Source organism: Rubellimicrobium thermophilum DSM 16684, from assembly GCF_000442315.1.
GTDB lineage: Bacteria > Pseudomonadota > Alphaproteobacteria > Rhodobacterales > Rhodobacteraceae > Rubellimicrobium > Rubellimicrobium thermophilum.
Window position 1 is genome coordinate 95,001 of record NZ_KE557324.1, and the last position, 172,462, is coordinate 267,462.

Annotated in this window: 145 protein-coding genes, 1 tRNA gene, 2 rRNA genes, 24 pseudogenes and 1 riboswitch; of the genes and pseudogenes, 100 read left to right on the forward strand and 72 right to left on the reverse strand. The window is 68.6% G+C overall.

All coding sequences use genetic code 11. The annotated features are described in order from the left end of the window. Positions 1-200 precede the first annotated feature (200 nt). From RUTHE_RS12800 to RUTHE_RS16835, 4 genes are all read left to right on the forward strand, one after another. Positions 201-3,082: ribosomal RNA gene (locus tag RUTHE_RS12800) — 23S ribosomal RNA — on the forward strand. A 134-nt stretch (positions 3,083-3,216) separates the two neighbouring features. After that, positions 3,217-3,331: ribosomal RNA gene (gene rrf / locus RUTHE_RS12805) — 5S ribosomal RNA — on the forward strand. Between the two features lie 35 nt (positions 3,332-3,366). Next, positions 3,367-3,443 (forward strand) — tRNA-Met (locus RUTHE_RS12810). Positions 3,444-3,490: 47 nt separating this feature from the next. After that, a complete protein-coding gene (locus tag RUTHE_RS16835; protein WP_021098869.1) occupies positions 3,491-3,652 on the forward strand; it encodes a hypothetical protein in 162 nt (53 codons plus the stop codon). A gap of 143 nt (positions 3,653-3,795) precedes the next feature. Here the strand turns inward: RUTHE_RS16835 and RUTHE_RS17725 are convergent, their stop codons facing one another. From RUTHE_RS17725 to RUTHE_RS12825, 3 genes and pseudogenes are all read right to left on the reverse strand, one after another. Beyond that, positions 3,796-3,891, reverse strand: a complete 96-nt coding sequence (locus RUTHE_RS17725; protein ID WP_245542240.1) for a hypothetical protein — start codon at positions 3,889-3,891, stop codon at positions 3,796-3,798. Between the two features lie 73 nt (positions 3,892-3,964). Beyond that, positions 3,965-5,185, reverse strand: a pseudogene (locus RUTHE_RS17730) (IS3 family transposase). Positions 5,186-5,436: 251 nt separating this feature from the next. Then, positions 5,437-6,351 (reverse strand): LysR substrate-binding domain-containing protein, encoded by a 915-nt coding sequence (locus RUTHE_RS12825; RefSeq protein ID WP_021098872.1) that lies wholly within the window; start codon positions 6,349-6,351, stop codon positions 5,437-5,439. A gap of 83 nt (positions 6,352-6,434) precedes the next feature. Between RUTHE_RS12825 and pcaD the strand changes: the two genes are divergently transcribed. The 6 genes from pcaD to RUTHE_RS12855 all read left to right on the forward strand — a co-directional run bounded on the left by pcaD (position 6,435) and on the right by RUTHE_RS12855 (position 11,114). Continuing rightward, positions 6,435-7,220, forward strand: coding sequence for a 3-oxoadipate enol-lactonase (gene pcaD, locus RUTHE_RS12830; RefSeq protein ID WP_021098873.1), 786 nt, complete (start codon positions 6,435-6,437; stop codon positions 7,218-7,220). After that, positions 7,213-7,599: a 4-carboxymuconolactone decarboxylase gene (gene pcaC, locus RUTHE_RS12835; RefSeq protein WP_021098874.1), complete on the forward strand. Its 387-nt coding sequence runs from the start codon at positions 7,213-7,215 to the stop codon at positions 7,597-7,599. Before pcaD ends, pcaC begins: the two co-directional genes overlap by 8 nt. Next, on the forward strand, positions 7,596-8,318 hold the full coding sequence (gene pcaH, locus RUTHE_RS12840) for a protocatechuate 3,4-dioxygenase subunit beta (protein WP_021098875.1): 723 nt from the start codon (positions 7,596-7,598) through the stop codon (positions 8,316-8,318). Before pcaC ends, pcaH begins: the two co-directional genes overlap by 4 nt. 2 nt (positions 8,319-8,320) lie before the next feature. Continuing rightward, positions 8,321-8,932 (forward strand): protocatechuate 3,4-dioxygenase subunit alpha, encoded by a 612-nt coding sequence (gene pcaG / locus RUTHE_RS12845; protein WP_021098876.1) that lies wholly within the window; start codon positions 8,321-8,323, stop codon positions 8,930-8,932. A gap of 2 nt (positions 8,933-8,934) precedes the next feature. After that, entirely contained in the window at positions 8,935-9,774 is an 840-nt protein-coding gene (locus RUTHE_RS12850) for a 3-oxoadipate:acetyl-CoA acetyltransferase (protein ID WP_021098877.1), read from the forward strand. Between the two features lie 104 nt (positions 9,775-9,878). Further along, positions 9,879-11,114 (forward strand): lyase family protein, encoded by a 1,236-nt coding sequence (locus tag RUTHE_RS12855; protein ID WP_342662249.1) that lies wholly within the window; start codon positions 9,879-9,881, stop codon positions 11,112-11,114. An 11-nt stretch (positions 11,115-11,125) separates the two neighbouring features. Here the strand turns inward: RUTHE_RS12855 and RUTHE_RS12860 are convergent. The 17 genes and pseudogenes from RUTHE_RS12860 to RUTHE_RS12930 all read right to left on the reverse strand — a co-directional run bounded on the left by RUTHE_RS12860 (position 11,126) and on the right by RUTHE_RS12930 (position 26,197). After that, a pseudogene (locus RUTHE_RS12860) lies at positions 11,126-13,004 on the reverse strand (bifunctional sugar phosphate isomerase/epimerase/4-hydroxyphenylpyruvate dioxygenase family protein). Continuing rightward, positions 13,001-13,846, reverse strand: a complete 846-nt coding sequence (locus RUTHE_RS12865) for a shikimate dehydrogenase family protein (RefSeq protein ID WP_021098881.1) — start codon at positions 13,844-13,846, stop codon at positions 13,001-13,003. Before RUTHE_RS12865 ends, RUTHE_RS12860 begins: the two are co-directional and overlap by 4 nt. Next, entirely contained in the window at positions 13,843-15,342 is a 1,500-nt protein-coding gene (locus RUTHE_RS12870) for a tripartite tricarboxylate transporter permease (RefSeq protein ID WP_021098882.1), read from the reverse strand. Before RUTHE_RS12870 ends, RUTHE_RS12865 begins: the two co-directional genes overlap by 4 nt. Position 15,343: 1 nt before the next feature. Next, on the reverse strand, positions 15,344-15,859 hold the full coding sequence (locus tag RUTHE_RS12875) for a tripartite tricarboxylate transporter TctB family protein (RefSeq protein ID WP_021098883.1): 516 nt from the start codon (positions 15,857-15,859) through the stop codon (positions 15,344-15,346). 109 nt (positions 15,860-15,968) lie between these two features. Next, positions 15,969-16,964, reverse strand: coding sequence for a Bug family tripartite tricarboxylate transporter substrate binding protein (locus RUTHE_RS12880; protein ID WP_021098884.1), 996 nt, complete (start codon positions 16,962-16,964; stop codon positions 15,969-15,971). A 115-nt stretch (positions 16,965-17,079) separates the two neighbouring features. Then, on the reverse strand, positions 17,080-18,009 hold the full coding sequence (locus RUTHE_RS12885) for a LysR family transcriptional regulator (protein WP_040645874.1): 930 nt from the start codon (positions 18,007-18,009) through the stop codon (positions 17,080-17,082). Positions 18,010-18,155: 146 nt separating this feature from the next. After that, entirely contained in the window at positions 18,156-18,980 is an 825-nt protein-coding gene (locus tag RUTHE_RS12890; protein WP_021098886.1) for a 3-methyl-2-oxobutanoate hydroxymethyltransferase, read from the reverse strand. A 4-nt stretch (positions 18,981-18,984) separates the two neighbouring features. Further along, positions 18,985-19,758: a TIM barrel protein gene (locus RUTHE_RS12895; RefSeq protein WP_021098887.1), complete on the reverse strand. Its 774-nt coding sequence runs from the start codon at positions 19,756-19,758 to the stop codon at positions 18,985-18,987. A gap of 1 nt (position 19,759) precedes the next feature. Next, positions 19,760-20,071: a MocE family 2Fe-2S type ferredoxin gene (locus RUTHE_RS12900; protein ID WP_021098888.1), complete on the reverse strand. Its 312-nt coding sequence runs from the start codon at positions 20,069-20,071 to the stop codon at positions 19,760-19,762. A gap of 10 nt (positions 20,072-20,081) precedes the next feature. Continuing rightward, positions 20,082-21,041 (reverse strand): sugar phosphate isomerase/epimerase family protein, encoded by a 960-nt coding sequence (locus tag RUTHE_RS12905; protein ID WP_021098889.1) that lies wholly within the window; start codon positions 21,039-21,041, stop codon positions 20,082-20,084. Next, complete coding sequence (locus RUTHE_RS17735; RefSeq protein WP_245542241.1) at positions 21,038-21,346, reverse strand: hypothetical protein; 309 nt, start codon at positions 21,344-21,346, stop codon at positions 21,038-21,040. The genes RUTHE_RS12905 and RUTHE_RS17735 overlap by 4 nt, the downstream gene beginning before the upstream one ends. Beyond that, positions 21,324-21,845: a Gfo/Idh/MocA family protein gene (locus RUTHE_RS17740; RefSeq protein ID WP_245542242.1), complete on the reverse strand. Its 522-nt coding sequence runs from the start codon at positions 21,843-21,845 to the stop codon at positions 21,324-21,326. Before RUTHE_RS17740 ends, RUTHE_RS17735 begins: the two co-directional genes overlap by 23 nt. Positions 21,846-21,849: 4 nt before the next feature. Beyond that, a pseudogene (locus RUTHE_RS17745) lies at positions 21,850-22,044 on the reverse strand (Gfo/Idh/MocA family oxidoreductase); the annotation flags it as partial. 95 nt (positions 22,045-22,139) lie between these two features. Further along, positions 22,140-22,937, reverse strand: coding sequence for an ATP-binding cassette domain-containing protein (locus RUTHE_RS12915; RefSeq protein ID WP_021098891.1), 798 nt, complete (start codon positions 22,935-22,937; stop codon positions 22,140-22,142). Positions 22,938-22,945: 8 nt separating this feature from the next. Further along, positions 22,946-24,001, reverse strand: a complete 1,056-nt coding sequence (locus RUTHE_RS12920) for an ABC transporter permease (protein WP_021098892.1) — start codon at positions 23,999-24,001, stop codon at positions 22,946-22,948. Positions 24,002-24,094: 93 nt separating this feature from the next. After that, positions 24,095-25,054, reverse strand: coding sequence for a substrate-binding domain-containing protein (locus RUTHE_RS12925; protein ID WP_021098893.1), 960 nt, complete (start codon positions 25,052-25,054; stop codon positions 24,095-24,097). 114 nt (positions 25,055-25,168) lie between these two features. Continuing rightward, on the reverse strand, positions 25,169-26,197 hold the full coding sequence (locus RUTHE_RS12930) for a sterol desaturase family protein (RefSeq protein WP_021098894.1): 1,029 nt from the start codon (positions 26,195-26,197) through the stop codon (positions 25,169-25,171). 174 nt (positions 26,198-26,371) lie between these two features. Between RUTHE_RS12930 and RUTHE_RS12935 the strand changes: the two genes are divergently transcribed. The 3 genes and pseudogenes from RUTHE_RS12935 (at position 26,372) to RUTHE_RS12945 (ending at position 30,037) form a co-directional block, all read left to right on the forward strand. After that, complete coding sequence (locus RUTHE_RS12935; protein WP_021098895.1) at positions 26,372-27,400, forward strand: LacI family DNA-binding transcriptional regulator; 1,029 nt, start codon at positions 26,372-26,374, stop codon at positions 27,398-27,400. Between the two features lie 237 nt (positions 27,401-27,637). After that, positions 27,638-28,683 (forward strand): annotated as a pseudogene (gene zapE / locus RUTHE_RS12940) (cell division protein ZapE); the annotation flags it as partial. A gap of 79 nt (positions 28,684-28,762) precedes the next feature. After that, the gene (locus tag RUTHE_RS12945; protein WP_021098897.1) at positions 28,763-30,037 is read left to right on the forward strand and encodes a 4-aminobutyrate--2-oxoglutarate transaminase; all 1,275 of its coding nucleotides are present in this window, start codon (positions 28,763-28,765) and stop codon (positions 30,035-30,037) included. A gap of 83 nt (positions 30,038-30,120) precedes the next feature. Here the strand turns inward: RUTHE_RS12945 and RUTHE_RS12950 are convergent, their stop codons facing one another. The 6 genes from RUTHE_RS12950 to RUTHE_RS12965 form a co-directional block, all read right to left on the reverse strand. Then, a complete protein-coding gene (locus tag RUTHE_RS12950) occupies positions 30,121-30,864 on the reverse strand; it encodes a trypsin-like serine peptidase (RefSeq protein WP_342662254.1) in 744 nt (247 codons plus the stop codon). Positions 30,865-30,943: 79 nt separating this feature from the next. Continuing rightward, positions 30,944-31,693: a hypothetical protein gene (locus tag RUTHE_RS17750; protein ID WP_245542243.1), complete on the reverse strand. Its 750-nt coding sequence runs from the start codon at positions 31,691-31,693 to the stop codon at positions 30,944-30,946. Between the two features lie 89 nt (positions 31,694-31,782). Further along, positions 31,783-32,217 carry an ABC transporter permease gene (locus RUTHE_RS18050; protein WP_281167475.1) on the reverse strand — a complete coding sequence of 145 codons (435 nt, stop codon included), beginning with the start codon at positions 32,215-32,217 and terminating at the stop codon, positions 31,783-31,785. Next, a complete protein-coding gene (locus tag RUTHE_RS18055; protein WP_021098901.1) occupies positions 32,217-32,738 on the reverse strand; it encodes an ABC transporter permease in 522 nt (173 codons plus the stop codon). The genes RUTHE_RS18050 and RUTHE_RS18055 overlap by 1 nt, the downstream gene beginning before the upstream one ends. A 36-nt stretch (positions 32,739-32,774) precedes the next feature. Beyond that, positions 32,775-34,277 carry a sugar ABC transporter ATP-binding protein gene (locus RUTHE_RS12960; protein WP_245542244.1) on the reverse strand — a complete coding sequence of 501 codons (1,503 nt, stop codon included), beginning with the start codon at positions 34,275-34,277 and terminating at the stop codon, positions 32,775-32,777. A 139-nt stretch (positions 34,278-34,416) separates the two neighbouring features. Then, positions 34,417-35,538 (reverse strand): sugar ABC transporter substrate-binding protein, encoded by a 1,122-nt coding sequence (locus RUTHE_RS12965; RefSeq protein ID WP_021098903.1) that lies wholly within the window; start codon positions 35,536-35,538, stop codon positions 34,417-34,419. 233 nt (positions 35,539-35,771) lie between these two features. Here RUTHE_RS12965 and RUTHE_RS18670 point away from each other — a divergent pair. After that, positions 35,772-36,260, forward strand: a pseudogene (locus RUTHE_RS18670) (LacI family DNA-binding transcriptional regulator); the annotation flags it as partial. Positions 36,261-36,297: 37 nt separating this feature from the next. Further along, the gene (locus RUTHE_RS18060; protein WP_021098904.1) at positions 36,298-36,798 is read left to right on the forward strand and encodes a substrate-binding domain-containing protein; all 501 of its coding nucleotides are present in this window, start codon (positions 36,298-36,300) and stop codon (positions 36,796-36,798) included. A gap of 67 nt (positions 36,799-36,865) precedes the next feature. On the opposite strand, the gene RUTHE_RS12975 is transcribed toward RUTHE_RS18060, so the two are convergent. From RUTHE_RS12975 to leuC, 6 genes and pseudogenes are all read right to left on the reverse strand, one after another. After that, positions 36,866-37,555 carry a 3-hydroxyacyl-CoA dehydrogenase NAD-binding domain-containing protein gene (locus RUTHE_RS12975; RefSeq protein ID WP_021098905.1) on the reverse strand — a complete coding sequence of 230 codons (690 nt, stop codon included), beginning with the start codon at positions 37,553-37,555 and terminating at the stop codon, positions 36,866-36,868. A 31-nt stretch (positions 37,556-37,586) separates the two neighbouring features. After that, a pseudogene (locus RUTHE_RS17760) lies at positions 37,587-37,802 on the reverse strand (3-hydroxyacyl-CoA dehydrogenase NAD-binding domain-containing protein); the annotation flags it as partial. A 15-nt stretch (positions 37,803-37,817) separates the two neighbouring features. Then, positions 37,818-38,690, reverse strand: a complete 873-nt coding sequence (locus RUTHE_RS12980) for an isocitrate lyase/PEP mutase family protein (RefSeq protein WP_021098907.1) — start codon at positions 38,688-38,690, stop codon at positions 37,818-37,820. Between the two features lie 4 nt (positions 38,691-38,694). Further along, complete coding sequence (locus tag RUTHE_RS12985; protein ID WP_021098908.1) at positions 38,695-39,321, reverse strand: isochorismatase family protein; 627 nt, start codon at positions 39,319-39,321, stop codon at positions 38,695-38,697. Continuing rightward, the gene (gene leuD / locus RUTHE_RS12990; RefSeq protein WP_021098909.1) at positions 39,314-39,973 is read right to left on the reverse strand and encodes a 3-isopropylmalate dehydratase small subunit; all 660 of its coding nucleotides are present in this window, start codon (positions 39,971-39,973) and stop codon (positions 39,314-39,316) included. Before leuD ends, RUTHE_RS12985 begins: the two co-directional genes overlap by 8 nt. A 3-nt stretch (positions 39,974-39,976) precedes the next feature. Then, positions 39,977-41,404: a 3-isopropylmalate dehydratase large subunit gene (gene leuC, locus RUTHE_RS12995; protein ID WP_021098910.1), complete on the reverse strand. Its 1,428-nt coding sequence runs from the start codon at positions 41,402-41,404 to the stop codon at positions 39,977-39,979. 164 nt (positions 41,405-41,568) lie between these two features. Here leuC and RUTHE_RS18065 point away from each other — a divergent pair, with 164 nt between their 5' ends. From RUTHE_RS18065 to RUTHE_RS13005, 3 genes are read left to right on the forward strand one after another with little or no spacing between them, the layout of a single operon-like run. After that, entirely contained in the window at positions 41,569-42,462 is an 894-nt protein-coding gene (locus tag RUTHE_RS18065) for a hydantoinase/oxoprolinase N-terminal domain-containing protein (RefSeq protein WP_021098911.1), read from the forward strand. Next, a complete protein-coding gene (locus RUTHE_RS18070; RefSeq protein WP_021098912.1) occupies positions 42,459-43,625 on the forward strand; it encodes a hydantoinase/oxoprolinase family protein in 1,167 nt (388 codons plus the stop codon). The genes RUTHE_RS18065 and RUTHE_RS18070 overlap by 4 nt, the downstream gene beginning before the upstream one ends. Before the next feature lie 2 nt (positions 43,626-43,627). Next, positions 43,628-45,406, forward strand: coding sequence for a hydantoinase B/oxoprolinase family protein (locus RUTHE_RS13005; protein WP_021098913.1), 1,779 nt, complete (start codon positions 43,628-43,630; stop codon positions 45,404-45,406). A gap of 72 nt (positions 45,407-45,478) precedes the next feature. Here the strand turns inward: RUTHE_RS13005 and RUTHE_RS13010 are convergent, their stop codons facing one another. The 3 genes from RUTHE_RS13010 to RUTHE_RS13020 form a co-directional block, all read right to left on the reverse strand. Then, on the reverse strand, positions 45,479-46,639 hold the full coding sequence (locus RUTHE_RS13010; protein WP_021098914.1) for an iron-containing alcohol dehydrogenase: 1,161 nt from the start codon (positions 46,637-46,639) through the stop codon (positions 45,479-45,481). Between the two features lie 184 nt (positions 46,640-46,823). After that, entirely contained in the window at positions 46,824-48,215 is a 1,392-nt protein-coding gene (locus RUTHE_RS13015; RefSeq protein ID WP_021098915.1) for an aminotransferase family protein, read from the reverse strand. Further along, positions 48,187-49,260, reverse strand: a complete 1,074-nt coding sequence (locus RUTHE_RS13020; RefSeq protein ID WP_158453433.1) for a LysR family transcriptional regulator — start codon at positions 49,258-49,260, stop codon at positions 48,187-48,189. Before RUTHE_RS13020 ends, RUTHE_RS13015 begins: the two co-directional genes overlap by 29 nt. A gap of 153 nt (positions 49,261-49,413) precedes the next feature. On the opposite strand from RUTHE_RS13020, the gene chvE reads away from it, so the two are divergent. The 19 genes and pseudogenes from chvE (at position 49,414) to RUTHE_RS13115 (ending at position 68,803) form a co-directional block, all read left to right on the forward strand. Further along, positions 49,414-50,481, forward strand: coding sequence for a multiple monosaccharide ABC transporter substrate-binding protein (chvE, locus tag RUTHE_RS13025; RefSeq protein ID WP_021098917.1), 1,068 nt, complete (start codon positions 49,414-49,416; stop codon positions 50,479-50,481). A gap of 53 nt (positions 50,482-50,534) precedes the next feature. Next, positions 50,535-52,076, forward strand: a pseudogene (gene mmsA, locus RUTHE_RS13030) (multiple monosaccharide ABC transporter ATP-binding protein). A 1-nt stretch (position 52,077) separates the two neighbouring features. Then, positions 52,078-53,352 carry a multiple monosaccharide ABC transporter permease gene (gene mmsB, locus RUTHE_RS13035; protein WP_211217768.1) on the forward strand — a complete coding sequence of 425 codons (1,275 nt, stop codon included), beginning with the start codon at positions 52,078-52,080 and terminating at the stop codon, positions 53,350-53,352. Then, positions 53,352-54,335, forward strand: a complete 984-nt coding sequence (araD1, locus tag RUTHE_RS13040; protein ID WP_021098921.1) for an AraD1 family protein — start codon at positions 53,352-53,354, stop codon at positions 54,333-54,335. The genes mmsB and araD1 overlap by 1 nt, the downstream gene beginning before the upstream one ends. A 10-nt stretch (positions 54,336-54,345) precedes the next feature. Next, complete coding sequence (araD, locus tag RUTHE_RS13045; protein ID WP_021098922.1) at positions 54,346-56,088, forward strand: L-arabinonate dehydratase; 1,743 nt, start codon at positions 54,346-54,348, stop codon at positions 56,086-56,088. Further along, a complete protein-coding gene (locus tag RUTHE_RS13050; protein ID WP_021098923.1) occupies positions 56,085-56,996 on the forward strand; it encodes a Gfo/Idh/MocA family protein in 912 nt (303 codons plus the stop codon). The genes araD and RUTHE_RS13050 overlap by 4 nt, the downstream gene beginning before the upstream one ends. A 245-nt stretch (positions 56,997-57,241) precedes the next feature. Continuing rightward, positions 57,242-57,637 (forward strand): succinate dehydrogenase, cytochrome b556 subunit, encoded by a 396-nt coding sequence (gene sdhC, locus RUTHE_RS13055; RefSeq protein WP_021098924.1) that lies wholly within the window; start codon positions 57,242-57,244, stop codon positions 57,635-57,637. A gap of 19 nt (positions 57,638-57,656) precedes the next feature. Then, positions 57,657-58,028, forward strand: coding sequence for a succinate dehydrogenase, hydrophobic membrane anchor protein (sdhD, locus tag RUTHE_RS13060; protein ID WP_040645912.1), 372 nt, complete (start codon positions 57,657-57,659; stop codon positions 58,026-58,028). Between the two features lie 22 nt (positions 58,029-58,050). Next, a complete protein-coding gene (gene sdhA / locus RUTHE_RS13065) occupies positions 58,051-59,856 on the forward strand; it encodes a succinate dehydrogenase flavoprotein subunit (protein ID WP_021098926.1) in 1,806 nt (601 codons plus the stop codon). Next, the gene (locus RUTHE_RS13070; protein ID WP_021098927.1) at positions 59,856-60,155 is read left to right on the forward strand and encodes a hypothetical protein; all 300 of its coding nucleotides are present in this window, start codon (positions 59,856-59,858) and stop codon (positions 60,153-60,155) included. The genes sdhA and RUTHE_RS13070 overlap by 1 nt, the downstream gene beginning before the upstream one ends. Positions 60,156-60,168: 13 nt before the next feature. Next, a complete protein-coding gene (locus RUTHE_RS13075) occupies positions 60,169-60,459 on the forward strand; it encodes a hypothetical protein (protein ID WP_021098928.1) in 291 nt (96 codons plus the stop codon). Between the two features lie 5 nt (positions 60,460-60,464). Beyond that, a complete protein-coding gene (locus tag RUTHE_RS13080; RefSeq protein WP_021098929.1) occupies positions 60,465-61,214 on the forward strand; it encodes a class I SAM-dependent methyltransferase in 750 nt (249 codons plus the stop codon). After that, positions 61,214-61,993, forward strand: a complete 780-nt coding sequence (locus RUTHE_RS13085) for a succinate dehydrogenase iron-sulfur subunit (RefSeq protein ID WP_021098930.1) — start codon at positions 61,214-61,216, stop codon at positions 61,991-61,993. Before RUTHE_RS13080 ends, RUTHE_RS13085 begins: the two co-directional genes overlap by 1 nt. 186 nt (positions 61,994-62,179) lie before the next feature. Further along, positions 62,180-63,166, forward strand: a complete 987-nt coding sequence (locus tag RUTHE_RS13090) for a PstS family phosphate ABC transporter substrate-binding protein (RefSeq protein ID WP_021098931.1) — start codon at positions 62,180-62,182, stop codon at positions 63,164-63,166. A gap of 65 nt (positions 63,167-63,231) precedes the next feature. Then, positions 63,232-64,161, forward strand: a complete 930-nt coding sequence (gene pstC, locus RUTHE_RS13095; protein WP_021098932.1) for a phosphate ABC transporter permease subunit PstC — start codon at positions 63,232-63,234, stop codon at positions 64,159-64,161. A gap of 1 nt (position 64,162) precedes the next feature. Then, positions 64,163-65,113 (forward strand): phosphate ABC transporter permease PstA, encoded by a 951-nt coding sequence (gene pstA / locus RUTHE_RS13100; RefSeq protein ID WP_021098933.1) that lies wholly within the window; start codon positions 64,163-64,165, stop codon positions 65,111-65,113. Between the two features lie 89 nt (positions 65,114-65,202). After that, positions 65,203-65,961: a phosphate ABC transporter ATP-binding protein PstB gene (pstB, locus tag RUTHE_RS13105; RefSeq protein ID WP_040645917.1), complete on the forward strand. Its 759-nt coding sequence runs from the start codon at positions 65,203-65,205 to the stop codon at positions 65,959-65,961. A gap of 207 nt (positions 65,962-66,168) precedes the next feature. Further along, positions 66,169-66,366: riboswitch (cobalamin riboswitch) on the forward strand. Positions 66,367-66,490: 124 nt separating this feature from the next. Next, positions 66,491-67,728: pseudogene (locus tag RUTHE_RS13110) on the forward strand (aromatic ring-hydroxylating oxygenase subunit alpha). A 4-nt stretch (positions 67,729-67,732) separates the two neighbouring features. Continuing rightward, positions 67,733-68,803 carry an FAD-binding oxidoreductase gene (locus tag RUTHE_RS13115; protein ID WP_021098937.1) on the forward strand — a complete coding sequence of 357 codons (1,071 nt, stop codon included), beginning with the start codon at positions 67,733-67,735 and terminating at the stop codon, positions 68,801-68,803. Positions 68,804-68,973: 170 nt separating this feature from the next. Here the strand turns inward: RUTHE_RS13115 and RUTHE_RS18675 are convergent, their stop codons facing one another. Continuing rightward, a complete protein-coding gene (locus RUTHE_RS18675; RefSeq protein WP_084465111.1) occupies positions 68,974-69,114 on the reverse strand; it encodes an H-NS histone family protein in 141 nt (46 codons plus the stop codon). On the opposite strand from RUTHE_RS18675, the gene RUTHE_RS18680 reads away from it, so the two are divergent. Genes RUTHE_RS18680 through preA form a run of 4 tightly spaced genes read left to right on the forward strand, consistent with a single transcriptional unit; the run spans position 69,096 to position 73,690 of the window. Next, positions 69,096-69,515, forward strand: a complete 420-nt coding sequence (locus RUTHE_RS18680) for a hypothetical protein (protein ID WP_245542245.1) — start codon at positions 69,096-69,098, stop codon at positions 69,513-69,515. The genes RUTHE_RS18675 and RUTHE_RS18680 overlap by 19 nt on opposite strands. Positions 69,516-69,565: 50 nt before the next feature. Then, on the forward strand, positions 69,566-71,005 hold the full coding sequence (locus tag RUTHE_RS13120) for a 1-acyl-sn-glycerol-3-phosphate acyltransferase (RefSeq protein WP_021098938.1): 1,440 nt from the start codon (positions 69,566-69,568) through the stop codon (positions 71,003-71,005). A gap of 51 nt (positions 71,006-71,056) precedes the next feature. Continuing rightward, positions 71,057-72,376 (forward strand): NAD(P)-dependent oxidoreductase, encoded by a 1,320-nt coding sequence (locus RUTHE_RS13125; RefSeq protein WP_021098939.1) that lies wholly within the window; start codon positions 71,057-71,059, stop codon positions 72,374-72,376. A 12-nt stretch (positions 72,377-72,388) separates the two neighbouring features. Continuing rightward, the gene (preA, locus tag RUTHE_RS13130) at positions 72,389-73,690 is read left to right on the forward strand and encodes an NAD-dependent dihydropyrimidine dehydrogenase subunit PreA (RefSeq protein WP_021098940.1); all 1,302 of its coding nucleotides are present in this window, start codon (positions 72,389-72,391) and stop codon (positions 73,688-73,690) included. Positions 73,691-73,800: 110 nt separating this feature from the next. On the opposite strand, the gene RUTHE_RS17090 is transcribed toward preA, so the two are convergent. Beyond that, on the reverse strand, positions 73,801-74,121 hold the full coding sequence (locus RUTHE_RS17090) for a hypothetical protein (protein WP_211217756.1): 321 nt from the start codon (positions 74,119-74,121) through the stop codon (positions 73,801-73,803). A gap of 125 nt (positions 74,122-74,246) precedes the next feature. On the opposite strand from RUTHE_RS17090, the gene RUTHE_RS17095 reads away from it, so the two are divergent. Further along, positions 74,247-74,423 carry a hypothetical protein gene (locus RUTHE_RS17095; protein WP_211217757.1) on the forward strand — a complete coding sequence of 59 codons (177 nt, stop codon included), beginning with the start codon at positions 74,247-74,249 and terminating at the stop codon, positions 74,421-74,423. Here the strand turns inward: RUTHE_RS17095 and RUTHE_RS17775 are convergent. After that, the gene (locus RUTHE_RS17775) at positions 74,420-74,836 is read right to left on the reverse strand and encodes a HalD/BesD family halogenase (protein WP_021098942.1); all 417 of its coding nucleotides are present in this window, start codon (positions 74,834-74,836) and stop codon (positions 74,420-74,422) included. The two genes, RUTHE_RS17095 and RUTHE_RS17775, sit on opposite strands and share 4 nt — an antisense overlap. Before the next feature lie 489 nt (positions 74,837-75,325). Between RUTHE_RS17775 and RUTHE_RS13145 the strand changes: the two genes are divergently transcribed. Together RUTHE_RS13145 and RUTHE_RS13150 are read left to right on the forward strand one after the other, a co-directional pair. Then, on the forward strand, positions 75,326-76,306 hold the full coding sequence (locus tag RUTHE_RS13145; protein WP_021098944.1) for a LysR family transcriptional regulator: 981 nt from the start codon (positions 75,326-75,328) through the stop codon (positions 76,304-76,306). Next, positions 76,303-77,301, forward strand: a complete 999-nt coding sequence (locus RUTHE_RS13150; protein WP_021098945.1) for an LLM class flavin-dependent oxidoreductase — start codon at positions 76,303-76,305, stop codon at positions 77,299-77,301. The genes RUTHE_RS13145 and RUTHE_RS13150 overlap by 4 nt, the downstream gene beginning before the upstream one ends. Positions 77,302-77,359: 58 nt before the next feature. On the opposite strand, the gene RUTHE_RS15615 is transcribed toward RUTHE_RS13150, so the two are convergent. Further along, positions 77,360-78,010, reverse strand: a complete 651-nt coding sequence (locus RUTHE_RS15615) for a helix-turn-helix domain-containing protein (RefSeq protein WP_021098946.1) — start codon at positions 78,008-78,010, stop codon at positions 77,360-77,362. 493 nt (positions 78,011-78,503) lie between these two features. Between RUTHE_RS15615 and RUTHE_RS13160 the strand changes: the two genes are divergently transcribed. The 7 genes and pseudogenes from RUTHE_RS13160 to RUTHE_RS18080 all read left to right on the forward strand — a co-directional run. Then, a complete protein-coding gene (locus RUTHE_RS13160; RefSeq protein ID WP_021098947.1) occupies positions 78,504-80,588 on the forward strand; it encodes an ABC transporter substrate-binding protein in 2,085 nt (694 codons plus the stop codon). Between the two features lie 96 nt (positions 80,589-80,684). Next, the gene (locus tag RUTHE_RS13165; RefSeq protein ID WP_021098948.1) at positions 80,685-81,707 is read left to right on the forward strand and encodes an ABC transporter permease; all 1,023 of its coding nucleotides are present in this window, start codon (positions 80,685-80,687) and stop codon (positions 81,705-81,707) included. Position 81,708: 1 nt separating this feature from the next. Then, complete coding sequence (locus tag RUTHE_RS13170) at positions 81,709-82,881, forward strand: ABC transporter permease (protein ID WP_021098949.1); 1,173 nt, start codon at positions 81,709-81,711, stop codon at positions 82,879-82,881. Positions 82,882-82,889: 8 nt separating this feature from the next. Then, a complete protein-coding gene (locus tag RUTHE_RS13175; protein ID WP_021098950.1) occupies positions 82,890-84,512 on the forward strand; it encodes an ABC transporter ATP-binding protein in 1,623 nt (540 codons plus the stop codon). A 55-nt stretch (positions 84,513-84,567) separates the two neighbouring features. Then, positions 84,568-85,935 carry an alpha-glucosidase/alpha-galactosidase gene (gene melA, locus RUTHE_RS13180; RefSeq protein WP_021098951.1) on the forward strand — a complete coding sequence of 456 codons (1,368 nt, stop codon included), beginning with the start codon at positions 84,568-84,570 and terminating at the stop codon, positions 85,933-85,935. Continuing rightward, on the forward strand, positions 85,932-86,555 hold the full coding sequence (locus RUTHE_RS18075; RefSeq protein ID WP_021098952.1) for a tryptophan 7-halogenase: 624 nt from the start codon (positions 85,932-85,934) through the stop codon (positions 86,553-86,555). The genes melA and RUTHE_RS18075 overlap by 4 nt, the downstream gene beginning before the upstream one ends. Positions 86,556-86,565: 10 nt before the next feature. Beyond that, positions 86,566-87,501: pseudogene (locus RUTHE_RS18080) on the forward strand (tryptophan 7-halogenase); the annotation flags it as partial. A 32-nt stretch (positions 87,502-87,533) separates the two neighbouring features. On the opposite strand, the pseudogene RUTHE_RS13195 reads toward RUTHE_RS18080, so the two are convergent. The 7 genes and pseudogenes from RUTHE_RS13195 to glyA form a co-directional block, all read right to left on the reverse strand. Beyond that, a pseudogene (locus RUTHE_RS13195) lies at positions 87,534-88,451 on the reverse strand (PHP domain-containing protein); the annotation flags it as partial. After that, a pseudogene (locus RUTHE_RS13200) lies at positions 88,448-89,519 on the reverse strand (ABC transporter ATP-binding protein). The pseudogenes RUTHE_RS13195 and RUTHE_RS13200, both read right to left, overlap by 4 nt. Beyond that, positions 89,519-90,301 (reverse strand): ABC transporter permease, encoded by a 783-nt coding sequence (locus RUTHE_RS13205; RefSeq protein WP_021098956.1) that lies wholly within the window; start codon positions 90,299-90,301, stop codon positions 89,519-89,521. Before RUTHE_RS13205 ends, RUTHE_RS13200 begins: the two are co-directional and overlap by 1 nt. Further along, positions 90,298-91,134, reverse strand: coding sequence for an ABC transporter permease (locus RUTHE_RS13210; RefSeq protein WP_051150476.1), 837 nt, complete (start codon positions 91,132-91,134; stop codon positions 90,298-90,300). Before RUTHE_RS13210 ends, RUTHE_RS13205 begins: the two co-directional genes overlap by 4 nt. A gap of 129 nt (positions 91,135-91,263) precedes the next feature. Beyond that, on the reverse strand, positions 91,264-92,370 hold the full coding sequence (locus RUTHE_RS13215; protein ID WP_021098958.1) for an ABC transporter substrate-binding protein: 1,107 nt from the start codon (positions 92,368-92,370) through the stop codon (positions 91,264-91,266). Between the two features lie 167 nt (positions 92,371-92,537). After that, positions 92,538-93,353, reverse strand: a complete 816-nt coding sequence (locus RUTHE_RS13220) for an alpha/beta fold hydrolase (protein WP_021098959.1) — start codon at positions 93,351-93,353, stop codon at positions 92,538-92,540. 2 nt (positions 93,354-93,355) lie between these two features. Beyond that, entirely contained in the window at positions 93,356-94,639 is a 1,284-nt protein-coding gene (gene glyA / locus RUTHE_RS13225) for a serine hydroxymethyltransferase (protein WP_021098960.1), read from the reverse strand. Between the two features lie 206 nt (positions 94,640-94,845). Here glyA and RUTHE_RS13230 point away from each other — a divergent pair, with 206 nt between their 5' ends. The 4 genes from RUTHE_RS13230 to RUTHE_RS13245 all read left to right on the forward strand — a co-directional run bounded on the left by RUTHE_RS13230 (position 94,846) and on the right by RUTHE_RS13245 (position 97,145). After that, on the forward strand, positions 94,846-95,610 hold the full coding sequence (locus RUTHE_RS13230) for an NAD kinase (protein ID WP_021098961.1): 765 nt from the start codon (positions 94,846-94,848) through the stop codon (positions 95,608-95,610). 180 nt (positions 95,611-95,790) lie between these two features. Next, positions 95,791-96,234, forward strand: coding sequence for a hypothetical protein (locus RUTHE_RS13235; protein ID WP_021098962.1), 444 nt, complete (start codon positions 95,791-95,793; stop codon positions 96,232-96,234). An 81-nt stretch (positions 96,235-96,315) separates the two neighbouring features. Continuing rightward, complete coding sequence (gene csgH, locus RUTHE_RS13240; protein ID WP_021098963.1) at positions 96,316-96,741, forward strand: curli-like amyloid fiber formation chaperone CsgH; 426 nt, start codon at positions 96,316-96,318, stop codon at positions 96,739-96,741. 29 nt (positions 96,742-96,770) lie between these two features. Further along, complete coding sequence (locus RUTHE_RS13245) at positions 96,771-97,145, forward strand: hypothetical protein (RefSeq protein WP_040645875.1); 375 nt, start codon at positions 96,771-96,773, stop codon at positions 97,143-97,145. 3 nt (positions 97,146-97,148) lie between these two features. Here RUTHE_RS13245 and RUTHE_RS13250 read toward each other — a convergent pair whose 3' ends face one another. The 4 genes and pseudogenes from RUTHE_RS13250 to RUTHE_RS17795 form a co-directional block, all read right to left on the reverse strand. After that, on the reverse strand, positions 97,149-99,428 hold the full coding sequence (locus RUTHE_RS13250; RefSeq protein WP_021098964.1) for an NADP-dependent malic enzyme: 2,280 nt from the start codon (positions 99,426-99,428) through the stop codon (positions 97,149-97,151). Positions 99,429-99,649: 221 nt separating this feature from the next. Further along, positions 99,650-100,453 (reverse strand): annotated as a pseudogene (locus tag RUTHE_RS17785) (methenyltetrahydromethanopterin cyclohydrolase); the annotation flags it as partial. A 57-nt stretch (positions 100,454-100,510) separates the two neighbouring features. Then, the gene (locus tag RUTHE_RS17790; protein WP_245542246.1) at positions 100,511-101,533 is read right to left on the reverse strand and encodes a thiamine pyrophosphate-dependent enzyme; all 1,023 of its coding nucleotides are present in this window, start codon (positions 101,531-101,533) and stop codon (positions 100,511-100,513) included. Continuing rightward, the gene (locus tag RUTHE_RS17795; protein WP_245542247.1) at positions 101,446-102,105 is read right to left on the reverse strand and encodes a thiamine pyrophosphate-binding protein; all 660 of its coding nucleotides are present in this window, start codon (positions 102,103-102,105) and stop codon (positions 101,446-101,448) included. The genes RUTHE_RS17790 and RUTHE_RS17795 overlap by 88 nt, the downstream gene beginning before the upstream one ends. Before the next feature lie 132 nt (positions 102,106-102,237). Between RUTHE_RS17795 and RUTHE_RS13260 the strand changes: the two genes are divergently transcribed. Continuing rightward, positions 102,238-104,679, forward strand: a complete 2,442-nt coding sequence (locus RUTHE_RS13260) for a GcvT family protein (protein ID WP_021098968.1) — start codon at positions 102,238-102,240, stop codon at positions 104,677-104,679. Positions 104,680-104,691: 12 nt separating this feature from the next. Further along, positions 104,692-106,246, forward strand: a pseudogene (locus RUTHE_RS13265) (trimethylamine methyltransferase family protein). A 28-nt stretch (positions 106,247-106,274) separates the two neighbouring features. On the opposite strand, the gene RUTHE_RS13270 reads toward RUTHE_RS13265, so the two are convergent. The 7 genes and pseudogenes from RUTHE_RS13270 to RUTHE_RS13290 form a co-directional block, all read right to left on the reverse strand. After that, entirely contained in the window at positions 106,275-107,072 is a 798-nt protein-coding gene (locus RUTHE_RS13270) for a carnitinyl-CoA dehydratase (RefSeq protein ID WP_021098971.1), read from the reverse strand. After that, the gene (locus tag RUTHE_RS18435) at positions 107,069-107,509 is read right to left on the reverse strand and encodes an acetate--CoA ligase family protein (RefSeq protein ID WP_342662255.1); all 441 of its coding nucleotides are present in this window, start codon (positions 107,507-107,509) and stop codon (positions 107,069-107,071) included. The genes RUTHE_RS13270 and RUTHE_RS18435 overlap by 4 nt, the downstream gene beginning before the upstream one ends. A gap of 19 nt (positions 107,510-107,528) precedes the next feature. Beyond that, positions 107,529-107,696 (reverse strand): annotated as a pseudogene (locus RUTHE_RS18440) (acetate--CoA ligase family protein); the annotation flags it as partial. Beyond that, positions 107,624-109,105, reverse strand: a complete 1,482-nt coding sequence (locus tag RUTHE_RS13275) for a CoA-binding protein (protein WP_021098973.1) — start codon at positions 109,103-109,105, stop codon at positions 107,624-107,626. The gene RUTHE_RS13275 and the pseudogene RUTHE_RS18440, both read right to left, overlap by 73 nt. 2 nt (positions 109,106-109,107) lie before the next feature. After that, the gene (locus RUTHE_RS13280) at positions 109,108-110,274 is read right to left on the reverse strand and encodes an acyl-CoA dehydrogenase family protein (RefSeq protein WP_021098974.1); all 1,167 of its coding nucleotides are present in this window, start codon (positions 110,272-110,274) and stop codon (positions 109,108-109,110) included. Positions 110,275-110,277: 3 nt separating this feature from the next. Then, entirely contained in the window at positions 110,278-111,738 is a 1,461-nt protein-coding gene (locus RUTHE_RS13285) for a carnitine 3-dehydrogenase (RefSeq protein WP_021098975.1), read from the reverse strand. A gap of 2 nt (positions 111,739-111,740) precedes the next feature. Continuing rightward, a pseudogene (locus RUTHE_RS13290) lies at positions 111,741-112,647 on the reverse strand (beta-keto acid cleavage family enzyme). A gap of 102 nt (positions 112,648-112,749) precedes the next feature. Here RUTHE_RS13290 and RUTHE_RS17100 point away from each other — a divergent pair. From RUTHE_RS17100 to RUTHE_RS13315, 6 genes and pseudogenes are all read left to right on the forward strand, one after another. Next, positions 112,750-113,346, forward strand: coding sequence for an AraC family transcriptional regulator (locus RUTHE_RS17100; protein ID WP_021098978.1), 597 nt, complete (start codon positions 112,750-112,752; stop codon positions 113,344-113,346). Continuing rightward, entirely contained in the window at positions 113,276-113,764 is a 489-nt protein-coding gene (locus RUTHE_RS17105; RefSeq protein WP_211217758.1) for a helix-turn-helix domain-containing protein, read from the forward strand. Before RUTHE_RS17100 ends, RUTHE_RS17105 begins: the two co-directional genes overlap by 71 nt. Before the next feature lie 224 nt (positions 113,765-113,988). Then, positions 113,989-115,563, forward strand: coding sequence for an ABC transporter substrate-binding protein (locus RUTHE_RS13300; protein WP_021098980.1), 1,575 nt, complete (start codon positions 113,989-113,991; stop codon positions 115,561-115,563). A gap of 55 nt (positions 115,564-115,618) precedes the next feature. Next, a pseudogene (locus RUTHE_RS13305) lies at positions 115,619-116,571 on the forward strand (ABC transporter permease). Positions 116,572-116,577: 6 nt separating this feature from the next. Continuing rightward, positions 116,578-117,504, forward strand: coding sequence for an ABC transporter permease (locus RUTHE_RS13310; RefSeq protein ID WP_021098983.1), 927 nt, complete (start codon positions 116,578-116,580; stop codon positions 117,502-117,504). Continuing rightward, a complete protein-coding gene (locus RUTHE_RS13315; protein ID WP_021098984.1) occupies positions 117,504-119,132 on the forward strand; it encodes an ABC transporter ATP-binding protein in 1,629 nt (542 codons plus the stop codon). The genes RUTHE_RS13310 and RUTHE_RS13315 overlap by 1 nt, the downstream gene beginning before the upstream one ends. A 3-nt stretch (positions 119,133-119,135) precedes the next feature. Here RUTHE_RS13315 and RUTHE_RS13320 read toward each other — a convergent pair whose 3' ends face one another. From RUTHE_RS13320 to RUTHE_RS17800, 3 genes are all read right to left on the reverse strand, one after another. Continuing rightward, positions 119,136-120,284 carry a polysaccharide biosynthesis/export family protein gene (locus tag RUTHE_RS13320; RefSeq protein WP_021098985.1) on the reverse strand — a complete coding sequence of 383 codons (1,149 nt, stop codon included), beginning with the start codon at positions 120,282-120,284 and terminating at the stop codon, positions 119,136-119,138. A gap of 150 nt (positions 120,285-120,434) precedes the next feature. Further along, positions 120,435-121,367 (reverse strand): DUF4214 domain-containing protein, encoded by a 933-nt coding sequence (locus RUTHE_RS15625; RefSeq protein WP_051150477.1) that lies wholly within the window; start codon positions 121,365-121,367, stop codon positions 120,435-120,437. Beyond that, the gene (locus RUTHE_RS17800) at positions 121,261-122,142 is read right to left on the reverse strand and encodes a M66 family metalloprotease (RefSeq protein WP_021098987.1); all 882 of its coding nucleotides are present in this window, start codon (positions 122,140-122,142) and stop codon (positions 121,261-121,263) included. Before RUTHE_RS17800 ends, RUTHE_RS15625 begins: the two co-directional genes overlap by 107 nt. A gap of 272 nt (positions 122,143-122,414) precedes the next feature. Here RUTHE_RS17800 and RUTHE_RS13330 point away from each other — a divergent pair, with 272 nt between their 5' ends. The 5 genes from RUTHE_RS13330 to RUTHE_RS13345 all read left to right on the forward strand — a co-directional run bounded on the left by RUTHE_RS13330 (position 122,415) and on the right by RUTHE_RS13345 (position 129,385). Then, on the forward strand, positions 122,415-124,043 hold the full coding sequence (locus tag RUTHE_RS13330) for an acyl-CoA dehydrogenase family protein (protein WP_021098988.1): 1,629 nt from the start codon (positions 122,415-122,417) through the stop codon (positions 124,041-124,043). Between the two features lie 29 nt (positions 124,044-124,072). Beyond that, positions 124,073-124,510 (forward strand): GyrI-like domain-containing protein, encoded by a 438-nt coding sequence (locus RUTHE_RS13335; protein WP_021098989.1) that lies wholly within the window; start codon positions 124,073-124,075, stop codon positions 124,508-124,510. 247 nt (positions 124,511-124,757) lie between these two features. Continuing rightward, a complete protein-coding gene (locus tag RUTHE_RS18445; protein ID WP_021098990.1) occupies positions 124,758-126,491 on the forward strand; it encodes an indolepyruvate ferredoxin oxidoreductase family protein in 1,734 nt (577 codons plus the stop codon). A gap of 544 nt (positions 126,492-127,035) precedes the next feature. Continuing rightward, positions 127,036-128,214: a DUF6537 domain-containing protein gene (locus RUTHE_RS18450; RefSeq protein ID WP_021098991.1), complete on the forward strand. Its 1,179-nt coding sequence runs from the start codon at positions 127,036-127,038 to the stop codon at positions 128,212-128,214. Positions 128,215-128,239: 25 nt separating this feature from the next. Further along, on the forward strand, positions 128,240-129,385 hold the full coding sequence (locus RUTHE_RS13345) for an acyl-CoA dehydrogenase family protein (protein ID WP_021098992.1): 1,146 nt from the start codon (positions 128,240-128,242) through the stop codon (positions 129,383-129,385). A gap of 85 nt (positions 129,386-129,470) precedes the next feature. Here RUTHE_RS13345 and RUTHE_RS13350 read toward each other — a convergent pair whose 3' ends face one another. Next, positions 129,471-130,334, reverse strand: a complete 864-nt coding sequence (locus RUTHE_RS13350) for a glucosamine kinase nucleotide-binding domain-containing protein (protein ID WP_245542248.1) — start codon at positions 130,332-130,334, stop codon at positions 129,471-129,473. A gap of 251 nt (positions 130,335-130,585) precedes the next feature. Here RUTHE_RS13350 and RUTHE_RS13355 point away from each other — a divergent pair, with 251 nt between their 5' ends. The 14 genes and pseudogenes from RUTHE_RS13355 to dapD all read left to right on the forward strand — a co-directional run bounded on the left by RUTHE_RS13355 (position 130,586) and on the right by dapD (position 145,511). Continuing rightward, on the forward strand, positions 130,586-131,629 hold the full coding sequence (locus RUTHE_RS13355; protein ID WP_021098994.1) for a Gfo/Idh/MocA family protein: 1,044 nt from the start codon (positions 130,586-130,588) through the stop codon (positions 131,627-131,629). Then, positions 131,629-132,618 (forward strand): NADPH:quinone reductase, encoded by a 990-nt coding sequence (locus RUTHE_RS13360; RefSeq protein ID WP_021098995.1) that lies wholly within the window; start codon positions 131,629-131,631, stop codon positions 132,616-132,618. Before RUTHE_RS13355 ends, RUTHE_RS13360 begins: the two co-directional genes overlap by 1 nt. Before the next feature lie 99 nt (positions 132,619-132,717). Beyond that, the gene (locus tag RUTHE_RS13365; RefSeq protein WP_021098996.1) at positions 132,718-133,902 is read left to right on the forward strand and encodes an acetyl-CoA C-acyltransferase; all 1,185 of its coding nucleotides are present in this window, start codon (positions 132,718-132,720) and stop codon (positions 133,900-133,902) included. 119 nt (positions 133,903-134,021) lie between these two features. Further along, positions 134,022-134,549, forward strand: a pseudogene (locus RUTHE_RS18685) (MBL fold metallo-hydrolase); the annotation flags it as partial. Between the two features lie 236 nt (positions 134,550-134,785). After that, positions 134,786-134,974, forward strand: coding sequence for a hypothetical protein (locus RUTHE_RS18690; RefSeq protein ID WP_425413947.1), 189 nt, complete (start codon positions 134,786-134,788; stop codon positions 134,972-134,974). A gap of 4 nt (positions 134,975-134,978) precedes the next feature. Then, a pseudogene (locus RUTHE_RS13375) lies at positions 134,979-136,582 on the forward strand (carboxyl transferase domain-containing protein). A gap of 18 nt (positions 136,583-136,600) precedes the next feature. Then, positions 136,601-137,868, forward strand: a pseudogene (locus RUTHE_RS13380) (acetyl-CoA carboxylase biotin carboxylase subunit); the annotation flags it as partial. Positions 137,869-138,330: 462 nt separating this feature from the next. Then, entirely contained in the window at positions 138,331-138,540 is a 210-nt protein-coding gene (locus tag RUTHE_RS17805) for an acyl-CoA carboxylase biotin carboxyl carrier protein subunit (RefSeq protein ID WP_245542260.1), read from the forward strand. After that, positions 138,533-139,381: pseudogene (locus RUTHE_RS13385) on the forward strand (hydroxymethylglutaryl-CoA lyase). Before RUTHE_RS17805 ends, RUTHE_RS13385 begins: the two are co-directional and overlap by 8 nt. Beyond that, positions 139,378-140,151: pseudogene (locus RUTHE_RS17810) on the forward strand (enoyl-CoA hydratase-related protein); the annotation flags it as partial. The pseudogenes RUTHE_RS13385 and RUTHE_RS17810, both read left to right, overlap by 4 nt. A gap of 302 nt (positions 140,152-140,453) precedes the next feature. Further along, entirely contained in the window at positions 140,454-142,154 is a 1,701-nt protein-coding gene (locus RUTHE_RS15630; RefSeq protein ID WP_211217759.1) for a PAS domain-containing protein, read from the forward strand. Then, positions 142,120-143,685: a PAS domain-containing hybrid sensor histidine kinase/response regulator gene (locus RUTHE_RS17815; protein ID WP_245542261.1), complete on the forward strand. Its 1,566-nt coding sequence runs from the start codon at positions 142,120-142,122 to the stop codon at positions 143,683-143,685. The genes RUTHE_RS15630 and RUTHE_RS17815 overlap by 35 nt, the downstream gene beginning before the upstream one ends. A 79-nt stretch (positions 143,686-143,764) precedes the next feature. Beyond that, positions 143,765-144,571 carry a GNAT family N-acetyltransferase gene (locus RUTHE_RS15635; RefSeq protein ID WP_021099004.1) on the forward strand — a complete coding sequence of 269 codons (807 nt, stop codon included), beginning with the start codon at positions 143,765-143,767 and terminating at the stop codon, positions 144,569-144,571. Positions 144,572-144,683: 112 nt separating this feature from the next. Further along, positions 144,684-145,511 (forward strand): annotated as a pseudogene (gene dapD, locus RUTHE_RS13405) (2,3,4,5-tetrahydropyridine-2,6-dicarboxylate N-succinyltransferase). Positions 145,512-145,539: 28 nt separating this feature from the next. Here dapD and RUTHE_RS13410 read toward each other — a convergent pair. The 4 genes from RUTHE_RS13410 to RUTHE_RS13425 all read right to left on the reverse strand — a co-directional run bounded on the left by RUTHE_RS13410 (position 145,540) and on the right by RUTHE_RS13425 (position 148,456). Further along, a complete protein-coding gene (locus RUTHE_RS13410) occupies positions 145,540-145,911 on the reverse strand; it encodes a response regulator (RefSeq protein ID WP_021099007.1) in 372 nt (123 codons plus the stop codon). Positions 145,912-146,013: 102 nt separating this feature from the next. Further along, complete coding sequence (gene plsY / locus RUTHE_RS13415) at positions 146,014-146,613, reverse strand: glycerol-3-phosphate 1-O-acyltransferase PlsY (protein ID WP_021099009.1); 600 nt, start codon at positions 146,611-146,613, stop codon at positions 146,014-146,016. A 1-nt stretch (position 146,614) separates the two neighbouring features. Next, complete coding sequence (gene pyrC / locus RUTHE_RS13420; protein WP_021099010.1) at positions 146,615-147,892, reverse strand: dihydroorotase; 1,278 nt, start codon at positions 147,890-147,892, stop codon at positions 146,615-146,617. Between the two features lie 75 nt (positions 147,893-147,967). Further along, positions 147,968-148,456: a hypothetical protein gene (locus RUTHE_RS13425; RefSeq protein WP_021099011.1), complete on the reverse strand. Its 489-nt coding sequence runs from the start codon at positions 148,454-148,456 to the stop codon at positions 147,968-147,970. A gap of 147 nt (positions 148,457-148,603) precedes the next feature. On the opposite strand from RUTHE_RS13425, the gene RUTHE_RS13430 reads away from it, so the two are divergent. Together RUTHE_RS13430 and RUTHE_RS13435 are read left to right on the forward strand one after the other, a co-directional pair. Then, positions 148,604-149,959 (forward strand): glutamate--cysteine ligase, encoded by a 1,356-nt coding sequence (locus tag RUTHE_RS13430; RefSeq protein ID WP_021099012.1) that lies wholly within the window; start codon positions 148,604-148,606, stop codon positions 149,957-149,959. After that, positions 149,956-150,279, forward strand: coding sequence for a hypothetical protein (locus RUTHE_RS13435; protein ID WP_021099013.1), 324 nt, complete (start codon positions 149,956-149,958; stop codon positions 150,277-150,279). The genes RUTHE_RS13430 and RUTHE_RS13435 overlap by 4 nt, the downstream gene beginning before the upstream one ends. 311 nt (positions 150,280-150,590) lie before the next feature. Here the strand turns inward: RUTHE_RS13435 and RUTHE_RS18695 are convergent. Continuing rightward, positions 150,591-151,601 (reverse strand): annotated as a pseudogene (locus RUTHE_RS18695) (Hint domain-containing protein); the annotation flags it as partial. Between RUTHE_RS18695 and dapE the strand changes: the two are divergent. From dapE to RUTHE_RS13465, 5 genes are all read left to right on the forward strand, one after another. After that, positions 151,600-152,742 carry a succinyl-diaminopimelate desuccinylase gene (gene dapE / locus RUTHE_RS13445; protein ID WP_021099015.1) on the forward strand — a complete coding sequence of 381 codons (1,143 nt, stop codon included), beginning with the start codon at positions 151,600-151,602 and terminating at the stop codon, positions 152,740-152,742. The pseudogene RUTHE_RS18695 and the gene dapE overlap by 2 nt on opposite strands. Further along, the gene (locus RUTHE_RS13450) at positions 152,739-153,158 is read left to right on the forward strand and encodes a GNAT family N-acetyltransferase (RefSeq protein ID WP_021099016.1); all 420 of its coding nucleotides are present in this window, start codon (positions 152,739-152,741) and stop codon (positions 153,156-153,158) included. Before dapE ends, RUTHE_RS13450 begins: the two co-directional genes overlap by 4 nt. A gap of 44 nt (positions 153,159-153,202) precedes the next feature. Then, the gene (rnr, locus tag RUTHE_RS13455) at positions 153,203-155,431 is read left to right on the forward strand and encodes a ribonuclease R (protein ID WP_021099017.1); all 2,229 of its coding nucleotides are present in this window, start codon (positions 153,203-153,205) and stop codon (positions 155,429-155,431) included. A gap of 147 nt (positions 155,432-155,578) precedes the next feature. Beyond that, entirely contained in the window at positions 155,579-156,748 is a 1,170-nt protein-coding gene (locus RUTHE_RS13460; protein ID WP_021099018.1) for a lytic murein transglycosylase, read from the forward strand. 338 nt (positions 156,749-157,086) lie between these two features. Beyond that, entirely contained in the window at positions 157,087-157,875 is a 789-nt protein-coding gene (locus RUTHE_RS13465) for a DUF2059 domain-containing protein (protein WP_021099019.1), read from the forward strand. Between the two features lie 66 nt (positions 157,876-157,941). Here the strand turns inward: RUTHE_RS13465 and RUTHE_RS13470 are convergent, their stop codons facing one another. Continuing rightward, the gene (locus RUTHE_RS13470) at positions 157,942-158,268 is read right to left on the reverse strand and encodes a hypothetical protein (RefSeq protein WP_040645943.1); all 327 of its coding nucleotides are present in this window, start codon (positions 158,266-158,268) and stop codon (positions 157,942-157,944) included. A 231-nt stretch (positions 158,269-158,499) separates the two neighbouring features. Here RUTHE_RS13470 and rplU point away from each other — a divergent pair. The 3 genes and pseudogenes from rplU to RUTHE_RS13485 form a co-directional block, all read left to right on the forward strand. After that, positions 158,500-158,946: pseudogene (gene rplU, locus RUTHE_RS13475) on the forward strand (50S ribosomal protein L21); the annotation flags it as partial. A gap of 15 nt (positions 158,947-158,961) precedes the next feature. After that, positions 158,962-159,231: a 50S ribosomal protein L27 gene (gene rpmA, locus RUTHE_RS13480; protein WP_021099022.1), complete on the forward strand. Its 270-nt coding sequence runs from the start codon at positions 158,962-158,964 to the stop codon at positions 159,229-159,231. A gap of 250 nt (positions 159,232-159,481) precedes the next feature. Continuing rightward, positions 159,482-159,994 (forward strand): GNAT family N-acetyltransferase, encoded by a 513-nt coding sequence (locus tag RUTHE_RS13485; RefSeq protein WP_021099023.1) that lies wholly within the window; start codon positions 159,482-159,484, stop codon positions 159,992-159,994. Positions 159,995-160,012: 18 nt separating this feature from the next. Here the strand turns inward: RUTHE_RS13485 and RUTHE_RS13490 are convergent, their stop codons facing one another. Next, positions 160,013-160,687: an orotate phosphoribosyltransferase gene (locus tag RUTHE_RS13490; protein ID WP_021099024.1), complete on the reverse strand. Its 675-nt coding sequence runs from the start codon at positions 160,685-160,687 to the stop codon at positions 160,013-160,015. Further along, on the reverse strand, positions 160,684-161,742 hold the full coding sequence (gene pyrC / locus RUTHE_RS13495) for a dihydroorotase (protein ID WP_021099025.1): 1,059 nt from the start codon (positions 161,740-161,742) through the stop codon (positions 160,684-160,686). Before pyrC (RUTHE_RS13495) ends, RUTHE_RS13490 begins: the two co-directional genes overlap by 4 nt. A 91-nt stretch (positions 161,743-161,833) precedes the next feature. Here pyrC (RUTHE_RS13495) and RUTHE_RS13500 point away from each other — a divergent pair, with 91 nt between their 5' ends. Beyond that, positions 161,834-162,445: a hypothetical protein gene (locus RUTHE_RS13500; protein WP_021099026.1), complete on the forward strand. Its 612-nt coding sequence runs from the start codon at positions 161,834-161,836 to the stop codon at positions 162,443-162,445. Positions 162,446-162,460: 15 nt separating this feature from the next. On the opposite strand, the gene RUTHE_RS17820 is transcribed toward RUTHE_RS13500, so the two are convergent. From RUTHE_RS17820 to RUTHE_RS13510, 3 genes are all read right to left on the reverse strand, one after another. Beyond that, positions 162,461-162,955: a hypothetical protein gene (locus RUTHE_RS17820; RefSeq protein ID WP_021099027.1), complete on the reverse strand. Its 495-nt coding sequence runs from the start codon at positions 162,953-162,955 to the stop codon at positions 162,461-162,463. Positions 162,956-163,091: 136 nt separating this feature from the next. Further along, the gene (locus tag RUTHE_RS17825; protein ID WP_021099028.1) at positions 163,092-163,421 is read right to left on the reverse strand and encodes a hypothetical protein; all 330 of its coding nucleotides are present in this window, start codon (positions 163,419-163,421) and stop codon (positions 163,092-163,094) included. Positions 163,422-163,536: 115 nt separating this feature from the next. Beyond that, positions 163,537-164,781: an acyl-CoA dehydrogenase gene (locus RUTHE_RS13510; RefSeq protein ID WP_021099029.1), complete on the reverse strand. Its 1,245-nt coding sequence runs from the start codon at positions 164,779-164,781 to the stop codon at positions 163,537-163,539. A gap of 167 nt (positions 164,782-164,948) precedes the next feature. Here RUTHE_RS13510 and RUTHE_RS13515 point away from each other — a divergent pair, with 167 nt between their 5' ends. The 7 genes from RUTHE_RS13515 to RUTHE_RS13545 all read left to right on the forward strand — a co-directional run bounded on the left by RUTHE_RS13515 (position 164,949) and on the right by RUTHE_RS13545 (position 172,183). After that, the gene (locus RUTHE_RS13515; protein WP_021099030.1) at positions 164,949-165,419 is read left to right on the forward strand and encodes a hypothetical protein; all 471 of its coding nucleotides are present in this window, start codon (positions 164,949-164,951) and stop codon (positions 165,417-165,419) included. 173 nt (positions 165,420-165,592) lie between these two features. Further along, complete coding sequence (locus tag RUTHE_RS13520; protein WP_021099031.1) at positions 165,593-167,572, forward strand: OmpA family protein; 1,980 nt, start codon at positions 165,593-165,595, stop codon at positions 167,570-167,572. Between the two features lie 98 nt (positions 167,573-167,670). After that, positions 167,671-168,033 carry a HesB/IscA family protein gene (locus tag RUTHE_RS13525; RefSeq protein WP_021099032.1) on the forward strand — a complete coding sequence of 121 codons (363 nt, stop codon included), beginning with the start codon at positions 167,671-167,673 and terminating at the stop codon, positions 168,031-168,033. Between the two features lie 67 nt (positions 168,034-168,100). Beyond that, positions 168,101-168,868, forward strand: coding sequence for a triose-phosphate isomerase (tpiA, locus tag RUTHE_RS13530; protein WP_021099033.1), 768 nt, complete (start codon positions 168,101-168,103; stop codon positions 168,866-168,868). After that, the gene (locus RUTHE_RS13535; protein WP_021099034.1) at positions 168,868-170,031 is read left to right on the forward strand and encodes a cytochrome P450; all 1,164 of its coding nucleotides are present in this window, start codon (positions 168,868-168,870) and stop codon (positions 170,029-170,031) included. The genes tpiA and RUTHE_RS13535 overlap by 1 nt, the downstream gene beginning before the upstream one ends. Before the next feature lie 215 nt (positions 170,032-170,246). Continuing rightward, the gene (locus RUTHE_RS13540) at positions 170,247-170,600 is read left to right on the forward strand and encodes a hypothetical protein (protein WP_211217760.1); all 354 of its coding nucleotides are present in this window, start codon (positions 170,247-170,249) and stop codon (positions 170,598-170,600) included. Positions 170,601-170,677: 77 nt separating this feature from the next. Then, complete coding sequence (locus RUTHE_RS13545) at positions 170,678-172,183, forward strand: multicopper oxidase family protein (RefSeq protein WP_021099036.1); 1,506 nt, start codon at positions 170,678-170,680, stop codon at positions 172,181-172,183. The last annotated feature ends 279 nt before the right edge of the window (positions 172,184-172,462 follow it).

Genomic DNA, 172,462 nt, shown 5'->3' on the forward strand with positions numbered 1-172,462 from the left:
GGCCCGAAGCGGATCTGTATCCAAGTCTAGTACACTAACCGCGCATTTGCGGGCTGTCCCTGTTGGGATGGCTGCGGATGCGAGTGATGTATGACTTTCCGCCCAGGGCCGTGCGAGCTGGAGAGCCGCGCGGGGGGCAGGGACGGATGGGCTGGTCTTTTTGGGCTGGCGGCATCCTGTGTCTGTCTGTCTCTGGGTCGGATCAAGCGCGAGAAGGGCGTTTGGTGGATGCCTTGGCAGCAAGAGGCGATGAAGGACGTGATACCCTGCGATAAGCCATGGGGAGCCGGGAATGGGCTTTGATCCATGGATTTCCGAATGGGGAAACCCACCTGACAGTTGATTATGGTTGCTCTTCGGGGCGATCCATAATCGGCTGAGACAGGGACTTGGAACCTGAACACATAGGGTTTCAAGGGCGAACCCGGGGAACTGAAACATCTCAGTACCCGGAGGAAAGGACATCAACAGAGACTCCGTCAGTAGTGGCGAGCGAACGCGGACCAGCCGAGCCGTGAGAACGACCAGAATGGCCTGGAAAGGCCAGCCGGAGCGGGTGACAGCCCCGTATGGGAAGTTCGATCGGACGCATCAAGTAGGGCGGGACACGTGGAATCCTGTCCGAAGATCGGGGGACCACCCTCGAAGGCTAAGTACTCCTTGCTGACCGATAGCGAACCAGTACCGTGAGGGAAAGGTGAAAAGCACCCCGACGAGGGGAGTGAAACAGTACCTGAAACCGGACGCCTACAATCAGTCGGAGCCTCCATGAGAGGTGACGGCGTACCTTTTGTATAATGGGTCACCGACTTGGTCTCACGAGCGAGCTTAAGCCGATAGGCGGAGGCGGAGCGAAAGCGAGTCTGAACAGGGCGTTCAGTTCGTGGGATCAGACCCGAAACCGAGTGATCTAGCCATGGCCAGGCTGAAGGCTGGGTAGCACCAGCTGGAGGGCCGAACCCACACCTGTTGAAAAAGGTCGGGATGAGCTGTGGCTAGGGGTGAAAGGCCAATCAAACTCGGAAATAGCTGGTTCTCCGCGAAATCTATTTAGGTAGAGCGTCGGGTGAATGCCTTCGGGGGTAGAGCACTGGATGGGTGATGGGGGCCCACAGCCTTACTGAGCCTAACCAAACTCCGAATACCGAAGAGCACTGCCCGGCAGACAGACGGCGGGTGCTAACGTCCGTCGTCGAGAGGGAAACAACCCTGACCTCCAGCTAAGGCCCCCAATTCACGGCTAAGTGGGAAAGCAGGTGGGACGACCAAAACAACCAGGAGGTTGGCTTAGAAGCAGCCATCCTTTAAAGATAGCGTAACAGCTCACTGGTCTAGACAAGTTGTCCTGCGGCGAAGATGTAACGGGGCTCAAGCCGTGAGCCGAAGCTGAGGATGCACCATTGGGTGCATGGTAGCGGAGCGTGGCGTGACATGGGTCCGCGTCTGTGATGCCGTCGAGGCGGATATGCGGGATGGGGCAGCCCATCGCGCCGACATCGCCACAGGCGGCAGCGCAGACGGAGGACTCTTCGATGAAGCCGGGGCGTGAGCCATCCGGTGGAGAGATCGCCAGCGAGAATGGTGACATGAGTAGCGACAAAGGGGGTGAGAGACCCCCTCGCCGAAAGTCCAAGGGTTCCTGCTTAAAGCTAATCTGAGCAGGGTGAGCCGGCCCCTAAGGCGAGGCCGAGAGGCGTAGTCGATGGGAACCAGGTGAATAGTCCTGGGCCAGTGGGATGTGACGGATCGCAGATGTTGTCCGGTCTTATCGGATTGACCGGGCAGCTGAGCGGTCCCTGGAAATAGCCCCACATCAGACCGTACCCGAAACCGACACAGGTGGACTGGTAGAGCATACCAAGGCGCTTGAGAGAACGACGTCGAAGGAACTCGGCAAAATGCCTCCGTAAGTTCGCGAGAAGGAGGCCCCGTTCCCGGGCAACCGGGGGCGGGGGGCACAAAAGAGGGGGTGGCGACTGTTTACTAAAAACACAGGGCTGTGCGAAGCCGCAAGGCGCCGTATACAGTCTGACGCCTGCCCGGTGCCGGAAGGTTAAAGGGAGGGGTGCAAGCCCCGAACTGAAGCCCCGGTAAACGGCGGCCGTAACTATAACGGTCCTAAGGTAGCGAAATTCCTTGTCGGGTAAGTTCCGACCTGCACGAATGGCGTAACGACTTCCCCGCTGTCTCCGACGTCGACTCAGCGAAATTGAACTGCCCGTGAAGATGCGGGCTCCCCGCGGTTAGACGGAAAGACCCCATGAACCTTTACTCTAGCTTCGCACTGGCACCAGGATTGCGATGTGCAGGATAGGTGGTAGGCCTTGAAGCGGAGGCGCCAGCCTCCGTGGAGCCGCCCTTGAGATACCACCCTTCGTGCTCTTGGTGTCTAACCGCGGCCCGTCATCCGGGTCCGGGACCCTGCGTGGTGGGGAGTTTGACTGGGGCGGTCGCCTCCCAAACAGTAACGGAGGCGCGCGATGGTGGGCTCAGGGCGGTCGGAAATCGCCCGTTGAGTGCAATGGCAGAAGCCCGCCTGACTGCGAGACCGACAGGTCGAGCAGAGTCGAAAGACGGCCATAGTGATCCGGTGGTCCCGCGTGGAAGGGCCATCGCTCAACGAATAAAAGGTACTCTGGGGATAACAGGCTGATACTGCCCAAGAGTCCATATCGACGGCAGTGTTTGGCACCTCGATGTCGGCTCATCTCATCCTGGGGCTGGAGCAGGTCCCAAGGGTATGGCTGTTCGCCATTTAAAGAGGTACGTGAGCTGGGTTTAGAACGTCGTGAGACAGTTCGGTCCCTATCTTCCGTGGGTGCAGGAGACTTGAGAGGACTTGCCCCTAGTACGAGAGGACCGGGGTGAACGTTCCACTGGTGGACCGGTTGTCGCGCCAGCGGCAGTGCCGGGTAGCCATGAACGGACAGGATAACCGCTGAAAGCATCTAAGCGGGAAGCCCCCCTCAAAACCAGGTCTCCCCATAAGGACCGTGGTAGACCACCACGTCGATAGGCCGGACGTGCAAGCGCGGTAACGCGCTCAGCGAACCGGTACTAATCGTCCAACAGGCTTGACCCGACCCAGTGACAGGCAAACACAGCCCTCACTGCAAAACAGGAAAACCATCCATCACTCAAACCCAACCAGGATACAGAAAAAAAACTCCGATGCACCACGCCCCAACCCACGGGGCACACAGGGTCCTGATCCGGTCTGGTGGCCATAGCCTGAGCGAAACACCCGATCCCATCCCGAACTCGGCCGTTAAGCGCCCAGACGCCAATGGTACTGCGCCTCAAGACGCGGGAGAGTAGGTCACCGCCAGACCTGATCAGAACCCCCTCTCTCAACACACTCCACACCGCGGGGTGGAGCAGCCCGGTAGCTCGTCAGGCTCATAACCTGAAGGCCGCAGGTTCAAATCCTGCCCCCGCAACCAAAAATTACGCGCCTCCAAACTCTTGCGCACCGCCCGCTGGCGGTGCGGTGACGCTGCCGGTCGCGCTGCTGTGGGTCCTGTTCGCAGGATGGGCGGCCTGGATGGATTTCCGCATCGGCCCGATTGCCCATGCCGGGCTCGGGCTGACCTCGCTCTATCTGCTGTGCGCGGGGGCCGCCCAGCAGCTGATCTACGGGCGGGAGGGCTGAACCCGCCGCCGGCTGATGGGTATTCAGTTCCGGCATCTGGTGGATTGGATTGACGATGAATCTGTCTGGCTCTGCAGACCAGGCCTTGCAGATGTATTCGCATGGCGTGCGGCCGCCGAGAGCCCCGAGCCTGTGGCGAAGTTTCAGGCAGCAATGAAACCCGCGAGGTGGGTGCGAACCCGATCGTGGGTATCGTCGTGGAAGCGTTTAACGGTGGCCTTCCTGATCGTCCGGTTCATCCGCTCGATCCGGCCGTTGGTCCACGGATGTTTGGGTTTGGTCAGCCGGTTCTCGACCCGTTGCCTTCGCAGATCATGTCGAAGCGCATCGGCCGGGAGATGATCGTGTTCCGGTTCTCGGCTGTTCTGCGAACTGAATGCCGGTGTCGGTCAGGATCGTGTGGATTCGGGAGGGAACGGCCTCGAGCGCGCGCTCCGGAAACTGCCAGGCGGTGCGCCTGTCCGCTTTGTCGACGCGTTGGGTCAAGGCGAATCGGCTCGTTCGGTCGATGCCGAGGAACAGGGTCTCGTTCAGCAGCTCGTCACGCATCCGGCCGTTGAAGGCTTCGCAGTTCCCATTCTGCATGGGCTTGCCGGGCGCGATGTAATGCCATTTCACCTTCATCTTCTCCGCCCATTCCAGGATCGCGTTCGAGGTGAACTCGGTGCCGTTGTCGGAGACGATCACTCCAGGCTTTGCCCGCCGTTCGATCAAGGCTGTGAGTTCCCGGGCAACCCGTCGGCCTGAAATCGAGGTGTCGACCACGGCTGCCAAGCTCTTCTTGGTGACATCGTCGATCCCGTTCAGGGTGAGGGCGGAGCCGCCACCGGTTCAAGGCCCGCCCGAACGAAGCGGCGACCATCGGCAAACCGATCCTGGACGAACCGAAGGTCCGCGCAGCGAAATCGACCGACCAGCGGGCGTTCGCCATGGCTTCCGTCCTCAGCGGCGCCCGCGTGCCCGTGGACCGTTTGCAGCCGCGCCGGCGATGGACGGACAGCCCTTCCTCGCGATAGAGGCGCTGGGTCTTCTTCCGGTTCAGGCCATGGCCTTCGCCGCGCAGCAGCACGTGCAGGCGTCGATAGCCGAAACGGCGTTGCTCGGCTGCCCGTTGGCGCAACCGCTCACGCAAGCCCTCATCGCGTGGCCGTCGTGATCGGTAGCGGACCATCTTGCGGTCCGCTCGAATGACCTGGCACGCCCGCCGCTCGCTCATCTCGTCGGTCGCAGTGAGATGGGCGACTGCTTCACGCCTTCCGGCGGGCGTCACCACTTTTTTGAGAGCAGGTCCTTCAAGGCTGTGTTGTCGAGCATCGCCTCGGCGAGCAGGCGCTTCAGCTTGGCGTTCTCGTCCTCAAGCGCCTTCAGACGCTTCGCCTCCGACACATCCATGCCGCCGAACTTCGCCTTCCAGGCGTAGAACATGGAACTGCTGATCTCGTGCTTCCGGCAGACATCAGCCGTTGAAACGCCCGCCTCCTGCTCACGCAGCACGGCGATGATCTGCTCTTCGCCGAACCTCGATCGCTTCATGGTCCGGTCCTTCCTTCGGTCCGGACTCTAGCCTCATCTGGACGACGTCGCAGGGGTCACAGCACCAGGCAGAGATCAGCTTGCGCCGGCCTTCTCGGGGACAGGTCGCAGCGGCCGCCGGCTGCGCATCATCCCCTGTGACGTGTCAGGTGCCGTCCCGGCCTTGTCGAGGGGCCAGCGGGTTTCCGACGTCCGGGCCGGCGGGACCCTTTGGCGCATCCGGGATGCGGGCGGCCTGCGGAAACATCCCCCTACAAGGCCGGACCCTCGCGCCTGCGGGCCACCTCGCGGCAGATCTGCACCAGGAGCTCGAGCCGTGACGCTTCGGGGCCGGCCTGCCGGCGCGTGATCCCCACTGCACCCGACAGAAAGCGCATGCCTGTCGGCAGTTCGACCAGCACGCTCCGCTCCAGTTCCTCGGCCACTACCCCGCGGGAGATGAACCAGACCGCATCCGATCCGGCGAGGATTCCGCGGCCGACCGCCAGGGCCACGGTTTCGAAGGCCGGGCGCAGGGTGGCCAGACCCAGGCTGGCCAGATAGTCGTCCACAGCCCGACGGATCAGCGCCCCTTCGGGCGGCAGGATCACGGGAACTGCGGCCAGCACTGTCGGAATGGGCACATCGATCAGGGGGTGCTCGCTGCGCGCGACCAGAACGATGTCTTCCTCATACAGATGTTCGAAGGTCAGGCCGGCCATCTCGGCCGGCACCGGCATGCGGCCGATCATCAGATCGATGCGGCCTTCATGCAGAAGGCCCAGCAGATGGGAATGCGGTCCGGTTTCGATCTTCAGAACCGTTTCGGGGGCGACCTCGCGAAAGCGCAGCGCCACGCGGGGAAACAGCCGCGTCGCCGCGGTCGGCAGGATGCCCACCCGGATGGCCCCGCCCCCGGCCCCCGGTCGCAGGGCTGCCGCCCCTGCCTCCAAGGCCTGGAGGCCCAGGCTTGCCTGACGCCGGAAGGTAACACCGGCTTCGGTCAGGATCAGGCGACGCTTCTCGCGCCGGAAGAGGGGCGCGCCCAGGAGATCCTCCAGTTCGGCCAGAGTGCGCGAGAGGGCGGGCTGGGTGATGCCCTGCCGACGCGCCACGCCCGACAGGCTGCCTTCGGCGGCGATGTCCAGGAAGGCCCGGATATGGCGCAGCTTGATCGCCGGATGCATGATCAGACAGTCATGGATTATGATCGCTTTTGCATTACCACAACAGTTTCTTTGTCAATATGTTATGGAAAGGAGGACAAGGAATGCAAGCTTTGCCCCGCCCCTTCGGCGCGCTGCATGTCCGGGTCGATGGGCCCGAAGATGCCCCTGCCGTGGTCCTTGCCAATTCGCTGGGCACCGATCTGCGGCTCTGGGATCGCGTGTTGCCCCTGCTGCCCCGGAATCTGCGCCTCATCCGCTATGACAAGCGCGGCCACGGTCTGTCCGCCTGCAGCGGCGGCACGACGATCACGGATCATGCCGAGGACGCGATCGCTGTCATCGAGCAGATGGCGCGCGGGCCGGTCGTCTTCGTCGGCCTGTCGATCGGCGGGCTGATCGCACAGACCGTGGCCGCGCAGCGCCCCGATCTGCTGCGCGCGCTGGTGCTGTCGAACACCGCTGCGCGGCTGGGCACGGCCGAGACCTGGCAGGCACGGATCGACGCCATCAGGGCCGGGGGGCTGGACGCCATCGCCGATGCCGTGATGGAGCGCTGGTTCACCCCTGCCTTCCGCGCCTCGGCCGAATGCGCGCTCTGGCGCGCGATGCTGACGCGCACGCCGGTGCAGGGTTACGTCGCCGCCTGCATGGCCCTGGCGCATGCCGATCAGCGTGCGGCAAGCGCGCGGCTGACCCTGCCCACGCTGGTCCTTGCGGGATCCGAGGACGGCTCCACACCCCCGGCCGTGGTGCAGGAGACGGCCGCCCTCATCACCGGTGCGGTCTATCACGAAATCCCCAGCACCGGACATCTGCCGCCGGTGGAAGCGCCGGCTGCATGGGCTGCCCTGGTGTCCCCCTTCCTCGAGGCTCATGCGTATGACTGACATCACGGCCAGAGGCGTTGCCACCCGCCGCAGGGTTCTGGGCGATGCCCATGTGGACCGCGCCGAGGCCGCCACGACGGATTTCGATGCGCCCTTCCAGGCGCTCATCACCGATGCGGCCTGGGGGCATGTCTGGGCGCGCAACACGATCCCGCTGCGCGAACGCTCGATGCTGACGATCGCGCTTCTGGCGGGGCTCGGCAACGATCACGAGCTGGCCATGCATATCCGCGCCACCCGCAACACCGGCGCCAGCGAAGCGGATGTGATGGAGGCGCTGCTGCACGTCGCCATCTACGCCGGCATCCCGCGCGCCAATCACGCCATCAGGATCGCCAGGGAGACCTTCGCCGCCATGGCAACCGAGGAGGAGAGATGAAGCCCGCCGAGTTCTACCCGCGCGACCGCCTCTGGCACCCCCCCGCCCTGACCCCCGATTACAAGACCTCCGTCGCGCGCAGTCCGCGCTGGGCGATGCTCTCGCTGCAAGGGTCGCTGTCCGAGATCACCGGGCCGGTCTTCGGCCATGGCGACATCGGCCCGCTCGACAACGATCTCATCCGCAACTTTGCCACGACCGGCGATCCGGTGGGCGAACGGATCATCGTCCATGGCCGCGTGCTGGACGAAAACGGCCGCCCCGTGCCGAACACTCTGGTCGAGATCTGGCAGGCCAATGCCGGCGGGCGCTACCGGCACAAGAAGGACACCTACCTCGCGCCCATCGACCCGAACTTCGGCGGCTGCGGCCGGACGCTGACCGACGAATCCGGCTACTACTTCTTCCGCACGATCAAGCCCGGCGCCTATCCCTGGCGCAACTGGGTGAACAACTGGCGGCCGGCGCATATCCATGTCTCGGTCTTCGGCACGGCCTTCAGCCAGCGCCTGATCACTCAGATGTATTTCGAGGGCGATCCGCTGATCCACCAATGCCCGATCGTGAACACGATCCCCGACCCGCGCGCCATCGACCAGCTCATCGCGCCCTTGGACATGAACGCGGCGATCCCGCTCGACTGTCTGGCCTACAAGTTCGACATCGTGCTGCGCGGGCGTCGGTCCACCCTTTTCGAGAACCGGCTGGAGGGAAACTGACGATGCCGCAGCCGCTGAACTATCTCAAGGAATCGCCGTCGCAGACCGCCGGACCTTACGTCCATATCGGGCTGGCGCCGGGGGCGGCGGGCTTTGCCATCTTCCGCCAGGAACTGGGGCGGGAAATCGCCGCCCCCGATGTCCCCGGAGAGCGCATCCGCGTCGAAGGCATCGTGTTCGACGGCACCGGCTCCCCGGTGACGGATGTGCTGATCGAGGTCTGGCAGGCCGATGCGGCCGGCATCTATCCCCATCCCGAGGATCCGCGCCATGCGGACTGCGCGAAGGGCTTCCGCGGCTGGGGACGCATCGTCCCGGATTTCGAGACCGGGCTCTGGGCCTTCGAGACGATCAAGCCGGGTGCCGTGCCAGGGCGGAGCGGCCGGATGATGGCGCCGCACATCTCCTTCTGGCTGGTGGCGCGGGGCATCAATATCGGGCTTTCCACCCGGATGTATTTCGAGGACGAGGACAATGCCGCCGATCCGGTGCTGAACCTGATCGAACAGCCCCCCCGGCGCGAGACGCTCATCGCGCGCCGCACGGGCCCGGGCCGCTACCGCTTCGACATCCGCCTTCAGGGCGAGGACGAAACCGTGTTCCTGGATGTCTGACCATGGCCGAGCCCTGCATCATCTGCGTCGCGATCACCGGATCCCTGCCGACCAAGGAGAACAACCCGGCCGTCCCGATCACCATCTCCGAACAGGTGGAAAGCACGCATGAGGCCTTCGAGGCGGGTGCCGCCATCGTCCATTGCCACGTGCGCGATGACGAAGGCCGCCCGACCAGCGACCCCGAACGCTTCGCCCGGCTGATGGAGGGGCTGCGCCGCCATTGCCCCGGCATGATCATCCAGCTCTCGACCGGGGGCCGGTCTGGTGCCGGGCGGGAACGCGGCGGGATGCTGCCTCTCGCCCCCGACATGGCCTCGCTGGCCGTGGGCTCGAACAATTTCCCCACCCGCGTCTACGAGAACCCGCCCGATCTGGTGGACTGGCTGGCGGCCGAAATGCTGCGCTACGGCGTCAAGCCCGAGATCGAGGCCTTCGATCTCAGCCATATCTTCAAGGCAAAGGAGATGTGGGACCGGGGTCAGATCGCCGGCCGGCCCTATGTGCAGTTCGTGATGGGCGTGAAGAACGCCATGCCCGCCGACCGCGATGTCTTCGACTATTACATCCACACGGTGAAACGCCTTTTCGGCGAGGACACCCCGTGGTGCGCGGCCGGGATCGGGCCGAACCAGATCGTGCTCAACGAATGGGCGGTGGCGGCGGGGGGGCATGCGCGGACCGGGCTTGAGGACAATGTGCGGCTCGACCGCGAGCGGCTCGCGCCGTCGAACGCGGCGCTGGTGCGGCGGGTGGTGGAGATCTGCGACCGTTACGAGCGGCCGGTGGCAACCTGGCAGCAGGCGCGCGCCATCCTCGGCCTGAAGCAACCCGCCTGCTGAGCTGCCGATGCCCGCCCATCCCGCCGACAGCGCCATCTACCGCGAGCTTCTGGGCGATGCGGAGGTGGCGCGGCTCTTTTTCCGACGGCGCCGAGATCGCCGCCATGCTGCGGGTCGAAGAGGCCCTGGCAAGGGTGCAGGGGGCGCTCGGTCTGATCCCGGCCGAGGCCGCCGCCGCGATCGAACGGGCGGCGCGGGAGGTGGCGATCGACCCCGCGGCGCTTGCGGCCGAAACGGCCCGTCATGGTGTGCCGGTGCCGGGGCTGCTGGCCGCCTTCCGCGCTGCCGCGCACGCGCCCGAGGCGATGCAGTATCTGCACTGGGGCGCCACCAGCCAGGATATCATGGACACCGCGCTCGCGTTGCGCCTGCGTGAGGTCCTGGATCTCTGGCAGGCCCGCCTCGACGGGCTGGTGGAACGGCTCGGGGCGCTGGCTGCGGCCCATGCCGATCTGCCGATGGCGGCGCGCACCTATGGGCAGGCGGCGACGCCGACGAGCTTCGGCGCGGTGGTGGCCGGCTGGGGCTGGCCGCTTCTCGACTGGCGAGACGGGCTCGCGCCCCTACGGGGAGAGGTGCTCCGGGTCTCGCTTTCCGGGGCGGCAGGGACGCTTTCTGCCATGGACACACGCGGGCCAGCGGTGCGCACGGCGCTGGCACGCGAGCTCGGCCTGGCCGATCCCGGTCGCGACTGGCACGCGGACCGCTCCGGGATGGCACGCCTGGCCGCCTTTGCCGCGGGGCTTGCGGGAAGCCTCGGCAAGATGGGCGAGGATCTGATCCTGCTTGCGCAGTCCGGTCTGGCGGAAGTGTCCTTGGGAGGGGGCGGCGGGTCCTCGACCATGCCGCAGAAGCAGAACCCGGTCGCGCCCTCGGCGTTGGTTGCCCTGGCGCGCCACGTGATCGGGCTTGCCGGCACGCTTCACGGCGCGGGCCTGCACCGGCAGCAGCGCGACGGCGCGGCCTGGTTCACCGAATGGCTGACCTTGCCGCAGATGTGCATCGCGACGGGCCGGATGCTGTTGCTGTCGCAGGAGATCCTCTCCGGCCTTGCCCCCGATCCGGCGGCGATGGCGCGCAGTCTGGAGGCGGATGGCGGTCTGGTCCATGCCGAGGCCCTGACCTTTGTGCTTGCCGAACGGATGCCGCGGCCCGAGGCGCAGGCCGCGGTCGCGGCGCTCTGCCGCGAGGTGCGCAAGACCGGCCTCCCTCTTCTGCGGCTCCTGGAGCAGCATTTCCCCGGAACCGACTGGGACGCGCATGCCCGGGCCAGGGGACTTGGCCAGGCGCCAGCCGAAGCCCGCGCCTTTGCCGCGCGCGCAGGCCGGAGCCGGCCCTGAACCGGGTCCCCCTAAAGGCGCGGCATGCCGGCGGGCCGGGTGCTGCGCTTCTGGGCGGCGATGCGGAAGGGCGCGTTTGCGGCTCCGTAACCCTGATAGTTGCCCTGACGCTGGACGATCTCGATGAAGAAGCCGCCCGGGCGGGATTCGGAATAGAGCTGGAAGAACTGGCCGCCGGCGTCTTCGTCATAGAGCACATTGGCCGCCTGCATCCGGGCCACCAGCGCCGGGGCCAGACCAAAGCGCGCAGCCACGTCGTCATAATAGTTCGCGCCGATCCGAAGCGCCGGGAAACCACGTTCTGCCAAGGCCTTCGCCGTGGCAAAGATATCGGCCGTGGCAAAGGCGAGATGCTGGACCGCCGCGCCGAATGTATCCTCGACAAAACGCCCGGCCAAGGTGCGCCGGGCTTCCGATCCGTTCAGCGTCACCCGCAGCCCGCCCGATTGCACCGCCTGACTGCGCACGAGCCCGTCGGGATCGGCCACATCGACCATCGGCGCCTTCCGCCCCCCGAAGATCGAGGTATAGAACAGGGCCCAGCTGAGCATTTCGTCATAGGGCATGGTCTGGCCCAGGTGATCCACGGCGATCAGACCGACCCCCGCCTGCGCCGGCTCGGCGCGGAAATCGACATCCCAGATGCGGGCCGGATCGGTATTGCAATCCAGCAGGCGGATCAGGCTGCCGCCGACGCCGCGGATCGCCGGGATCGACAGTTCGCCCTTGCGGATCGGCTGGTCATGATTCTGTGCCAGCAGCGCCAGCGCCCGCGCATGGGCGGCCCGGGCATCGGGCACGGGCCAGCGCCACCTCTGCGACGGTGGTGCCATGGGCGGCATAGGAACGGCGTGCAAACCCCTCCTGATCGGTGTTGACCAGGATATTCACGCCGCCCTGACGCCACAGCGCGACGGGCTTGGACACATGCGCCCCCGCGCGGGCAAAGCCGGCCGCCTGCAGAAAGGCCTCGAGAGCGGAGGCCTCCTGCGGCGAGGTGGCGAATTCCACGAATTCGACATGGCTGACCGGCGCCGGCGGCGGAAAGGGGGGCAGATTCACGGCCAGCGTGGGTTCCTGCCGGCGGGCGCGATCCAGGGCCGCGATCAGGCTGCGCCGGCCGTCCAGCGCCACCAGGCGCGGCAGGCCCGCCCGGAACTGGTCGTTGAAGATCTCGAGGCTCAGCGGCCCGGCATAACCCGTGGCCAGAACCGCACGCAGGAACGCCGTCACGTCGAGGTCGCCCTCGCCCGGCATGTTGCGGAAATGCCGCGACCAGTAGAGCGGATCCATCTCGATCGCCGGCGCATCGGCGAGCTGGACGAAGAAGATGCGGTCGCCGGGAATGCGGCGGATCGTGTCCGGGTCGATCCGGCGGGCCAGGGTGTGAAAGCTGTCGAGGATCAGTCCGACATTCGGGTGGTCGGCGCGGCGCACCACCTCCCATGCGTCGCGATGGTCGTTCACGTGGCGCCCCCAGGCCAGCGCCTCGAACCCCACCCGGACCCCGTGGCTGCGGGCCAGTTCGCCAAGCTCGGCGAAATCCGCGGCCATCCGGTCGATTCCGCCCATCGCCGCCGGGTGGACCGAGGAGCAGACCAGCATCAGATCGGTGCCGAGCTGGTTCATCAGATCGAACTTGCGCGCCGCCCGGGCAAAGGCGCGAGAGCGGTGCGGCTCGGGCAGGCCCTCGAAATCGCGGAAGGGCTGGAACAGGGTGATCTCCAGCCCCGCATCACGGACCATCCGGCCGACTTCCTCGGGGCGGAAGTCCGAAGCGATGAAATCCTGCTCGAAGATCTCGATCCCGTCGAAGCCGGCGGCCGCGATGGCTTCCAGCTTCTCGGCGAAGGTGCCGGAGATCGACACCGTCGCGATCGACGTCTTCATGGTGCGTCCCTCCCTTCCGCGAGGTCGCGGCGCAGCCGCGCCTCGTCGAGCGGCAGCCCGGTGAAGATCGCCCAGGCATCGATCCCCTGACCCACGAAGAGCTCATAGCCCGAGATGATCTCGAGCCCCTCGGCCGCGGCATCCTGCAGGAACTGCGTTTCGACGGGAGTATAGACGGCATCGAAGGCCCAGGCCGCGCCGGCGAGGGCCGGACGGGGCAGGGGGGTCCCTTCATGGCCCACCATGCCCACCGGGGTGCAGTTGACGAGGCCCGCCGCGCCGGGGGCCAGGTCTGCGGCATCGGCTCCGGTCCGGGTGACGAGCCCCGGCCGCGCCTGCGCAAGCGCCTGGGCCAGCGCCCCAGCCCTGGCCGGATCACGGTCTGCGATGCGGATCTCCGCAAGGCCGAGCGCCACCAGGCCGAAGGCCACGGCCCGGCCCACACCGCCGGCACCGATCATCAGCACCGGGCCGGGCGGCGCCGCGCCCCGCACCCGGCGATAGGCGGCGATGAAGCCGGAATGGTCGGTGTTGAAGCCGTGCGGCCCTCCGGCATCGAAGAGGACCGTGTTCACCGCGCCGATCGCCCTGACGAGCGGATCCTCCACCACGACCCTCGCTGCTGCGCGCTCCTTGTAGGGGTAGGTGACGTTGACCCCCCGATAGCCGGACGCCGCGGCATGGGCGAAGACTTCGTCGAAGGTCATTCCCATCGTGGGTGGCACCAGGCTGTCATAGACCACGCGCCGCCCGTTCTGCGCCCCGGCCAGGCGGTGCAGCCGCGGCGACTGCGAGGCGGCGATGTTGTCGCCGATGAGGCCGAGGCGGATGATCTCGCTCATGTCTGTTTCCGGCGGAAGATCAGACCCCAGAGGGGAGTCTTGGAGAGGAAGATCAGGAGGATGAAGGCGAAGAGCGCCAGCGAGAGCGGGCTTGTGAGGATGCCCTGCATCAGGCGGACCGGGCTTTCGAGATCGGAAATGATCGCGCGGCGCCAGTTGTCGTCCAGAAGCCGCGACAGGATCACGCCCAGGATCACCGGGCCGAGCGGATAGCCATAGAGCTTCATGAAGTATCCGAAGACGCCGAAGCCCAGCATCCAGTAGACATCGGTCAGGCTGTTGTTCACCGCATAGGCGCCGACGACGGACAGAAGCAGGATGGCCGGCAGCAGCACGGCTCGCGGCAGTTCCACGATCTTCACGAAGAAGCGGATGCCCGTCAGCCCGAAGATCAGGATGAAGATGTTGGCCAGCACCAGCGACGAGACGATGAACCAGAACATGTCGGGCTGGCTGGTCATCAGCAGAGGCCCGGGATTGAGCCCGTGGATGAAGAGCGCACCGATGATGATCGCGGTCACCGCATCGCCGGGAATGCCCAGCGTGAGCATCGGGATGAAGGCCCCGCCGACGGCGGCGTTGTTGGCGGTCTCGGGCGCCACCAGGCCCTCGACCGCGCCCTGTCCGAAGGGCACCTCGGGGTTGCGGGTCACGCGCTTGGCGTGGTCATAGGCAATGAGCGCCGCGATGTCGCCGCCCGTGCCCGGCAGCGCGCCGATCACCGTGCCGATGGTCGATGTCTGGAGCCCGAGCGGCAGGTGCCGGCGCACCTGCGCCCAGGACGGGATGATCCGTCCGATCTTCTGCTTCACGGCGGGCGTGTTCACCGTGTGCAGCTGCATCAGCCCCTCCGAGATGCCGAACATCCCGATCATCACGGCGATGAAGGAGACCCCCCCGCGCAGCCCGTCGATCCCGAAGGTGAAGCGTTCGGTGAAGGTGAGCGGATCCATGCCCACCGCGCCGATCCCGATCCCCAGCGCGCCGGCGAAGATACCCTTGACCAGGCTCTCGCCCGAGAGCGACCCGACGAGCAGGATGCCGAGAACCCCGAGCATGAAGTAGTCGCGCGGCTGGAAGCGCAGGGCGAAGTCCGACAGCGTCGGGGCGAAGGCGGCCAGCGCGAAGATGCCGATGAACCCGCCGATGAAGGATACCACGGTGGCGATGCCGATGGCCTCGCCGGCAAGGCCCTTCTTCGCCATGGGAAAGCCGTCGAGCGCGGTGGCGATGGCGGCCGGCGCGCCGGGGATGTTCAGGAGGATCGCGGTGCGCGATCCGCCATAGACGCCGCCCATGTAGATGCCGATCATCAGCGCGAGTGCGGGATAGACCTCCCAGGAGAAGGTGAAGGAGATCAGGATCGACACGGCCATCGTGACCGAAAGGCCGGGAATGGCGCCGACATAGATTCCGGCGAAGGTGCCGATCGCGATCAGCCCCAGCAGCCTGGGCTCGAGCAGGGGGATGAGGAAGGCCTGGATGGCGTCCATCATCTCAGCCGCCCTCCCCGCGGAACAGGCGCTTCACCCAGGCGATGATCTCGGCCTCGGGGACGAGGCCTTCGGGCATGAGCACGGTGAAGACGATGCGGAAGACGAGGTAGATGATGATCAGGATCAGCAGGGCCAGAAGGGCCGAGCGCGCCAGGCTGTAACGGGCAAGATAGCGGATCATCCCCGTGAGGAACAGGAAGGATGTGGGCAGGAAGCCCAGGGGTTTGAGCGCCAGGGCATAGGCGCCGATGGCCGCGATGGTGACGATCACGGGGACCGGCAGGATGTGCTGCCGCAGCGTCTCGGTGGTCGTGCCGCTCTTGCGCAGGGTCTCCCGAAGGATCAGCACAGCGCAGATCAGCATGGTTGCGGTGGTGACCATCGGCACCGTGCCCGGGGCCGACAGCGCCTCGAACCCCGAGATCCCATAGGCTGACCAGAGAAGGAACAGGCTGGCCAGCACCATGGCCAGGTTGAACAGCAGTTCGCCCGGCCGTCTTGGTCGATTCGTCTGCATCCTGCCCTCCTCCCCGAGGCAATGCGAAATGGGCACCCTTTCCCGCCCTGAGGCAGGGCATCGCACCGCCCCGGCTGTCAGAGGGGGCGGTGCACACCCTGGCGGGGGATCAGGGACGCGGAATGTCGAACTCTTCGGGCGAGGCCTGCGTCAGACCAGCCTCATGCATCAGCCAGGCGGTTGTCGATTGCCAGTCGGCGAGGAAGGCTTCGGCCTCGGCTCCGGAGAGGGACAGCATCTTGAAGCCGCGGTTGTTGATCAGATCCACGAAGTCCGGCTGCTGGGCGGCCTCGGCATAGGCGGCGACAAGTTCCGCGACGATCTCGTCGGGCGTGCCCTTCTTCACGAAGACGCCGAAGAACGGCCCCCAGGGCAGCATCTCGGCGAATTCGGGGTTGGTCGAAACGATCGTGGGCACATCCGGCAGCTGCGGGGACGGTTCGACATCGAACAGGGCGATGGGCTTCATCGTGCCGCCCCGGATCCCCTCGATCGCGGCGCCCAGAACGGCCGGCATGACATCGATCGCACCACCCTGCAGCGCCGTCAGCGCCGGACCGTCGCCGTCATAGGGCACGAAGGTCACGTCGAGGGGCGTCACGGAGTTGATCATGGCGGTGACGACCGAAGGCAGGCCGCCGGGCCCGGTGGAGCCGAACTTCACCATCCGCGGATTGTCCCGCACATAGTCCACCAGTTCGGGGAAGGTGTCGAAGGGCGCATCGGGCCGCGCCACCAAGATCGGCACGCCGCGGGCGATGATGTTGATCGGGACGAAATCGCCATAGTCCTTTTCGCCCAGGCCCATCACCTTGTAGAGCAGGGGATTTTCGGCCCCGAAGAGAAGCGTGTAGCCATCGGCTTCGGCTTCGGCGACGCGGTTCAGGGCGATGGCGCCCACTCCGCCGGTAATGTTCTGCATCACGACGGTCCCGCCAAGAACCGCCTCGGCATGGGGGGTGATTGCCCGTGCCACCGTGTCGGTGGAACCGCCGGCCCCCCACTGGATGATCCCCTGGATTTCCCTTTCGGGGTATTCGGCCAGTGCGGGGATTGCCCCCAGGCACAATGCGAGCGCAGCCCCGAAGACGGACCTCATCAGCATGTCGGTCTCCTCCCTGACATCAGGACGGGCCTGTCCTCCCAGACCCGGTTGGGGCAGTCTGGCAAAAGATCATCTTAACGGCAAATACCGATAATTTCATGATGCTAACATGATGTTAATTTCGCCGCGGCGGATCCCAGTCCTTCCGCATCGTGGCCTCGGCAAGTTCGTGCCGGAACCGCTCGATCGCGAATTCTGCAAAGCTGGACAGGTGGCGGCCGCGCTTGCGCACCACCCAGGCGGTGATGGTGGCCTTTTCGCGCAAGGGGCGGCGGACCAGACCGGGCATGTAGACCTCGGCCACGGAGAATTCGTCGATCAGCGCAACACCCAGGCCATGCCGGACGAGGCTGACGACGGTCTGGGCGAACCGGCCGCGCATGATGTGGCGCGGTTCGATCCCGGCATCGTGGAAGGGCTGGGCCAGGCTTGCGCCATAGGGATCGTCCGGATGCACGCCGACGAACGGAAAGCGGATCATGTCGTGGATGGAGATGCTGGCCTGTGCCGCCAGCTCGTGCCCTTCGGGCACGATGGCGACGATGCGTCCCTGCACGAGCGGTTGCGATTCGACGGCCGGATTCTCGACCGGCGAGGACATGAAGACGACCTCGCCGCGTTCAAGCAGGAGGTAATCCAGAGTCTCCTCGATCTTCAGGATGTTGAGGTCGATCATGAGATCGGGAAAGCGGGCCCTGATGGCCCGGATGGCTCGGGCTGCGATGAATTGAGCGATCGAGGGCGCGGCGGCGAAGGACAGGACGAACTCGCCCCCCTTCTTGACCGAGCTGATGGCCATGTTCAGGTTCTCGACCTGCCGATAGACCTGATTGAGCATCTCGAAGATGGCATGGGCCTCGGGCGCGGGGACAAAGACCCCGGCCCGCCGGTCGAACAGACGGATCCCCAGGCCGTCCTCGGTATGCCGGATCAGGCGGCTGATGCCGGGGGCCGAGACATTCAGCAGTTTCGCCGCCCCCTGGATCGAGCCGGCGATCATGACCGCGCGCACCACTTCGACTTGTCGCAGCGTGAGTTCCTTCATGCCGGCCATGCTAGCAGACCACAGCGGGGCGCATAGCGGCCGATTGCCGGCATGATGACCGGCAGGGCCGCCTTTGCGACGGCCATGCCGGTCCCTTGCGCGACCGAACAGGGGCGGGTTGATGTCCGCCCCGCTGCCGCGTGCCCCTAGCGCTCGAGCGAGGCCAGGAAGGCCTCGAACTCCGCCTCCGGCATGGGCACGTTGTGTCGCGGCTCTGGGTAGCCGCCGCTCTGCACATCGGCGGCGAACTCCCTGAAGGCGTTGATGCGTTCCTGCTGCAGGCGGGCATATTCGGCGGCGAAGTCGCGATAGACCTTGGCATGCCGCGGCCGGTGACCCGAGGTGCAGCCCAGGACGTCCTCGGCAAAGAGGTATTGCGCATCCGCCCCCGGGCCTGCGCCCATGCCCAGCATGATCAGGCTGGTATTCCGGCTGATGAACTCGCCCAGGCGGTCGGGAACGACTTCCAGCTCGGCCCCGAAGCAGCCGATGGCCTCGAGCCGCTTGACATGATCCCAGACGGCGCGGGCTTCGGCTGCGGTCTTGCCGACGGCGCGCCAGCCGGTCCAGGTGATGGTGGAGGGGATCAGCCCGACATGCCCGACCACGGGGATGTGGTTGTCGCAGAGCACCTTCTGGATCTCGAGGCTGGCCGCGCAGTAGAAGCTGTCGCCCCCCATGGCCATGAAATGATAAGCCGCGCGCAGATAGTCTTCGGCCGTGGCCAGATGCGCGCCGTTGAACCGGCCCCAGCCGCCATAGGGAAGGCCCACCTGCACGAAGCAGCGGCCCGCCGCTTCGCGCATCTCCGGGCTGAAGAAGCGGCCCTCGATCGACAGCATGTCGATGCCCGCGGCATCGGCTGCGGCCGCCTCTTCGGGCGTCGTGACATAGAGCATGGTGATCTTCTGCCCGCGTGCCTTCATCGCGCGGATGTCGTGGACGGTGGGGCGGTTCGACTTGTGGACCATGGGATCAGACCGTGAATGTGCAGCGAAAGGTCTCGAGGGCCGTTTCCGGATCGCCCCTGGCGAAGGCCTCGAGCCCGACGGGACCTTCATAGCCCATCTCCGTCAGGGTCAACGCGATGCCACGATAGTTGATCTCGCCTGTGCCCGGCTCGCAGCGGCCGGGATTGTCGGCCACCTGCACCTCGCCGATCCAGGGCAGGCAGGCCCGACACCAGCGGATCAGGTCGCCCTCGCCGATCTGGGTATGGTAGAGGTCGAGGTTGATCCGAAGCTGCGGGCGGTTGACCGCACTGACGAGGCCCAGAACCGCCGCCGTCGAGCCGAAGGGACAGCCGGGGTGATCGATGGGGTTGAGGTTCTCGAGCGTGAAGGTCACGCCTTCGGCCTCGGCCAGATCGCAGAGGCGGTGCAGCGTGTCGCGGGCGCGGATCTCCATGCCGGGGGCGAAGGCGCCGATCTGCGGGATCGGGATGCCCTGCGGCCCAAGCCCCGTGCCGTGCAGGTTCAACCGCTGCACGCCGAGCCGCTTGCCGACCTCAACCGCCTCGCGGGCCGAGGCGAGCAGCATCGCGCAGCCCTCCTCGTCGGTCAGGCGCCCCTGAAGATAGCCGTTCATGATGGTGAAGGTCGCGCCGGTCTTCTCCAGCGCGGGGATGTCCCAGCCAGGCCAGTTCCAGAGACCGACGCCAAGGCCCATCTCCTTCAGGCGGGAAACCCGCCAGGCGAGGGGCCGGTCGCGCCAGAGCATCTCGGCACAGGCGGAAAGCTGGAAGGCCATCTCAGATCTCCACCAGGACGCGGCCGTTCTCGATGCGGGTGCGGTAGGTGCGCAGGTTCTCGCAGGCGGGCGGTGTCTCGACCTCGCCGGTGGTGATGTCGAAGATCGAGGAATGCTTGGGGCATTCGATGGTGTTCTCCACCACCATCCCGTCGGCAAGGTGCACATCCTCATGGGTGCAGAGCCCATCGGTGCAGAAATACTCGTCGCGATGGTTGCGGACGATGATGAATGTGCGTCCGCCGTGATCGAAGCGGATCACGTCCTCGGCGGCGATGTCGTCGGTGGCGCAGGCATCGATCCATGCCGGCATGGGGGTCTCCTCAGATCGGTTGCGGTCTGTAGTCGGGCGGGGCCACGGGCATCACGCCCCTGAGCAGGGCGACAGAGCGCTCGAGTCCTTCCCGGGCGTTCAGCAGCACGTCCTCGTGCTCGATCGACAGCCAGCCATCATAGCCGGCCATCCGCAGGCGGTAGCAGAACTGCCGCCACCATTCCTCGCCATGACCGAAGCCGAGGGTGATGTAGCTCCAGCTTCTCGCGGCGATGTCCGTGAGAGGGCCGGTCTCCAGAAGCGAGGTCGTGGCCTGCACGGGGGCGTTGAGCAGCGTGTCCTTGGCATGGACATGGAACAGCGCCTCGCCCAGCGCAGCGGCGGCAGCGAGCGGATCGGCCCCCATCCAGAAGAGATGCGAGGGGTCGAGGTTCGCGCCCAACTCGGGGCCGACCGCCGCACGCAACCGCAACAGGGTGGGAATGTTGTAGACGCATTGGTTGCCGTGCAGCTCGAGAGCGAGGCGCGACACCCCGTTCTCGCGGGCGAACGCCACGGTCCGCGTCCAGAAGGGGATCAGCACCTCCTCCCACTGATAGCGCAGGATCGTCTGCGTCTCGGGCGGCCAGGAGGCGACGACCCAGTTCGGCATCCGGTCCGTCGCCGACCCCGCCGGCAGGCCCGACATCGTGCAGACGGTGCCGACCCCCAGCTCGCCGGCAAGGCGGATCGTGTCGTTCAGCCCCTCCGCCTGTGCCGGATCGGCGGGATGCAGCGGGTTGCCATTGGCGTTGAGTGCGACGATCTCGAGCCCTCGTGCCTCGAAGGCCGCGCGGAAGGCGCGGCGGCGCTCGGCGCTGGCCAGCAGCGCCTTCAGGTCGAGATGCGGCGCGGTGGACCAGCCGCAGGCGTTCATCTCCACCCCCGAGACCCCGAGCCGCATCGCCTCGTCGAGCATCGCCTCGAACGAGAGGCCCGCGAGGCTGTCGGATACGATGGCAAGCTTCATGTGTAGAGCTCCGGCCGCGCGATCATCTCGACCGGAACGCGCCGGCCCTCGGCCAGCGCGCGCACGCCCACCTCGGCTGCCGCGGCGGCGGCGTAGCCGTCCCAGGCCGAGGCAGCGGCCTCGGGGAAGGCGCCGGTGGCGGCGAAGCGCAGGAAGGCGCGCATCTGGCGGCGGTAGGCCTCGGCATAGCGCGGGCGCCAGTCGGCATCGTAGCGCAGGCACGCGGCGCCGCCCGCGTCGGTCCGCGTATGGGAGAGGTGGTTTGTGGCGATCCCGCCCGCCTCACCCACAAGCTCCGCCCGCACGTCGTAGCCGTAGGCGGCGTTGTTGTTGACCTCGATCGTGACGATCCTGGCCATCGGTCGTCTCGAGCACCATCACCACGGGCGCCACCCGGTCGTCGGAGCGTCGCGGTTGCCAGGCCGAGACGGCCGCATATTCTGTCCCGAGCACGTGGCGCACGATGTCGAATTCGTGCGGGGCCGAATTGGTGATCGCCATCGCGCCGGTGAAATCGGCGGCGGGAGTCTCGACGTTGCGGTGGAGGTTGTGCATCACGAGCGCCCGGCCGATGCGCCCCGCGGCCAGCGCCGCCCGCATCTCGGCATAGGCCTGGTCGAAGCGGCGCATGAAGCCGACCATCACGAACCGCGTCCCGGCGGCCTGTTCGGCCGCCATGACCTCGAGGCACCCGGCCGGTGTCTGCGACAGGGGCTTCTCGCAGAGCACGCGCTTGCCCGCGCGGATGCAGGCCAGCGACAGCGGCGCATGGGTGGCGTCGGGGGCTGGCGACCACCACCGCATCCACATCCGCCCGGGCGATCACCGCCTCGGGGTCGGAGGCCACGTCGGCTGCGCCGAGCGCGTCGGCGACGGCGCGTGCGCGGGCGGCGTCGCGGTCGCAGACGACCCGGAGCTGTGCACCCTGCACCTCCTCGGTCAGGATCCGCGCATGCTCGGCCCCCATGAGGCCAGCCCCGATGAGGGCGATTCCGATGGCCATGTCACTCTCCGGGTCGGGCGGCGGCCCGGTCGCGGTGCCGCTGCATCAGCGAAGCCGTCAGTCTCTGCTGACACCGTTCTGCAACCGATGCCCTGTCATGTGTCGGCATGGGCCCCCTCGATCGCGGCTTCGATATGGGCCATGATCTCGCCGCCGGCCATCAGGTCGGTGATCTCCTCTCGCGTCCTCTCGCCCTTGCGGAAGTCGGCGGCGATGGCGCCGCGGATCAGCACCGCGAAATGATCGCCGACAGCCATGGCATGCGTCACCTGATGCGTGATGAAGATCACCGCGAGCCCGCGCCGCTTGGCCTCGTTGATGATGCGCAGCACATGGGCCGCCTGCTTGACGCCGAGCGCGGCTGTCGGTTCGTCGAGGATCAGGACGCGCGCCCCGAAATGGACGGCGCGGGCGATGGCGAGCGATTGCCTCTCGCCCCCCGAAAGGCCGCCGACCAGGCGGTCGCCGTCGTCGATGCGGGTGATGCCGAAGTCGCGGACGGCCTGGACCGCGATCGTATTGGCGCGTTTGCGGTCGAAGACCCTGAACGGCCCCCAGCCCTTCGTCGGCTCGACGCCCACGAAGAAGCTCCGGCCGATCGACATCAGCGGGAAGGTGCCTCCGAATTGGTGCACGGTCGCGATGCCGCAGGTCTGGGCATCCTTCGGGCTGGCAAAGGCCACCGGCCGTCCGTCGAGCAGGATCTCTCCTGCGGAGGGTCTGTGAACGCCGGAGAGGATCTTGATGAGGGTGGACTTGCCCGCGCCATTATCGCCAAGAAGGCACAGCACCTCGCCCGCATGGACCTTGAGCGAGATGTCCTGCAGGACGTCGATCGGCCCGAAGGACTTGCTGATGTGGCGCAGTTCGATGAGGGGGGCGGCGGCGGTCATGGCGGGCCTCATGTCCTCTTCGGGCTGTAGTTCAGCGCCATCCGGCGGAAGACGTTGTTCATCAGGACTGCGGCAAGCAGCATCACCCCGATGATCAGGGAGGACCAGTTGCGGTCGAAATCGGTGAAGTAGATCCCCTGGTTGACGATCGCGAAGGTCAGCGTGCCGAAGACGATCCCGATCACCGATCCGAAACCGCCGGTCAGCAGCACCCCCCCGACGACGACCGCGATGATGGCGTTGAAGATGTAGCTCATCCCGGCCGAAACCTGGGCGGAGTTGAACAGGATCGCCTGGCAGAGCCCGACAAAGGCCGCGCTGGTCGCAGACAGGATGTAGAGGAGCACCATCATCCGCCGCGTCGGGATGCCGGCGTTGCGCGCGCTCTCGCGGTCGCCGCCCATGGCGAAGATCCAGTTTCCCCATGGGGAGAAGTGGACATAGAAGACATAGAGCGCCGTCAGAAGGATCCACCAGACGATCACCACCTGAAAGGCGCCGCCGATGAACTGGCCGAAGAGGAACTTGGCGACGGGGCCGGACTCCTCGGGCGGCAGCGCGACACTGACCGTCCCGGTGAACAGGACCGACAGGCCCAGCACGACGCCCTGCATGGCAAAGAGGGTTCCCATCGTCACGATCAGTGACGGCACCCCGGTCACATTGACGAGGGTTCCGTTGATCCAGCCGACCACCACGCCGAGGGCGAGTGCGGCCGCGATGGCCAGCCAGATCGACTGATCCCCGTGGCCGGCGATGATGGCGACCGTCATCGATCCGGCCGGGATCATCGCCCCGATCGAGATGTCGAGCTCGCCCGCGATCATCAGCAGCCCCACGGGGATCGCGACGATCCCGAGACTGGCCGCGACATTGAGCCAGCTCGCGACGCCGGCCGGCTGAAGGAAGCCGGTGCCGCCGAAGACCAGGAAGAAGAGGGTGACGGCCAGAAGGCCGAGAAGGGCCCCGGCCTCGGGGCGGCGCAGATGGCTTCCGGGCGAGAAGGCGCGGCCGGCAGAGCGGCGGGCGAGTGCGGGAGAGGCGGCGGCGGTCCGGTCGGTCATGGGGTCTCCTCTCGGGGCGGGCCGGACGGGCGGGCTGCGATGAGGGGGCTGTCCGGCCCCTGGGAGAAGGCCGGACAGCAGCTAGGGCTGCGCTCAGCGCGCGCCCTTGGCGACTCCGGCGAGGGTGGCCTCGATGTTGGAGGAATCAACGATTCCCGGGCCGGTGGCGATGGGGGCCACGGGGAGGTTGTTGCCGAACTCGATATAGGCGTTGAGCAGCGAGGTGGCGAGGAAGCCCTGGAGATAGGGCTGCTGGTCGACCGCGAAGCCCTGCTGCCCGGCCTGGATGCGCTGAAGGCCGGCTTCGTTGAAGTCGAAGGATCCCAGCATCACCTCGCCCGTCTTGCCCGCCTGCTGGATGCCGATGGCGGCGCTGTCGGCATCGCCGGCCGAGATGGTGATCAGCCCCCGGATCTCCTCATTGCCCAGAAGGGTGGACTTGATGGCCTCGGCCACGGCGGTCGGATCGCCGAAGGAGGTGGCCGGCAGCGGCAGCTGTTCGGCGGTGCCGCCCTTTTCGGCCAGACCGTCGGCCACGCCCTGGCATCGCGCCTCGAGATTGGCGGCGCCGGGCACCGTGTTGACGCAGATCACGTTCATCACGCCCTGGTCGCCGAAATAGCGCCCTGCGGCGAGACCGGCCTGATATTCGTCATTGCCGACATAGTTGATTGCGCCCAGTTCGCGCGCCTTATCGATGTTGCCGGCATTCATCAGCATCACGGTGATGCCGGCGTCGATCGCGGCCCGGATGGCATCATCCTCGGCCTCGGGCACCCAGTTGGGAACCACGATCCCGTCCACGCCCTGGCTGATCGCGGTGCGGACAAGCTGGGCCGCGTCGGGGCCAAGATTGTCATAGGTCTGGAGCTGGAGATAGGTCACCGAACCGCCGTCGCGTTCGATGGCCATCGCGGCATCCTCCAGACCCTTCTTGATCTTGGCCCAGAAGGGATCGTCGGTCTTGCCGCCGATCACGGCGATGTCGGCGGCGGTGGCGGCCGTGGCCGCCAGGGCCAGGACCGAAACGGCCAGCAGTCGCGTCACTGTCATGATGGAAGATCCTCCCTTGCTTCCTGTCCGGGTGCTGGGGCCGCAGGGGCCCGGGATCGGCGCCGCCCCTCCTCCCGGGTCGGCGCGTCCTGTCCTGGGGCGGTGCGGGCCGCCTCATTCCGCGGGGGTGTCGGCGGGGCTGCGGGAGCGCTGGCGCGCTTTCTTGCGGCGGAAGCGCTCCTTCATACGTTCGTCGGCTTCCTTCGAACCGTCGTGCCAGGTGCCGAAGAGGATATCGAGGGGCACCAGGCCGTCGCCGCCGTAATTCACCTCGAAATACTTGTGGTGCAGGTAGTGGACATAGGCATGGCTATCGAGCAGCCGCTCGCCGGGCATCTCGAACTTTTCGAAGCCCAGATGGCCGTTGATCGCTCCGAATCCCACCGAATGCAGCGTGAAATAGGCGCAGACGGGATTGGAGGGGATGAGCAGATGGAGCCAGGCCTCGGCCATGTAGAAGAACCCCTCCACCGGATGCATCGACAGGCTCGACCAGGGGCTCGGATTGATCGAGTTGTGATGCACCGAATGCACCCACCTGTAGAGGAAGGGGGTGTGGATCAGCCGGTGCAGGAAGAAGAAGTAGATCTCGTGCACGAAGGGCACGGCCAGGGTCACCGCCGACAGCCAGAGCCAGTGCGTGCCCCAGGGCAGCCAGACCGCCCAGCTATTGGCATAGGCCCACAGCATCACGATTTCGACGACCGTCCAGAGCGGGACCGTGACGAAGATCGTGCGCAGGAAGTTGTCGAGGTTCTGGCTCTTGAACCAGAACACGTCCGAGGGGGCCTCGGAGGGGAATTTCGGATTGTACTTGAAGCGCCGTCCCTGGACCCGCCGGACATAGTAGACCAGCTCGAACCCCCCGAAGAAGAGGAGGATGCCGGCCGCATTCAGACCGTAGAGCCACAGCCAGTTGCGCAGCGACAGGGTTTGCAGGCTGGTCCAGTCGGGGATCAGGACATGCACCCACAGAAGTGCCGTGGCCAGATGGAAGGCATTCCACGGCCAGAGGAATTCCGGAATCCAGGCGATCACCCTGCGCAGGCTGAAGGGGCGCTGCCAGAGGGGGGCAGGCTGAGCGGGCTGCAGGGGATGGAAATGGCCGCGCTTGTCGCGCGTGCCAAAGCGCAGATCGTCCATGACGGGCCTCCTCCGCAGATGCGGTTGCCTTCCGGGCACCGGCATCCTTGGCATGGTGCTTGTCCGATGGCACTTAATGCGTCAATAATTGATCAAGATATCCAGAAGATTTCGTCTCATCCTCTCATGAGGACGTCAGTCTGTGATACGAATTGAAACGTCAATGACACTTTCATGAAACGACCAACCCTTCCCGATCTGGCGCGGGCTGCCGGCGTCTCCCTCTCGACGGTCAACCGCGTGCTGCACGATCCCGCCGCCGTGCGCCCGGTCACGCGCGAACGCGTCCTCGCCGCGGCCGAGGCCATCGGCTTCTATGGCCTCGGCACAATCCGCCACGGTATGCAGGCGGCGCAGCCGCATTACAGGCTCGGCATCCTGCTGTTGCAGAACCGGCGCCGCTTCTATCGCCGGCTGGGCGAGGCCCTGACCGCCGAGGCCGCCCGCTGGCGCGAGGCGCGGATCGATCTCGATCTGGTCTTCCTCGAGGATCTCACCCCCGAACATGTCGCCGAGCGGCTGAGGGAGCTCGCCTGTCGTTGCGAATCCATCGCCCTGGTGTCCGCGCAGCATCCCGTCATTGCCCAGGCCATTGACGACGTCGGCGCCCGGGACGTGCCGGTGACCGGCCTCATCACACCGCTCACGGCGACGGCCGCGGTCAGCTTTGTCGGCCTGGACAACTGGAAGGTGGGGCGTACCGCGGCCTGGGCCTTCCACCACATGCTGCCCCGCCCGGGCAAGATCGGGATCCTGCTGGGCAGCCACCGCTACCGCAACCAGGAGCTCAACGAAGCCGGCTTCCGGTCCTATTTCCGCGAACATGATCCGCGCTTTGTCCTTCTCGATCCGCTCTCCACCTATGAGGAGGCCGCCGTAGCGCGCGAGCATGTCGAAACCCTGCTGCGTACCCATCCCGATCTGTCCGGACTGTTCCTGTCGGGCGGCGGGATCACGGGGGCGCTTGCGGCGCTGGCGGCCATCCCCCGGCGCGAGGGCTTCGTCGTCGTCGGCTACGAGCTGTTCGACGACACCCGCGCCGCCCTGCTGGACGGACGGCTGACCATGGTCCTGTCCCATCCGGTCGAGGCGATGGCCCGCGAAACCCTCGCGACGCTGATCCGGACCCGGCTGGCCGGTCCGGGGGCGGGGGCGCAGTCGGTCACGCTGAACTTCGACATCCATACTGCCGAGAACATCTGAGACCCCGGGCAGCCGGGCATTTCATCCCGGATCCCGTCCTTCCTGTCGCCCGATCGCCATCCGGACCTGGCTTCCGCCCTGAGCCGAGCCCCGACCTTGCGAGATCAGCCGTGGAGACCCGTTTCGGCTCTGGCCCCCGCTGACCGTCCTGTGCCATCTGGGGGGGGCGTGCTCTGCCCGCGCTGGCTGTTCCTCGCAGCGGCGGAGCATCATGATCGCCCTCTATGACGGAGCCGCATGACACCCTCCGACCTCTACCGGCAGCGCCTCGACAGGGGGCGCCTGACCCCCGATCCCGCGCAGCAGGCCGTGCTGCCGATCCTCGACCGCCTGGCGGCGACCCTTCTCGATCCGCCACGCAAGGGGCTGCTGCGCCGGCCGCAAAGGGTGAAGGGCCTCTATCTCTGGGGAAGCGTGGGTACGGGCAAGTCCATGCTCATGGATCTCCTGCTCGAGGCGCTGGGCGTGCGCATCCCCGTCCGGCGCGAGCATTTCCACGCCTTCATGCAATGGGTGCAGGCGGCGCTGGGTCGGGCGCGCAAGGCGGGACGGCGGACGCCATCCTGCCTGTGGCCGACGAGATCGCGGCCTCGGCTCGCCTCCTTGCGCTCGACGAGATGCAGGTCACGGACATCGCCGACGCGATGATCCTGGGCCGACTGTTCGAACGGCTCTGGGCACAGGGGGTCACGCTGGTGACCACCTCCAACCGCCCCCCCGGCGATCTCTACAAGGACGGGCTGAACCGGCATCTGTTCCTGCCCTTCATCGCCATGATCGAGGCGGAATGCGAGACGGTCGAACTGTCATCGGGCACCGATCACCGCCGTGGGCGACTGATGGGGGCGCGGCGCTATTTCTGCCCCGTGGACGCAGCCGCGCGCGCGGCGATGGCAGCGGTCTGGGACGATATCGCCGGCGGAGAGTCCCGCCCGCTTGTGCTGCGCGTCATGGGGCGGGAACTGGACCTGCCCGCCTTCCACAACGGTGCGGCACGCGCCAGCTTCTATGATCTCTGCGGCCGTCCGCTCGGGCCGGCGGACTATCTCGCGCTTGCCGCCGCGGTGCGGGTGCTGCTCATCGACGAGATCCCGCAACTGGGCAGCGAGAACTTCAACCAGGCCCGCCGCTTCGTGACGCTGATCGACGCGCTCTACGAAGCGCGGGTGACCCTCTTCGCTTCGGCCGCAGCGCCGCCCGACCGGCTCTATGTCGAAGGCGAGGGCGCCTTCGAATTCGCGCGCACCGCCTCGCGCCTGATGGAGATGCAGGCCGCGGACTGGCCCGAAGGTCGTCGCCCCCGCTCTGGCGGGGCAGGCCCCGCCCATGCCATAAGGCAGCCCGGAACCGGAGGGGAGCCCCATGCAGAACGCCGAAATCGCCGAGCGCCGCAAGACCGCCATCGCACGGGGCGTCGGCATGCAGACGCAGATCTATGTCGAACGTGCCGAAAATGCCGAGGTCTGGGATGTCGAAGGGCGGCGCTACATCGATTTTGCCGCCGGCATCGCCGTGATCAACACCGGCCACCGCCACCCCAAGGTGATGGCCGCCGTCGCAGCCCAGCTCGAGCGGTTCACCCATACCTGCCATCAGGTGCTGCCCTACGAGAGCTACATCGCCCTGGGCGAACGGCTCAATGCCCTGGTGCCGGGCGATTTCGAGAAACGCACCGTCTTTGTCACCACCGGGGCCGAGGCCGTCGAGAATGCGGTCAAGATCGCCCGCATCGCCACCGGACGCAGCGCCGTCATCGCCTTTGGCGGCGCCTTCCACGGCCGCACCTTCATGGGCATGGCACTGACCGGCAAGGTCCAGCCCTACAAGGCCGGCTTCGGCCCCATGATGCCGGATGTCTACCACGTCCCCTTCCCGATCGGCCTGCACGGGACATCGACCGCCGATGCCCTGACGGGGATCCAGAAGCTCTTCAAGGCCGATCTCGACCCGGCACGCGTGGCCGCGATCATCATCGAGCCGGTGCAGGGCGAGGGGGGCTTCTACCAGGCCCCCGCCGAGCTGATGCGCGGCCTGCGGACGCTGTGCGACGAACACGGGATCGTCCTCATCGCCGATGAAGTGCAGACCGGCTTTGCCCGCACCGGCAAGCTCTTTGCCATGGAGCATTACGACGTGGTGCCCGACCTCACCTGCATGGCCAAGGGCCTGGGCGGCGGGCTCCCCATCGCCGCCGTCACGGGGCGCGCCTCGATCATGGATGCAGCCCATCCCGGCGGCCTCGGCGGCACCTACGGGGGCAACCCCCTCGGCATCGCCGCCGCCCATGCCGTGCTGGACGTGATCGAGGAGGAAGGCCTCTGCGACAGGGCCAACGCCCTGGGCAGCCGGCTGCGCCAGCGGCTCGAGGCGATGCGCGAGCGTGTGCCCGAGATCGCCGAAGTGCGCGGTCCCGGCTTCATGGTCGCCGTGGAGTTCAACCGCCCCGGCGAAGGAGCCCCCCATCCCGACTTTGCCAACCGCGTCAAGGCCGAGGCGCAGGCGCGCGGCCTGATCCTGCTGACCTGCGGCGTCCATGGGAATGTGATCCGCTTCCTCGCGCCGATCACCATCCCCGATGCGGTCTTTGCCGAGGCGCTCGACATCCTCGAGGAGGCGATGCTGGCCGCCCGGAGCTGATCCGCCCGCGCCCGGCAGAGCCCGCCGACAGGGGGAAGGGCGGCAGGGATCAGGGCGGCGGGGATCAGGGCGGCGGGGCGTGGTCATTCGGCCCCCTCCTCAGCCGCCCCCTCTGCCGCAAGGGCATCAGCCACCGCCTGGGCAAAGGCACGGCTATCCACAGCCAGCGTGCCCCCCGCAAAGGCGCCGCCCTTGGTTTCGGGGTCGAAGAACTGACTCTCCACGGCGATAATGGCCCATCCCGCATCTGTCTGGAGCAGGAGCGGAGAGCCCGAATCGCCCCGCGTCGTGTCGCATTCGTGCAGGATCGAGTGGTCCGGGCGCACCATCGTCACGCGGCAGGCACGATGCCCGGACAGGTTTTCGCCCGTGTCCCAGGAATAGCCCGCCTGATCCACCACAAGCCCCGTGCGGCGGACCTGGGCAATCTCCTCGGCGGTGAGGACATGGACGGGCAACGCCCCGAGTACGACACCCAGATCACGGTCGATCGTGACCAGCGCCCAGTCGAATCCTTCCTCCCCTTCGGACTTGAGGTAATCGGGCGGGAAGGTCGCGGCGACGACCCGGGCCTTGCCCTGGCGCCGGCCCTGTTGCAGCCCGGCCTCGAAGATCTGCGGCAGGGCAAGATGGCCCTCTTCGTCCAGCACGCAATGGGCGGCCGTCAGCACCGTGCGACGGCCCACCAGCGTGCCGGTGCAGCCGCCCCCGTCGGCCAGGGTCAGCAGCCCCACCGCCCGGAAGGGCAGCACGGTCGTATCCACGAGATAGCGGTCGTCGCGGCCGAAGAAGTGATCCATCGCCTCGGCCGGGCGCAGGCGGCCCATGCAGTCGGCGGTATCGGTCAGCGCCTCGCAGCGGCCATCGCCCTGGAACTCGGCCGAGGAGGGCTCGTTGCAGACCCCGTCAAAGGCCGTGATGCAGCTGTTGTCGCGATGGCGCAGCCAGGCGACAGGGGCGCAATCCGTCGTGTCGGTGCCGTCGGCGCAGACGCCGGTGCCGATCCCCGGCTCGTCGCAGGCGCGATCCGAGGCCCAGCGACAGGAATCGTCGCCCCCGCGCAAAGCCCCGGCAATCGGTTGCATCCGTCCCGGCCGGGCAGGCCCCGGTGCCGCCGAAGGCCGCATCATCGCATTCCAGATCATTCGCCCATTCGCAGCTGTCCGTCCCCAGACGGGCCCGCACATCGGCAGGCAGAAGGGCGAACAGCGCCTCGAGCGCCTCGGCCCGGGTGGGGACGCCACGGCAATCCGTCGTGTCCGTGCCGTCGCGGCAGGCGGAGGAGACGCCGTCAAGGCGAGGTTCGTCGCATTCCCCGTCCAGTGCCCATTCGCAGGAATCGTCGAAGGCCCCGGAGGCGAGAATCGCGCAATCGAAACTGTCCGTTCCGTCGGCGCAGGCGCCGGTGCCGCCGAAGCGAGCCTCATCGCATTCGTTGTCGCGGGCGTATTCGCAGGAATCGGGGCCATCCTGTGCCGCCACCGGCATGGCGGACAGGGCCATCATGAACACCGACAGCAGGGCAGGGCCGAGACGCAGAAGCGCAGGCAGGACAGGGCAGGCAGACATGAGGACACTCCCGCACGCCGCAACGGCGCGACGCAGCGGCAGGATGCCGGCGCGGGGCGCGTCTGTCACGGGGGTGGGGAGGGTCACGGCATGGTTCCTTCTGCGATTCGAGCGATGGAAGAAGGATACCGCGGAAAGGTTAAGATTCCGTTTACGCGAACGCCGCCCCCCAAGGATCAGCCGATGTCCGACACCTCGCGCCGCCGGGTGATCTGGGAGATCGTCACGGCCAGGATGAGCGCTGCGCCGTTGAAGACATTCGTGACCCAGAGCGGAATGCCCATCATGGTCAGGCCGGTGATGCCGGTGGCCAGGAAATAGACCGCAACCAGCGCCCCCCAGGGATTGAAGCGGCCGGGAATGATCGCGGTTGCCCCCAGGAAGGCGGCGGCAAAGGCCGGCAGCAGGAAGTTGAGGCCCGAATAGGGATCGGCCGAACCCAGCACACCGGCATAGAGGATCCCCGCCGCGGCTGAGAGAAGCCCGGAGACCACCAGCGCCCCGGCCCGCACCCGGTCCACGGCGATGCCGTTGAGGCGCGCCACCTCGCGCCCGCGGCCGACGAAGAGGAGGCGCCGTCCCAGTGGCGTGAAGTCGAAGACATAGGCCATCACCAGCGCCGCCACGAGCGCATAGTAGAAGGCCAGCGGCACCCCCAGCAGGCGCGTGCCCACCACCGCCTGCACCAGCGAGGGGGCACGCCGCTGATGCTCGAGGAATTGGTCATCCACTGGACCAGACCGGAGATGAGCGAGGTCGTCCCCAGCGTGACCACCAGCGAGGGCACGCGGAAGACCAGGATGAAGAGGGCATTCACGAGCCCCACCGCCATCCCCGACAGCAGCGCCATGACCAGAACCACCCCGATCGGCCAGCCATGCCAGACATTCAGCACCCCGATCAGGCAGGAGGAGAGCGTCAGCGACGCCCCCACCGACAGGTCGTAGTCGCCCGCCGTCAGCGGCACGATGATCGCCATCGCCAGCAGCAGCGCCGGCGCGTAGGAGGCCAGCATGATCGAGAAATTGCCCCATCGCAGGAAGGACTGCGGCATCAGGGCTCCGAAGAAGACGATCAGCATCCCCCAGGCGAGAAGGAGGGCTGTGCGCTCGAACATCCGTCGGTAGTTCATGATGGGTCTTGCCTGTCTGTCCGTGATGGGGCGACCTCAGGCGCGAAGGCGGGCAGGGGCGCTGGCAGGCCGGGATGGGGCGGGGCGGTCCGGGTCGAGCCGGGCCGAGGCATAGCACGCCTCGGCAATTCCCGATCGGGTCAGGCGGCTGCCCGTGATCTCGGTGCAGATGCGGCCGCGGGCGAAGACAAGGACGCGGTCGCAGATCTCGGCCAGCTGTTCGGCATCGGAGCTGGCGCAGAGCACGGTCATGCCTTCGGCTGCCGCGCGGCGCAGGGCCTCGAAGATCAGCGCCCGCGTGCCCACATCGACCCCCTGGGTCGGCTCGTCGAGCAGCAGCAGGCGCGGCGTCCGGTTCATCCAGCGGGCGAGCATCACCTTCTGGGCATTGCCCCCCGACAGGGCGGCGAGCGGCAGATCGGGATCGTTGGGGCGCAGTTCGAAGCGGGTTCCCAGATCCCGCGCCTCCTGCCGCATGCGGGCCCGGCGCAGGATGCCCCGGCGCATGAAGCGATCCAGATCGGAAAGGAACATGTTCTCGGCCACGGGAAGGCTGCCGATCCCCCCCGCCCTGTTGCGGTCGCCCGGCAGCAGCGCCAGACCCTGCTCGAGCGCCCGTGCCGGCGTCATGGCCACGAGAGGCTGTTCCGCCCCGCCGTCCAGACGCAGATGCCCCCCCTTCGCCCGCCGCGCCCCGAAGAGCAGATAGGGCACCTCCTCATAGCCCGAGCCGATCAGTCCGGTCAGGCCGAGGATCTCTCCCCGGCCGATGGACAGATCGCAGGGCGGCAGCCGCGGGCCTTCGGCACCCCGGATCTCGGCCAGGGGTGGGAACCGGCGGGGTGTGCCCTGACGGGGGCCTTCGCGCCGGGCCAGCCGCCGCCCCACGATCAGTTCGACGAAATCGTCATGCCCGGCATCGCGCGTCACCAGGTGACCAGCCACCACGCCGTCGCGCAGGACGGTGGCGCGGTCGGTGATCTCGCGCACCTCGTCGATATCGTGAGAGATGAAGACGACGCTCGATCCCGTCCGGACGATACCGCGCACCAGATCGAAGAGGCGGGCCACCCCCTCCTGCGGGAGGAAGGGCGTCGGTTCGTCCAGGATCAGCAGACCGGGCCGCCCGGTCGTGTCGCAGGCTGTGCGGATCTCCTCGAAGGCGCGGACGATGGCCAGAAGGGCGCGATCGACGGCCGACAGGCGATCCACCCGGTCCTGCGGATCGAGGGCGAGGCCGAAGCGCCCGAGCGCCTCCTGTGCGAGGCGGGTTTCCCGGCGCCAGTCGATGAAGGCCCCCCGCGCCGCGATCAGATCCGCAAGGCGGAGATTCTCGAGCACGGTCAGGCTCGGCACGAGGCCCAGGTCCTGATGCACGAAGCTCATCCCCAGCCGCCGGAAATCGCCGGGGCGCAGCGGCATCGCCACCTCTTCGCCGTTGAAGCGCATGCGTCCGCCCGGATCGGGCGCATGGAACCCGGCCAGGATCCTGACCAGCGTGGACTTGCCCGATCCGTTCTTGCCCAGCAGGCCATGCACCTCGCCGGGGGCGACAGAGAGGGCGACGCGGTCGAGGGCGCGCGCCCCCCGAAGCTCTTGCTCAGGCCGGAGAGTTCGAGCACCGGGGGCGCCCCGGCCGGGGCAGGCGTCTCGCCGCGGAGGGGCGCGGAAGCGGCCATCAGCCGTCCAGGCCCCACAGCGCATGGAAGCCGGCGATGTAGGCATCGCCATAGCCGGTATCGAACTGGGCGGGAACGCCCGCCGTTTCGACATTGCTGCTGTCGAAGATGTAGAAGGGCACATTCAGCGCTGTGGGCGTCTCGAGACCGCACAGATCGCGCAGATGGCCGTCCACGGTCGCATAGGCGATCCAGTCGAGGCTTTCGCCGATATCCATCGACACGACCCCTTCGCGGATGAAGTCCAGCACGAAGGGGGTGCCGTTGAAGGTCGGCACCTTGATCGTTCCTGCCGTCCCGGTCAGGCGCAGGGCCGGGACGACGAATTGCGACATCGAATCGTAGATCGGGATGACGACGTTCACATCCGGATTGGCCTGGATCGCCGACTGAACCGCGGGCTGGATCTTGGTCCCCCATTCGGTGACGCCGACATTGATCTCCTCGACGATCTCGCAGGTCGGGCAGTTGGCGGCCAGCGTGTCCTTGATGCCGGCCACGAGCGGATGCGTGGGGGGCACCTCGTTGGAGACGATCAGGACGATCCTCGCCTCTCCCCCGGTGTTCACGATCGACCAGTTGGCGAGGATCTGACCCACCTCGTTGAAATCGATGGTCAGCGAGGAGGAAACCAGTGGATGCTGTTCCATCGAGGGGTCGTAGAAATGCGAGGTCATGACCTTGACCCCGGCCTCGGTCGCGGCGCGCACCTGCGGATCCACCGTCGCCGGATCGATCCCCGAGATCAGGTCGATGATGTCGAAGCCTTCGCGGATCGCATATTCGAAGCCCTGCACCCACTGGCTGGGCTGGCCCTGGTTCTCCCACTCCACGACCTCGAGGCCGACCAGCGCCCCGGCCTCCTTCATGCGGTCGATGATCCCCTTGAGGAAGGGATTGGCCGAATTGTTGGGGATGGACAGCATCCGCCGGCCTTCGGCGCAGGCGCGCGCATCGAAGGGTTCGCCCGGTGCCTCGAAGACGGGGAGCGACTGATAGGGCGCCAGGGCTTCGGCCGCGCGTTGCAGTCCGGCCTGATCCACCTCCTGGGCGGAGGCGGGGATGGCCAGGGCCGTCAGGGCACAGGACAGAAGCAGGGCGGCGCAGGACGGACGTGTCATCGGTGATCCCCTGTTGGTGTTGGCGGATCCGGTTCCGACCCCCGGCCGGATCCTGTTTTTGAATACGCTTTCATTACTGGGGACGGGGCTCTTCTGTCAATCGGTTTTGCCGCATCGGGGCCGTGGCATGGCGACTGGACGGAAGGCGGCTTTCGCGCATTTATGCAGCAGGAACCATCGGCTGTGTCGCCGCGGCATGGCAGGACGATGGCAGTCCAGTGTGGAGAGCGATCATGAACCGGGTCCGGATCACCTCGCGCGATGTGGCGGCGCTTGCAGGGGTCTCGCAGGCGGCGGTCTCGCGCGCCTTCACGCCCGGATCGAGCCTGGCCGAGGACAAGCGGCAGCGCATCCTCGAGGCGGCGCGCAAGCTCAACTATGTGCCCAATTCGATCGCCAGCAGCCTGACCACGCGGCGCACCAACATGGTTGCCGTCATTCTCGGCACGCTCGACAATCCCTTCTATGTCCAGGTCCTGCGCATCCTCATGGAGCGGCTTCAGGCGCAGGGGCGGCACATCCTCACCTTCTCGGTCGAGAACGGGGGCGACAGCGATGCCGCGCTGATGCGCGTGCTGCGCTATCAGGTGGACGGGATCATCCTGACCGCGGCCCAGATCTCGACCCGGATGACCAGCCTCTGCCACGACCGCGGCATCCCCATCGTGCTGTTCAACCGCTATATCCCCGGCAGCGATGCCTCGGGCGTGCGCTGCGACAACGAGAAGGGGGGCCAGATGATGGCCGAAGCCTTTCTCGATGCCGGGCCGCAGCTTTGCCGTCATCAAGGGCGATCCCCGGGGCACCACGAGCCAGGACCGCCTCAGGGGGTTCACGCTGCGCCTGCTCGAAGCGGGGATCCCGCGGAGCCGCATCCTCGAGCTCGAGGGCGGATCGCTCTATGCCGGGGCCCATGCCGCCGTCCTGCGAGCCTTCCGCGAGGAGGGCCATCCCGTCCCCGATGCCATCTTCGGCATCAACGACATCATGGCCATGGGCGCGATGGACGCGCTGCGGGGCGAGATGGGCCTGCGCGTGCCGCGCGATGTCATGGTCGGCGGCTTCGACGACATCGCCGAAAGCGCGCGCTGGCCCTATCGCCTGACCACCGTGCGCCAGCCGATCGAGCAGATGGCGGAAGACGCGCTGGCAATCCTCCATCTGGACGATCCCGACCGGCCCATCGAGCCCGGCATCGATCGCCGCATCCCCCCCGTCTTCGTCTGGCGCGAGACGGTGCCGCGGCAGGTCGGCCCCTGAGGCCCCGGCCTGCCGCGCCCCGGCCGCCCGGGCCGCCCGGGCCGCGCGCGGGCAGGGATGCCCGGCGTCAGGGCTCGTCCCCCATCTCCTGCAGGCGGCGCGCGGCCAGGATGCGGCGATCGCGCCACGCCTGCCAGAGGGGAAGGGCCTCGACCGGCATGCGACGGCAGAGTTCGGCATGGATCGCAGCGGCCTGCTGCTCGGTCCAGGGATAGGTGGTGCGGGCCTCGGCCCCCATCCGCCGCATCATCGGCCCGAGCCGCGCGACGAACCCCGCAAAGCCGTCGGCGGCATTCAGATGCGCCGTCGCGAAGGGCCCCACGGACAACCAGCGCAGAGCCAGACCCTGCGTCATCACGATGTCGATCTCCTCGGCCGTGCAGTATCCTTCGCCGACAAGATGCATCGCCTCGGCCACCAGCGTGTATTGCAGGCGGTTGAGCAGGAAACCGGCGATCTCCCGCCGCAGCACGACCGGCCGCATGCCGAGCGATTCCATGAAGGCCCGTGTCCGTTCGACCGTATCGGCCGCGGTCTGGTCCGTCCCGCAGATTTCCACCAGCGGGATCAGGGCCGGCGGATTGACCGGATGGACGACAAGCGCCCGCTCCGGCCCTTCGATATCGCCCAGGAAGCTGCTGCCGGGCAGCGCGGAGGTGGAGGAGGCCAGGACCGCGTCCGCCGGCGCATGACGGGCGATCCCGGCAAGGACCTGACGCTTGACCGCGACAGTCCTCGCGCACGCTTTCCTGGACATGGGCGGCCCCTTCGACCGCCGCGGCCAGCGAAGGAGCGGTGTGGATGCGCGTCATGACCGCCGCCGCCCCCTCGGCCAGATGGCCCGCGGCCCCCAGATCGTCCAGCATCCGGCGGATGGCCGTCAGGGCCCTTGCGGCCTGGGCGGGCTCGCTGTCGAAGAGCATCACCTCGTGGCCGGCGCGGGCGAAGACGACGGCCCAGGCGCTGCCGACCATGCCGGTGCCGATACAGGCGATGCGTGCCATTTCCGTCCTCTCCCTTCAGGTGCCGTCGGTCCTCGCCCAGCGGCGTTCGAATTCCCACACCGCCGGAAAGCCGATCAGGCGGTTGAATTCGGCAAAGGAGAACAGGGGCAGGCGCGGCGAATCGGAGGTGCCCTCCTCCTTCAGCACGGTCAGGGCATTCTCGATCGCCCGGGCGGCGGCCAGTCCCGTGATCGAAGGATAGATGGCCATGGCATAGCCCATGGCCTGCAGTTCGGTCGCACTGCGGATCGGTGTGCGGCCGCCATCGGCCATGTTGGCCATCATCGGCCGGGGGATGCGGCGGCAGGCTTCGCGCATTTCCTGCTCGCTCTCGAGCGCCTCGAGAAAGACGATGTCGGCCCCCGCTTCGGCATAGGCCAGGCCGCGCCGGACGGCGCCCTCGAAGCCTTCGGCCTGGCGCGCATCGGTGCGGGCGATGATCAGCGTGTCCGGGTTGCGGCGCGCCTCGCAGGCGACCTGCACCTTCTCGACCATGTCGCGCAGGGCGATCAGCCGCTTGAAGGGCGTGTGCCCGCATTTCTTGGGAAAGTCCTGATCCTCGATCTGGATCGCGACGGCGCCGGCGGCCTCGTAGCCCTGCACGGTATGATGGACATTCAGCAGCCCGCCATAGCCGGTATCGGCATCGGCGATCACCCCCGCCTCGACGGTCCGCGCCAGCGTCGCCACGCGGTCCAGCATCTGGGTATAGGTCGCAAGGCCCGCATCGGGCAGACCATGGGCGGAGGCCGTGGTCCAGTAGCCGGAGGCATAGACGAAATCGAAGCCGACGCGATTGGCGATGACGGCCGCGATCATGTCGTGCAGGCCGGGGGCGGCGACGAAGCGGCCGGCCTCGAGGGCGGCGCGAAGGCTCTTTCTGGCCAAGGGATCAGTCCTTCAGGGATTGGAAATAGGCGAGGGTTTCGGCCTCGGAGACGACGTCGCCGTATTTGGCGTCCATGTCGAAGAGATTGGCTTCGTGCGGGGCGGGGTGGCGGTCGCCCACGGCCTCGCGCGGGATGATCGGGATGAAGCCATGGGCATTCGCATCCACGCAGGAGGCGCGGATGCAGCCCGAGGTGCTCACCCCCGTCAGGATCACCGTGTCCACGCCCCAGCAGGTCAGCGTGGCCGCCAGCGAAGTGCCGAAGAAGGCGCTGGCATGCTGCTTGGCGACGACGAGTTCGTCTTCGGCGGGCCGCAGGCCGGGGGCCCAGTCGCCCATCGGATTGCCGCGCAGGAAATGGCGCAGGGGCAGGGCCTTCTGGAAGAAGCGCCCGCCATCCAGCGCATGGGGGTGGTAGACGACATGGGTATGGACCACCGGCACGCCGGCCTGACGCGCCGCCGCGCGCAGGCGCAGGGCAGAGGCCAGGGCCTCTTCGCAGCCGGCATAGAGATCGCAGGCGGGATCAAAATAGGCGCGGACCAGATCGATCAGCAGCAGGGCCGGCCTGCGGCCGAAGCCCAGGCGTCCCCCATAGGCGCGGCGGTAGTTCTCCTGGAGGTCATCCATTGGCCGGGGTCTCCGTCAGATCGTCGAAATGGGAGAGCTGTTCGCGGGTCAGGAACAGCCAGGGGCGCTGCGCGCGCTGGCGCGCCTCGAAGGCGCCGATGGCGTCCGCGTCCTCGCGCAGCAGCAGGGCGATCTCGTCGAGGCCCTCCAGCAGGGCCTGCCGGCGATGGGGCTCGATGGCAAAGCCGATCCGTTCCCCGCCGGCCAGGCGGATCGTCTGGGCGGGCAGGTCCACGACCAGGGGGCGGGCGGCCTCGGCCTCGGCCAGGATGCGGGCATGATCGGCCGGAGGCAGGGTCACGGGCAGCAGCCCGTTTCGGAAGCAGTTGGCGTGGAAGATCTCGCCGAAGCTCGGGGCGATGATGCAGCGGATGCCGAAATCCGCCAGGGCCCAGACGGCCTGTTCGCGGCTTGATCCGATGCCGAAATCCGGCCCCGTGACGAGGATGCGTGCCCGGTCATGGGGCGGACGGTCGAGCACGAAGGGCGGGCTGCCCGGGGGGCGGGCATGGCGGCGTTCATGAAAGAGGTGCCGGCCCAGCCCCGCCCTGTCCAGCAGCAGCAGGAAGCGCGCGGGAAAGATGACATCCGTATCGATTCCGGCCTCGGGCAGGGGGGCGGCGACCGATTCGAGCGTGACGAAGGGTTCCATGGGTCAGGCCCAGTCCCGCACATCGGTCAGCCGCCCGGCGAGGGCGGCGGCCGCGGCCATTTCCGGGCTCATCAGATGGGTGCGTCCGCCCTTGCCCTGGCGTCCCTCGAAATTGCGGTTGGAGGTGGAGGCGCAGCGTTCCCCTTCGGCCAGACGGTCGTCATTCATGGCCACGCACATCGAGCAGCCCGAATCGCGCCATTCGAAGCCGGCCTCGCGGAAGACATGGTCGATCCCCTCGGCCTCGGCGGCGAGGCGGACCGCCGCCGAACCGGGGACGACGATGGCGCGCACATGGGGGGCGGCGCGGCGCCCGCGGACCACCTGTGCGGCCCGGCGCAGGTCCTCGAGCCGGGCATTGGTGCAGGAGCCGATGAAGACCCGGTCGATGCGGATGTCCCGAAGGGGGGTGCCGGGGACAAGGCCCATATAGGCCAGGCTCTGCTCCATCCGCCGGCGGCGGACGGGATCGCTGACGGCAGCCGGATCGGGGACATGGCCGGTGACGGGGGCGCAGTCCTCTGGCGTGGTGCCCCAGCTCACCTGCGGGGCGAGGTCGGAGATGTCCATGTCCACCTCGCGGTCGAAGGCGGCATCGGGATCGCTGCGCAGGCGGCGCCAGTCGGCGACGGCAGCCGCCCACCGGTCGCCCTGCGGGGCGAGGGGGCGGCCGCGCAGCCAGTCGAGCGTGCGTTCGTCCGGCGCGATCAGCGCCACGCGGCTGCCGGCCTCGATGGCCATGTTGCAGAGCGTCATGCGTCCCTCCATCGAGAGCGCCTCGACCGCCGGGCCGGCATATTCGATGGTATGGCCGGCGCCGCCGGCGATGCCGATGCGCGCGATCAGGGCCAGCACGACATCCTTCACCGTCACCCCGCGCGGCAGGCTGCCCGTCAGGCGGATACGCATCCGCTTCTGCCGGCGCTGACGCAGGGTCTGGGTGGCGAATACGCTTTCACATTCGCTGGCCCCGATGCCGAAGGCGAGGGCCCCGAAGGCGCCATGGGTGCAGGTATGGCTGTCGCCGCAGACCAGCGTGGCACCGGGCAGGGTAAAGCCCAGTTCGGGGCCGATGACATGGACGATCCCATGCCGGCGGTCGTGCATGGGGATGTAGGGAATGCCGAAATGCCGGGCATTCTGCTGCAGCCGGGCGACCTGCCGGGCGGCGAGCCCCTCGCGCAGGGGGCGGTCGCGGTGCAATGTGGGCACGGCATGATCGGCCACTGCCAGATGCGCATCGGGCCGGCGCAGCGGCAGGCCGCGAGCCTGAAGGCCGGCGAAGGCCTGCGGGCTGGACACCTCCTGCACGAGATGCCGGTCGATATAGAGCAGATCGGTGCCGTCCGCATAGGACCGGACCACATGGCTGTCCCAGATCTTGTCGTACAGCGTCCCTGCGCCCTGACCCATGGCAAGTTCCGTCTGCATTCGGGTTCCGGCCGGCCGCGCGGCATCCGGGACATCCGTCTGCCCCGCCCCCTGCGACCGGCTGCGGAAAGGTCTTGCGACCTGCCGCAACGGCAGACTAGTGTGTATTGAATACGCATTCAAGTGGCGTCGAGGAACGGACGCCGTCCGGCAGGAGAGGGAGCATGAGGCTGGGAGTCGATGTCGGTGGCACCTTCACCGATCTTCTGATGCATGATTCGAGGACAGGGCGCGTCTACCAGGCCAAGACCCCCTCCACCCCGGAGGACCAGTCGATCGGTGTCGCGAACGGGGTCCGCCTGATCTGCGAGAAGGCCGGCATCCGGCCGGAGGACATCGATCTGGTGCTGCACGGCACCACGGTGGCCACCAATGCCGTGCTCGAGGGCAAGGGGGCACGGGTCGGCCTCCTCGTCACGCAGGGATTCGAATACACCCTGCATCTGGCCAAGTCCTGGACGCCCGGGCCGCTGTTCGGCTGGATCGTCATGGACAAGCCCGAACCCTTGGCCTCGCTGGCCGATACCCGGGGCATCCCCGAACGGATCGATGCCCGGGGGCGCATCCTGCGCCCTCTCGATGAGGAGGAGGCCACCCGCCTCATCGACGATCTCTGCGGATCGGGGATCGAGGCCCTGACCATCTCGCTCATGCATTCCTACGCCAATCCGGTCCATGAGCAGCGCCTGCGCGCCATCGTGCAGCAGCGCCATCCCCATGTGCCGGTCTCGCTCTCCTCGGAGATCCTGCCCGAGTTCCGTGAATATGACCGCGCCATCACCACGGTCATGAACGATTACGGGCGGCCGATCATGACCCGCTATCTGAGCCGCATCGAGGACCGCCTGGCGGCCGAACGGGTGCGGGCGCGGCTGCACATCGTCCGCTCGGATGGCGGGCTGATGAGCGCGCGCGCCGCCGCCGACCGCCCCGTGCATACGGTGCTGTCCGGCCCGGCAGGCGGCGTCACATCGACGGTGATGCTGGCCCGGCGGACGGGCCTTGGGAATCTGCTGGCCTTCGACATGGGGGGGACAGATCCACCGATGTCTCGGTGATCCTGGACGGCCGGCCGACCATCTCGCGTTCGACGGAGGTCGGCTATTTCCCCGCAAAGGTCCCGACGCTCGATGTGCGGTCGGTCGGGGCGGGGGGCGGGTCCATCGCCGAGGTCTCGGACCTGACGAAGTCGCTTCGCGTGGGGCCGCGCAGCGCCGGGGCCCGCCCCGGGCGCTATGCCCGCGGCGGCACGGAACCGACCGTCTCGGACGCCAATGCCGTCCTGGGTTATCTGCCGCCGGTCCTGCTGGGCGGGGACATGACGCTGGATGTGGAGGCCGCCCGAGGGGCGGTGGCGGCCATCGGCGAAAAGCTCGGCCTTTCCGCGGAGGCAGCGGCGCGCGGCATCCTTCAGATCGCCAATGAGGTCATGCTGGGCGCCCTGCGGGTCATCACCGTGCAGCGCGGCCTCGATCCGCGGGATTTCGGCCTTGTGGCCTTCGGCGGCGCGGGGCCGCTGCATGCCAACGCCCTGGCCGAGCTGCTCGGCTGCTATCCGGTGGTGGTCCCGGCCAATCCCGGGGTCCTCTCGGCGCTGGGCTTTCTCGAGGCGGAGTTCAAGAACGAATTCGTGCGCAGTTTCATCCGCACCGCCCGCGGAATCGAACCCGAGGCCGTCTGGGCCGCCCTGCGGGATCTGGCCGGACAGGCCCGTGCCTGGCTGGACGAACAGGATGTCGCCGAAGCCGACCGCCGCCTGACCTTCTCGCTCGACCTGCGCTATGAACAGCAGGGCTTCGAAGTGACGGTCGATCTGCCCGATCCTGGCGCCATCGAACGGGGCGGGCCGCTCGATCCCGTCTTCGAGGCCTTCCATGCCCTGCATGAACGGCTCTACGGGGTGCGCTTCGATGTCCCGGTCGAGCTGGTCGCGCTGCGCGTGGTGGCCCATGGCGCCACCGAACCGGTGGACGAGATCCCCGTCCTGGCCGAGGCCACCGACCCGGCCGATGCCCTCATCGAGACACGACCGGCCTTCTTTGATGGCGGATGGGTGCAGACCCCCCATTACGACCGCACGAAGCTCGGCATCGGGACCCGCATCGAGGGGCCCGCCATCATCCGCCAGTATGACACCACGACCGTCCTGCTGCCCCGTCACGCCGCCGAGGTGGATCGCCACGGCAACCTTCTCATCCGTCCCCTCGCCAAGGGAGCCTGACCATGCCCGCGACCGTCGATCCCATCACGCTCGACATCATCGAGAACGCGCTCAAGAACGCCCGCTTCGAGATGGACAATGTCGTCGTGCGCATCGCCCTCTCGCCCGTGATCCGCGAACAGCACGACGAATTCCCCATGATCTGCAACGAACGCGGGCAGATGGTGGTGGGACAGTTCGGGTCCTACATCCCCGCCATCGTCGAGAAGTTCCGCGGCGACATCCATGACGGCGACGTGTTCGTCTGGAACGATCCCTATGCCTGCAAGGGATCCATCTCGCACAACAACGACTGGTGCGTGATGATGCCGATCTTCCATGACGGCGTGCTTGTGGGGTTCAGCTCCATCTTCGGCCACATGGTGGATGTGGGCGGCAAGGTGCCGGGCTCCATGCCGGTGGATGCCCACACGATCTGGGAGGAGGGGCTGCGCATTCCCCCGGTGCGCATCTACGAACGCGGCGTCCTCAACCGCGGCGTGCTCGACATCATGCTCAACAACACCCGCACGCCGGACATGAACCGCGCCGATCTGATGGCCCTGATCGCCGGCTGCCGGACGGCCGCGACACGGGTGCGCGAACTGTGCGACCGCTTTGGCCGCGAAACCTACATGGCCGCCTGCGACCTGCTGCTGGAGCGCACGCATGCCGCCATGAAGACCCTGATCGAGACCTATATCCCCGAGGAACCCGTCACCTTCGAGGACTGGGTGGATGACGACGGTCTGGGCAATGGCCCCTTCCGCATGCGCCTGTCCATCTACCGCAAGGGCGAAAAGGCCGTCTTCGACTGGACCGGCACCGATGACCAGGCCCCGGGGCCGATCAACTTCCACATCCATGAAGGGCTGTGCAAGCTGTTCTTCGGCGTCTACATGATCATGGCCTTCGACCCCTCGATCATGTTCAACGAAGGCTTCTACGACCTCTTCGAGATCGTCCTGCCGGAGGGATCGCTGCTCAATCCCCGATTCCCGGCGGCGCTGTCGAACCGGCTCAACACGCATACCCGCTTCTTCGACTGTCAGGCCGGGGCGCTGGGGCAGCGGGCCCCGCATCTGTCGATGGCCGCCGGCTATGGGACCAGCCCGCATTTCATCTTCACCGGCCATGACAGGGACGGGCGCTATTTCCAGCTGATGGAGCTGCTCTTCGGCGGCGTGCCGGGGCGGCCGCGGGGCGACGGGCTCGACGGGCACGCCTGGTGGCCGCTCTTCTCGGCCACGCCCATCGAATACATCGAGAACTATTATCCCGTCCTCGTGGAAAGCTACCGCCCGACGCGCGATTCGGGCGGGGCGGGCCTCCACCGGGGCGGATGCGGCATCGAGAAGGTCTACCGGCTTCTGGAAGACGGCCGCGTCTCCATCCAGGACGACCGCGAGATCGTCCCGCCCTGGGGCATCAATGGCGGCCTCTATGGCGGCACCTCGAGCAAGTGGATCATCCGCGCCGGATCGGGCGAACGCGAACGCCTGCCGTCCAAGAAGGACAATCTGGCGGTGAAGGCCGGCGACACGATCATCTTCATCACCGCCGGGGCCGGGGGCTGGGGCGATCCGCTTGATCGCGATCCGGCGCTGGTGGCGCGCGATGTGCGCCATGACCTCGTCTCGCCCGGGAAGGCGCGCAGCGACTATGGCGTGGTGCTGAAGGAAGACGGCAGCGTGGACGATGCCGCGACCGAGGCCCTGCGCGCCGCCATGCGGGCCGAGCGTGGAGAACCCGCGCCCTTCAGTTTCGGCTTTACCCCGCCCGAGCGCATCGCCGCACAGTAGGGACGGCCAGCCGGGATCCCGGATCAGGCGGGATCCCGGCAACGGGTCATGCCGGCCGGCCATGGAGCGGGCTCACCAGGCGGCTTCGTAGATCGCCAGGGCATCCCCTTCGGTCACGGGCCGGGGATTGTTCACAAGGAGACGGGTCTGCTGCATGGCGGCCCGCGCCATCCGGGGCAGGGCCTCGCGAGGGATGTCCAGATCGCGCAGGCGGGCAGGCAGGCCGAGGTCGCGGCACAGGCCCGCGAGGCGGTCGGCAAAGGCCAGGGCGCGGCGCTCCTCGGGCGCGATGGCCGCCAGATCGGGGAAGGCATCGGGGGCGATCCGGGCATAGGCGGCTGCCGCCGCCGGCGCATTGAAGCGCAGGACATGGGGCAGGACCAGGGCATTGGACAGCCCATGCGCCAGATGGAACATCCCTCCCAGGGGATAGGCCAGCGCATGGACCGCCGCGACCGGCGCATTGGCGAAGGCCTGCCCGGCGAGCATCGCCCCCAGCAGCATCGCCCCGCGCGCGGCCCTGTCCGATCCATCGGCCATGACCTGCCGGATATGACCGCCCAGCAGGCGCAGCGCCTCGCGCGCGAGGGCGCGGGAGAGCGGGTTGTTGTTCGGACTGGCCGAGGCATAGGCCTCGATGGCATGGACCATCGCGTCGATGCCGGTGGCGGCGGTGACGGGACCGGGCAGACCCAGCGTCAGCAGCGGATCGAGAAGCGCCAGATCGGGCAGCAGAAGGGGGCTGGAAACGCCGCGCTTCTCCTCTCCGCCGACGGTCAGGATGGCGACAGGCGTCACCTCGGAACCGGTGCCCGCCGTGGTGGGGATCAGGACGAGGGGCAGACGCGGTCCGCGGGCCCGGCCCACACCCCAGGCTTCGTCCAGCGGTTCGCCCGAACCGAGCAGCAGCGCGGCAAGCTTGGCCACGTCGAGGGAGGAGCCCCCTCCGAGGCCCACGACCCCGGTCACGGCGGCCTGCCGGCCGGCCGCCACGGCCCGGTGCAGCGTGGCTTCGGCCGGATCGGGTTCGACGGCGTCGAAGATCGTGACATGGCTGCCGGCCGTCTCGAGCTGGCGGCGGGCGGGATCGATCAGTCCGAGCCGTCGCAGCCCCGGATCCGTCACCAGCAGGATCCGCGGGCCGAGCCGTGCCGCAGCAAGGCGTGCGAGGTCCTCGACGGCGCCTTCGGCGAAACGGATTGCAGGAACGGTATGAAACTGGAAGGCCTGCATGATTCGCTCTCCGCTGCAAGGTTTTGAATACGGTTGCACAGAGAGCGCAGGGAAGAAAGTCCACGCCTTTGTCCCGACGCGGGCAAGGCCGGGCCGGGCTGAGGTCTGCAGTCCGAAGGGGAAGGCGATCCGGCGCCCCCTGGCCGGGGACGCCGGGCGTTGGAGAGCTGACGCGGGACGGGGGTCAGGCCACCCGCTTCAGGGCTGCCTCCACCGCCGCGACGATCTGATCCAGATCATCCTCGGTCGCGATCAGCGCGGGGGCAAAGAGAAGCGTGTTGTTGAAGCCCGGCATGGAGCGGTTGGAGGCGCCGATGATCACGCCCTGCTTCGCACAATCGGCCACCACGGCCTGGACCTTGGCCTCGGCCAGCGGCTCCCGCGTCTGGCGGTCGGCCACCAGTTCGGCGCCCTGGAAGAGGCCCATGCCGCGCACCTCGCCGATCAGGGGCTGGCGCTCCATCAGGGCCGAGAGCTTCTCGTGCAGCTTTGCGCCCATGCGGGCGGAATTGCCGAGCAGATCCTCCTCCTCGACGATGGCGAGGTTCTCGAGCGCCGCCGCCGGCCCGCCCGTGCAGCCGCCGAAGGTAGAGATGTCGCGGAAATAGCCAAGCCGGTCCGTGTCGTCCTTGAACATCTCGAAGACGCGTTCGGTGGTCACGGTGCAGGAGATGGCGGCATAGCCGGAGGCCACGCCCTTGGCCATCGTGACGATGTCGGGCTGGATGCCGAACTGCTGATAGCCGAACCAGGTGCCGGTCCGGCCGATGCCGCAGACGACCTCGTCGATATGCAGGAGGATGTCGTATTTGCGGCAGATGTCCTGCACGCGCTCCCAGTAGCCCTTCGGCGGGACGATGATGCCGCCGCCGGCGGTGATGGGCTCGAGACAAAGCGCACCCACCGTATCGGGGCCTTCGCGCAGGATGACCTCCTCGATGGCGTCGGCGGCCCGTTCGCCATAGCCTTCGCCGGCGAGCTCTCCCGCGCGGTATTCAAGACAGTGGGGCACCTGGACGAAGCCGGGGACGAAGGGGCCGTAGAGGGCGTTGCGCTCCTGCTGGCCGCCGGCGCTCAGACAGGCGATGGTCGTGCCGTGATAGTCGCGGTCCCGGTAGAGGATCTTCCACTTCTTTCCGCCATGCACCTTGTGGGCGATCTGGCGGACCATCTTGAAGGCCTTCTCGTTGGCCTCGGACCCGGAATTGGAGAAATAGACGCGGGACATGCCCGGCATCTTCGCGATGAGCGTCTCGGCGAACAGCGCGCCCGGAATGGTTCCGTTGGCCCCGGCCCAGAAATTGAGCTTCAGGACCGCATCGCGCAGGGCATTGGCGATGCGTTCGCGTCCATAGCCCACATTGACCGTCCAGACCCCGCCCGAGACGGCATCCACATATTCCTTGCCGGTAATGTCCCAGACGCGCAGGCCGCGCCCCTCGACCATGATGCGGGGGTCGATCTGGTTGGGACCCGGGGCGAAGGGCTTGTGCTGGATCAGATGGTGCCAGACATGGGCGCGGTCGGCCTCGATGACGGCACGAGGATCATTGGCGCGGTCGTAGAGGGTGTCCATCTGGGCCTCGGCTGCGGGGGATGCGTTTCCGGGCAGATTGCCGCCGGCGCAGGCGCCGTTCAAGCCCGTCTCGGGGCATCAGGCCCCGTCCGGAGCGGGGGCAGATCCCGTGGCAGGGCCGGGGCTGACGATCTGGGCACGCACCAGCGCCCGGATGCGATCCGCCGCCGGGGTCAGCCGGGCCCCCCCGTGGCGTCAGAAGGCCGTAGGTCGGCACCACGATGCCGAGGTCGAAGGGCAGGGTCACCATCCCTGTCTCCGGCCCTTCGGCAAAGCGCCGCGCGACGGCACGGGCGATGGGGGCGATGGCGTTCGATTCGCGCAGCATGGCCAGGGTGAGCAGGAAGGACGCGGTGGCAAGCCGCCCCTTCGGCGCCGGCAATCCGAGCGCGGCGAGCCGCTCGAGCACGGTGCGCCGCAGCAGCGCCCCCTGGGGGGGCAGCACCCAGTCGTAATCCAGCAGCGCTTCGGGGGCGATCCGGGGCTGGCGCGTCAGCGCATGGCCGCGCCGCACCACGAGGGCCACCGGCTCTTCCTCCAGCGGTTCGTGATCGAAGAGCGCCTCGCGGCCTTCGGGCGGCCGCGCGAGGGCAAAGTCGAGCCGCCCTTCGAGCAGGAGCGCGGCGAGCGGATCGGACGGGGCCACCTCCACCTCGCAGGTGATGCCGGGATGGGCGAGACGGGCGGCCCGCAGCGCCGGCAGCACACGGTCGAGCGCCGGCCCGGTGACGGAGCCGATGCGGACATGGCCGGCCACGCCTGCCCCCATCTCCGCGATCTCGCGCGAGGCGGCGGCGATCTCGGCAAGGGCGCGGGCGGCGCGGCGGGCCAGAGCCTCGCCCTCGGGCGTGAGGCGAAGGCCCCGTCCCTCGCGCCGGTGGAGGGGGGTGCCGGCCAGCCGTTCGATTTCGGCAAGGAGGCGCGAGGCCGCCGGCTGGGTCAGGCCTTCGCGGGCCGCGGCGATGCCGAGCGCGCCGGTCTCGAGCAGGGCGGCCATCAGGCGCAGATGGGCGAGGCGCAGGCCACGACGGAGAAGACGGTCCATGACATGACGATTCCGATATGTATCATGTCCGTATCCGTCTTTGACGATGAGGAGAAGCGTCGGCATGGTGCAGCCCTGCCCGACGGCGGAAACCCGTCGCGGGTGCATCGCAGGGCCGCGCGTGTTGCGCGCAACCCAGGGAGGACACTTTTCATGACGACCCGTCGCGCGGCGCTTGCCGCGATTTCCTTCGCCGCGCTTGTCGCCGGCGTCCCGGCCCTTGCCCAGGACAAGGGCACCATCGGCATCTCCATGCCGACGCAATCCTCGTCCCGCTGGATTTCGGACGGCAACTCGATGGTCGAGCAGTTCCAGGCTGCGGGCTACAACACCATCCTGCAATATGCCGAGGATGACATCCCGACCCAGCTCAGCCAGGTCGAGAACATGATCGCGCAGGGGGTGGATGCCCTCGTGATCGCGGCCATCGACGGCACGACGCTGTCCGGGGCGCTTGAGAATGCGGCGGCGGCCGGCATTCCCGTGATCGCCTATGACCGTCTCATCCGCGACAGCGAGAATGTGGACTATTATGCCACCTTCGACAACTTCCAGGTCGGCGTGCTGCAGGCCAACAGCCTCGTGCAGTGCCTGCAGGAGCGCTTCCCCGACCAGAAGCCCTGGAATGTCGAGCTGTTCGGCGGCAGCCCCGACGACAACAACGCCTATTTCTTCTATGATGGCGCGATGTCGGTCCTGCAGCCGATGATCGATGCGGGTGACATCGTCATCCCGTCGGGGCAGATGGGGATGGATGTCGTCGGCACGCTGCGCTGGGACGGCGCCACGGCGCAGGCCCGGATGGACAATATCCTGTCGGCGAATTACGGCGACAAGGTCGTCCATGGCGTCCTGTCGCCCTATGACGGGCTGTCCATCGGCATCCTGTCCTCGCTGCGCGGCGTGGGCTATGGTTCGGGCGATCTCGCCTGGCCCTGCGTGACCGGGCAGGATGCGGAGATTCCCTCCGTCAAGTCCATCATCGCCGGCGAGCAGTACTCCACCGTCTTCAAGGATACCCGCGAGCTGGCGCGCGTCACCGTGGGCATGGTGGATGCCCTGCTCCAGGGTGGCGAGCCCGAGATCAATGACACCGAGACCTACGACAACGGCGTGAAGGTCGTGCCGTCCTATCTGCTGGTGCCGGTCCCGGTCGATGCCTCGAACTGGGAGGAAGTGCTGATCGGTTCGGGCTACTACACCGCCGAACAGCTTCAGTGAGGACCGGGCCCGGGGAGGCATGTCTCCCCGGGCTCTGATGCGGGAGGACCAGCATGGCCGCACTCCTCGAGATGCAGGGGATCACCAAGACCTTCCCCGGTGTGCGGGCGCTCGATCGCGTGTCGCTCAGCGTGGAAGAGGGCGAGATCCATGCCCTTGTGGGCGAGAACGGAGCCGGCAAGTCCACGCTCATGAAGGTGCTGTCGGGGGTCTATCCCCATGGCAGCTACGAGGGGACGATCCGCTTTGCCGGACAGGAGGCGCGGTTCCGCGGGATCCCGGATTCGGAAGCGGCGGGCATCGTGATCATCCATCAGGAACTGGCGCTGGTGCCGCTGCTGTCGATTGCCGAGAATGTCTTTCTGGGCAACGAGCGGGCGCGGGGCGGCGTCATCGACTGGCGCGAGACCAACCGCCGCACGGCCGAGCTTCTGGCGAAGGTCGGCCTGCGCGAGGCGCCGACCACGCCGGTGGGCGATCTGGGCGTGGGCAAGCAGCAGCTTGTGGAGATCGCCAAGGCCCTGGCCAAGAAGGTGCGCCTGCTGATCCTCGACGAACCCACGGCCGCGCTGCAGGAGAATGACAGTCAGGCGCTGCTCGACCTGCTGCTCGATCTCAAGCGGCAGGGGGTGACCTCGATCATCATCTCGCACAAGCTGAACGAGGTGCGGCGCGTGGCCGACCGGGTGACGGTGCTGCGCGACGGGGCGGCGGTGGCGACCCTCCCGCGCGAGGGGCTGTCGGAAGAGCGCATCATCCGCGACATGGTCGGCCGCGACATGGCCCATCGCTATCCCGAGCGCGACCGCCGCCCCGGCGCCGTGCTGATGGAGGTCGAGGACTGGCGTGCGCGCCATCCCGATCATCCCGACGCGATTTCCTGAAGGGCATCTCCTTCCAGGTGCGCGAGGGCGAGATCCTCGGCATCGCCGGGCTCATGGGATCGGGGCGGACGGAACTGGCCATGTCGATCTTCGGCCGCTCCTGGGGGCGGGATATCCGCGGGCGCGTGCGCATCGGCGGACGGGAGATCGATGTCTCCACGGTGGAGAAGGCGCTGGCCTCGGGGCTGGCCTATGTCACCGAGGACCGCAAGGCGCTGGGCCTCGTGCTCGAGGAGCCGATCGTCACCAACATCACCCTGGCCAATCTCGCCGGCGTGTCGCGGCGCGGCGTGCTCGATCCGCAGGCGGAGCAGGGGGTGGCCGAGCGCTTCCGTCAGGCGCTGGGCATCCGCACGCCGGGCGTGTTCCAGCGCGTCGTCAACCTGTCGGGGGGCAACCAGCAGAAGGTGCTGCTCTCCAAGCTCCTGTTCACCGAACCGCGCGTCCTGATCCTCGACGAGCCGACGCGCGGCATCGATGTGGGGGCCAAGTTCGAAATCTATGGCATCATGAACCGTCTCGTGGCCGAGGGACGGGGCGTGGTGATGATTCTCCTCGGAGATGCCCGAGCTTCTGGGCATGTGCGACCGCATCGCCGTGATGGGCGAGGGGCGCATCCTGGCGGTGCTCGAGGCCGGGGAGGCAAGTCAGGAACGCATCATGTCCATCATCCTGCAGGGCCACCAGAGGGAGGAGGCCGTCCATGGCTGAAATGAACGACCCCGCCGCGCGGATCGGATCAGGGGACAGGACGGTGGCCGGCCTGCGCGAAGGCGCCGCCGCCATCGCCGAAGGCCGGGGTTACCTGCGCGAGAACCTGCGCGAGAACGGCATGATCTTCGCGCTGATCGCGATCGTCGCCTTCTTTGTCGTGATCCTGCGCGTCGTGCCGGCCAATCCGGTCGATTTCCTGTCGCCGACCAACATCACCAACCTGTTCCTCCAGAACAGCCATGTCATCATCATGGCCCTGGGGATGCTGCTCGTGATCGTGGCGGGGCATATCGATCTCTCGGTGGGATCGGTGGCCGCCTTCACGGGGGCCTGCGCGGCGGTCATGACCGTCAAATGGGGCTGGCCCGTCTGGGCGGTGGTGCCGGCGGGGCTGGCCATCGGCGCGCTGATCGGGGCGGCGCAGGGCTACTGGATCGCCTATTGGCGCATTCCGTCCTTCATCGTCACGCTGGCGGGGATGCTGGTCTTCCGCGGGCTGACGCTCTGGACCCTCGGGGGGCAGAACATCGGTCCCTTCGATCGCGAGTTCCAGTCGCTCTCTACCGGCTATGTTCCCGATTTCGTGGGCCTCGCCCTGCCCGAGTTCGAGGCCTTCGCGCGCCAGCCGAACTGGACCGCGCTCGCCGTGGCGCTGATCGCCGCGGGTGCCATCCTCTGGATGGGCGCGCGGGCACGGGCCCGCAACATCGCCCATGGGATCGCGGTCGAACCGCAGGGGTTCTTCTGGCTGCGCAACCTCGTGATCGCCGCCGCGATCATCTTCGTGGGCTGGAAGCTGGCCGGCTTCCGCGGGATCCCCAATGTCGCCGTGTCGATGGCGGTGCTGACGATCCTGTATGCCTTCCTGACCCAGAGCACGGTCATCGGCCGGCGCATCTATGCCATCGGCGGCAATCTCAAGGCCGCGCGGCTGTCGGGGATCAATGCCGACCGCCTCACCTTTCTGTGCTTCGTCAACATGGGGGCACTGGCGGCGCTGGCCGGCATGGTCGTCACGGCGCGTCTCAATTCGGCCACGCCCAAGGCGGGCACGGGCTTCGAGCTTGACGTGATCGCCGCCGTCTTCATCGGCGGGGCGTCGATGTCGGGCGGCTCGGGCAAGATCGTCGGCGCGGTCGTCGGCGCCCTCATCATGGGGGTGATGAACAACGGCATGTCGATGCTGGGCATCGGCGTGGATTATCAGCAGGTTATCAAGGGCCTCGTTCTGCTGGCCGCCGTGATCTTCGACGTCTACAACAAGAGCAAGTGATGCATCTGAGCCAGATCAGGACGGCCGGGGGCGGGATTGCCGTCGTCGCCCGCGAGGGAACGGAGGCAGCCGTGGTGCGCGGAGCCTCATCTGTGCGAGAACTGGCGCTCGAGGCGCTGGAGGCGGGGCAGAGCCTCGCGCAGGCGGTTGCGGCGCGGGGTCTGGGCGAGGCGGTGGACCTCGCGCGGCTGCTGGAGGACGGGCGCGTGCTGTCCCCGATCCATCATCCCGATCCCGCGCATCTGCATGTCACCGGCACGGGGCTGACGCATCTGGGCAGTGCCGCCACCCGCGATGCCATGCATCAGAAGGCCCGGGCCGAGGATGCGACGGATTCGCTGCGCATGTTCCGCATGGGGCTCGAGGGCGGCAAGCCCGAGCGTCTGCCCGGCGTCCAGCCCGAATGGTTCTACAAGGGCGACGGAAGCATGATCGTCGCGCCGGGGGCGCCCCTGCTGTCCCCCGCCTTTGCCGAGGATGCGGGCGAGGAGCCGGAGATCGCCGGCATCTATGTGATCGCCCCGGACGGCACCCCCGCGCGGGTGGGCTGGGCCCTGGGCAACGAGTTCTCGGATCATGCGACCGAACGGGTCAATTATCTCTGGCTGGCCCATTCCAAGCTGCGCCCGGCGAGCTTCGGCCCCGAGATCCTGGTGGGCGATCTGCCGGCCCATGTCGAGGGCATCTCGCGCATCCGCCGCGGGGGAGAGGTGATCTGGGAAAGGCCCTTCCTCTCTGGCGAGGCGAATATGAGCCATTCCCTTGCCAATCTGGAACATCATCATTTCAAATATGCTCTCCACCGCCGCCCGGGGGATGTGCATGTGCATTTCCTCGGTACCGCGACGCTGAGCTGGGCCGATGGCCTGCGCACCGCACCGGGCGATGTCTTCGAGATCGAGGCTGCGCCGTTCGGTCTGCCGCTGCGCAATCCGCTTGCTGTCGAGGCCGATCGTGGCCCGGCCACCGTCCGCCCCCTCTGAAGGAAGCCCGATGCCGTTCACACCCAAGCCCTGGCCCCGCCGCCTGCGTTCGCAGGAATGGTATGCGGGAATGACCAAGGATGCGATCTATCACCGCGCCTGGATGAAGAATCAGGGATTCCCGGCCGATCTCTTCGATGGCCGCCCGATCATCGGCGTGTTGAACACCTGGTCGCAGCTCAACCCCTGCAATGCCCATCTCGACCAGCTGGCCGAGAAGGTGAAGGCCGGGATCTGGGAGGCGGGAGGATTCCCCGTCGAGGTGCCGGTCTTCTCCGTCTCCGAAAGCGCCTTCCGCCCCACCGCGATGATGTTCCGCAACCTGGCGGCGATGGCGGTGGAGGAGACGATCCGCGGCCAGCCGATCGATGGCTGCGTGCTGCTGGTGGGCTGCGACAAGACCACGCCCTCGCTGCTGATGGGGGCGGCGTCCTGCGACCTGCCCTCCATCGTCGTCTCGGGCGGGCCGATGCTGAACGGCTACTGGCGCAACGAGACAGTGGGATCGGGGACGCATCTGTGGCGCTTCTCCGAGGCGGTGCGGGCTGGGACAATGAAGCCCGAGGAGTTCGTCGAGGCCGAGGCCTCGATGTCGCGCTCGGCAGGCTCCTGCAACACGATGGGCACGGCCTCGACCATGGCCTCGATGGCCGAGGCGCTGGGCATGGCGCTGTCCGGCAATGCGGCGATCCCGGCGGTGGATTCGCGCCGGCGCGTGATCGCCCAGCTCTCGGGTCGGCGGATTGTCCAGATGGTGAAGGACGATCTCAAGCCGTCCGACATCCTGACGCGCGAGGCCTTCGAGAACGCGATCCGCGTCAATGCCGCCATCGGCGGCAGCACCAATGCGGTGATCCATCTGCTGGCCATCGCCGGACGGGTGGGGGTGGATCTGACCCTGGACGATTGGGACCGGCTGGGACGCGATGTGCCGACCATCGTCAACCTGATGCCCTCGGGGCAATATCTGATGGAGGAGTTCTACTATGCCGGCGGGCTGCCGCCGGTGATCCGCCAGCTCTGCGAGATGGGCCTTCTGCATCGCGATGCGCTGACCGTCTCGGGCCGCAGCCAGTGGGAGGAGGTGCGCGAGGCGCGCAACTGGAACCCCGATGTGATCCGTCCGCCCGAACGGGCGCTCGCGGCGTCCGGGGGGATCGTGGTTCTGAAGGGCAATCTTGCGCCCAACGGGGCGGTGCTCAAGCCTTCGGCTGCGACGCCGGCGCTGATGGTCCATCGGGGGCGCGCCGTCGTGTTCGAGGATATCGACGACTACAAGGCCCGCATCGAGGACGAATCGCTCGACGTGGACGAGACCTGCGTCCTGGTGCTCAAGAACTGCGGGCCGAAGGGGTATCCGGGGATGGCCGAGGTGGGCAACATGGGGCTTCCGCCCAAGGTGCTGCGCAAGGGCATCACCGACATGGTGCGCATTTCGGATGCACGCATGTCGGGCACTGCCTATGGGACGGTCGTGCTGCATACCAGCCCCGAGGCGGCGGCGGGTGGCCCCCTCGCCATCGTGCGCGATGGCGACTGGATCGAGCTCGACGTGCCCAACCGGCGGCTCCATCTGGATGTTCCGGAGGAGGAGATCGCCCGGCGTCTGGCGGCATGGAAGCCCACCGTCCCGGTCCCCGAGGGGGGGTATGCACGGCTCTTCCACCTGCATGTGGAAGGCGCGGACAAGGGGGCGGATCTCGACTTTCTCAAGGGCTGCCGCGGCGCCCCGGTGGGGAGGGAATCGCATTGAGAGCGCCGATTGCCCTGGTGGGGATCGGCAAGATCGCCCGCGATCAGCATGTTCCCGCCCTCGCGGCCTCGCCGGACTGGGCATTGGCGGCGACCGTCTCGCGCCATGGCCGGGTGGAGGGCGTGGACGCCTTTGAGAGGATGGTGGCCTTCCTGGCCGCGCGGCCGGATGTGGGGGCGGTGTCTCTCGCCCTGCCGCCCCAGCCGCGCTTTGCCCATGCCGAGGCGGCCCTGAAGGCCGGCCGCCATGTCATGCTGGAAAAACCCCCCGGCCAGACCCTGGCCGAGGTCCATGCGCTCGAGAGGTTGGCGCGGGAGAGGGGCCTGACGCTGTATGCCACATGGCATTCCCGGATGGGCAAGGGGGTCGCGGCAGCGCGGGACTGGCTGGCCGGGCGGGCGATCCGGGGCGGGCGCATCACCTGGATGGAGGATGTGCGCCACTGGCATCCCGGACAGGACTGGGTGTTCGAGCCCGGCGGCATGGGGGTCTTCGATCCCGGCATCAACGCACTGTCGGTGCTGACCGCGATCCTGCCCGAACCCGTGCATCTGATCGAGGCCGATCTCGACGTGCCGGCGAACCGCCAGACCCCGATCGCGGCGCGGCTTCTCTTCACCGGCGGCATCGCGATGGAACTCGACTGGCTGTTCCCCGGCGAGCCGCTCTGGGACATCGAGATCGAGACTGATGGCGGCACGCTCCTGCTGCGCGAGGGGGGGAACCGGCTGTTCGTGAACGGCGAGGAGCAGGAGGGCAGCGCCGAGGGCGAGTATCCCGCGCTCTATCGCCGCTTTGCCGAACTGGTGCGCGCAGGCGAATGCGAGGTGGACCTGTCGCCGATGGTGCATGTGGCCGATGCGCTGACGCTGGGGCGGCGGCGGGTGGTGGATCGCTTCGATTTCTGACCCGTTCCCTTGTGATCACGTCTCAGGGGCGCCGCAACCGGCGCCCCTTTTGTGTCGGCCGGCGGCGATCGGGGGCGCTCGGGCGATCAGGGGCAATCACTCCGCAGCGTGATCGCAAGCGACTGGGCAGTGATCACAAGAGGCGATTTTTGCGATCCAGAGCCGTCATCCGGCCGTCCAACCCCGTGACAGACCGGGTCAAACCGGGCAAAGGAGTCCCGGACCCGGATCAGGAGGGGGAGCCCATGCCCGACATCCCGCGTGGCAACCGCCCATTGTCGCCCTTCATGCTGGGATCGGCCTACCGCTTCCAGTGGACATCCTTTTCGTCGATCCTGAACCGGATCACCGGGCTGGGCCTTGCGCTGGGGGCTGTGCTGGTCGTCTGGTGGCTGATCGCGGCGGCCACGGGGCCGCGCGCCTTTGCCGTGGCGGACGGGTTCCTGCGCTCGCCCCTCGGCGAGCTGATCCTTCTGGGGAGCCTCTGGGCCCTGTGGTATCACATGCTGGCGGGGATCCGCCATCTGGTCTGGGCCACGGGGCGCCTGCTCGAGATCCGCAACGCCGTCCGGTTCGGGCAGGCGATCTTCGCCCTGTCCTTCGTCCTGACGGGGCTGACCGTCCTCATCCTGTGGATCTGACTCCATGGAGGCGCGCATGATCCGCTTCGTCACCGTCCGCAAGCGTGCAGAGGCGCTTGGCGCCTCGGGTGGGGGCACCGAGCATTTCTGGCTGATGATCGTCAATTCGATCGCGCTGCTGGTTCTCGTGCCGCTGTTCGTGTTCACCTTCGGCTCGCTTCTCGGCCGGCCCCATGAGGAGGTCGTTGCCACCCTCGGCCGGCCCTTTCCCGCCCTGGTGATCGGGCTGACGCTGCTTGTCGGGCTCTACCACTTCCGGCAGGGCGCCCAGGTCGTGATCGAGGACTATGTCCAGGGGCTGGCGCGCCGGCTCCTGATCGCCGCCATGGTGATTGCGACCTATGGCGTTCTTGCCGTCGGCCTTTTTGCCGTCGCGCGTCTTGCCTTCTGAGCACCGTCGAGAGGGGATGCCCATGCCCGCCTATCCCGTCGAAACCCACCGTTACGATGCGATTGTCGTCGGCGCCGGGGGATCGGGCCTGCGCGCGACGCTGGGTCTGGCGGAGCGGGGCCTGCGCACCGCCTGCATCACCAAGGTCTTTCCCACCCGCTCGCACACCGTGGCGGCGCAGGGGGGAATCGCTGCCTCGCTGGGCAACATGGGGCCGGATCACTGGCACTGGCACCTCTATGACACCGTGAAGGGGTCGGACTGGCTGGGCGATGTCGATGCGATGGAATATCTCGCGCGGGAGGCGCCCAAGGCGGTCTACGAGCTCGAACATTACGGGGTGCCCTTCTCGCGCACGGAAGACGGGCGCATCTATCAGCGCCCCTTCGGCGGCCACACCACCGAGTTCGGCGAAGGCCCCCCCGTCCAGCGCACCTGTGCCGCCGCCGACCGCACGGGGCACGCGATCCTGCACACGCTCTATGGCCGTTCTCTCAAGGAGAAGGCCGAATTCTACATCGAGTATTTCGCCATCGACCTGCTGATGGGTCCCGAAGGTGACTGCCGGGGCGTGCTGGCCTGGAAGCTGGACGACGGCACCCTGCATGCCTTCAGCGCCAAGATGACGGTGCTGGCGACAGGGGGCTATGGGCGGGCCTATTTCTCGGCCACCTCGGCCCATACCTGCACGGGCGACGGCAACGGCATGGTCGCCCGCGCCGGTCTGCCGCTTCAGGACATGGAATTCGTCCAGTTCCATCCCACCGGCATCTACGGGGCGGGGTGCCTGATCACCGAAGGCGCGCGGGGCGAGGGGGGCTATCTCACCAACAGCGAGGGCGAGCGCTTCATGGAGCGCTATGCCCCCACCTACAAGGATCTGGCCAGCCGCGATGTCGTCAGCCGCTGCATGACCCTCGAAATCCGCGAGGGGCGGGGCGTCGGCAAGCTCAAGGATCACATCCATCTCCATCTGAGCCATCTGCCGCCCGAGGTGCTGCATGAGCGCCTGCCGGGCATCTCTGAAAGCGCACGGATCTTTGCCGGCGTGGATGTGACGCGCGAGCCGATTCCCGTCCTGCCCACGGTCCATTACAACATGGGGGGCATCCCCACGAACTACTGGGGCGAGGTCCTCTCCCCCACGCCCGAGGACCCGGATCGCGTGACGCCCGGCCTGATGGCGGTGGGCGAGGCTGCCTGTGCCAGCGTTCACGGGGCGAACCGGCTCGGCTCCAATTCGCTCATCGATCTCGTCGTGTTCGGCCGCGCCGCGGCGATCCGTGCGGCCGAGGTGGTGGATCCGCGTTCGGCCGTGCCGGATGTGCCGAAGGCTTCGCTCGATGCGGCACTCGCCCGCTTCGATGCGCTGCGCCATGCGAAGGGCGGCACGCCCACGGCCCGGCTCCGGCGCGAGATGCAGCGGACGATGCAGGAGGATGCCGCCGTCTTCCGCAATTCCGAGACGCTGGCCCAGGGCGTGCGGCGGATGACCGCCGTGGCCGAGAAGATGGCCGATCTGCATGTCAGCGACCGCGGGCTGATCTGGAACACCGATCTGGTGGAGACGCTGGAGCTCGCCAATCTGATTCCCAACGCGCTGGCGACCGTCGTTTCCGCCGAGGCGCGCAAGGAGAGCCGCGGCGCCCATGCCCATGAGGACTATCCCGAGCGCGACGACGTGAATTGGCGTGTCCATACGCTCGCCTATGTTGACGGAAGCCGGGTGCGCCTGGCCTACCGACCCGTCCATACCGATCCGCTGACCCCGCCCGAAGCGGGAGGGATCGACCCCAGGCGGATCGCCCCCAAGGCGAGAGTCTATTGATGCTGCGTCCCGCTTTCCTGTCAGCCCTTGCCGCGGTCCTCGTCGCCGGCGTTGCCGGCTGCACGCCCCAACCGATGGACCCGGCCCGTGCCGCCCGCCTCTGCGAGGAGAGGGCCCAGCGGGCGCAGGGACCGACCGGCAATGTCACCATCGGCGCGAATTCGCGCGAAGGGCCCTTCTTCGGTGCGGCCATCGGCCTGTCGTCGGACTATCTGTCGGGCCGCGATCCGGTCGCGGTCTACGAGGAATGCGTCTATCAGAGGACCGGTGCGCTGCCGATTCGTCCGCCGCGTCTGTGAGGAAAGGACTTCCATGAAGCGAATCGCCCTCTGTGCCCTGCTGGCGGCCCTTGCCGGCCCCGCTCTCGCGCAGTTCTCCGACGAACAGAACCGCGCCTATGGCGTGATCCTGCCGATGCTGGAGGAGCTGACCCCCGATGCGCCGGTGCTCTCGGCCTGCGTCGTGACCGTTGCCGCCCCGCAGGAGATCGCCGCGCTGGCCGCTTCGGGCGGCCCTTCGATGGAGGCGGGACAGCTCGTTTCAGCCGTGCTGGCCAGGCCCGAGACGCTGAGCTGCATCCAGAACACCATGGCGCAGCGCTGAGCGGCATGGGGGTTCGGGCGGGCAAGGCGCGGCGATGGGGCACGGTCGATGCCGTGATTGCCCGGTTCGCCGCGGCCGCCCGCGGCCGTGTTCCGCGTCTGTGCCCCTGTTGCGGACATGAAGGCCTGTTCACGGCTTTCGGCGATCCGCCCCGTTACGATGCCCGCTGCCCGCGCTGCGGCTCGCTCGAGAGGCATCGGCTGATCCGGCTCTGGATGGACCGGGAACGCCCCTTCGGACCTTCGCATCGCGTCCTCCATGTGGCGCCCGAACCGCAGCTCGGCCCCGCCATCCGCGCCCTTGTCGCCCGCTACGAGACGGCCGACATCTCTCCCCGCCGCGCGCCCGATCATCTTCTGGATATCTGCGATACCGGCCTGCCGGATGGCCAGTACGACCGGATCGTCTGCAACCATGTCCTCGAGCATGTGGACGACATTCGCGCCCTGGCCGAGATGTTCCGCCTTCTGGCCCCCGGCGGCCTGGTCCTGTTGACCACCCCGATCATCGAAGGCTGGGCCACCACCTACGAGAATTCCGCGATCACCGCACCCGAGGAGCGCCGCCTGCATTTCGGACAGGCCGACCATCTCAGGATCTATGGTCGCGATCTGCGCGACCGCATCCGGCAGGCGGGATTCCGCCTGTCCGAGTTTCCGGCCATGGAGCCCGACGTGCACCGCCATGGCCTCATCCGGGGCGAAACCCTGTTCCTTGCCCGAAAGCCAGACCCATCGTCCGAAGAGGCCGCCTGATGGTCCAGTTCCGCCTTCCCAAGAACAGCCGCATGTCCGTGGGCAAGACCTGGCCCGCCCCTGCCGGGGCCACCCGCACCAAGACGTTCCGCATCTACCGCTGGGATCCGGAGGACGGCGCCAATCCCCGCATCGACACCTATGTGGTCGATCTCGACGATTGCGGGCCGATGGTCCTTGATGCGCTCATCAAGATCAAGGAGGAGATCGACCCCACGCTCGCCTTTCGCCGGTCCTGCCGCGAAGGGATCTGCGGGTCCTGCGCGATGAACATCGACGGGGCGAACGGGCTGGCCTGCACCACGGCCATCGATTCGGTGAAGGGCGATATCCGCATCTATCCTTTGCCGCACATGCCCGTGATGAAGGACCTTGTCCCCGATCTCAGCCATTTCTTCGCCCAGCATGCGAGCGTGCGTCCCTGGCTCGAGACCGTCACCCCCGCGCCCGAACGCGAATGGCGTCAGTCGGTCGAGGACCGCCGCAAGCTCGATGGCCTCTATGAATGCATCCTCTGCGCCTGCTGTTCGACCGCCTGTCCGAGCTACTGGTGGAACGGGGACCGCTATCTCGGGCCGGCCGCGCTTCTGCATGCCTATCGCTGGATCATCGATTCGCGCGACGAGACGACGGGAGAGCGGCTCGACGATCTCGAGGATCCCTTCAAGCTCTATCGCTGCCACACCATCATGAACTGTGCGCGCACCTGTCCCAAGGGGCTGAACCCGGCCAAGGCCATTATGGAGATCCGGCGGCTGATGCTCGAACGGGTGGTGTGAAGACGCAGCAGGTTTTGCCCCCGGGTTCGGCCCGGTTCCGGCCCCAACCGGATCCGGGAGGTCTGCCTGCGAAAGGCTTGCAGTCGCTCCTGCGCTTTCACAGAACTGTTACACAAGCGTAATCTCTCTGTCATAGAACGCCCCTAAGGAGGCGGCGGCAACTCCGGCTAGAGAGGACATCCTGCCATGACCAGACTGCTGCTCGCCTCGGCTTCCGCTGCTGCGTTCGTCGCCTTCGGAGGACCGGCGGCTGCTCAGGCCACTGTCACCGTTGACGGTTCTTCCACGGTTTTTCCGATTTCGGAGGCCTTTGCTGAGGAATTCCAGGCGCAGACCGGCAATCGCGTGACCGTCGGTCTGTCGGGCACCGGTGGCGGCTTCGAGAAGTTCTGCCGCGGCGAGCTCGACGTGACAGGCGCCTCGCGCCCGATCCGCACGGGCGAGATGGAGGCCTGCGCGGCCAACGGCATCGAATACATCGAACTGCCCGTCGCGATGGACGGCCTCGCCGTTGTCGTGCACCCTGAGAACACCTGGGCCGAGTGCATGAGCGTGGCCGAGCTGAAGACGATCTGGGAGCCGGCCGCGCAGGGCGTCATCACCAACTGGAACCAGGTGCGCGAAGGCTTTCCCGATGCGCCGCTGCGCCTGTTCGGCGCCGGCACGGACTCGGGCACCTATGACTATTTCACCTTCGCGATCAACGGCGTCGAGCACGAATCGCGCGGCGACTACACCGCGACCGAGGACGACAACGTGACCGTCCAGGGTGTGTCCTCTGACGTGAATGCGCTGGGCTTCCTCGGCCTGGCCTATTACGAGGAGAACGCCGACAAGCTGAAGACCGTCGCAATCCAGCAAGAGGACGGCAGCTGCGTTTCGCCTTCGGTGGAAACGGCCGGCAATGGCACCTATCAGCCCCTTTCCCGCCCGCTCTTCGTCTACATCAACGCGGCGAGCCTCGATCGTCCCGAGGTGCAGGCCTATGTGGACTTCATGATGACGCCCGAAAATGGTGTCACGCTGGTGCAGGAAGTGGGCTATGTGCCCTTGCCCGCCGAAGCCTTCGATCTCGGCCGCGCCAAGGTCGCGGAGCGCCGGACCGGCACCTATTTCGAGGGCGGATCGAAGGTCGGCGTCAGCATCGAGGATCTGCTGGCCTCGGAACAGTGAGGCCCGTAATCTGCCATGGTCAGGGGCGGCAACGCCCCTGACTGCTTTCCGAAGGACTGGACAGGATGCCATCGCCGATTCCCACCGCCGATGACCTCATCAGAAACGGCTATATCCGCCGCCGCAGGGCCATCGGCACAATGATGGCCCTGATCATGTTCGCCTGCGCCGCCCTTTCCGTCTTCGTGACCACCGCCATCGTGGTGATCCTCGTCGAGGAAAGCTGGATGTTCTTCCGCGAGGTGCCGATCCTCGACTTCCTCACGGGCACGATGTGGACGCCGGTGTTCACGGATGCGCAGTTCGGCGTGCTGCCGCTTCTGGTCTCCACGCTGCAGGTGGCGTTCCTGGCGCTGCTGATCGCGATTCCGATGGGAACGGTCATGGCGATCTATCTGTCCGAGTATGCCTCGACAGCGGTGCGCGAGACGATCAAGCCGGCGCTGGAGCTGCTCGAGGCGGTGCCGACCGTGGTCTACGGCTATTTCGCCTTGATCGTGATGACACCGTTCCTGCAGAAGTTCATTCCCGGTCTGGCGGGGATCAACCTGCTGGTTCCGTCGATCATCCTCGGCATCATGATCCTGCCCTATGTGGTCTCGGTCTCCGAAGATGCGATGCGCGCCGTCCCGAACGGGCTGCGGGAGGGGGCCTATGCCCTCGGCATGTCGCGCTGGCAGGTGGCCTTTCGCGTGGTGCTGCCGGGGGCGATGTCGGGCGTGACGGCGGCCTACATCCTCGGCATGTCCCGCGCCGTGGGCGAGACGATGGTGGTGGCGATCGCCGCGGGCCAGAATCCGAACCTGACCTTCGACCCGCGCGAGGGCGCCGCCACGATCACGGCCTACATCGTGCAGATGAGCCTCGGCGATCTGCCACGCGGGACCCTGGCCTATTCAACCATCTTCTCGACGGGCCTGCTGCTGTTCGTCATCACGCTGATGTTCAACATTGCCGGCTTCTACCTGCGCAAGCGGTTCCGCGAGGTCTACTGAAATGGCTGTCATGACCGAGGGCAATCTGTCCGGGGCAGCGGCCACTGCCGCGGCCGTTGGGGCGATCACCCGCGCCAAGCGGATCGACATCGTCGTGGCCGCCTGCGGGGTCGTGATCATGGTGATGGCCATGGGTCTGCTGCTGACCCTCATCGGCGATCTGGCGATCCGTGGCCTGGGCCGGATCGACTATCAGTTCCTGACCTCGTTCCCGTCGCGGCGGCCCGAGAATGCGGGCATCCTGTCGGCCTGGGTCGGGTCGATCCTGGTGATGCTGACAACCGCGGTCCTCGCCATTCCGATCGGCGTGCTGGCGGGGCTCTACCTCGAGGAATATGCGCGGAAGAACTGGATCTCGAACCTCATCGAGATCAATGTCGCCAACCTGGCCGGCGTGCCGTCGATCATCTACGGCCTGCTGGCGCTCGGGCTCTTCGTCTACGGGCTGAACCTCGGCAAGACGATCCTTGTCGCGGGGATGACGCTGGGTCTGCTGATCCTGCCCATCGTCATCGTCTCCACGCGCGAGGCGATCCGCTCCATCCCCCTGATCGTGAAGGAGGCGGCCTATGGCCTAGGTGCGGACAAGTGGCAGGTGATGTGGCACTACATCATCCCGGCGGCGCGTCCCGGCATCCTGACCGGGGCCATCGTCGGGCTGTCGCGCGCCATCGGAGAGACGGCGCCGATCATCACCATCGGCGCCCTGACCTTCATCGCCTTCCTGCCCCCGCCACCGATCACCGACAGCTTTCCCTTCATCAGCTTCGCCTGGCTGCACGACCAGTTCACGGTCCTGCCTATCCAGATGTTCAACTGGGTCTCGCGGCCGCAGGAAGGCTTTCACATCAATGCCGCGGCAACCGGCGTGGTCCTGATGGTGCTCACGCTCGCGCTCAATGGCATGGCCATCTATATCCGCTACCGCCTGCGTCGGTCCGTCCGCAACTGAGGAACCCAACCGTGCCGAACACAATCGCCGCAGACAGACCGTCCGACACGCTGCCTCCGCCCCTCAGGCCGGAGCCGGAATCCGCCCCGCTGCGGGCGACCATCGAGAACTTCAACTTCTACTATGCCGACGGATTCCATGCGATCAGAAACGTCTCCATGCCGATCCTCGATCGGCAGGTGACGGCGCTGATCGGGCCTTCGGGCTGTGGCAAGTCCACGCTCCTGCGGGCGCTGAACCGGATGCATGACCTCTATCCCGGCAACCGCTACGAAGGCCGCATCACCCTGCTGCCCGAAGGGACCAATCTGATCGGCAGGGAGATGGACCCCGTCATGGTGCGTCTGCGCATCGGCATGGTGTTCCAGAAACCCAACCCCTTTCCCAAGTCGATCTACGAGAATGTGGCAGCCGGTCTGCGCGTGCGGGGGATCTCGGACAGGCGGGTGATCGATGAGGCGGTCGAGATCGCCCTGCGCCGTGCCGCGATCTGGGACGAGACGAAGGACCGTCTGCACAAGTCGGCCTATGAACTGTCCGGCGGCCAGCAGCAGCGCCTCTGCATTGCCAGGGCCCTTGCCCCGAACCCCGAGATCCTGCTTCTGGACGAGCCGACCTCTGCGCTCGATCCGATCGCGACGGCCAAGATCGAGGAGCTGATCGACGAGATCGGCAAGGAAACGACCGTCGTGATCGTCACGCACAACATGCAGCAGGCATCCCGCATTTCCGCCCGGACGGCCTTCATGTATCTGGGCGAGCTGATCGAGTTTGGCGAAACCTCGCAGATCTTCACCAATCCCCGCCACCCCCGGACCGAGCATTACATCACCGGCCGTTACGGTTGAGGGCCGAGGCCGGGCCGGAGCGGAGTCCGGGCTGCCCGGCCCTTTGCGCGCGTTATCGTGCCACCCTGATGCCTGACCGGGGGTCCGATCCGGCGATCTGGTCATCGGGACGGGCCAGGAGAGCGGATGCCCGCCCACCCTTCCGGCGGGATGGCGAGTGCGGCGGAGGGAGCGTCGCAAACGGTCGATCCCGCCTGGCACAGACATGGCTTCCTTGTCGCGCAAGGTGCCGCTGGCGACAGCGGAGAATTGGGAAGCCGGTGCAAGGCCGGCGCTGCCCCCGCAACGGTAAGGGGAGAGGGTGCGGCATGGGCCACTGGGGGGATAGCCCCTTGGGAAGGCGTCGCATCCGGGCCGGAAGGCCGCTCCCTCAGCCCGGAAACCAGCCTTGCGATGAGACGTCGAGCTGCGGTGGGCAGCGGGGCGATGCGTTGCTTCGGGCCGCCGTGCCGAGGCGCGCATTCCCCTCTGTCTGGCTGCGTGTCAGGAAACAACCCCTGCGGGACGGCAGGGATCAGCGAGGGTGACGATGCTGAGCCAATCCGAAATTGCCGCCGAACTGGCCGCACGGCGCAAGAATTTCTCCCTGTCTCGAGAGCTCTACGCCGATCCGGGCGTCTATCGGGCGGATCTCGAGCAGATCTGGTATCGCGAATGGCTCTTCGCACTGCCCTCGGCCGCGCTGCAGAAGGCGGGCGATTATCAGACCCTGCAGTCGGCGCCTATCCGGTGATCGTGATCAAGGGGGCCGACGGACGCATCCGCGCCTTCCACAATGTCTGCCGCCACCGGGGCCAGCGTCTGTGTGCCAAAATCGGCGGCCATGCACCCAAACTCGTCTGCCCCTATCACCAGTGGACCTACGAACTGGATGGCAGGCTGATCTGGGCCCGTGACATGGGCGAGGATTTCGATGCCGCGAAATTCGGGCTGAAGCGGGTGCACTGCGTCGATCTGGGCGGCGTCGTCTATATCTGCCTTGCCGATGTGCCGCCGCCGATTGCCGATCTGGCGAAGACTGCGGCCCTGTATCTTGCGCCTTCGGGGCTGGCTGATGCGAAGGTGGCCTTCACCTCGACCATCATCGAGAAGGGCAACTGGAAGCTGGTGATCGAGAACAACCGGGAATGCTATCACTGCAGCGGATCGCATCCCTCCCTCTGCCGGACCTTCTCGGACAATCCCAAGATCGGCGCGATGGACGGGCCGCACTCGGCCAGCCCCGAGATCTTGGCCCATTGGGAGCGCTGCGAGGCCGCAGGCCTGCCCTCGCGCTTTGTCCATGCCCCCGATTTCCAGTGGCGGCTCGCGCGTGTTCCCCTTCTGAACAATGCCGAAAGCTACACGATGAGCACGAAGGCGGCCGTGTCGCGCCGCATGGGCCGGATGCCCTTCAATGATGCGGGCAGCCTTCTGATGTATCATTATCCCAATACCTGGAATCATTTCCTGGCCGATCACGCCATCACCTTCCGTGTCCTGCCCGTCAGCCCGACGGAAACCGAAGTCACGACGACCTGGCTTGTGCACAGGGATGCGGTTGAGGGCGTGGATTATGATCTGAAGACCCTGACCGAAGTGTGGCTCGCCACCAATGACGAGGATCGTCAGGTCGTCGAGGAAAACCAGAAGGGCATCCTGTCGCCCGCCTATGAGCCCGGCCCCTATTCGACCATTCAGGAAGAAGGCGTGATCCAGTTCGTCGACTGGTATTGCGGCGTGATGAGCGCCCGTCTGGCGCCACAGCCCGCTCTGGCGGCGGAGTAGGGCGATGGGCCAGATGAACTGGACGGCCCGTCCCTGGACGGATGACGAGCCGCTGGAATGCGCCATGGTGGTGCCGGAAACACCCGACACCGCGACCTTCACCTTCCGCGCGCCATCGGGGGCCTGGTTCGACTATCAGCCGGGCCAGTTCCTGACATTCGATCTTCCCGTGCCCGGAGGCAACCTGCAGCGGACCTACACGATCAGCTCCAGCCCCTCGCGCCCGCTGTCGATCAGCGTGACCGTCAAGGCGCAGAAGAACAGCATCGGCACGCGCTGGATGCTGGACCATCTGCGGCCGGGGATGCGGATCAAGGCCTGGGGGCCTGCGGGCATCTTCTCCTTCCTGCGGCATCCGGCGAAGAAATACCTGTTCATCTCGGCCGGGTCCGGCATCACGCCGATGATGTCGATGACGACCTGGGCCTGGGATTCGGGCGAGATGCCGGACATCATCTTTGTCCATGCCGCCCGCCGCCCGTCCGAGATCATCTTCCGCCAGCGGCTGGAGCAGTTCGCCAATCGCGTGCCGGGCCTGCAGCTGCGCTTCGTCGTCAAGGAGCCCGATCCCTTCCGGGCCTGGCCGGGCTATACGGGGCGGCTGAGCCAGATCATGCTGGGCCTGATGGCCCCCGATTATCTGGAGCGGGAAGTCTTCTGCTGCGGGCCCGAGTCCTTCATGCAGGCCGTGCGCGACATGCTCGCCTCGCTCGGCTATGACATGGCACATTATCATCAGGAAAGCTTCGCCACGCCCGTGCGGACCGAAGCCGAAGCCCCCGTGATCGCCGATGTGATGCCCGATGCAAACTCGGGTGCCGAGATCGCCTTTACCGCCAGCGGCATCACCGCCCCCTGCGCGCAGACCGATACGGTGCTGGCGGTGGCAAAGCGTGCGGGGCTCAACATCCCGTCGGGTTGCACCTTCGGACTGTGCGGTACCTGCAAGGTGAAGAAGACCGCAGGCGAGGTGCACATGGTCCATAACGGCGGGATCAGCGATGACGACATCGCCGCCGGTTATATCCTGGCCTGCTGCGCGAACCCGATCGGGCGGATCGCCGTCGAGCTGTAAGACGCTTCTGCTGCGGTCGGTCCCACCCGACCGGCCGCATGCCATCACGTCCCGGCCGGTTGCCCTGTCACCGGCTCGGCGTCAGGCAGAACCCCCGCCCGAAACGGATATTCGCGCCGTCATCGATCGGGCAGGGGCAGTCGCAATGCGTTCCGCCCGAAGAACAGGGATCAGCCCGCGCGCAGATCCTCCAGGGTCAGGCCCTTGGCTTCGGCCTCCCGGACCCAGCGGGGGCGGCGGCCGCGCCCGGACCAGGTCTGCGAAGGATTGTCGGGAGTTGCGGTAACGGGGGGTGGCCTGCCCCGCGGGATTCACGGCGGCGGCCCCGCCCCCCCGGCCTGCGTCGGCGCATCGTGCCTGCGCTTTCCAGAAGCTCCTCCAGCGCATAGCCGTATTCGCGTGCAGCGGCCTCTGCCGCCTTGAGGGCATTGCGCCTATCCCGTTCGGCGACCGCGGCAATGGCACGATCGATCCGCGCGCGCAGTTCCAGCAATTCCCTTCGGGACATGTTTTCGTAGTCGGTCATTTCGACGATCCTGTCGGCTTGCTGTCAGATTTTATCGGTCACGCTGCCGCGATGATTACGATTCCGGATTTTTGCAATTCCAGCATCCGCAATTCGGTGATCGACAGGATCTATGACAAGGGAATGAAAGATGCAATCGACTTTCATCCTGTCATTCCTGCAAGGGATACGGTAACGTCACCGTGACCTTTCGGTGGGCATGGACGTGATCGGCCGCGCCTGCCAAGTGTCGCCCCATGACACGGACCGTCGAACTGCCCCTCTGGCTGCTTGTGCTGATCCTGCTCTTTGCAGGGGTCACCTTCGCGTCCCATTTCCTGGTGCCGTCGGTGCGCTGGTTCTTTCGCCGCCGGATGGAGCGCGTCGTGGCCCGCCTCAATACCCGTCTCAGCCGGCCCATCGCGCCCTTCAAGCTCGCCCGGCGGCACGACATGATCGAGCGCCTGGTCTATGACCCCGAAGTGGTCAAGGCCGTCGCCGAGGATGCGCATGCCCGGGGCATTCCCGAAAGCGTCGCCTGGGAGGAAGCCCGGCGTCATGCGCGCGAGATCGTGCCCGCCTTTTCGGCCACGCTCTATTTCGGCTGGGGGGCGCGGCTGGCCCGCTGGATCAGCCGCGGCCTCTATCGGGTGAGGCTGTCCGAAAACGATCTCGCCGCGATCGACGCGCTGCCGCAGGACGCCTCGGTGGTGTTCGTGATGAACCACCGCTCCAACATGGATTACGTCCTGGTCACCTGGCTCGTGTCCGAACGGGCCGCCCTGTCCTATGCGGTGGGTGAATGGGCGCGGGTCTGGCCGCTCTCGTCGCTGATCCGCATGATGGGGGCCTATTTCATCCGCCGTCAGAACCGTTCGGCGCTTTATCGCCGCGTTCTGGCCCGCTATGTCCAGATGGCGACGGACGGGGGGGTGACGCAGGCGATCTTCCCCGAAGGTCGTCTGAGTCTCGATGGACGGATGGGGCCCCCGCGGCTTGGCCTGCTGAGCTACATTGCAGAGGACGGCCTGGCCCGGCGCCGCGACGTGATTTTCGTGCCGGTGGCCCTGAACTATGACCGGGTGATCGAGGATCGTTTCCTGATCCGGGCCCATGTGACCGGCATCCGCCGATTCCGCCCCACGCCCGGCGAGGTGCTGAAGGGGCTTGCCGCGCATCTGTGGGACTGGCTGCGGGGCCGCTTTCGTGGCTTTGGTACGGTTCGGGCCAGTTTCGGGCCGCCCCTCTCGCTCAAGGCCTTCCTTGCCGAAGGGCCGGAGCGGCCGGCCGAGGCACTGGGGGCCGAACTCATGGCACGCATCGCTTGCGCCATGCCGGCCCTGCCGGTCCCCCTCGTGGCGCGTGCGCTGCTTCTGGAACGGGACCGGCCCCTGTCCCGCGAAAGGGTCGAAGCCCGGGTGCGCGCGGATATCGCCTGGCTTGCCGCGCGGGGAGGAGTCGTGCCCCGTCGCGGGGTGGGCCTCGTGGTCGGCGAGGCGCTGTCGCTTCTGGCCGCACGCGGGATCCTGACCGAGGATGCGGACGGACGCATCCGGCTGCGCGATGGCGAGGAGACGCTGCTCGCCTATTACGCCGGCTCCATCGCCCATCTGTTCGGCGAGGAACCCCAGACCGGGGCGCAGGGCGCAGCGATCCGAGCCGGCAGGCCCGGGGACCCGCATTTTACCAGTTGGTAAAATCCTGGAGCTGTGGCAGCATCCCTTCAGATCCTCACAGGGAGGGGAAGCATGAACAGCCCGCAGACGCCCGGTGTCGTCCCGCATCGTCTGGACCCCGAGCGTATCGCCAGCAACTTTGCCGATATCGCGCCGCCCCTGACCGGGCATGAAGCCAAGGTGGCGGCGGATCGCTGCTATTTCTGTTACGACGCGCCCTGCATCCAGGCCTGTCCGACGGCGATCGACATCCCCCTGTTCATCCGCCAGATCCAGGCCGGACGGCCAGTCGAGGCGGCGATGACGATCTGGTCGCAGAACATCTTCGGGGGCGCCTGTGCCCGTGTCTGCCCCACGGAGCAGCTCTGCGAAGGGGCCTGCGTCCGCGAGGCCGCCGAAGGCAAGCCGGTCGAGATCGGCCGGTTGCAGCGCTTTGCTACCGATGCCGGCATGGCCCGCAACAGTCATCCCTTCACACGGGCCCCCTCGACCGGCAAGCGCGTGGCGGTCGTCGGTGCGGGGCCGGCCGGGCTGGCCTGTGCCCATCGCCTGGCCATGCATGGCCATGACGTCGTCGTCTTCGAGAAGCGTGCCAAGCCCGGCGGCCTCAACGAATACGGCATTGCCGCCTACAAGGTGCCGGGCGGCTTCGCTCAGGAGGAGGTGAGCTGGCTTCTGGGTATCGGCGGCATCGAGATCCGCTGCGGCGTGGAAATGGGCCGGGATGTGACGCTCGACCAGCTGAGGGCCGAGTTCGACGCCGTCTTCCTCGGCATCGGGCTGCAGGACACCAACGACCTGCGCATTCCCGGCGAAGACCGGGCCGGGGTCGAGGATGCGGTGGACTTCATCGAGCGGCTGCGGCAGGCGCCGGACAAGGGCGCGTTGCCCGTCGGCCGCAGCGTGGTCGTGATCGGCGGCGGCATGACGGCCGTGGACGCGGCCGTGCAGTCCCGCGCCCTGGGCGCAGAGACCGTGACCATCGTCTACCGCCGCGGGCAGGAGCAGATGAGCGCCAGCCGCCACGAGCAGGAGCATGCCGCCACCGCCGGGGTCCGCATCATCCATGAGGCCGCCCCGGTGGAGATCCGCGGCAATGGCGCCGTCACGGAGGTGCAGTTCGCCTATACCGAAAGCGGTCCCGAAGGGCTCCGCCTGCGCGAGGAGGGATTCCGCCTCGAGGCCGATCAGGTGTTCAAGGCGATCGGCCAGCGGCTTGGCCCGCTGCCCGAGGGCGTCGCGACCGCAGGCGGCAAGATCGATCCGGCCCGCCTGCCGGCAGGTGTCTGGGCCGGGGGCGACTGTGCGCCCGGCGGACAGGATCTGACCGTGACCGCCGTCGCGCAGGGCCGCGATGCGGCCGAAGCGATCCACCGCGCGCTCATGGGCTGAGGGGAGGAGATCATGGCCAGCCTTGCAACCGACTTCATCGGCATCCGCAGCCCGAACCCCTTCTGGCTTGCCTCGGCGCCGCCCACGGACAAGGAATACAACGTGCGCCGTGCCTTTCAGGCCGGCTGGGGCGGGGTCGTCTGGAAGACGCTGGGGGCCGAAGGCCCGCCCGTCGTCAATGTCAATGGCCCGCGCTACGGCGTGATCCACGGACCCGACCGGCGTGTGATGGGGCTCAACAACATCGAGCTGATCACCGACCGCCCCCTTGAGGTCAACCTGCGCGAGATCAAGGCCGTCAAGCGCGACTTTCCCGACCGGGCGCTTGTCGTCTCGCTCATGGTGCCCTGCGACGAGGAGAGCTGGAAGGCGATCCTCGCCCGCGTGGAGGAAACCGACTGCGACGGCGTGGAGCTGAACTTCGGCTGCCCCCACGGGATGAGCGAACGCGGCATGGGATCGGCCGTCGGGCAGGTGCCCGAATACATCGAGATGGTGACGCGCTGGGTCAAGCAGCATTCGCGCATGCCCTGCATCGTCAAGCTCACCCCCAACATCACCGATATCCGCAAGCCGGCCGAGGCGGCGAAGCGGGGCGGGGCCGATGCGGTCTCCCTCATCAACACGATCAACTCGATCACCAGCGTCAACCTGGATACCTTCAGCCCCGAACCCTCCATCGACGGGAAGGGCGCGCATGGCGGCTATTGCGGCCCGGCGGTCAAGCCCATCGCGCTCAACATGGTGGCCGAGATCGCCCGCAACCCCGCCACGCGGGATCTGCCCATCAGCGGTATCGGCGGCATCACCACCTGGCGCGATGCGGCCGAGTTCCTCGCCCTCGGCGCAGGCAGCGTGCAGGTCTGCACCGCCGCCATGACCTACGGTTTCGGCATCATCCGCGAGATGACCGCCGGCCTGTCCGCCTGGATGGACGAGAAGGGCTTCACCGCCGTGGACCAGATCGTGGGCCGCGCCGTGCCCAATGTGACCGACTGGCAATACCTCAACCTCAACTACGTCACCAAGGCGCGGATCAATCAGGACCTGTGCATCAAGTGCGGCCGCTGCTACGCCGCCTGCGAGGACACCAGCCATCAGGCCATCGCCATGGGGCCCGGCCGTGTCTTCACCGTCAAGGACGAGGAATGCGTGGCCTGCAACCTCTGCGTCGATGTCTGCCCGGTGGAGAACTGCATCACCATGGTCGAGCTGCCCAAGGGCAGCGTGGACCCGCGCACGGGGATCGTCGTCGGCGATTACGCCAACTGGACCACGCATCCCAACAACCCCATGGCGCGGGCGGCGGAGTAGACAGGACAAGCGGCCTGCAAGGAGGCAGCGGATCATCGGTGCCTCCTTTCGGGGCATGAGAGTTTGAACGACAGGGCGACGGGGCAGGCGATTCGGGATCGCCTGCCCCTTCATCGCATGAAAAGGTTAAGAAAGCGTTGACGCCGACGTTGACGCCGACAGGGGAGGGCCGGATGGGCGATAATCCGGGTGACTGGCTGGAGATCTGGATCAGGCAGATCGGTCTGTCGGCGCCGGGACAGGCCGCGATCTTCGTCATCCTGGCCCTGGCCTTCCTGCCGATGCCGGATATCGATCTGCTGGCGATCCGGCTGCTGCATCACCGGTCGATCCTGACGCATTCGCTGTTGGTCCCCTTTCTTCTGTGGTGGTTCATGCCCTCGCTCGGGCCGGCGGCCGCGGCCGGAGCCTTTCTCGGCGTAGCGGTGCATCTGTCGGCGGATGTGCTCTCGCCGTCGCGGGGCTATGGGCTGGTCTGGTGGCCCGAACCGTTCCAGACCAGCCTCGGGCGGTGGAGCCGGCTGTGGCTCCTCCTCAACGCGATCGGGGGGGCTGGATGGCGGCGGCGGTCCTGCCGCAGGGCACAGGCTGGCGGCGCCTCGCCCTGGGCCTGGGTCTTGCCGTTGCGCTGGGCTATGGCATCTGGAACGAAAGATCGGTCCTGGCGGTGATCATGGCGGTGCTGATCGTGGGCGGCACCATGGGCCTGCGCTGGCGCCTTCTGGGCGGTTAGGCGGCGCGGCCATAGAAACCCCGCTGCTCGTCCGGAGTCATGCGCACCCCCGGGCGGTCGAAATAGGAGAACACCGCCACAAGGCGCGGCCGGTCCCCTTCGACCGGTGTCACCCGATGCGCCGTGTCGCGTCCACGGAAGATGTTGAGCGCCCCCGGCTCGAGCCGGATACGGCGCAGTTCGGGATCCTCGCCGCGCAGCAGTCGGGCGACGCCTTCGTGATTGGGGTCCTCCGGGCTGCGCAGATCGCGACGATATTCGAAGAGCCCCCCCGCCTCGGGCGCCTGAAGCAGGATGGTGGTGGTGAACTCGGAGCGGTCGAAATGCCAGTTGAGCGCCTCGCCCCGGCGGTATTCCATGACATTCACCCGGGCGAGAGGGTCGTCCATCGCATGCAGGGCGGGCTTGCCCATCGCCGCGGCGAGGAAGGCCGCAAAGGCCGGCCATTCGTAGAGCGTCAGCAGATCCCCCTCCAGACGGTCGCCGGCCAGGGTGCGGCTGCGCGTCTCGACCTCGGCCAGGGCAGGGTGGTCCGGGGGCAGGCCCGGGATCTCCTTGCGGAAGTAGATGTTGTGCCGGCGGGCATGGACAAAGCCCTCTGTCTCGAAGCGGGGGCGAGGGCGGCGACCATCCGCGCGCGTGCCTGCGGCCGCAGGAAGCCGGGCAGATCGGCCATGCCCTCGGCGGCAAGTGCGGCGCGGGTCCGTGCGACGAGCGCATCCCAGTCGGCGCTGCCGGGACGGTCAAGGGGGTAACGTTCGCAATCGACGATGGCGTGCAGGGGATGCATGGGGGGCCTCCGGTCGGGTGGATGCCGGGAAGGGTTGCGCCCCGCGGGTGGCCTTGCAACGGGCCGGCTTCTTGGCAAGCCTCAGGAAATCTTTCGCTGAAAGGCACCCGCGATGACCGTCGATTCCCTGCCGCCGTTGCGCGCGCTGCGCGCCTTCGATGCGGCAGCCCGTTGCGGCAGTTTCGTGCGTGCGGGCGAGGAGCTGGGGGTCAGTGCCGCCGCCGTGAGCCAGCAGGTGCGGCTGCTGGAAGAGCATCTGGGCAAGCAGCTCTTCCTGCGGCGGGGCAACCGTGTCGTGCTGACCGATGCCGGGCGGCGCGCCGCCGGCCCCCTGGCGCGGGCGATGGCCGAGCTGCGGGCGGTGGGGCTTCTGCTGCGCGAGGAGGGAAGGGGACCGCGGGTTGTCCTGTCGGTCCTGCCCTCGCTGGCAGAAGGATGGGTGATTCCGGTGCTGGCGCGGTTGCCGGAACGGGCTGGCGTGCGGCTGCGGGTGGAGCCGGGACCGGTCCGCTTTGGACAGGAAGGGCCCGATCTGCGCCTGACCTGGGGGTCGGAGGCCGAGCCCGGTCAGCGCATCCGGCCTCTGGCCGCGGCGCGGGTGCGCGCCTGGGGGGCGCCGGGTCTGCTGCCTGCCGGCGCGGGGGCTGACGCGCTGGCCGCGCTGCCCGACACCGCTTTCGTTCATACCGACTGGGGCCCGGACTATGGTTCCGGTCCGTCCTGGCGCGACTGGTTCGCGGCCGCCGGGCTGCCGCGGCGACCCGATCCGGGGGCGGGGCTGCAGGTGGATGCCACGCGCCTGGCCCTCGGGGCGGCAGAGGCGGGGGCAGGGGTGGCCCTGGCTCCGGATCTTCTGGCCGCGGCCGCTGTCCGGGCGGGGCGGCTCGTGGCACTCGGGGGGCCGGCCCTGCCGATGATGGGGGATTATGTGGCCATCCTGCCCGAAGCCCCCGCCCGCCCCCGGGCCAGCACGCGGCTGCTGGACGCCCTGCTGGCCGCGGCGGGGCAGCAGGACGGAGCGGGTGACGGCGATGCCCATGCGCCCTACATGGAAGGGGCTTCCCGATCCCAGCCGCGGAAAGGCATCCCATGAAGCTCTCTGTCCTGGATCTCTGTCCCATCGTCGAAGGGGGCGATGCCGCACGCGCCTTCGAGGAGACCGTCCGCTCCGCGCAGGAGGCGGAACGCCTCGGCTATCATCGCTACTGGCTGGCCGAACATCACAACATGCCCGGGATCGCCTCGGCCGCGACGCCGCTGGTCATCCAGCATGTCGCCGCGAACACGTCGCGCATCCGCGTGGGGGCAGGGGGGATCATGCTGCCCAATCACGCCCCCCTGGTGGTGGCCGAGCAGTTCGGCACGCTGGCCACGCTGTTTCCCGGGCGGATCGATCTGGGGCTCGGGCGGGCGCCGGGAACGGACATGGCCACCGCGCAGGCCCTGCGCCGGGCCATGACGGGGGGTGATGCGGGGGACCGCTTCCCGCAGGATGTGGTGGAGCTTCTGGGCTATTTGTCGCCAGAGGGTGAAGGGGCGCGGGTGCAGGCCATTCCCGGCGTCGGCACGCAGGTGCCCGTGTTCATTCTGGGATCCTCGCTCTTCGGGGCGCAGCTGGCGGCCTATCTGGGGCTGCCTTACGCCTTTGCCAGCCATTTCGCTCCGGCCCTGCTCGAGGAGGCGGCCGAGACCTACCGCACGACCTTCCGCCCCTCGCGCTGGGGGCGGGAACCCTATCTCATCGTGGCGATGGGGGCCTGCGCGGCGGCGACGGATGCCGAGGCCGAATGGCTGCGCAGTTCGCAGCTGCGGGCCTTTGCCCGGCTGCGGACGGGGCGGCCGGGCCGGCTGCCGCCGCCGGGGCCGCTGGACGATCTGCCGCCCGAGGCGCTGGCCGGGGCACAAGCGGCGCTGGGCTTTGCCGCCATCGGCAGCCCGGAGACCGTGGCCCGTCGCCTGCGCGAGGTGGAGGCACGGCTGAAGCCCGACGAGGTGATCCTGGCGGGGATGATCCATGACATCGCGGCGCGCCTGACCTCGCTGCGGCTGATCGCGCAGGCGGCCGAAGGCCTGCGGCAGGCGGCCTGAGGTCCGGGGCGGTCCCCGGCGCATCTTCCCCCCCGGCGCGGAGGACAGGCAGCGCCCCTCAGCGCAGCTCCATCTGTGTGTAGCGGGCCCGCATCTGCTGGGGCGGCATGCCGAAGGCCGCGCGGAACTGGGCATAGAACTGGCTGAGCGAGGAAAAGCCGCACTGCTCGGCCACCTGGGCGATGGCCGTCGAACTTTCGAGAAGCAGCGCCCGCGCCCGCAGCAGGCGCATGCGGATCACGAAGCGCTTCATGGGCATGCGCATCGTCCGGGTGAAGAGGGCCAGCGCATAGTTGCTGTGCAGGCCGGTCACGGCCGCGACATCGGCATTGGTCAGCGGGCGATGCAGGTTTTCCATGATGAAGCGCACCATCCCCACGACATGCCGGATATGCGCCGATGACAGGAGCCGGCCTTCGGGACTCTCGGTCAGCGGCCTGCGCAGGTAATCGAGCGGCTGGAGCAGGGCGCGCCGCATCAGCGCGTTGATCTCCATCTTCATCACCTCGGTTCGTTCCACATCGCCCGAGCGGTAATCCGCATACCACCGGGCGATCTGATCGGCCGAGCAGAGCGCAGCCGGCAGGCAGGCGAAACCCCCGCCCAGAAGCGCCACCTGCAGCGGCGCGATATGCGGCAGGAACAGGAACTGATCGAGCGACAGATAGATGTTCGCCAGACGCGGCGCCCCGTCCGCGCGTGGGGTCACGGCGACCCAGACGATGGGGCTGGCCGGCCCAGAACAGCACCATGCGGGCTTCGGGCACCTCGATCAGCTCGCCCTCGACCTCATAGGTCATGGTCGCGCCGGTGAGGAAATTCGCCTCGATATGGCCGTGCCAATGGGGTGCCGGCATGAGCGTCGGGGTGAAGATGCGCATCCCGAAGCGCCCGATCGCCTTGGTGCGGGCATAGAAATGCCGCTCATGCGGGGGGGTGGCGCCCTCGCCCTCGCCCGAGACGATCACCGGCGGGGATCGGCGGACCCGCCCCTTCGGGCGCGCGGCAGAAACGGGCAAATCGGGCATGAATCTTCAAAAACCGGAAAACAACCTCTCTTTCCAGCATTGAAGCAGGGGGATCCTTTCCGCAAGCTGAAAACGGTCCGACGGGTGCCGATGGCCTTCACCCGGAGCGGATCACCAGAAGACCCGAGGAGGACAGCCGGTCCGCTGGGCCTGGCTCATGGGAGGACGCATCCGATGCGCTTGCAATCCTGCGCCGCAGCCGCGGCGCTGTTTTCTGGCATTCTGCCAGGAGCCCTGGCGGCTCAGTTCGTGGAGCCGACGACACCGCCCGAACCGCCTGCCTTCGAGGCCCAGGGCGAACCGGTCTTCGTCAATCGCGACGAGGTCTATGTCTATCGCGCTCTTGACAGCTACAACGAACCGGAATTCGTGAGGGCCTTTGTCGAGGCCGGTCTGCTGCCGCCCATCGAGGAACGCCTGCCGAAGGAGCCGCTCGTCTATCTGGCCGGCAACATGCCCGACGGGATCGGGGTCTATGGCGACGGTCTGCGCCATGTCATCGGCGGCCGGCCCGAAGGGTGGAACTTCTGGGCCGGACAGGCCTATGGCTGGGGCGGGATCGATATCGGCATGGTCGAATGCCTGACCCGCACCGGCCCGCTGTTCATGGTCAATCCCGAGGATCTCCAGCCCTTCCCGAACCTCGCCCGGTCCTGGGAATGGTCCGAGGACGGGATGAGCCTGACGGTCAACCTGATCGAGGGGGCCCGCTGGTCGGATGGGGATCCCTTCGATACCGAGGACATCGATTTCTACTGGAACCATATCGTCATGGATCCCGAGGTGACGCCGCTGATGGGCGCCTCGCAGGAGACCTATGGCGCGGGGACCACGCTCGAGATCACGGGGCCCTACAGCTTCGTGATGCATTTCACGACGCCCTTCCCCGAACAGGTCCTTTATGCGCTGGCCTATGGCAATTTCTGCCCCGGCCCGAGCCATGTCCTCAAGCCGCACCACCCCGCCTTCGGCGGCGAAAGCTACGAGGCCTTCCGTCAGGCCTTTCCGCCCGACTACATGAATTTCCCCGTCATGGGGGCCTGGGTGGTCGTGGAGCACCGGCCGGACGACATCGTCGTGCTGCGGCGCAATCCCTATTACTGGAAGGTGGACGAGGCGGGCAATCAGCTCCCCTATCTCAACGAGGTGCATTATCGCCTCTCGACCTGGGCGGACCGCGACGTGCAGGCCGTGGCCGGGACCGGGGATTTCTCCAATCTCGAACAGGCGGAATCCTATGTCGAGGCGCTGCGCCGTTCGGCCGAGCCTGACGCCCCCGCCCGCCTCGCCTTCGGACCGCGGACCATCGGCTATTCGCTCTACATGAACTTCTCGGCCAATGGCTGGGGGGAACCCGATGCCCGCGCCCAGGCCATCCGGGAACTGAACCGCAATCCCCATTTCCGCATGGGGGTGACCCAGGCGATCGACCGGCAAAGGCTGGGCGAATCCCTGGTCCGGGGGCCCTTCACCTATCCCTATCCGGGCGGGCTCTATGCCGGGACATCCTTCTACGATGCGCAGTCCACGGTCTTCTACCCCTACAGCCCGGAAAGCGCTCGCGCCCATTTCGAGGCCGCCGGCCTGTCGGATACCGACGGCAACGGATTCCTCAACCACCCGGCCGATGTGCTGGGCGGGGCGGATGTGCAGATCACGCTTCTGGCCAATACCGACTATGCCACCGACCGCAACCTGGCCGAAGGGGTGGTGGCGATGATGGAGGCGGCGGGAATCCGCGTCTCTCTCAACCTCCTGTCGGGCAATGACCGCGATGCCGTCCATGCCGCCGGGCAATGGGACTGGATGGTGTTCCGCAACGCGCCCGAGCTCATCACCGTGGTCCAGAACACGCCCCAGCTTGCCCCCACGGGGCCGCGGATCGCGCTCAACCACCGGGCCAATGCGGCCGGGGAACTCGACCTGATGCCTTTCGAGCAGGAGATGGTCGATGTGGTGAACGCCTTCATCGCCAGCCGCGATCCCCAGGAGCGCGTCGAGCTGATGAAGACCTATCAGCGGCTCTATACCGAGAACCTCTACGCCATCGGCCTGACCGCCTATCCCGGCGCGCTGATCATCAACAAGCGCTTTGCCAATGTGCCGCCGGGGGCCCCGATCTTCATGTACAACTGGGCCGAGGACAACATCATCCGCGAACGGCTCTGGGTGCCCGAGGAGGCCCAGATCGACATGGAGCTGCACCCGAACACCCTGCCGGGGGCGCCGGGGTCGCCCGGTCCCGTCGCGCTCGACTGATCCGCCCTCCCTGTCCGGGGCCGGCCGGCCCGGCCCCGGATCCACCCGGCCGCGGTCTTCTCCGCGCGCCCCCTTCATCCGAGGCGCAGGGCTGCCATGCTGCGATTTGTCGGCCTCCGCATCCTTCAGGCGATTCCCGTCCTGTTCGTGATGTCGGTCATCACCTTCATCATCATCCAGGCCCCCCCCGGCGATTATGCGGATTTCATCCGCAACAACATGATCACCCAGGGCAATGCGCCGATCGCCACCGCCGATGCCGCCGCCGAGGCCTACCGCGAGGCACATGGGCTGAACGATCCGCTGGTGATCCAGTATTTCCGCTGGATCGGCGGAATCCTCTTCCGCGGCGATTTCGGCCATTCGATGTTCTACAACCGTCCGGTGGCCGATGTGATCGCCGACCGATTGCCGATGACGCTGGCCATCGCGCTGACCTGCCATGTGCTGGCGACGCTGATCGGAGTGGCCTTCGGGATCCTGGCCGCGACGCGGCAATACAGCTGGGTCGATACGGTCCTGTCCTTCATCGCCTTTCTCGGCATGACGATCCCGCGCTTCCTGCTGGCGCTGATCCTGCTCTACATCCTGGCCTTCCGCCTGAACGTGCAGGAGCTGGGCAGCTTCTATTCGAGCCGCTACGGCGGGCAGGACTGGTGGCTCGGCCCCTTCGACTTCAACTGGGCCAAGCTCTGGAACCTGATCCAGCACATCTGGCCCGTGATCGCCATCGCCACCTTCGGCGGGCTGGCCTACAACATGCGGGTGATGCGGGCCAATCTGCTGGATACGCTCAACCAGCAGTATATCGAGACGGCCCGCGCCAAGGGCCTTCCCGAACGCGCCGTCATCCTGCGCCATGCGGTGCCGAATGCCCTCCATCCGCTCGTCGCCTATCAGGGGGTGGTGCTGCCCTACATGCTGACGGGTGAGATCGAGGTGGCGATCGTCTTCGCCCTGGCCACCATCGGCCCCGCCATCGTCGCCTCCATGTCGATCGGGGATGTCTATGTGACGGCCACGCTGCTCCTGGTTCTTGGGGCGGTGCTGATCCTGGGCAACCTGATCGCCGATCTCCTCCTTGCGGTTCTCGATCCGCGCATCCGGGTGGGCAGCTGACATGAGCATTCCGAACGATCCTTCGGTCCAGCCGTCCTTCGAGATCCCCCCTGAAGAGGAAGGCGAGGATCTGCGCATCTCGACCGTCTCCACCACATCGCAAAGCTACACGGCCCTGGTCTGGCGGCGCTTCCGCCGGTCGGTGCCGGGGATGATCGGCCTCGTGCTCGTCCTGATGCTGCTTGTCATGTCGGTCTTCGCCCCCTTCTTCGCCCCTGTCGATCCCCGGGCGGCGCATGTCGCCTTCGCCCCGCCCGACAGGATTTCCTGGCATGTGCCCGGCGACGGGCCCGAGGCCGGCTGGCGCCTGCTGCCGGTGGCCTTTCCCATCGTGGAGACGGGCGATTTCGATCCCGTCACCTTCCAGCCCGTGATGGGGCCGGACTACGCCAATCCCCGCCCGCTCGTCCTGTTTGCGAAGGGATGGGAATACACGCTGTTCGGTATCCCCATGAACCGCCACTTCCTGGGGACCGTCGACGGCTCGCCCGTCCATGTCCTGGGGACGGACCGTCTGGGCCGCGACATCCTGTCCCGCGGGATCGTGGGAAGCCGCATCTCTCTGGCTGTCGCCCTGGTGTCGGTGTCGCTCATCACCGTGATCGGCACCCTGTTCGGGATCACCTCGGGCTATGTCGGCGGACGCTTCGACAGCTGGTTCCAGCGCTTCGTGGAGATCATCCTCGCCTTCCCGCAGCTTCCGCTCTATCTGGCGCTGGCGGCGCTGATCCCGGCGACGGCGCCATCGGGGCTGTTCCTGACCTTCGTGGTGGCGGTGATCGTCGGCCTCGGCTGGGCGCAGCTGTCGCGCGAGGTGCGGTCCAAGACCCTGGCCCTGCGGCAGGTGGACTATGTGCGCGCCGCCATGGCCGTGGGGGCATCGGATGCACGCATCATCACGCGCCACATCCTGCCCAATGTGATGAGCCATGTCATCGTCGCCATCACCATGGGCATTCCGGCGATTGTCCTGCTCGAAAGCTTTCTCGGCTTTCTCGGTCTTGCCGTGAAGCCGCCGATGATCTCCTGGGGGCTGATGCTTCAGGATGCCGGCACCTTCAGCGTGATCGGCTCCTATCCCTGGATCCTGTCGCCGGTGGGATTCGTCCTGCTCACCGTCTTTGCCTTCAACGCGCTGGGCGACGGCCTGCGCGATGCCATCGATCCCTATTGAGGTCCGCCATGTCCGGTCTCGAACCCCAGCCCCTGATCGATGCGCGCGAGGTCGGTGTCCGCTTCCGGGTGGAGGGCGGTCATGTCGAGGCCGTGCGCAATGTCTCCTTCCTGCTGATGCCCGGCGAGACGACCGCCCTGGTCGGCGAATCCGGTTCGGGCAAGTCGGTGACGGCGCGCGCGGTCATGCGGCTTCTGTCGCGCCGCGCCGAGATTGCCGACAGGACACGTATCTTCTTCAAGGGACAGGACATGGCGCATCTGTCCGAAGCCGAGATGCGCAAGCTGCGGGGCAACCGCATCTCGATGATCTTCCAGGAGCCGATGTCCTCGCTCAATCCCGTCTACAAGGTGGGAACCCAGATCGCCGAGATCCTGATGCTGCATCAGCGCCTGACCCGGAAGCAGGCCTGGGACCGGGCGGTGGAGCTGCTGGAGGAGGTGCGCATTCCCGATCCCGCCGCGCGGGTGAACCAGTATCCCCATCAGCTTTCGGGGGGGCAGAGGCAGCGCGTGATGATTGCCATGGCGCTGGCCAACCGTCCGGATGTCCTCATCGCCGACGAGCCCACGACCGCCCTCGATGTCACCGTGCAGGCCGAGATCCTGCATCTGATCGACGATCTGAAAGCGAAGTTCGGCATGGGGGTGATCCTGATCACCCATGACCTGACCGTGGTCCGGCAATTCGCCGACCGTGTCTATGTCATGCAGCACGGAGAGGTGCGAGAAAGCGGCCCCACGGCCGATATCTTCGCGAACCCCCGCCATCCCTACACACGCCGGCTGCTGTCCTCCGAACCGAAGGGATCGGCCAACCCCATCGACGCCCAGGCCGAAAGCCTGCTTGTCGGGCGGGATGTGCGGGTGGAGTTCACGCTGCGCCGCGGCGGCTTCTTCAAGGGCAGCTATCAGACTCTTGTGGCCTGCGATTCGCTCTCGCTCGATCTGCGTCGGGGCGAGACGGTCGGCCTCGTGGGCGAGTCGGGCTCTGGCAAGACGACTTTCGGCATGGCGCTGATGCGGATCGGCAAGCTCGATGGGGGAGAGATCCTCTTCGACGGCCGGCGCATCGACAGCCTTGATCGCAAGGGGATGAAGCCCTTCCGTTCCCGGATGCAGATTGTCTTCCAGGATCCGTTCTCCTCGATGAATCCGCGCCTGAGCGTGCGGCAGATCATCGAGGAGGGCCTGATCGTGAACGGGATCGGCCGCACCGCTGCCGAACGCTTCGCGCGCGTGCAGAAGGCGCTGCGCGATGCCGGTCTGCCCGACACGATCAGCCACCGCTTTCCGCACGAATTCTCCGGCGGGCAGAAGCAGCGGATCGCCATCGCGCGGGCCATCGCGCTCGATCCCGAATTCATCCTGCTCGACGAACCGACATCCGCGCTCGATCTCTCGGTGCAGGCGCAGATCATCGAGCTGCTGCGCCGGCTCCAGCGCGAAAGGGGGCTCTCCTATCTGTTCATCAGCCACGACCTGAAGGTGGTGCGCGCGCTCTGTCACCGGGTGATCGTGATGCAGCATGGCCGCATCGTCGAGCAGGGCCCGGTGGAACAGGTTCTGGTGAACCCCGCCACGGACTATACCCGGCGCCTGGTCCGCGCCGCCTTCGAGATTGCGGCCTGAGGCCCGCGCCCGGCCGTTTCCCCTTCCCTCCCTCTCCCAGCCAAGGATCCTTCGGATGCCCAATCCCGTGATTACCTTCATCGGAGCCGGTTCCACCGTCTTCACCAAGAACATCGCCGGCGACATCCTGCAGCGCCCCGCGCTGGCAGATGCCACCATCCGCCTGATGGACATCGACCCCCGCCGGCTCGAGGAATCGGAGATCGTGGTCGGCAAGCTGATCCGCAGCCTTGGCAGCAGGGCGCGGGTCGAGACCCATACCGATCAGCGCCGGGCCATCGCCGGGGCGGATTTCGTCGTCGTCAGCTTCCAGATCGGCGGTTACGACCCCTGCACCATCACCGATTTCGAGGTGCCGAAGAAGTTCGGCCTGCGCCAGACGATTGCCGACACGCTGGGTGTCGGCGGCATCATGCGCGGCCTGCGCACGGTGCCCCATCTGTGGAAGGTGGCCGAGGACATGGCCGAGACGGCCGGCGATGCCCTCATGCTCCAGTATGTCAACCCGATGGCGATCAACACCTGGGCCATCGGGGCGCGATATCCGCAGGTGAAGCAGGTGGGCCTGTGCCATTCCGTTCAGGGCACGGCCTGGGAGCTGGCGCGCGATCTCGACATCCCGCTGGAACAGATCCGCTACCGGGCCGGCGGAATCAACCACATGGCCTTCTTCCTGAACTTCGAGCAGCGCCAGCCCGACGGCAGCTATCGCGACCTCTATCCGCTTCTGCGGCAGGGCTATCGCGAAGGCCGCCTGCCCAAGCCCAGCCACTGGAACCCGCGCTGCCCCAACAAGGTGCGCTACGAGATGATGATGCGGCTCGGCTATTTCGTGACCGAGTCCTCCGAGCATTTCGCCGAATACACGCCCTGGTTCATCAAGCGCGACCGCCCCGACCTGATCGAGCGCTTCGGCATTCCCCTCGACGAATATCCCAAGCGCTGCGTCGAACAGATCGCGCGCTGGGAAAAGCAGGCGCAGGAATACCGCGAGGCCCGCACGATCACCGTGGAGCCGAGCCACGAATATGCCTCGACGATCATGAACGCGATCGTGACCGGGGAACCCGCCGTCATCTACGGCAACCTGCCGAATGCCGGCTATATCCCCCAACTTCCCGAAGGCTGCGCGGTGGAGGTGCCGACGCTGGTGGATGACAACGGGCTTCAGCCCACGGTGGTGCGGGACATCCCGCCCCAGCTCATCGCCCTGATGCGGACCAACATCAATGTGCAGGATCTGACGGTGCAGGCGCTGCTGACCGGCAACCGCGAGCACATCTATCATGCGGCGATGCTCGATCCCCATACGGGGGCCGAGCTCGATCTCGATCAGATCTGGGCACTGGTGGACGATCTGCTGAGGGCGCATGATGCCTGGCTGCCCGACTTTGCCCGCATCGCGCCGGGCAGGGCGGCATGACGGATCGCGGCTTCCGCCCCTGGCCCGGGCATGTCGTGATCGTCGGCGGCGGCACGGCAGGCTGGCTCGCGGCGATGATGCTGTCGGATGTCGCCCGGCGGCGGCAGACGGGCACCCGTGTCACGGTGATCGAAAGCTCGAGGATCGGCGTGATCGGCGTCGGCGAGGGGTCCACCGCCGTCTTCCGGCAGATGCTGCGGCATTTCGGTCTCGACGAGGGGGAATTCCTTGCCGAGACCGGGGCGACGATCAAATACGGCATCCGCCACCGCGACTGGCGCCGCAAGGGCCATTCCTATGACGGCCCCATCGACGATCCGCATCTGGTGACGGGGCGGGTGCGGCTGGATGCCTATGCGGTGGCGGCCGGCCGGTCCGTGACAGAGGCGCATCTCTTCCAGCACCTGCTGAACGGGCAGAAGGCCCCGGTGGCCGAACGGGAGGGACGGCAGATCCCGGTCGGCCCCTTCGACCATGCCTATCACTTCGATCAGGCCTTGGTCGGCCGATGGCTGCGGCGCAAGGCCCGGGGCATTGCCCTGATCGACGATCAGGTGACCGGGATCGAGACAGGCGAGGCCGGCATCGCCGCACTCCGCCTCGAAGCGGGGGGCGGGTGAGGGGGACTTCTTCCTCGACTGCACCGGCTTCCGCCGGGCGCTGGTCGGACGGCTCGGGGCGGACTGGATCAGCTATCGCGATGTCCTGCCCGTCAATCGCGCCATGCCCTTCTGGGTAGACCTGAAGGAGGGCGAGGAAATCGCCCCCTGCACGCTCGCCTGGGCACAGGGCTCAGGGTGGCTCTGGTGGATCCCGACGCAGGGCCGCTACGGCGCGGGTTATGTCTATTCCGATGCCCATATCTCGCCCGAGGCCGCCAAGGCCGAGATCGAGGCCGCGCTCGGCTATCCCATCGAGCCGCGGAACGACATCCGCATCGACGCCGGCCGCCTGCGCGAGGCCTGGATCGGCAACTGCGTGGCGCTTGGCCTCTCGTCCTCCTTTCTCGAGCCGCTCGAGGCGACCTCGATCCATGGCACCATCGTCCAGATCATGATGCTGGCCGAATGGCTGGGCCTGCCCGACGGGCGCGCCCGCTACAATGCCGCCGTGGCCCGGCAGGTGGACGATTTCCGGGACTTCATCCGCCTGCATTATGTCAGCGAACGGCGCGACACCCCCTTCTGGCGCGACGTGGCCGAAAGCCATCCCAGCATCGTGAAGGACCGCCTGGCGCTCTGGCAGACCAAGGTTCCGGGGCCGGAAGACTTCGACCCCTTCCCGCCGGGGCTCGAGCGGCTGGGCCTCGCCCATGTGCAGGAGCAGCTCTATCTGCCGGTGCTGGATGGTCTGGGCCTGCTCAACCGCGAGGCAGCCCGGGCCGAGATGGCGAAGGATCCCCGCGCCCGCGCCCGCGCGCGGGAGATTCATGCCGGCCTTGTCGCCGAATATCGCCGCGCGGCGGCCCAGGCCCTGCCGCATCGGGCCTGGCTGCGCTCGCTCGCGGGCCGGCATGCGGACCCGTCCCGGCCTCCGGTGCCGACCGTCATGCAGGAGCCATCCTGACGGAGCGGCACCGGACGGGTCAGCGCCAGATCGGGATTGGACCAGGCCCGGCGGCCGGCGCGGTCGATGACGGTCACGCGTATCCAGGGACTGTCGGCAAAGCGATCCAGCGGCATCTCGGCCCGCGTCATGGACTGGCCATGAATCCCCTTCGAGGCCGTGCCTCGGCCCGAGACGATCACCGAAGCAGCGGCCGAGCAGTCCACGCGCAGCCTGTCGCCGTCCAGTTCGATGCTGCGGATCTCGGGCCCCTGCGAGGAGTAGAAATGCCCGGCCTTCAGGGCCGCCAGCAGGGCCTCGGGTTCGTTGGCCTCGGCACGGACCATCGTCCAGCCGCCGAAATGATCGGGTTCGGAGAAATGGGCATCATCCGTGGCCACGAGATTGAGCCGGAACCCCTCGGTCAGCAGCAGGTCCAGGATGTGAAAGCCGTCGGGCCGGTCGCAGCCCATGGCGCAGCCGTGATTGTAGGCCTCCACCGCATGGGCGATGGGGGCGAGTGCGCGCGCATCCTCCATCGTCAGGCCGGACCACTGGGGATGGGCGATGGCGACAAAGGCGCCGGCCTCGACGGCGCGGCGGGCAATCTCGGGGCCGGTTTCCTGGCCCTCCACGGGGCGGAACTCGGGTGTATGGCTGGGCGCGAAATCGGAGGGCAGACCGACGGCGAGGATATGCCACAGCTCGCCGTTGGCCATGGCGCCCGAATGCAGCTCGGCCCCGAGAATCGTGGTGAAGCTGTTGGTGCGGTAGGGGCGCGTATCCGCGATGGGATAGCCGCAGGCCCCCACGAAGTGATCGGTCAGGGCCAGGAAGTCATAGCCCTCATCGCGGTAGCGGCGGCAGACCTCTTCGGGGGACAGGATGCCGTCGGACAGGGTGGAATGGGTATGCAGGTTGCCGCGCCAGAAGCGCCCTGTCCCGTGCCAGGTGGCTTCCCAGCCGCTCATGCCGCCTCTCCGATCACGATGATGTCACGGGCCGAGAAGCTGATCTCGATCGTCTCGCCCGGGGCCGGGGGCGGGGCATCGGGGCGGTTGAAGGTGTCGAGCAGGATGGTGAGGCCCTGCGCCTCGGCGCGGATGCGGATGACGGACCCCAGGAACTCGACCGCGCGGGCCGTGGCCTGCAGGACAATCTCGCGCCCCTCGGCCCGGCCGGGCTGGATCGCCTCGGGGCGCAGGGCGAGGGTCACGCTGTCGCCGGCCCGGCGCCGCAGCGGCCGGCCGAGCGTCAGGGGTCTGGCCGGCGGCGGCGACCTGCCCCGCGCCGGGATCGAGCACCCGGGCATCGAAGGGCGTCAGCGTGCCCACGAAGCTGGCGACGAAGGGGGTGGCCGGGTGATTGTAGATCTCGAACGGGGTGCCGACCTGCTCGGCGATGCCGCCGTTCATGACGACGATCCGGTCCGAGATCGACAGCGCCTCTTCCTGATCATGGGTGACAAAGATCGTGGTGATGCCGAGCCGGCGCTGGATCTCGCGGATTTCGCTGCGCAGCCGCACCCGCACCTTGGCATCGAGCGCCGAGAGCGGTTCGTCCAGCAGGAGCACCTGCGGCCGCGGGGCCAGGGCGCGGGCCAGGGCCACGCGCTGCTGCTGTCCGCCCGAGAGCTGGAAGGGATAGCGATCGCCGTATTCGCTCAGGGGCAGACCGATGAGATCCAGCATCTCGGCCACGCGCGTCTGGGCCTCGGGCCGGGGGACACCCGCGCCCCTGAGCCCGAAGCCCACATTCTGCGCCACGGTCAGGTTGGGGAACAGCGCATAGGCCTGGAACACCATGCCGATCTGGCGCTGATTGGGGCGCAGGGGCACCAGATCGCGGCCCTCCAGACGGATCGAGCCGGCATTGGGGGTCTCGAAGCCGGCGATCATGCGCAGGACGGTCGTCTTGCCGCAGCCCGAAGGGCCGAGCAGGGAGATGAACTCGCCCCGGTCGATGGGAAGCGTGAAGTCCTTCACGACGCGATGGGCGCCGAAGGATTTCTCCAGGTTCAGGATGTCGAGATAGGCCATCAGGAAGCGGCTCTGAGATGTTTCTGCGTGCGGGTGACGAGCGAGATCAGACCCATGCAGGCCCAGGTGATCGCAAAGGCGATGACGGCCAGGGCCACGGGCTCGTAAGCCCGATCCTGCCCGAGGCGTTGCATGAACGGCCCGAAGGCAGGCCGGTCGAGAAGGGCGGCCATGGTGAATTCGCCGACGACGATCGCGAAGGTCAGGAAGGCGCCCGAAAGAACTCCGGCCAGCACATTGGGCAGGATGATCCGCCAGAGGATCGTTCCCCAGCCCGCGCCGAGCGACTGCGCCGCCTCGGTCAGCGTGGTCACGTCGATGCTGCGCAGCGCGGTGTCTACCGCCCGGTACATGTAGGGCAGGGCCAGCACGGTATAGCCCATCGCCAGCAGGATATTGGTGCCCATGGCCGTTCCGGTCAGCGGCAGCCAGGAGGAGGTGTTGTAGAGCCGGATATAGCCGAACACGATCACGATGGCCGGGATCACGAGCGGCAGGAGGGTGAGGAACTCGATCAGCGGCCGCAGACCGGGCATGCGCAGGCGCACCCAGAAGGCGGTCGGCACGACGATCAGGACCCCCACGACGATGGTCACCAGTGCCATTGTCACCGAGAAGGCGAAGGTGCGCTGGAACTCGGCATTGGCGAGGATCGAGGCATAGGCGTCGAGGGAATATTCCCCCCGCCGCATGCGCAGCGAGAATTCGGTCATTCCCCACAGCGGCAGGACGAAATAGAGGCAGCCGAGGAGGAAGATCGCCCAGGCGAGGATGCGGGTCACTTGAGCCACCTCTCGGACCGGGCGCGCAGCCAGATGTAGAGGCTGTTGGCCGCTGCGGTGATCACGATCATGCCAAGCGCGAGCGCATAGCCGAGATTGGGGTTGCCCAGCACATCGCCCCGGATCTGGGCATAGAGCAGGATCGGCGCGATGTTGAGCGCGGGGCCGGTCAGCGCGATGGCGGTGGCGACTGCCCCGAAGGCATTGGCGAAGAGCAGGGCCATGCAGCCCAGGATCGACGGGAACAGGATCGGCAAGGCGACCATCCGCCAGTATTGCAGGCTGCTCGCACCCAGGACCGCCGCGGCCTCGCGCCATTCGCGCCGCAGCCCGTCAAGCGCCGGCGTGATGATGAGGATCATGAGGGGAATCTGGAAGAACAGATAGGTGACGATCAGCCCCTTCGAGGACAGCAGGTTCCATCCCCAGGCCCGCAGATTGATGCCGAATTCGGTCCGCAGATAGAGCGTGATCAGTCCCGCCGGGCCCAGTGTGGCGATGAAGGCGAAGGCCAGCGGCACCCCGGCGAAGTTCGACGCAACCCCCGAGAAGGTGAGAAGCGGGTTGCGCAGGCGGCGATCGACACCCCAGAGCACGACCGAGGCCGCCATTGCAAAGCCGATCACGCAGCCCAAGAGCGCCGACCAGAAGCTGACCTTGATCGACACCCAGTAGGCATTGATGATCGACTGCTGCCGCAGGTTGAGGATGTTGTCGAAGGTCCAGCCGCCGCCGGTCTGCCGGAAGGCCCCGACAACGATGTAGAGCGTTGGCAGGATCAGGAACAAGATCACGAAGACAAAGAAGGGCAATACGCCGAGCCAGCGGGCCATTCCTGCGCCGGCTTTCCATCGGCTGGCCCGCAGGCGGAGGCTGTCGGATATCGCGGCCATGGTCCTGTCTGTCTTGAAGGGATGCATCGGCCCGGCGCTGCACGCGCCGGGCCGGGTTCGGGTCCGGGTTTACTCGACGACGTCCGCGCCGACGACGCTGTCCCAGCCGTTCACCACCGCATCGCGGTTGGCGTTCACCTGTTCGATGGTGGGGAAGACCGCGCGCTCATAGGCCTCGGCCGGCGGGAGCGCATCCAGCAGCTCCTGCGGGACCACGCCGCGTTCCACCAGATCGTTGTAGCGGATCGGATGGCAGTAGCCACGCAGCCATTCGATCTGGCCCTCGTCGGAATAGAGATGCTCCATCCAGAGCTTCGCCGCATTCGGATGGGGCGCATAGGCCGAGATCGCCTGGACATAGACGCCCGCCAGCGTCACGTCAGAGGGCACCACGACCTCGACCGGCGGATTGCCGTTGAGCGTGTCGCGGGTAGCCAGGGCGTTGTAGTCCCACTGGATGACGATCGGCGTCGTCCCCTGGGCCAGCGTGCCCGAACCGGCGATCACCGGGACGAAATTGCCCATGTCGTTCAGCTCCTTGAAGAACTGAAGACCGGCTTCGCCTGCGGCCTGCCCCGGTTCGGCGCCCCGCGCCATGCCGGCGGCCATCACCGCCAGAATCGCCTGGTTGGATGCGCGCGGATCCCCGGCAAGGGCGACCATGCCGGCATATTGCGGATCGAGAAGATCCGCAAAGGACTGCGGCACATCCTCCACCAGATCGGTGTTCACGGCAAAGGACATCACGCCGTAATAATCACCGTACCAGTAGCCTTCGGGATCCTTGGCCTCCTCGGGAATCGAATCCCAGGTGGAGACCATGTAGGGCTGGATCAGGCCCTCGTCCTTCGCCTGCGGTCCGAAGGCGAGCCCCACATCGATCACGTCGGGCGCCTGGGGCCCGGTATTGTTCATGTTGGCCCGGATCGCCTCCAGCTCTTCGGCCGAAGACGCATTGGGGTTCAGTTCGTTGAGTGTGATGTTGGGATACTTCTCCTGGAAGGTGCGGAAGACGCCTTCATAATTGCACCAGTCGCGCGGCAGCGCGATCGTCGTCAGCATGCCTTCGGCCTCGGCTGCGGCCGCCAGTTCGTCCAGCGACTGTGCCATCGCTGTCCCGGCTTGCAGCATGATCGCAGCGCTCACCGTGGCCGTCAGCCATCCCGAAATCCTCATCGTGGTCTCCCCTGTTCAAGGCCGGACCTTTTTCATCCGCCCGGCTTGCGGCGCCTAGCTAACGACTGAAACGGAAATGTGACAATCCAGTTTGTTGTGCGGCCGGTCCTCCGGCAGGATGCGTGGCCCCGGACACGGACGGACGGCCACGCCCCCCTGTCTGGGCATCAGGCGGGGTCCGGCGCATCGAGAAAGGCGCGCAGGGCGGCCTCCGTCTCGCGCGGGCGATCGGCATGAAGCCAGTGACCGGCCCCCCGGATGCGGGCGAAGCGGGCGGCGGGGAACAGGCGGCGGATCGTTGCCCTGTGCTCGGGCTGCACGTAATCGCTGTCCTCTCCGGACAGGAACAGGCTTGGCCCCCCGAACTGTCCCTGCATCGCGGGAAAGCCCATGATGGCCTGCATGTTCCCTGCCAGCGCATCGAGATCCAGGCGCCAGCGCCGCCCCTTCAGGTCGAGGCTCTGGATCAGGAAGGCGGCCGTCGCCGGATCGTCGAGGCCCATGGCCGCCTGGGCCTCCACGCGCGAGGCGACCTGCCCGGGATCCACGCGCCGCATCGCCTCGATCTCGGCCATGCGGTCGCGCGGATAGGCGACCGGCGCGATGTCGAGAACCACCAGACGGCGGACCAGATCGGGCCGCGTCAGGGCCAGCGTCATCGCCGCCTTGCCGCCCATCGAATGGCCGGCCACATCCATCGGTCCCCCCTCGGCCTCGATCAGCGCGGCCAGATCGGCGGCCAGGGCGGGATAGTCGTGCCGGGGGTCCCGGGGGCTTTCCCCGTGATTGCGCAGATCGGGCACGAGCACCGGACGATCCTGCCCGAGATGCCGGGCGATGCTGCCCCAGTTGCGGGCCGATCCGAACAGACCATGCACGATCAGCAGCGGCGGCCGCAGGGGATCCGCCGCTGTCCCGCCATGGCGAAGGACCCGCAGCGCAAGGGCGGTGGGGGCATCCGCGGCGCCGCTGCGAGGCGCCATCCTCACAGGTCCGGATAGATCGGGAAGCGCTCGCAGAGCGCCGTCACCTCGGCCCGCACGCGCGCCTCGATGGCGGGATCGCCTTCGCCGCCGGTCGCACGCAGCCCGTCCACGACCTCGACGATCCAGCGGCCGATCTGCCGGAATTCCGCCTCCCCGAAGCCGCGCGTCGTGGCCGCCGGAGAGCCGAGGCGCACGCCGCTCGTCACCGTGGGCTTCTCGGGGTCGAAGGGCACACCGTTCTTGTTGCAGGTGATGTGGGCGCGGCCCAGCGCCTGTTCGGTCGCGTTGCCCTTCACCCCCTTCGGCCGCAGGTCCACGAGCATCAGATGGGTGTCGGTGCCCCCCGTCACGATGTCGAGGCCGCCCTGCATCAGTTCGTCCGCAAGCGCCTGGGCATTGCGGACCACCTGCTGCTGATAGACGCGGAAGGACGGATCGAGTGCCTCACCGAAGGCGACGGCCTTGGCGGCGATGACATGCATCAGGGGGCCCCCCTGAAGGCCGGGGAAGACGGCGGCATTGACCTTCTTCGCGATCTCCTCGTCATTGGTGAGGATCATGCCGCCCCGCGGGCCGCGCAGGGTCTTGTGCGTGGTGGTGGTCACGACATGGGCATGCGGGAAGGGCGAGGGATAGAGCCCTGCCGCCACGAGACCCGCGAAATGGGCCATGTCCACGATCAGCCAGGCGCCCACCGCGTCGGCGATGGCCCGCATCCGGGGAAAGTCGATGATCCGCGGGATTGCCGAACCGCCGGCGATGATCGCGCGGGGGCGGTGTTCATGGGCCAGGCTCTCGATCTGGTCGTAATCGATCAGGCAGTCCTGCCGGCGCACGCCATACTGGATGGCGTTGAACCACTTGCCGGACTGGTTGGGCCGGGCGCCATGCGTCAGATGCCCGCCGGCATCGAGGCTCATGCCCAGGATCGTGTCGCCGGGCGACAGAAGCGCCATGAAGGCCCCCTGATTGGCCTGGCTGCCCGAATTGGGCTGGACATTCGCGAAGGCGCAGCCGAACAGCCGCTTGGCGCGTTCGATGGCCAGCGTCTCGGCGATGTCCACGAACTGGCAGCCGCCGTAGTAGCGCTTGCCCGGATAGCCTTCGGCATATTTGTTCGTCATCACCGAGCCCTGCGCCTCGAGCACCGCGCGGGAGACGATGTTCTCCGACGCGATCAGCTCGATCTCGTGGCGCTGGCGCCCCAGCTCCCGGGCGATGGCCTCGGCGATCTCGGGGTCGCGGGCGGCGAGCGTGGTGGCGAAGAAGCTCTGGTCCAGCATGGGATCTCCTGCGGCGGCAGACGGTGCGGGCGGATCGGCGTCGCCATAGCCGGTTCGCCGCTGCAACGCGAGAGCAAAGGCGACGCCCCGGGCTTCGTCGGCGGCGCTTGCGTTTCCGATCCGCAGCGCGGAGAACCGGCGGGAGGAATCGGATTCCGCGCTGGACGGGGGGGAAAGCCGATGGCCGCAGTCCGCGGCGGGTTCCGGTGACGGTCCCGCGCCTGCATTTCACCGCCTCCGACTCGCCGCTTGCCGCGGAGGCGCGGGCACGCCTGGCCGCACGCTACGGGCAGGTGCCCCTGGAGTCGGCGGAGATCGTCGTGGCGCTGGGCGGCGACGGCTTCATGCTCCAGACGCTGCATGCCGTGCAGGGGCGAGAGATCCCGGTCTACGGCATGAATCGCGGCACGGTCGGCTTCCTCATGAATGCCTATGGAGAAGACGACCTGCTGGCCCGGCTTGCCGCCGCCGAACGGGCCATCATCAATCCGCTGCGGATGCGGGCCAGGACGGTGGCCGGGCCGCTGCGCGAGGCCCTGGCCATCAACGAGGTCTCGCTGCTGCGCGCCGGCCCGCAGGCGGCAAAGCTGCGCGTCACCGTAGACGGCCGCCTGCGGATGGAAGAGCTGGTCTGCGATGGCTGTCTCGTGGCCACGCCGGCGGGTTCGACTGCCTACAACTACTCGGCGCATGGTCCGATCCTGCCCATCGGGGCCGAGGTCCTGGCCATGACCGCTATCGCCCCCTTCCGCCCCCGCCGGTGGCGCGGGGCCCTGGTGCCCAAGGGGGCCCTGGTGCGCTTCGACGTGCTCGAGGCCGACAAGCGGCCGGTGCGGGCGGATGCGGATTCCGTCTCGGTCGGCGAGGTGGAGTGGGCCGAGATCCGCTCCGAGCCCGCGATCCGCCATCACCTGCTGTTCGACCCCGGCCATGGGCTCGAGGAACGGCTGCTGCGCGAACAGTTCGCCTGAGACGCGGCCTGCGCAGGCGCCGCTAGCCGATAGCGCCGCCGCCGCGCCGTCTGAAAACCCCTGACAGCGGGGCGTTCTTGCCTTGATCGGCGGGGCGCTCCCCCTTGCGGCACATCGGCTCGCTGCCGCGGCCCTGTCCCGGCACGGCGGGCCGGATCACACCGAACGGGAGAGACCGCCATGACCATCAGGAGCTTCGCCGTCGTGCTGGCGATCGGCCTTGCGACCGGGCTTGCCGCCCTGCCTGCCGCTGCCGACGGGGGCAGCAACATCGTCCGCCTCGACCAATGGGGCGGCGGCAACGGCGTGGGCCTGTCCCAGGGAGGACAGCACAACCGCCTGACCGTCACGCAGGAGGGCTGGCGCAACACCATCATCGCCACCCAGGACGGGGCGCGCAACCGGACCGTGGTCGGCCAGACCGGCTGGCGCAACGCGGTCACGGCCTCGCAGGGGGGGCGCTGCAACCTGCTGGGCGTGGCCCAGTTCGGCCGCGCCAACGAGGCGGAGGTGGAGCAGTCCGGCCGCTGCAACGCCCTCGGCGTGATCCAGAGCGGCAATGGCGGGCATGTCACCGCCCGGCAGGGCGGGCGCGGCAACGTGGCCGTCATCCTTCAGGACTGATCCCCGCCTCACCGAGGGGGGCGCGGGGACTGACCGCCCCCCGATCCGCCCCCCCCCCGATCCGCCAAGGGAGAATCCCCCATGACCCTGTCCCCCACGACCATCCGCTCTCCCATGACGCTGGTCCTGGCCGCGCTGGTGCTGACAGCCTGCGCGATGGCCTTTGGTGCATCGCCGGCAGGCCTCTCCGGCGTCGCGTCCGGCGGCGCGCTGGCCTCGGGTCCCCTCTACGGGCCGGTGCAATGCGTGCTGGAGCTCGGACGCTCCGGCAACGGGCTTGTGCTGGCCGGGCAGGTAACGGCCCGACGGAACCTGTCCGGCGAATACAGCCTGCATGTGCAGGGGCGCGGGATCGTCATCGACCAGGGCGGACCCTTCTCGCTGAGCGCGGGCGAACGCGCAACGCTCGGCCGCGCGAACCTGCCCGGCCGAGCCGAGGATTACACCCTGCGCCTGATCGTCGAGGCTGCAGGGCGCCGCGTCGCCTGCCCCGTCGAGACGGACTGATCCCTTCCCGGTCGCGAAGGACCGCCGCCATGCTCCGCGCCCTCGCCATCACGATGCTCCTGGCCTCGCCCGTGTCGGCAGGGCAGGTCGAATGGGTCTGGTCCCCCCGGACCGGTGACGAAGCGGCCGCCCTGCGCGCGGCTTTCGCGCTTCAGGCCCTCCGCGAGCAGATGCGCAGCGGCGGCACCCTGCGCCAGCGGGGCCGCGACAATGCCGCCGCGCTGCTCCAGTGGGGGGGCGGCAACCGGGCCGCGATCATCCAGCGCGGCGACGGCCACGCCGCACGGCTGACGCAGGAGGGCGGCGGAAATATCGGAGCCGTGGTCCAGATCGGGCGCGGCGCCCGCGCCGATGTCACGCAGCGCGGCGGCGAGACTGGGGTGACCGTGCAGATCGGCTGGTAGGCCTCAGCCATATTGCGCCACCGGCGTTCCGGCGATCGCGCTCATGTTCAGCAGGCCCCGTGCGGTGATCGAGGGCGTAACGATATGGGCGCGGTTGCCCATGCCCATCAGGATCGGCCCCACCTCGAGCCCCCGCGCCTTCATCTTGAGGATGTTGCGCACGCCCGAGGCGGCGTCGGTATTGGCGAAGACAAGGATGTTGGCCGCCCCCTCGAGCCGGCTGCCGGGGAACAGCCTCTCGCGGATCTCGGGGTCGAGTGCCGCATCGACATGCATCTCGCCCTCATAGGCGAAGTTGGGTTCCAGCCGGTCGAGGATCTCGAGGGCGGCGCGCATCTTCTGGCCCGACGGCGTGTCGAGATTGCCGAACTGGCTGTGGGAACAGAGCGCGACCTTGGGCGTGATCCCGAAGCGCCGGGCATGGCGGGCAGCCGCCACGACCGTTTCGGCCACCTGTTCGGGCGAGGGGTCGTGATGGACCTGCGTATCGGCGATGAACAGCGGCCCGTCGTCGAGGATCATGAGCGACAGGGCCCCCACCGGCCGCAGCCCCCCCCGGGCGAGGACCTGGCGGATATAGTTGAGGTGCCAGAGATACTGGCCATAGGTGCCGCAGATCAGGCTGTCGGCCTCGCCGCGATGCACCATCACCGCGCCGATGGCCGTGGTGTTCGTGCGCATGACCGCCCGGGCCAGATCCGGCGTCACCCCACGCCGCGCCATCAGCTCGTGATAGGTGCTCCAGTAGTCGCGGTAGCGCGGGTCGTCCTCGGGATTGACCAGCTCGAAATCCTGCCCCGGCCTGATCTTCAGGCCGATGCGCCGGCAGCGCACATCGACCACCTCGGGACGGCCGATGAGGATGGGCTTGGCATCGCTTTCCTCCAGCATCGCCGCAGCGGTGCGCAGCACGCGCTCATCCTCGCCTTCGGCAAAGACGATGCGCCGGCCGGCATGGCGAGAGGCCTCGAACACGGGCCGCATGATGAGGGCCGAGCGGAACACCGATCCGTCCAGCGCCTCGCGATAGGCCTTCAGATCCGCGATCGGGCGGGTGGCGACGCCCGATTCCATCGCTGCACGGGCGACGGCGGTGGCCACCACACCCATCAGGCGCGGATCGAAGGGCTTGGGGATCAGGTAGTCGGGGCCGAAGGCCATCGACTCGCCCTGATAGGCGGCGGCGGCCTCGGCACTGGTGGTCTGCCGGGCGAGATCGGCGATGGCCTCGATGCAGGCGATCTTCATCGCCTCGTTGATCTGGGTCGCCCCCACATCCAGCGCCCCGCGGAAGATGAACGGAAAGCACAGGACATTGTTGACCTGATTGGGAAAGTCGGATCGCCCCGTGGCGATGATGACATCGGGGACGGCGGCGCGCGCGACATCGGGCATGATCTCGGGCACCGGATTGGCAAGCGCAAAGACGATGGGCCGGGGCGCCATCCGGCGGACCATGTCCGGGGTCAGCACATCGGGCCCCGACAGGCCGAGAAAGAGATCTGCCCCCTCGATCACCTCTGCAAGCGTGCGCGGCTCCCGGCCCTGGGCATAGGCGGCTTTCTGCGGGGTCATGTCGGCCTCGCGCCCGTGATGGACAAGGCCGTGCAGATCGCACAGCCAGATGTTCTCGCGCCGAACGCCCAGCGTGACCAGCATGTCGAGACAGGCGATCCCGGCCGCGCCGCCGCCGGTGGAGACCACCTTGATGTCCTCCCAGCGCTTGCCTGCAACCAGCAGCGCATTGGTTGCGGCGGCGCCGACGACGATGGCGGTGCCGTGCTGGTCGTCGTGGAAGACGGGGATCTTCATCCGCTCGCGGCAGAGTCGTTCGACGACGAAACAGTCGGGGGCCTTGATGTCCTCCAGATTGATGGCGCCGAAGGTCGGCTCCAGGGCGCAGATGATCTCGGCCAGCTTCTGCGGATCGCGCTCGTCGATCTCGATGTCGAAGCAGTCGATATTGGCGAATTTCTTGAAGAGGACGGCCTTGCCCTCCATCACCGGCTTGGAGGCCAGTGCCCCGATGGCCCCCAGCCCGAGCACCGCCGTGCCGTTCGACACCACCGCGACGAGATTGCCCCGCGTCGTGTAGTCGCGGGCGGCGGCGGGATCGGCCCTGATCTCGAGGCAGGCCTCGGCCACGCCGGGGGAATAGGCGCGGGACAGGTCGCGCCCGTTGGCCAGCGGCTTGGTCGCCCGGATCTCGAGCTTGCCCGGTCGGGGCAGGCGGTGATAGTCGAGTGCCGCCCTGCGCAGCGTGTCCTTGCCTTCGTCCGCCATCGCGCCGTCCCTCCCCTGCCCGGAGGTTCCTCATAAGCAGGGCCTGCGTCCCTGCCAAGGCAGACCGGGGCGATGGCCGCTAGCGCAGCAGCTTCCGCAGGCGCCCCCACGCCACCCGGCCGGCCGCGAAGGTCTCGCCCGAAGCGGCCGTGACAAGGACGCGCGCCGGCGCGAAGAGGCCCGGGTCGATGGCGCCCAGGACGGCCGCCCGCCGCGGCCAGCAGCTCGGCCAGGGGCCGTTCCCGGTCGGGCGAGGTGGAGGAGGGCAGCGCCTCGGCCAGATCCCGGGCTTCGCCGGCCGGCAGGGTCACGGTCAGATGCGCCACCGCACCGTGGATGATGGCCTCATTGGCCCGGGCCATCGCGGTGGGGCCGTCCGGATGCGGTGCGCCCAGCGGGGCCAGGGCCGTCCCTTCCGTGACGCAGGCGGGATCGAAGCCCAGCACCCGCAGCTTCTGCATCGCGCATTCGAGCGCGCGGGCCGCGATCTGTGCCATGCCTGCCGCGCTGCCGGTGGGGGCGTGCAGCAGCGTCACTTGGGCGGGCCTCACGCCGCAGGCCGCCGCGACCTCTTCCGAAAGGGTCTCGGATGGCGGCTCCGGCCCCTCGAGGGCCAGCACCGCGACAGAGGCATGCTCCTCATGCCGGATGGCGGTGGCCACCTCGTCCGCCCGTGCCAGCAGACGCGCCGGGCCGGAGCCGAGCAGCACCGCGCCGCCGGGGCTCCTGAAGGTCCAGCCGGCATACTGGCTGCCCAGACAGGCGAGCGCCGGATGCGCCGTGCGTACCGAGACCGCCCAGGGCAGCGGCCGGGAGGGGTGCAGCGCGACCGTGGCCAGCCCGCCAAGCGTGACCCGCGCCAGCGCCAGACCCGCCTCGAGCGAGCCGCGCGCCTCATGTCCGCAATCGAGCCGCAAGGCCCCCGCCGCATCCCGCCGCACGCCGATGCCCCACACGCCGCCATCGCGTGCCATGGCGCGGGCGATGGCGGCAGCACGGGCATTGAGCGAGAGAGGCCGATCCATGCCCGGGCAAGTGCGCAGCCGGTCTTCCGGTTCCCTCCGGCTGTGCGGTCGGCTGTCTCAGCCTTCGTGGACCAGGGCGGCTGGCAGATCGATGAGCGTCGGTCCCCCCCGCCGGGCCGCCGCCTGAAGACGGCCGGGCAGATCGGCCAGCGCCGTGATCCGCTCGGCGGCAATCCCCCAGGCGCGGGCGACGGCGACAAAATCCGGCGGTGTCGGTCGCACGCCCAGCGGTTCGGCTCCGGCGGCGCGCATCGCCATCTCGATCTCCCGATAGCCCGCATTGTTCCAGACCAGCAGGATCACCGGGGCCTGCTCATCGGCCAGGGTGCCGAGTTCGGACAGGGTGAACTGGAGTCCCCCGTCCCCCGCAAGGGCGATCACCGGGCGCGCGGGATCGGCCAGAGCCGCGCCGATGGCCGCGGGCAGTGCCCAGCCCAGGGTGCCGAACCCCGTGGCGCTGTTGGCCCAGCCGCCCGGCTGCCCGGCCTCGAAGAACAGGTTTCCCGCATAGACGGGTTCGGTCGAATCGCCCATCACGACGGCCTCCGGCAGCGCCTCTCGGATCGTCTCGAGCACCGCGAGGCAGCGCGCCGGCCCGGGCAGGAGCGCAGCCCGCGCCGCCTCGCGTGTGCGGGCCGCCCGTGTTGCCCCCTCGCCGCCCTGTCGGAGGGGCAGCCGGGCTGCCAGGGCCGCTGCCGCCTCTGCGGCATCGGCCAGGATTCCCAGACCCGCCGGTCCCGATGCCAGCCGCTGCGCATCGCGATCCACCCGCACGAGCCCCGCCAGATCCGGAAAACCGCCGTCCAGATCCATGTCGAGATCCGTCGGCCCCATTTCGCTGCCCAGCACGAGCACGGCATCCGCTTCGGCCAGCAGGCCGCGCACGGGGCCGAGGCTGGGCGAGGCCGGCACGGCCAGCGGATGCCCCCGCATCAGTCCGCGGGCATTCACCGTCTGGACAACCGGCGCATCCAGCGCCTCGGCCAGCGCCGTCAGCGGTGCTTCGGCCCATCTTGCGCCCCCGCCTGCCAGAATGACGGGCCGTCGTGCCGCCCCCAGCCGTGCCGCCGCCTCGCGCAATGCGCTGTCTGCGGCCGCAGGGGCAGAGGGAAGCGGGCGGGGGGGCGGCAGGGGTCCGCAGGGCAGACCGAGCACATCGAGAGGCACGTCCAGATGCGCCGGCCCCGCTGCGCGGCGGCCCAGGCGCGGTCGAGCGCTTCGGCCAGGTTGGCCGGATCGAACAGGGTCTGCGTGTCCACGGCCACCGTTGCCAGGGTCGCCCGCTGGTCGGGCAACTCGTGCAGGGCGCCCCGCCCACGCCCGAGGTCGCGCCGCGCCAGGGTCGAGGACACGACCAGCATGGGGATGCTGTCGCCCCGCGCCTGCGCCATGGGGGTGAGGATGTTGGTCAGCCCCGGCCCGGTGATCACGAAGGCCACACCCGGCCGTCCCGTCGCGCGGGCATACCCGTCGGCCATGAAGCCCGCGCCCTGCTCGTGGCGCGGTGTGACATGGTGAATGCCGGATCCGGCAAGACCTCGGTAGAGCGCGATCGTATGGACACCCGGGATGCCGAACACCCGGTCCACCCCCCGCGCCCGCAGCCCCGCAACCAGCGCCTCGCCGACCGTCATCCCTCTGGGCGTCGTCATCCGGCTTTCTCCGTCGCCTGTGATCAACATTTTCTTAACCCTCTGATGCTAGGGTGAACAGGCAGGGGACGAATCGCCCTGCCGTGCCGGGTTCCGGTGCGCAGAAGAGTAGAAGACAGGTCAGGGGGTGACATGGGCGATCTGCCGGCGCGGGCGCGCGTCGTCATCATCGGCGGCGGGGTGGTGGGCGTCTCGGCGCTCTATCATCTTGCGTTGGCGGGCTGGACGGATTGCGTGCTGATCGAGCGCAACGAACTGACCGCCGGGTCCACCTGGCATGCGGCGGGCAATGTGCCCACCTTCTCCGCCACCTGGTCCATCATGGCCATGCAGCGCTATTCGGCTGAACTCTACCGCGGTCTGGCCGAGCGTGTCGGCTATCCGATGAACTACCATGTCACCGGATCGCTGCGGCTTGCGCATAGCGCAGAGCGGATGCAGGAATTCGCCCGCGTCGTCGGCATGGGCCGGCATCAGGGCATGCCGCTCAGGCTGCTCTCTCCCGCAGAGATCAGGGAGGCCCATCCCTTTGTCGAGACGCATGACATCCGGGGTGCCCTCTACGATCCCCATGACGGCGACATCGATCCCGCCCAGCTCACCCAGGCGCTGGCCAAGGGCGCGCGGGATCTGGGCGCGGTCATCATCCGCTTCTGCAGGGCCATCGGCGCGCGGCGCGACGGCGGGGCATGGATCATCGAGACCGAGCAGGGCGAGATCCGCTGCGACAAGGTCGTGAACGCGGCCGGCTATCGGGCGGCCGAGGTCGGGCGCTGGTTCGGGCGCGAGGTGCCGATGATGACCATGAGTCATCAGTATCTCGTCTTCGACACGGTCCCGGCGGTGGAGGCCTGGAGCCGGCAGAACGGCCGCAAGCTGCCGCTGCTGCGCGATGTGGACGTGTCCTACTATCTCCGCCAGGAGAAGTTCGGCTTCAATCTCGGCCCCTATGAGCCGGACTGCCGCGCCCATTGGGTCACACCCGACGACCCGATGCCCGAGGATTTCTCCTTCCAGCTCTTCCCGGACGATCTCGACCGCATCGCCCCCATCGTCGAGGACGCCATGGAGCGGGTGCCCGTGCTCAAGGAGGCTGGCCTTCTGCGCGTCATCAACGGCCCCATTCCCTATGCCCCGGACGGCAATCCGCTGCTGGGTCCCATGCCCGGTGTGCCGGATGCCTACGAGGCCTGCGCCTTCACCTTCGGCATCTGTCAGGCGGGCGGGGCGGGCAAGGTGCTGGCCGAATGGGTCACGAAGGGCCGGACGGAATGGGACATGTGGTCCTGCGATCCGCGCCGCTACACCGATTTCACCGATCCCGATCATGTGGTGGCCAAGGGGATGGAGACCTACGGCCACGAATACGCCATCCACTTTCCCCGCCATGCCTGGCCCGCCGGCCGCCCGCGCAAGGTCAGTGCGATCCATGACCGCATCGCGGCGCTGGGCGCCCAGTTCGGTGCCACCGCCGGCTGGGAGCGGGCGCTGTGGTATGCCCGGCCCGGCGACGACATCTCGGAGGCCGCGACCCGGACCTGGCGCCGCGACGGGCCCTGGCAGATCCGGGTGCAGGAGGAATGCGAGGCCGTGCGCGATGCCGCCGGCATCCTCGATCTGCCCGGCTTCTCCCGCTTCGAGCTGGAGGGCGAGGGCGCGCGGGCCTGGCTCGCCGAGCAGATCACCGGCCGCGTGCCGGGGACGGGCCGCATGGGGCTGGCCTATTTCGCCGATGAGGATGGACGCCTCGTCACCGAGATGTCCGTGCTGTCGCTGGCCGAGGATCGCTTCCTCCTGATCACCGCGGCCGCAGCCCAGTGGCATGACCGCGACTGGCTGCTGGGCCATCTCGCACCGGGGCTGGTCCTGCGGGACGTGACGCGGGACTGGTCCTGCCAGATCCTGACAGGCCCTGCCTCGCGCGCGATCCTTCAAGGGATCGCGGAGGCCGATCTCGCTCTGCCCTGGCTGTCCCATCAGGAGGCGACGGTGGCGGGCCGCCCCGTCCGCCTCGTCCGCGTGTCCTTCGCCGGCGAACTGGGCTGGGAACTGCACACGCGCCTGGCCGACACACCGGCCGTCTTCGATGCCGTGATGGAGGCGGGGGCGGCCCATGGCCTGCGTCCCTTCGGGATGTTCGCGCTCGATTCGTTGCGGATCGAGAAGGGCTATCGCGCCTGGAAGCAGGATCTCTCGACGGATTACACCGTTCTGGAGGCCGGTCTCGACCGCTTCGTGGACTGGTCCAAACCGGCCTTCCGCGGCAAGGCGGCGCTGGAGCGGCAACGGCAGGCCGGGGTGGGCCGGCGCCTTGCCGTCCTGCGGATCGACCCCCGTCCCTGGGACGCCCCCGGCATGAGCCCGATCTGGCAGAACGACCGCATCGTGGGCGAGACGACCTCGGCCGCCTGGGGCTACCGGGTGGGGGGGCTGGTCGCTTTGGGCATGCTGCGGGCGGATCTCGCGGCGGCCGGCACGCGCCTCGAGGTCGAGATGTTCGGCGAGCGCGTCCCGGCGATCGTCGCGGGCGATGGCCCGCTCTGGGATCCCGCCAATGAACGCCTGCGCGCCTGAGGGAGGCCATTCATGAGCCATCCGACCGAAGATCCTGTCTGCGCCCCGGCCCGGGCCCGGCGTGCGGGCGGGCGGGCCGCCCGGCAGGCCGAGCGCGCGGCTCCGCTGCCCGACTCGCTCCGCCCCGTCCGGCCCGGTCTCGAAGGGGGGCGCTACAGCCCCCTGACCGAGGAGGGGGTCCTGCGCATCCATCGTGCCGCTCTCGATGCGCTCGAACAGATCGGGCTGGCCCGGGCGCCCGCTTCGGGCGTGGAGATCCTGACCGGGGCGGGCGCGGTGCTGGGCGCGGACGGCCGCATCCGCTTTCCCCGCTCGCTGGTCGAGGACATGCTGGCCGTGGCCGCGCGCGGCATCACGCTGCATGGCCGTGATCCCCGGCACGACCTGCATCTGGGCGGCAGCCGGGTCCATTTCGGCACCGCTGGGGCGGCCGTCCATGTCGTGGATGTGGAACGGCGCGAATACCGCGATTCGACCGCACGGGATCTCTTCGATGCCGCCCGGCTGGCCCAGGGGCTCGACAACATCCATTTCTTCCAGCGGGTGATGGTCTGCCGGGACATCCCCGACAATCTGGAGATGGACCTGAACACCCTCTATGCCTGCTGCGCGGGCACCACCAAGCATGTGGGGACCAGCTTTTCCGACCCCGCCCATGTCGCCCCTGCGCTCGAGATGCTCCATCTGATCGCCGGCGGAGAGGCGCGCTGGCGCGAGCGGCCCTTTGTGTCCAATTCCAACTGCTTCGTCGTCCCCCGATGACCTTTGCCGAGGAATCCTGCCGCACGATGGAGGCCTGCATCCGCGGCGGCATGCCGGTTCTCCTGCTCTCGGCCGGGCAGGCGGGGGCCACGGCGCCCGCCTCGATCGCCGCGGCCATCGTCCAGGCGGTGGCCGAATGTCTGGCCGGTGTCGTGTATGTGAACGCGATCAGCCCCGGTTTCCGGCGATCTTCGGCACCTGGCCCTTCGTGTCGGACCTGCGCACGGGTGCGATGTCCGGCGGTTCGGGCGAGCAGGCGCTGCTGACGGCGGGTTGCGCCCAGATGCATCGCTTCTACGGCCTGCCCGGCGGGGCGGCGGCCGGAATCGCCGACAGCAAGCTGCCCGACATGCAGGCGGGCTGGGAACAGGCGATCTCCAACACGCTGGCGGGGCTTGCCGGCCTCAACATGGTCTATGAGGCGGTGGGCATGCATGCCTCGCTCCTCGGCTTCTGCCCCGAGAGCATGGTTCTGGGCGATGACCTTCTCGGTCAGGTGCTGCGCTGCGTGCGCGGGATCGAGGTGACGGAGGAGACCGTCTCGGTGGAGGTGATTCGCCAGGCCTGTCTGGGCGGGCCGGGTCATTATCTCGGCTCCGAACAGACGCTGAAGCTCATGCAGAGCGATTATGTCTATCCGGCCGTGGCCGACCGGACGAGCCCCAAGGAATGGAACGAGCTGGGGCGCCCCGATCTGCTGGAGCGCGCCATCGCCCGCAAGAACCGGCTGCTCGAAAGCTGGCGCCCGGTCATCGACCCGGTCACCGACCGCGCCGTGCGCGAACGGTTCCGCATCCATTTCTGACCCGGTTCCGGCCCGCCCCCGTGCCGGGTCAGCGCCCCTTCCAGACCGGATCGCGCTTCTCCGCGAAGGCGCGGAAGCCTTCCTTCAGATCCTCCGAACCGTAAAGCCGGTCCACCGTGGGAAGCTGGCGCTTGGTGATGCGGTTCAGGGCGTCCTGGAACTTGGAGTCCTCGGCGTCGCGGACGATCTCCTTGATCGCGGCCATCACGAGGGGGGGGCCCGAGGCGATGTGTCGGGCCATCGCGCGGGCCTCCTCCATCAGCCGGTCGGCAGGGTGGATGCGGTTCACAAGGCCCCAGCGATGCGCCTCCTGCGCGTCGATCCAGCGGCCTGTCAGCAGCATCTCCATGGCGATGTGATAGGGAATGCGCTTGGGCAGCTTGATGCTGGCGGCATCGGCCACCGTGCCCGAGCGGATCTCGGGCAGGGCAAAGGTCGCATGTTCGGCCGCCAGGATGATGTCGCAGGACAGCGCCAGCTCCAGACCGCCGCCGCAGCAGATGCCGTTGACGGCAGCGATGACGGGCTTGTTCAGCCCTGGCAGCTCCTGCAGGCCGCCGAAGCCGCCCACGCCGTAATCGCCATCCACCGCATCGCCCGCCGCCGCAGCCTTCAGATCCCAGCCGGGGCAGAAGAATTTCGGCCCGGCGCCGGTGACGATGGCCACCCGCAGATCCGGGTCGTCGCGGAAGGCCCTGAAGACCTCGCCCATGAGGCGGCTGGTGGCAAGGTCGATGGCATTCGCCTTCGGCCGGTCGAGTGTCACTTCGAGGACATGGCCCTCGCGGCGGGTTCTGACAGGCCCGTTCTGGGGGGTGTCGGTCATGGCTCCTCCAGTCGGATCAGGGCATCCACCGCCACCGCCCCCGATGGCGAGACGATGAGCGGGTTCACGTCGAGTTCCACCAGACGGGCGGCCTCGGCGACCGCGAAGCGGGTGATGGCCTCGACGGCGTCGAGCAGGGCCCCGCGGTCTGCGGGGGGCGCGCCGCGCCAGCCCTCGAGCAGGGGCGCAAGGCGCAAGGATCGCAACGCCGCGTCGATGGTCTCGCGCCCGGCGGGCAGGATCAGCGTGACGCTGTCGCGCAGCAGCTCGGCCAGCACGCCGCCCGCGCCCAGCGTCAGCGCAAGAAGGCCCGTCGCATCCCGCGTGAGGCCGATCAGGAGTTCGACTCCGGCCGGGGCCATCTCCTCGGCCATCAGCCCCGAGCCCAGAGGGGCGGAGTCGCTGCGCGGCTGCGCGCAGCGCCGCCTCGTCGGCAAGGTTCACGGCGACGGCCCCGGCCTCGGTCTTGTGCGCGAGGCCCAGCGCCTTCAGGGCGAGGGGATAGCGCAGCCCGCGCGCCGCGGCGACGATGTCTTCGGCATCCGCTGCGGTCACCGAAGGGGGGACGCGCAGACCATGGGCGGCAAGCGCCGCCTTGGCCTCGGCCTCCGACAGGGTGCGGATGGCCCCGCCCGGTGCCCGACCCAGCAGGGCCGGGCGGCCCTCCGGCCGGAGGCGGCCGGCGCGGATCGCGGCGTCGATGGCGGCGATGCCGGCCTCCATCCCGTGCAGGACGGCGACGCGCCCCCTTCGAATTCGGCCGTGAGATCCTCATCGATCGTCTCGGGAAGGGAGGACAGCACGGCGGCCCTTCCGCCCGTGCGCCGTTTCGCGCCCAGGATCGCCTCGACGGCACAGCGATAGGCGGCGGGATCGCAGCGGTCCGGGCGGGGCAGGTCGAGAACGAAGGCCGACAGGTCGAAGCCCCCCGCCATGACGGCGGCGAAGGTCTCGGTCATCCGCGCCGTGTCGCCCCAGATGAAGGTGTGGTAGTCGAGCGGGTTCGCCACCGTCACCAGGGGGCCGAGGATGTCCCGCAGCTGCGCCGCCGTGGCGGGGGGGAAGGGCGCCCAGCGGATCGCCGTCCCTTCGGCGGCGTCGGCCATCAGCGACGCCTCGCCCCCCGAGCAGGAGACGGAGACCACCTGCGGCCCCCTGAGCGGCCCGCCATGATGCAGCAGCTTCAGCGTCTCCAGAAAGGGGCCGAGTCCCGCAACCTCCACACAGCCTGTCCGTTGCAGGAAGGCAGAGGCCACCGCCGGCCCCCCTGCGAGCGAGGCGCTGTGCGAGAGCGTGGCGGCCTGCGCGGCAGGGGAACGCCCGGCCTTGAGGACGACCACGGGCTTGCCCAGGGCCTGGGCCTCGGCGGCCATGGCCTCGAAGGCGCGGATATCGCCGAAGCCCTCGACATGAAGGCCGAGGGCCGTCACGCGCGGATCGCGCAGGGCCGCCGTTGCCAGGTCGGCAATCCCCGTCTGCGCCTGGTTGCCGGCCATCAGCACATAGGCGATGGGCAGGCCGCGCCGCTGCATCGTCAGGTTGATGGCGACATTCGAGGACTGGCCGACGATGGCGACGCCGCGCGTCACCGGCACGAGGCCGTGCTGATCCGGCCAGAGCGCCACCCCGTCGAGTGCGTTCAGAAGGCCATAGCAGTTGGGCCCCAGGATCGGCATCGGTCCTGCGGCCGCAACCAGACGGGCCTGCAGCGCATCCGCCCCCGCCTCCCTGAAGCCGCTGGCAAAGCAGACCGCGCCGCCCGCCCCCATGGCGGACAGGGCGGCCACGACATCCACCGTCGCCTCGCGGTTGACGCCGACAAAGGCAGCGTCGGGGGGGGCCGGCAGATCCGCCAGAGAGCGCAGGCAGGGCACGCCGGCGATGGCCTCGCGCCGGGGATGGATGGGCCAGATCGGGCCGGAAAAGCCGGCCTTGCGAAGCTGGATCACCACATTCTCGGCCCAGCCACCCCCCAGAACGACGACCGAGGCCGGCCGGATCAGGCGGGAGAGGTCGGGGGCAGGGGCCGGCATCGTCAGGCCCCGAAGGGACGCAGAAGCGCCCGGCTGATGATGTGGCGCTGGATCTCGCTTGTCCCTTCCCAGATGCGCTCCACGCGGGCATCGCGCCAGATGCGTTCCAGGGGTAGCTCCTCCATCAGGCCCATCCCGCCATGGATCTGGATGGCCTCGTCGGCAACCATGGCGAGCATCTCGGTCGCCTTGAGCTTGGCTGCGGCCATGTCGGCATCGGTCGCGGTGCCCTGATCGTATTTCCAGCCCGCCTCGAGGATCATCAGCTCGGCGGCCTTCATCTCCACCGCCATGTCGGCCAGCTTGAAGCCGATGCCCTGGAAGCGGCCGATGGGTTGTCCGAACTGCTGGCGCGTGGCGGCCCATTCCACGGCATGGGCAAAGGCCCGTTCTGCCCGGCCGAGACAGGTTGCGCCGACCTGCAGGCGGGTGGCCCCCAGCCAGCGATTGGCCACCTCGAAGCCCCTGTGGGGTTCGCCCAGGACCTGTTCGGCCGGCAGGCGCACATCGTCGAATTCGATGATGCTGTTGGTATAGCCGCGATGCGAGACATTGCGGTAGCCGTCACGGATGGTCAGGCCCGGCGTGCCGCGATCCACGAAGAAGGCGGTGATGCGCTTGCGGGGGCCGCGGGGCGTGTCGTCCTCTCCCGAGGCCATGAAGGCGATCACGAAACCCGCGATATCGGCATGGGAGATGAAATGCTTGGTGCCGTTGAGCACCCAGCCCCCCCTTTTTCCCTGCCGGGCGGTGGCCTTCATCCCCCGCAGGTCGCTGCCGGCGCCGGGCTCGGTCATGGCGAGACAGTCCCAGGTCTCGCCCCGGACGCAGGGTTTGAGATAGCGTTCGATCTGATCCGGCGTGCCGGCGCAGAGGATGTTGGAGGGGCGCGCCACGCAGGTCCAGTGAAGGGCATAGTTGGCCCGCCCCAGCTCCTTCTCGTAGAGCAGCCAGGTCAGGGTATCGAGCCCCGCCCCGCCATGTTCGGCGGGGATGTTGGCGGCATAGAGGCCCGCGGCGATGGCCTTGGCCTTCACCTCCTCGACGATCTCGCGCCGCAGATGGCCACTGCGCTCCACCTCGGCCTCATGGGGGTAGAGCTCCTTCTCGACAAAGCTGCGGGTGGTCTCGACGACGAGACGCTGTTCCTCGGTCAGCCCGAAATCCATGGCCTATCCCTTTGGCTGGCCGACATGGCGGCCGATCCCTTCCGGCCGGGGCAGACGGGCATGAAGGGCGGCGACATGGTCGATCCGCCGGCGGACGGCGGGCGGAGGATCGGCGCTGGCGCGGCGTCTGAGGTCCATGTGGATCAGCAGATGTTCCGCCGTGGCGAGCAGGCGTTCGCCGGCCCGCATGGCATGCCACAGATGGACCTTGCGCCCCTGCGCGGCGATGACCTGCGTCGTGACGGCGATGTCCTCCTCGCGCGAGACTTCGGCCAGATGGCGGATATGGGTCTCGGCGGTGAACAGCGAATGGCCTGCGGCGATCGCCTCCGCATCGAGACCGACCATCCGCATGAAGCCGTCGGTGGCCAGGGCAAAGGCCTCCAGATAGCGGCTTTCGGTCATGTGGCCGTTGTAGTCGAGCCAGTGGGCGGGAACGCGGATGGCGAAGGTGGGCAGCGGCCCTGTCCAGTCCGGTTCGGGGGCTTCGGCGGCCAGCCGCGTCTCGTGTTCGGCCAGAAGCGCGCCCGCCCCCCAGCCCGTGCCCTGAAGCGCCTTCTGGATCGCGATCAGGTTGTCGTCGCGGATGCGCTCCAGTTGCCGGATGGGGATATGGCCGCTCTGGGCGTCGCTCTGCCCGGCGATGAGATCGACAAGGGCGTCGTCGAATTCGGGCACATCCGTGAGCCTTGTCCAGGGCCATTTCAGGCAGGGGCCGAACTGGGCCATGAAATGGCGCATCCCGGCCTCTCCTCCGGCGACGCGATAGGTGTCGAAGACCCCCATCTGCGCCCAGCGCAGGCCGAAGCCGTAGCGCACGATGTCATCGAGCTCCTGCGTGGTGCAGATCCCGTCCCGGATGAGCCACAGCGCCTCGCGCCAGAGAGCCTCGAGCAGGCGATCGGCGACGAAGGCCTCGATCTCCCGGCGGATGCGGACGGGCTTCATGCCGAGCGTGGGATAGAAGGCCATCGCGCGGGCAATCGCCTCTTCGGAGGTCCTCTTGCCCCCCACGATCTCCACCACCGGGAGAAGATAGACGGGGTTGAAGGGATGGGCGACCAGAAGCCGTTCGGGATGGCGCAGCGGGGCCTGCAGGTCGCTGGGCCGGATGCCGGAGGTGGAGGAGGCGATCAGGGCATCCGGGGCGGCGCTGTCCTCGGCTTCGGCATAGACGCGGTGCTTGATCCCGATCCGTTCGGGCACGGCCTCGACGATGAGATCCGCGCCGGCACAGGCCTCGGCCACGGAGCCTGCCATGCGGACCTGCCCCTTTGGGCGGCGCGGTGCCGTGTAGAGCTTGGCATAGGCCGCATCGGCATTGGCCAGCGCCGCTTCGAGCCGCCTCTGCGCATCGGGGGCGGGGTCGAAGACGGCGACATCATGGCCGTTCTCGATCAGCCGCGCCACCCAGCCGGCGCCGATCACGCCGCCGCCCAGGACGGCCGTGTTGCGGATCGTCATGGTCAGCCCCACCGCTTTGTCAGCTTCAGCCTTTCGCGCACCTCGGCAGGGCCGAGCAGGCGCGCGCCCATCCCCTCGGCGACGCGGCGCGCCTGCGTCACCAGGGCCCCGTTGGTGGCCGGCACGCCGCGGGACAGCCAGAGATTGTCCTCGAGCCCGACGCGGACATGGCACCCCCCGGCGATGGCGAGGCCGACATAGGGCAACTGGTTGCGTCCGATGGAGAAGGCCGAGACGGTCCAGCCGTCCGGCACCGCCTGCCGCATGGCGAGGAAGGTAGCCAGATCGTCCGGGCCCCCCAGGGGATGCCCATGCAGAGCTGGATCATCGCCGGTTCGTCGATGGCGCCCTGCGCATGCAGCCATTTCGCCAGCAGGATGTGTCCGGTGTCGAAGGCCTCGATCTCCGGCCGCACGCCGAGGCTCTGGATGCCCCTGGCCATGGCCAGCAGCATGGAGGGCGTGTTGACCATGATGTAGTCGCCTTCGCCGAAATTCATCGTGCCGCAGTCGAGCGTGCAGATCTCCGGCCGGATGGCGGCGACATGGGCCAGACGTTCGGTTGCGCCGGCCATGTCGGTACCCTGCTCTGCCGGCGGCAGGGGGTTTCGGGATCGCCCAGCGTCAGATCCCCGCCCATCCCGGCCGTCAGGTTCAGGACCATGTCCTGTCCCGATTCGCGGATGTGCCGGACGACCTCTTCGTAAAGGTCCACACGACGCGCCGCCTTGCCCGTGTCCGGGTCACGGACATGGATGTGGACGATGGCCGCCCCCGCCTCGGCCGCCTCGAGACAGGCCTCGGCGATCTGGCGGGGGGTGACGGGCACCTTGTCGGAGCGGCCCGTCGTGTCCCCCGCGCCGGTGACGGCACAGGTGATGAAAACCTCGCGGGAGGGGGCAAGCGGCATGGGACCTCTGGAATCGCGTGGAATCGCGTTGTGCCGCCATCATGCCGCAGAAAGGTCGGGAGCCGGTTGACGGCAGACGATGGCTCTTTGACATTTTGCGCAATGTCCCATCGCTTCGCATCCGGCCCGGTCGCGTCCCCCCTTGCCGTCACCATCCTGGTCCTGCCCGGCAGTTCGCTGATGTCCCTCGCCGCCACGGTCGAACCCTGGCGCGCGCTCAACCGCCTCTCCCCAGAGCTGCGGGCGGACTGGCGCCTGGTCAGCCTCGATGGCGGGCCGGTGCTGCTCTCCTCGGGGATGCCCTTCGCGGTGCAGGGGCCTCTCGGGCCGGATCTGTCGGGCGATCTGCTGGCCATCATCGGCGGCATCGACGCGCTGGAACATGCCCGGCCTGCGCTGGGGATGCTGCGGGGGCTCGTGCGGCGCTTTGCGCGCGTGGCCGGGATCGAATCGGGGGCCTGGGTGCTGGGGGGGCTCGGCCTGCTCGAGGGGCGGCGCGCGACGGCGCATTGGGAGGACCACGAGGAGTTCCTCCTGCGGCATCCGGGGGTGGATGTGCGGCCCGATCGCTGGGTGGCGGACGGGCCCGTGCTGACGGCGGGGGGGGGCCTCGCCCGCCCTCGACCTGATGCTGCATCTGATCCGCGAGCGCTGGGGACCGGCGGCGGCTCTCGCGGTGGCCAGCGTCTTTGTCTATGACGAGACGCGCGCCGCCTCCGAGCCCCAGCCTGCCGTGAGCATGGGGCGGCTGGCCCTGCGCGAACCGCGGGTGGCGGCCGCCGTGCGGGCGATGGAGCAGGCCCTCGACCGGCCCCTGCCGGCCGAGGCCCTCGCCCGGCGTGCCGGAGTGAGCCTGCGGCGGCTCGAGATGCTGTTTCGCGAGCATCTGGGCGCCTCGCCCGGGGCCTATTACCTGTCGCTGCGGCTCAGCGCGGCGCGGCGGCTCGTGACGGATACGGCCCTGCCCCTGGCCGAGGTGGCCGAACGGACGGGCTTTGCCTCGCTCTCGGCCTTCAGCCGCGCCTTTCGGCGCCATGCGGGCATGACGGCGCGCAAGGCGCGGGCGATGGCGCGGGCAGGGCGGGCATCGCCCTCCGGCCGGGAGGGAGGGCACTGAGGCCAGGCAGGAGAAGGGGGGACAGGGGGCCATCGTGACCCCGACCCGAATGCGTCGCTTTTGCACGGCAAAGCGTCGCTGGAGCGGGGCGGGCTGCGGCAGAGCACGTCAGGATGACCCCCAGGGACATGCCCGGATCCTCTTCGGCGGTTGCGCGCCCGGCGCGGCTGGGGGATGATCCGGGCCAAGAACGGGACAACCAAGGTCCGACAGGGGAGTGGACGATGACCAGACTGACAGGGCCGGTGCGGGCCGGCATTTCGCGCCGGGGGATCCTCAAGGGCAGTGCGGCGGTGGGTGCGGCGGCGCTGGTGACGCCCTGGGGCACCCCGCTTCGCGCGCAGGAGCCGAAGCAGGGCGGCACGCTGCGCATCGGCATCGCCGCGGGCAACACCAATGACACGGTCGATCCGGCCGTGGCCGAGCATGTCTTCACCCACATGCTCCTGCATGCCTTCAATGCCTATCTGTTCGAGGTCCTGCCCGATGGCAGCCTGGTCGGCGAACTGGCCGATTCCTGGGAGGCCACGCCCGATGCCGCGACCTGGACCATCCGTCTGAAGGACGGGTTGCGCTTCCATGACGACCGGCCGATCACGGCGGCCGATGTCGTGGCCTCGCTCGACTATCACCGCGGAGAGGGCTCGACCTCGGCGGCCAAGTCGCTGCTTGATCCGGTGACAGAGCTGCGGGCCGATGGCGACAGCACCGTCGTCATCGTGCTGAATGCCGGGAATGCGGATTTCCCCTATCTGCTGTCCGACTACCATCTGCCGGTGAAGCCGGCGACGGACGGGGCCATCGATCCGCTCGGGACCGTCGGTGCGGGGCCCTTCATCCTCGAGAGCTTCGAGCCCGGCGTGCGGGCGACCTTCACCCGCAACCCCGGCTACTTCAAGCCGGGCCGGCCCTATTTCGACGGGCTGGAGCTGATCTCCATCGTCGATGCGGCGGCGCGGCAGAATGCGCTGATCTCCGGCCAGGTGGATCTCATCGACCGCGTGGACCTGCCTACCGTCCATCTGCTCGAACGGGCACCCGGCATCCGCATCATCAGCCTCAACGGCGGAGAGCATTACGGCTTTCCGATGGACACGCGGGTGGCACCCTTCAGCGACAATCATGTCCGCATGGCGCTCAAGCTGGCCATCGACCGGCAGGAGCTGGTGGACAAGATCCTCAACGGCTATGGCTCGGTCGGCAACGACAACCCGATCAACCCGTCGATGCCCTTCTTCGATGCCTCGATCCCGCAGCGGGAATACGATCCCGAACAGGCGAAATGGCATCTCCAGCAGGCGGGGATGGACAGCCTGACGGTGGATCTGCACCTGGCCAACTCGACCTTCGAGAACGCCATCGATGCCGGCCTCCTCTATGCCGAGAAGGCGCAGGCCGCCGGCATCACCATCAATGTCGTGCGCGAACCCGATGACGGCTACTGGTCCAATGTCTGGATGGTGAAGCCCTTTGTCGGCACCTACTGGGGCGGACGGCCGGTGCCGGACTGGATGTATACCACGGCCTATGCCGCCGGCGCCGCCTGGAACGAGACCTTCTGGGATCATCCGCGCTTCAACGAGCTGCTGCTGGCCGCGCGGGTGGAGCTCGACCCCGCGCTGCGCCAGGAGATGTATTCGGAGATGCAGCTGATCGTGCGCGACGAAGGCGGCATCGTCATCCCGATGTTCGCCAATTACACGATGGCCTACAGCGACCGGCTTGCCCATCCCGAACAGGTCGGCGCGAACTGGATCCTGGACGGCTTCCGCGCCCCCGAACGCTGGTGGTTCGCCTGATGCCGGCATACAGGCCCCGGCAGGTCCGGGGCCGCTCCCCTGCCGGGGGGCGGGCATGACCGTGATCCTGCGCATGATCGCCCGGCGGGTGGCGCTGGGCGTGCTGGTGCTCTTTGCGGTGACGCTGCTGATCTTCGGCTCGATCGAGCTGCTGGGCAGCGACATTGCCGAAGCGCGGCTCGGCCAGGCCGCCACGGAGGAGACGGTGGCCGCCATGCGCGAAAGGCTGGGCCTCGACCGGCCCGCCCCGGTGCGCTACTGGGAATGGATCTCGGGGGCGGTCAGGGGCGATCTGGGCACCTCGCTCACGGATGGGCGGCCGATCGCGGCCATGGTGGGGCCGCGGCTCGGCAACACGCTGTTCCTTGCAGCCTATGCCGCGGTGATCGCGGTGCCGCTGTCGATCCTCCTCGGGATGCTGGCGGCGCTGTGGCGCAATTCCTGGTTCGACCGGGGCGCCAACATCGCCACGCTGACAGCCATCGCCTTTCCCGAATTCTTCGTCGCCTACATCCTGATCTATCTCTTTGCGCAGACGGGCCTGTTCCCGACCATGGCGGCGGTGCGGCCGGGCATGGGCCTGGCCGACCGGCTGCACATGACCTTCCTGCCGGCGCTGACGCTCGCGCTCGTGGTCACGGCGCACATGATGCGGATGACACGGGCGGCGATCATCAACCTGCTGGCCTCGCCCTATATCGAGATGGCCCGCCTCAAGGGCCTGTCCCCGCCCGCATCATCGGACGGCATGCGCTGCCCAATGCCGCCTCGCCCATCATCAACGTGGTGGCGCTGAACCTGGCCTATCTCATCACCGGCGTGGTGGTGGTGGAGGTGGTGTTCGTCTATCCCGGCCTCGGGCAGCTGATGGTCGATGCCGTGACCTATCGTAACGTGCCGGTGGTCCAGTCCACGGCGCTGATCTTCGCGGCCGCCTATGTCCTGCTCAACCTGCTGGCTGACGTGCTCGCGACCATGGCGAATCCGCGCCTTCTGCACAGGAGATAGCCGCGGATGGCCCTGCTTGTTCCTCTGGGATGGATCGCGGCGGTGCTGGCGGGCGGCGCGGCCCTGGGCTGGCTGTTCCGCCGCCTCGCCATGACGGCGGCCCATGGCACGCGGGCGGCGCGGGCCGTGCGCAGCATGCCGCTGACGGCCGCCTTCGGCCTGGCGGTGATCCTGATCTATGCCCTGGTCGGCCTGTTCGCCCCGCTCATCGCCCCCTTCAGCGAACGCGAGGTCGTCGGCGCGCAATACCTGCCCTGGTCGTCGGAGCACTGGCTGGGCACCGATCATCTGGGGCGCGACATGTTCAGCCGGATGGTCTATGGTGCCCGCAACACGGTGGGCATCGCGCTGGCCACCACGGCGCTGGCCTTCGGGATCGGCACGGTGCTCGGGCTGATCGCGGCGGCCGTGGGAGGGTGGGTCGATCAGGTCCTGAGCCGCATCGTGGACGCCTTCATGGCGATCCCGGCGCTGATCTTCGCCATGCTGCTGCTGACGCTGCTCGGCCCCTCGATCCCCAACATGATTCTCGTCATCGCCGTCATCGATGCGACACGTGTCTTCCGCCTTGCCCGCGCGGTGGCGATGGACATCGTGGTGATGGATTATGTGGAGGCCGCGCGCCTGCGGGGTGAAGGACTGGCCCGCATCATCGCGCGCGAGATCCTGCCCAACGCCATGGCGCCGCTGGTGGCCGAGTTCGGCCTGCGCTTCTGCTTTGTCTTCCTGTCGATCTCGGCGCTGTCCTTCCTCGGCCTCGGCATCCAGCCGCCCACGGCGGACTGGGGCAGCATGGTGCGCGACACGGCCACGCTGATCACCTTCGGGGACATCACGCCGCTGCTGCCGGCCGGGGCCATCGCCCTGCTGACCGTGGCCGTCAACTTCGTGGTGGACTGGCAGCTCCACCGCGCTTCGGGGCTCAAGGACTGATGGCGCCGCTTCTGGATATCCGCGATCTCACCATCGAGGGCCGTTCGGGCGACGACTGGATGCCCCTTGTCAGGGGGGTGTCGCTGACCCTGAACCGGGGCGAGGTGCTGGGCCTGATCGGCGAATCCGGGGCGGGCAAGTCCACGCTGGGCCTGGCCGCGATGGGCTATGTGCGCGACGGATGCCGGATCGCCGGGGGGTCCATCCTCTTCGACGGCATCGACCTTGTCCGCGCGCCCGAGGACCAGCGCCGCCGGTTGCGGGGTCGGCGCATCGCCTATGTCGCCCAGTCCGCCGCGGCCAGCTTCAACCCCGCCCACCGCCTGATCGACCAGACGGTGGAAGCGCCCGTGGTCCACGGCGTCATGCCTCGCGCCCAGGCCGGACGCGAGGCCGTCGCGCTCTATCGCCGGATGCAGCTTCCCGATCCGGACGGCATCGGTCTGCGCTATCCGCATCAGGTCTCGGGCGGACAGCTCCAGCGGGCGATGACGGCAATGGCGATGGCCTCGCGCCCCGATCTCATCATCTTCGACGAACCGACGACCGCTCTCGATGTGACGACGCAGATCGAGGTTCTCTCCGCGATTCGCGACATCGTGCGCGATTCCGGGACGGCGGCGATCTACATCACCCACGATCTGGCCGTCGTCGCGCAGATGGCCGACCGCATCAAGGTGCTGCTGCGCGGACAGGAGGTGGAGGAGGCCGACACGCGGTCCATGCTGTCCGCCCCGCGCGAGGCCTACACGAAGTCGCTCTGGGCCGTGCGCAGCCATCAGCGCCCCGAGCGCCCGCCTCCCGTGGGCGAACCCGTGCTGGCGGTGCGTCATGTCAGTGCTGCCTATGGGATGATGCAGGTCCTGCATGGCATCAATCTCGATCTGCATGTCGGACGCACGACGGCCGTGGTGGGGGAATCGGGATCGGGCAAGTCCACGCTGGCGCGGGTCATCGCCGGACTGCTGCCGCCCGCAAGGGGAGAGCTGCGCCTGGCCGGCCGGCGGCTTGCCCCCTCCTACCGTATGCGGCCCAGAGAGGATCTGCGCGCGGTGCAGATGATCTATCAGTCCGCCGATACCGCGCTGAACCCGAAGATGCGCCTGCGCGAGATCATCGGTCGGCCGGTGCAATTCCATGCCGGGCTGTCCGGGGCCGCGCTCGAAAGGCGCCTGCACGAGCTGATGGAGATGATCGAGCTCGACCCCGCAACCTTCCTCGACCGCCTGCCCTCGGAGCTGTCGGGCGGGCAAAGGCAGCGTGTCGGCATCGCCCGGGCGCTGGCGGCCGAACCGCGTGTGCTGCTCTGCGACGAGGTGACGAGCGCGCTCGACCAGATCGTGGCCGAGGGGATCCTGAAGCTGCTCGATCGCCTGCAGGAGGAGCTGGGCCTGGCGATCCTGTTCATCACCCATGACATTGCCACGGTCCGGGCCATTGCCGACGATGTGGTGGTGATGAAGGACGGGCGCATCGTGACGCAGGGCACCAAGGCGGACGTCCTGGCCCCGCCGCATGATCCCTATACGGAACTGCTGCTCTCCTCGGTCCCCGAGATGGATCCCGACTGGCTCACCCGGGTTCTGGAACGGCGCGCCGCTCCGTCCGCCCGGGCGGCCGGGCGCTGAGGATCAGAGCGATCCGGCGCTGCGGATCAGTCCGAAGCCCGAGCCGATCAGCGTCATGATCGTCTGGGCCGAGGTCACGGGGCTTTCGGTGGCATAGATCAGATCGCCCGACAGGATGCGGAACTGACCCGCGCTGAACAGCCCGTCGGCCGATGTCAGGTCGATCGTGAACACCACCCGCGTATGGGGCGGGCCGGATCCGTCCGCCCGCACGGCCGAGGACGGATAGCCGCGCAGGATCAGCACGCCCTTGGGGTCTGCCCGCGCCTCCGAGACGCCGCCGATGATGGACAGCGCATCGAGGGCGCTCACGACATCCTTGGGGAAGCGATGCATGGCTTCGGAGCCCGCGGCCCCGAGCGAGAGGAAATAACGGTCGTCGGGCTCGACGATGACGCGGTCCCCCCCGCGCAGCGTGGTGTCGAGGCGGGGGTCGCTGAACAGCCGCTCCACCGAGATGCCGTAGAGCTGCCCCCCCCGCATCAGCGTCACCTGCGGATTGTTGAGCGAACGATCCACCCCGCCCCCCTCCGCCAGCAGGGACAGGATGGTCGCGCTCTGATCCTGCAGCGGATAGGTGCCGGGACGGCCGACCCCGCCCACGAGGCTGACCATGTTGCCCCGAGTCTCGGCGATCTCGAGCTGGACCTGGGCCGATGGCGTGACCTCGACATAGCGGCCCTCGATGACCTCGCGCGCGCGGTCGGGGCTCATCCCGGCGACGCGGATCGTCCCGATATAGGGCATGAACACCGTGCCCGAGGCCGAGACGGTCACGGGATCAAGGGTGATCGACCGCTGGCCGGGCGAGGTGAGCAGCGAGTTGTCCTCGGTGTTCCAGACGGTCACGCGCAACACATCGCCGGCGGCGATGATGCGGTTGGGGGGTTCGGCCGTATGGCCGATCCATTCGAGATGCCGCTCGCCGATGCGGGGCCAGGATTCGAAGCGGGCGAGGCTGGCGCGGGTCACGGGTTCCACGGCAAAATCGGCGGGCACCTCGTCCGAGGTGACGCGCAGCACCTCGGATTCGAGGCCCGCCCCCCGGGGCAGCGCCCCACAGGCGGCAAGGCCAGACGCCAGCATCAGGACCAGAACCCCCCTCGCGGGGCCGGATCCGGCCGCCCCTGTCCGCGACAATGCCCTGCGCATCCGCCTTCGCCCTCATGTTCCGCCCGGCGCGGTCTCTCGTCCGGCGAGCCGGCGGGGCCGCGTCTTCGTGGGTGATCCTTAGCGGGCGCGCAGGGCTTCGCAAAGCCCGAAGGCCGGGCGCCCTAGCGGAAACCTGCCTCCGGGCGCGGATCAGGCAAAGACGAACATGTCTGCGGTGAGGTCGGCGAGCCTGGTCTGCGACAGCACGACCGTCGTCCCCTGATCCGCGAAGTGGACGTCCGCGCCCACCTGCGTCATCCGCGCGAGCGCCTCACCGGCGTGACTGTAGCCGAAGCCGTGGAACTCGAGCCAGTCCCAGGACTGGAGGTCGGCCACGCGATGATGGCCCGCATCGGCGCGCGAGAACACGAAGCTGTCCGCCCCGATACCCCCGTGCAGCACGTCGCTTCCCGGCCCCCCGTTGAGCCGGTCGTCGGGCCCCTGCGCGCGCATCCAGGCCTTCATCTCGGCGGCCGTCTTCGTCTGGAACTCGCGGCTTTCGGCAAAGCCGCGCACGACCTCGGGGCGCGTCATCTGTCCCGAGGCGAGCTGTCCGGTCCAGTGGGCCAACCCGCCCGGATCGGGGGCCCGGTCGAGCACATTGTTGTAAAGCAGGGTGACGAACTGCCGATCGTCGGTCGCCCCGTAGCGCAGCTGGAACTCGCGCGAGGCGGTGAAACCCTGGACCACCGACAGATAGGGCCGCCCCCCTGCCAGCGCCTCCGCCCAATGCGCAAACCCCCCCGCATCCGGCTCACGGTCGAACACCGCACCATAGAGGCGGTAGATCTGCGCGCCCTGCACCTCGGTCGGGCCGCCGGCACGCTCGCCGAAGAGGCGGTCATGGCCTGTCCCACCGCGCAGCACGTCGCGGCCCGGCCCGCCATAAAGTACGTCGTTGCCCGCCGCGCCGTCGATGATGTCGTTGCCGGCCATGCCGTGGATGACGTTGCCCGCCGCGTTGCCGGTGATCCTGTCATCGGCCCGTCCGGCGACATAGTTTTCGATCACCGTGCCGATGGCGATGGCGAGGTTGCCCTTGAGGCCGAACACGTCCGAGATGGCGCCATCGTTCAGGTCCACCCGCTGCGCCTTGGTGTCGTGCGAGAAGTCGATCCTGTCGATCCCCCCCTCCATCGTAGATCGTGGCGGTGGCATTCGACAGGCCCTGCGGCCGGGCGAGCAGGGACCCGAGATAGGTCTTGAGCGTCCCGCCCAGGCCATAGACCGTGTCCCCCGCGGTGGCCCCCCCGCGCGGGGCGCCATAGAGGCTCTGGATGGCCATGACATCGGCCATCATCGGCGTGACGACGCGGGCATAGCTCGCATCGATAAAGGTGTTCTCGTTCTGGTTGAAATAGGACATGACCGACTGCTGCCACGAGTCGGTCAGGAAGCGCGCCTCGCTGAAGGAGGCATTGGCGCGGTAGGTGCCCAGATGCCCAAGGCCGAGCGCGTGGCCGATCTCGTGCAGATAGGTGTGGAAGCTGTAGCTGTCGAGCGTGGTGCCATAGCGGGCGAGCCAGTCGGTGGAGATCACGACCTTGGCCGACAGGATGGTGCCGCCGCGGGTGGCGCTGTGGCTGGTACTGGCGCCGGCTGCGTTGTCGTCGAACAGGATCTTGCCGCCCGACGTCACCTCGCGGAAATCGAGGTCCACGACCGATTTCCACGCCTCCAGTGCCTGCCGGGCAAGCCACTGCCCCTCTGCGGTCAGGCCGGTCAGGTTCACCGTGACGACCTTGTTCGTGGGCGTGACGGCATGCCTGAGCGTGGTGAAGGGAAGACCCTCGGCCCGCCAGTATTCGTGGGTCATGTAATGGGCCAGGGTCTGCGTCGCGGCGGGCATGGCGCTCATCGGGTCACGCTCCCTAGTCGAGTTGATCGGATCGTCGTCCTGTCCGGGTTGCAGGGGGCTTGCGTCGCAGGGTCGGGGACCGATGCGGCCGGAATGGGGCGCCGGGACGGCGCTGATGGGTCATCGGCTGAGGATCCTTCGTACTTGATCGCAGACGGGTTCCTTCTGAGGATCGTGGCTGGAACGGATTGAAACTTTCCTGACGGACGCGACGAAAATTCCCCGCTCTGTCGCGCCGGGACTAGGCTGAGCCCCAGGGAGGAGACAGCGCCATGTTCCGTGCCACGGAGACCTTTGCAACTCATGCGGTGGCCAACCAGCCCGAACCGGCGGATCCCCCCGATCCCTGGGCGGACGATCCGGCCCTGCGCGGGCGTCTGGCCGCGCAGGGGGGCGATGCGCAGACGCCTGCCGCGCTGGGTGCCGCGATCCGCGACGGCGATGCCTGGGCCCTGGGCGAGGCCGCACGCCGCCACCCGCCCGAGCTGCGCCTCTGGGACCGGGCGGGCCGGCGGCTGGACGAGGTCGCGTTCCATCCCGCCTGGCACGCCCTCATGGCGATGGGGCTGGAGGCGGGCTATGCCGCACGGCCCTGGGACGGGCGGCCCGGCGGGCATGTCGCCCATGCGGCCATGGTCTATCTGCTGACCCAGGCCGAACCGGGGGTCTGCTGCCCGATGACGATGACCTATGCCGCCGTTCCGGCACTGCGCGCCGATCCGGCGCTGGCGGCGCTCTGGGTGCCGCGCCTGACGGCCGCGGCCTATGACCCGGCCCTTGCCCCCGTCGCGGAGAAACGCGCCGCGACCATGGGCATGGCCATGACCGAGAAGCAGGGCGGCAGCGATGTCCGCGCCAACACCACCCGCGCCGAACGGGATGGCGAGGACTGGCGCCTCACGGGGCACAAATGGTTCTGCTCGGCCCCCATGTCGGACGGGTTCCTGACGCTCGCGCAGGCGCCCGGCGGGTTGACCTGCTTTGTCGTCCCCCGCTGGCTGCCCGACGGGACGCGCAACGCCATCCGCCTCCAGCGCCTCAAGGACAAATGCGGCAACCGCGCCAATGCCAGCGCCGAGATCGAATACGAACGGGCCTGGGCGCAGCGACTCGGCGAGGAGGGGCAGGGGGTCCGCACGATTCTCGGGATGGTCCATCACACGCGCCTCGATACCGCGATGGCGCCCGCGGGCCTCATGCGCGCCGCCCTGCGCGAGGCGCTGTGGTGGTGCGAGGGGCGCAGGGCCTTTGGGCGGCGCCTGATCGACCAGCCCCTGATGCGTCGCGTGCTGGCCGATCTGTGCCTCGACTGGGAAGGGGCGCTGGCGCTCGGCCTGCGGGTGGCGGCGGCCTTCGACCGGGGCGAACAGGCCTTCGCCCGCATCGGCGTCGCGCTGGCCAAGTTCCTTGCCAACAAGCGCTGCATGACCGTCATGGCCGAGGCGATGGAGGCCTTGGGCGGCATGGGCTATGTCGAGGACACGCCGATGCCCATGCTCTACCGCGAGGCGCCGCTCAACGGCATCTGGGAAGGCTCGGGCAACGTGATCGTGCTCGATGTCCTGCGCACCCTCTCGCGCGTGCCGGAGGCCCGCGAGGCGCTCGAGGCCGAATGGGACGCAGGCGCCGGCGATCCGCCCTATGACGCCGCGCTTGCCGCCTTCCGCGACCGCTGGCCCGGCCCGCCGGATGAGGGGGATGCGCGGCTCTGGGCGGCACAGGCGGCGGCGCTGCTGACGGCCTCGGTCCTGGCCCGCACCGCGCCTGCGCCGGTGGCCGAAGGCTATGCCCGTGCGCGGCTGGCGGATTGTCCGCCCGTCCCCGGCGCCCTGACGGGTCTGGCCGAGGGGGCGATTCTCGCCCGCCTCGGAGGGGCAGGGCCCGCGGGGGAATCGGAATGACAGGCCCGGGGACGCGACCAGGAGCAGACATGGAACTTCACATCACGCCACCCCTTGCGGTGCTGTCCTGTCGCAGACGGCTGCGGTTGCCCGAGATCGGTCTGCACGCCCCCCGGGTCTATGCCGATCTGCATGCCCGGGCGCGTTCGCGCGGATTCGCGGCCGATGGGCCTCCGGTCTTTGTCGCACGTGACATGCCGATGGATGCGCAGACCCTCTTCGACATGGATTTCTGTCTGCCGGTGAAGGGGGACGATCTGCCCCTTCTGCCGCCGCTGCGCTGTGCCAGGGCGATCCATGAGGGGCCGTTGGCCGGGTTGTTCGTCCGGGGCTATCAGCCGCTTCTGCAGGCCATCGCCCTGGCGGGACTGCGCATGAGCGGCGAAAGCCGCGAGGTCTATCACGCCTGGCACGGCCCTGAATCGCCCGACAACCGCATCGAGATCCAGATCGGCCTTGCGGCATGACAGGTGCTCCGCTGCCGGCGCGCCTCTGCCGCCGGGGGAACGATCCCTCGGCCCAGGGCTTTCCGGCAGCCCGGGCTGGCCGCGGCGGCAGGCACCCCGTGCCGATGATCCGTCCCCGATTTCCGGCCTGTTCCGTCAGGCCCTGCCCCCGAGTCCTGCCGACAGGACCGCGCGGCGCCCTATATATGATCCTGCATGCTGGGGGGCAGGACGGCGCGCGGGCGCCGGGGGAGGAGGAGAGCCGCCCATGACGGCGCAGGTCACGCTCGACGACAAATATGCCGCGACCGAGGGGCATGTGTTCCTCACCGGCACGCAGGCGCTGGTGCGCCTGCCCATGACGCAGATGCGCCGCGACCGGGCGGCGGGGCTGAACACGGCGGCCTTCGTCTCGGGCTATCGCGGCTCTCCGCTGGGGGGGCTCGACCAGCAGTTCCTGGCCGCGAAGCGGTTCCTCGATCCGCTCGACATCGTGTTCCAGCCCGGCGTCAACGAGGATCTGGCCGCCACAGCCGTCTGGGGCAGCCAGCAGGTGCCGCTCTGGCCGCAGGCGACGAAGCAGGGCGTGGTCGGCCTGTGGTATGGCAAGGGGCCGGGGGTGGACCGCTCGGGCGACGTGTTCAAGCATGCCAACGCCGCGGGCACCTCGCGCTACGGCGGTGTGCTCGCCATCGCGGGGGACGATCACACGGCCAAGTCCTCCTCGATCCCCCACCAGTCCGATCACGCCTTCATCTCGGCCGTCATTCCGGTCCTCTACCCTTCCTCGGTCCACGAGTTCCTGGAGCTGGGCCTTCTGGGCATCGCCATGAGCCGCTGGTCGGGCTGCTGGGTCGGCTTCAAGGTCATCTCCGAGACGGTGGAAACCACCGCCGTCGTCGATCTGGCGCAGGAGAAGGTGCAGTTCGTCACGCCCGAGGATTTCGAGCTGCCCCCCGGCGGGCTCAACATCCGCTGGCCGGACCCGCCCCTGCTGCAGGACGAACGCCTTCAGGAATGGAAGGGCTATGCCGCGCGCGCCTTTGCCCGCGCCAACCGCGTGGACCGTGTGACCGTCGATCCGCCCGGCGCGCGCTTCGGCATCGTCGCCTCCGGCAAGGCGTGGGAGGATGTCGATCAGGCCCTGCGCGAGCTGGGCCTCGGCCCGGCGGAACTGGCCCGCGCGGGGGTGCGCCTGTGCAAGGTGCGCATGCCCTGGCCGCTGGAGCCCGAAGGAATCCGCGCCTTCTCCGCCGGGCTCGATGAGGTGCTGGTCGTCGAGGAGCGGCGCGAGATCATCGAACATCAGATCAAGCAGCAGCTCTTCAACTGGCGGGCGGATGTGCGCCCGCGCATCGTCGGCAAGTTCGATCACGAGGATCGTCCCTTCCTGTCGCTGTCGAAGGGCCTGACGGTGGGGACGGTCGCCCGCGCCATCGCCGACCGGCTGGAGGCGAACGGCCTGCCGGACGACCTGCACGAGCGGATCGAGGGACGCCTGCGCCGGCTCGAGGCGATCGAGCGCGAGGCCGCCGCGCATGAGGCCCCCGTCCTGCGCCAGCCCTGGTACTGCCCCGGCTGTCCGCACAACACCTCCACGAAGGTGCCCGAGGGCAGCCGCGCCATGGCGGGGATCGGCTGCCACTACATGGTCCAGTGGATGGACCGGAACACCGAGACCTTCACCCAGATGGGGGGCGAGGGCGTGCCCTGGACGGCCATCAGCCGCTTCACGACCGAACGGCACCGCTTCGTCAATCTCGGCGACGGGACCTTCTACCATTCCGGCATCCTTGCCATCCGTCAGGCCGTCGCGGCCGGCACCACGGTCACCTACCGCCTGCTCTACAACGATGCCGTGGCGATGACCGGCGGGCAGGCCGTGGACGGCCCGCTCGACCCCGCGCAGGTCGCGCGGATGCTTGCCGCCGAGGGGGTGGCCGCGATCCGCATCGTGGCCGAAGATCCCGCCGCCGTCACCGGCCCGCTTCCCCCGGCGTGACCGTCGAGGGGCGCGACCGCTTCGATGCGCTCCAGCAGGAGCTGCGCGAGGTGCCGGGCGTGTCGGTCCTGATCTATGTCCAGACCTGCGCGGCCGAGAAGCGCCGGCGGCGCAAGCGCGGCACGCTGGCCGACCCGGATCTGCGCGTCTGGATCGACCCCGAGATCTGCGAGGGCTGCGGCGACTGTTCGGTGCAGTCGAACTGCATCGCCGTGGAACCGCTGGAGACCGAATGGGGCCGCCGCCGCCGCATCAATCAGAGTGCCTGCAACAAGGATCTGAGCTGTCTCAAGGGCTTCTGCCCCTCCTTCGTGACGCTCGCGGGCGCGGTGCCCCGCCGCTCCGCCGCCGCCGCCCCCGATGCCGCGGACCTTCCCGATCCGGTCCTGCCCCAGGTGGGAGAGAGGACCTGGAACATCGCCGTCACCGGCGTCGGCGGGACCGGGGTGCTGACCATCGGCGCGATCCTCGGCATGGCCGCGCATCTCGACGGGCTCTCGCCCATGGTGCTCGACATGGCGGGGCTGGCGCAGAAGGGGGGGCGGTGCTGTCGCATATCCGCATCGGCCGCCCCGAACGCCCGCCCGCCGAACCGCGCATCGTCACCGGCGCGGCCGATGTGCTGCTCGCCGCCGATGCCGTGGTCGCCGTCTCGAAGGAGGCGCTGGTGCTCTGCGATCCCGCCCGCACCACAGGCATCGTCAACACCCATCTCACCCCCGTCGCGGCCTTCGTGCTGAACCGCGACACCGACTTCCGCGAGCGCGAGACGCGCGCGCTGCTCGAGGCCCGCCTCGGCCCGGCCACGCGCTTTGCCGATTTTGCCGCCGCCGGGCTGGCCGTGGCGGGGGATGCCATCGCCGCCAACATGCTGATGCTGGGCTTTGCCTGGCAGGCGGGTCTGCTGCCCGTCACGCGCGAGAGCATCGAGGCCGCGATCCGCCTCAACGGGGTGGCCGTGCAGGCCAATCTCGACGCCTTTGCCTGGGGGCGCATCCTTGCCCATGATCCCGCGCGTCTGCCTGCGCCGGAGGCACCCGCCCGCGCGCTGGCCGACATGACGACGGCCGAGGTCGTGGCCCATCGCCGCGCCCATCTTCTCGCCTATGGCGGAGAGCGCCTCGCCCGCCGCTATGATGCGCTGCTCGCCCGGCTCGAGGCCGCCGCGCGCGCACGCCTCTCCCCGGAGGCCGCCGAGCGCCTCCTGCGCGCCGCGGCCGAAGGCCATGCCCGCGCCCTCGCCCCCAAGGACGAATACGAGGTCGCCCGCCTCCTGACCCGCCCCGGGCGGCAGGCCGCGATCGCGGCCGAGTTCGAGGGCAGGGGCCGGCCGACGCTGCATCTGGCGCCGCCCTTCCTCGGCACCGGCGGCCCCGGGGGGCGGCCGCGAAAGCATGCCTTCGGCCCCTGGATCATGCCTGCGCTGCGTCTGCTCGCGCGGATGCGGGGGCTGCGCGGCACGCCCTTCGATCCCTTCGCCCGCACGGCCGAGCGCCGGGCCGAACGCGCCTTCCTCGCCGCCTTCGAGGCCGATGCAGAGCGGATCGCGGGCTGTCTGTCACCGGCCAATCTCGACGCCGCCATCGCGCTTTTGCGGCTGCCGGTGGAGGTGCGGGGCTTCGGCCCGGTGAAGATGAAGGCCCTGGAGGAGGCCTCTCGCCGGCGCGTGGCGCTTCTGGCCGTGCTCGATCCGGCGCCGGGCCGGGCGATGGCGGCGGAATAGGCGACGGAACAGGAAGAGGGGGCACATGGACTTCGACCTCGGGGACGACATCGCCGCCCTGCGCGAGACGGTGGCGCGCTGGGCGCAGGAAAGGCTGGCCCCCCGCGCGGCCGCCATCGATCGCGACAACCGCTTTCCCCCCGATCTGTGGGAGGAGATGGGGGCGCTGGGCCTGCATGGCCTGACCGTGCCGGAGGAGTTCGGCGGCAGTGCGATGGGCTATCTCGCCCATGTCGTCGCGGTCGAGGAGGTGGCGCGCGCCTCGGCCTCGGTGGCCCTGTCCTATGGCGCGCATTCCAATCTCTGCATCAACCAGATCGTGCTGAACGGCAGCCCGGCGCAGAAGGCGCGTCTCCTGCCCGATCTCGTCGCCGGCCGCAGGGTGGGGGCCCTGGCGATGTCCGAATCCGGGGCGGGGTCCGATGTGGTGGGGATGCGCCTGCGCGCCGAACCGACCGATGACGGGGGCTGGCGGCTCCACGGACACAAGTACTGGATCACCAACGGCCCCGTGGCGGATGTGGTGCTGGTCTATGCCAAGACCGACCCGGAGGCCGGATCGAAGGGCATCACCGCCTTCCTGGTGGAGAAGGGCGCGCCCGGCTTCACCCGGTCGCCCCATTTCGACAAGCTGGGGATGCGCGGATCGGACACGGGCGAGCTGGTCTTCGACGGCACGCCCGTCGGTCCCGATGCGGTGGTGGGAGAGGTCGGGCGCGGCGTGGCGGTGCTGATGTCGGGCCTTGATTATGAACGCGTCGTGCTCTCGGGGATCGGGCTCGGGATCATGGCGGCCTGCCTCGATGCGGTGCTCCCCTATCTGCGCGAACGTCACCAGTTCGGACAGCCCATCGGGCGCTTCCAGCTCATGCAGGCCAAGGTGGCGGACATGCATGTGGCGCTGAACAGTGCGCGCGCCTATGCCTATGCCGCCGCCCGCGCTTGCGATCGCGGGACGATCACGCGGGCGGATGCCGCGGCCTGCGTGCTCTATGCCTCCGAACAGGCGATGGTGCAGGCTCATCAGGCCGTGCAGGCCTTCGGGGGGGCGGGCTTCCTGAACGATTCCCCCGTCAGCCGCCTGTTCCGCGACGCCAAGCTGATGGAGATCGGCGCGGGGACATCCGAGATCCGCCGCATGCTGATCGGGCGGGAGATCCTGGGGCTGTGAGGGCTGTGAGGGCTGTGCGGGCTGTGAGGGCCGTGAGGGCGCGAGGGGAGCATCCGTCAGGGCGCCGCTGTCCCGCGGGCCAGGATCAGCGCCCCTTCGAGCGCCGTCCCCCTTGCTGGGCGGATGGGAAAGCGGCCGGCCAGGCGGGCGGCATGGGCGGGCCCCAGCCCCCCCAGAAAGACCACGGGCAGGTCCTCGTCCCCCGCAGCAGATCGATCGCCGCCGCCACATCCGCGACAGCCTGCGCCATGACGGCCTGCGCGCCCGGATCGTCCGAACCGATGACGCGGGGGGCGAGGGCGGCCCAGTCCGCCGGCCGCGCTTGCAGGGAGAAGGCGACAAGCCCCTCCGGCCCGCCATGCTGCTCGAGCAGCGCCGCCAGAAGCGGTGTCAGGGGCAGGAACCCGTCCCGGGCGCGCAGGGCGCGGGCACAGATCGCCCGCCCGATCCAGGCCCCCGATCCCTCGTCCCCCAGCGTCAGGCCCCAGCCGCCGATCTGCCGGATGACGCTGCCGCGGCGGGCGGCGAAGACCGATCCCGTCCCGATGGCGGCCACCACGCCATTGTCTCCGCCCAGCGCCCCGAGCGCCGCGGCCACGGCATCCGTCTCGATCCGGGCAGAGGCAAAGGGCAGGCGCGGGGCGATGCGGGCCACCGCCCCTGCCGCATTCGCCCCGGCCAGGCCCAGCCCCGCCCGTGTTGCGGCCATGCGTTCCGGGGGCAGACCGGCCGCGGCAAAGGCGGCGCCGACGGCGGCCAGGATGTTCGCCAGCGCCCCCTCGGGGTCCGAGGCGATGTTGGCCGGTCCCGCCTCGCCATGGCCCAGCACGCGCCCATCGGCATCGGTCAGCACCGCGCGGCAGCCCGTCCCCCCGCCATCCACGCCCGCAAGCAGCATCGTCCGGCCCTCGCCATCCTTCCCATCGGGCAGCCTAAGCGGGATGCTCATGCGCCGGGCAACCCCGCCGGTGGCGCGAATCGGCTACCGGGCCGCCGGAGGCCTTGCCCCGCAACACCCTGCTGCGCTGCAGCGCAACAGGGAAAGTCTGTCGGATCAGGGGGTTGCGCGCCTGTTTCCCGATTCTTAACCCCCACCGTTCGGCGCTGTAGGATTCTGTTAACCCTTGCCGGTGCATCCTGCCCCGGACCGCAACCGCCACAGGACTGCCTCATGATTCCCTGCCATTCCGGAGAGAGCCGATGAACCCGCTGCGCGTTCTTGTCGTCGGGCTTGGCACGATGGGGCGGAGCCATGCCCTGGCCTATGCCCGCAATCCGGATTTCGCCATTGCGGGGCTTGTCAACCGCTCGCCGGTCGTGCTGCCGCCGGAACTGGCCGATCATCGGATCGAGACGGACTTCCACGCCGCCCTGGCGCGGCTCCGGCCCGATCTCGTCTGCATCGCCACCCATACGGACAGCCATGCCTCCTATGCGCTGGCCGCGATCGAGGCGGGGGCGCATGTCTTCGTGGAAAAACCCCTGGCCGCGACGGTGGAGGAGGCGCGCCGCGTGGCCGAGGCTGCCCGTCGCGCGGGCCGCAAGGTGGTGGTGGGCTATATCCTGCGCCATCACCCGAGCTGGCAGCGCCTGATCGCCGAGGCGCGTGCGCTGGGCGGCCCTTATGTCTTCCGGCTCAATCTCAACCAGCAGTCCTCCGGGCCGACATGGGCGGTGCACAAGCGGCTGATGGAGACGACATCGCCCATCGTGGACTGCGGGGTGCATTATGTGGATGTGATGTGCCAGATCACCGATGCCCCGCCCGTGGAGGTGCGCGGCATGGGCCTGCGCCTGTCGGACGAGATCGCACCCGACATGTACAATTACGGCCATTTCCAGGTGCTCTTCGCCGATGGGTCGGTCGGCTGGTACGAGGCCGGATGGGGCCCGATGATGTCCGACACCGCCTTCTTCGTGAAGGATGTGATCAGCCCGCGTGGTGCCGTCTCGATCCGCATGCAGGAGGAGGGGGCGAGATCGGACGATCATGCCACGCATACCGCGACCCAGACCCTGCGCCTGCACCGCGTCGGCGCCCCGGACGAGGACATCTCCATGGCGGGGGAGCCGGGTCATCAGGCGCTGTGCGACCGCGAGCAGGCCTTCGTTGCCCGTGCCATCCGCGAGGACATGGACCTCGCGCGACATCTGGAGGATGCGCTGCGCTCGCTGGCCGTCTGCCTCGCCGCCGACGAGAGCGTGCGCAGCGGCCGTCCCGTCCGTCTGCAGGGGCGGGTCTGATGCGCGCCGCCGAATATGACCGCACCGGCCCCGCGGCCGAGGTGCTGCGCCTTGTGGATCTGCCCGTGCCCGATCCCGGCCCCGGCGAGGTGCGCGTGCGCGTCATGGCATCGGCCGTCAATCCGACCGACACCAAGGCGCGGGCGGGCCGCAGCGTGGCGGGCGGCATGGCCTTCCCGGCGGTCACGCCGCACATGGACGGCGCGGGCGTCATCGACGCGGTGGGCAAGGGCGTGGACCCCGCCCGCGTGGGGCAGCGCGTCTGGCTCTGGTTCGCCCAGAGGGGCCGCCCGCGCAGCACCGCCGCCGAATGGTGCACGCTCCCCGCCCATCGCGCCGTGCCCCTGCCCGAAGGGACGAGCTGGGAGGAGGGCGCCTGCCTCGGCATCCCCGCGATGACCGCGCATTACGCGCTTCTGGCCGATGGTTCCATCGAGGGGCGCACGGTGCTGGTGCAGGGGGGTGCGGGGGCGGTGGGCTTCTATGCCGTCCAGATCGCCCGCCTGTCGGGTGCGCGCGTCCTGGCTACCGTGAGCCGCCCCGAACAGGCCGCCCTGGCCGAGGAGGCCGGGGCCCATGCCGTCCTGAACCGCCATCAGGGCGATCTGGCCGGGGCCATCCGCGCCCTGGCTCCCGACGGCGTGCACCGGATCGTCGAGGTCGCGCTGGGCAGCAATCTCGATCCCGATCTGGCGGTGCTCGCGCGCGGGGGGACGATCGCCTTCTATGCCTCCGATGCCGAGCCGCGGCCCCTGCTCGATGCCCGCGCCCTGATGGGGCGCGACGCCCGCCTGCATGGCGTCCTGATCTACGAGGCCCCCGAACCCGCCCTGGCCGCCGCTGTCGAGGGGATCGGCACCCTGCTCGCGGCGGGACGGCTGCGCCATCGCATCGGCCTGCGCCTGCCGCTCTCGCGCATCGTCGAGGCGCATGAGGCGATGGAGGCGGGGCGCGTCATCGGCAAGATCGTGCTGGATCCGTCGTCATGATCGGGGGCGCATGACGCAACGGAACGGTCCCGGGGGGGTGGCGCGGCGGGCGCGCTCCGCATGGACTGGACAGGTGCAGGCCGGACAAGGGAGGATGCCATGAGGGATGCGGTCATCGTCAGCACGGCGCGCACGGCCATCGGCCGGGCGTTCCGCGGGGCGCTCAATGCCACGCCCTCGCCCAGCCTTGCCGCCCATGCGATCCGTGCCGCCCTGGACCGCGCCGGGATCGAGGGGGGCGAGGTCGAGGATGCGATCCTCGGCACCGTGCTGACTGCCGGGACCGCCGGCATGAACGTCGCGCGCAACGCCGTCCTTGCCGCCGGCCTGCCCGAGACGGTGCCGGCCCAGACCGTGGACCGCCAGTGCGCCTCGGGCCTCATGGCCATCGCCGGGGCCGCCCGCCAGATCCGCGACGAGGGGATGCAGATCGTCCTGGCCGGCGGGCAGGACAGCATCTCGCTGGTGCAGGAGCGCTACTTTGCCTGGGTGGCCGAGGCGCGCGATCCTGCCGTCACGGCCGCAAGCCCCCATGCCTACATGCCCATGCTCCAGACCGCCGAGGTGGTCGCCGCCCGCTATGGCATCTCGCGCGAGGCGCAGGATGCCTACGCGCTCGAAAGCCAGCGCCGCACCGCGGCCGCCATGCAGGCGGGCCGGTTCGATGCGGAGATCGTCCCCTTCCGCACCGTGATGCAGGTAAAGGACAAGGCGACCGGCGCCGTGTCCGAGCGCGAGGTCCGGCTCGACCGTGACGAGGGGCCGCGCCCCGACACGACGGCCGAGGGCCTCGCCGCGCTGAAACCCGTGATCGAGGGCGGCACCGTGACGGCGGGCAATGCGAGCCAGCTCTCCGACGGCGCTTCGGCCTGCGTGCTGATGGAGGCGCGGGAGGCCGAGCGGCGGGGCCTCGCCCCCCTCGGGCGCTATGTCGGCATGAGCGTGGCGGGCTGCGCGCCCGACGAGATGGGCATCGGCCCCGTCTTCGCGGTGCCGAAGCTTTTGTCGCGCTTCGGTCTCTCGGTGGACGACATCGATCTGTGGGAGCTGAACGAGGCCTTTGCCGTGCAGGCCCTCTATTGCCGCGACCGGCTCGGGATCGATCCGGCGCGCTTCAACGTCAACGGCGGGGCCATCGCGCTCGGCCATCCCTACGGGATGAGCGGGGCGCGCCTCGCGGGGCATGCCCTGATCGAGGGGCGGCGGCGCGGCGCCCGGCGGGTCGTCGTGACGATGTGCATGGGCGGCGGCATGGGCGCGGCCGCCCTGTTCGAGATCCTCTGACGAGGGGGCACGCCGTGCTGAGCTTCCCCTTCCCCGAACCCCCGCCCCCCGGCGAATGGCACGAGGTCGCGCCCGGTCTGCTCTGGGCGCGCCTGCCGCTGCCTTTCCGGCTCGATCATGTGAATATCTACGCCATCGCCGACGGGGATGGCTGGGTCCTGTTCGATACGGGCATCGCCGACGACACGACGCGCGCCCTGTGGGACCGGCTTCTGCCCGCGCTCGGCCCTGTGCAGGCGCTGATCGTGTCGCACAACGACCCCGATCACATCGGCCTGGCGGGGTGGCTCTGCGACCGCCTCGACGTGCCGCTGTGGACAAGCCGCGCCAGCTTCCTGTCCGCCACCGCCCTTGTCCGGGCTCCGGCGCTGATGGAGGCCGCGGACCATACCCGCTTCTACACCCGCCACGGGCTCGGGCCGGAGGTCGTGGCCCTTCTGGCCGCGCGCGGCCATCGCTACCGGCGCCTGCTGTCGGATCCGCCGCCGCGCTATCGCCGTCTCGCCGCGGGGATGGTCCTGCGCCTCGGCGGGCGCGACTGGACGGTGCTGACGGGCGAAGGGCATGCGCCCGAACAGGTCATGCTCCATGCCCCGGCCGACAGGCTTCTGCTCGCGGCCGATCAGATCCTCGAACAGATCAGCCCGAATGTCTCGGTCAGTGCCCTGGAGCCGGAGGGCGATCCGCTCGGGGACTATCTCGCCTGTCTGAGGGGCTGGCGGCGCGGACGGATGGCGGCACCCTCGTGCTGGCGGGGCACCGGCGCCCCTTCCTCGGGCTGGCCGAACGGGCCGCCGCGCTGCACGCCCATCATGCGGCGCGCTGCGATCTCATCCTCGGGGCCTGTGCAGAGGCGCCGCGCAGCGCAGCCGATCTGCTTCCCGTGCTGTTTCCGCAGGCGCTCGATGCCCATCAGACGGCTTTTGCCGTCGGCGAGACGCTGGCCCATGTCAACCGCCTCGTGGCGGAAGGGCGCCTGAGCCGGGACGAGGGGCCCGACGGCCTGTGCCGCCTGCGCCCGGCCACGGCCGCGCAATGGCCTGTCCTGCGCTGCGCAGCGGGGAGGGCCTGACGCCATGCGCCTTGTCTCTTCCGTCCGCACCGGCAGCGACAGCTTCCGCGCCAATCGCGCCGCCCATCTGGCCGCCCTGGCCGAGGTGGAGGCCGCGGCCGCCCTGGCGCGGGCAGGGGGCGGGGATGCGGCCCTGGCCCGGCATGTCGCGCGCGGCAAGATGCCCCCGCGCGAGAGGGTGGCCAACCTGCTCGACCCCGGCTCTCCCTTTCTCGAAATCGGCGCCACCGCGGCGCATGGGATGCACGGGGGAGAGGCGCCTTGCGCGGGGCTGATCGCGGGCATCGGCCGCGTCATGGGACAGCAGGTGATGGTGGTGGCCAATGATGCCACCGTGAAGGGCGGCACCTATTACCCGACCACCGTCAGGAAACATCTGCGCGCCCAGGAGATCGCCGAGGCCTGCCGCCTGCCCTGCATCTATCTGGTGGATTCGGGCGGGGCGAACCTGCCTCGTCAGGACGAGGTCTTCCCCGACCGCGATCATTTCGGACGCATCTTCTACAATCAGGCGCGGATGAGCGCCGCCGGCATCCCCCAGCTTGCCGCCGTGATGGGGTCCTGCACCGCCGGAGGGGCCTATGTGCCGGCGATGGCCGACCTGTCGGTGATCGTGCGCGGGCAGGGGACGATCTTCCTTGCCGGCCCCCCTCTCGTGCGGGCCGCGACGGGCGAGGTGGTGTCGGCCGAGGATCTGGGCGGGGGCGATGTGCATACCCGTCTGTCGGGCGTCGCGGATTACCTGGCCGAGGACGACGCCCATGCCCTGGCGATCCTGCGCCGGGCCGTGGGGGGGCTGAACCTGCCCCGGCCGGACGGCCCGCGGCGCGAGGCGCCCGAACCCCCCGCCCATGACCCCGAGGAGATCCTCGGCATCGTTCCCGCCGATCTGCGCACGCCCTGGGACATCCGCGAGGCGATCGCCCGCATCGTGGATGGAAGCCGCTTCGACGAATTCAAGGCCCGCTTCGGCGAAACGCTGGTGACCGGCTTTGCCCATCTCGATGGCTGGCCGGTGGGAATCGTCGCCAGCAACGGCGTGCTGTTCTCCGAAAGTGCGCAGAAGGGCGCGCATTTCGTGGAGCTGTGCAGCCAGCGTCGGGTGCCGCTTCTGTTCCTGCAGAACATCACGGGCTTCATGGTGGGGCGCCGCTACGAGGCCGAAGGCATCGCCCGACACGGCGCAAAGATGGTGACAGCGGTGGCGACGACGGCCGTGCCCAAGATCACCGTCATCGTCGGCGCCTCCTATGGTGCGGGCAATTACGGCATGGCGGGGCGGGCCTATGGCCCCCGCTTCCTGTGGACATGGCCGAATGCACGCATCGCGGTGATGGGGGGGGAACAGGCGGCAGGCGTGCTCGCCCAGATCCGGCGCGAGGGGATCGAACGGGCCGGGGGGAGCTGGAGCGCCGCCGAGGAGGCCGCCTTCCGGGCGCCGATCCTCGAGCAGTTCGAGCGCCAGAGCCACCCGCTCTATGCGAGTGCGCGGCTCTGGGACGATGGGATCGTGGATCCGCGGCGCACGCGCGAGGTGCTGGCCCTGTCGCTGGCGGCGGCGCTGAACGCCCCATCGGCGAGACGCGCTTCGGCGTGTTCCGGATGTGAGAGGGAGGGGGGCGACGCATGTTCCGCCGCATCCTGATCGCCAACCGCGGAGAGATCGCCTGCCGGATCATCGCCACAGCCCGGCGGATGGGGTGGAGACGGTCGCCGTGTTCTCGGACGCGGATGCCGGAGGCGCGGCATGTGGCGCTGGCCGACCGGGCGGTGCGGATCGGCCCGCCCCCGTGGGCGAAAGCTATCTGCGCGCCGACCGCATCCTGGCGGCGGCTCTGGACGCAGGGGCCGAGGCGATCCATCCCGGCTACGGATTCCTCAGCGAGAACCCGGATTTCGCCGAGGCGGTCGAGGCGGCAGGGCTGGCCTTCATCGGTCCTCCGGCGGCGGCGATCCGGGCCATGGGGCTGAAGGATGCGGCCAAGCGGCTGATGGCGCAGGCCGGGGTGCCGGTCGTGCCAGGCTGGTCAGGCGAGGACCAGTCGCCCGGCCGGCTTCTGGCCGAGGTAGAGAGGATCGGTTTTCCCCTGCTCATCAAGGCTGTCGCCGGGGGCGGGGGCAAGGGGATGCGCCTCGTGGAGCGCCCGGAGGACTTTGCCGCTGCCCTCGCCGCCGCGCAGGGAGAGGCCCGCACCGCCTTCGGCAACGCCGCGGTGCTGATCGAGAGATACATCCCCTCCCCCCGTCATATCGAGGTGCAGGTCTTCGGCGACGGCACCCGCGCAGTGCATCTGCACGAACGCGACTGTTCGCTCCAGCGGCGTCATCAGAAGGTCATCGAGGAGGCGCCCGCGCCGGGCATGACCGCGGCGATGCGCCAGGCGATGGGCGCCGCGGCGGTGCGCGCGGCCCGAGGCCATCGGCTATCGCGGGCCGGGACGGTCGAGTTCATCGCCGACCCCTCGGACGGCCTGCGCCCCGATCGCTTCTGGTTCATGGAGATGAACACCCGCCTGCAGGTCGAACATCCGGTGACCGAGGCCGTGACGGGGATCGACCTCGTGGAATGGCAGCTCCGCGTGGCAGCGGGCGAGGGGCTCCCGCTCGCCCAGGATGCGATTCCCCTGTCCGGCCATGCCGTCGAGGCCCGGCTCTATGCCGAGGATGTGCCGGCCGGCTTCCTGCCCGCCACCGGACGCATCGCCCATCTGCGCTGGCCCGAAGGCCTGCGGATCGAAACGGGCGTCCGGCAGGGGGATGCCATCTCGCCCTGGTATGATCCGATGATCGCCAAGATCATCGCCCATGGCCCGACGCGCGCCGTGGCGCTCGCGCGGCTCGCCCAGGGGCTGGAGGCCACCGAGGTGGCGGGAACGGTGACCAACATCGCCTTCCTGCGCCGCCTGCTGCGGCACCCCGATGTCCGGCAGGGCAAGGTGGATACAGGGCTGATCGGGCGCGATCTGGCGGCTCTCTGCGCCCGGGCGGCCCCGGATGCCGCGGTCCTGGCCATGGCGGCGCTGGCGGCGGCCGGCTTGCTCGACGGGGAACCGGAGCATGCCGGCTTCGCGCTCTGGGGGCCGCTCAGGCGGACAGTGGCCTTCGGGGACGGCGGATCGGCCTGGATCGAGACGCTGGGGCCGGGGCGGCACCGGATCGGGACAGCGGCGGGCGAGGCGAGGGTCGAGCGGCGCGCCGGACGGTGGTGGGTGGATGACGCACCGGCCCCGCGCGCGGTGCGTCATTCCGGCGGGGTCAGCGTCTGGGCCGGTGATGGCGAATGGCATGTCGTCCTGCCTGACCCGCTCATGCGGGAGGCCGTGGCAGCGGCTGGCGAAGGGGTGCTGCGGGCCCCCATGCCGGGGCTGGTCAAGGCGCTCTCGGTGCGGGCGGGGGCGCGCGTCAGGCGGGGCGATGGGCTGGCGGTGCTCGAGGCGATGAAGATGGAACATCGCCTGACCGCGCCCCGCGACGGCGTCGTGGAAGAGGTGACCGTGGCCGAAGGGGATCAGGTCGAGGCAGGGGCCGCGCTCATGCGGATCGGCGGGGAAGCGGGCGATGGATAGCGTGGAGGTGGTGGAGGTGGGCCCCCGCGACGGCCTCCAGAGCGAGACCCGGGCGATTCCGGCAGCCCGGAAGGTGGCGCTGGTCGATGCCTTGTCGGCCTGCGGCTTCCGGCGGATCGAGGCGGCCTCCTTCGTCTCGCCCCGCCGGGTGCCGCAGATGGCCGATGGGGCCGAGGTGATGGCCCGGATCGCCCGTCCGCGCGGCACCGCCTTCATGGCGCTGGTGCCGAATCTCAGGGGCTATGCGGCGGCGCGTGCGGCGGGGGCAGACTGGGTGGCCGTCTTCGCCGCGGCGACCGAAGGGTTCAGCCGTGCCAATCTCAACGCCTCGGTCGGCGCGGCGCTGGACCGCCTTGCAGAGGTCGTGCAGGCTGCCCGGGCCGATGCCGTGCCGGTGCGAGGCTATGTCTCGGTCGTCACCGATTGTCCCTATGAAGGGCCGGTCGCCCCGCAGGCGGTTGCGGCAGTGGCCGGGCGGCTTCTGGAGATGGGCTGTGCCTAGATCGCGCTGGGCGAGACGCTGGGCCGGGCCACGCCCGACCGGGTGGGGGCGATGCTCGATGCCGTGCTGGAGGTCGTGCCGGCCGGGTGTCTGGCGGGGCATTTCCACGACACGGGCGGCCGGGCCCTGGCGAATGTGGAGGTGGCCCTGTCGCGCGGTCTGCGGGTGTTCGACGGATCGGCTGGCGGGCTTGGGGGGTGCCCCTATGCGCCGAGGGCCCCGGGCAATCCCGCGACGGAGGCGCTGGTGGACCGTCTCGCGGCGCTGGGTCTTGCGACGGGGATCGACCGCAAGGCCCTCGCGCGGGCGGCCGCGATGGCAAGGGAGATGCGGGCATGAGCGAAGAGACGATCCGGCTGACCGTGGATGGGCGAGGGGTCGCGCGCCTGACATTGGCGCGCGGTGTGCGGCACAATGCGCTGAACGCGGCGATGATCGCCCGGATGACCGAGGCCGCGGCACAGCTTGATGCCGATGACAGGGTGCGCGTGGTGGTCCTTGCGGGCGAGGGCAGAAGCTTCTGCGCCGGCGCCGATCTGGCCTGGATGCGCGAACAGATCGAGGCGGATGCGGCGGGGCGCGAGGCCGCGGCGCGGGCCCTGGCCGGGATGCTCGGGGCCTTCTGGCGGCTGGGCAAGCCGCTGGTCGCCCGGGTTCAGGGTGCGGCGTATGGCGGCGGGGTGGGCCTTTTGTGCCTGGCTGATGTGGCGGTGGCGGCCGATGATGCGCGCTTCGCCCTGACCGAGACGCGGCTCGGGCTGATCCCGGCCACGATCGGCCCCTATGTCGTGGCGCGTCTGGGGCCGGCGGCCGGGCGGATGATCCTTTCCGGACGGGCCTTCACGGCGCAAGAGGCGGTCTCGCTCGGCCTGCTGGTCCGCAGCGTGGTGCCCGAGGCGCTCGATCGCGCGGTGGAAGAGGAGGTCGCGCCCTTCCTGCACTGCGCGCCCGGGGCCCTGCGCGAGGCCAAGGCCCTGCTGCGGGCGCTGGGGCCGTCCGTGACCGAAGAGGCGGTTGCCCTCGGCATCGAGGCCCTGATCCGCCGGTGGGAGAGCGCCGAGGCCGCAGAGGGGATCTCCGCCTTCCTGGCTCGCGGCCGACCCTCCTGGCAGGGGGGGCGAACAGGGGGGGAGAGGCGGCCGCGCCGTGAAGACGGGCCTGAGGACATGCCGGATGCAGAGGTCCCGCGGGGGCTCGGGCGGGGCTTGACCTTCCGGGCGGGCTCTGCCGATCCTGCCGCCGGGTCTTGTGGGGGTCGGGCAGGGCCCGGTCCGCCGCCGGTCCGGAGAGATGGCAGGGCGGGGGCCGGTCACCGGTCCGCCAGAAGCGAAGAGGGCACCGGCCGGGGATGGGGTCTGCAGGCGCGGGGCGCAGGACAGGGGATGGCGGCCTTGTGCCCCTGCCGACCGGCATGGCGATCGACGCTCTCATGGCGGTGGCCCCTGCGGGGCTGGCGATCATCGATCGCGATCTGTGCTTTGTGCGGGTCAATGCCCGTCTGGCCGCCATGAACGGCCTGCCGGCAGAGGATCATGCCGGCCGTCCGGTGGCTGCCGTGATCCCGGATCTGGCCGGCCAGGTCGAAGCGGCGATGCGCCGGATCCTTGCGGGCGAGGATCCGGCCGAAACCGTCTTCACGGGCGAAACCCCCGCCAGGCCCGGCGAACAGCACAGCTGGCGCACGAGCTGGCGGCCGCTGCGGGGGGCGGACGGAGAGGTGCTTGGCGCAGTCGTCGCCGTCGAGGAGATCACCGCAGAGAAGGTCGCGCTGCGGCGGCACGACTATCTGCTGAGGCTGGAGGAACGGCTGCGGGGGGCCAGGGGGGCCGATGCGGCGCTCGATGCCGCCTGCGCCATGCTCGGCGAAGAGCTCGGGGCGACCTTTGTCGGCCTCAGCCGGGTCGAGGAGGACGGAATCCACGGCGTGGTGGAGAACGAATGGCGTGCAGGCGACACGCCCTCGCTGCTGCGCCGCCGCCGCCTCGACGAGTTCGGCGCAGGCCGGCTCGGCCCCCTGCTGCGCGGCGAAACGGTGATCGTCGAGGATGTCCTGCAGGATCCGCGCGTGCCGGACCCGTCGGGCTATCTGTCTAACGGCTCGCGGGCCTCGGTGGATGTGCCGCTGCTGCGCGAGGGGCGGATGCGGGCGCTGCTCTTTGCCGCCGATGCCCATCCCCGCCGCTGGACCGCAGCCGAGGTGGCCTTGGTCGAGGAAACGGCCGCACGGGCCTGGGAGACGGCGGAACGCGCCAGGGCCGAGGCCGCCCTGCGCGCCAGCGAGGCGCGCTTCCGCCAGATGGCCGAGGCGGTGCAGGAGGTCTTCTACGTCGTGGCGCTGGAGGATGGACGGCTGTCCTATGTCAGCCCTGCCTATGAGGTGATCTGGGGACGCCCCGTCGCGGCCCTGTTGGCCGATCCGCAGGGTTTCGCGGCCTTTGTCCATCCCGATGACCGCGCCGCCATGGAGGACCGCAGGGCCAGGCTCCAGCGCGGCGAGGCTGTCGAGGGGCGCTATCGCATCATCCGCCCCGATGGGTCGATCCGCGACATCCGCGATCGGGTGGTGGTTGCCGCCGATCCGGTGACAGGCCAGCGGCGGGGGATCGGGCTGGCCACCGATGTCACCGATCAGCGCCTTGCTGAAGAGCGTCTCCAGCTTGCCACCGAGGCCGCCGGAATGGGGATCTTCGACATCGACCTCGTCACCGGGGCGATTTCCTGGGATGCCCGCCTGCGCGCGATGTGGGGCGTGGCGCCGGATGTCCCGATAACGGACGAGATCTTCGTCGCGGGGATCCATCCGGAGGACCGGGTGCTGATGCGCGCCGCCGTGGCGCGGGCGCTCGATCCCAGGGGCGATGGGGGCCTATCGGGCCGAATACCGTCTGCTCGCCCGGGACGACGCGCCGGAACGCTGGATCGCCACCGCCGGCCGGGTCCATTTCCTCGGCGGGCAGGCGGTGCGCCTGGTGGGGATCGTGCGCGACATCACCGCCCGCAAGCGCGCCGAGACGGCCCTGGCCGAGAGCGAGGCCCGCTTCCGCACCCTTGCCAACACGCTGCCCGCCCTGATCTTCCTGACCGGGGCAGGGGGCACTCTGTGGGTCAATGACCGCTTTGCAGACTATACCGGCCTGCCGCCTGCCCGTCTGCTGGGCGAGGGATGGCGCGCCGTGATCCACCCCGAGGAGCGGGACAGTGCCGGACTGCCGCCGCCGGGGGATCCGGTCGATGCCGCGACCGTCGCGGCCGAATGGCGCTTTCGCCGGGCTGACGGGGTCTGGCGCTGGCATCTGGTGCGCAGCAGCCCCGTGCCGGGCCCGGCCGGCGGCACGCTTCAATGGGTCGGGGCGGCGGTGGATATCCAGGATCTCGTCGAGGCGCGCGAGGCCCTGGCCGCGTCGAGCCTCGAGATCGAACGGGCGAATGCGGAACTGGAGCGGCGCGTGGCCGAACGCACCGCCTCGCTGGCCGAGGCCAATGCCCGGCTCGCTGCCGAAATCCGGGAGAAGGAGGCCGCCCAGGCCCAGCTCATCCAGGCGCAGAAGCTCGAGGCACTGGGCAGTCTCACCTCGGGCATCGCCCATGACTTCAACAACATCATCGCGGCCATCGCCGGGGGCTTCCAGGTGGTGGAGCGGCGTGCCCGCGATCCGCGCCTGATCGAGGTGGCGCGCCACGGGGTCCGTGCGGCCGAAAGAGGCGGCCTGCTGGTCAAACAGCTTCTGGCCTTTGCCCGTCAGCAGGTCCTGGCGCCGCGGGCCGTGGATCTGGCCGCCTTGATGGAGGAGGCCGAGCCGCTGCTCGCCCGGTCGCTGGGGCCGGGAGTGGCGCTCTCGGTCGAATGCCCCCCCGGACTGCCGCCGGTGCAGGTGGATCCGGTGCAGCTCGAGACTGCGCTCATCAATCTGGCCGTCAATGCCCGGGATGCGATGGAGGGCCGAGGCCGGGCCACCCTGTCGATCCGCCTCTCGCCGGCAGAGGATCCGCAGCGCCCGCCCGAGATGGAGGACCGCCCGGCCGTTGCCCTCACCTTCGCGGACGAGGGCTGCGGCATCTCTCCCGACCTGCTGGAGCGCGTTCTCGAACCCTTCTTCACCACCAAGGAGCCGGGCCGGGGGACGGGGCTGGGGCTGGCGATGGTGCACGGCTTCGCGCGCCAGTCCGGGGGCGCGCTGCGGATCGAAAGCCGCCAGGGAGAGGGAACGCGCGTCACCCTCTGGCTGCCGCTGGCCGAGGGGCCGGATGCGGCCGCCAAGGCTGACGAGGCCGGGGCCCCCATCCGCTCCTCGCCCGGTCTCTGTGTCCTTCTTGTGGACGATGATGCGGCCGTGCGCGGGGTCACGGCGGCCCAGCTCCAGGATCTCGGCTTCCGCGTGATCGAGGCGGACGGGGCAGAGGCGGCGCTGGCCCGGCTGCGCGCCGAGCCGGCCATCGCGGTCCTGCTGACGGATGTGGTCATGCCGGGGCGCGATGGCGCGATGCTGGCCGCCGAGGCCCGTGCGATGCGGCCCGGCCTGCCGGTCCTCTTCATGACCGGCCATGCCGATCGTCAGCGGCTCGAGGGCGAGATGATCCTCGACAAACCCTTCACCTACGAAGGTCTCGCCCGCGCCCTGGGCGAGGTGCTGGACCGGCACTGAAGGACAGCAGGCGACCGAGGCGGCGGCGCGGTCCTTGTCAGCCGGGCGGGCCCTTCCCATCTGTGTCGCACGGCAATCGATGGGGGCAATCAGGGGTCGTCGGGGTGATGACCGGGGCAGGCTGGGCTGCGCGCCGGCGCCGTTCGGAGGGCCGCTCGAGGCCGAAGAGCTGGTTCTCGCTCGGTCGCAGGGGGTGGTGCTGGCCTATGATGCGGCACAGGCCGGATGGGTTCCGGCCGACTGCCGCGACGATCTGGCGCCCCCGCCGCCCCCGCCGGCCGCGGGCGGGGGTGGCCCGCCGGCTCTGACCTTCCGCGACTGGACCGCCGCCGATGCCCCCCTCTATCGTGCGCTGCTGGATGATCCGGCCGTCTGGCGCTTCCTGCCCGAGGATCACCGCCCCCTGACCGATGAGGATGCCCTTGCCCTGATCGCGCTGGCCGGGGCGCCGCATCATGCCGTCCGTGCCGTGCTGGCCGACGGCGAGCCGGTCGGGCAGGTCCGGCTGCTCTGGGGGCCGGACGAGGGGGAGGCCGAACTGAGCTACTGGCTCGGCCGCCGCCACTGGGGACGGGGGATCGGCTCGGCGCTCGTGAAGCAGGCTGTCGCGTGGGCCTTTGCCGGCCATCCCGCCCTGCGCGTGCTGACGGCCCGCGTCCATGAGGGGCATGCGGCCTCGTTGCGCATCCTGTGCGGGGCGGGCTTTGCCATGATCGGGCGCGAGGGGCCATGGCTCCGCCTTTGCCTCCGTCGCCCCGACCGGGGTTGCCCCGACGCCGCGCCGGCATCGCCCATGGGCGAGATGTCGGGAGGCGGGGAGTCGGGAGGCGGGGCGTCGGGGGGTGGGGTGTTGCGCGAATCGCCCGAGGACCGTTCGGTCCTGTAGGAAAGCCTTAATCTTTGTCTGAGAAACCGCTCGCATGCGTATCCGTCGGGCGGGCGGTTGCGCGTCGTCGAACCCCGCCCTAGAAGCCAGCCAGTCCTGCGGAGGCCCGTTCATGCCCCTGTCCGATCTCGAACCTGTCATCGAAGCCGCCTGGGAGGCGCGCGAATCCCTCTCTTCCGCCACGCGGGGCGAGACGCGCGATGCCGTGGAGGCGGTTCTGGATGCGCTGGATCGCGGGGAGCTGCGCGTTGCCGAACGGCAGCCGGACGGGGTCTGGCGTGTCAACCAGTGGGCCAAGAAGGCGGTCCTGCTCAGCTTCCGCCTGCGGGACATGGAGCCGATGTCCGGCGCGCCCCAGGGTGGCCACTGGTGGGACAAGGTCGACAGCAAGTGGAAGGACTGGGATGCGGCCCGCTGGCGCGAGGCGGGGTTCCGCGCGGTTCCCGGGGCGATCGTCCGCCGTTCGGCCCATATTGCCCGGGGCGTCGTCCTGATGCCGAGCTTTGTCAATCTCGGCGCCTATGTGGGCGAGGGGACGATGGTGGATACCTGGGCCACGGTGGGGTCCTGCGCCCAGATCGGCCGCAATGTGCATCTCTCGGGCGGGGTCGGCATCGGCGGCGTGCTCGAGCCGATGCAGGCGCCCCCACGATCATCGAGGACAACTGCTTCATCGGTGCCCGCTCCGAGGTGGTCGAGGGGGTGATCGTGCGCGAAGGGTCGGTCATCGGCATGGGGGTCTTCCTCGGCCAGAGCACGAAGATCGTGGATCGGGCCACGGGTGAGGTCACCTATGGCGAGGTGCCCCCCCTGGTCGGTGGTGGTGGCGGGGTCGCTGCCCTCGGCGGGCGGGGTCCATCTCAACTGTGCCGTGATCGTCAAGCGCGTGGACGAGAGGACCCGCGCCAAGACCGGCATCAACGAGCTGCTGCGGGACTGAAGGGAGGCCGGGGTTCCTCAGCCCCCCTTCAGGCCTCCAGTGTTCGGGACAGGACGGCCGTCAGGTCCTGTTCCTGGAAGGGTTTCTGAAGGAGCGGGCTGCTTTCGAATCCCGCCGGCAGGCCCGAGGTGCCATAGCCGGTCGCGAAGGCGAAGGGGATGCCGCGTGCGCGCAGCCGTTCGGCCACCGGCGCCGTCGTCGCCCCTGCCAGATTCACGTCGAGCAGGGCGGCGTCGATCGCTTCGCCATCGGCCAGCTCCAGCGCCGTCTCGATCCGTGCCGCCGGCCCCACGACCGCCGCCCCGTGATCCGTCAGGATATCCTCGATGAGCATGGCCACGATCGCTTCGTCCTCGACCACGAGGATCCGCTTGCCCGACAGGCTTGCCCGTTCCGTCATCATCCCTCCACGGTCAGCGCCTGTCGCAGCCCCTGTGCCGGCCGGTCGCTGTCTTCCGGCGGCAGGAGATAGGCTTTTGTGCTGGCGATGCAATCCATGCACTCAGCTGTCCTTGCGTTGTCCGATCCGTGGCTCGGTGCCGGCCCGGAGCCGTGCGATGTTCCCGCGGTGGCGCCAGAACACCACAAGGGCCAGCGCGGCCGCGGCCAGGGTCAGGTCGCCCCGTCCGGTTGTCGCCCAGGCCCATGGCGGCGACAGCCCCGCCGCGACCAGGGCCGCCAGCGAGGAGAAGCGGAACAGCGCCGCCGTGACGGCCCATGTCGCGCAGGCCAAAAGCCCCGCCGGCCAGGCCAGGGCCAGCATCAGGCCCAGGAAGGTCGCCACGCCCTTGCCGCCACGAAAGCCGAGCCAGACCGGAAAGCAGTGCCCCAGAAAGGCCGCGATGCCGGCCGCCAGCGCGGCCTGTTCGCCGGCGATGGTCCGGGCCAGCAGGACGGCTGCCGCGCCCTTGCCGCCGTCGAGCAGCAGCGTGGCCAGGGCGGCGGCCTTGCTTCCGGTGCGCAGGACATTGGTCGCGCCGATATTGCCCGATCCGATGGCGCGGATGTCGCCCAGCCCCATCGCACGGGTGATCAGGATGCCGAAGGGGATGGAGCCGAGCAGATATCCGAATCCGGTCCAGATCAGGATGGCGGTCGTCATGTCAGTCTCCCCAGATGCGGGTTCCGCCGACCCAGGTGCCGATCACGCGCCCCTGCAGCCGTGCACCGTCAAAGGGGGTGTTGCGCGACTTCGATCGCAGCGTGGACCGGTCGAGCACGAAGGGGATGTCCGGGTCGAACAGGACGAGATCGGCGGGCGCCCCGACAGCCAGCCGGCCCGTCGGCTGGTTCAGGCGCCGCGAGGGGTTCAGCGACAGCGCACGGAACAGGGCAGGCAGGGAGATGTGCCCCCCATGGACAAGCCGCAGTGCCGCCGGCAGCAGCGTCTCGAGACCCACCGCGCCGGGGGCTGCCGCTTCGAAGGGCAGGCGCTTGCTCTCCTCGTCCTGCGGGGTGTGCCAGGAGCAGAGCACATCGATGAGGCCCGCGGCCAGGGCCTCGACGCAGGCTGCGCGATCCGCCTCGCTCCGCAGCGGCGGGACCAGCTTGAAGAAGGTGCGGTATTCCCCGATGTCGAGATCGTTGAGCGTGAGGTGATGGACCGAGATTCCGGCCGTCACGTCGAGCCCGGCCTCCTTGGCCCGCCGCAGCGCCGGCAGGGCGGCGGCAGTGGTGACCTGATGGGCGTGGAAGGCGACGCCTGTCATCTCTGCCAGGGCGAGGTCACGCTCAAGGCCGATGCGCTCCGCGATGGGAGAGACGCCCGGCAGCCCCTTGAGCGTGGCGAGCTTGCCGGAGGTGGCCGCGGCGCCCTGCGACAGCCAGGGGTCCTGCGTCTGCGTGGCGACCAGCGCCCCGAGTCCCCGGGCATAGGTCATGGCGCGGGCCAGGACGCGGCTGTCCATCACGACCCGGTCTGCGTCGGTGAAGGCGACGGCGCCCGCATCCCGCAGGAAGCCCATTTCGGCCATCTCGCGCCCCTCGCGGCCCCGGGTCAGGGCTGCCATGGGCAGGACACGCACGGGGCATTCGCTGGCGGCGCGGCGGCGGACGAATTCGAGCGCTTCGGGGCTGTCGAGCGCCGGTTCCGTATCGGGCCGCGTCACGAGGGTGGTCACACCGCCCGCTGCCGCGGCAAGCCCGGCCGAACGCAGGCTTTCCTTGTGGCGCTCGCCCGGTTCTCCCACCTTGACGCCCCAGTCCACGATGCCCGGGGCCAGACAGCACCCCCTGCCATCCACGATGGTGGCAAAGTCGCCCTCCGGGGCTGCGGGAAACAGGCCGGCGATGTGCCCGCCTTCGATCACGAGTGCCCCCGGGGCTTCGGTCCCGGCCTCGGGGTCCACGAGCCGGACATCGCGGATCAGCGTGCGGGTCATGGGCCCTCCCTGCGGTGCGGTTCTCCTCTAGCCGCGCCTCGCGATCCGGGGCAAGGCCTGCGGCATCGGCCGGTCTCAGCCGATCCGCTTGCGGAAGGCGGCCTGCGCCGCGGCCGGAAGCGAGCGATAGACAGCTTCCAGAAGATCCACCAGCGCCCGGTCCCCCTGCCGGACCGCGGCGGGGTCGAGGGGTTCGAGGAAACGGACCCGTGCATTCGGTGCCGCCTTGACCCCCGCCCGGGCGAACAGGGCCCGAAGGCGTCGGTCGTGCTTCTCGGTCCGGCGTGAATCGGCTACGGGGAAGAACCAGGAGGCAAGCGCAGCCTCGGCCCGGCGGCTGTCGAGATGGGGGCTGAGGGCCAGATAGCGTTCGGCCGTCAGCCCCCGGTATCCGGCCCAGAGAGCAAAGGCATAGCGCCAGCCGTCTTCGGTCTTCAGCGCCAGCCAGGCGCGCGGATAGGCAAGCCGCGCCGCCAGTGCCGGCGATTGTCCGAGTTCCGGTTCGAAGGCAAGGATTGCGGCTCGCGCTTCGTCCGGGCTGGCCACGAGCGGTGGAATCTCCATCGGGCGACCTCCCGGCTGAACGCTGCCAGATGCCCTGTCCCGCCGCAACGGGACCGCCCCGATGCTTCGGGCCGAAGCGGGCCGGCGGTGCATTGACTCCGGCCCTGTCGCGCGGCACCTCTGCGCGGCAGTCAAGGCGAGGCGCGCATGTCCATTCCCCAATCCGGCGGCGGCCCGGTCGAGCGTCCCGAGCAGCTTGCGGAATGGCTGGAACGGGGCTGCAAGCCCGCGGCCGAATGGCGGGTCGGCACCGAACACGAGAAGTTCGGCTTCCTGACCGACAGCCGCCTGCCGCTTCCCTATGGAGGTGGGCGCTCGGTACTGACCGTTCTCGAGGGGGTGGCGGCACAGGGCTGGGAGCGGGTGCACGAAGGCGAGGCCCTGATCGGCCTGCGGCGCGGACGCGCCAGCATCTCGCTCGAGCCGGGGGGGCAGCTGGAGCTTTCGGGCGCGCCGCTGCGCCACATCCACGAGACGGCGGCGGAACTCGATGCCCATCTGCGCGAGGTGCACGCCGTGGCCGACCCCCTCGGGATCGGGTTTCTCGGGATCGGGGCGGCACCGGAATGGACCCATGCACAGATGCCGGTGATGCCCAAGGGGCGCTACCGTCTGATGACCGGCTACATGGACCGCGTGGGCACCCACGGCACCCAGATGATGTATCGCACCTGCACGGTGCAGGCGAATCTGGATTTCGCATCCGAGGCGGACATGGTGCAGAAGTTGCGCGTCTGTCTCGCGCTCCAGCCGGTCGCAACGGCGCTCTGGGCCTCGTCCCCGTTCTTCGAGGGGCGACCCAACGGCCACCGGAGCTGGCGCAGCCGCATCTGGCGGGGGCTCGATGATGCGCGGACCGGCATGCTGCCCTTCGTCTTCGAGGAGGGGATGGGCTTCGAGCGCTATGTCCAGTGGGTGCTCGATGTGCCCATGTATTTCGTCTATCGCGACGGGCGCTACATCGATGCCCTGGGGCAGAGCTTTCGCGACTTCCTTGCCGGCCGCCTGCCTGCCCTGCCCGGCGAGGTGCCGACATTGTCCGACTGGGCCGACCACCTGACCACCGTCTTCCCCGAGGCCCGGGTCAAGCAGTTCATCGAGGTGCGCGGCGCCGACAGCGGCGACCGGCCGCATCTTCTGGCGCTGCCGGCCTTCTGGGTGGGGCTGCTGTATCATCAGCCCTCTCTCGATGCGGCCTGGGACCTGGTGAAGGGCCTTGATGCCGGCACGCGCGAAGGGCTGCGGATCGCCGCCTCCGAGAGGGCCCTGCAGGGCGAGGTCGATGGGGTGCGGCTGATCGACCTTGCCCGCGCCGCGCTGGATCTGGCCGAAGAGGGGCTGCGCGCCCGGGCCGCTGCCGGCATCCCCGACGAGCGCCCCTTCCTCGCTCCGCTCCGGGCTTCGGTCGAGACGGGGCGGGTCCAGGCCGACGAGTTGCTGGCCCGCTATCAGGGCGAATGGCAGGGCGACCTGTCCCGCCTCTATGAGGAGTGCCGCCTGTGAGCGACCGTTCCCGCCGCCAGAAGGTCTATACCCTTCTTGTCGAGGCCGGGCGCCGCGAGGGTGACGGATTGCCCGAGGGCACGACGGGGGCGGCGCTGCTATGCTATGCGTCCGGTGTGGACGAGGCGGAAGCGGTGCGGGAGACGGTCGCGGTGCTGAAGGCCGCAGGTCTGAATCCGCTTGATGTCTCGGGCTACGGCACCCTGGAGGAACGTCTGGCCGAAGGGCACGACATCCCCGAGGAGGAACGGGCGCTGATGGACAGGGCGCTGGCCGAAAATGCCGTGATCGTGGCACAGGTCACCCCGTTCCGGGACTGAGACGGGGCAGGGGCAGCGGGATCGGGTCGGGGGGCAATCAGGCAGCCTGTCCCCTTTCCTGCAGCAGGGCCGCCGCCTCGAGCGCCGTGAGCCGTCGGGGCGCGGGGCGCGCGGGGGGCGGGCAGCGGGGGCAGCTGCATGCCCGACAGGGGCGAGAGCGCCTGCGCGACGCGTCCATGAAGGACCGCACGGGCATCCAGTGTCGCCATCGCCGCCCCTGCCACGAGGATGGGCGCCCCGTCCGCCGTGAAGACTCCATGCCAGTATCGGACCGCAGACCCGGCGACCGGGCTGCCGATCAGGCCCGCCGGCACTGCGACACTCTCGGTGCCGAACAGATACTCGACTGCGCTGCCCCGTATGACGAGCGCCTGTTCGGCCCCGACAACCAGGTCCTGGTTCAGGCCGAAGCGGGGTGCGGCAAGGCGCACCGGCGCCAGCCCGCCCAGGGCAGGCCAGTCTGCCCTGCACCGATGCAGGATCGGCACCGGCCGACCATCAGGACCCAGGGCGGCGTCGCCGCGCCGCAGCGAGGCCAGGGGGCGGGGGCCTGCAGGGGTGGCGACGGGGGCATCGCCAGGCAGGAGCGGGGGTGGACCCGCGGGCATCCACCGATCCGTCAGGGCTGCCCAGAGGAGGCCATTCCGGTGATCAGCGTGATCGTCCGATCGGGCATGAGGCGACACGGGCGGAGAGGGGCCAATGGCGGGCACCGCCCGGAAAAGGCCGCGATCCGGCAGCCAGGCGGACAGGGCACCCACCGTCCCGTCCCAGTTGAACGCCATGCGGAGCGTCTCACCCTGACGAAGGGGGGGTAGGGGCAGATGATGAGCAACGGCTTGCCCATCCCGAGACAGGAGGACATCCAGCCCCGCCGGGCACAGCCGCAGGACAAGCCCCGCAGGGACGGGATCGCGCAGCATGTGGCGCAGGAGGGTCGCCATCGGGGCTGCCGGCACCCGGGTCTCCAGAAGGATCGTGCCCAGAGCCATCGGAGCCGGGCCGGACGGCCGCGCATCCGCCCCCTGCCAGGCACCCGCAAGGCCGATCCAGGCCATCCGTCCCCCACAGATCCGCTTGTGGGCCGAGCTATAGAGGCGTCCTGGCGGGGGGGCGAGGCGGCCGGGGATCCGGGCGGATTTTCGGAGGCGACTGTGTCGCTGCTGCTGTATCCGGGACAGTCGCGGTTCTGTTTGATGATAATCTCGGAATACGAAACGATCCGACCGCCGCCTGTCCCGTGCCCCCGGTTGCGCCTGCCGTGCAGGCCGCGCTAGGGCTGTGCCGGCCTGTCCCTGCAAGAGCCCTGCAAGAGGCGTCATGATCCCCGATCCCGTCCGGCTTGCTGCCGATCTCGTGCGATGCCCTTCGGTCACGCCGGAGGAGGGCGGCGCGCTCGCCCTGCTCCGGCATGTTCTCGAGGACGCCGGCTTTGCCTGCGAACGGGTGGATCGGGACGGAACGCCCAACCTGTTTGCCCGTCTCGGGGCCAAGGGCGCGGCGCGGAGCTTCGGGTTCAACGGCCATACCGATGTCGTGCCCCCGGGCGACAGGGCCTTGTGGACACGGGATCCCTTCGGCGGCCTCATCGAGGATGGCTGTCTCTGGGGGCGCGGTGCGGCCGACATGAAGTCGGGCATCGCGGCCTTTGTCACCGCAGCCTGTCGGATGGCCCCGCATCTGCCGCCCGATGGGGCGATCCTGCTGGCCATCACCGGCGACGAGGAGGGGAAGGCGACGGACGGCACGGTGGCCTTGCTCGACTGGATGCAGGAACGGGGCGAGAGGATGAGTGTCTGCCTGGTGGGAGAGCCGACAGCCGCAGAACGGCCCGGCGACGTCATCAAGATCGGGCGGCGCGGATCCCTGACGGCGCATCTGACGGTCGAAGGGCGACAGGGCCATGCCGCCTATCCGGAGCGTGCGCGCAATCCCGTTGCCGCCATGGCACGACTGGTGGACCGACTTGCCTCGCAACCTCTCGATCACGGGACGGAGCATTTCGGCCCCTCCACCCTCGCACCGGTGACGATCGACACGGGCAACGCCGCAACCAACGTGATCCCTGCACGCTGCCGCGCCGCCCTCAACATCCGTTTCAACGATCTCCATACCGGGGCCTCTCTCAAGGTCCGGCTGCGGGAGGAGGCGGGGCGTATCGCGGAGGACTTCGGCGTGTCGGTCGATCTGGCCCTGCATGTCTCTGGCGAGGCCTTCCTGACCCCGCCCGGACCCTTCACCGATCTCGTGGCGCGCGCGGTGGAGGCAGAGACGGGACAGAAGCCCGAGATGTCCACCACGGGCGGAACCTCGGATGCCCGCTTCATCCGGGCGCATTGCCCGGTGCTGGAGCTGGGTCTGCCGGGGCCAACCATGCATCAGGTGGACGAACATGTGAGGGTGGCCGACATCGAGGCGCTGGCCCGGCTCTATGGCCGGATCCTGAAGGATTATTTCGCATGACCCTGACGGTCGGGGAAACAGGCGATCTGGCGGCCTGCCTGGCCCTGCGGCGCAGGGTCTTCATCGAGGAACAGGCCGTGCCCGAAGCCCTCGAGCTGGACGGGCTCGATGACGGTGCGGTGCATCTGCTGGCCCTGCTGGACGGTCGTCCGGTGGGGACGGCGCGGATCCTGATCGGGGGAAATCAGGCCAAGATCGGCCGCGTGGCGGTCCTGCGCGAGATGCGGGGCCGGGGAATCGGCGCCGCCCTGATGGCAGAGGCCGTCGCGGCCCTGCGCCGCCGCGGCCTGCACGAGGCGCATCTGGCGGCGCAGTGTCATGCCCTGCCGTTCTATGAACGGCTGGGCTGGGAAGCCTACGGGCCGGAATTCGACGATGCCGGCATTCCCCACCGTGCGATGCGGATGACGTTCTGACGGCGGGCGTTTCCGCCGCGATGCGGGCGTGCTAGGGGGTATCCATGAAAAACCGCCCTGACCGCCGCGCCATCCTCGACTGGATCGCCGACAACCCCGATGCCGGTCGCCGCGACATCGCCCGGGCCTTCGGGTTGCGGGGCGCGGACAAGAACGACCTCAAGGCGCTTCTGCGCGAGATGGAGCGCGATGGCGAGATCGAGCCGCGCCGCAAGCGGCGGGAGCGCGAGCCTGCGGCGGGGGGCTTGCCGCCGGTGATGGTAATCGAGATCACCGGGATCGACCGGGATGGCGATCTGCTCGCCCGGCCCCTGAACCGGGAGGGAGAGGAACAGGCCCCCTCGATCCGCGTGCAGCCGCGTGCGACGGACCGGGGGCTCGGTCCGGGGGACCGCCTGCTCGCACGGATTGCGCCGACACCGGGAGAGGATACGCCCTATGCCGCGCGACCCATCAAGCGGCTTGCCGCGGCCCCGGCGCGGATGCTCGGCATCTTCCGCAAGGAGGGTGCAGGCGGACGCATCCTGCCGCTCGGCAAGGGGGACGAGCGTGAATGGATCGTGCCGCCCGGCATGGACGGCGGGGCGCAGGATGGCGAGCTCGTGGAAGCCGAGGCTGCCGAGCGCCGCAGCGGCCGCATGGGCCTGCCCCGGGCGCGCATCGTGGAACGGCTGGGCGATCCCACAGCGCCGCGGTCGGTCTCTCTCATCGCCATCCACGAACATGGCATTCCCGATGTCTTTCCCGATTCCGCGATCGCCGAGGCCGAGGCCGCCGAGCCGGCGGGGATGGACGGGCGCGAGGATCTCCGGGACCTGCCCTTTGTCACCATCGACCCGGAGGACGCCCGCGACCGCGACGATGCCGTCTTCGCGATCCCCGACGAGGATCCCGCCAACGAGGGGGGCTTTGTCGTCTGGGTCGCCATCGCCGATGTGGCCTTCTATGTCCGTCCCGGATCCGCCCTGGATGCCGAGGCGCGTCTGCGCGGCAACTCCACCTACTTTCCCGACAGGGTGGTGCCGATGCTGCCCGACCGGCTGTCGGGTGATCTCTGCTCGCTCCATGAAGGCGTGGACCGGGCGGTGATCGCCGTGCGGATGCGCATCGATGCGATGGGGCGGAAGATCGACCACCACTTCGTCCGGGGGATGATCCGCAGCCGGGCCTCGCTCGAATACGGTTCGGTGCAGGCGGCGGTGGACGGGCGGCCTGACGAACGGACAGCCCCGCTGCTCGAGGGGGTCCTGCAACCGCTCTATGCCGCCTATCGGGCGCTGGAACGCGCCAGGAGCGAACGCGAGCCGCTCGAGCTCGACCTGCCCGAACGGCGGACCGTCCTCGACGGGGCCGGCAAGGTCGTCTCTGTCGCGTTCAAGGAACGTCTCGATGCGCATCGCCTCATCGAGGAATTCATGATCCTCGCCAATGTCGCCGCCGCCGAGGAACTGATCCGCCGCCGCCGGCCGCTCCTGTTCCGCGTCCACGAGGAACCGGATCCGCTCAAGCTCGAGGCGCTGCGCGAGGTGGCCGAGGCCTCGGGACTGGTGCTTGCCAAGGGGCAGGTGCTGAAGACGGCGCATCTCAACCGGTTGCTTGCGCAGGCGGCAGGAACCGATCAGGCCGAGCTGATCAACATGGCCACGCTGCGGTCCATGCCCGCGGCCTATTACACACCCGACAACTATGGGCATTTCGGCCTGTCCCTGCGGCATTACGCGCATTTCACCTCGCCCATCCGCCGCTATGCCGACCTGATCGTGCATCGGGCGCTGATCGCTGCCCATGGCTGGGGGCCGGATCCGCAGGCGGACGGGCTTTCGGCGCTCGATGTGGAGCGGCTCGAGGAGACGGGCGAGATGATCTCCGCTGCCGAACGGCGTTCGATGCAGGCCGAGCGGGACACGACCGACCGCTATCTCGCGGCCTTCCTGGCCGATCGCGTGGGGACAGAGATCGGGGGACGGATCAGCGGGGTGCAGCGCTTCGGGCTGTTCGTGAAGCTGGACGGGACAGGGGCCGACGGCCTTGTCCCCGTCCGGTCACTGGGCGAGGAGTTCTGGCGTTTCGATGCGCGCGATCAGACGCTGACGGGGGCCGCATCGGGCGTGACCTTCGCCCCTGGCCTGCGCGTGAGCGTGAAGCTCGCCGAGGTGGCGCCCGTGACGGGCGGGATCCTGCTCGAGCTCTTGTCGGTCGAGGATCAGCCGTTGCCCCGCCGCAAGGGCAGGCGCCCGGGTGCAAGGCGGTCGGCGATCCGGCGGCGGCATTGAGGCGATGGCGTTGCTGATCTTTCGGTGCCGGCGGCGGAGAGCCGCCCCGGATCGCAGGTCGGAGCCCTTTTGACCTTTCGCCATGAGGCCCCGCCGTCTAGCCTGCCGGCAAGAAAGAGGCAGCACGACAGGCAGGAGGGCGACAGCATGGCGACACCGCGGGCCGCAGCAGAAGAAGGCGTGACGCGGCGGGCTCTGATCGCAGGGGTGGGAATGGGGCTGCTGGCGGCCTGCGGGGCGCGCCGGGGCGGGATGGGCCTGCCTCCGGGACAGGCCGCGCAGGCCAATCCATGGATCGCTGTGCCCGATCCGGGCTACGACGTGTGGGTGCGCGCCTTCCTGCCACGTGCCCGTGCCGCAGGCATTCCCGAAGCCACGCTGAACGCGGCCTTTGCACAGGCCGGCTTCATTCCCGAAGTCATTGCACGCGATCGCAACCAGGCCGAGTTCCGCCGCTCGCTTTCCGATTATCTGCTGACGGCGGTTTCGGACGCGCGGGTCGAGATGGGACAGCAGGCGCTGCGCCGTCATGCGGGGACGCTTGCGCGGATCGAGGCGCGATATGGTGTCGAGGCCCCGGTTGTCGCGGCCATCTGGGGTATCGAATCCACCTATGGCACCCGGCGGGGCGATGTGCCCGTGATATCGGCCCTCTCCACGCTGGCCTATGAGGGACGCCGCGCATCGTTCTTCGAGGACCAGCTGATCGCGGCGCTGCGCATCCTTGCCCGAGGCGATGTCAGCCCCGCCGCGATGAAGGGAAGCTGGGCGGGGGCCATGGGCCACACACAGTTCATCCCGACCAGTTTCGAGGCCTATGCGGTGGATTTCGATGGCGATGGCCGGCGAGACATCTGGTCGGACGACCCGACCGACGCGCTGGCCTCCACCGCGGCCTATCTGTCGCGTCATGGCTGGCGCCGGGGCGAGCCATGGGGCCGCTTCGGCACCGGCGGGACGGGCGGGCGCGTGATCCAGCCCGACGGCGCGGGCGGACCGGCCTTCCGCGTGTTCCACAACTTCGATGTCATCAGGCGCTACAACAGCTCCGACAGCTATGCGATCGCCGTGGGTCATCTGAGCGATCGCCTGCAGGGGCGACCCCCGTTGCCGGGCCTCTTTTCCTCTGAACGGCCCCTGACGCTGGCAGAGCGGATCGAGCTGCAGGAAAGGCTGACGGCGCGCGGCTTCGACACGGGGGGGACGGACGGCACCATCGGGCCGCGCACGATCCAGGCGATCCGCGACTTCCAGACCTCGCGCGGGATGGCCCCGACCGGCTTTGCCGAGCCCTCGGTGCTGCAGGCGCTGCGCTAGACAGACGCGAAGATCGGAACGGCGGGAAACACGCGGTCGCGGACCTTGCCTGCGGCACAAGGCAGACCTCCGGCTGACGGGCCGGTCACCGGCAGAAGACCGCCGCTGACAAGGGCGCGAGGTGGCGCCTGCCCGGCCCCGCGCGGCTTGCGCCGGGTTGTGCTTCGTCTATCTCGGGGGGGCGCCCTTCCTTCGTCGGGCGTCAGGAGGATCCCGTTCCATGCCCCCGCCTCACGAGCCGCGCCGCCGCCCTTTTTGCGCTTCTTGTTGCACTTGTCGTCCCCGTCCTGACCCCCGTCCTGCCGGCGGCGCAGGAGGGGGCGGCTTCGGGTGGGGGCATGCCGCCCGCGGCCGAACGGCCCGCGCCAGAGGCCGCCCGGCGCGTCTTCGAGGCCCTGCTGCTGCCCGGCATCATCGACGTCCTCTCGCGCGAGGGAAGCATCCAGGGCGAGGAGATGGCCGGGCAGATCTTCGGGGCCGGTCCGATCCCGCCGGAATGGACGGATCTTGTCGCCCGCATCCACGATCCGGGGGTGATGGAAAGGACCCTGCTGACCGCACTGACGCAGGAACTCGCGGGGCGCGATGCGGCGGCCATGGCGGCCTTCTTCGAGACCGAACCGGGCCGCAGCATCGTCGCGCGGGAACTGGCCGCGCGCGAAGCCATGCTCTCCCCGGACGAGGAGATGGCGGCCAAGGAGGCCGCGGCGGTGGCCATGGCCGCATCCGATCCCCGTCTCGACCTGCTGCGCCGCTACATCGATGCGGCGGATGTCATCGACAGCAATGTTGCCTCGGCCATGAATGCCAATCATGCCTATCTCATGGCCCTTCTGGATGGCGGGGCCTTGGGGGACGGGACGACCGGCAGCGACGTCACGGGGGATGTCTGGGCGCAGGAAGCCCGGATCCGGGCCGAGACCACCGAATGGGTCTATGCCTTCCTTCTGAAGGCCTATGAGGATGTTCCCGACGCCGACATCGAGGCGTTGATCGCCTTCACCGAAAGCCCTGCCGGCCGTGACCTGACGCATGCCCTGAATGCGGCCTTCGATCGCCTCTACATCGAGATTTCCCGCACGCTGGGACTGGCGGCCGCCCACTACATGACGACACGCCAGATCTGAGCCCCGCCAGGCGCTGGCAAGCCGCGTGATCCCCCATCATCCCTGTCGGCGTCGCAGGCAGGCCGATCAGCGACCATACAGGAGGAGAGCCGCAGCCAGTGCGGCGGGGTTGGAGCCGTAGAGGCTGATGTCGCCCTGGAGCTGGAGAATGCGTGCGGCCCGGTCGCCGGGCGGCACGCCGGCGGCATCCATCGCTGCGGTGAGCGAGGGTCCCCCGCCGGCCGCGATCTCGTTCAGGATGCCGGGGAAGGCCGTCTTGACGGCCAGTTCCACGGCACCGCGCCGCTGCGCCTCGGCGGGGTTCATCAGGGCACCGACATTGAGACCGGGCGAAGCCGCACAGGCGGCAAGAAGGAGCGGGAGAGAGAAGAAGACGACGAAACGCGGTGGCATCTGCAGGGCATCCGGACAGGTCGGGACGGGTTGACTCGGCCCGCAGTTGCGCAGATAAGCCACCATCCCGGCAAGGGCACGGCCCCGGCCGGGCACGGCGCGGGCGGTTCCGTGCCGGGGATGGAACGGACGCCCCGAAAGGGGCGCGCTGCCCGAAGGCGGGGCCGTCAGGGTCCTGGAACATCCCGGAAACGGGGGGCCGCAGGGCGCGACAGACGGGAAGGACGATTCATGTTCGCGGTTCTCAGGACCGGCGGCAAGCAATACCGGGTTCAGCCCGGTCAGGTGCTGCGCGTCGAGAAACTCGCCGCCGAGCCGGGCGAGACGATCCAGTTCAACGATGTGCTGATGGTGGGCGACCGGATCGGCACGCCCCTTGTCGCGGGTGCCGGCGTGCAGGCGACGGTGATCGACCAGATCAAGGGCGAGAAGGTCATCCATTTCGTGCGTCGCCGCCGCAAGCATTCCTCGAAGCGGACCAAGGGGCATCGTCAGCAGCTCACCCTTGTGCGCATCACCGAGATCCTGGCCTCGGGTGCCGAAAGTTCGGGCGTGAAGGCCGCCATCGGAGCCGCGTCCCGCCAGACGGCCGAAGCAGGAACCGCGCCCGCCGCAGCGCCCGGGGCGCGGGGCCGCAAGACTGCCGCCAATACCCGGTCCGCAGGACCGGCCGAAGCCTAAGGAGCAGGAACCATGGCACACAAGAAGGCCGGCGGGTCCTCCCGCAACGGGCGCGACAGCGCCGGACGGCGTCTCGGCGTCAAGAAATTCGGGGGTGAGATCGTCATCCCCGGTAACATCATCGTGCGTCAGCGCGGCACGAAGGTCTGGCCCGGCGCCGGTGTCGGCATGGGGGTTGACCACACGCTCTATGCCGTGGCCGAAGGTCGGGTGACCTTCCGCAAGGGTCTGAAAGGGCGAACTTTCGTGTCCGTGGTCCCGGTTGCCGACGCCGCCGAATAGGCCTCACTCCACAGGACATCCCAGACGGGGGTCGGCGGACAGGCCGGCCCCCGTTCGCTTTGATAGGCCTGTGGCGTCCGTGCAGCAGATCCCCCGGGCCGGCGCCGGAGCCTCGATCCTTCAGCAAATCGACACCATTTCCACGCCAGAATCCTGCCCGTCGGAACGGTGATCGGAAAGAAACCATGAGTCGGTTGCCATGAGTGTTGCGTCCGCGTTTCGTCCCGCCTCTCCTCTTCGGACTCAGCCGATGATCGCGGCCGGACGATTCGTCCTGCGGCCGTTGCGCCGGTCGGATGCAGGCCCCATCGCCTGTTTTGCCGGCGATGCCCGGGTTGCCCGCGGGACGCGGTCGATTCCCCATCCCTACCCCCCCGGTGCGGCCGAAGCCCTGGTCGAGAGGGCGCTGAGCCCATCGCGCAGCGAAGACATCTGGGCGCTGGACGGCTCTGCAAGCGGCATGGGCGAGTTTCTGGGCCTCATCCATCTGATGCCCCTCGATCGCGCGCAGGACGAGATCAGCTTCTGGGTCGCGCCGCCCTACTGGAACACCGGCCTCGCGCGCGAGGCGGTCCGTGCCATCGTCGCCGCCAATCCGCATGGCAGCGATGCGATCTTTGCCGAGGTGTTTCAGGATCATCCGGGCGGCGCCCGCGCGCTCACACATGCGGGCTTCGAATATCTGGGCGATGCCGAAGCCTTCTGCGTCGCACGCGGACAGATCGTGCCGACCTGGACCTATGCGCTGCAGATCAGGTCGTGACCGTCAGGCCGTGAGCTGTCAGGCCGTGACAGGGGCCCAGTCTTCCGGGGCTGCCAGATAGGCCGCCACCGCATCGAGCGTTCCGGCATCGAACGCACCGCGGCGGCGCGCCTCTTCCAGCACATCGGCCCAGCGGCACAGCGCATGCAGCGCCACACCGGCTTCGGTCAGCCGCGCCTCCATGGCCGGGAAGATGCCATAGGCGAAGACGACGGCCGTGTGCGCGCAGGTGGCTCCCGTCTCCCGGATGGCCTCGATGAAGGAGAGCTTGGAGCCGCCGTCGGTGGCCAGATCCTCCACCAGCAGGACGCGCGCGCCTTCCGGCATGAGGCCCTCGATGCGCGCGTTGCGGCCATAGCCCTTGGGCTTCTTGCGGACATAGGCCATCGGCAGCGCCAGCCGATCGGCCAGCAGGGCAGCGAAGGGAATACCCGCCGTCTCGCCGCCGGCGATCACGTCAAAGGCCTCTGCCCCGGCCTCGCGCATGACCGTCGCGGCCATGAAGTCCATCAGCACCGAGCGGATGCGCGGGTAGGCGATGAGACGGCGGCAGTCGATATAGGTGGGGGCCCGACGCCCCGACGCGTGGACAAAGGGTTCACGCGCATTGAAGGCGACGCAGCCAGCCTCGAGCAGCATTGCTGCCGAAAGCCGTGCAATCTCTTCGCGCGAAGGAAAGGCGGCAGGGATCATGAAGGACGCTCGACGTGCCAGTGAAGGGGAAAGCCGGGATCGAAGACCGTGACCGGCCCGGCTTCGGTCATGATACGGGCCGGGGGGGACCAGGGCTCGCCACGGACCAGCGTGATGCGATCCTCGGCGGGGGGAACGCCATGGACCTGCGCGCCGTTGAGGGACACGAAGGCCTCCAGACGGTTCAGCCGTCCGGCGGCCTCGAAGACCTCTGCCAGCACGGGCAGCGCCACCGGTGCGGTGTAGATGCCCGCACAGCCGCAGGGAGAGAGCTTGGCCTCATCCGTATGGGGGGCCGAGTCAGTGCCGAGGAAGAATCGCCGATCGCCGGAGATGGCCGCTTCGACAAGGGCCAGGCGATGCTTCTCGCGCTTGGCGACGGGATTGCAGTAGAAATGCGGCCGGATGCCACCCGCCAGCATGGCATTGCGGTTGATGACAAGGTGGTGGACGGTGATCGTCGCGGCGACATGGCGCGGGCTGTCGCGCACGAAGTCCACGGCGTCCTGGGTCGTGACATGCTCCAGAACGATGCGCAGATCGGGAATGCGCCGGTGCAACGGCTTCACGACACGGTCGAGGAACACGGCTTCGCGGTCGAAGATATCGACATCGGGGTCCGTTACCTCGCCATGGATGCAGAGCGGCATGCCGATCTCGGCCATCCGTTCCAGGACCGGTCGGACGGTCTCGATGTCGCGCACGCCGGCATGGGAGTTGGTCGTTGCCCCGGCCGGATAGAGCTTGACCGCATGCGCCGCACCGCTGGCCTGGGCCTGGGCCACCTGGTCGGGGGTCGTGGCCTCGGTCAGGTAGAGGGTCATCAGCGGCTGAAAGCGGCTGCCGGGCGGCAGGGCCGCCAGGATGCGGTCGCGATAGGCGGCGGCTTCGGGGCCCGTGGTCACGGGCGGTGTCAGATTCGGCATGACCAGGGCCCGGCCGAAATCGCGCGCGCTGTCGGGAAGGACGCCACGCAACATGGCCCCATCACGCAGATGCAGATGCCAGTCGTCGGGTCGGCGGAGGATGAGGCGGGTCTGGTCGGGCTGCGGCATGGGGGCCTCCTAGCATGCCGGCTGGTTCGCGGCTAGGCAGACGGACAGCCAGGGGTCATGATGGCGGCAACCCGGCCCGGGAGAGGACCCCATGTTCCGCATCGCCAGTCTCGTGCTCCTTGCCGTCGCTCCGGCGATGGCAGTCTGCCAGTGCCTCGATGCGACGGCTCTCGGACGCGGGGTCGTCATCAGCTTCGACAATGGCGATCTGACGACGATGCAGCGGATGGCCGATGGCACCTTGCGCGTGGTCGAGGAGTTTGCGGATGGCCACCCGACCCTGCAGCTCCGTGCGGCATGGGGCATCTACTATTTCGAGGAGTTCCAGATCGACGAGACAGGAGAGGAGGTGGCGGGCAGCCGGCTCGACATCCTGTTTCCCGTGCCGCTGTCCGATCTGCCGCGTCCGGCGGCCGGGATGGAATGGAGCGGCCAGACGATCAACCGCTTTGCCGACGGGACCGAGAGGCCCGAGATCACGACCATCCGTCTGGCCGCTGGCGGCCGGCCCCTGCGCCTGAGCGGCTGCGATTACGAGACGATCGATATGGTCCTGCGCTATGACTGGGAAGAGGAGGGCGGGCTGACCTTGCATGCGTCCTATCTGCCCGCCATCGGCATCGGGATCGTTGTCTCGAGCCAGTATGACGGCAGTCAGGCGAGTGCCAAGACCCCGGTGGGGATGACACCGGCCCGCAAGTGACCAGCCCGCAAGTAATCATTCGGCGGCATGGGTGGGCGTCTGCCGTGCCGGGGATGTCTCGCCTGTCAGCTCTGCAAGCTTGCGCTCGAACAGGGGGCGGTCGCGTGTGGTGAGGCCGTGGCGGCAGACCCGGATCGCCAGGCCCTTGCGCCCAGCTGCCTCGAGCCGCTTGAGCAGGCCGCGCAGATAGGTCGGATGCGTGCGCCGCGCCCGCCACAGCCGGGCAAAGGACAGCCGGTCGAGGCGGCCCTCCATCGCCAGGGTCACAAGTTCCGGCATCACCGCCATCTGATCGAGGATCGCCTCGATGCGCGTCCCCGCGAGAGGGCAGCGCAGCGCCGTCACATGGGGCTTGTGGAACAGCGCCGCATGCATCGCATCCGGTGCATAGCCGGGATCGTGGAGAATGAAGGCCGCCTTGGCGGCATCCACCATCTCCGGGGCAAAGCCGTAGCGGGTCGTGAAGTCCCGCCGGCGTTCGCGGAGATGACGCCGGTCCCATCCGGCCACGGCCGGATCGAGCGTCGCATAGGGCCGCAGCGCCAGGACCCGCGCTCCGGGAGCGGCAACCGAGAAGGCAGCGGCGGCATAACCGGCAGACCCCGTCCCCGTGAACAGGACGGCATCGAAATCCTCGAAGAAGCCGTCATCGGTCAGCCGGTCGAAGGTGCCCCAGACCGCCGGATCGCGGAACCAGGTCTCCCCCCGCGAGAACAGGGGCCAGAAGCGACCATCCGTTGCGCGTCACATGATCGAACCCGAGTGGTGCCGAACTAGGCGCGCTCCGTGCTGCTTCCATCGTCTCGAAGGCGACCAGAAGCTTCTTGCCGGCGTCGATGAACAGCGCCGCATGCTCCCGCCCCATCCGCTCGAAGAAGCCATGTTCCTCTCCCAGGGCATCGAGGCGGGCAAGCCATTCCTCCTCGGACAGGTCGGACAGGTCGAGATCGAGAAGATCAGGGATGGTGCTGGTCATGGCCGGGTCTCGCTCGGGGCAGAGGGGCGTCTGGAGCTGTTCCGTTACACCCTGACGGCGCTTTGCGGCCAAAGCGGGGAAGCGCCGGGCCATTTTCCGGCCCGGCGCCGGATGCCTAATGGAAGGCCTGAAGACCGGTCTGTGCCCGGCCCAGGATCAGGGCATGGATGTCGTGCGTGCCTTCATAAGTGTTGACGGTCTCGAGATTGATCATGTGGCGCATGACCGGGAAGGCATCCGATATGCCGTTGCCTCCCAGCATGTCCCGCGCCTCGCGCGCGATGGCCAGGGCCTTGCCGCAATTGTTGCGCTTCATCAGGCTGATGGCTTCGGGTGCGGCGCGTCCCCTCTCCATCATCCGCCCGAGCGCAAGCGCCCCCTGCAGGCCCAGGGCGATCTCGGTCTGCATGTCGGCGAGTTTCTTCTGGAAGATCTGGTTCTGTGCCAGCGGGCGGCCGAACTGCCGGCGATCGAGCCCATATTGGCGGGCGGTGTGCCAGCAGGCTTCGGCCGCGCCCATCACGCCCCAGCTGATGCCATAGCGAGCCCTGTTGAGACATCCGAAGGGCCCCTTGAGCCCCTCGACACCCGGCAGCAGCGCCTCCTCCGGCACCACGACGCCTTCCATGACGATCTGACCGGTCACGGAGGCGCGTAGGGACAGCTTGCCGTCGATCCGCGGGGCCGAGAGACCCTTCATGCCTTTCTCGAGCACGAAACCCCGGATGCGCCCCTCGTGAGCCTCGGACCGGGCCCAGACGACAAAGACATCGGCGATGGGGGCATTGGAGATCCAGGTCTTTGTGCCGTCCAGCACATAGCCCCCTGCCACCTTGCGCGCCCTTGTGCGCATGCCCGCGGGATCCGATCCGGCATCGGGTTCCGTCAGACCGAAGCAGCCGATCAGTTCGCCCGCGGCGAGGGCGGGCAGCAGGCGGCGCTTCTGCGCCTCGGAGCCATAGGCATGGATCGGATACATGACCAGCGAGGACTGGACCGACATCATCGAGCGATAGCCGGAATCGATCCGCTCCACCTCGCGCGCGATCAGGCCATAGGCCACATAGCCTGCGCCCAGCCCGCCATAGTCCTCGGGGATTGTCGGGCCCAGCAGACGGCCCCCCCCCATCTCTCGGAAGATGCCGGGATCGGTGTGCTCCTCGCGATAGGCGTCCCGGATGCGCGGGGCGAGGCAGTCGGCGGCGAAGGCGGCGGCGGCATCGCGCAGCATCCGTTCATCCTCGGACAGCTGATCCTCGAGCCGCAGCGGATCCGCCCAGTCGAAGGCGGCGAGTGAGGGACCATGACCGTCATCTGCCGTGACAGGGGGGCTCGCGGGAGTCCGGGCGTCGTCGGGCATGCTCTTCTCCGAATGGATGCCAAAGCCTAGCGCGCCGGACCGGCGGGGGCAACCGTGCCAGCCGGACCCTGTGCCTGTAAGGTTCAGAAAGATTTTGACATCAAATGAGAAATCGAAGCATGCTGACCCTGCGTCCGATGGGTCCGTCGGCTTTGGGGGAGGGTCACATGCCACATCTCGTTTCAGCCGCTGCCGCGGCTCTTGTCCTCTTGGCCGCCAGCTCCGCCCAGGCCTGTCCGAACTGGCAGGCGGCCCCGTCCTTCGGGCAGATCGAACTCTGGGCGGGTTTCACGCCGGATCCCTATGTGCGCAACATCACGGCGGGGGGGCGCTATGACCTTGCCCGTTGTTTCGGATCTGCAGGCTGGGGCGGCTCGGTCGCCGCAAGTCCCGACTTCGATCTCTACTGGCGGGGTAACTCCAGCCAGCTCACCATTGCAGTGCAATCCAGCTGGGATACCGTTCTGCTTGTCAATGCGCCGGACGGGCAGTGGTATTATTCGGACGATGTGCGCGGCACGAACCCCGCGATCACCTTCCAGAACCCTCAGCAGGGCCTCTATGACATCTGGATCGGTGCCTATGGCGGAGGCCGTGGGCTGCCCGGCCAGCTCATCATCACCGAACTGCCCTACTGAGGGCTGTCCGGCCCCCGTGACGCCTCTTTCCCCGATGGCCGCAAGGCTGCAAGCCCGTGGTCAGGGGTTTCGGTGAGGCTGCTATTGCCTAGCGGTCCTCGGGAAACCATGTCCCGGCTCATGCGTTGACGGGCGGGCCTCTCCGGCCCGGCCGACCGGAGGAAGGACATCTGATGACCCTAAGACCATTCCGCACGAGCACCGCGCTTGTCGCCACCCTTTCGCTTCTGCTGCCGCAGGGGGCTCTGGTGCCCGCAGCCCGTGCCCAGGACACCGTGTTGCTCTGCCTCGACCTGAGCGAGCCCCCCTGCCCGGAAGGGGAGCCCGAACAGGGCACACCGCATGTCATGGGGGCCGATGGCGCCATCGTGCCGGTTGCGCCGGAAGATCTGCTTCCCGTGCAGGAGGCGCCTGTCTCCGAGTCTCCGTCTCCCGCGCCCGATGCGGCCGCGTCCGGGGGCGAGGCCGGAACGGGCGGCGTCGAGGCGGCCGGGGAAGTAGCCGGGGAGGCAGCCGGGGATGTGGACGCCCAGGGCGCCGAGGCCGCGGCCGCGGCGGCCGCAGAAGCGGCGGCTGCCGAGGAGGCCGCGCGTCTCCAGGCCGAACAGGAGGCCGCAGCCGCTGCAGAAGCGGCAGAAGCGGCCGCCGCTGCGGAAGCCGAAGCCGCTGCGGAAGCCGAGGCGGAGGTGATGCCCTCCGAGGAGCCGGTGACGGAACCGGTCATGGAGGAGCCTGCGGCGGAACCGGCGACAGAGCCTGCGCCGGAAGAGCCTGCGTCAGATGCGGTCGAGCCGGCCCCGGAGACCCAGACCGATGCCCCGATTCCTGCGGTCGAACAGCCGGTCGCAGAGGAGGGCTTCATGCCTGCCGCGACCGGCGAAGAGACCGTCCCTGCAGACGGAACCGGGGCAGAGGTCGATGCCGCTGTCGATGCGGTCGAGGGCGAGGCGGTCGAAGGCGCCGGCTCCGCGACGGATGGTGCGGAGACAGCCGAGCCGCCCCCTGCCGAAGCCAGCGAAACCGTCGAGGCTTCACCCGGAACGGCCGAGGAGTTCGTGGATCCGACCGTGGCCGAACCCACGCCGGAGCCTGTCGCTGCGACTGCCGAACCCGGCGAAGAGGCAGCGGCCGAACCGGAATCCGTCGAGGTCGTGACCGTGACCGAAGAGGATTTCCGCTCCAGCGAGGAGGACTTCGATACCCCGGTGACGGCCGAGACGACGGCGGCCTCCGAGGCGGGGAACAGAGATCGCGGCCTGAGCGATCTCGAGAAGGCGCTGCTTGTCGGTCTCGGGGCTGTCGCGGTGGGCGCGATCCTCAACAACGGCCAGCAGGTGGTGGCGAATTCCGGCGACCGCGTGGTGACGCGCGATCCCGATGGGGGCCTGGTCGTCTATCGCGACGATGATGCGATCCTGCGTCAGCCCGGCTCCACGGTGCGGACCGAAACCTTCTCGGACGGATCGAGCCGGACCATCCTCGAACGTCCTGACGGCACCCAGGTCGTGACCATCCGTGACGCCACGGGCCGCGTCCTGCGACGCGAACGGGTTCTGGCGGACGGCACGCGCGTGGCGCTGATCGACGATCTGGGCGCTCCGGTGGCCCCCGTGGATGTGCGCAGCCTTGTCGAGGTGGCCCCGCCGCCGGTGGAGGTCTCGGCCTCCGGACTGAGCGAGCAGGCCATCCAGGACGTGCTCTTTGCCCGGCCGACCTATGATGCGGGCCGCACCTTCTCGCTCCGCCAGATCCGCGAGATCGAGGCCGTGCGCAATCTCGCCCCCGCCATCTCCCTCGACGACATCACCTTCGCAACCGGCTCGGCCGCGATTCCCGGCTCGCAGCTGTCGAATCTCGTCCGGGTCGGACTGCTGATGGAGGAAGCGATCCGCCAGAACCCGCGCGAGGTGTTCCTGATCGAAGGGCATACCGATGCCGTGGGGTCGGACGCCTACAACCTGGCCCTGTCGGACCGGCGGGCCGAATCCGTCGCCCTGGCCCTGTCGCAGAACTTCGACATTCCGCCGGAGAACCTTGTCGTGCAGGGCTATGGCGAGCGCTTCCTCAAGGTGCCGACCCAGGCCGCCGAGCAGGCCAACCGTCGCGCCACGGTGCGCCGGATCACGCCGCTGCTGCAGATCGCATCGAACTGATCGGCCGCAAGAGCCGGCCGGACGGGCAGGGGGGCCTTGCGCCCCCCTTTTCCTGTCGGGGCCTTGCGCCTATCTCTCAGGCCCGAGGAGGCTTTGCGATGTTCTCGATCCCCGGCAGGCAGGCTGTTACCCTTACCCCCGCCGCTGTCCGTCAGATCCAGCGGATGATGGAGCGCGAAGGCCGCCACGGCCTGCGGATCGGCGTGCGCAAGGGCGGCTGCGCCGGCATGGAATACACGATGGAATGGGCCGATGCCGCCGAACCCATGGACGAGGTCGTGGAGCAGGATGGGGCGCGCGTGCTGATCGCGCCGATGGCCCAGATGTTCCTGATCGGCACGGAAATCGACTACGAGGTGGGACTGCTGGAGTCCGGCTTTCGGTTCCGCAATCCCAATGTGGTCGAATCCTGCGGCTGCGGCGAATCCGTCAAGTTCGCCGATCCGGCTTCGGCTTCATGAGGCGGACGCTTCCCCGTCGCCCGGCCCGCTGCTAAGCCCCTTTCCGACCGCAAGGGGAGGGATTCCGATGCGCCGCCGGCTTGTTGCAGGGAACTGGAAGATGAACGGCACTGCCGCCAGCCTCGCGGAGGTGGAGGCGCTGATGGCCGCTCATCCCTCGCCGCTGGTCGATCTCGTGATCTGCCCGCCGGCGACGCTGATCGCCCCGATGGCGCAGGCCAAGGGGCATCACGCGCTGGCGATCGGCGGACAGGATTGTCATGCGGCCGATTCGGGCGCTCATACCGGCGATATTGCCGCCGTCCAGCTCCGCGATGCCGGCGCGGCCTATGTCATCCTCGGCCATAGCGAGCGTCGCACCGATCATGGCGAGACGGACGAACAGATCTGTGCCAAGGCCGAAGCCGCCCACCGTGCCGGCCTTGTCGCCATCATCTGCGTCGGTGAGACGCTGGAGGAGCGCAAGGGGGGGCGCACGCTCGAGGTCGTGGGCCATCAGCTCGACACTTCGGTGCCTGAAGGGGCAACCGGCAGCAATACCGTGATCGCCTATGAGCCGGTCTGGGCCATCGGGACGGGTCTGACACCCGATGCGGACCAGATTGCCGAGGTTCACGCCTTCCTGCGCAACCGCCTCTCGGCGCGTATCGGAACCGAAGGGGCTCATGTCCGGCTGCTCTATGGCGGCTCGGTCAAGCCATCGAACGCCGCCGAGATCTTTGCCATTCCCGATGTGGACGGGGCTCTGGTGGGCGGGGCCTCCCTCAGGGCTGCGGATTTCTCCCCCATCGTCAGGGCCCTCGAAGCCGCGGCGAGACAGGGCGGGGGGGACTGATGCGGCGGCTGTCGCAGTCTCCGACCGATCCGGCCTTCGTGCAGGATCCCTATCCCTTCTATGACCGCGCACGGGCCGGGGGGGACCTGTTCTGGTGGGAGGATTACGGCCTGCCCTGTGCCGTGTCCCACCGCGCCGTCTCGGCCCTGCTGCGCGACCGCCGTCTCGGGCGCGAGGCGCCATCCGGCTTCGAGCCCGCCATCCCCCCTCATCTGCGCCCCTTCTACGACATCGAGGCGCATTCCATGCTGGAGCTGGAGCCGCCGCGCCACACGCGTCTGCGCGGTCTGGTGCTGCGCGCCTTCACTTCGCGCCGGATCGCCGCGTTGGGGCCTGAGATCGAGACGCTCTGTGACGATCTGATCGACCGTTTCCCCCGCGGCCCGTTCGACCTGCTGGAGGCCTATGGGCGCGTCATCCCTGTCGTCGTCATCGCCCGGCTGCTGGGTGTGCCGGAGGAGCGTGCCCCGGATCTGCTGCGCTGGTCCAATGCGATGGTCGGCATGTATCAGGCCCGCCGCACACGGGCGATGGAGGATGCGGCCGTTCAGGCCAGCATCGCCTTCCGCGCCTTCGTGGAGGAGACGATCGCCCGGCGCCGCAGACAGCCGGGCGACGATCTTCTCTCTGCCCTGATCGCCGCAGAGGAGGAAGGCCACCGTCTGACCACCGACGAGATGGTGACGACCTGCATCCTGCTGCTCAATGCCGGCCACGAAGCAACCGTTCACAGCCTGGGTAATGGCGCGAAGGCCCTGATGCAGCACGGGATCCGCGAGGTGGATGAAACCGTCGTGGAAGAGATCCTGCGATGGGATCCGCCGCTGCACATGTTCACCCGCTGGGTCTATGAGGACTGCGACCTGTTCGGGTTTCCCTTCCGCCGCGGTGATCGTGTGGCACTGCTGCTGGGGGCGGCGAACCGTGACCCGGAGGCCTATGCAGATCCCGCCGGCTTCGATCCGGCGCGCAAGGGTGCGGCGCATGTCGCCTTCGGGGCGGGGATCCATTTCTGCGTCGGTGCGCCGCTGGCCCGGCTGGAGCTGCTGATCGGCCTGCGCCGCCTTCTTGCCCGCTGCCCGGGCCTGCGCCTTGTGGCGCCGCCGGTCTATGCGGATGTCTACCATTTCCATGGGCTCGAACGGCTCATGGTGGAAGTCTAGGGCCGGGGCGGTCCGGGGGCGCCCCGACCGTCCTGGCCGGCCAGCCGCCTTCGGGCCTTCTGCCCCGGGGGGCTCATGGGCAAGTCCCTCGCGGCAAGGCAGCAGGTAAGCCGGTCCTCGGACATGGCAGGGCAGGGGGCAACAGAGCCGGAGGATCGGCGAAGATGAACCGGCCGAAATGGACGGGCCTGGGGGAGAGACGCTATTCATGGCGCATGGTTCTGCGTCTGTGGTCCATGCTGGTTGTCCTGGCTGCGGTCCTCCTGATCGCGGTGGCGTCCGGCCGCGCTGCGGGGATGAGCGCGGGGATGGACCACGCCTCTCATGCCGACATGATGATCCATGAAGTGGGCGATGCCGACGGCTGCACGGATCGCCATGGCTGCGATGCAATGAGCGCAGCGCTCTGTGTCTATGCCTGCAGCGGCATCCTGGCTGTTGCCGTGATGCCGGATGAGGAGGCCGTTCTGCGCCCGGACCATCCCCGATACCGGTTTCCGGCTGCGGAGGCTGCCGAAGGCCGGTCTCCGGAACTGCCCGAACGTCCACCGAAGCCGCGTCTCCTCTGATCCTGCCCGCGCCGGCGCCTGCGGCGCCCCACACACAGACATGCATGAACGGGACGGGATGTCCCGAGGAGACGACCATGAACAGGATTTCACGACGCGGCTTTCTCGCCGCAAGTGCAACAGCCGTTGCGGTTGCGCACATGCCCCGTCTTGCCCTCGCGCAGGCGGCGGCCCCGATTCGCCTGGCCGTGGCCACGCGCACGCTCGACATCGACGGTCGCGCGGCCACGGTCTTCGGCCTCGCCGGGCCCGGTGGCCGACAGGGGCTGGTGCTCGATCCTGGCCAGCGTTTCCGGGTCGATCTGCGCAACGATCTGGAGGTGGGGACGATCATCCACTGGCATGGGCAGATCCCGCCCAATGCGCAGGACGGCGTGCCCGACATGCCGATGCCCCTGCTCGCGCCGGGCGAGGCGCGGTCCTACGACTTCGAGGCGCGGCCCGGCACGCACTGGATGCACAGCCATGTGCCCTTGCAGGAGATGCAGCTTCTGGCGGCGCCTCTGATCGTGCGTTCGGCCGAGGATCTGGCCGCCGACCGGCAGGAGGTCGTGATGTTCCTGCACGACTTCTCGTTCAAGGCGCCCGAAGAGGTCCTGGCCGAGATCGCCGGCGGGCATGCCGGCGGCGGTCACGCGGGCGGCGGCCATGGCGCGCATGGCGGACACGGCGGCGCGCGGTCCATGCCGGAGACAGCCATGGGCGGTATGGGTCATGGCAGGATGAACGCCATGCCGGGCATGGGCGGCATGATGGGCGGCATGGCCATGGACCTGAACGATTACGACTGGGACGCCTATCTGGCCAATGACCGGACGCTGTCGGATCCCGAGGTGGTGCAGGTCGAACGCGGCGGCCGCATCCGGCTCCGCGTCATCAATGCCGCGGCCGCCACGGTGTTCTGGATCGACACCGGTTCGGCCGGGGCGCGCCTCGTCGCGGCGGACGGTCACGCGGTGCAGCCGCTTCCGGGCAACCGGTTCGGGCTCGCCATGGGACAGCGGCTCGATCTCGAGATCGACCTGCCGAACGAAAACGGAGCCTGGCCGATCCTCGCGCTGCGCGAGGGGGCGAGGGAGCGCACCGGTCTGATCCTCGCCACGCCCGGTGCCGAGGTGCGGCGCCTCGATGCCGTGGCGGAGGCCGAAGCGCCTGCCTTCGACACCGACCTGGCGCAGGAATCCCGGCTGGTCGCGATGGGCGCCCTGCCGGAGCGCCCCGTGGATCGCAGCCAGATGCTGATGCTGGGCGGCTCGATGCAGCCCTATGTCTGGACGATCGATGGCGCCGTCTGGGGGCAGCACCGGCCGATCACCGCGCGCAGCGGGGAACGGGTCGTGCTCTCGTTCCACAACATGTCGATGATGGGCCACCCGATGCATCTGCACGGCCATGTGTTCCAGGTCGTCGGGTTGAACGGACGCCGCGTGGCAGGCGCCTTGCGCGACACGGTCTATGTGCCGCCGATGGCGATGGTGGACGTGGCGCTGGACGCGGGCGAAGCCGCACGCTGGATGCTCCACTGCCACCACATGCCGCATCTGGCGACCGGCATGATGACCGAGTTCGCCGTCTCGGCCTGAGATCCTCTCTGACGGGGCGGCGGGCCTGCGCGCCCCGTGCGCGCCCGCCGCCCCCGGAAGGACCCTCCGATCCCGATGGACAGCCCCGAAAAGGCCGGGATGCGGAAGAGCGGCAGGATCCTCTGCCGGCCGCCGGCATCACGGGACGTGCCTGACCGGCTGGGCCACCCGGGAGGCTGCGCGGCCATCGGAACCCGGCGCCCGGTCGTCTTGGGCGGTTCAGAAAGGACTGTCGAGCAGAAGACGGGGTCACGTCCGTCAAGCTGGTGTAAATTCCTG

Coding starts and splice junctions, on each gene's coding strand:
- RUTHE_RS17725 (WP_245542240.1), bottom strand. CDS start 3,891: ATGAACCGGACGATCAGGAAGGCCACCGTTAAACGCTTCCACGACGAT.
- RUTHE_RS12825 (WP_021098872.1), bottom strand. CDS start 6,351: ATGCATCCGGCGATCAAGCTGCGCCATATCCGGGCCTTCCTGGACATC.
- pcaD (WP_021098873.1), top strand. CDS start 6,435: ATGCAAGCTTTGCCCCGCCCCTTCGGCGCGCTGCATGTCCGGGTCGAT.
- pcaC (WP_021098874.1), top strand. CDS start 7,213: ATGACTGACATCACGGCCAGAGGCGTTGCCACCCGCCGCAGGGTTCTG.
- pcaH (WP_021098875.1), top strand. CDS start 7,596: ATGAAGCCCGCCGAGTTCTACCCGCGCGACCGCCTCTGGCACCCCCCC.
- pcaG (WP_021098876.1), top strand. CDS start 8,321: ATGCCGCAGCCGCTGAACTATCTCAAGGAATCGCCGTCGCAGACCGCC.
- RUTHE_RS12850 (WP_021098877.1), top strand. CDS start 8,935: ATGGCCGAGCCCTGCATCATCTGCGTCGCGATCACCGGATCCCTGCCG.
- RUTHE_RS12855 (WP_342662249.1), top strand. CDS start 9,879: ATGCTGCGGGTCGAAGAGGCCCTGGCAAGGGTGCAGGGGGCGCTCGGT.
- RUTHE_RS12865 (WP_021098881.1), bottom strand. CDS start 13,846: ATGAGCGAGATCATCCGCCTCGGCCTCATCGGCGACAACATCGCCGCC.
- RUTHE_RS12870 (WP_021098882.1), bottom strand. CDS start 15,342: ATGATGGACGCCATCCAGGCCTTCCTCATCCCCCTGCTCGAGCCCAGG.
- RUTHE_RS12875 (WP_021098883.1), bottom strand. CDS start 15,859: ATGCAGACGAATCGACCAAGACGGCCGGGCGAACTGCTGTTCAACCTG.
- RUTHE_RS12880 (WP_021098884.1), bottom strand. CDS start 16,964: ATGCTGATGAGGTCCGTCTTCGGGGCTGCGCTCGCATTGTGCCTGGGG.
- RUTHE_RS12885 (WP_040645874.1), bottom strand. CDS start 18,009: ATGAAGGAACTCACGCTGCGACAAGTCGAAGTGGTGCGCGCGGTCATG.
- RUTHE_RS12890 (WP_021098886.1), bottom strand. CDS start 18,980: ATGGTCCACAAGTCGAACCGCCCCACCGTCCACGACATCCGCGCGATG.
- RUTHE_RS12895 (WP_021098887.1), bottom strand. CDS start 19,758: ATGGCCTTCCAGCTTTCCGCCTGTGCCGAGATGCTCTGGCGCGACCGG.
- RUTHE_RS12900 (WP_021098888.1), bottom strand. CDS start 20,071: ATGCCGGCATGGATCGATGCCTGCGCCACCGACGACATCGCCGCCGAG.
- RUTHE_RS12905 (WP_021098889.1), bottom strand. CDS start 21,041: ATGAAGCTTGCCATCGTATCCGACAGCCTCGCGGGCCTCTCGTTCGAG.
- RUTHE_RS17740 (WP_245542242.1), bottom strand. CDS start 21,845: ATGCGGTGGTGGTCGCCAGCCCCCGACGCCACCCATGCGCCGCTGTCG.
- RUTHE_RS12915 (WP_021098891.1), bottom strand. CDS start 22,937: ATGACCGCCGCCGCCCCCCTCATCGAACTGCGCCACATCAGCAAGTCC.
- RUTHE_RS12920 (WP_021098892.1), bottom strand. CDS start 24,001: ATGACCGACCGGACCGCCGCCGCCTCTCCCGCACTCGCCCGCCGCTCT.
- RUTHE_RS12925 (WP_021098893.1), bottom strand. CDS start 25,054: ATGACAGTGACGCGACTGCTGGCCGTTTCGGTCCTGGCCCTGGCGGCC.
- RUTHE_RS12930 (WP_021098894.1), bottom strand. CDS start 26,197: ATGGACGATCTGCGCTTTGGCACGCGCGACAAGCGCGGCCATTTCCAT.
- RUTHE_RS12935 (WP_021098895.1), top strand. CDS start 26,372: ATGAAACGACCAACCCTTCCCGATCTGGCGCGGGCTGCCGGCGTCTCC.
- RUTHE_RS12945 (WP_021098897.1), top strand. CDS start 28,763: ATGCAGAACGCCGAAATCGCCGAGCGCCGCAAGACCGCCATCGCACGG.
- RUTHE_RS12950 (WP_342662254.1), bottom strand. CDS start 30,864: ATGGGCCGCCTGCGCCCGGCCGAGGCGATGGATCACTTCTTCGGCCGC.
- RUTHE_RS18050 (WP_281167475.1), bottom strand. CDS start 32,217: ATGGCCTATGTCTTCGACTTCACGCCACTGGGACGGCGCCTCCTCTTC.
- RUTHE_RS18055 (WP_021098901.1), bottom strand. CDS start 32,738: ATGAACTACCGACGGATGTTCGAGCGCACAGCCCTCCTTCTCGCCTGG.
- RUTHE_RS12965 (WP_021098903.1), bottom strand. CDS start 35,538: ATGACACGTCCGTCCTGCGCCGCCCTGCTTCTGTCCTGTGCCCTGACG.
- RUTHE_RS18060 (WP_021098904.1), top strand. CDS start 36,298: ATGCCGGGCCGCAGCTTTGCCGTCATCAAGGGCGATCCCCGGGGCACC.
- RUTHE_RS12975 (WP_021098905.1), bottom strand. CDS start 37,555: ATGTCCAGGAAAGCGTGCGCGAGGACTGTCGCGGTCAAGCGTCAGGTC.
- RUTHE_RS12985 (WP_021098908.1), bottom strand. CDS start 39,321: ATGGATGACCTCCAGGAGAACTACCGCCGCGCCTATGGGGGACGCCTG.
- leuD (WP_021098909.1), bottom strand. CDS start 39,973: ATGGAACCCTTCGTCACGCTCGAATCGGTCGCCGCCCCCCTGCCCGAG.
- leuC (WP_021098910.1), bottom strand. CDS start 41,404: ATGCAGACGGAACTTGCCATGGGTCAGGGCGCAGGGACGCTGTACGAC.
- RUTHE_RS18065 (WP_021098911.1), top strand. CDS start 41,569: ATGAGGCTGGGAGTCGATGTCGGTGGCACCTTCACCGATCTTCTGATG.
- RUTHE_RS13005 (WP_021098913.1), top strand. CDS start 43,628: ATGCCCGCGACCGTCGATCCCATCACGCTCGACATCATCGAGAACGCG.
- RUTHE_RS13010 (WP_021098914.1), bottom strand. CDS start 46,639: ATGCAGGCCTTCCAGTTTCATACCGTTCCTGCAATCCGTTTCGCCGAA.
- RUTHE_RS13015 (WP_021098915.1), bottom strand. CDS start 48,215: ATGGACACCCTCTACGACCGCGCCAATGATCCTCGTGCCGTCATCGAG.
- RUTHE_RS13020 (WP_158453433.1), bottom strand. CDS start 49,260: ATGGACCGTCTTCTCCGTCGTGGCCTGCGCCTCGCCCATCTGCGCCTG.
- chvE (WP_021098917.1), top strand. CDS start 49,414: ATGACGACCCGTCGCGCGGCGCTTGCCGCGATTTCCTTCGCCGCGCTT.
- mmsB (WP_211217768.1), top strand. CDS start 52,078: ATGAACGACCCCGCCGCGCGGATCGGATCAGGGGACAGGACGGTGGCC.
- araD1 (WP_021098921.1), top strand. CDS start 53,352: ATGCATCTGAGCCAGATCAGGACGGCCGGGGGCGGGATTGCCGTCGTC.
- araD (WP_021098922.1), top strand. CDS start 54,346: ATGCCGTTCACACCCAAGCCCTGGCCCCGCCGCCTGCGTTCGCAGGAA.
- sdhC (WP_021098924.1), top strand. CDS start 57,242: ATGCCCGACATCCCGCGTGGCAACCGCCCATTGTCGCCCTTCATGCTG.
- sdhA (WP_021098926.1), top strand. CDS start 58,051: ATGCCCGCCTATCCCGTCGAAACCCACCGTTACGATGCGATTGTCGTC.
- RUTHE_RS13070 (WP_021098927.1), top strand. CDS start 59,856: ATGCTGCGTCCCGCTTTCCTGTCAGCCCTTGCCGCGGTCCTCGTCGCC.
- RUTHE_RS13075 (WP_021098928.1), top strand. CDS start 60,169: ATGAAGCGAATCGCCCTCTGTGCCCTGCTGGCGGCCCTTGCCGGCCCC.
- RUTHE_RS13080 (WP_021098929.1), top strand. CDS start 60,465: ATGGGGGTTCGGGCGGGCAAGGCGCGGCGATGGGGCACGGTCGATGCC.
- RUTHE_RS13085 (WP_021098930.1), top strand. CDS start 61,214: ATGGTCCAGTTCCGCCTTCCCAAGAACAGCCGCATGTCCGTGGGCAAG.
- RUTHE_RS13090 (WP_021098931.1), top strand. CDS start 62,180: ATGACCAGACTGCTGCTCGCCTCGGCTTCCGCTGCTGCGTTCGTCGCC.
- pstC (WP_021098932.1), top strand. CDS start 63,232: ATGCCATCGCCGATTCCCACCGCCGATGACCTCATCAGAAACGGCTAT.
- pstA (WP_021098933.1), top strand. CDS start 64,163: ATGGCTGTCATGACCGAGGGCAATCTGTCCGGGGCAGCGGCCACTGCC.
- RUTHE_RS13115 (WP_021098937.1), top strand. CDS start 67,733: ATGGGCCAGATGAACTGGACGGCCCGTCCCTGGACGGATGACGAGCCG.
- RUTHE_RS13120 (WP_021098938.1), top strand. CDS start 69,566: ATGACACGGACCGTCGAACTGCCCCTCTGGCTGCTTGTGCTGATCCTG.
- RUTHE_RS13125 (WP_021098939.1), top strand. CDS start 71,057: ATGAACAGCCCGCAGACGCCCGGTGTCGTCCCGCATCGTCTGGACCCC.
- preA (WP_021098940.1), top strand. CDS start 72,389: ATGGCCAGCCTTGCAACCGACTTCATCGGCATCCGCAGCCCGAACCCC.
- RUTHE_RS17090 (WP_211217756.1), bottom strand. CDS start 74,121: ATGCACCGCTACGCCGAGAAAGGCTCCGGCCGCGGCCGCCGGCCCGAG.
- RUTHE_RS17095 (WP_211217757.1), top strand. CDS start 74,247: ATGGCGGCGGCGGTCCTGCCGCAGGGCACAGGCTGGCGGCGCCTCGCC.
- RUTHE_RS17775 (WP_021098942.1), bottom strand. CDS start 74,836: ATGGGCAAGCCCGCCCTGCATGCGATGGACGACCCTCTCGCCCGGGTG.
- RUTHE_RS13145 (WP_021098944.1), top strand. CDS start 75,326: ATGACCGTCGATTCCCTGCCGCCGTTGCGCGCGCTGCGCGCCTTCGAT.
- RUTHE_RS13150 (WP_021098945.1), top strand. CDS start 76,303: ATGAAGCTCTCTGTCCTGGATCTCTGTCCCATCGTCGAAGGGGGCGAT.
- RUTHE_RS13160 (WP_021098947.1), top strand. CDS start 78,504: ATGCGCTTGCAATCCTGCGCCGCAGCCGCGGCGCTGTTTTCTGGCATT.
- RUTHE_RS13165 (WP_021098948.1), top strand. CDS start 80,685: ATGCTGCGATTTGTCGGCCTCCGCATCCTTCAGGCGATTCCCGTCCTG.
- RUTHE_RS13170 (WP_021098949.1), top strand. CDS start 81,709: ATGAGCATTCCGAACGATCCTTCGGTCCAGCCGTCCTTCGAGATCCCC.
- RUTHE_RS13175 (WP_021098950.1), top strand. CDS start 82,890: ATGTCCGGTCTCGAACCCCAGCCCCTGATCGATGCGCGCGAGGTCGGT.
- melA (WP_021098951.1), top strand. CDS start 84,568: ATGCCCAATCCCGTGATTACCTTCATCGGAGCCGGTTCCACCGTCTTC.
- RUTHE_RS18075 (WP_021098952.1), top strand. CDS start 85,932: ATGACGGATCGCGGCTTCCGCCCCTGGCCCGGGCATGTCGTGATCGTC.
- RUTHE_RS13210 (WP_051150476.1), bottom strand. CDS start 91,134: ATGGCCCGCTGGCTCGGCGTATTGCCCTTCTTTGTCTTCGTGATCTTG.
- RUTHE_RS13215 (WP_021098958.1), bottom strand. CDS start 92,370: ATGAGGATTTCGGGATGGCTGACGGCCACGGTGAGCGCTGCGATCATG.
- RUTHE_RS13220 (WP_021098959.1), bottom strand. CDS start 93,353: ATGGCGCCTCGCAGCGGCGCCGCGGATGCCCCCACCGCCCTTGCGCTG.
- glyA (WP_021098960.1), bottom strand. CDS start 94,639: ATGCTGGACCAGAGCTTCTTCGCCACCACGCTCGCCGCCCGCGACCCC.
- RUTHE_RS13235 (WP_021098962.1), top strand. CDS start 95,791: ATGACCATCAGGAGCTTCGCCGTCGTGCTGGCGATCGGCCTTGCGACC.
- csgH (WP_021098963.1), top strand. CDS start 96,316: ATGACCCTGTCCCCCACGACCATCCGCTCTCCCATGACGCTGGTCCTG.
- RUTHE_RS13245 (WP_040645875.1), top strand. CDS start 96,771: ATGCTCCGCGCCCTCGCCATCACGATGCTCCTGGCCTCGCCCGTGTCG.
- RUTHE_RS13250 (WP_021098964.1), bottom strand. CDS start 99,428: ATGGCGGACGAAGGCAAGGACACGCTGCGCAGGGCGGCACTCGACTAT.
- RUTHE_RS17795 (WP_245542247.1), bottom strand. CDS start 102,105: ATGACGACGCCCAGAGGGATGACGGTCGGCGAGGCGCTGGTTGCGGGG.
- RUTHE_RS13260 (WP_021098968.1), top strand. CDS start 102,238: ATGGGCGATCTGCCGGCGCGGGCGCGCGTCGTCATCATCGGCGGCGGG.
- RUTHE_RS13270 (WP_021098971.1), bottom strand. CDS start 107,072: ATGACCGACACCCCCCAGAACGGGCCTGTCAGAACCCGCCGCGAGGGC.
- RUTHE_RS13275 (WP_021098973.1), bottom strand. CDS start 109,105: ATGCCGGCCCCTGCCCCCGACCTCTCCCGCCTGATCCGGCCGGCCTCG.
- RUTHE_RS13280 (WP_021098974.1), bottom strand. CDS start 110,274: ATGGATTTCGGGCTGACCGAGGAACAGCGTCTCGTCGTCGAGACCACC.
- RUTHE_RS13285 (WP_021098975.1), bottom strand. CDS start 111,738: ATGACGATCCGCAACACGGCCGTCCTGGGCGGCGGCGTGATCGGCGCC.
- RUTHE_RS17100 (WP_021098978.1), top strand. CDS start 112,750: ATGTCCCATCGCTTCGCATCCGGCCCGGTCGCGTCCCCCCTTGCCGTC.
- RUTHE_RS17105 (WP_211217758.1), top strand. CDS start 113,276: ATGCTGCATCTGATCCGCGAGCGCTGGGGACCGGCGGCGGCTCTCGCG.
- RUTHE_RS13300 (WP_021098980.1), top strand. CDS start 113,989: ATGACCAGACTGACAGGGCCGGTGCGGGCCGGCATTTCGCGCCGGGGG.
- RUTHE_RS13310 (WP_021098983.1), top strand. CDS start 116,578: ATGGCCCTGCTTGTTCCTCTGGGATGGATCGCGGCGGTGCTGGCGGGC.
- RUTHE_RS13315 (WP_021098984.1), top strand. CDS start 117,504: ATGGCGCCGCTTCTGGATATCCGCGATCTCACCATCGAGGGCCGTTCG.
- RUTHE_RS13320 (WP_021098985.1), bottom strand. CDS start 120,284: ATGCGCAGGGCATTGTCGCGGACAGGGGCGGCCGGATCCGGCCCCGCG.
- RUTHE_RS17800 (WP_021098987.1), bottom strand. CDS start 122,142: ATGAGCGCCATGCCCGCCGCGACGCAGACCCTGGCCCATTACATGACC.
- RUTHE_RS13330 (WP_021098988.1), top strand. CDS start 122,415: ATGTTCCGTGCCACGGAGACCTTTGCAACTCATGCGGTGGCCAACCAG.
- RUTHE_RS13335 (WP_021098989.1), top strand. CDS start 124,073: ATGGAACTTCACATCACGCCACCCCTTGCGGTGCTGTCCTGTCGCAGA.
- RUTHE_RS18445 (WP_021098990.1), top strand. CDS start 124,758: ATGACGGCGCAGGTCACGCTCGACGACAAATATGCCGCGACCGAGGGG.
- RUTHE_RS13345 (WP_021098992.1), top strand. CDS start 128,240: ATGGACTTCGACCTCGGGGACGACATCGCCGCCCTGCGCGAGACGGTG.
- RUTHE_RS13350 (WP_245542248.1), bottom strand. CDS start 130,334: ATGAGCATCCCGCTTAGGCTGCCCGATGGGAAGGATGGCGAGGGCCGG.
- RUTHE_RS13355 (WP_021098994.1), top strand. CDS start 130,586: ATGAACCCGCTGCGCGTTCTTGTCGTCGGGCTTGGCACGATGGGGCGG.
- RUTHE_RS13360 (WP_021098995.1), top strand. CDS start 131,629: ATGCGCGCCGCCGAATATGACCGCACCGGCCCCGCGGCCGAGGTGCTG.
- RUTHE_RS13365 (WP_021098996.1), top strand. CDS start 132,718: ATGAGGGATGCGGTCATCGTCAGCACGGCGCGCACGGCCATCGGCCGG.
- RUTHE_RS17805 (WP_245542260.1), top strand. CDS start 138,331: ATGCCGGGGCTGGTCAAGGCGCTCTCGGTGCGGGCGGGGGCGCGCGTC.
- RUTHE_RS15630 (WP_211217759.1), top strand. CDS start 140,454: ATGGCGATCGACGCTCTCATGGCGGTGGCCCCTGCGGGGCTGGCGATC.
- RUTHE_RS15635 (WP_021099004.1), top strand. CDS start 143,765: ATGGGGGCAATCAGGGGTCGTCGGGGTGATGACCGGGGCAGGCTGGGC.
- RUTHE_RS13410 (WP_021099007.1), bottom strand. CDS start 145,911: ATGACGGAACGGGCAAGCCTGTCGGGCAAGCGGATCCTCGTGGTCGAG.
- plsY (WP_021099009.1), bottom strand. CDS start 146,613: ATGACGACCGCCATCCTGATCTGGACCGGATTCGGATATCTGCTCGGC.
- pyrC (WP_021099010.1), bottom strand. CDS start 147,892: ATGACCCGCACGCTGATCCGCGATGTCCGGCTCGTGGACCCCGAGGCC.
- RUTHE_RS13425 (WP_021099011.1), bottom strand. CDS start 148,456: ATGGAGATTCCACCGCTCGTGGCCAGCCCGGACGAAGCGCGAGCCGCA.
- RUTHE_RS13430 (WP_021099012.1), top strand. CDS start 148,604: ATGTCCATTCCCCAATCCGGCGGCGGCCCGGTCGAGCGTCCCGAGCAG.
- dapE (WP_021099015.1), top strand. CDS start 151,600: ATGATCCCCGATCCCGTCCGGCTTGCTGCCGATCTCGTGCGATGCCCT.
- RUTHE_RS13450 (WP_021099016.1), top strand. CDS start 152,739: ATGACCCTGACGGTCGGGGAAACAGGCGATCTGGCGGCCTGCCTGGCC.
- rnr (WP_021099017.1), top strand. CDS start 153,203: ATGAAAAACCGCCCTGACCGCCGCGCCATCCTCGACTGGATCGCCGAC.
- RUTHE_RS13460 (WP_021099018.1), top strand. CDS start 155,579: ATGGCGACACCGCGGGCCGCAGCAGAAGAAGGCGTGACGCGGCGGGCT.
- RUTHE_RS13465 (WP_021099019.1), top strand. CDS start 157,087: ATGCCGCCCGCGGCCGAACGGCCCGCGCCAGAGGCCGCCCGGCGCGTC.
- RUTHE_RS13470 (WP_040645943.1), bottom strand. CDS start 158,268: ATGCCACCGCGTTTCGTCGTCTTCTTCTCTCTCCCGCTCCTTCTTGCC.
- rpmA (WP_021099022.1), top strand. CDS start 158,962: ATGGCACACAAGAAGGCCGGCGGGTCCTCCCGCAACGGGCGCGACAGC.
- RUTHE_RS13485 (WP_021099023.1), top strand. CDS start 159,482: ATGATCGCGGCCGGACGATTCGTCCTGCGGCCGTTGCGCCGGTCGGAT.
- RUTHE_RS13490 (WP_021099024.1), bottom strand. CDS start 160,687: ATGATCCCTGCCGCCTTTCCTTCGCGCGAAGAGATTGCACGGCTTTCG.
- pyrC (WP_021099025.1), bottom strand. CDS start 161,742: ATGCCGCAGCCCGACCAGACCCGCCTCATCCTCCGCCGACCCGACGAC.
- RUTHE_RS13500 (WP_021099026.1), top strand. CDS start 161,834: ATGTTCCGCATCGCCAGTCTCGTGCTCCTTGCCGTCGCTCCGGCGATG.
- RUTHE_RS17825 (WP_021099028.1), bottom strand. CDS start 163,421: ATGACCAGCACCATCCCTGATCTTCTCGATCTCGACCTGTCCGACCTG.
- RUTHE_RS13510 (WP_021099029.1), bottom strand. CDS start 164,781: ATGCCCGACGACGCCCGGACTCCCGCGAGCCCCCCTGTCACGGCAGAT.
- RUTHE_RS13515 (WP_021099030.1), top strand. CDS start 164,949: ATGCCACATCTCGTTTCAGCCGCTGCCGCGGCTCTTGTCCTCTTGGCC.
- RUTHE_RS13520 (WP_021099031.1), top strand. CDS start 165,593: ATGACCCTAAGACCATTCCGCACGAGCACCGCGCTTGTCGCCACCCTT.
- RUTHE_RS13525 (WP_021099032.1), top strand. CDS start 167,671: ATGTTCTCGATCCCCGGCAGGCAGGCTGTTACCCTTACCCCCGCCGCT.
- tpiA (WP_021099033.1), top strand. CDS start 168,101: ATGCGCCGCCGGCTTGTTGCAGGGAACTGGAAGATGAACGGCACTGCC.
- RUTHE_RS13535 (WP_021099034.1), top strand. CDS start 168,868: ATGCGGCGGCTGTCGCAGTCTCCGACCGATCCGGCCTTCGTGCAGGAT.
- RUTHE_RS13540 (WP_211217760.1), top strand. CDS start 170,247: ATGGTTCTGCGTCTGTGGTCCATGCTGGTTGTCCTGGCTGCGGTCCTC.
- RUTHE_RS13545 (WP_021099036.1), top strand. CDS start 170,678: ATGAACAGGATTTCACGACGCGGCTTTCTCGCCGCAAGTGCAACAGCC.